General features: G+C 63.6%; 206 protein-coding genes, 1 tRNA gene, 3 pseudogenes and 1 riboswitch (1 of these 211 running past the window's edge). Of the genes and pseudogenes, 117 read left to right on the plus strand and 93 right to left on the minus strand.

Annotation, left to right across the window (positions count from 1 at the left end):
* The first annotated feature begins 139 nt into the window (after positions 1–139).
* Together FB597_RS07860 and FB597_RS20565 are read left to right on the plus strand one after the other, a co-directional pair.
* A complete protein-coding gene (locus tag FB597_RS07860) occupies positions 140–463 on the plus strand; it encodes a multidrug efflux SMR transporter (protein WP_144769051.1) in 324 nt (107 codons plus the stop codon).
* Between the two features lie 16 nt (positions 464–479).
* Positions 480–575: pseudogene (locus tag FB597_RS20565) on the plus strand (LysR family transcriptional regulator); the annotation flags it as partial.
* 204 nt (positions 576–779) lie between these two features.
* Here FB597_RS20565 and FB597_RS07865 read toward each other — a convergent pair.
* The 5 genes from FB597_RS07865 to FB597_RS07885 all read right to left on the minus strand — a co-directional run bounded on the left by FB597_RS07865 (position 780) and on the right by FB597_RS07885 (position 10930).
* Positions 780–2573, minus strand: a complete 1794-nt coding sequence (locus tag FB597_RS07865; RefSeq protein WP_144769053.1) for a M61 family metallopeptidase — start codon at positions 2571–2573, stop codon at positions 780–782.
* 193 nt (positions 2574–2766) lie between these two features.
* Positions 2767–4230, minus strand: coding sequence for a glutamate synthase subunit beta (locus tag FB597_RS07870; protein WP_144769055.1), 1464 nt, complete (start codon positions 4228–4230; stop codon positions 2767–2769).
* 102 nt (positions 4231–4332) lie between these two features.
* Positions 4333–9009, minus strand: a complete 4677-nt coding sequence (locus FB597_RS07875) for a glutamate synthase-related protein (protein ID WP_144769057.1) — start codon at positions 9007–9009, stop codon at positions 4333–4335.
* A 176-nt stretch (positions 9010–9185) separates the two neighbouring features.
* The gene (locus FB597_RS07880) at positions 9186–9926 is read right to left on the minus strand and encodes a transposase (protein WP_144769059.1); all 741 of its coding nucleotides are present in this window, start codon (positions 9924–9926) and stop codon (positions 9186–9188) included.
* Between the two features lie 134 nt (positions 9927–10060).
* Entirely contained in the window at positions 10061–10930 is an 870-nt protein-coding gene (locus FB597_RS07885; RefSeq protein WP_141914270.1) for a LysR family transcriptional regulator, read from the minus strand.
* 144 nt (positions 10931–11074) lie between these two features.
* On the opposite strand from FB597_RS07885, the gene FB597_RS07890 reads away from it, so the two are divergent.
* Positions 11075–12247, plus strand: coding sequence for a multidrug effflux MFS transporter (locus FB597_RS07890; protein ID WP_144769061.1), 1173 nt, complete (start codon positions 11075–11077; stop codon positions 12245–12247).
* Positions 12248–12380: 133 nt separating this feature from the next.
* Positions 12381–12950, plus strand: a complete 570-nt coding sequence (locus tag FB597_RS07895; RefSeq protein WP_141914273.1) for an NADPH-dependent FMN reductase — start codon at positions 12381–12383, stop codon at positions 12948–12950.
* 304 nt (positions 12951–13254) lie between these two features.
* Here the strand turns inward: FB597_RS07895 and FB597_RS07900 are convergent, their stop codons facing one another.
* A complete protein-coding gene (locus FB597_RS07900) occupies positions 13255–14220 on the minus strand; it encodes a TerC family protein (protein ID WP_141914276.1) in 966 nt (321 codons plus the stop codon).
* A 41-nt stretch (positions 14221–14261) separates the two neighbouring features.
* The gene (locus FB597_RS07905) at positions 14262–14579 is read right to left on the minus strand and encodes a zf-TFIIB domain-containing protein (protein ID WP_144769063.1); all 318 of its coding nucleotides are present in this window, start codon (positions 14577–14579) and stop codon (positions 14262–14264) included.
* A gap of 141 nt (positions 14580–14720) precedes the next feature.
* Between FB597_RS07905 and nhaR the strand changes: the two genes are divergently transcribed.
* Positions 14721–15635: a transcriptional activator NhaR gene (gene nhaR / locus FB597_RS07910; protein ID WP_144769065.1), complete on the plus strand. Its 915-nt coding sequence runs from the start codon at positions 14721–14723 to the stop codon at positions 15633–15635.
* Positions 15636–15944: 309 nt separating this feature from the next.
* Here nhaR and FB597_RS07915 read toward each other — a convergent pair whose 3' ends face one another.
* Positions 15945–16808 (minus strand): LysR substrate-binding domain-containing protein, encoded by an 864-nt coding sequence (locus FB597_RS07915; RefSeq protein WP_144769472.1) that lies wholly within the window; start codon positions 16806–16808, stop codon positions 15945–15947.
* 203 nt (positions 16809–17011) lie between these two features.
* On the opposite strand from FB597_RS07915, the gene FB597_RS07920 reads away from it, so the two are divergent.
* Positions 17012–18235, plus strand: coding sequence for a YbfB/YjiJ family MFS transporter (locus FB597_RS07920; RefSeq protein ID WP_255517110.1), 1224 nt, complete (start codon positions 17012–17014; stop codon positions 18233–18235).
* A gap of 92 nt (positions 18236–18327) precedes the next feature.
* Here the strand turns inward: FB597_RS07920 and FB597_RS07925 are convergent, their stop codons facing one another.
* Positions 18328–19830 (minus strand): AMP nucleosidase, encoded by a 1503-nt coding sequence (locus tag FB597_RS07925; RefSeq protein WP_141914284.1) that lies wholly within the window; start codon positions 19828–19830, stop codon positions 18328–18330.
* Between the two features lie 468 nt (positions 19831–20298).
* Here FB597_RS07925 and FB597_RS07930 point away from each other — a divergent pair, with 468 nt between their 5' ends.
* Positions 20299–21366: a type II asparaginase gene (locus FB597_RS07930; protein ID WP_141914286.1), complete on the plus strand. Its 1068-nt coding sequence runs from the start codon at positions 20299–20301 to the stop codon at positions 21364–21366.
* 103 nt (positions 21367–21469) lie between these two features.
* Here the strand turns inward: FB597_RS07930 and FB597_RS07935 are convergent, their stop codons facing one another.
* Positions 21470–22045, minus strand: coding sequence for a TMEM165/GDT1 family protein (locus FB597_RS07935; RefSeq protein ID WP_141914288.1), 576 nt, complete (start codon positions 22043–22045; stop codon positions 21470–21472).
* An 11-nt stretch (positions 22046–22056) separates the two neighbouring features.
* Positions 22057–22263: riboswitch (yybP-ykoY riboswitch) on the minus strand.
* 257 nt (positions 22264–22520) lie between these two features.
* Between FB597_RS07935 and FB597_RS07940 the strand changes: the two genes are divergently transcribed.
* The 3 genes from FB597_RS07940 (at position 22521) to FB597_RS07950 (ending at position 25501) form a co-directional block, all read left to right on the plus strand.
* Positions 22521–24140: a glucan biosynthesis protein gene (locus FB597_RS07940; RefSeq protein WP_141914290.1), complete on the plus strand. Its 1620-nt coding sequence runs from the start codon at positions 22521–22523 to the stop codon at positions 24138–24140.
* A 57-nt stretch (positions 24141–24197) separates the two neighbouring features.
* Positions 24198–24274, plus strand: a tRNA-Arg gene (locus tag FB597_RS07945).
* Positions 24275–24556: 282 nt separating this feature from the next.
* A complete protein-coding gene (locus tag FB597_RS07950) occupies positions 24557–25501 on the plus strand; it encodes a Na/Pi cotransporter family protein (RefSeq protein WP_141914292.1) in 945 nt (314 codons plus the stop codon).
* A 47-nt stretch (positions 25502–25548) separates the two neighbouring features.
* Here the strand turns inward: FB597_RS07950 and FB597_RS07955 are convergent, their stop codons facing one another.
* The 4 genes from FB597_RS07955 to FB597_RS07970 all read right to left on the minus strand — a co-directional run bounded on the left by FB597_RS07955 (position 25549) and on the right by FB597_RS07970 (position 29979).
* The gene (locus FB597_RS07955) at positions 25549–27003 is read right to left on the minus strand and encodes a GntP family permease (RefSeq protein WP_144769070.1); all 1455 of its coding nucleotides are present in this window, start codon (positions 27001–27003) and stop codon (positions 25549–25551) included.
* 107 nt (positions 27004–27110) lie between these two features.
* Positions 27111–28001 carry a universal stress protein gene (locus FB597_RS07960; protein WP_144769072.1) on the minus strand — a complete coding sequence of 297 codons (891 nt, stop codon included), beginning with the start codon at positions 27999–28001 and terminating at the stop codon, positions 27111–27113.
* Positions 28002–28252: 251 nt separating this feature from the next.
* Complete coding sequence (ssb, locus tag FB597_RS07965) at positions 28253–28756, minus strand: single-stranded DNA-binding protein (RefSeq protein ID WP_144769074.1); 504 nt, start codon at positions 28754–28756, stop codon at positions 28253–28255.
* Positions 28757–28782: 26 nt separating this feature from the next.
* Positions 28783–29979, minus strand: coding sequence for an MFS transporter (locus tag FB597_RS07970; RefSeq protein WP_144769076.1), 1197 nt, complete (start codon positions 29977–29979; stop codon positions 28783–28785).
* Between FB597_RS07970 and FB597_RS07975 the strand changes: the two genes are divergently transcribed.
* The 4 genes from FB597_RS07975 (at position 29936) to FB597_RS07990 (ending at position 36274) form a co-directional block, all read left to right on the plus strand.
* Entirely contained in the window at positions 29936–30439 is a 504-nt protein-coding gene (locus FB597_RS07975; RefSeq protein ID WP_144769078.1) for a hypothetical protein, read from the plus strand. The genes FB597_RS07970 and FB597_RS07975 overlap by 44 nt on opposite strands.
* A 51-nt stretch (positions 30440–30490) precedes the next feature.
* Positions 30491–32257: a glycosyltransferase family 39 protein gene (locus FB597_RS07980; RefSeq protein ID WP_255517112.1), complete on the plus strand. Its 1767-nt coding sequence runs from the start codon at positions 30491–30493 to the stop codon at positions 32255–32257.
* A gap of 220 nt (positions 32258–32477) precedes the next feature.
* Positions 32478–35333: an excinuclease ABC subunit UvrA gene (gene uvrA / locus FB597_RS07985; RefSeq protein ID WP_144769080.1), complete on the plus strand. Its 2856-nt coding sequence runs from the start codon at positions 32478–32480 to the stop codon at positions 35331–35333.
* Positions 35334–35506: 173 nt separating this feature from the next.
* A complete protein-coding gene (locus FB597_RS07990; RefSeq protein ID WP_144769082.1) occupies positions 35507–36274 on the plus strand; it encodes a phytanoyl-CoA dioxygenase family protein in 768 nt (255 codons plus the stop codon).
* Positions 36275–36571: 297 nt separating this feature from the next.
* On the opposite strand, the gene FB597_RS07995 is transcribed toward FB597_RS07990, so the two are convergent.
* The 3 genes from FB597_RS07995 to FB597_RS08005 form a co-directional block, all read right to left on the minus strand.
* Entirely contained in the window at positions 36572–38320 is a 1749-nt protein-coding gene (locus FB597_RS07995; protein WP_144769083.1) for a methyl-accepting chemotaxis protein, read from the minus strand.
* 174 nt (positions 38321–38494) lie between these two features.
* Positions 38495–39409, minus strand: a complete 915-nt coding sequence (locus FB597_RS08000) for an AEC family transporter (protein ID WP_144769085.1) — start codon at positions 39407–39409, stop codon at positions 38495–38497.
* Positions 39410–39433: 24 nt separating this feature from the next.
* Positions 39434–41425, minus strand: a complete 1992-nt coding sequence (locus FB597_RS08005) for a cation:proton antiporter (RefSeq protein WP_141914309.1) — start codon at positions 41423–41425, stop codon at positions 39434–39436.
* 388 nt (positions 41426–41813) lie between these two features.
* On the opposite strand from FB597_RS08005, the gene FB597_RS08010 reads away from it, so the two are divergent.
* The 9 genes from FB597_RS08010 (at position 41814) to FB597_RS08050 (ending at position 48656) form a co-directional block, all read left to right on the plus strand.
* The gene (locus tag FB597_RS08010) at positions 41814–42842 is read left to right on the plus strand and encodes an SIS domain-containing protein (protein ID WP_144769087.1); all 1029 of its coding nucleotides are present in this window, start codon (positions 41814–41816) and stop codon (positions 42840–42842) included.
* Positions 42839–43393 carry an HAD family hydrolase gene (locus tag FB597_RS08015; protein WP_144769089.1) on the plus strand — a complete coding sequence of 185 codons (555 nt, stop codon included), beginning with the start codon at positions 42839–42841 and terminating at the stop codon, positions 43391–43393. The genes FB597_RS08010 and FB597_RS08015 overlap by 4 nt, the downstream gene beginning before the upstream one ends.
* Positions 43390–43998 (plus strand): LPS export ABC transporter periplasmic protein LptC, encoded by a 609-nt coding sequence (lptC, locus tag FB597_RS08020; protein ID WP_141914313.1) that lies wholly within the window; start codon positions 43390–43392, stop codon positions 43996–43998. The genes FB597_RS08015 and lptC overlap by 4 nt, the downstream gene beginning before the upstream one ends.
* Before the next feature lie 26 nt (positions 43999–44024).
* The gene (gene lptA, locus FB597_RS08025) at positions 44025–44612 is read left to right on the plus strand and encodes a lipopolysaccharide transport periplasmic protein LptA (RefSeq protein ID WP_141914314.1); all 588 of its coding nucleotides are present in this window, start codon (positions 44025–44027) and stop codon (positions 44610–44612) included.
* 1 nt (position 44613) lies between these two features.
* Entirely contained in the window at positions 44614–45354 is a 741-nt protein-coding gene (lptB, locus tag FB597_RS08030; protein ID WP_141914315.1) for an LPS export ABC transporter ATP-binding protein, read from the plus strand.
* A gap of 99 nt (positions 45355–45453) precedes the next feature.
* Positions 45454–46944 carry an RNA polymerase factor sigma-54 gene (locus tag FB597_RS08035; RefSeq protein ID WP_141914316.1) on the plus strand — a complete coding sequence of 497 codons (1491 nt, stop codon included), beginning with the start codon at positions 45454–45456 and terminating at the stop codon, positions 46942–46944.
* Positions 46945–47089: 145 nt separating this feature from the next.
* Positions 47090–47455 carry a ribosome hibernation-promoting factor, HPF/YfiA family gene (gene hpf / locus FB597_RS08040; protein ID WP_144769091.1) on the plus strand — a complete coding sequence of 122 codons (366 nt, stop codon included), beginning with the start codon at positions 47090–47092 and terminating at the stop codon, positions 47453–47455.
* Positions 47456–47718: 263 nt separating this feature from the next.
* On the plus strand, positions 47719–48030 hold the full coding sequence (gene grxD / locus FB597_RS08045; protein WP_144769093.1) for a Grx4 family monothiol glutaredoxin: 312 nt from the start codon (positions 47719–47721) through the stop codon (positions 48028–48030).
* A 41-nt stretch (positions 48031–48071) separates the two neighbouring features.
* The gene (locus FB597_RS08050) at positions 48072–48656 is read left to right on the plus strand and encodes a UbiX family flavin prenyltransferase (RefSeq protein WP_186442755.1); all 585 of its coding nucleotides are present in this window, start codon (positions 48072–48074) and stop codon (positions 48654–48656) included.
* Between the two features lie 81 nt (positions 48657–48737).
* On the opposite strand, the gene FB597_RS08055 is transcribed toward FB597_RS08050, so the two are convergent.
* Complete coding sequence (locus tag FB597_RS08055; RefSeq protein WP_141914320.1) at positions 48738–49496, minus strand: SDR family oxidoreductase; 759 nt, start codon at positions 49494–49496, stop codon at positions 48738–48740.
* 173 nt (positions 49497–49669) lie between these two features.
* Positions 49670–52345, minus strand: a complete 2676-nt coding sequence (gene mdeB / locus FB597_RS08060; protein ID WP_144769096.1) for an alpha-ketoglutarate dehydrogenase — start codon at positions 52343–52345, stop codon at positions 49670–49672.
* A gap of 266 nt (positions 52346–52611) precedes the next feature.
* Between mdeB and FB597_RS08065 the strand changes: the two genes are divergently transcribed.
* Positions 52612–53091: an Lrp/AsnC family transcriptional regulator gene (locus FB597_RS08065; RefSeq protein WP_141914322.1), complete on the plus strand. Its 480-nt coding sequence runs from the start codon at positions 52612–52614 to the stop codon at positions 53089–53091.
* Between the two features lie 26 nt (positions 53092–53117).
* Positions 53118–54341, plus strand: a complete 1224-nt coding sequence (gene chrA / locus FB597_RS08070) for a chromate efflux transporter (RefSeq protein ID WP_144769098.1) — start codon at positions 53118–53120, stop codon at positions 54339–54341.
* Positions 54342–54411: 70 nt separating this feature from the next.
* Here chrA and FB597_RS08075 read toward each other — a convergent pair whose 3' ends face one another.
* Entirely contained in the window at positions 54412–55578 is a 1167-nt protein-coding gene (locus FB597_RS08075; protein ID WP_144769101.1) for a 4-hydroxybenzoate 3-monooxygenase, read from the minus strand.
* 144 nt (positions 55579–55722) lie between these two features.
* Here FB597_RS08075 and FB597_RS08080 point away from each other — a divergent pair, with 144 nt between their 5' ends.
* Positions 55723–56634, plus strand: coding sequence for a helix-turn-helix domain-containing protein (locus FB597_RS08080; protein WP_144769103.1), 912 nt, complete (start codon positions 55723–55725; stop codon positions 56632–56634).
* Between the two features lie 15 nt (positions 56635–56649).
* Here the strand turns inward: FB597_RS08080 and FB597_RS08085 are convergent, their stop codons facing one another.
* On the minus strand, positions 56650–57438 hold the full coding sequence (locus tag FB597_RS08085) for an IclR family transcriptional regulator C-terminal domain-containing protein (RefSeq protein ID WP_141914326.1): 789 nt from the start codon (positions 57436–57438) through the stop codon (positions 56650–56652).
* 194 nt (positions 57439–57632) lie between these two features.
* Here FB597_RS08085 and pcaH point away from each other — a divergent pair, with 194 nt between their 5' ends.
* The 4 genes from pcaH (at position 57633) to FB597_RS08105 (ending at position 61621) form a co-directional block, all read left to right on the plus strand.
* Complete coding sequence (gene pcaH, locus FB597_RS08090; protein WP_144769105.1) at positions 57633–58325, plus strand: protocatechuate 3,4-dioxygenase subunit beta; 693 nt, start codon at positions 57633–57635, stop codon at positions 58323–58325.
* Between the two features lie 31 nt (positions 58326–58356).
* Positions 58357–58875 carry a protocatechuate 3,4-dioxygenase gene (locus FB597_RS08095; RefSeq protein ID WP_144769107.1) on the plus strand — a complete coding sequence of 173 codons (519 nt, stop codon included), beginning with the start codon at positions 58357–58359 and terminating at the stop codon, positions 58873–58875.
* A gap of 92 nt (positions 58876–58967) precedes the next feature.
* Positions 58968–60362: a 3-carboxy-cis,cis-muconate cycloisomerase gene (gene pcaB, locus FB597_RS08100; protein ID WP_144769109.1), complete on the plus strand. Its 1395-nt coding sequence runs from the start codon at positions 58968–58970 to the stop codon at positions 60360–60362.
* The gene (locus FB597_RS08105) at positions 60359–61621 is read left to right on the plus strand and encodes an alpha/beta fold hydrolase (RefSeq protein WP_144769111.1); all 1263 of its coding nucleotides are present in this window, start codon (positions 60359–60361) and stop codon (positions 61619–61621) included. The genes pcaB and FB597_RS08105 overlap by 4 nt, the downstream gene beginning before the upstream one ends.
* Positions 61622–61794: 173 nt before the next feature.
* Here FB597_RS08105 and FB597_RS08110 read toward each other — a convergent pair whose 3' ends face one another.
* The 3 genes from FB597_RS08110 to FB597_RS08120 are packed head-to-tail and all read right to left on the minus strand — an operon-like array spanning position 61795 to position 65030.
* Entirely contained in the window at positions 61795–62979 is a 1185-nt protein-coding gene (locus tag FB597_RS08110; protein ID WP_144769113.1) for an ABC transporter substrate-binding protein, read from the minus strand.
* Between the two features lie 28 nt (positions 62980–63007).
* On the minus strand, positions 63008–63970 hold the full coding sequence (locus FB597_RS08115) for a PDR/VanB family oxidoreductase (RefSeq protein WP_144769115.1): 963 nt from the start codon (positions 63968–63970) through the stop codon (positions 63008–63010).
* Positions 63971–63980: 10 nt separating this feature from the next.
* Positions 63981–65030: an aromatic ring-hydroxylating dioxygenase subunit alpha gene (locus FB597_RS08120; protein WP_141914333.1), complete on the minus strand. Its 1050-nt coding sequence runs from the start codon at positions 65028–65030 to the stop codon at positions 63981–63983.
* Positions 65031–65384: 354 nt separating this feature from the next.
* Here FB597_RS08120 and FB597_RS08125 point away from each other — a divergent pair, with 354 nt between their 5' ends.
* On the plus strand, positions 65385–65906 hold the full coding sequence (locus FB597_RS08125; protein WP_144769117.1) for a MarR family winged helix-turn-helix transcriptional regulator: 522 nt from the start codon (positions 65385–65387) through the stop codon (positions 65904–65906).
* 7 nt (positions 65907–65913) lie between these two features.
* Here FB597_RS08125 and FB597_RS08130 read toward each other — a convergent pair whose 3' ends face one another.
* A complete protein-coding gene (locus FB597_RS08130; protein ID WP_141914335.1) occupies positions 65914–66813 on the minus strand; it encodes a LysR family transcriptional regulator in 900 nt (299 codons plus the stop codon).
* A gap of 244 nt (positions 66814–67057) precedes the next feature.
* Here FB597_RS08130 and FB597_RS08135 point away from each other — a divergent pair, with 244 nt between their 5' ends.
* The 3 genes from FB597_RS08135 (at position 67058) to FB597_RS08145 (ending at position 70363) form a co-directional block, all read left to right on the plus strand.
* Positions 67058–68278 carry an ABC transporter substrate-binding protein gene (locus tag FB597_RS08135; protein WP_144769120.1) on the plus strand — a complete coding sequence of 407 codons (1221 nt, stop codon included), beginning with the start codon at positions 67058–67060 and terminating at the stop codon, positions 68276–68278.
* Between the two features lie 34 nt (positions 68279–68312).
* Positions 68313–69329 carry an aromatic ring-hydroxylating dioxygenase subunit alpha gene (locus FB597_RS08140; protein WP_144769122.1) on the plus strand — a complete coding sequence of 339 codons (1017 nt, stop codon included), beginning with the start codon at positions 68313–68315 and terminating at the stop codon, positions 69327–69329.
* A gap of 95 nt (positions 69330–69424) precedes the next feature.
* Positions 69425–70363, plus strand: coding sequence for a PDR/VanB family oxidoreductase (locus tag FB597_RS08145; protein ID WP_144769124.1), 939 nt, complete (start codon positions 69425–69427; stop codon positions 70361–70363).
* A 67-nt stretch (positions 70364–70430) separates the two neighbouring features.
* Here FB597_RS08145 and FB597_RS08150 read toward each other — a convergent pair whose 3' ends face one another.
* The 7 genes from FB597_RS08150 to FB597_RS08180 all read right to left on the minus strand — a co-directional run bounded on the left by FB597_RS08150 (position 70431) and on the right by FB597_RS08180 (position 76563).
* The gene (locus FB597_RS08150) at positions 70431–71132 is read right to left on the minus strand and encodes an ABC transporter ATP-binding protein (protein WP_141914339.1); all 702 of its coding nucleotides are present in this window, start codon (positions 71130–71132) and stop codon (positions 70431–70433) included.
* Positions 71125–71898 (minus strand): ABC transporter ATP-binding protein, encoded by a 774-nt coding sequence (locus FB597_RS08155; RefSeq protein ID WP_141914340.1) that lies wholly within the window; start codon positions 71896–71898, stop codon positions 71125–71127. The genes FB597_RS08150 and FB597_RS08155 overlap by 8 nt, the downstream gene beginning before the upstream one ends.
* Entirely contained in the window at positions 71895–72944 is a 1050-nt protein-coding gene (locus FB597_RS08160; protein WP_141914341.1) for a branched-chain amino acid ABC transporter permease, read from the minus strand. The genes FB597_RS08155 and FB597_RS08160 overlap by 4 nt, the downstream gene beginning before the upstream one ends.
* Positions 72941–73807 (minus strand): branched-chain amino acid ABC transporter permease, encoded by an 867-nt coding sequence (locus tag FB597_RS08165; RefSeq protein ID WP_141914342.1) that lies wholly within the window; start codon positions 73805–73807, stop codon positions 72941–72943. The genes FB597_RS08160 and FB597_RS08165 overlap by 4 nt, the downstream gene beginning before the upstream one ends.
* Before the next feature lie 204 nt (positions 73808–74011).
* On the minus strand, positions 74012–75214 hold the full coding sequence (gene pcaF, locus FB597_RS08170; protein WP_144769126.1) for a 3-oxoadipyl-CoA thiolase: 1203 nt from the start codon (positions 75212–75214) through the stop codon (positions 74012–74014).
* 36 nt (positions 75215–75250) lie between these two features.
* Positions 75251–75892 carry a CoA transferase subunit B gene (locus tag FB597_RS08175; RefSeq protein ID WP_144769128.1) on the minus strand — a complete coding sequence of 214 codons (642 nt, stop codon included), beginning with the start codon at positions 75890–75892 and terminating at the stop codon, positions 75251–75253.
* Complete coding sequence (locus tag FB597_RS08180; RefSeq protein WP_141914345.1) at positions 75889–76563, minus strand: 3-oxoacid CoA-transferase subunit A; 675 nt, start codon at positions 76561–76563, stop codon at positions 75889–75891. The genes FB597_RS08175 and FB597_RS08180 overlap by 4 nt, the downstream gene beginning before the upstream one ends.
* A gap of 310 nt (positions 76564–76873) precedes the next feature.
* Between FB597_RS08180 and FB597_RS08185 the strand changes: the two genes are divergently transcribed.
* Positions 76874–77752 (plus strand): IclR family transcriptional regulator C-terminal domain-containing protein, encoded by an 879-nt coding sequence (locus FB597_RS08185; protein WP_141914346.1) that lies wholly within the window; start codon positions 76874–76876, stop codon positions 77750–77752.
* Positions 77753–77899: 147 nt separating this feature from the next.
* Here the strand turns inward: FB597_RS08185 and FB597_RS08190 are convergent, their stop codons facing one another.
* Positions 77900–78997, minus strand: coding sequence for a porin (locus FB597_RS08190; protein ID WP_144769130.1), 1098 nt, complete (start codon positions 78995–78997; stop codon positions 77900–77902).
* Positions 78998–79546: 549 nt separating this feature from the next.
* Between FB597_RS08190 and FB597_RS08195 the strand changes: the two genes are divergently transcribed.
* From FB597_RS08195 to FB597_RS08250, 12 genes are all read left to right on the plus strand, one after another.
* The gene (locus tag FB597_RS08195; RefSeq protein ID WP_141914348.1) at positions 79547–80722 is read left to right on the plus strand and encodes an ABC transporter substrate-binding protein; all 1176 of its coding nucleotides are present in this window, start codon (positions 79547–79549) and stop codon (positions 80720–80722) included.
* A gap of 307 nt (positions 80723–81029) precedes the next feature.
* Entirely contained in the window at positions 81030–81812 is a 783-nt protein-coding gene (locus FB597_RS08200; protein WP_144769133.1) for a crotonase/enoyl-CoA hydratase family protein, read from the plus strand.
* An 84-nt stretch (positions 81813–81896) separates the two neighbouring features.
* Entirely contained in the window at positions 81897–83759 is a 1863-nt protein-coding gene (locus tag FB597_RS08205; protein WP_141914350.1) for a feruloyl-CoA synthase, read from the plus strand.
* Positions 83760–83772: 13 nt separating this feature from the next.
* Positions 83773–85026 carry a thiolase family protein gene (locus tag FB597_RS08210; protein WP_141914351.1) on the plus strand — a complete coding sequence of 418 codons (1254 nt, stop codon included), beginning with the start codon at positions 83773–83775 and terminating at the stop codon, positions 85024–85026.
* Positions 85027–85045: 19 nt separating this feature from the next.
* The gene (locus FB597_RS08215; RefSeq protein WP_144769135.1) at positions 85046–85810 is read left to right on the plus strand and encodes an SDR family NAD(P)-dependent oxidoreductase; all 765 of its coding nucleotides are present in this window, start codon (positions 85046–85048) and stop codon (positions 85808–85810) included.
* A 13-nt stretch (positions 85811–85823) separates the two neighbouring features.
* A complete protein-coding gene (locus FB597_RS08220) occupies positions 85824–86243 on the plus strand; it encodes a thioesterase family protein (RefSeq protein ID WP_141914353.1) in 420 nt (139 codons plus the stop codon).
* Between the two features lie 176 nt (positions 86244–86419).
* A complete protein-coding gene (locus FB597_RS08225; RefSeq protein ID WP_144769137.1) occupies positions 86420–87565 on the plus strand; it encodes an ABC transporter substrate-binding protein in 1146 nt (381 codons plus the stop codon).
* Between the two features lie 88 nt (positions 87566–87653).
* Positions 87654–88694 carry a branched-chain amino acid ABC transporter permease gene (locus FB597_RS08230; RefSeq protein WP_141914355.1) on the plus strand — a complete coding sequence of 347 codons (1041 nt, stop codon included), beginning with the start codon at positions 87654–87656 and terminating at the stop codon, positions 88692–88694.
* Positions 88691–90490, plus strand: coding sequence for an ATP-binding cassette domain-containing protein (locus FB597_RS08235; protein WP_370454661.1), 1800 nt, complete (start codon positions 88691–88693; stop codon positions 90488–90490). The genes FB597_RS08230 and FB597_RS08235 overlap by 4 nt, the downstream gene beginning before the upstream one ends.
* A complete protein-coding gene (locus tag FB597_RS08240) occupies positions 90487–91239 on the plus strand; it encodes an ABC transporter ATP-binding protein (RefSeq protein WP_144769142.1) in 753 nt (250 codons plus the stop codon). The genes FB597_RS08235 and FB597_RS08240 overlap by 4 nt, the downstream gene beginning before the upstream one ends.
* 143 nt (positions 91240–91382) lie before the next feature.
* Positions 91383–93170, plus strand: coding sequence for an acyl-CoA dehydrogenase (locus FB597_RS08245; RefSeq protein ID WP_144769144.1), 1788 nt, complete (start codon positions 91383–91385; stop codon positions 93168–93170).
* Positions 93148–93651, plus strand: coding sequence for a MarR family winged helix-turn-helix transcriptional regulator (locus FB597_RS08250; RefSeq protein WP_141914359.1), 504 nt, complete (start codon positions 93148–93150; stop codon positions 93649–93651). Before FB597_RS08245 ends, FB597_RS08250 begins: the two co-directional genes overlap by 23 nt.
* Before the next feature lie 15 nt (positions 93652–93666).
* Here the strand turns inward: FB597_RS08250 and FB597_RS08255 are convergent, their stop codons facing one another.
* The 5 genes from FB597_RS08255 to FB597_RS08275 form a co-directional block, all read right to left on the minus strand.
* Positions 93667–93933 carry a hypothetical protein gene (locus FB597_RS08255; protein ID WP_144769146.1) on the minus strand — a complete coding sequence of 89 codons (267 nt, stop codon included), beginning with the start codon at positions 93931–93933 and terminating at the stop codon, positions 93667–93669.
* A 469-nt stretch (positions 93934–94402) separates the two neighbouring features.
* Positions 94403–95842: an NAD(P)(+) transhydrogenase (Re/Si-specific) subunit beta gene (locus FB597_RS08260; protein ID WP_141914361.1), complete on the minus strand. Its 1440-nt coding sequence runs from the start codon at positions 95840–95842 to the stop codon at positions 94403–94405.
* Positions 95839–96168 carry an NAD(P) transhydrogenase subunit alpha gene (locus tag FB597_RS08265; protein WP_141914362.1) on the minus strand — a complete coding sequence of 110 codons (330 nt, stop codon included), beginning with the start codon at positions 96166–96168 and terminating at the stop codon, positions 95839–95841. The genes FB597_RS08260 and FB597_RS08265 overlap by 4 nt, the downstream gene beginning before the upstream one ends.
* Positions 96169–96223: 55 nt before the next feature.
* The gene (panD, locus tag FB597_RS08270) at positions 96224–96586 is read right to left on the minus strand and encodes an aspartate 1-decarboxylase (RefSeq protein WP_050468199.1); all 363 of its coding nucleotides are present in this window, start codon (positions 96584–96586) and stop codon (positions 96224–96226) included.
* Between the two features lie 130 nt (positions 96587–96716).
* A complete protein-coding gene (locus FB597_RS08275) occupies positions 96717–97832 on the minus strand; it encodes a Re/Si-specific NAD(P)(+) transhydrogenase subunit alpha (protein ID WP_141914363.1) in 1116 nt (371 codons plus the stop codon).
* A 166-nt stretch (positions 97833–97998) separates the two neighbouring features.
* On the opposite strand from FB597_RS08275, the gene FB597_RS08280 reads away from it, so the two are divergent.
* From FB597_RS08280 to FB597_RS08300, 5 genes are all read left to right on the plus strand, one after another.
* A complete protein-coding gene (locus FB597_RS08280; protein ID WP_141914364.1) occupies positions 97999–98496 on the plus strand; it encodes an NUDIX hydrolase in 498 nt (165 codons plus the stop codon).
* 27 nt (positions 98497–98523) lie between these two features.
* Positions 98524–99630, plus strand: a complete 1107-nt coding sequence (mnmA, locus tag FB597_RS08285; RefSeq protein ID WP_144769148.1) for a tRNA 2-thiouridine(34) synthase MnmA — start codon at positions 98524–98526, stop codon at positions 99628–99630.
* Positions 99631–99835: 205 nt separating this feature from the next.
* On the plus strand, positions 99836–100024 hold the full coding sequence (gene hemP / locus FB597_RS08290) for a hemin uptake protein HemP (RefSeq protein ID WP_141914366.1): 189 nt from the start codon (positions 99836–99838) through the stop codon (positions 100022–100024).
* Between the two features lie 99 nt (positions 100025–100123).
* A complete protein-coding gene (locus FB597_RS08295) occupies positions 100124–100447 on the plus strand; it encodes a hypothetical protein (protein WP_141914367.1) in 324 nt (107 codons plus the stop codon).
* 30 nt (positions 100448–100477) lie between these two features.
* A complete protein-coding gene (locus tag FB597_RS08300) occupies positions 100478–100705 on the plus strand; it encodes a bacterioferritin-associated ferredoxin (RefSeq protein WP_144769150.1) in 228 nt (75 codons plus the stop codon).
* Here the strand turns inward: FB597_RS08300 and FB597_RS20475 are convergent.
* Positions 100657–100806 (minus strand): hypothetical protein, encoded by a 150-nt coding sequence (locus FB597_RS20475; protein WP_255517139.1) that lies wholly within the window; start codon positions 100804–100806, stop codon positions 100657–100659. The two genes, FB597_RS08300 and FB597_RS20475, sit on opposite strands and share 49 nt — an antisense overlap.
* Here FB597_RS20475 and FB597_RS08305 point away from each other — a divergent pair.
* The 4 genes from FB597_RS08305 (at position 100739) to bfr (ending at position 103404) form a co-directional block, all read left to right on the plus strand.
* The gene (locus tag FB597_RS08305) at positions 100739–101416 is read left to right on the plus strand and encodes an energy transducer TonB (RefSeq protein WP_255517117.1); all 678 of its coding nucleotides are present in this window, start codon (positions 100739–100741) and stop codon (positions 101414–101416) included. The two genes, FB597_RS20475 and FB597_RS08305, sit on opposite strands and share 68 nt — an antisense overlap.
* Before the next feature lie 29 nt (positions 101417–101445).
* Positions 101446–102177 carry a MotA/TolQ/ExbB proton channel family protein gene (locus tag FB597_RS08310; protein ID WP_144769154.1) on the plus strand — a complete coding sequence of 244 codons (732 nt, stop codon included), beginning with the start codon at positions 101446–101448 and terminating at the stop codon, positions 102175–102177.
* Complete coding sequence (locus FB597_RS08315; RefSeq protein WP_141914371.1) at positions 102177–102593, plus strand: biopolymer transporter ExbD; 417 nt, start codon at positions 102177–102179, stop codon at positions 102591–102593. Before FB597_RS08310 ends, FB597_RS08315 begins: the two co-directional genes overlap by 1 nt.
* A 331-nt stretch (positions 102594–102924) precedes the next feature.
* The gene (gene bfr, locus FB597_RS08320) at positions 102925–103404 is read left to right on the plus strand and encodes a bacterioferritin (RefSeq protein ID WP_050468191.1); all 480 of its coding nucleotides are present in this window, start codon (positions 102925–102927) and stop codon (positions 103402–103404) included.
* An 85-nt stretch (positions 103405–103489) separates the two neighbouring features.
* Here bfr and FB597_RS08325 read toward each other — a convergent pair whose 3' ends face one another.
* Positions 103490–104104, minus strand: coding sequence for a glutathione S-transferase family protein (locus tag FB597_RS08325; RefSeq protein WP_141914372.1), 615 nt, complete (start codon positions 104102–104104; stop codon positions 103490–103492).
* 218 nt (positions 104105–104322) lie between these two features.
* On the opposite strand from FB597_RS08325, the gene purB reads away from it, so the two are divergent.
* From purB to FB597_RS08355, 6 genes are all read left to right on the plus strand, one after another.
* Positions 104323–105690 (plus strand): adenylosuccinate lyase, encoded by a 1368-nt coding sequence (gene purB / locus FB597_RS08330; protein ID WP_144769156.1) that lies wholly within the window; start codon positions 104323–104325, stop codon positions 105688–105690.
* A gap of 323 nt (positions 105691–106013) precedes the next feature.
* A complete protein-coding gene (locus tag FB597_RS08335) occupies positions 106014–106538 on the plus strand; it encodes a cytochrome b (protein ID WP_144769158.1) in 525 nt (174 codons plus the stop codon).
* 82 nt (positions 106539–106620) lie between these two features.
* Positions 106621–107199 (plus strand): YceI family protein, encoded by a 579-nt coding sequence (locus tag FB597_RS08340; RefSeq protein WP_144769160.1) that lies wholly within the window; start codon positions 106621–106623, stop codon positions 107197–107199.
* 111 nt (positions 107200–107310) lie between these two features.
* Positions 107311–107886 carry a YceI family protein gene (locus FB597_RS08345; protein ID WP_144769162.1) on the plus strand — a complete coding sequence of 192 codons (576 nt, stop codon included), beginning with the start codon at positions 107311–107313 and terminating at the stop codon, positions 107884–107886.
* Between the two features lie 201 nt (positions 107887–108087).
* A complete protein-coding gene (pdxH, locus tag FB597_RS08350) occupies positions 108088–108723 on the plus strand; it encodes a pyridoxamine 5'-phosphate oxidase (RefSeq protein ID WP_144769164.1) in 636 nt (211 codons plus the stop codon).
* 82 nt (positions 108724–108805) lie between these two features.
* Positions 108806–110011, plus strand: a complete 1206-nt coding sequence (locus FB597_RS08355; protein WP_141914378.1) for a cyclopropane-fatty-acyl-phospholipid synthase family protein — start codon at positions 108806–108808, stop codon at positions 110009–110011.
* Between the two features lie 136 nt (positions 110012–110147).
* On the opposite strand, the gene msrA is transcribed toward FB597_RS08355, so the two are convergent.
* Entirely contained in the window at positions 110148–110681 is a 534-nt protein-coding gene (msrA, locus tag FB597_RS08360) for a peptide-methionine (S)-S-oxide reductase MsrA (protein WP_144769166.1), read from the minus strand.
* 212 nt (positions 110682–110893) lie between these two features.
* On the opposite strand from msrA, the gene FB597_RS08365 reads away from it, so the two are divergent.
* On the plus strand, positions 110894–111403 hold the full coding sequence (locus FB597_RS08365) for a flavin reductase family protein (protein WP_141914380.1): 510 nt from the start codon (positions 110894–110896) through the stop codon (positions 111401–111403).
* An 89-nt stretch (positions 111404–111492) separates the two neighbouring features.
* On the opposite strand, the gene FB597_RS08370 is transcribed toward FB597_RS08365, so the two are convergent.
* From FB597_RS08370 to FB597_RS08415, 10 genes are all read right to left on the minus strand, one after another.
* Positions 111493–112245, minus strand: coding sequence for an OmpW family protein (locus FB597_RS08370; protein WP_144769168.1), 753 nt, complete (start codon positions 112243–112245; stop codon positions 111493–111495).
* Positions 112246–112557: 312 nt separating this feature from the next.
* Positions 112558–113607: an L-threonylcarbamoyladenylate synthase gene (locus FB597_RS08375; RefSeq protein ID WP_144769170.1), complete on the minus strand. Its 1050-nt coding sequence runs from the start codon at positions 113605–113607 to the stop codon at positions 112558–112560.
* Positions 113608–113624: 17 nt separating this feature from the next.
* Positions 113625–114824, minus strand: coding sequence for a 5-(carboxyamino)imidazole ribonucleotide synthase (locus FB597_RS08380; RefSeq protein ID WP_141914383.1), 1200 nt, complete (start codon positions 114822–114824; stop codon positions 113625–113627).
* Positions 114821–115318 (minus strand): 5-(carboxyamino)imidazole ribonucleotide mutase, encoded by a 498-nt coding sequence (purE, locus tag FB597_RS08385; RefSeq protein WP_141914384.1) that lies wholly within the window; start codon positions 115316–115318, stop codon positions 114821–114823. The genes FB597_RS08380 and purE overlap by 4 nt, the downstream gene beginning before the upstream one ends.
* Positions 115319–115321: 3 nt before the next feature.
* On the minus strand, positions 115322–116218 hold the full coding sequence (locus FB597_RS08390) for a phosphoribosylaminoimidazolesuccinocarboxamide synthase (RefSeq protein ID WP_141914385.1): 897 nt from the start codon (positions 116216–116218) through the stop codon (positions 115322–115324).
* An 83-nt stretch (positions 116219–116301) separates the two neighbouring features.
* Positions 116302–117366: a class II fructose-bisphosphate aldolase gene (gene fba / locus FB597_RS08395; RefSeq protein ID WP_141914386.1), complete on the minus strand. Its 1065-nt coding sequence runs from the start codon at positions 117364–117366 to the stop codon at positions 116302–116304.
* A 26-nt stretch (positions 117367–117392) separates the two neighbouring features.
* Positions 117393–118826 carry a pyruvate kinase gene (gene pyk / locus FB597_RS08400; RefSeq protein WP_141914387.1) on the minus strand — a complete coding sequence of 478 codons (1434 nt, stop codon included), beginning with the start codon at positions 118824–118826 and terminating at the stop codon, positions 117393–117395.
* Positions 118827–118946: 120 nt separating this feature from the next.
* Positions 118947–120137: a phosphoglycerate kinase gene (locus FB597_RS08405; RefSeq protein ID WP_141914388.1), complete on the minus strand. Its 1191-nt coding sequence runs from the start codon at positions 120135–120137 to the stop codon at positions 118947–118949.
* Between the two features lie 159 nt (positions 120138–120296).
* Positions 120297–120620, minus strand: coding sequence for an AzlD domain-containing protein (locus tag FB597_RS08410; RefSeq protein WP_141914389.1), 324 nt, complete (start codon positions 120618–120620; stop codon positions 120297–120299).
* Complete coding sequence (locus FB597_RS08415; RefSeq protein ID WP_141914390.1) at positions 120617–121405, minus strand: AzlC family ABC transporter permease; 789 nt, start codon at positions 121403–121405, stop codon at positions 120617–120619. The genes FB597_RS08410 and FB597_RS08415 overlap by 4 nt, the downstream gene beginning before the upstream one ends.
* Positions 121406–121572: 167 nt before the next feature.
* On the opposite strand from FB597_RS08415, the gene FB597_RS08420 reads away from it, so the two are divergent.
* From FB597_RS08420 to FB597_RS08440, 5 genes are all read left to right on the plus strand, one after another.
* Positions 121573–122493, plus strand: coding sequence for a branched-chain amino acid transaminase (locus tag FB597_RS08420; protein ID WP_141914391.1), 921 nt, complete (start codon positions 121573–121575; stop codon positions 122491–122493).
* Positions 122494–122559: 66 nt separating this feature from the next.
* Positions 122560–122760 carry a zinc-finger domain-containing protein gene (locus tag FB597_RS08425; protein ID WP_141914392.1) on the plus strand — a complete coding sequence of 67 codons (201 nt, stop codon included), beginning with the start codon at positions 122560–122562 and terminating at the stop codon, positions 122758–122760.
* 75 nt (positions 122761–122835) lie between these two features.
* On the plus strand, positions 122836–123270 hold the full coding sequence (locus FB597_RS08430) for a nuclear transport factor 2 family protein (protein ID WP_141914393.1): 435 nt from the start codon (positions 122836–122838) through the stop codon (positions 123268–123270).
* Between the two features lie 56 nt (positions 123271–123326).
* Positions 123327–124319: a YheT family hydrolase gene (locus tag FB597_RS08435; protein ID WP_141914394.1), complete on the plus strand. Its 993-nt coding sequence runs from the start codon at positions 123327–123329 to the stop codon at positions 124317–124319.
* Entirely contained in the window at positions 124312–124917 is a 606-nt protein-coding gene (locus FB597_RS08440; RefSeq protein ID WP_144769172.1) for a DUF2946 family protein, read from the plus strand. Before FB597_RS08435 ends, FB597_RS08440 begins: the two co-directional genes overlap by 8 nt.
* Positions 124918–124937: 20 nt before the next feature.
* On the opposite strand, the gene FB597_RS08445 is transcribed toward FB597_RS08440, so the two are convergent.
* Entirely contained in the window at positions 124938–126494 is a 1557-nt protein-coding gene (locus FB597_RS08445) for a M48 family metallopeptidase (protein WP_141914396.1), read from the minus strand.
* A 135-nt stretch (positions 126495–126629) separates the two neighbouring features.
* Here FB597_RS08445 and moaC point away from each other — a divergent pair, with 135 nt between their 5' ends.
* Positions 126630–127139 (plus strand): cyclic pyranopterin monophosphate synthase MoaC, encoded by a 510-nt coding sequence (gene moaC / locus FB597_RS08450; protein WP_144769174.1) that lies wholly within the window; start codon positions 126630–126632, stop codon positions 127137–127139.
* 67 nt (positions 127140–127206) lie between these two features.
* On the opposite strand, the gene FB597_RS08455 is transcribed toward moaC, so the two are convergent.
* From FB597_RS08455 to recA, 6 genes are all read right to left on the minus strand, one after another.
* The gene (locus FB597_RS08455) at positions 127207–127713 is read right to left on the minus strand and encodes a pilin (protein ID WP_144769176.1); all 507 of its coding nucleotides are present in this window, start codon (positions 127711–127713) and stop codon (positions 127207–127209) included.
* A gap of 144 nt (positions 127714–127857) precedes the next feature.
* Positions 127858–128586, minus strand: a complete 729-nt coding sequence (locus FB597_RS08460) for a TerC family protein (protein ID WP_141914399.1) — start codon at positions 128584–128586, stop codon at positions 127858–127860.
* A gap of 201 nt (positions 128587–128787) precedes the next feature.
* Positions 128788–129669, minus strand: a complete 882-nt coding sequence (gene sucD, locus FB597_RS08465) for a succinate--CoA ligase subunit alpha (protein ID WP_141914400.1) — start codon at positions 129667–129669, stop codon at positions 128788–128790.
* Positions 129670–129769: 100 nt separating this feature from the next.
* A complete protein-coding gene (gene sucC, locus FB597_RS08470) occupies positions 129770–130930 on the minus strand; it encodes an ADP-forming succinate--CoA ligase subunit beta (protein ID WP_144769178.1) in 1161 nt (386 codons plus the stop codon).
* 486 nt (positions 130931–131416) lie between these two features.
* The gene (recX, locus tag FB597_RS08475; RefSeq protein ID WP_144769180.1) at positions 131417–131884 is read right to left on the minus strand and encodes a recombination regulator RecX; all 468 of its coding nucleotides are present in this window, start codon (positions 131882–131884) and stop codon (positions 131417–131419) included.
* Positions 131885–132158: 274 nt separating this feature from the next.
* On the minus strand, positions 132159–133208 hold the full coding sequence (recA, locus tag FB597_RS08480; RefSeq protein ID WP_141914403.1) for a recombinase RecA: 1050 nt from the start codon (positions 133206–133208) through the stop codon (positions 132159–132161).
* A gap of 507 nt (positions 133209–133715) precedes the next feature.
* Here recA and FB597_RS08485 point away from each other — a divergent pair.
* From FB597_RS08485 to FB597_RS08495, 3 genes and pseudogenes are all read left to right on the plus strand, one after another.
* Positions 133716–134309: pseudogene (locus FB597_RS08485) on the plus strand (tetratricopeptide repeat protein); the annotation flags it as partial.
* A 154-nt stretch (positions 134310–134463) separates the two neighbouring features.
* Complete coding sequence (locus FB597_RS08490) at positions 134464–136332, plus strand: sodium:solute symporter family protein (protein ID WP_255517118.1); 1869 nt, start codon at positions 134464–134466, stop codon at positions 136330–136332.
* A 213-nt stretch (positions 136333–136545) separates the two neighbouring features.
* Entirely contained in the window at positions 136546–138120 is a 1575-nt protein-coding gene (locus FB597_RS08495) for a methyl-accepting chemotaxis protein (protein ID WP_144769182.1), read from the plus strand.
* 105 nt (positions 138121–138225) lie between these two features.
* Here the strand turns inward: FB597_RS08495 and FB597_RS08500 are convergent, their stop codons facing one another.
* The 4 genes from FB597_RS08500 to FB597_RS08515 form a co-directional block, all read right to left on the minus strand.
* Positions 138226–139191 (minus strand): transglutaminase family protein, encoded by a 966-nt coding sequence (locus FB597_RS08500; protein ID WP_144769184.1) that lies wholly within the window; start codon positions 139189–139191, stop codon positions 138226–138228.
* Between the two features lies 1 nt (position 139192).
* The gene (locus tag FB597_RS08505; protein WP_144769186.1) at positions 139193–141697 is read right to left on the minus strand and encodes a circularly permuted type 2 ATP-grasp protein; all 2505 of its coding nucleotides are present in this window, start codon (positions 141695–141697) and stop codon (positions 139193–139195) included.
* A 114-nt stretch (positions 141698–141811) separates the two neighbouring features.
* Positions 141812–145186 carry a DUF2126 domain-containing protein gene (locus FB597_RS08510; protein ID WP_144769188.1) on the minus strand — a complete coding sequence of 1125 codons (3375 nt, stop codon included), beginning with the start codon at positions 145184–145186 and terminating at the stop codon, positions 141812–141814.
* Positions 145187–145362: 176 nt separating this feature from the next.
* Complete coding sequence (locus FB597_RS08515; protein WP_144769190.1) at positions 145363–146589, minus strand: polyhydroxyalkanoate depolymerase; 1227 nt, start codon at positions 146587–146589, stop codon at positions 145363–145365.
* A gap of 321 nt (positions 146590–146910) precedes the next feature.
* Between FB597_RS08515 and FB597_RS08520 the strand changes: the two genes are divergently transcribed.
* The 5 genes from FB597_RS08520 to FB597_RS08540 all read left to right on the plus strand — a co-directional run bounded on the left by FB597_RS08520 (position 146911) and on the right by FB597_RS08540 (position 151845).
* Positions 146911–147567, plus strand: a complete 657-nt coding sequence (locus FB597_RS08520) for a glutathione S-transferase family protein (protein WP_144769192.1) — start codon at positions 146911–146913, stop codon at positions 147565–147567.
* 102 nt (positions 147568–147669) lie between these two features.
* On the plus strand, positions 147670–148107 hold the full coding sequence (locus FB597_RS08525; RefSeq protein WP_141914422.1) for a cupin domain-containing protein: 438 nt from the start codon (positions 147670–147672) through the stop codon (positions 148105–148107).
* A 293-nt stretch (positions 148108–148400) separates the two neighbouring features.
* Positions 148401–149828 carry a circularly permuted type 2 ATP-grasp protein gene (locus FB597_RS08530; RefSeq protein ID WP_141914423.1) on the plus strand — a complete coding sequence of 476 codons (1428 nt, stop codon included), beginning with the start codon at positions 148401–148403 and terminating at the stop codon, positions 149826–149828.
* Position 149829: 1 nt separating this feature from the next.
* A complete protein-coding gene (locus tag FB597_RS08535) occupies positions 149830–150822 on the plus strand; it encodes an alpha-E domain-containing protein (protein ID WP_144769194.1) in 993 nt (330 codons plus the stop codon).
* Positions 150823–150966: 144 nt separating this feature from the next.
* Entirely contained in the window at positions 150967–151845 is an 879-nt protein-coding gene (locus FB597_RS08540) for a peptidase (RefSeq protein ID WP_141914425.1), read from the plus strand.
* A 107-nt stretch (positions 151846–151952) separates the two neighbouring features.
* Here the strand turns inward: FB597_RS08540 and purM are convergent, their stop codons facing one another.
* Complete coding sequence (gene purM / locus FB597_RS08545) at positions 151953–152996, minus strand: phosphoribosylformylglycinamidine cyclo-ligase (RefSeq protein WP_144769196.1); 1044 nt, start codon at positions 152994–152996, stop codon at positions 151953–151955.
* A gap of 102 nt (positions 152997–153098) precedes the next feature.
* Here purM and FB597_RS08550 point away from each other — a divergent pair, with 102 nt between their 5' ends.
* The 5 genes from FB597_RS08550 to folK all read left to right on the plus strand — a co-directional run bounded on the left by FB597_RS08550 (position 153099) and on the right by folK (position 157807).
* Positions 153099–154181 carry an AI-2E family transporter gene (locus tag FB597_RS08550; RefSeq protein WP_144769198.1) on the plus strand — a complete coding sequence of 361 codons (1083 nt, stop codon included), beginning with the start codon at positions 153099–153101 and terminating at the stop codon, positions 154179–154181.
* Positions 154182–154385: 204 nt separating this feature from the next.
* Positions 154386–155093 carry a DnaA regulatory inactivator Hda gene (gene hda / locus FB597_RS08555; protein WP_144769200.1) on the plus strand — a complete coding sequence of 236 codons (708 nt, stop codon included), beginning with the start codon at positions 154386–154388 and terminating at the stop codon, positions 155091–155093.
* Positions 155090–155770: an HAD family phosphatase gene (locus FB597_RS08560; RefSeq protein ID WP_141914429.1), complete on the plus strand. Its 681-nt coding sequence runs from the start codon at positions 155090–155092 to the stop codon at positions 155768–155770. Before hda ends, FB597_RS08560 begins: the two co-directional genes overlap by 4 nt.
* Positions 155767–157314, plus strand: coding sequence for a polynucleotide adenylyltransferase PcnB (gene pcnB / locus FB597_RS08565; protein ID WP_144769202.1), 1548 nt, complete (start codon positions 155767–155769; stop codon positions 157312–157314). Before FB597_RS08560 ends, pcnB begins: the two co-directional genes overlap by 4 nt.
* A gap of 7 nt (positions 157315–157321) precedes the next feature.
* Positions 157322–157807, plus strand: coding sequence for a 2-amino-4-hydroxy-6-hydroxymethyldihydropteridine diphosphokinase (folK, locus tag FB597_RS08570; protein ID WP_255517119.1), 486 nt, complete (start codon positions 157322–157324; stop codon positions 157805–157807).
* Positions 157808–157828: 21 nt separating this feature from the next.
* On the opposite strand, the gene FB597_RS08575 is transcribed toward folK, so the two are convergent.
* From FB597_RS08575 to FB597_RS08620, 10 genes are read right to left on the minus strand one after another with little or no spacing between them, the layout of a single operon-like run.
* Positions 157829–159106, minus strand: a complete 1278-nt coding sequence (locus tag FB597_RS08575) for an EAL domain-containing protein (RefSeq protein ID WP_141914432.1) — start codon at positions 159104–159106, stop codon at positions 157829–157831.
* Positions 159084–160244 (minus strand): chemotaxis response regulator protein-glutamate methylesterase, encoded by a 1161-nt coding sequence (locus FB597_RS08580; protein WP_141914433.1) that lies wholly within the window; start codon positions 160242–160244, stop codon positions 159084–159086. Before FB597_RS08580 ends, FB597_RS08575 begins: the two co-directional genes overlap by 23 nt.
* 58 nt (positions 160245–160302) lie before the next feature.
* Positions 160303–161130, minus strand: coding sequence for a protein-glutamate O-methyltransferase CheR (locus FB597_RS08585; RefSeq protein WP_141914434.1), 828 nt, complete (start codon positions 161128–161130; stop codon positions 160303–160305).
* A gap of 4 nt (positions 161131–161134) precedes the next feature.
* A complete protein-coding gene (locus FB597_RS08590) occupies positions 161135–161725 on the minus strand; it encodes a chemotaxis protein CheW (protein WP_141914435.1) in 591 nt (196 codons plus the stop codon).
* Positions 161726–161752: 27 nt separating this feature from the next.
* Entirely contained in the window at positions 161753–163330 is a 1578-nt protein-coding gene (locus FB597_RS08595; protein WP_144769206.1) for a methyl-accepting chemotaxis protein, read from the minus strand.
* A gap of 48 nt (positions 163331–163378) precedes the next feature.
* Positions 163379–165142 (minus strand): methyl-accepting chemotaxis protein, encoded by a 1764-nt coding sequence (locus FB597_RS08600; RefSeq protein ID WP_221292400.1) that lies wholly within the window; start codon positions 165140–165142, stop codon positions 163379–163381.
* A 49-nt stretch (positions 165143–165191) separates the two neighbouring features.
* A complete protein-coding gene (locus FB597_RS08605; protein ID WP_144769209.1) occupies positions 165192–167432 on the minus strand; it encodes a chemotaxis protein CheA in 2241 nt (746 codons plus the stop codon).
* Positions 167429–167758 carry an STAS domain-containing protein gene (locus FB597_RS08610; protein WP_144769211.1) on the minus strand — a complete coding sequence of 110 codons (330 nt, stop codon included), beginning with the start codon at positions 167756–167758 and terminating at the stop codon, positions 167429–167431. The genes FB597_RS08605 and FB597_RS08610 overlap by 4 nt, the downstream gene beginning before the upstream one ends.
* 31 nt (positions 167759–167789) lie before the next feature.
* Positions 167790–168158, minus strand: a complete 369-nt coding sequence (locus tag FB597_RS08615) for a response regulator (protein WP_144769213.1) — start codon at positions 168156–168158, stop codon at positions 167790–167792.
* A gap of 10 nt (positions 168159–168168) precedes the next feature.
* On the minus strand, positions 168169–169215 hold the full coding sequence (locus tag FB597_RS08620; protein WP_370454664.1) for a chemotaxis protein: 1047 nt from the start codon (positions 169213–169215) through the stop codon (positions 168169–168171).
* A gap of 518 nt (positions 169216–169733) precedes the next feature.
* On the opposite strand from FB597_RS08620, the gene FB597_RS08625 reads away from it, so the two are divergent.
* Together FB597_RS08625 and panB are read left to right on the plus strand one after the other, a co-directional pair.
* Positions 169734–170375 (plus strand): deoxynucleoside kinase, encoded by a 642-nt coding sequence (locus FB597_RS08625; RefSeq protein ID WP_144769217.1) that lies wholly within the window; start codon positions 169734–169736, stop codon positions 170373–170375.
* A 5-nt stretch (positions 170376–170380) separates the two neighbouring features.
* Positions 170381–171211 carry a 3-methyl-2-oxobutanoate hydroxymethyltransferase gene (panB, locus tag FB597_RS08630; RefSeq protein WP_141914443.1) on the plus strand — a complete coding sequence of 277 codons (831 nt, stop codon included), beginning with the start codon at positions 170381–170383 and terminating at the stop codon, positions 171209–171211.
* A 98-nt stretch (positions 171212–171309) separates the two neighbouring features.
* Here panB and can read toward each other — a convergent pair whose 3' ends face one another.
* The 8 genes from can to FB597_RS08665 form a co-directional block, all read right to left on the minus strand.
* Positions 171310–171987 carry a carbonate dehydratase gene (can, locus tag FB597_RS08635; protein ID WP_144769219.1) on the minus strand — a complete coding sequence of 226 codons (678 nt, stop codon included), beginning with the start codon at positions 171985–171987 and terminating at the stop codon, positions 171310–171312.
* 385 nt (positions 171988–172372) lie between these two features.
* Entirely contained in the window at positions 172373–173503 is a 1131-nt protein-coding gene (dnaJ, locus tag FB597_RS08640) for a molecular chaperone DnaJ (RefSeq protein WP_141914445.1), read from the minus strand.
* 285 nt (positions 173504–173788) lie between these two features.
* Positions 173789–175723: a molecular chaperone DnaK gene (dnaK, locus tag FB597_RS08645; RefSeq protein ID WP_141914446.1), complete on the minus strand. Its 1935-nt coding sequence runs from the start codon at positions 175721–175723 to the stop codon at positions 173789–173791.
* Positions 175724–175869: 146 nt separating this feature from the next.
* Complete coding sequence (grpE, locus tag FB597_RS08650; RefSeq protein ID WP_144769221.1) at positions 175870–176427, minus strand: nucleotide exchange factor GrpE; 558 nt, start codon at positions 176425–176427, stop codon at positions 175870–175872.
* Between the two features lie 99 nt (positions 176428–176526).
* Positions 176527–176916 carry a hypothetical protein gene (locus FB597_RS20220; RefSeq protein WP_186442757.1) on the minus strand — a complete coding sequence of 130 codons (390 nt, stop codon included), beginning with the start codon at positions 176914–176916 and terminating at the stop codon, positions 176527–176529.
* Positions 176917–177042: 126 nt separating this feature from the next.
* Entirely contained in the window at positions 177043–178095 is a 1053-nt protein-coding gene (gene hemH, locus FB597_RS08655; protein WP_144769224.1) for a ferrochelatase, read from the minus strand.
* Between the two features lie 14 nt (positions 178096–178109).
* Positions 178110–179756, minus strand: a complete 1647-nt coding sequence (gene recN, locus FB597_RS08660; RefSeq protein ID WP_144769474.1) for a DNA repair protein RecN — start codon at positions 179754–179756, stop codon at positions 178110–178112.
* A gap of 78 nt (positions 179757–179834) precedes the next feature.
* The gene (locus FB597_RS08665) at positions 179835–180752 is read right to left on the minus strand and encodes an NAD kinase (RefSeq protein ID WP_141914449.1); all 918 of its coding nucleotides are present in this window, start codon (positions 180750–180752) and stop codon (positions 179835–179837) included.
* A 36-nt stretch (positions 180753–180788) separates the two neighbouring features.
* On the opposite strand from FB597_RS08665, the gene FB597_RS08670 reads away from it, so the two are divergent.
* Positions 180789–181517 carry an HAD family hydrolase gene (locus tag FB597_RS08670; RefSeq protein ID WP_144769226.1) on the plus strand — a complete coding sequence of 243 codons (729 nt, stop codon included), beginning with the start codon at positions 180789–180791 and terminating at the stop codon, positions 181515–181517.
* Between the two features lie 74 nt (positions 181518–181591).
* Positions 181592–182617 carry a heat-inducible transcriptional repressor HrcA gene (gene hrcA, locus FB597_RS08675; protein WP_141914451.1) on the plus strand — a complete coding sequence of 342 codons (1026 nt, stop codon included), beginning with the start codon at positions 181592–181594 and terminating at the stop codon, positions 182615–182617.
* A gap of 144 nt (positions 182618–182761) precedes the next feature.
* On the opposite strand, the gene fur is transcribed toward hrcA, so the two are convergent.
* Entirely contained in the window at positions 182762–183187 is a 426-nt protein-coding gene (gene fur / locus FB597_RS08680) for a ferric iron uptake transcriptional regulator (RefSeq protein ID WP_050470498.1), read from the minus strand.
* A gap of 93 nt (positions 183188–183280) precedes the next feature.
* On the opposite strand from fur, the gene FB597_RS08685 reads away from it, so the two are divergent.
* The 5 genes from FB597_RS08685 to FB597_RS08705 all read left to right on the plus strand — a co-directional run bounded on the left by FB597_RS08685 (position 183281) and on the right by FB597_RS08705 (position 186212).
* Positions 183281–183814, plus strand: coding sequence for an outer membrane protein assembly factor BamE (locus FB597_RS08685; protein WP_255464001.1), 534 nt, complete (start codon positions 183281–183283; stop codon positions 183812–183814).
* A gap of 16 nt (positions 183815–183830) precedes the next feature.
* Complete coding sequence (dapB, locus tag FB597_RS08690; RefSeq protein ID WP_141914453.1) at positions 183831–184637, plus strand: 4-hydroxy-tetrahydrodipicolinate reductase; 807 nt, start codon at positions 183831–183833, stop codon at positions 184635–184637.
* A 112-nt stretch (positions 184638–184749) separates the two neighbouring features.
* Positions 184750–185445: a MotA/TolQ/ExbB proton channel family protein gene (locus FB597_RS08695; RefSeq protein WP_141914454.1), complete on the plus strand. Its 696-nt coding sequence runs from the start codon at positions 184750–184752 to the stop codon at positions 185443–185445.
* Positions 185446–185463: 18 nt separating this feature from the next.
* Positions 185464–185883: a biopolymer transporter ExbD gene (locus tag FB597_RS08700; protein WP_141914455.1), complete on the plus strand. Its 420-nt coding sequence runs from the start codon at positions 185464–185466 to the stop codon at positions 185881–185883.
* Between the two features lie 2 nt (positions 185884–185885).
* Positions 185886–186212 carry a barstar family protein gene (locus FB597_RS08705; protein WP_144769228.1) on the plus strand — a complete coding sequence of 109 codons (327 nt, stop codon included), beginning with the start codon at positions 185886–185888 and terminating at the stop codon, positions 186210–186212.
* A gap of 404 nt (positions 186213–186616) precedes the next feature.
* Here FB597_RS08705 and FB597_RS08710 read toward each other — a convergent pair whose 3' ends face one another.
* The 6 genes from FB597_RS08710 to FB597_RS08735 form a co-directional block, all read right to left on the minus strand.
* On the minus strand, positions 186617–187444 hold the full coding sequence (locus tag FB597_RS08710; protein WP_144769230.1) for a phosphodiesterase: 828 nt from the start codon (positions 187442–187444) through the stop codon (positions 186617–186619).
* Positions 187441–188511: an ABC transporter ATP-binding protein gene (locus FB597_RS08715; protein WP_144769232.1), complete on the minus strand. Its 1071-nt coding sequence runs from the start codon at positions 188509–188511 to the stop codon at positions 187441–187443. Before FB597_RS08715 ends, FB597_RS08710 begins: the two co-directional genes overlap by 4 nt.
* Complete coding sequence (locus tag FB597_RS08720) at positions 188508–189311, minus strand: ABC transporter permease (protein WP_144769234.1); 804 nt, start codon at positions 189309–189311, stop codon at positions 188508–188510. The genes FB597_RS08715 and FB597_RS08720 overlap by 4 nt, the downstream gene beginning before the upstream one ends.
* Positions 189312–189321: 10 nt before the next feature.
* Positions 189322–190161, minus strand: a complete 840-nt coding sequence (locus FB597_RS08725; RefSeq protein ID WP_144769236.1) for an ABC transporter permease — start codon at positions 190159–190161, stop codon at positions 189322–189324.
* Between the two features lie 20 nt (positions 190162–190181).
* Positions 190182–191189, minus strand: a complete 1008-nt coding sequence (locus FB597_RS08730; protein ID WP_144769238.1) for an ABC transporter substrate-binding protein — start codon at positions 191187–191189, stop codon at positions 190182–190184.
* A gap of 74 nt (positions 191190–191263) precedes the next feature.
* Complete coding sequence (locus FB597_RS08735) at positions 191264–192328, minus strand: LacI family DNA-binding transcriptional regulator (protein WP_144769240.1); 1065 nt, start codon at positions 192326–192328, stop codon at positions 191264–191266.
* 285 nt (positions 192329–192613) lie between these two features.
* On the opposite strand from FB597_RS08735, the gene FB597_RS08740 reads away from it, so the two are divergent.
* From FB597_RS08740 to FB597_RS08815, 16 genes are all read left to right on the plus strand, one after another.
* On the plus strand, positions 192614–193285 hold the full coding sequence (locus FB597_RS08740; RefSeq protein WP_141914463.1) for a DUF1120 domain-containing protein: 672 nt from the start codon (positions 192614–192616) through the stop codon (positions 193283–193285).
* 233 nt (positions 193286–193518) lie between these two features.
* Positions 193519–196167: a leucine--tRNA ligase gene (gene leuS, locus FB597_RS08745; protein ID WP_144769242.1), complete on the plus strand. Its 2649-nt coding sequence runs from the start codon at positions 193519–193521 to the stop codon at positions 196165–196167.
* A gap of 16 nt (positions 196168–196183) precedes the next feature.
* Positions 196184–196729: an LPS assembly lipoprotein LptE gene (lptE, locus tag FB597_RS08750; protein ID WP_141914465.1), complete on the plus strand. Its 546-nt coding sequence runs from the start codon at positions 196184–196186 to the stop codon at positions 196727–196729.
* 24 nt (positions 196730–196753) lie between these two features.
* The gene (gene holA, locus FB597_RS08755) at positions 196754–197773 is read left to right on the plus strand and encodes a DNA polymerase III subunit delta (protein ID WP_144769244.1); all 1020 of its coding nucleotides are present in this window, start codon (positions 196754–196756) and stop codon (positions 197771–197773) included.
* Between the two features lie 186 nt (positions 197774–197959).
* Positions 197960–199228, plus strand: coding sequence for a glutamate-5-semialdehyde dehydrogenase (locus FB597_RS08760; RefSeq protein ID WP_144769246.1), 1269 nt, complete (start codon positions 197960–197962; stop codon positions 199226–199228).
* 151 nt (positions 199229–199379) lie between these two features.
* Positions 199380–199805: a CopD family protein gene (locus tag FB597_RS08765; protein ID WP_144769475.1), complete on the plus strand. Its 426-nt coding sequence runs from the start codon at positions 199380–199382 to the stop codon at positions 199803–199805.
* A 74-nt stretch (positions 199806–199879) separates the two neighbouring features.
* Positions 199880–200485, plus strand: coding sequence for a 2-hydroxychromene-2-carboxylate isomerase (locus tag FB597_RS08770; protein WP_144769249.1), 606 nt, complete (start codon positions 199880–199882; stop codon positions 200483–200485).
* Between the two features lie 90 nt (positions 200486–200575).
* Positions 200576–201832 carry a class I SAM-dependent RNA methyltransferase gene (locus FB597_RS08775; RefSeq protein WP_144769251.1) on the plus strand — a complete coding sequence of 419 codons (1257 nt, stop codon included), beginning with the start codon at positions 200576–200578 and terminating at the stop codon, positions 201830–201832.
* A 197-nt stretch (positions 201833–202029) separates the two neighbouring features.
* Positions 202030–202443, plus strand: a complete 414-nt coding sequence (locus tag FB597_RS08780) for a DoxX family protein (RefSeq protein WP_141914471.1) — start codon at positions 202030–202032, stop codon at positions 202441–202443.
* Between the two features lie 152 nt (positions 202444–202595).
* Positions 202596–203429, plus strand: a complete 834-nt coding sequence (locus tag FB597_RS08785) for a dioxygenase (RefSeq protein ID WP_144769253.1) — start codon at positions 202596–202598, stop codon at positions 203427–203429.
* A 62-nt stretch (positions 203430–203491) separates the two neighbouring features.
* Positions 203492–204391 carry a LysR family transcriptional regulator gene (locus FB597_RS08790; RefSeq protein WP_144769255.1) on the plus strand — a complete coding sequence of 300 codons (900 nt, stop codon included), beginning with the start codon at positions 203492–203494 and terminating at the stop codon, positions 204389–204391.
* A gap of 438 nt (positions 204392–204829) precedes the next feature.
* Positions 204830–205360, plus strand: coding sequence for a 2,4'-dihydroxyacetophenone dioxygenase family protein (locus tag FB597_RS08795; RefSeq protein ID WP_255464002.1), 531 nt, complete (start codon positions 204830–204832; stop codon positions 205358–205360).
* 2 nt (positions 205361–205362) lie between these two features.
* Positions 205363–206103: an SDR family NAD(P)-dependent oxidoreductase gene (locus FB597_RS08800; protein ID WP_144769257.1), complete on the plus strand. Its 741-nt coding sequence runs from the start codon at positions 205363–205365 to the stop codon at positions 206101–206103.
* Positions 206104–206365: 262 nt separating this feature from the next.
* Positions 206366–207652 carry an MFS transporter gene (locus tag FB597_RS08805; protein WP_141914475.1) on the plus strand — a complete coding sequence of 429 codons (1287 nt, stop codon included), beginning with the start codon at positions 206366–206368 and terminating at the stop codon, positions 207650–207652.
* 161 nt (positions 207653–207813) lie between these two features.
* Positions 207814–208539 carry an SDR family NAD(P)-dependent oxidoreductase gene (locus tag FB597_RS08810; RefSeq protein WP_141914476.1) on the plus strand — a complete coding sequence of 242 codons (726 nt, stop codon included), beginning with the start codon at positions 207814–207816 and terminating at the stop codon, positions 208537–208539.
* Positions 208540–208707: 168 nt separating this feature from the next.
* Positions 208708–209505 carry an IclR family transcriptional regulator gene (locus FB597_RS08815; protein ID WP_144769260.1) on the plus strand — a complete coding sequence of 266 codons (798 nt, stop codon included), beginning with the start codon at positions 208708–208710 and terminating at the stop codon, positions 209503–209505.
* A 41-nt stretch (positions 209506–209546) separates the two neighbouring features.
* Here FB597_RS08815 and FB597_RS08820 read toward each other — a convergent pair whose 3' ends face one another.
* Entirely contained in the window at positions 209547–211169 is a 1623-nt protein-coding gene (locus tag FB597_RS08820) for an alkaline phosphatase (protein WP_144769262.1), read from the minus strand.
* Positions 211170–211497: 328 nt separating this feature from the next.
* Here FB597_RS08820 and FB597_RS08825 point away from each other — a divergent pair, with 328 nt between their 5' ends.
* Positions 211498–212700: an ammonium transporter gene (locus FB597_RS08825; protein WP_141914479.1), complete on the plus strand. Its 1203-nt coding sequence runs from the start codon at positions 211498–211500 to the stop codon at positions 212698–212700.
* A 415-nt stretch (positions 212701–213115) separates the two neighbouring features.
* Here the strand turns inward: FB597_RS08825 and FB597_RS08830 are convergent, their stop codons facing one another.
* Positions 213116–213865: an SDR family NAD(P)-dependent oxidoreductase gene (locus tag FB597_RS08830; RefSeq protein WP_144769264.1), complete on the minus strand. Its 750-nt coding sequence runs from the start codon at positions 213863–213865 to the stop codon at positions 213116–213118.
* A gap of 78 nt (positions 213866–213943) precedes the next feature.
* On the opposite strand from FB597_RS08830, the gene FB597_RS08835 reads away from it, so the two are divergent.
* Together FB597_RS08835 and FB597_RS08840 are read left to right on the plus strand one after the other, a co-directional pair.
* Positions 213944–214516 carry a TetR/AcrR family transcriptional regulator gene (locus FB597_RS08835; RefSeq protein ID WP_144769266.1) on the plus strand — a complete coding sequence of 191 codons (573 nt, stop codon included), beginning with the start codon at positions 213944–213946 and terminating at the stop codon, positions 214514–214516.
* Between the two features lie 444 nt (positions 214517–214960).
* The gene (locus tag FB597_RS08840) at positions 214961–216157 is read left to right on the plus strand and encodes a serine hydrolase (RefSeq protein ID WP_255517136.1); all 1197 of its coding nucleotides are present in this window, start codon (positions 214961–214963) and stop codon (positions 216155–216157) included.
* A gap of 89 nt (positions 216158–216246) precedes the next feature.
* Here the strand turns inward: FB597_RS08840 and FB597_RS08845 are convergent, their stop codons facing one another.
* Both FB597_RS08845 and FB597_RS08850 read right to left on the minus strand, forming a co-directional pair.
* Entirely contained in the window at positions 216247–217311 is a 1065-nt protein-coding gene (locus FB597_RS08845; RefSeq protein ID WP_144769268.1) for an aldose epimerase family protein, read from the minus strand.
* A 75-nt stretch (positions 217312–217386) separates the two neighbouring features.
* Complete coding sequence (locus tag FB597_RS08850) at positions 217387–218709, minus strand: DNA-binding transcriptional regulator (protein ID WP_186442758.1); 1323 nt, start codon at positions 218707–218709, stop codon at positions 217387–217389.
* 436 nt (positions 218710–219145) lie between these two features.
* On the opposite strand from FB597_RS08850, the gene xylF reads away from it, so the two are divergent.
* The 5 genes from xylF (at position 219146) to FB597_RS08875 (ending at position 224923) form a co-directional block, all read left to right on the plus strand.
* Positions 219146–220126, plus strand: a complete 981-nt coding sequence (gene xylF / locus FB597_RS08855; RefSeq protein WP_370454672.1) for a D-xylose ABC transporter substrate-binding protein — start codon at positions 219146–219148, stop codon at positions 220124–220126.
* A 238-nt stretch (positions 220127–220364) separates the two neighbouring features.
* The gene (gene xylG, locus FB597_RS08860; protein WP_144769274.1) at positions 220365–221921 is read left to right on the plus strand and encodes a D-xylose ABC transporter ATP-binding protein; all 1557 of its coding nucleotides are present in this window, start codon (positions 220365–220367) and stop codon (positions 221919–221921) included.
* Positions 221922–221943: 22 nt separating this feature from the next.
* Complete coding sequence (locus tag FB597_RS08865; RefSeq protein WP_141914486.1) at positions 221944–223083, plus strand: sugar ABC transporter permease; 1140 nt, start codon at positions 221944–221946, stop codon at positions 223081–223083.
* A gap of 82 nt (positions 223084–223165) precedes the next feature.
* The gene (locus FB597_RS08870; protein ID WP_304599189.1) at positions 223166–223975 is read left to right on the plus strand and encodes an SDR family NAD(P)-dependent oxidoreductase; all 810 of its coding nucleotides are present in this window, start codon (positions 223166–223168) and stop codon (positions 223973–223975) included.
* A 66-nt stretch (positions 223976–224041) separates the two neighbouring features.
* Positions 224042–224923, plus strand: coding sequence for an amidohydrolase (locus FB597_RS08875; RefSeq protein ID WP_141914487.1), 882 nt, complete (start codon positions 224042–224044; stop codon positions 224921–224923).
* Between the two features lie 77 nt (positions 224924–225000).
* Here the strand turns inward: FB597_RS08875 and FB597_RS08880 are convergent, their stop codons facing one another.
* Complete coding sequence (locus FB597_RS08880; RefSeq protein WP_144769275.1) at positions 225001–225948, minus strand: LysR family transcriptional regulator; 948 nt, start codon at positions 225946–225948, stop codon at positions 225001–225003.
* Positions 225949–226256: 308 nt separating this feature from the next.
* Between FB597_RS08880 and FB597_RS20480 the strand changes: the two are divergent.
* Together FB597_RS20480 and FB597_RS08890 are read left to right on the plus strand one after the other, a co-directional pair.
* Positions 226257–226445, plus strand: a pseudogene (locus tag FB597_RS20480) (putative quinol monooxygenase); the annotation flags it as partial.
* 14 nt (positions 226446–226459) lie between these two features.
* Positions 226460–227246, plus strand: partial view of an L-dopachrome tautomerase-related protein gene (locus tag FB597_RS08890; RefSeq protein ID WP_144769277.1) — the 5' portion only. Its footprint extends 425 nt past the window's final position; the window shows 787 of its 1212 coding nt (coding positions 1–787); its start codon is at positions 226460–226462; the stop codon falls past the right edge of the window.

Consider the following 227246-nt stretch of genomic DNA (forward strand, 5'->3'; position numbering starts at 1 on the left):
TTCGGATGTGAATCGCTTTTTCGGCATGGTCTGACTCTCCTTTTCAATAGCATATGAAATTTCAAGTCGGACCAGTTTTTTCAGGTCAGGTCATCCCGTGCGGCCAATGAACAGTCTGCCTCCATCGAGGACTGAGATCATGGCGTGGACTTATTTGTTTCTTGCCGCAGCCCTGGAAATCGTGATGGGACTTTCCCTCAAACTGAATGCGGGCTGGACGAAGTCAGGGGCGAGCATCATCGCCGTGATGGCTGGGCTGGGCAGCATCTACTTGCTGGCACTGGCTTTACGCTCATTACCGATTGGAATGGCTTACGCCATCTGGACGGGTATCGGAACGATTGGATTGGTTCTTGTGGGGACGCTGGTATTTCAGGATGAGATGAACTGGCTCCGCGCCTGCTTCCTTGGCCTGACGCTCATCGGAATCATCGGATTGCGCTTCTCAGAAGCTGCCGCGTAAGAACAACGCTATGCAAAGGAAAGTGCCATTGACGACATACCTCCAGCATCTTGAAGGCGAGCCATCCGACGTACTGACACGATTCATCGAGCGCGTTCAGGCCATCGAATCGCTGCATCGGTCAGGCGGGCCTGGGGATCATCCGGCGTTGGCCGAGCGGTCGCACCAGCCGCTTTTCTTCAACAGGAGGAAACGCAATGAGCACGACGCTGACCTTTGTTTGCCCGGCCGGCCTGAAAGCCGACCCAGGCCGTTACGCCGCGCTCCATGGCCGCCAATCCCGGATTCGGTTCACCCAGGAACCGGCCATAAGCGGTCATTCCAGCCAGGATTGACGCTGGCGCACCACTGCCGCCGGCTTGCCCAGCGCGGCCAGCTTTACCTGCGGCGCTGCGTCGGCTTTCAGGCGCACGACAAACTCCATCAGCTCATCGCGGCGGAAGGCATGCACGCGCACGGTATCGTTGATGCGATAGCGCGACAACAAACCGTCCGGGCCGGTGGCCGGCACGCGCAAACCATCCAGCGCCACCAGCTTGTCGCCGGCTGACAAGCCTGCCTGCGCGGCCGGACTGCCTTCGTACACGCTGGCCAGCTTGGCGTCGCCGCCGTCCTTGGCGATGCGCGCGCCCAGCCAGGGCTTGGCGTCCTTCGACGGCGCATCGTCGTAGCTGACGCCGAAGTCCGGCAACAGCTCGGCCAGCGGCACGTCTTCCGTGCCCCGGATGCAGCGTTCAAAGAAGCGCCCCAGGTCGGCGCCGCTGAATTCTTCCAACAGCGCCAGGATGTCATCCTCCGGCACGCCCTGCCCGCGCGCGCCGCCTTCATAAAAATCGCGCCCGTAACGGCTCCACAAACCGCGCATGACATCATCCAGGGTACGGCGGCCGCGCGTTTGCTTGCGTATCGTCAGGTCCATCCCCAGCGCCACCAGCGAGCCCTTGGTGTAATAGCTGACGATGGCATTGGGCGCATTCTCGTCCTGGCGGTAATACTTTACCCAGGCGTCGAAACTGGACTCGGCCACGCTCTGCTTCTTGCGGCCGCTGCCGCGCAGCACGCCGGTGACGGTCTTGGAGAGCATATTGAGGTAGGCACCGGTATCGATCACGCCGGTGCGCACCAGGAACAAGTCGTCGTAATAGCTGGTGAAGCCTTCGAACAGCCACAGCAGCGAGGTGTAGTTTTCTTGGCGCAGGTCGTACGGCGCGAACACCGCCGGCTTGATGCGCTTGACGTTCCAGGTATGGAAGTACTCATGGCTGCACAGGCCGAGATAGGTGCGGTAGCCGTCGGTCTGTTCCGGCTTGCCCTTGACCGGCAAATCGGCGCGCGCGCAGATCAGCGCGGTCGATGCACGGTGCTCCAGGCCGCCGTAGCCGTCGCCCACCGCCAGCGTCATGAAGACGTAGCGCGACATCGGCGCGCGCTTGCTCTTGGGCTCGAAGAACGCGATCTGCGCCTCGCAGATCTTCTTGAGATCGTCGCACAGGCGGACCATGTCGAGATTGGGCGCCTGGCCGGTGATCACCACATCGTGCGGCACGCCATGCGCCTTGAAACTGGCCAGCGCGAAGTCGCCAAGCTCGACCGGATGATCGATCAATTCATCATAGTTTTGCGCCACATAGGTGCCGAAGCCATAGCGCCTGGCTTTCAGTTCCGGCATCGCGGTGGCCACGCGCCAGCGCTTGAAGGCATCGCCTTCCGGGCGGCGGATGTCGACCACGTGCCGGCCCTGCTCGAAACCCCGCGCGGCCAGGAACACGCTGGTGCCGTTGAAGAAGCCGTGGGTCCGGTCCAGGTGCGCGGTGCGCACCGACAAGTCCCAGGCATAGACCTGGTAGCTCAGCGTCAATGCCGATGTGCAGGCGGCGGCTTGCCAGGTGTGCTTGTCGAGCTTCCTGACGGCCACCTTCCTGCCGCCGGACTCGGCGCGCAGCCGCACGATGTTTTTGGCGAACTCGCGCACCATGTAGCTGCCCGGGATCCATGCCGGCAGCGTAAAGACCTGGCCCTCGGCCGCAGGCCGATCGACCGTGACGGTGACGTCATAGACGTGGGATGCCGGATCGTTGGAGGTAATGGTGTAGCGGATAGGAGTAGCCATATGGGTCCTGTAAGCCTGCGCATCATTGCGCATGCGCCTGTGCGGTGAATGGGATTATTTTACTTGAGCGCCCGCCTCTGCGGGACTGCGTGGCGCCTCCGCGGCTTTGCCCGCACGGACGAAAAAAAACCGGACAGACTTGCGTCTGTCCGGGTCCAGGGTCAAATGAAGCAAACTTGTTATCGGGCCGGCATCAGCGCGGCAGCAGCGATGCGCCCATCAAGAACTCGTCGACTGCACGGGCGCATTGGCGGCCTTCACGGATCGCCCAAACAACCAGCGACTGGCCGCGGCGCATGTCGCCGGCGACAAACACCTTGTCGACCGACGTCTTGTAGCAGCCTTCGCCATCGGTAGTCGCCTTGGCATTGCCGCGCGCATCCTTCTCGACGCCGAAGGCGTCCAGTACCTGCTGCACCGGCGAGACGAAGCCCATCGCCAACAGCACCAGGTCGGCCTTCATTTCGAATTCCGAATCCGGCACTTCCTGCATCTTGCCGTCCTTCCATTCGACGCGGGCGGCGATCAGCTTCTCGACCTTGCCGTTCTTGCCTTCCAGGCGCTTGGTGGCCACCGCCCAGTCGCGGTTGCAGCCTTCTTCGTGCGAGGAAGAAGTGCGCAGCTTGGTCGGCCAGTACGGCCACACCATCGGCTTGTTCTCGGTTTCCGGCGGTTGCGGCATCAGTTCGAACTGGGCCACCGATTCGGCGCCGTGGCGGTTGGAGGTGCCCACGCAGTCCGAACCGGTATCGCCGCCGCCGATCACCACCACGTGCTTGCCGGTGGCCATGATCTGGTTTTTCAGCTTGTCGCCGGCATTGACCTTGTTTTGCAGCGGCAGGAAATCCATGGCGAAGTGCACGCCCTTGAGCTCGCGGCCGGGAACCGGCAGGTCGCGCGGCTGCTCGGCGCCGCCGGCGATGACGATGGCATCGAACTCCTTCTTCAGCTCGTCCGGCGACACGGTTTCCTTGGACCAGTTATTGACCGTCTCCGGGAAATCCTTGCCGACGAACACGCCGGTGCGGAAGGTCACGCCTTCGGCCTTCATCTGCTCGACGCGCAGGTCGATGTGCGACTTTTCCATCTTGAAGTCGGGAATGCCGTAACGCAGCAGGCCGCCGACGCGGTCGCTCTTCTCGAACACAGTCACGTCATGGCCGGCGCGCGCCAGCTGTTGCGCCGCTGCCATGCCGGCAGGACCGCTGCCGACCACGGCGACTTTCTTGCCGGTCTTGACGGCGGCCGGTTGCGGCACCACCCAGCCGTTTTCCCAGCCCTTGTCGATGATGAAATGCTCGATCGACTTGATGCCCACGGCGTCGTTGTTGATGCCCAGCGTGCAGGCGGCTTCGCACGGCGCCGGGCAGATGCGGCCGGTGAACTCGGGGAAGTTGTTGGTCGAGTGCAGCGTATCCAGCGCTTCCTTGTAGTTGCCGCGGTAGACCAGGTCGTTCCAGTCCGGAATGATGTTGTTGACCGGGCAGCCGTTATTGCAGAACGGAATGCCGCAGTCCATGCAGCGCGCGCCCTGGATCTTGGCGTCGCCTTCGGTCAGGTGCAGGACGAATTCCTTGTAATGCTTGGTGCGCGCCGACGGCGCTTCGCTCGCCTCTTTCAGGCGCTGGTACTCCATGAAACCGGTTGCTTTTCCCATTTTCCTCTCACATTTCTCGCTAAGGATGCGACGGGCGGCGATTCAATGCCGCAGCGCCCGCCGACGTGCTTGTGTACTTGATTGATCCGAAAAGACCGCCGCTCAGGCGGCGACCTTTTCCTTCTTGGCTTCGGCAGCAACGGCCAGTTCGGCCAGCGCACGCTTGTATTCGGTCGGGAAAACCTTCACAAACTTGGTGCGCGATGCCGCCCAGTTGTCCAGCAGGTAGCGCGCGCGCGTGCTGCCGGTGTACTTGAAGTGCCGTTCAATCAAGCCGCGCAGGATGGCCTCGTCGGTCTGGCGCACGCCGCCGCGTTCCAGGCTGTGCCACACGCTGCGGTCCAGCGACGCTTCCTGTTCGGTGTCGGACAAGACCTTCTCCAGCGTCACCATCGCGGTATTGCACTTGCCGGCGAAGTCGCCGTCCGGATCGTAGACGTAGGCGATGCCGCCCGACATGCCGGCTGCGAAGTTGCGGCCGGTGTTGCCCAGCACCACCACGGTGCCGCCGGTCATGTATTCGCAACCGTGGTCGCCCGTGCCTTCCACCACGGCGATGGCGCCGGAGTTGCGCACCGCGAAACGTTCGCCGGCCACGCCGTTGATGAAGGCTTCGCCATTGATCGCGCCGTACAGCACGGTATTGCCGGAGATCATGTTGTCCACGGCGCGGCCGCGGAACTCGGTGTTGGGACGCACGATGATGCGCCCGCCCGACAAGCCCTTGCCGACGTAGTCGTTGCCTTCGCCCACCAGGTCCAGCGTCACGCCGTGCGCCAGGAAGGCGCCGGCCGACTGGCCCGCAGTGCCTTGCAGCTGGATGTGGATGGTGTCATCCGGCAATCCTTCATGGCCGTAGCGCTTGGCCACTTCGCCCGACAGCATGGCGCCGACGGTGCGGTTCAGGTTCTTGATCGGGGAGATGAAGGAAACCTTCTCGCCCTTTTCCAAAGCGATCTTCGCTTGCGCGATCAGCTTGTGGTCCAGCGCCTTGTCCAGGCCGTGGTCCTGGTTGTCGGTGTGGTACACCGGCATCGAGGATTGCGGCTGGTGGAAGATGCGGGTGAAGTCCAGGCCGCGGGCCTTCCAGTGCGCGATCGCCTTGCTGCGGTCCAGCAGGTCGGCGCGGCCGATCAGCTCGTCGAACTTGCGGATGCCCAGCTGGGCCATGATCTGGCGCGCTTCTTCGGCGATGAAGAAGAAGAAGTTGACCACGTGCTCCGGCTTGCCGGAGAACTTGGCGCGCAACACCGGGTCTTGCGTGGCTACGCCCACCGGGCAGGTGTTGAGGTGGCACTTGCGCATCATGATGCAGCCCTCGACCACCAGCGGCGCTGTGGCGAAACCGAATTCGTCGGCGCCCAGCATGGCGCCGATGACGACGTCGCGGCCGGTCTTCATCTGGCCGTCGGCCTGCACGCGGATGCGGTTGCGCAGGCCGTTGAGCACCAGGGTCTGCTGGGTTTCCGCCAGGCCCAGTTCCCATGGCGAGCCGGCGTGCTTGATCGAGGACAGCGGCGATGCGCCGGTGCCGCCGTCATGGCCTGCGATCACGACGTGGTCGGACTTGGCCTTGGCCACGCCCGCGGCCACGGTGCCCACGCCCACTTCCGAAACCAGCTTGACCGAGATCGAAGCGCGCGGGTTGACGTTCTTGAGGTCGTGGATCAGTTGCGCCAGGTCTTCGATCGAGTAGATGTCGTGGTGCGGCGGCGGCGAGATCAGGCCCACGCCCGGCACCGACACGCGCAGCTTGGCGATGTAGTCGGACACCTTGTGGCCCGGCAGCTGGCCGCCTTCGCCGGGCTTGGCGCCCTGCGCCATCTTGATCTGGATCTGGTCGGCCGAGATCAGGTACTCGGCCGAGACGCCGAAGCGGCCCGATGCCACCTGCTTGATGCGCGAACGCAGCGAATCGCCTTCCTGCAGGGGAATGTCGACTTCGATCACGTCCTTGCCGATTTCCGACGCCAGGGTCGCGCCCTGCTTGATGGGGATGCCCTTCAGTTCGTTGCGGTAACGGTTGACGTCTTCGCCGCCTTCGCCGGTGTTGGACTTGCCGCCGATGCGGTTCATCGCGATGGCCAGCGTGGCGTGCGCTTCGGTCGAGATCGATCCGAGCGACATGGCGCCGGTGGCGAAGCGCTTGACGATTTCCTTGGCCGGCTCCACTTCATCGATCGAGATCGCCTTGGACGGGTCGATCTTGAACTCGAACAGGCCGCGCAGCGTCATGTGGCGCTTGGACTGGTCGTTGATGAGCTGGGCGTATTCCTTGTAGGTGTTGTAGCTGTTGGAGCGGGTCGAATGCTGCAGCTTGGCGATCGCGTCCGGCGTCCACATGTGCTCTTCGCCGCGGATGCGGAAGGCGTATTCGCCGCCGGCGTCCAGGGCATTGGCCAGCACCGGGTCGTTGCTGAAGGCGGCGGTATGCAGGCGCAGCGCTTCCTCGGCCACTTCGAACACGCCGATGCCTTCGACATTGGACGAGGTGCCCTTGAAGTACTTGTCCACCAGCGACTTCGACAGGCCGATGGCTTCGAAGATCTGCGCGCCGCAGTAGGACATGTAGGTCGAGATGCCCATCTTGGACATGACCTTCAGGAGGCCCTTGCCGACCGCCTTCTGGAAGTTGTAGATGGCCTTTTCCGGCGACAGGTCGCCCGGCAGGCCGCGCGCCATTTCGGACAGGGTATCCATCGCCAGGTACGGGTGGATGGCTTCGGCGCCATAGCCCGCCAGCAGCGCGAAGTGGTGCGTTTCGCGGGCCGAGCCGGTTTCCACCACCAGGCCGGTGGAGGTCCGCAGGCCCTTGCTGACCAGGTGCTGGTGGATCGCGGAGGTGGCCAGCAGCGCCGGGATCGGCAACTGGTCGGCGTCGACCTTGCGGTCCGAGATGATCAGGATGTTGTGGCCCGACTTGACGGCGTCGACCGCCTTGGCGCACAGCGATGCCAGGCGCGCTTCGATGCCTTCCTTGCCCCAGGCGACCGGATAGCAAATGTTCAGTTCATAGGACTTGAACTTGCCGCCGCTGTGCGCGCTGATGTTGCGCAGCTTGGCGATGTCGTCGTAGTCCAGCACCGGCTGCGACACTTCCAGCCGCATCGGCGGGTTGATGTTGTTGGTGTCGAGCAGGTTGGGCTTGGGGCCGATGAACGACACCAGCGACATGACCAGCGCTTCGCGGATCGGGTCGATCGGCGGGTTGGTCACCTGCGCGAACAGCTGGCGGAAGTAGTTGTACAGCGTCTTGTTCTTGTTGGACATGACCGCCAGCGGCGAGTCGTTGCCCATGGAGCCGATCGCCTCTTCGCCGCCGGTGGCCATCGGCGCCATCAGGAATTTGGTGTCTTCCTGGGTGTAGCCGAACACCTGCTGCAGGTCCAGCAGCGGCAGCTTGGAAGACGGCTCGCGCGGCTCGTTCTTGAGCTCGTCGAGCTTGATGCGCACCGAGTTGATCCATTGCTTGTAGGGCTTGGCGTTGGCGTAGGTGTCCTTGAGTTCCTTGTCGTCGATGATGCGGCCGGCGTCGAGGTCGATCAGGAACATCTTGCCCGGTTGCAGGCGCCATTTCTGGATGATCTTGGATTCAGGGATCGGCAGCACGCCCGATTCGGACGCCATCACCACCAGGTCGTCGTCAGTGACGATGTAGCGCGCCGGGCGCAGGCCGTTGCGGTCCAGCGTGCCGCCGATGTGGCGGCCGTCGGTGAAGGCCAGCGCGGCCGGGCCGTCCCACGGCTCCATCATGGCGGCGTGGTATTCGTAGAAGGCGCGGCGGTTGTCGTCCATCGCGGTGTGGTTTTCCCAGGCTTCGGGCACCATCATCATCATCGCCTGCGGCAGCGGATAGCCGGCCATGACCAGCAGCTCCAGCGCGTTGTCGAAGCTGGCGGTGTCGGACTGGCCTTCATAGATCAGCGGGAACAGCTTCTTCAGGTCCGCGCCCAGCACGGCCGACTGCATCACGCCTTCGCGCGCGCGCATCCAGTTGAAGTTGCCCTTGACGGTGTTGATTTCGCCGTTGTGGGCGATCAGGCGGTACGGGTGGGCCAGCGGCCACTCGGGGAAGGTGTTGGTGGAGAAGCGCTGGTGCACCAGCGCCAGCGCGGAGACGCAGCGCTCGTCCTGCAGGTCCTTGTAGTACACGCCGACCTGGTCGGCCAGCAGCAGGCCCTTGTAGACCACGGTGCGGGCCGACATCGAGGGCACGAAGAATTCCTTGCCGTGCAGCAGGTTCAGCGCCTGGATGGCGTGGCCGGACGACTTGCGGATCACGTACAGCTTGCGCTCCAGCGCGTCGGTCACCATCACGTCCGGGCCGCGGCCGATGAAGATCTGGCGGATCACCGGCTCTTTTTCGCGCACGGTGGGCGACATCGGCATGTCGCGGTCGACCGGCACGTCGCGCCAGCCCAGCACGATCTGGCCTTCGGCCAGCACGGCGCGTTCGATTTCCTGCTCGCAGGCGATACGCGAGGCGTTTTCCTTGGGCAGGAACACCATGCCCACGCCATATTCGCCCGGCGGCGGCAGGTCCACGCCCTGCTTGGCCATTTCTTCGCGGTAGTACTGGTCGGGAATCTGGATCAGGATACCGGCGCCGTCACCCATCAACGGGTCGGCGCCCACGGCGCCCCGGTGGTCCAGGTTCTTCAGAATCAGCAATCCCTGGTCAACGATGGAATGGGTTTTCTTGCCCTTGATATGGGCGATGAATCCGACGCCACAGGCGTCATGTTCATTTGCTGGGTCGTAAAGGCCTTGCGCGTGCATATCGGTACTCCACCACATTGACAGTAAGGAATTGAAGAATAGTGCAGTGCACCCAATACTTCAACAAGAATAAAAGGGGTCTGAGTAAAATTAAATTCCACAAAGATTTTAGGAATTTTTAATTGGGGACGCAGTAATTAAATAAGAACCAAGCCATTGATCTGTAAGGATTATTTTTAAAACCGCTGCTTTTCCTGTTCCTGATGCGCCGACTCCTCGCCGGCCTGCGGCTTGGCGCTTGCCGGCCGGCCGCGCTTGGCGGGACTGACGCGGCGATGCGTCTGGCGCTCCAGCGCCAGCTTGAACTCGTCGGATCCCAGCGCCCAGCCCTTGAGCGTGGCATCGGTGATGCGCACGATGTCGTCCTGCGCCAACCCCTCTTCCGTCAGTTGCCGATAGGCGATCTCACGGTCGAACGGAGTGTTGCCAATCGACCAATACACCGGATGGTCGGTGATCAGGCCATCCTGCTTTGCGCCAATGTGATGCATGTAACTGGACCACGGATACTCGCCGGGGCCGCTGGCCAACCCATTGCGCACCGGATTGAGCTCGATGTAGCGGCAGATGGCCAGCAGATACTGCTCGGCATCCACGACGGTGGCGCGATAACGCCCCTGCCACAGCGTTCCGCTGCGCCCGTGCTTCTGGTTGAAATAAGGGACGTAGTGACGCCCTATCCACTGCATCATTCGTGCCAACCCCTGCTCATCGACTGGCGTGGCCAGCAAATGCAAGTGGTCAGGCATCAGCACATAGGCGTGGACAGCGACCTTGAACTGGCGCGAGGCCTCCTTCAGCCAGCCCAGAAAGGCCAGATGGTCTTCGGTGTCGCGAAAGACCGCCAGGCCGTCATGGCCGCGCTGGATGATGTGATGGGGCTGATGGGGAACGACGAGACGCGGAAGGCGGGCCATGGGACTACTCACTCGGAGCCGGGTGGCGAAGTCGACATTCTAATGCACTCCGTCCCCAATTATTAGCAAGGATTTGTCACAAGCTTTGCAAAAGACAACCGGGTCGCACTGTATGGGGGAATATTGCCGGCCCTTTAATCGCCGAAAACCGATGTGATCGCCTCAACGACGACACGCACCCTGGCCGTGCGCGCCAAGTCCTGGTGCAACACCAGCCACGCCTCGTAGGGCTTGGCCCGCCGGCGCTCCGGCCATAGCCGTACCAGCGCGGGATCGCGCTGGGCCAGATACTCGGGTAACTCGCCTATGGCCAGGCCGGCGCGCACGAAGGTCGTGAGCATCAGACTCGAATCCAGTTCGGCAACCACGCGCCCCTGCGCCCTGGATTCACCTGCCAGCGTGTTGTCCTGCCGGCCGGTTACCCCATCCTGGTAGAGCGCAATGTCGTGGCTCGCAAAGCCATCTCCGGGCTGCGGTTCACCATGCTTAGCCAGATAAGTCCGGGTTGCGTACAGGCCCACATCCCAACAACCGAGTTGGCGAACAATCAAGTCAGGTTGCTCTGGCCGCAAGGTACGTACGGCAATGTCGGCCTCTCGCCGCGCCAGGTCGAGCAGCCGCGTCGTGGTGCTCAGGATCACCCGCACCTCAGGATGGCTGGCTCGCAGGCGTTCAATGGCCGGAACCACGAAGTCCACCGCTAACGCGTCCGTGGTGGTCACGCGCACCTCTCCGGCCACGCGCGCGTCGGCCCCCTCGCCGCGGCGCTCAAAGGAGACAGCCATGTGCTCCATTTCCTCGGCCATGCGCAACACTTCCAGGCCGGTGTCGGTCAGCACCAAGCCGCCAGTGGTGCGCAGGAACAGCCGGCTGCCCAGCGCCCGCTCCAATCCGGCCAGACGCCGGCCCACTGTAGTCTGGTCGATCGCCAGCTGCTGCGCCGCCCCGCGCAAGGTGCCGGCACGCTGAATTGCCAAGAATATCCGCACGTCGTCCCAGTTCATACCGCTCCATTTTCCAATGCTGCAAATATGCAGCTACAGGCTGCCATTTTATGCATTTTCACATGAAAGGTATCTCCGTAACATGGCACTCTTCCTTTTGACCCTTTGACGCGCAGCCAGCCCGCCTGGCTGCGGGGAGCTGCCATGCCTCGCTTACCGTTCATCCTGACTGTCGCCATGCTGAGCGCCTTCGGCCTGATTGCTTCGGACGTTTATCTGCCCGCCATGCCAAGCATGACCACCGAGTTCGGCGTCGCCGACTGGCAGATGCCGCAGACAATCTCGTTCTACCTCCTGGCGCTGGCAATGGCACAGTTGGCCTACGGGCCACTATCGGATCGCAATGGCCGCAAGCCCGTACTGCTTGCCGGCATCATCCTCTACATCATCGGCTCGGTGGGGTGTGCGACCTCAGCCACCTACAACGGATTACTGGCATGGCGCATGCTTGAAGCAGTGGGCGCGGCCGCCGGACTTGTCGTTGGACGCGCCCTGATCGCCGACACCTGCGACAAGCGCACCTCCGCCAAGGTCTATGCGGTGATCTATCCGCTGGTGTCGCTGTCGCCGGCCCTGGCGCCGGCCATCGGCGGGCACTTGGCAGCAGCCTTCGGCTGGCGCGCCGATTTCCTGTTCGTGGCCGCGTTCGGTGTCGTGGCGCTACTGATGGCGATAATGCTGCTGCCGGAAACGCTCCCCCGCCATGCCCGCACCCAAACGTCTCCCTTTAACGGCTTCAGCCATGTCCTGCGCGACCGAACTTTTCGCCGCTATACATTGGTGGTCTGTGCGATCTATTGCGCCTGGTTCGCCTACTTGACCCAATCGCCGTTTCTTTTCGCGCGCCAAGGCTTGAGCGAGGAACAAAGCGGCTGGCTGTACCTGCCGCTGACGGCCGGCATCATCGGCGCCAACCTGCTGACCAAGCGGTTGCTTGATCGCTGGCCCTACGACCGCATCCTCGCCGCCGGCGTCATGTGTTTCATGCTTGGCGGCGTGGCATTTTTGGCCGTGTTCGCATTGGGGCTGCATGGCGCGGCAGCCGTGGTGCTGCCGATGTGCCTGGTCAGTCTCGCCAATGGTTCGTCATTGTCGCTGGCGGTATCCGGAGCCATTGCGAGCGAGCACGGACATGCGGCCACTGCATCGGGACTGGTAGGGTTCTGCCAGATCGGCAGCGCCGCGCTGGCGGCGATGGGCATCAGTGCGGCCTTCGGCACCGGCCTTGGCGTGCTTGGCGGCGCGGTGCTGGTGCTCGGCCTGATCGCGCTGTCAACCTGTCTGCCACGGCCTGGACGCCGGATGGGCGAAGCCTGAATAGCCGGCCCCGGTTCGGCCATTCGGCATCTGCAGGCGGTGGCAAAGAAGACACGGCCTGCGACAGGATAAACCCTGCCGGAACGGCAAAAATGATGGTTTCACTCTGAGCTGCCCATGGTAGCCTGCCCCGATGAAAATTCTTGCCATCTCAGGTAGCGTTCGCCGCAGGTCGACAAATACGGCGCTACTGATGTCTCTTCAGGCCATTGCACCGTCAGATGTAGCGATAGATGTGTACGCCAGCATTGGCGAATTACCGATCTTTTCGCCTGACTTTGACGGCCTGGAACATCCTGACAGCGTCAAACAATTCATAGCGCACATTGCGAAGAGCGATGGGGTGCTCATATCCAGCCCAGAGTACATTCGCGGCATACCGGGCGGCCTGAAGAACGCCATTGACTGGCTTGTTTCAGGCGAACAGATTATCGGAAAACCGATCGCATTGGTCCACGCATCTCCCCGCGGGGATGACATGCTCGCGGCATTGCGAACTGTGCTGTCCACGATCAGCACCTGTTTCAACAATGATCTCTTGTTGCGGGTTCCAGTGATGAATGAAGAGCCCGAGCGAGTCGCCGAGATCCTCAGGTCCGAGGCCAATCGCACCAAGGCCGAAGCATTTCTCAGCGACTTTTCCGCCTATTGCAAACAATGTGCGGAAAACCTCGACGGCAGTTCGATCGACAATCGTCGTTAAATTGCGGTGGCCGGGTCATGCTCTGAGTCCTCTCCGCTTGGCCCGTATTCCAGCGCGACACCGCCGCACTCTGCTGCACTCTGTGGCGCTACGGCCCCAACGAACACCGCGTCGAATTGCAGCACGGCAGTGCAGTATGCGTCCAGGAACCGATACTCTCATCCCGCTTCAGAATTTCGACAATGAAGCGTCGGCCACCTGATCCGGCGCGGGGCGCTGGAGTCAGGGTCATCGTGAAATAAAAAAACCGGCCGGATCGCTCCGGCCGGTTCAATGGCTTGATTGGTTTGACGACAGTAAGGCTTCAGGCCTCTCTCTTGTCGCGCGACAGCAGCAGGCTCAGGATGATCGACACCAGCAGGATCGCCCCCACCACCGCCAGCGACCACACCACTGGAATGTGGAACCAGTAGGCCGCCAGCATCTTCACGCCGACAAACAGCAGCACCAGCGCCAGGCCATATTTGAGCAAATGGAAGCGCTCTGCCGAGTCGGCCAGCAAGAAGTACAGCGCGCGCAGGCCCATGATGGCAAACATGTTCGAGGTGAAGACGATGAACGGATCCTTGGTGATCGCAAAGATGGCCGGGATGCTGTCCACCGCGAAAATCAGGTCGGAAAGTTCGATCAGCAACAAGACCAGCATCAGCGGCGTGAAATATTTGACGCCGTTTTGCACGGTGAAAAACTTCTCGCCGTCGTATTCCTTGCTGATCTTCAGGTGGCCGCGCAGCCAGCGCAGCAGCGGATTGTCGCCAAGATCGGGTTCCTTGTCGGCGAACACCAGCATCTTCACGCCGGTAAACACCAGGAAAGCGCCGAACAGGTAAAGAATCCAGCTGAACTGCGCGATCAGCCAGGCGCCCAGCAGGATCATCACCGCCCGCATCACGATCGCACCGAGCACGCCGTACAGCAGCACGCGACGCTGCATCTCGGGCGGCACCGCGAAGTAGCTGAAGATCATCAGGAATACGAAGATGTTGTCGACCGACAGCGCCTTTTCGATCAGGTAACCGGAGAGGAATTCAGCCCCCTTCTGGTTGGCGAACTCGCGCCCCACGTTCGCATCCAGGTACCACCACATCAGGCCGGCGAACAACAGCGCCAGCGATACCCATGCCAGCGACCACCCCAGCGCCTCCCTGGGCGAGACACGGTGCGCGCGGCGTCCGCCCAGCGCAAACATGTCAAGCGCCAGCATGCCCAGCACAAATACGATGAAACCCAGCCACATCGGGCCGCTTGCGAAACTCTCTACGCCGCTCACTTTTTACCCCTTTTCATTGGATTGCGGATTCCAGGCGTGCATCAGTCGAAATCGAAGATCTCGCCAAGGACCCCCTTTTTCTTGCGCCGGTGGTCATAGCCTTGCGATCCGGCGCCATAGCCATCGCGATGCGGCTGGCCGCCATGCCCGAAACGCGGGTCATAGGCTTGCTGCGGCGGCGCCTGGCGCTGCGCCGCCGGGGCTGCGACCGGCATGGCGCTGGCTGCGGAACGCTCGATCAGCTTGTCGAGCTCGCCGCGATCCAGCCACACGCCGCGGCATTGCGGACAATAATCGATCTCGATGCCTTGCCGCTCCGAAATCAGCAGATTAGTCGTTGTACACACAGGACATTTCATTCGTCGCTCCTTGATGGCAACCACAATATGGCCGGCGTCCGATGTGGACGCCGCCGATGACACGCCACTTTAGGAGAAAACGATGCGAATGAAAATTCGAATATTCTGAGATAATCGATCGAGAAAACCGATGATACCAAGATGCCCTCGCTCAACTACAAACATCTTCATTATTTCTGGACCGTCGCCAAGACCGGCAGCGTAGCGCGCGCCGGCGAACGCTTGCACCTGACCGCGCAAACCATCAGCGGCCAGCTAACGCTGTTCGAAGAAAACATAGGATACAAGTTGTTCAACCGCGTCGGACGCAGGCTGGAATTGAATGACGAAGGAAGAATGGTGTTCGATTACGCCGAGCGCATCTTTACCGTGGGCGAAGAGCTGGAAGAAGCCTTGCGCTTCCGCCCCGGCGGCCGCGCGCTGCAACTGCGCGTGGGGGTGGCCGACGCGGTGCCCAAGGCGATCGCCTACCTGCTGCTGGAAACCGCGTTGTCGATGGAGGAACCGATCCGTATCGTCTGCCGCGAAGGCAAGCTGGATGCGCTGCTGGCCGAACTGGCCATTCATCGTCTCGACATCATCATCGCCGACAGCCCCATGCCCGCCAATGTCGATGTGCGCGGCTACCACCACCTGTTGGGTGAATGCGATACCAGCTTCTTCGCCACGCCCGAGCTGGCCAGGCGCTACAAGAAGGGCTTTCCGCACAGCCTGGACGGCGCGCCGTTCCTGATGCCAGGCGAGGATGCGGCGGTACGCCCGCGCCTCTTGCGCTGGTTCGAGAAGGAAAAGATCCGCCCCAGAATTGCCGGCGAATTCGATGACGGCGCCCTGCTGCTGGCCTTCGGTGACGCCGGCACCGGCATCTTTGCCGCGCCGACAGCCATCGCCGCGCAAGTCAGGAAGCAATATGGCCTCGTGCAAATAGGCAAGACCGATGCCGTCAGGGAACAGTTCTACGCCATCTCGGTAGAACGCAAACTCACGCATCCGGCGGTGCTCGCCATCCAGTCGGCAGCCCGTGACAACCTCATCGTCGGCAGTTCGCACGCATAACCCGCTTGCCGATGAAAACGATATCGCGCCGACGCCTTCTTCTTCGATGTTCCCGCACACATTTCCATATCGGCTGCAAAGCCAGTCCTGGCGCGGACACCCAAGGCAAGAAAAACGAAAAGTACAAAAGAAAAACCCCACGTACTTTGCAGTCCGTGGGGTAAATCCCATTCTCGGGGGGGAGAATGGAGGGGGAACTTCAATATATGAAAATCGATGTTGTGGCGCAGCGTTTTTTACAAATTGTTACGCCATCTTCATATGACGCAAGCAAGAAAAATTGCCGCCGCCATGGTTGGGTTCAATATATCAAACGCACGCCATAAGTAAAGAACGCAATACCAGAAAAGACGACGAATATTGTTCTCGTCTACTGATCAGATAAGTGGTGATACGCCCATCCTTGCCGAGCGAATAGGTCGAATAACCGCGCGGCTCATTCTGCATATCGATCACCGAGCGCGGCACCACCGCCACACCGGCGCCGGCGGCCACACATGCCAGAATGGCATGATAAGACGCCAACTCCAGCGTACGGCCAGGCCGCCGCCCCTTGCCGGCAGAGGAAAACCAGTTTTCCGCATGGCGGCGATAGGTGCACCCCTGTTCGAAGACGATCAGCGTATCGAGCATGACATCGTCCGGCGAGCGCACCCGGCGATGGCTCTTCGGCGCCACCAGCAGCAGCTCTTCCTTGAACAGGGGCGTGGCGTCGAAGGCGGGATCATCGATCGGCCCGGCCACCAGCGCGGCGTCGAGCTTGAAATCGCGCACCTGGGCCACCAGCGTTTCGGTGGGGGCGGTAGATAGCTCCAGCCTCACCTCCGGCCAGCGGCTATGGAATTCGGCCAGCGGCGCCGGCAACCTGCTGGCCGCGGCGCTCTCCATCGAACCGATCCGCAAGCGCCCGCGCGGACTTTGCGGCGCGACCGCCTGGCGCGCCTCCTGCACCAGGTCGAGAATGCGCTCGGCGTAATCCAGCATGGATTGCCCGGCCGCCGTCAACACCATGCGGCGGCGGTCGCGCACGAACAGCGGCACGCCAATCGATTCCTCCAATTGCTTGATGCGCGTGGTGACGTTGGATTGCACCCGGTTGAGCCTTTCGGCGGCGCGCGTGATGCCGCCTTCGGCCACCACGGCGCGGAAGATTTCCAGTTCGGCCAGTTCCATTTCAATCTCCATTGAAGATGAAGTCATTCTTATTATTCATTTTTTCGAATGCATGAAACAAGATAGCATAGACATCCTCGTCAATAAGAATATGCATCCGCCATGATTTGCCATTGCAGCCGCAGGCATCCGCGCCAGCGCTTCCCCATCTTATGCAGCACCCCTGCCTCATTCCCCAGCACCGCCGTGCAAGGAGCCGGCGCATGAGTGCCGCCGCGCACGCTCCGGCGCAGGCCAGCCGCGCCACGGCCTGGAAAGTCTGCCTGGCCGGCATGCTGACCCTGTCGGTGGCGATGGGCATCGGCCGTTTCGCCTTCACGCCGCTGCTGCCGATGATGCTGCATGAAGGCAGCCTCAACCTGCAGATGGGCGGCTGGCTGGCCACCGCCAATTACCTGGGCTACTTCATCGGCGCCATGCTCTGCGCCTTCCATCGCAGCAACAAGCCGGTGCCGCTGATACGCGGCGGCCTGGCCGCCACCATCCTGCTCACGCTGGGCATGGGCTTGCTGCACGAGGATGCGATGTGGCTGGGGTTGCGGCTGCTGTCAGGCGTGGCCAGCGCCTATGTGTTCGTCTATACCGCCGGCTGGTGCCTGCAGCAGCTGACGCAACTGAAGCATCCCGAGCTGGGCGGCGTGATCTTCTGCGGTCCCGGCATCGGCATCGCATTGAGCGGCCTGCTCACCGGCGCCATGGTGACGGCCGGTTGGCTGGCCGCTTCCGGCTGGATCTTATTCGCGCTCATCTCGCTGGCCTTGACGGCCCTGGTCTGGAAGACGTTCAACTTCGATGCCGGCCAGGCGCAAGCCGGCCCCGCCGCCGCGCAAACCCAGGACGCCCGGCAGGAATCTCCCGCGCAAAAGCGCGAAGTGCGCCAGCAGGTGATCGCCTATGGCATGGCCGGTTTCGGCTACATCATCACCGCCACCTTCCTGCCGGTGATCGCCCGCCAGGCCTTGCCGGGATCGAACTGGCCGGACTTCTTCTGGCCCATCTTCGGCTTCGGCGTGGCGCTGGGCGCCTTCGGCGCGACGCGCCTGCCGGTGCATGGCGACCAGCGCCTGCTGCTGGCCTGCAGTTACATCATGCAAGCCGCAGGCGTTGCGCTCTCCATCTTGCTGCCCAATGCCATCGGCTTCGCATTGAGCTGCCTGCTGCTGGGCCTGCCCTTCACTGCCATCACGCTGTTTGCGATGCGCGAGGCGCGACGCCTGCGCCAATCGCATGCCAGCAGCCTGATGGGGTTGATGACGGCCGCCTACGGCATCGGCCAGATCGCCGGCCCGCCGCTGGCGACCGCGCTGGTGCACAGCAGCGGCTCGTTTACGCCATCGCTGTGCGTGGCGGTGGCGGCCCTGCTGGTCGGCGCCGTCCTCTATTACAGGCTGACGCTGAGCCACAAACTGGAACACAAGGCGGCCTGACTCCGGCGCGCAACGACCCCGCAAAAAAACGCCCGCTGCAGTAGCTGCAGCGGGCGTTTTCGCCTCCGGAAGCCAGTCCCGGAAAAGGCGGGTCAGCGGAACGCCGGTTCGGAGAAGCTGCGCAGCTTGCGGCTGTGCAGTTGCTCGATCCCGTTGTTGCGCAACAGCTCCAGCGCACGGATGCCGATCTGCAAGTGCTGCGCCACCCGCTGCTCATAAAAGCTGTTGGCCATGCCGGGCAGCTTGATCTCGCCGTGCAACGGCTTGTCCGACACGCACAGCAACGTGCCGTAAGGCACCCGGAAACGGAAACCGTTGGCCGCCACCGTGGCGCTTTCCATGTCGAGCGCGATGGCCCGGCTCTGGGAAAACCGCAGCAGCGGCATGCGATGGTCGCGCAGCTCCCAGTTGCGGTCATCCACCGAAGCCACCGTGCCGGTGCGCATGATGCGTTTGAGCTCATATCCCTTGAGCTGCGTGATGCTGGCCACCGCGTCCTGCAGCGCCAGTTGCACTTCGGCCAGCGCCGGGATCGGCACCCACAGCGGCAGGTCGTCGTCCAGCACATGGTCGTCGCGCACATAGGCGTGCGCCAGCACGTAGTCGCCCATGCGCTGCGAAGCCGACAAGCCGGCGCAGTGCCCCAGCATCAGCCAGCCGTGCGGGCGCAGCACGGCGACGTGGTCGGTCACGGTCTTGGCATTGGATGGCCCGACGCCGATATTGATCAGCGTGATGCCGCTGCCGTCGGCGCGCTGCAGGTGGTAGGCCGGCATTTGCGGCTGGCGCGCCGGCGCCGCGCCCGATGCCGGCGGGGCCGTTCCTTCCTCCTGGTTGGCGCTCCAGGTGGTGACGTTGCCGGGCTCGACAAAGGCTACATATTGCTGGCGATAGGCGCGCTCTTGCGGATCGTCCGTAGGCTCCATCAGCTTGCGCCCGAGGCGCACGAACTCGTCCACGTAGAACGCATAGTTGGTGAACAGCACATAGCGCTGAAACTGGTCCGGCGAGGTGGCCGTGTAGTGGCGCAGCCGGTGCAGCGAATAATCGATGCGCGGCCCGGTAAACAGCGCCAGCGGATGCACGCCGTCGCGCCAGGCGCCATTGTCGACTTCATAGGTGCCATTGACGATGCGGTCATCCATGGCCGCCAGGTCGGGCAGGTCGAATACGTCCGGCAGCGAGCGCAGATGCTCCGGATCGAGGCTGCCTTCGACGTGGATGCCTTCCGGGAAGGCGAAGTGCACCGGAATCGGCAAATCGCTCACGCCGATCTCCAGCGGCACCTGGTGGTTTTGCAGCACCAGCTTGAACTGGCTCAGCAGGTAATTGTGGAACAGCGCCGGCCGGGTCAGCGTCGTTTCGTAACAACCGGGGCCGGCGACGAAGCCGAACGACTGGCGGGTATCGGTATGGGTCGCCTTCTCGGTGGTAATGCGCACGAAGGGATAGCAGGCGCGCACGCGCTGCTCCAGGACTTCCCCGGCCGAGAACTTGCGGAAGGCATCGCGCAGGATGGCGGTATTGCGTTCATAGATCTCAAGCACGCGCGCGTAGGCGGCATCGGGGTCGGTGAATTTTTCGGTGGCAAACATCGTCTTTCTCCATCATTGCCGCACGCAGCACAACCGGTGTGCGGCTTTTTACCGGCCATTGCCGGACGTTGAAAATCCTTGTGTGCACCTACGATATTACCCGAGTCGCCGCCTCACCATCATCGTCGGATCAGGCATCGCAATATCCCGCTTCCCTCCCTTTGCGCAGCACGGGTTCGATGCTATCGTCGGAAGCTTCCCGGACGCCGTACATCCTGTCCGCGCAATCCCGAAGGCCGCTGCAAAATCGCGGATGCCGCGCTCCGCAATGGTGCTTTCGCAAGCTCATCCGGGTGCATCCATTCCCAGCGCCGGTGCATCTTCCCACGGGTTAAAAAAACCTTTGATCGCAACACGAGCGGGTGCTATCTTGGCCGTTCTCCGAAGCCCATCAGGCTCGCCGGCAAACCGATCCATGCCGGCTTATCGGGGGCATAAAAACATCCAATCACACATACAGAGGCACACATGCTCGCTAGAAAATTCATCAGCCAAATCCTGGTTCTGCTCTGCCTGGCCGCAGCCGCAGCCGCGCAAGCGCAGAATCTCCCCAACGTCATGATCCTGGCCACCGGCGGCACCATCGCCGGCACCGGCGCCACCAGCACCACCACCGTCGGCTACACCGCCGCCAAGGTCGGCGTGGATGCGCTCATCGCCGCCGTGCCCGAATTGCAAAAGGTGGCCAACGTCAAAGGCGAGCAGGTTTTCCAGATCGCCAGCGAAAACATGAACAACGACTATTGGCTGAAACTGGCCAAGCGCGTCAACACCCTGCTGGCGCAGAACGACGTTGACGGCATCGTGATCACCCACGGCACCGACACCATCGAAGAAACCGCCTACTTCCTCGACCTGGTGGTCAAGAGCAAGAAGCCGGTGGTGATCGTCGGCGCCATGCGCCCGTCGACCGCGATCAGCGCCGACGGCCCGATCAACCTGTATAACGCCGTCCTGCTGGCAGGCAGCAAGGAAGCCATCGGCAAGGGCGTGCTGGTAACGCTGAACGACCAGATCAACGCCGCCCGCGAAGTAACCAAGACCAATACCTCGACGCTGGACACCTTCAAGACCCCGGAACTGGGCTTCCTGGGCTACATCCAGGGCAGCAAGCCGTTCTTCTATCGCCAGTCGACCCGCAAGAACACCGTTGACACCCCGTTCGACATCAGCAACCTGGACAAGCTGCCGCAAGTCGACATCGTCTACGGCTACGCCAACATGAACCCGATCGCGCTCAACGCCTTCGTGGCGTCCGGCGCGCAAGGCATCATCCACGCCGGCGTGGGCGACGGCAGCCTGAACAACACCGTCGTGCCGTCGCTGACCGAAGCCCGCAAGAAGGGCGTCGTCATTGTGCGCGCAAGCCGCGTCGGCCAGGGCATCGTGGCGCGCAACGGCGAAGCCGACGACGACAAGCTGGACTTCGTGGTCTCCGACACTCTCAATGCGCAAAAGGCGCGCATCCTGCTGATGCTGGCACTGACCAGGACCACCGACACCAAGGAAATCCAGAAGATGTTCTGGGAATACTGATCGCCCGGCACGGCGGCGCCCGCCAGCGCGCCGCCGGCAATCGGCATCAAAAAGCCCGCCGTATGCGAATGCGGCGGGCTTTGTCTTTGCGGCGAGCGCGGGATCAGAATCCCAGCGACTTGCCCGCGCCCAGCAAGGTGGCCACGCCAAGGATGGCGAATATCGCGGCGGCGATGGCATGCACCACGCGCACCGGCATCCTGCCGGCGATGCGGTCGCCCAGCAGCACGGCCGGCACGTTGGCGATCATCATGCCCAGCGTGGTGCCGGCCACCACCGGCACGAAGGCATGGTACTGCGCCGCCAGGGCCACGGTGGCGACCTGGGTCTTGTCGCCCATCTCGGCCAGGAAGAAGGTCAGCAACGTGGTGCCGAACACGCCGAAGCGACCGAACTTGGCCTCGCTCTCATCGAACTTGTCGGGGATCAGCGTCCACACCGCCATGGCGATGAAGGAAACGCCCAGCACCCAACGCAGGGTTTCGGGCGACAGCAGCGAAGTGATCCACGCGCCCAGCGCGCCGGCAAAAGCATGGTTGGCGATGGTCGCGACCAAAACGCCGAAGATGATGGGAAGGGGCTTGCGGAACTTGGCCGCCAGGATGAAGGCCAGCAGCTGGGTTTTGTCGCCGATTTCAGCGAGTGCGACGATGCCTGTGGAAACAAGGAATGCATCCAATTGGGTTTCTCTCTCCATGGCCGGACAAACACACATGACCACGCGCGCTCCCCGGCCATTGTCGGAGGCTACGTGGTCAAAGGTCTTGTCAAGCGAAGAACGCATCCCGCCAGGGGCATGCGTTCTCAGGAACCGCCAGCGCCATGATCTGTGGATCAAGCATGTTGACGCGGGCCCCTCCTCAGGATGGAAGGCGACTACTCCCCAATGACCGGCGCATTTTACTGATTTTGAAGCGCCGCGTCCATGCGCAGGCGGAATTTTTCGCGTTGCAATGATGGCATCGCCTTCCCTTTCCCCCCATCCCCCTTTCCCACGCGGCGCGTCAGACAATGCCTGAACTTGCCGGCTTGCCCCACCCGCGGCGGAACCATCGCCTTGGACGGCAACTCTTTAATGGCATGGCTGAGCCTGGCCGTGCACCGCGGCCTTGCGCCGCCATACTTCCGGACAACAAACAGTAAAATCCATGCCCATGCTGACCCGACGCCGCTTCCTGACCTCCGCCACCGCCGCCGCCGCACTGGCCGCGCTGGGCATCGCGCCGGAAACCATAGCCGCCGGACGCATCAAGACCGGACCGGCCGAGCGGTTCTCCTTCGACGCGCTGATCGCCCGCGCGCGCGACATGGCAAAGACGCCCTACAACCCGCATAACAAGGTCCCGCGCGACATACTCGACCGCATCGACTATGAAGCGCACGGCAAGATCAGATTCAATACCGATTACGCGCTGTTCGCCAATGGCCCCGGCCAGTTTCCGCTGACCTTTTTCCACCTCGGCAAATTCTTTCCGGCGCCGGTGCACATGTACGTCCTGGACGGTTCCGGCAGCGCCCCCACCCGGGCGCGCGAGATCCTGTACGACGACAACTACTTCGACATGCCGGCCGACAGCCCTGCCCACCAATTGCCGGCAGGCAGCGGCTTCGCCGGCTTCCGCTTCCAGGAAAGCCGCCTGGCCGACCAGCAGGAAAAGGACTGGCGCAAGAACGATTGGGTGGCCTTCCTCGGCGCCTCCTATTTCCGCGCCATCGGCGACCTCTATCAATACGGACTGTCGGCGCGCGGCATCGCCATCGACGTCGCCGAGGCCGACCGGAAAGAGGAATTCCCCGACTTCACCCATTTCTTCTTCGAGCCTTCCGCCCCGGGCAGCGACACCGTGGTGGCCTATGCGCTGCTGGAAGGCCCCAGCGTCACCGGGGCCTACAAATTCACCATGCGCCGCGCCCAAGGCGTGACCATGGAGATCGACAAATCCCTGTTCCTGCGGCGCGATGTCGCCCGCCTGGGGCTGGCGCCTGCCACCTCGATGTACTGGTTCTCGGAAACCGTCAAAGGCGCCGGCGTCGACTGGCGCCCCGAAGTGCATGACTCGGACGGGCTGGCCATCTGGAACGGCAATGGCGAACACATCTGGCGCCCGCTCAACAACCCGCCGCGCACCATGGCCTCGTCCTTCGCCGACAGCGGCCTGCGCGGTTTCGGCCTGTCCCAGCGCGACCGCGACTTCGACCATTACCAGGATGGCGTCATGTACCAGCGCCGGCCCAGCCTGTGGGTGGAGCCGCTGGACAACTGGGGCGACGGCGCGGTGCAACTGATCGAAATCAAGACCGACGACGAGATCCACGACAACATCGTCGCCATGTGGGTGCCCAAGGCGGCGGCAACCGCGGGCAGCAGTTATCGCCTGCGCTATCGCCTGTATTGGCAGAAGGACGAGCCCTTTCCTTCGCCGCTGGCGCGCTGCGTGGCCACCCGCTTGGGCAACGGCGGCCAGCCGGGCCAGCCGCGTCCGTCCAATGTGCGCAAGTTCATGGTGGAGTTCCAAGGCGCGCCGCTGGAAAAGCTGCCCTTCGGCGCCAGGCCGGAAGTGGTGCTCGGCGCCTCGCGCGGCAGTTTCTCCTATGTCTTTGCCGAACCGGTGCCCGATGGCGTCGCCGGCCACTGGCGCGCGCAGTTCGACCTGGCCGTGGACGGCGATGAACCGGTCGACATGCGCCTGTTCTTGCGCGACAAAGGCCAAGCGCTCACCGAAACCTGGCTGTTCCAGTACCACCCTTTCAAGACCAGCCCGGTGTACGGATGAGGCGCGCGATAAAAAAGTTGCCCATTCTTTTGAATTGCCTTTATAATCTCGCCTCTTGCGGCTGTAGCTCAGCTGGATAGAGTACTTGGCTACGAACCAAGGGGTCGTGGGTTCGATTCCTGCCAGCCGCACCAAATGCAAAAGGGTCCATCGTCAGATGGGCCCTTTTTCTTTGCCTGATCGGAGCCGCCATCGGGGTCACAATTGGAGCCACAAGCGGGGCCGCAATGATCAACCGGCCGGAACAACCGGAATGGCGACACCGGCCGAAATATGTAAATATCTTCCCCGGCTGGAATGCGCAATGCCGGAATTCGGCACCGCGGCCATACGCTAAAGTCAGCGCCCGCTTCCGTCCTGGCGCCTGCATGGCTCCTGATTAAAACAAGCCCTCAACTACCTCACGCCATCGAGCCATGTCGCAATTACAGATCATCGTCGCAGTCATCTCGGCCATCGTTCTCTTTTTATACGGGCTGGAAGGCTTCAGCCGGGAGCTGCGCACGGTCGGCGGCGAGAAACTGCAATCCTGGCTGGCGCGGGTCACGGCCAATCGCTTTGTGGGGTTCTTCATCGGCGCCAGCGCCACCGTGCTGATCCAGTCGAGCGCAGCAGTGATCTCGCTGACGGCCTCCCTGGTGGACGCCGCCGTACTCAGTTTTCGCAGCAGCCTGGGCATCCTGCTCGGCGCCAATCTCGGCACCACGACCACGGCCTGGCTGGTGTCGTTCAAGCTGACCGGCATCGGTCCCTACTTCATCGTCCTCGGCACCCTGCTCTCCATCCTGCCCACGCGGGCCAAGCTGTTCGGCAAGACCTGCTTCTATTTCGGCCTGATCTTCTTCACGCTGGACCTGATCTCGGTCGAACTGCGCCCGCTGCAGCAGCAGCCGTGGTGGAACGAGGTCGTCAGCTATGTGAGTTCGCCGATGACGGGCTTGCTGATCGGGACGGTGTTTACGGCAGCGATCCAGTCGAGCACCGTTGCCATCGGGCTGGCGGTGATCCTGGTCCAACAGGGAATGATGCAGCCGGATGCCGCCATCTTCTTCGTCATCGGCTCCAACCTGGGTTCCACCTCCACCGCCCTGATTGCGTGCCTGTCCATGAACCAGACGGCCAAGGCCACCGCCGTGGCCAACTTCAGCTTCAACATCATCAGCATCGTCCTCCTCTTCCCGTGGCTGCGGCCGTTTGCGCAATTGATGCTGCGGCTCAGCGAGCCGACCATGGCGGTGGCGCTGGCGCACCTGAGCTTCAATATCCTGCTCTCCACGGTATTCCTGCTGGTGCTGCCGTGGAGCCATCGCATCCTGGTGTCGGTGCTGAAATTGCCCGATCCGGCCGCCCGCCCGGGCTGACTATCGTTGGCGGATGATGCCGCGCCGCAGGCCGGCCGCATGCGCGTTCAGAACGCGCCCCATACGCTGCCGAGGAAGATCGTGACCACCAGCGCCAGGACGGGACCGACGATGCCCACCATCACCATGTCGGGATAGCCTTCCTTGTGCGTGACGCCGCACACCGCCAACAGGCTCACCACGGCGCCGTTGTGCGGCAAGCTGTCGAGCGTGCCGGCCGACATCACCGAGATGCGATGCAACAGCGCAGGATCCAGGCCGGTCGCATGCGCAAGGTTCAGGTAGGCCCCCGAGAGAGCGTCCAGCGCGATCGTCAGTCCGCCGGAAGCCGAACCGGTCAATGCCGCCAGTACATTGGTCGCCACCGCCAGCGACACCAGCGGCCCGCCATCGATTCCCAGCACCCAGTCGCGCACCATGGCGAACGCCGGCAAGGCCGCCACCACCGATCCGAAACCGACCAGGCTGGCCACGCTCAACACCGGCAGCGCGGCGGCATTGGCGCCGGCGGCCACACTGTTCCGCACCGAACCGATGCGCCGCCAATGCAATAGCAGCAGGCAGGAAATGGCGGCGCCCAGTGCGATCAGCACGGCCCATACGCCGCCTGCTTCGGCCAGCGTCGTACCGCCCCAGCGCGGCGCGGCCAGATAGCTCCCGTCCAGGCGCGGCAGCACCACGAGGCTGATCAGCAAATTTCCCGCCACGACCACGCACAGCGGCAATACTGCGGCGCCAATGCCCGGCGGCTGGCTGGCATGGCTACCGCGGTGCAGTTCCGCCGGGTCGAATTCGCGCGCGGCGGTGGCCCGCTCCCGCACCAGCGGGGTCTCGACGGCGCTGTCGTGGGAGTCGTTACGATCGGCGGCATACGCCAGCCCGCGCCGGCGTGCACGCCGCTCGGCCATGCCCAGCCACCACAGCCCGAACGCCAGCATCACGCCCGCGGCCAACAGGCTCAATCCGGGCGCGGCAAATGGCGTGGTCTTGAAAAACGGCATGGGGATCGCGTTCTGGATGGCCGGCGTGCCGGGCAAGGCGGTCATGGTGAACGTCGAGGTGCCGAGCAGGATCGCCGCCGGCATCAGGTGCGGCGGCACGTTGCCGGCCCGGAACAGCGCATGCGCCATCGGCGCCAGGACGAAGAAGGCCACGAACAGGCTGACCCCGCCATAGGTCACCAACGCGCCGGCCAGGACCACCGCCAGCACCGCACGTCCGGAGCCAAGCCTGGCCGTCATGAAATCGGCGATGGTCTTGAGCGAGCCGCTGTCGTCCATCAGCTTGCCAAACAGCGCGCCCAGCAAGAACAGCAGGAAGTAGTGGGAAATGAAGGAGGCCGCGCCGCCCATGAAGGTGATGGTCCAGTTCGCCATCAGCGGCTGGCCGGAGAGCAGCACCGCCAGCAGTGCCGCCAACTGGGCCAGGACCAGGATGCTCCAGCCGCGGTAGGCTGCCCACATGAGCAATGCCAGGGCGGCCACGATGGCCAATAGTGCCATTACCAATGCTCAGAAGGTCGTTGAGGTCGAACGACGAACGCCGGCCGATATCCGCGCCGCGCTCATCCAGGAAGGCTTGGGCGCGGCAGGGCAAGGGGCGGATACGGTCAGGTTCCGCGCGCGCGGGAATCCGGCACCAGCAACACATCGCAAGGCAGCCATTCAAGCAGCTTCATCGCCGTACTGCCGATGAGCAAGTCGAGCAGGCCGCTGCGTCCGTGCGAGCCCAGCACCACCAGCTCGACGTCATGCCTGCGGACGTAGTTCGTCAGCGCCGTCTCCACCGAACCGCGTTGCACCGAGGGCTTGATGCGGCTGCCTGCGGGCAGCTGTGTGGCGGCAATGAATTCCGGCAGCTCGGTCTGCGCCATGTCGACACTGTCGCCGCCATGCCGCGGAGCGGCCAGCCCCGACATCAACGGGGTCACCACGTGGCAGAGGTCCAGCTCGCGCTGAGGGAAAAGGCCGGCCGCCGACAGCAGCGCCTGGCGCGAGGATGCCGAGCAATCGGTCGCGACCGCAATCTTGCGGTAAGGCCCGGCGGGACGGCGGCGAACCAGCAGCAGCGGCTGCGCCGCGGTTCCGGCCAGGCGCTCCACCGTCGATCCCAGCACGCGTTCCAGCAGCCCCCGGCCGGAAGCGCCGCACACGATGACATCGGCACCGACGGTTTGCGCGGTTTCGCGGATCGCCGCCGCCTTGTCGGCATGGTTGACCACCCTGGCTTGGGCGTCGACGCCGGCGGCCTTCAGTTCGCGCATGAGCTGCTGCCTGACGGCTTCGGTCAACGCCTTCTCGTCGGCGCCCTCGGCCCACGCCAGGATGCGCTCGGGGGAGGACAACAGGTTGCCGACGATGAGCGCGGTCAGCTCTCCGCCCCACTCTCCCGTCAACTGCGCCGCGCGATCCATGGCGCGGTCGCATCCGGGGCCCAGGTCTGTTGCCAGCAGCAGCCTTGCCGCCGCTCCCGCCCTGGATGATTGCTTCAACTCATTCATGTTTAGGACTCCTGTGATACGTGGCCCATGTCCGCATCGGGCCAGGTTGAATCGGGATGAATCGCCGCAGGCTTCACTGTAGCAGAGATGCTCCGGGGCAAAGACTGGCGGCGATGCAAAGGAAGAAGGCCCGTTCTGCCGGCGAACCGGCATTGCTGCCCCGGCCGCCTGGAAAACGCGGGGCAAATAAAAAAAGCGGAGCTACATGGCAGCTCCGCCCGATCTGTTTTACGGCCTTGTTTTGATCCGCGTCAGAACGGAATATCGTCATCCATGTCCGAGAAATTCGATGCCGGACGCGAAGCCGGCTGCTGGCGCGGGGCACTCGCGCCGCCGCCACCGGCTCCCGCGCTCTGGCGCGGCGCCGGGCTGCCGCCGCCATAGCCGCCGCCATCGTCCATCGAGGCGCCACCGCCGCCTTGGCGGCTGCCCAGCATCTGCATGGTATCGGCGATGATTTCAGTGGTATAGCGCTCGACGCCTTCCTTGTCTTGCCACTTGCGGGTCTGCAGGCGTCCTTCGACGTAGATCTGCGACCCTTTCTTCAGGTACTGGCCGGCGATTTCCGCCAGCTTGCGGTAGAAAGTGATGCGGTGCCATTCGGTGAGCTCTTTCTTCTCGCCGGAGTTCTTGTCCTTCCAGCTTTCGGTCGTAGCGACGGCGATATTGGTGACGGCTTCGCCGTTCGGCATATAGCGAGTTTCCGGATCGCGCCCGAGGTTGCCGACGATGATGACTTTATTGACCGAGGCCATTATTTCTCCTGGATTGCTAATTACAGTTAGGCAGTTGCACTTGCCGCATGCGCACCGCGCCGCGGCAGGTTTTTCATGTTAGCCGCGATTATAAGCCAGGACAGGGTTGCCGCAGCCGACAACAGGAATACTGCCGATGTACTTACATTTTGTTTGAGCCAGCCGCCCAGGGCGCCGCCGCAAAACAGTCCCAGCGCCTGCAAGGTATTGTAGACGCCCAGCGCCGCGCCTTTGGCCGCCGGCGGCGCGATGCGCGATACCAGCGAAGGCTGGGAAGCCTCCAGAATGTTGAACGCGACAAAAAACAGGAACAACAGCGCCACCAGCACCCACCAGTGCGTCACCGGATGCGACAGCGCTGCCCAGAAACCCAGCTGGACCAGTAGCAACAGCGCGATGGAGGCGACGAAAACCAGTTTCATGCGGCCATGCTTCTCGGCCACGAAGACCGGCGGCAGCATCAGTACGAAGGAAGCCAGCACCACCGGCAGGTAGATTTTCCAATGCTCGTCGACCGGGATGCCCGAATACTGCACCAGCGCCCCCGGCAACACCACGAACATGGCCAGTTGGGTCATGTGCAGCGTGAACACGCCAAAGTTCAGGCGCATCAGTTCGCCATGGCGCAACACCTCCCTGAACGGCACGCGCCTGGCCTTGACCATGGGCGCATCCGGCACTATCCATAGCACCACAGCAATGGCCAGCAGCGACAGCACCCCGGTCAGCCCGAAGATGCCGCCCATGCCGATAAGCCGGTAAAGCACCGGCGAGGCCACCAGCGAGACTGCAAAGGTCAGCCCGATCGAGGCGCCGACCATGGCCATGGCCTTGGTACGGTGTTCTTCACGCGTGGAGTCGGCGATAAAGGCGGTAATGGCGGCCGAGATCGCGCCGGCACCCTGGATCGCGCGGCCGGCGATCACCCAGGCCACGCTATCGGCCGCCGCCGCGATGAAGGAACCCAGCGCGAACAGCAGCAAACCGATCACGATGATGCGCTTGCGTCCGTATTTGTCCGAGGCGATACCGAACGGGATTTGCCCGAACGACTGCGCCAGCCCATAGATCCCCATCGCCAGGCCGACCAGGGCGGCATTGTCGCCGCCGGGCAAGCCATGGGCATAGACGGCGAACACCGGCAGGATCAGGAACAGACCCAGCATGCGCAGGGCGAAAATGGACGCCAGCGATGTGCTGGCGCGCACTTCCGCGCGCGACATGCCGGATTTTTCGGGCTGTGCGGATGAGGTGGCGGACTGGATCATGGCGAAAATGGCGGCTGCGCGTCGTTTCGGCTGCGCGCTTGCTATGAGACGAAAACGTTATGGTAACAGCATCGGCGCATGCCCCAACCAATGGGAACCGATAGCATTTCTTTGGATCTGGGCTCGCCCATGTGCGGCATTCATCCAACACTTCATTTTCTCTTCACGGAAAATTCATCCTGGCGCGCCTGAATTCAGGATTCTTCATGAGCTTTATGCAAGAATGCGGGGTTGCTCATTTTCCCGCATTACTCATATAAAAGCCGCTGATATGCGATCAAGACTCGCATTTCCAAAAAGCAATGGCCATCGCCAGGAAAAAGAAGCAATCGTTCGGTTGTTCAGGGGGAAAGCCTGGGCGGATAACGACAGTGGCCATTGCCCATCTGCGCCTATCTCCACGCTTTGGTTTTGATTTCTGTTTTTTTCTTGCCCGCGACCAATCCGCTGGCTCGCTCATATCAGCATGTTTTTCTTCTCTCCGGCCCCTGACGCCAAGTCTGACCCATCGCATCCCACCCGTTTCGCAGCCGGCCATGAGCAAGGCGCATCGTCGCCCCGCGCCGCGTGGCTGTTGCTGGCCCTCATCGCCTGCGCCTGGCTGCTGCCGGGAATCTTCGGCCATGGCCCGTGGAAACAGGATGAGACCTATACCTTCGGCATCATCCACCACATGCTGGTTTCGGGCGATTACCTCGTCCCCACCAACGCCGGCGAACCGTTCATGGAAAAGCCGCCGCTGTATTACTGGACGGCGCTGCTGCTGGCCAAGGCCTTTTATCCGCTGCTGGACTACCACGATGGCGCACGCCTGGCCAGTGTGCTCTACAACATCGTCACCCTGGCATTCGTCGCCAGGATTGCGATGATGCTCTGGGACAAACGCACACTGTTCAGCCTGCCGGTGCTTGGCACGCTGGCGTTGTTCGCCGGTTCGCCGGGCATGATCAAGCATGCCCACGACATGTTCACCGACGTCGCCCTGGTATGCGGCGGCGCCATCGCCACCTACGGCCTGCTGGCCATCGCCCTGAACGAACAGAACAAGGCGCCGCGCCTCGCGGCCGCGGTATGGTTCGGCCTGGGCGTGGGCATCACCGAAATGACCAAGGGGCTGTTTGTGCCGCTGACCTTCGCCGCGACCGCCATGTGCATGGGAGTGCTGGTGCGAGAATGCCGCTCCCGCTCGTACTGGAAGATGGTCGGCATTGCCGTGCTGGTGTCGCTGCCTTTCTTCGTAGTATGGCCGGCGCTGCTGGCGCAACATTCGGTGCCGCTGTTCATGGAATGGTTCTGGGACAACAACGTCGGGCGCTTCTTCGGCTTTTCGGTCGCCAGGCTGGGTTCCGATAATGACCAGGCCGTCATCCTGCGGGCGCTGACCGGCTTCGCCCTGCCGGGTTCGGTACTCGCACTGCTGGCCCTGGCCGTTGGCGGGTGGCGTAATACCCTATCTCCGCGCGTGGCGCTGCCGCTGTCGTTCGCCGCCATCAGCATCGCCGTGCTGCAAAGTTCCGCCACCGCCCGCCAGCTCTACCTCCTGCCGGTGCTGCTTCCCCTGATCATGCTCGGCACCGCCGCAATACCGCGCCTGCCGGACTGGTTTCATTTCGCATGGGATTGGTTTTCCCGCATCTTTTTCGGCTTTGTCGCCAGCGTGGTCTGGACCACTTACGTGATCTCCACGTTGTCGACTGAATATCACCATTGGATTGCCTACTTCGGCAGATGGCTGCCGCTGGGCTTCATCACGCCGTTCCAGCCGCTGGCGGTGGCAGCGGCCATCGCCATGACGCTCGGCTGGCTATGGGGGCTCAACAAAATGAAGCAGGCAGGTAAATGGCGCGGCGCCTTCAGCTGGTTCGCCGGCATCACGCTGATGTGGGGCGTGGCCTATACCCTGCTGCTGCCATGGGGCGATTACGGCAAGAGCTACGAATATGTATACGGCGACCTGAACAAGAAGATTGGCCCTGCCTGGACCGCCAGCGACTGCATGGCCAGCGAAAACCTCGGCGAATCCGAAGCGCCCATGCTGTATTACTACACCGGCATCCTGCACCAGCCGATCGATGGCATCAACAAGACCGGATGCAATTGGGTGATTCTGCAAACCCCGGGCCTGGCGCCGCTGCCTGAAGGCGACTGGACGCTGTTCTGGGAAGGCCGCCGAGATGGCGACGATGACCAGTTGCTGAAAGTCTATCGCCGCAGCGAAACAGCCCCGGAATAAACACCGGAAATGAATGTCAATACAACAAAAGCCGGTTCCAAGCCGGCTTTTCCCATTGCGCTACTGTCATTTTTCCACTCGCTTCCCCCATCGGCTTCACCCCGCCAGCCAGCCCTGCCGGCGATTGACAGTCCTGTTATAGTTACATGTTGTCTCCCCCAATTCTCCCGCGCCTGGCCTTGGTCCGCGCGGCGGCAGGAAAACTTTGCTGAAGGCATCCATGGAAGAAATTCGCATTCGCGGCGCACGCACGCACAATCTGAAGAATATCAACCTAGACCTCCCCCGCAACAAGCTGATCGTGATCACCGGCCTGTCCGGCTCGGGAAAGTCGTCGCTGGCTTTCGATACCTTGTATGCGGAAGGCCAGCGCCGTTACGTCGAGTCGCTGTCGGCCTATGCGCGCCAGTTCCTTCAGCTCATGGAAAAACCCGATGTCGACATGATCGAAGGCCTGTCGCCGGCGATCTCGATCGAGCAGAAGGCGACCTCGCACAACCCGCGCTCCACCGTCGGGACGGTGACCGAAATCCACGACTACCTGCGCCTGCTGTATGCGCGCGTGGGCACGCCGTACTGCCCGGACCATCCCGAGCATCCGCTGGAGGCGCAATCGGTGTCGCAAATGGTGGACGCCGTGCTGGCGCTGCCGGAAGACACCAAGCTGATGATCATGGCGCCGGTGGTGGCCAACCGCAAGGGCGAGCACGCCGACCTGTTCGAGGAAATGCAGGCCCAGGGCTTCATCCGCTTCCGCATCCAGAGCGGCACCGGCGCGGCCAAGGTCTACGAGGTCGACGAACTGCCCAAGCTGAAAAAGACCGAGAAGCACACCATCGACGTCGTCATCGACCGCGTCAAGGTCAAGGCCGACATCAAGCAGCGCCTGGCCGAAAGTTTCGAGACCGCGCTGCGCCTGGCCGAGGGCCGCGCCATCGCGCTGGAAATGGATAGCGGCCGCGAGCACCTGTACTCCAACAAGTTCGCCTGCCCGATCTGCGGCTATTCGCTGCAGGAGCTGGAGCCGCGCCTGTTCTCGTTCAACAACCCGATGGGCGCCTGCCCCGAATGCGACGGCCTGGGCCATATCGAGTTCTTCGATCCCAAGCGCATCGTCGCCTTCCCCAACCTTTCGCTGGCCTCCGGCGCCATCAAGGGCTGGGATCGCCGCAACCAGTTCTATTTCCAGATGCTCACCAGCATCGCCGCCTACTACAACTTCGACCTCGACGTGCCCTTCGAGCAATTGGACGACAAGGCGCAGCAGGCGGTGCTGTTCGGCTCCGGCCGCCAGGCCATCCCGTTCGCCTACGTCAACGAGCGCGGCCGTACCGTGGTCAAGGAGCACACCTTCGAAGGCGTGGTCAACAACCTGCAGCGCCGCTACCGCGAAACCGATTCGATGGCGGTCAAGGAAGAGCTGGCCAAGTTCATCAACGAGAAGCAATGCCCGTCCTGCCACGGCGCCCGCCTGCGCGTGGAAGCGCGCTATGTGAAGGTCGGCGCAGGCAAGCAACAGCGCGCCATCTATGAAGTCGCCGCAACCCCGCTGCGCGACACGCTGCACTTCTTCGAAACCTTGAAGCTGACCGGCGCCAAGAAGGAAATCGCCGACCGCATCATCAAGGAAATCATCTCGCGCCTGAAATTCCTCAACAACGTCGGCCTCGATTACCTGTCGCTGGAACGCAGCGCCGACACGCTCTCCGGCGGCGAAGCGCAGCGCATCCGGCTGGCATCGCAGATCGGCTCCGGCCTGACCGGCGTGATGTACGTGCTGGATGAACCGTCCATCGGCCTGCACCAGCGCGACAACGACCGCCTGATCGCCACCCTGAAGCACCTGCGCGACATCGGCAACACGGTGCTGGTGGTGGAGCATGACGAAGACGCCATCCGCACCGCCGATTTCGTGGTCGACATGGGCATCGGCGCCGGCGTGCATGGCGGCGACGTGATCGCCCAGGGCACGCTGGAAGATATCCTGAAGAACAAGAAGTCGCTGACCGCCAAGTACCTCAACGGTTCGCTGGAAATCGCCGTACCCAGGAAACGCACGCCGGCCGATCCCGAGCGCCAGCTGATCATTACCGGCGCCACCGGCAACAACCTCAAGAACGTCGACCTGGAACTGCCGGTGGGCCTGCTGACCTGCGTGACCGGCGTATCCGGCTCGGGCAAGTCGACGCTGGTCAACGACACCCTCTACCTGTCGGCGGCGCGCCACCTGTACGGCTCGCAGACCGAGCCGGCCGCGCACGAGGCGATCGGCGGACTGGAGCATTTCGACAAGGTGATCGCGGTCGACCAGGCGCCGATCGGGCGCACGCCGCGCTCCAACCCGGCCACCTATACCGGCCTGTTCACGCCGATCCGCGACCTGTTTTCCACCGTGCCGATGGCCAAGGAACGCGGCTACAGCGCCGGCCGTTTCTCGTTCAACGTCAAGGGCGGCCGCTGCGAGGCCTGCCAGGGCGACGGCGTGATCAAGGTCGAGATGCACTTCCTGCCGGACGTGTACGTGCCGTGCGACGTCTGCCACGGCAAGCGCTACAACCGCGAAACGCTGGAAGTGCAGTACAAGGGCAAGAACATCACCGAGATCCTCGACCTGACGGTGGAAGATGCGCACGAGTTCTTCAAACCGGTGCCGCTGATCGCGCGCAAGCTGCAAACGTTGCTGGATGTCGGCCTGGGCTACATCAAGCTGGGCCAGAGCGCGACCACGCTTTCCGGCGGCGAGGCGCAGCGCGTCAAGCTGTCGCTGGAGCTGTCCAAGCGCGATACCGGCCGCACGCTGTATATCCTGGACGAGCCGACCACCGGCCTGCACTTCCACGATATCGACCTGCTGCTCAAGGTAATCCACCGCCTGCGCGACCAGGGCAATACGGTGACCATCATCGAGCACAACCTGGACGTGATCAAGACCGCCGACTGGATCATCGACCTCGGCCCCGAGGGCGGCGCCGGCGGCGGCAAGATCGTGGCCGCCGGCACCCCGGAAGACGTGGCCAGGAACCCGGCCAGCGTTACCGGCAAGTATCTCGCCCCTTTGCTCAAGAAGAAAAAGTGATGCCGGCTTGAGGGCGCGCAAACGATACAGATAAAAGCAGCAACTGTATCTTGCGCGCCGGCCCGATGCGTTGGAACCTGAGCGGGTTCTGATCGTCATGCATCCGGCCGCCGTCAGGCGCACAATATCGGCAGACTGTGTATATCTTGCCGCTGCAATCGAGAAAAATCGCCATGCAAAACCCGCTGTCCCCCGCCCAGGTCGAGTCTTTCCGCAAGGAAGGCTATCTGTTGTTGAAGGGGCTGGTCCCCGCCGCCCAGCGCGAACAGATGCTGGCCGTGACGCAGGACCACCTCAGGCGCGCCGTGGCGCCGCTCGAATACGAAGCCGAAGTCGGCTATGAAGGCGCCCCGACCTCGCTGGAGGCCGAAGGCGGCCGCACCGCCCGGCGCCTGCGCGCGGCCTGGCAGCGCGATCCGGTGTACCGCCAGTGGGCATCCGATCCGCATCTGGTCGCCATACTGCAACAGCTGTTCGGCGAGCCGGCCTGCGTCACGCTGGCGCACCACAACTGCGTGATGACCAAACATCCGGCCTTCGGCACCGCCACCGGCTGGCACCGCGATATCCGCTACTGGTCGTTCCCGCGCAATGATCTGATCTCGGTATGGCTGGCGCTGGGCGCGGAGACGCCGCACAACGGCGCACTCAAGTTCATCCCCGGCTCGCACCTGCTGCAACTGCGGCCGGAGCAGATGGATGCGCTCGACTTCCTGCGCCCCGAAGTCCCCGCCAACCAGGCCCTGTTCGCCCAGGGCATCGCCCTCAGCCTGGATCCGGGCGACGTGGTGCTGTTCCACAGCGGCCTGTTCCACGCCGCCGGCCGCAACGACAGCGAACAGGTCAAATGCTCGGTGGTGTTCGCCTATCATGGCCGCAGCAATCCGCCGGTGCCAGGCACGCGTTCGGCGGCGGCGGAAGATATCCCGCTGGATGCCTGATCCCTTCGGCCGCGGACGCCGGAAAGAAAAAAGCGCAGCCCAGGCTGAAATGCCGTTCAGTTAAGTACTGAACGGCATTTTTTTGTAATTACGGAGCCCAGACTCCGTTCGCCCTGAGTAGCTGCGCAGCAGCGTATCGAAGGGCAGGCAAGGCCGCTGACACTGGCACGCTGGCTTCGATACGGCCCTGGCGGGCCTACTCAGCCCGAACGGGCTAGGTGATGAGTTCTTCTGAATTAGCCTTAATGAACGGAATTACAGCCCAGGCTGCGCTTTTTCATTGGCGCCGAAACGGCGTCAGAACTGTTCCCAATCATCATCCGCCCCTGCTGCCGATTTGGGCGAAGCCGAAGCCGGCGCCGCCAATTTGGGGGACGGTCTCCTGGGTGCGGCGGCCGCCTTGGGGGCACTTGCCTTGAGCGCTACAAGCGGCTTGGCCGCAGGCGCGGCGGAAGCTGCTGATGCCACCACCGGTGCCACGGATACCGCCGGCGCGGCCTGCATGCCGTGCAGGCGGAACACGCTGACCGCAGTCGACAGGCGCGACGCCTGCTCTTGCAGCGACTGCGCGGCAGCGGCCGCCTCCTCGACCAGCGCGGCGTTCTGCTGCGTGGTCTCGTCCATCTGCGTGACGGCGCGGTTGATCTCCTCGATGCCCGAGCTCTGCTCCTGGCTGGCCGCGGTGATCTCGCCCATCACGTCGGTCACGCGCCGCACGCTGGCCACCACCTCGTCCATGGTGGCGCCGGCCTGCGCCACCAGCGTGCTGCCGTTGCCGACCTTGCTGACCGAATCGTCGATCAGCGCCTTGATCTCCTTGGCGGCCGACGCCGAGCGCTGGGCCAGCGAGCGCACTTCCGATGCCACCACCGCGAAGCCGCGGCCCTGCTCGCCGGCGCGCGCGGCCTCCACCGCCGCATTGAGCGCCAGGATATTGGTCTGGAAGGCGATGCCGTCGATCACGCTGATGATGTCGACGATCTTGCGCGAAGAGTCGTTGATCGAACTCATGGTGTCGACCACCTGGCGCACCACGTCGCCGCCGCGCGAGGCCACATCCGAAGCCGAGGCTGCCAGCTGGTTGGCCTGGCGGGCATTGTCGGCGTTCTGCTTGACGGTGGAGGTCAGTTCTTCCATCGCCGAGGCGGTCTCTTCCAGCGAGCCGGCCTGCTGCTCGGTGCGCGAGGACAAGTCGAGGTTGCCGCTGGCAATCTCGGCCGCGGCCGTGTTGATGGTGTCGGTGCCGGTGCGCACTTCGCCGACGATGCGCAGCAGGTTGCCGTTCATCTCCTTCAACGCCTGCATCAGTTGGCCGGTCTCGTCGCGGCTGCGCACTTCGATGTCTTGCGTCAGGTCGCCGGCGGCCACGCCCTGGGCCACCTTCACCGCCTGCTCCAGCGGGCGCGAGATGGCGCGCACCAGGATGAAACCCATGAACACGGCCACCGCCAGGCCGATCCCGATGGCGGCGAGCATCACGCCAACCAGCGTCTGGTAGCGGCGTTGCGCATTCTCGTACAGCTCACCGCCGACGCGGCGCTGCAGGTTCATCAGTTGGGTCATGCTGGCATGCGCCTCGTTGAAGAGCTGCAGCATCACGCCGTTGTACAGGTCGCTGGCGCCCTGGAAGTCGCGGTTGCGCAATGCCTCGGCGGCCGGCTTGACGCCTTCGGCGATGAACTTCTGGCGCTGCGGGACAAGCTTGTCGACCAGCATTTTTTCTTCGGGAGTCAGGTAGGTGCCGAGGTATTCCTGCAGGATCTTGTCGCTGTCCTTGACGGTCTTCTCCAGCTTGTCCATGCCTTTGTCGATGTCGCCGGAGTCGCCAACGATGGCGGTGGAAATGCCGTAACGTCCGGTGTCCAGGGCCGCCGCGATCTCTCCCAGCTGCGATAGCGCGACCAGCCGGTCTTCATAGAGGGAGCGCATCTGCGCATTGGTCGAATGGAGGCTGGCCAGCCCGAGGGCGCCCGAAGCGGCCAGCAGGACTGCGAGAAAACCGATTACGAAGATCAGGCGCGCCTTGATCGTCAATTTGCTGAACATATGCATCCCCTTGCATCATGGCTATTGGCGCCGCAGCAACACGATGATGTTGCGACCGCTCCCCGATTTATACCGCGGCGCAAAGCCGGCGATATCGCGGAATACCGCAGCTAAGGCCAAGCATTTCCCGTACCAGGCATTGCCTGGCGGCAGCTTTCATTTCCGGGAAGGAATTCAGTGCTCGGGCAAGCCCAGCCAAAGCCCGAAGGGAACGAACACGATCGCCGCCAGATTCCCCAGCAGCACAATGGAGGCGACCTTGTCCGGTTCCTGCCGATATTGCTCGGCGACCATGAAACACAGCACCGCCGGCGGCAAGGCGGCGAACAGGTACATCTCGCCGCGCTGCACCGTCGTCAGCGGCAGCAGTTGATCCAGCGCCAGCGCGCAGACCAGCCCCGCCACCGGACACACCACGGCGCCCACCAGGCCGATATGCCAGCTCTTGAAGCTGATGTCCATCATGCGCACGCCCAGCGAAAACAGCATGATGGGGATGCTGGCCTCGCCCAGCAGTTTCATGGCCGAAAACAGCGGCGCCGGCAGGCTGATGTGCAAGACCGCGAACAAGACGCCCAGGATCATCGCCAGCATGATCGGGCTCGACACCAGCCGCAGCAGCGAACCCGGACGCTGCTCGCGGCCGGACTGGATCATCTTCACGCACAGCGAGAAATAAACGAAGGTAGAGGCGGTAAACAACGCCACCGCCGCCGGCAAGGCATCCTGGCCGAACGCCAGCAGCAGCAGCGGCAGCCCCATGTTGCCGCCGTTGTTGTACATCATGGGCGGCAGGAAGGTGCGCTTGTCATAACCCAGCGCCCGCGCCACCGGCCATGCCAGCAACCCGGAACCAAGCGAGATCAGCACGCTGGCCAGGATCAGCCAGCCGTTGTGGTAAAGGTCGAACGACTTGGAGGAAAGCGCGCTGAAGATCATCAGCGGCGCCAATGCCTCCATCGAGACGCGATTGACCGACGCCATGTCCATGCGCACCACTTCGCCGCGCCAGCGGGCGTAGCCATAGCCCATGCCGATGATGACGAAGACCGGAAGGATGATGCTGCAGATGCGTTCGATGAGTGCCATGCGGGGATGGGGCTGATGGGGGAGTTATTTGCTGAGCAGGCGCTTTTCGGCCCGCAGGATGTTTTCCGAGCTGCCGCGCAGCACCACGATGTCGCCGCCCAGCAGGATCGTGTCCTGGGCCGCCTCGACGCGCTGCTTGCCGCGCCTGAGCATGGTGACTTCGGCGCCGCACTGGCCGGGCAGGTCGATCTCGGCCAGGGTCTTGCCGATGGCGCGCGCGCCGTCGATCAGCGTCACCGACTGCAGGCGCACATTGAGCCCTTCGCTGCCGTCATCGATATCGGCGGCGCCATGGAAATAACCGCGCAGCGAGGCATAGCGCTCATCGCGCGCATCCTGCACCCGGTGTACCACCCGGCGCAGCGGTATGCCCAGCATCACCAGCGCATGCGAAGCCAGCATCAGGCTGCCTTCGAGCGACTCCGGCACGACCTCGGTGGCGCCGGCGGCGAGCAGCTTGTCGAGGTCGGCATCGTCGTAGCTGCGCACGATCACCGGCAACTCCGGCGCCAGTTCGGCCGCATGGTGCAGCACCTTCAGGGCCGACGGCGTGCTGGCGTAGGTCACCACCAGCGCCGCGGCGCGGTGGATGCCGGCCGCCACCAGGCTCTCGCGCCGGGCGGCGTCGCCGTAGGAGACATTGGCGCCGCCGCTGCGGGCGTCCTGCACCAGTTCCGGGTCCATCTCCAGCGCGTGGTAGGTGATGCCCTCCTCCTCCAGCAGGCGCGCCAGGCTTTGCCCGCTGCGGCCGAAGCCGGCGATGATCACGTGCTTCTGCGCATTCATGGTGCGCGTGGCCAACTGCGTCAGCGCCAGCGATTGCAGCATCCATTCGTTGGCCGACAACTTCATCACGATGGCGTCGGACTTGGCCAGGATGAACGGCGCGGCCAGCATGGACAGCACCATCGAGGCCAGGATCACCTGGATCAGCAAGGGATCGATCAGCTTCAGGCCGCCGGCCTGGTTCAGCAGCACGAAGCCGAATTCGCCCGCCTGCGCCAGCGCCAGCCCGGTGCGCAAGGCAACGCCGGTGCTGGAACCGAACAGGCGCGCCAGCGCCGCGATCAGGCCGAATTTCAACAGCACCGGCCCGATCAGCAAGAGCAGCACCAGGAACCAGTGCTCGATCAGCGTATGCACATTGAGCAGCATGCCGATGGTGATGAAGAACAGGCCCAGCAGCACGTCGCGGAAGGACTTGATGTCTTCCTCCACCTGGTGCTTGAACTCGGTCTCGGAAATGAGCATGCCGGCGATGAACGCGCCCAGCGCCAGCGACAGCCCCGCTTTCTCGGTAATCCAGGCCGCCCCCAGCGTGATCAGCAAGAGGTTGAGCATGAACAGCTCCTGCGAACGGCGCTTGACCACTACCTTGAACCAGCTGCGCATGAGCTTGTGGCCAAAGAACAGCAGCAGGGCCAGCACCACCATCGCCTTGGCCACCGCCCAGCCCAGCGTCACCACCAGGTTGCCGGAATCCTTGGCCAGCGCCGGCACCACGATCAGGAGCGGCACCAGCGCCAGATCCTGGAACAGCAGCACGCCGAGGATGCGGCGGCCGTGTTCGGTTTCCAGCTCCAGCCTTTCGGTGAGCAGCTTGGAGACGATGGCGGTGGACGACATGGTGAGCGCGCCGCCCAGCGCGAACGCGGCCTGCCAGCTGATGGAAGTAAGCTGCGGCAGGAAATAGGCGACCGCCCAGCCGAACACCATGGTCACGGCGATGGTGGCGGCCACCTGCGCCACGCCCAGGCCGAACACGATGTGGCGCATCGCCGAGAGCTTGTTGAGCGAGAACTCCAGCCCGATGGAAAACATCAGGAACACCACCCCGAACTCGGCCAGCGCGTGGGTGGTTTCATTGTCTTCGGCAAAGCCCAGGCCATGCGGCCCGATCACGATGCCGACCACCAGGTACCCCAGCATCGGCGGCAGATGCATCATGCGGAAAGCCACCACCCCGAGCACAGCCGCGGCGAGCAGGAATAAGGTCAGTTCCAGTCCGGAAAACATGTGTGGATGATTTGCTTGTTAGATCTTTTATATGAGCTGAACTATGCGAACCGGCCAAGCGAGAAACATGCCCGGACGGAGCCTCCCGCGCCGCCATGCGCATCCGCGTAACGCAGCGCACAATACGAGTCCCACCAATTCGGTGCGGGCATGTGTGAAAACGATCCCCGGCAACAGCAATGGCAGGCATGTCATCATGGCAATTCCCGGCGCTGCCGACCGTTCTGCCGACGCAGCAAATCTGGCATATTGGCGCTTGCCAGCCCGGTTCTCCGGGTGTTGCGCACATGCTGCAACGCAACCGCAATGAAGGCCCGCTGGCCGTCATTGCATCTCCTCCTTACATCTGGCAAGTTTTTTGCTTTGCTAATTCGTTTATACTTCGGTTATGAGTGTAACCGATGATAAATCCACGCCCGCATCTTTTTCGACCGAGGACGCGCGGCGCGCCATCGCACTGGCGCGCCAGACCTTTCAGATCGAAGCCGATGCCATCCTGGCGCTGAAAAACCGCCTGTCCGACGACAGTTCCGAACCGCTCGCCCGCGCCGTGCATCTCTTGCTCGGCTGCCAGGGCCGCGCGGTCGTGTCCGGCATCGGCAAGTCCGGCCATATCGGCCGCAAGATCGCTGCCACGCTGGCCTCCACCGGCACCCCGGCGCTCTTCATGCATCCGGCCGAAGCCGCCCACGGCGACCTCGGCATGGTCACCCCCAACGACGTCTTCATCGCCATCTCGAATTCGGGTGAAACCGCCGAGCTGCTGGCCATCGTGCCCATCGTCAAGCGCATGGGGGCGGTGATCATCGCCATGACCGGCAACGATGCATCCAGCCTGGCCGAGCTGGCCGCCGTCCACCTCAACGTAGGCGTCGACCAGGAAGCCTGTACCCTGAACCTGGCGCCGACGGCCAGCACCACCGCCACGCTGGCCATGGGCGACGCCCTGGCGGTGTCGCTGCTGGATGCGCGCGGCTTCATGGAAGAGGATTTCGCGCGCTCCCATCCGGGCGGCGCCCTGGGCCGCCGCCTGCTGACCCATGTGCGCGACGTCATGCGCAGCGGCGACGCCATCCCCGCCGTGCGGCCGGATGTCTCGCTATCTGCGGCATTGATGGAAATCACGCGCAAGGGCATGGCCATGACCGCCGTAGTCGACGAACATTTCCGCCCGATCGGCGTGTTCACCGACGGCGACTTGCGCCGCCTGCTGGAACGCGGACAGGATTTCAGCCAGTTCGCCATCGCCGACGTCATGCACGCCAATCCGCGCACCGTCAACCAGGACCAGCTGGCGGTGGACGCCGTGCAATTGATGGAAGAATTCCGCATCAACCAACTGCTGGTGACCGATGCGCAAGGCGTGCTGACCGGCGCGCTGCACATCCATGACCTGACCCGCGCCAAGGTGATCTGATGACGTCAGCCTTCGCCAGCACCTTTGCGCCCGCCATCCTCGCCAAGGCCGCCGCCACGCGGCTGATGATCTTCGACGTCGACGGCGTGCTGACCGACGGCGGGCTGTTCTACGGCGAAGACGGCGAATCGGTGAAACGCTTCAATGCGCTGGACGGCCACGGCATCAAGATGATGCAGCAGTTCGGCGTGGCCGCCGCGATCATCACCGCGCGCCAGTCGCCTTTCGTGCTGCGCCGGGCCAACGACCTGGGCATCGCCCACGTCTTCCAGGGCGTCCATGACAAGCGGCTGGCATTCGGGGAGCTATTGAAGCACACCGGCCTGCAGGCCGCCGATTGCGGCTATCTGGGCGACGACATCATCGACCTGCCGGTGCTGACCAAGGTCGGCTTCAAGGCTTGCGTAGCCAACGGGCACCGTGAAGTCAAATCGCGCTGCGACTACGTGACGGCCGCCATCGGCGGCAACGGCGCCGTGCGCGAAGTGTGCGACCTGGTGCTGGCCGCACAAGGGAACTACGAGGCGGCGCTGGCGCCGTACCTGGCATGAGCAACCACAGCGGCGAACGCGCGGCGCAACGCATCCGCCTGGGCGTGCTGCTGGTGGTGCTGGTCGCGCTCGCGCTGGGCAGCTTCTGGGTGCTGCAGACGTTGCGCAACAGCGGCGACCAGCAGCCTTATGTCCGCCCGACCGGCAAACCCGACTACTACCTGGAAAACTTCAACTACGTGAAACTGGGTCCGACCGGACTGCCGCGCTACGACATATCGGGCGCCAAAATGGTCCACTTCCCGACGGACGACTCCTTCGAGATCACCAAGCCGGTGGTACACAGCCTGGACAAGGCAAAGCCGCCGATGGAGCTGTATTCCGACACCGCGCGCGTGACCGACGAGCAGACCAAAATCCACATGTACGGCAACGCCAACGCCACGCGCGGCGGCACCAACGGCGGCGCCCCGATGCACCTGGTCTCCGAATACCTGTTGCTGCTGCCGGACGATGAAATCGTCAAGACCGACAAACCGGTTGCAATGACGATGGGCACCACCAGATTGAACGGCGTGGGGATGATCGCCAACAATGCCACGCAGGAAGTGCAACTGCTGGGCAACGTGCGCGGCTACTACGAACCGACACAAAAGAAACGCTGAGCCAAGACTCAACCTGACAGGAACTTATGAAACGCTCACTCTTATTGCCCTGGTTGCTGCTGCTCGCCATCTGCGGCGCGGCGCACGCGGAAAAGGCCGACTCGACCAAGCCGACCAACATCGAAGCCGACCAGATGGTCTACGACGATGTGCGCCAGGTGAAGACCTTCACCGGCAATGTGGTGCTCACGCGCGGCACGCTGCTGATCAAGGCCGGCCGCGTGGTGCTGACCACCGACCAGTACGGCTATGAATATGCGGTGCTGTATGCGGCGCCGGGTTCGCTGGCCAGCTTCCGCCAGAAGCGCGACGGCGGCCCCGACCTGTGGATCGAAGGCCAGGCCGAGCGCATCGAGTATTCCGAGCAGACCGAGATTTCCAAGCTGTTCAACCGCGCCCACATCCAGCGCATGGACGGCAAGCGCATTACCGATGAGGTCAACGGCGAGTTCATCTCCTACGACAGCCGCGCCGAATTCTATTCGGTCAACAATACCGCTTCGGGCGAAAGCAAGCCGGGCGCGGGCCGGATCACCGCCGTGATCCAGCCCAAGAATCCGCCCGCCCAGCCGGCGCCGCCAACACAGCCGGCCCAACCTGGAAAGGACCAGTAACATGGTGAGCTCGCTGGTGGTCCGCGGACTGAAGAAAAGCTATGGCGCGCGCCAGGTGGTGCGCGATGTGTCGATGGAAGTGCAGAGCGGCGAAGTGGTCGGCCTGCTGGGCCCCAACGGCGCCGGCAAGACCACCTCGTTCTACATGATCGTCGGCCTGGTGCCGTCCGACGGCGGCGAAATCGACCTGGATGGCGCCGCCATCTCAGGCCTGCCGATCCACAAGCGCGCCACGCTGGGCCTGTCCTACCTGCCGCAGGAGGCCTCGGTATTTCGCAAGCTGACGGTGGAAGACAATATCCGCGCCGTGCTCGAACTGCGCCAGGAGAACGGCAAGCCGCTCTCGCGCGACGAGATCGAAGGCCGCCTCAACAACCTGCTGCATGAACTGCAGATCGAGAAGCTGCGCGACAGCCAGGCGCTCTCGCTGTCGGGCGGCGAACGGCGCCGCGTCGAAATCGCGCGCGCGCTGGCGACCGATCCGCGCTTCGTGCTGCTCGACGAGCCGTTCGCCGGCATCGACCCGATCGCCGTGATCGAGATCCAGCGCATCGTGCGCTTCCTCAAGGAGCGCGGCATCGGCGTGCTGATCACCGACCACAACGTGCGCGAGACGCTGGGCATCTGCGACCGCGCCTACATCATCAACCAGGGGACGGTGCTGGCCAGCGGCAGCCCGGACGACATCATCGCCAACGAATCGGTGCGGCGCGTCTACCTGGGCGAACATTTCCGCATGTGAGCGGCCCTGCGCCAAGCCACGCCGGCGCGACGCACAACATGCAACGCACGACAGCACAGCAGCACGTAACAAGCCGGCCACGCGGCGCCCGAAAGCCAGATGAAACAGTCCCTCCAGTTACGCACATCGCAGCACCTCGCATTGACGCCGCAATTGCAGCAGTCGATCAGGCTGCTGCAATTGTCTACTTTGGAACTGCATCAGGAACTGGAACAGATCCTGTCCGACAACCCGCTGCTCGAGCGGCTTGACGACGCGCTCGACAATTCGGTACGGCTGCTGGCCGACGGCGCCCTCTCCGCCTCGCCCTCCAGCGGTGTAGCCGACAACGCCAGCGAAAGCGGCGCCGAGGCGCCCGCGCCCGCAAGCGACGGCGAATCCAGCCTCGACTACCAGGACAACACGCCCGAAGGCAGCGTCAGCGGCGAATCCGAATGGAGCTTCGACGATGTCGCGCGCAACGGCAAATCATCCGACGATGAAGATGCGCGGCCGCAGCTGGAAGCGCACCAGACCACGCTGCGCGAACACCTGGTGGAACAGATCCGCGTCACCGCCCGCACGCTGCGCGACCGCGCGCTGCTGGAGCTGCTGGCCGATACGCTGGACGACAACGGCTACCTGGACGAGCCGCTGGAAGACATCCTGGCGCACCTGCCCGAAGAACTGGGAATCGATCTCGAAGAACTGTCGATCGCGCTCAAGCTGCTGCAAAGCCTTGACCCGGCCGGCGTCGGCGCGCGCAGCCCCAGCGAATGCCTGGCGTTGCAGATCCGCCGGCTGCCCGGCGTGCCTTTCGTCACGCGCAAGCTGGCGCTGAAGATCGTCGAGGATTACCTGCCGCTGTTCGCCCAGCGCGATTTCAACAAGATCAAGAAGGCGCTCGACTGCGACGACGAAGACCTGCGCGAAGCCCAGGTCGTCATCCGCCAATGCCGGCCGCACCCGGGCGCCGAATTCGCCCGCGACGCTTCCGACTATGTGGTGCCGGATGTGATTGTCAAACAAACAAAGAACGGCTGGCAGGTCACGCTCAATCATGACGTCATGCCCAAGCTGCGCGTGAACGCGATGTATGCGAGCGCGCTCAAGCAATCCAAAGGCGAGGTTTCGCTCACATCGCAGCTGCAAGAGGCGAAGTGGCTGATCAAGAATATGCGCCAGCGCTTCGATACAATTTTGCGAGTTGCCCAAGCTATTGTCGAACGTCAAAGAAACTTCTTTTCCCATGGGGCAGTTGCCATGCGCCCCCTTGTGCTGCGCGAAATTGCTGATACACTGGGTCTACACGAGAGCACTATCTCGCGTGTGACAACTCAGAAATACATGCTCACGCCGCATGGCATGTTCGAGTTGAAATACTTCTTCGGTAGCCATGTCGCGACCGAAACCGGAGGTGAAGCCTCCTCCACCGCGATACGGGCACTGATCAAACAACTGATAGGAGCCGAAAACCCGCAGACCCCATTATCCGATAGCAAGATTGCGGATATGCTGGCAGAACAAGGCATGGTGGTCGCGCGACGGACTGTCGCAAAATACCGCGAAGTGCTGAAGATTCCACCAGTCAATCTCCGCAAATCCCTCTGAGTTTTTCCTCAGTTTTTCTGTAGTACTTGCAGCCGTCGCTGTGTTCAGGCAAGCATCCATGCCCTCTGACACAAACGCTGTACTCTCTCCGGGTGTATTGGATGAGATGCACGAACCTCCAGTGACTTCACGATAGGAGTGTTGTATGAATCTGACCATTAGTGGACACCACCTCGAACTGACCCCCGCCATCCGGGAATACGTGCAAAGCAAGCTGGCACGGATCAAGCGTCATTTCGACAATGTGATCGACATCAGCGTCATCCTGAGCGTAGACAAACTGACAGAAAAAGAAAAAAGGCAAAAGGCGGAAATCAACGTCCATATCAAAGGGAAGGATTTGCATGCGGAAAGTATCGCCCACGATCTCTACGCGGCCATCGATGCATTGATCGACAAGCTCGATCGCCAGGTCATCAAGCACAAGGATCGGCTGCAAGACCATTATTCGATGGCCAAGAGGTTGCCGGAAGACACCGTTTCGGGCGCGGTGGCAAGCGCAAGTGCATAGCTGATAACGATCCGCCAACGACGGGGCCGCACCAGGCCCCCTCAAAGAGGAAAGGGCGCGAAAGCGCCCTTTTGCATTTCTCCCGACGCTCCGGTTTCCCGGCCGCCGGACCGCCATTGGGAATAGCCGCCAGGAAACATTGCAAACCATTCAAATAATTTACGTGGCCGCACACAACACCTTGCCCCGGCACGCCGTGTTTCAAACGCGGATGGCGGCTTTTTCATATAATGTCGGCAATCACCATTTTTTAAGGCATAGCCATGAGCGACGTTCAATCCTGGATCAAGGAAACCGTGACCCAAAACCCTGTCGTGCTGTTCATGAAAGGCACCGCGCAATTCCCGCAATGCGGCTTCTCCGGCAAGGCGATCCAATTGCTCAAGGCCAGCGGCGCCGAGAACATCGTCACCGTCAACGTGCTGGAAAGCCCCGACGTGCGCCAGGGCATCAAGGAATATTCGAACTGGCCGACCATTCCCCAACTGTACGTCAAGGGTGAATTCATCGGCGGCTCGGACATCATGAACGAAATGTATAGCTCGGGCGAACTGCAGACCCTGCTCAAGGGCTGATTGCTTCGCCGCGCCGCCTGGATTCCCTTGGTTCCCGCCGCATGCCGCGCCAGCGCCTGATCGTCGCCATCACCGGCGCGACGGGCGCGGTCTATGGCGTGCGCCTGCTGGAACACCTGCGCGGACACGCGCAGGTTGAAACGCACCTGCTGATCTCGGATGCCGGCGTACTCAATATCCACCAGGAGCTCGACCGCAGCCGCAAGGATGTCGAAGCGCTGGCCGACGTGGTCTACAACGTACGCGATGTCGGCGCGGCTATCGCCAGCGGCTCCTTTGCGTCGGCCGGCATGGTGGTGGCGCCGTGCTCGATGAAAACGCTGGCGTCGGTGGCCCATGGACTTTCCGACAACCTGATCACGCGCGCCACCGACGTGGTGCTGAAGGAACGCCGCCGCCTGGTGCTGATGGTGCGCGAAACGCCCTTCAACCTGGCCCACCTGCGCAACATGACGGCGGTGACCGAGATGGGCGGCGTGATCTTCCCGCCGCTGCCCGGCTTCTACCACCGGCCCTCCTCGATGGAACAGATGGTCGACCATACGCTGGGGCGCGTACTCGACCTGTTCGGCCTTGAACACCAGCTCACGCCGGAATGGCTAGGGATGAAACCGGCATCGGACTGAACCGGCAGCGCAACGCATGCCACAAACGAAACGCGCCGCAGGAAAACCTGCGGCGCGTTTTTCTTTGCAGCCGAACGGCGATCAGCCGCGGCCGATGTAAGGCATCTTGGTCGCCATCACCGTCATGAACTGCACGTTGGCGTCCAGCGGCAGGCTGTCCATGTAGAGGATGGCGCGGGCCACATGCTCGGCATCCATGGTCGGCTCAACCTTGGTCGACATGTCGGCCTGCAGCGTGCCCTTCTTCATCAGCGTGGTCATGTCGGTGGCGGCGTTGCCGATGTCGATCTGGCCGCAGGCGATGTCGTACTGGCGGCCGTCCAGCGAGGTGGCCTTGGTCAGGCCGGTGATGGCGTGCTTGGTCGCGGTGTAGGACGCCGAGAACGGGCGCGGCGCGTGCGCCGAGATCGAGCCGTTGTTGATGATGCGGCCGCCGCGCGGCGACTGCTCCTTCATGATGCGGAAGGCTTCCTGCGTACACAGGAACACGCCGGTCAGGTTGATGTCCACCGCCGACTTCCACTGCTCCACGCTCAGCTCTTCCAGCGACACCGGCGGCGCGAAGATGCCGGCGTTGTTGAACACCATGTCGAGACGGCCGAAACGTTCGCGGGTCTTGACGAACAGGTTCTTCACCGAAGCCGGGTCGGTGACGTCGGCGGCTACCACCAGTGCGTTGGCGCCATGCTCGCCGGCCAGCTTCACGGTCTCTTCCAGCGCATCCTGGCGGCGGCCGGCCAGGGCCACGCCATAGCCGTCGCGCAACAGCGCCAGGGTGATCTGCCGGCCAATGCCGGAGCCGGCGCCGGTTACCAGCGCAATTCGTTTCGGTGCTGCCATCGTGTCTACTCCTGTCTGATCTTGTGGGTGAATGTCGCTGCGCCAGCGCGGCCGTAAAAAAGCCGCCTGTTGCGCACAGGCGGCTTTCACTATAGCAAACGCGGCGCGCCGCTTCGATGAGAGATTTTCAATCCCCGCGCCGGCATTCATGCATGGCCGCTGCCGGCATGCGCTCACACCGAGGAAGACAGCGGCTTGCCGGTATCGATCCCCAGCGTCGATGCGGCAGCCTGCAATTTGGCGCGGTCGCCGCCGAATACTTCGGCCAGCGCGGTATAGGCAATCCAGCGCGCATCGATCTCGAAGAAATCGCGCAGGTTGACCCGCGTATCGCTGCGCCCGAAACCATCGGTGCCCAGCGTGACATACCTGCCCGGCACGAAGGCGCGGATGCTTTCAGGCAGCGTGCGGATGTAATCGCTCACCGCGATCACCGGCGCGTCGCTGCCTTGCAGTTGCTGCGTCACATACGCTTGCGCATCGCCGCCGGCCAGGCGCTGCTGACGCTGCGCGGCCACGCCGTCGCGCGCCAGCTCGGTGAAGCTGGTCACGCTCCACACCTCGGCGTCGATTTGCCAATGCTTTTCGAGCAGCGCGGCGGCAGCCACGGTTTCCTTCAGGATCGGGCCGGAACCCAGCAGGCGCGCCTGCGGCTTCGCCTTCCTGCCCAGGCAATACATGCCGCGCAGGATGCCTTGCTCGACCCCGGCCGGCATGCTCGGCTGCGCCTCGTTCTCGTTGGTCACGGTGACGTAGTAGAACACGTCGTCATTGCGTTCCAGCATGCGGCGCATGCCGTCGTCGACGATCACCGCCAGCTCATACGCATAGGCCGGATCGTAAGACACGCAGTTCGGGATCGACGCCGCCACCACATGGCTGCTGCCGTCCTGGTGCTGCAAGCCCTCGCCGCCCAGCGTGGTGCGCCCCGAGGTGGCGCCGATCAGGAAACCGCGCGCGCGCTGGTCGGCCGCGGCCCAGATCAGGTCGCCGATGCGCTGGAAGCCGAACATCGAGTAGTAGATGTAGAACGGCAGCATCGGCGTGCCGTGCACCGAGTAGGCGGTCGCCGCCGCCGTCCAGGATGAGATGGCGCCGGCCTCGGTAATGCCCTCCTCCAGGATCTGGCCGTCCTTGGCTTCGCGGTAGTAGAGGATGGAGCCGATGTCTTCCGGCTCGTACAACTGCCCCTGGGAAGAATAGATGCCGACCTGGCGGAACAGGTTGGCCATGCCGAAGGTGCGCGCCTCGTCGGCCACGATGGGCACGACGTACTGGCCGAATTCCTTGTCCTTGAGCAGGTTGCCGAGCTGGCGCACCAGCGCCATGGTCGACGACATTTCCTTGCCCTCGGCCTCCAGCGCGAACTTGCTGTGCGATGCCATCGGCGGCACTGAGCGCCTGGCATCGCCGGCCTGGCGGCGCGGCATGTAGCCTCCCAGCGCCGCGCGGCGCGCATGCAGGTGCTTCATCTCGGCGCTGTCGTCAGCCGGCTTGTAGAAGGCCAGCGAGCGGCATTGCTCATCCGACAGCGGCAGCTTGAAGCGGTCGCGGAATTGCAGCAGGCTTTCCTCATCCAGCTTCTTTTGCTGGTGGGTGGTCATCTTGCCTTCGCCGGCCGCCCCCATGCCGTAACCCTTCTTGGTCTGCGCCAGGATCACGGTCGGCTGGCCGCGATGGCTGGCGGCGGCCTGGTAGGCCGAGAAGATCTTCTTCATATCGTGGCCGCCGCGGCGCAGGCGGTTGATCTCCTCATCGGTCAGCGTGGCGCCGATCGCCTGGGTGCCGGGCGTCTGGCCGAAGAAGTGTTCGCGGTTGAAGGCGCCGTCGTTGGCGGCGAAGGTCTGCAGCTGGCCATCGACGGTGCGGTTGAGCGCATCGACCAGCTCGCCGTCCTTGTCGCGCGCGAACAGCGCATCCCAGTCCGAGCCCCACAGCAGCTTGATCACATTCCAGCCGGCGCCGGCGAACAAGGTCTCCAGCTCATCGACGATGTGGCCGTTGCCGCGTACCGGGCCGTCCAGGCGCTGCAGGTTGCAGTTGACCACGAAGATCAGGTTGTCCAGCTTCTCGCGCGAGGCCAGCGACAGCGCCGCCAGGGATTCCGGCTCATCCATCTCGCCGTCGCCGAACACGCCCCATACCTTGCGGTTCTGGTCCTGCAGCAGGCCGCGATGCTCCATGTAGCGCAGGAAGCGCGCCTGATAGATCGCGTTGATCGGGCCGATGCCCATCGAGCCGGTGGGGAACTGCCAGAAGTTGGGCATCAGCCAGGGATGCGGGTAGGACGACAGGCCCTGCTTGCCGGCGCGCTTGGCTTCTATTTCGCGGCGGTAGTAGCCGAGGTCCTCTTCGGACAGCGCGCCTTCCAGGAACGCGCGCGCATAGATGCCCGGCGCCGAATGCGGCTGGAAATACACGATGTCGCCGGCGAACCGGTCGTCGCGCGCGCGGAAGAAATGGTTGAAGCCGACTTCGAACAGGTCGGCCGCCGAGGCGAAGCTGGCGATGTGGCCGCCCAGTTCGCCATAGGAGCGGTTGGCGCGCACCACCATGGCCAGCGCGTTCCAGCGCATGATGCTGGCGATGCGCTCTTCGATGGCCTGCGCGTCGGAGCCGCCGGGGAACGGCGGTTCCTGTTCAGGACGGATGGTGTTCAGGTAAGGCGTATTGCGCGCATCGCGCCAGTTGATGCCGTGTTGCCGGGCGGCGGCCGACAGCCGGGAGAGCAGGAAGCGCGCCCGCTCCGGGCCGGCTTCGGCCAGCACGCTTTGCAGCGCCTCCAGCCACTCCTGGGTTTCCTGGGCGTCGATATCAATATCGCGGGCAATACCATTGGCTGACGACATCTCCACTTCCTGATCTCCTGTTGTTGCAATGCAGGCCGAATCGGGCCTTTGCTACGCAAATCTATGCAAAGAGCCAAAAAGCCGGTACAACACAGGCCGCGCCATTGGTCTCCTCACGCCGGACGCCTTTATTCGGCGTTTTTATTCATTGGTGGGCTTACGATACGCCTGATGCACCGGCATGAGTCACTTAAAATGGGAAGTTGTCATACAATATTCAGCACCACATGCTGAAAAATTGAAACTTACAGAATTAAATTTCGATAATGGAACTAGATACCACCGATTTGCGGATCCTGAACATCCTCCAGGAGAACAGCTCGATCAGCAATCTGGAACTCGCCAGCCGCATCAACCTTTCCCCCTCGCCGACCCTGGCGCGCGTCAAGCGCCTGGAAACCGAGGGCATCATCTCGCGCTACGTGGCGCTGGCCGACCCGCACCTGCTGGGCTTGAAGGTCAACGTGTTCGTCAAGGTGATCCTGGAGCGCCAGGGCGCCGAAGCGCTGGCCCAGTTTGAAAGCGCGGTGAGCGCTTTCGATGAAGTCATGGAAGTCTATCTGATGACCGGCGACGAGGATTACCTGCTGCGCATCGTCGTGCCCGACCTGCTGACGCTGGAGCACTTCATCGTCGACCACCTGACCAAGATCCCCGGCATCAAGAACATCCGCTCCAGCTTCGCGCTCAAGCAGATCAAGTACAAGACCGCGCTGCCCACGCCCAAGATCAAACCCAGGCGCTGAACGGCACAGCGCAAAAGCGACGCCACATGCATCCAGACCAGCCGGCATCGGCCCAGCGCCAAGAGAGCCTGTGGGGCCTGTTCCTCATCTTCCTTCGGCTGGGCCTGACCTCGTTTGGCGGCCCGGTTGCCCACCTCGGCTACTTCCACAACGAATTCGTTACCAAACGGCGCTTCCTCTCCGAGCGGAGTTACGCGGATCTGGTCGCCTTATGCCAATTCCTTCCCGGCCCTGCCAGCAGCCAGGTCGGCATTGCCATTGGACTGCTCCGGCATGGCTATCCCGGCGCAATAGCGTCTTGGGCGGGCTTTACCTTGCCCTCAGCCATTGCATTGATACTGTTTGCCCTTGGCATCGCCCATTTCGGGACACTCGTTCCGGCAGAAGCATTACATGGCTTGAAGGTCGTGGCCGTGGCGATAGTTGCGCAGGCCGTGTGGGCCATGGCGCGCAACCTGTGCACCGATGCCGCCCGCATCTCCATCATGGCGGTTGCGGCATGTATCGCCCTGCTCCTGCCCAACGCAGTGGGCCAGTTGAGCGTCATCGCAGCGGCCGGACTGGTCGGCATGCTGGCCTTCAAGCCGGACGCTGCGCACGCCCACGAGTCTTTGCCGCTGCGCGTCAGCCGCCGGACAGGCGCCTGCCTGTTGCTGCTGTTCGCCGGCCTGCTCATCGGCCTTCCGATCCTGGCCGCGTCATTCCCGCATGGCGCCATTGCCGACATCAGTTCGTTTTTCCGCGCCGGCTCACTGGTTTTCGGCGGCGGCCATGTCGTTCTGCCCTTGCTCCAATCCGAAGTGGTGCCACCGGGGCTGGTCGATAACGATACGTTCCTGGCCGGCTATGGCGCCGCCCAGGCCATGCCCGGCCCGTTGTTCACATTCGCCGCGTTCCTGGGCGCCTCCATGAATTCCAGCCCTTCCGGATGGGCTGGCGGCCTGATTTGCCTGCTGGCCATATTCGCCCCGTCGTTCCTGCTGGTGGGCGGCGCCATCCCGTTCTGGGACGGCCTGCGCGGCAACGCCCGGATGCAGGCCGCGCTTGCCGGCATAAACGCCGGCGTGGTCGGCCTGCTGCTGGCGGCCTTGTACCAGCCGGTATGGACCAGCGCGATTCATCAGCCGTCAGACTTTGCCATGGCGATACTGGCGCTGGTGGCCCTGGTGTTCTGGAAATGGCCGCCCTGGCTGGTCGTGCTTTCGCTTGGCGCGGCAGGCGGTGCGATCGGCGTCATGGGCCAAGGTTGAGGCCCTGCCGCGCGCATGGCCGCCGCTTGCGGCACATCCATCATCGGCGCGCAGGAAATCCCGCAAACACTTAAAACGCCCCCACATAGTTTTCCGCCAGCGCGGTCGACAACGCCCGCGAATTGACCACGTTTTCCAGCTCGGCGCGCTGCAACTGCTGCTGGAACGGCGAAGCATCCGCGAAGGTATGCAGCATGCTGGTCATCCACCACGAGAAATACTCGGCGCGCCAGACGCGTTTCAAGGCATGGTCCGTGTACGCCGCCAGCAGCTCCCCGCTCGATTTGCGATAGAACGCCTCGATCGCCCGGGACAGCAGCTTGACATCGCCCACCGCCAGGTTCATGCCCTTGGCGCCGGTAGGCGGCACGATGTGCGCCGCGTCGCCGGCCAGGAACAGGCGACCGTGCTGCATCGGCGTCGAAACGAAGCTGCGCATGCCGATGATGCCTTTCTGGAAGATCTTGCCCTCCTTCACGCGCCAGCCGTCGCTGTTCTCCAGCCGGGTATGCAGCTCGTTCCAGATGCGGTCGTCCGACCAGTTGTCGACGCTGTCCTTGGGGTCGCACTGGAAGTACAGGCGCTGTACCGTCGGCGAACGCGTGCTGACCAGGGCGAAGCCGCGCTCGTGCTGGACATAGATCAGCTCGTCGGAAGACGGCGCCGACTCCACCAGGATGCCGAACCAGCCGAACGGGTAGATGCGCTGGTAGTCCTGGCGTACCGACTCCGGGACGGCCGGACGCGAGACGCCGTGGAAACCGTCGCAGCCGGCCACGAAATCGGCCCGCAGCATGTGTTTTTCCCCGGCATGCAGGAAGCTCACCGACGGATTGTCGGTATCGATGTCCTGCGGGCTGACTTCGCTCACGCCGAACAGGATGCTGCCCTGCGCCGCCAGCCGCGCCGCCACCAGGTCCTTGATCACCTCATGCTGGGCGTAGACGGTGATGGCCTTGCCGGTCAGCTCGCTCAGGTCGATGCGATGGCGGCGGCCGCCGAAGGAGAGTTCGATGCCGTGGTGCAGCGCGCCCTCCCGCTTCATCCGCTCGCCCACGCCGGCTTCGGTGAGGATGTCCATCGTGCCCTGTTCCAGCACGCCGGCGCGGATGGTGGCTTCGATCTCTTCACGGCTGCGGCTTTCCAGCACGACCGATTCGATACCTTTGAGGTGCAGCAGGTGGGAAAGCAGAAGGCCGGCCGGGCCGGCGCCGATGATGGCTACTTGGGTGCGCATTGCGAGGTCTCCATGTTGGTCTGATCGTTCTTGGTATGGCTGCATGGTAGACGCGGCATCGGAAACAAAAAATGGATGATCCTGAAAAATACTTGTACTATTTTCACATCCATAAAAATGCAGAACCGCTTCGACGGAGACCCTATGCGCACGGCAAGAAGCACACCCAAGGCCCGCGAGGTGCCGCAATTTTCTCTCTACGGCGAGGCTTCCCGGCCGGATAATGCGGAGTCCGTACACATTGAACTGATAGAGACGCGCAGCCGCATACACGACTGGCATATTTCCCCGCATACGCATGCTGGACTATTTCAGGTACTTTTTTTAATGTCCGGCCACGTCAATGCCTTGATGGAAGACGCGCTCTGGGAGCACGACGGGCCGGTGGTGATCACCATCCACCCGTCGGTGGTGCACGGTTTCGATTTCTCGGAAGAAGCGGTCGGCTTCGTATTGACGGTGGATCCGCACATCGTGTTTTCGCTGGGCGGGGGCGATGCCCACAGCGACATCTTTTCCCCGCTGTTCCTGCGGCCGATGGCGATCGACCTGGCGCGCGAGCCGGAGTTGCGCGAGCGCATGGAAGCCATGCTGCGCCTGCTGATTGCCGAATCGGCCGCGCCGCGCACCGGACATGCGCTGATGCTGGAATGGCTGGCGCGCAGCGTGATGCTGCTGCTGGCAAGACTGGAAGCGGATCACCGTTCTGCCGAACTATCGGGGCGCGGCGAATTCGAATTGTTCAGCCGTTTCCGCACGCTGGTGGAGGCGCACTTCAAGGAACAATGGCAGGTCGGCGTGTATGCCGACAAACTGCGCGTGACGTCCAGCAGGCTGAATCGGCTATGCCTGAAACTGTCCGGCCAGTCGGCGTTCGACTTCGCCCAGCAGCGATTGATCCTGGAAGCCTGCCGCAAGCTGACCTATGTGCCGTCGGGCGTGGCGACCATCGCCTACGAACTGGGCTTTCAGGATCCGGCCTACTTCAGCCGCCTGTTCAAGCGCCACATGGGGATCACGCCCAAGCAATACCGGCGCACCAACATGCTCGAATAAGGCCGCACGCCCCGGCTACAGCAGCGCCCCCAATTCAACCTGGATCTTCAGCATGGCCGGCAGGCAGCGCTCGACCATGTCTTCCAGCTTCATGCGCGCGGCATGCACGCTGATGTTCATCGCCGCCACCACCTCGCCGCGGAAATTACGCAGCGGTACCGCCATGGTGCGCAACCCCAGCTCCAGCTCCTGGTCCACCAGCGCATAGCCCTGCTCGCGCGCGCGGGCGATTTCCAGCGCCAGCCGGTCGCGGTCGGTAATGGTGTAGGAAGTAATCGCTTCGGCTTGCGTGCGGGAGAGGATGTCCCGCATCTCTTCGGGCGGCAGGCTGGCCAGGAGCATGCGTCCGTTGGCCGTGCAATAGGCCGGCACCCGGGTGCCCGGCTGCAATGTGGTCGATACCAGTTGCCCGGCGCTGACCGCGGCCACGCAGACCAGGTGCTCATGATCGAGCACGCCGCAAGAGGCCGCCTCGCCCAGCGAATAGGCCAGCCGGTACAGCAGCGGCTGCACGATGCGCGGCAGGCGCGCCGAATGCAGGTAGGACTGGCCCAGCCGCAGCACCATCGGCGTGAGCGAAAAGGTCTTGTTGTCGTGCCGCATGTAACCCAAGTGGGTCAGCGTAATCAGGTAACGGCGCGCGGCGGCGCGCGTGAGGCCGGTCAGCTGCGCGACTTCGGCGATGGTCAGGCGCGAGCGCTCCTGGTCGAACACCTCGATCACCTGCAACCCCTTCTCCAGCCCTGCCACCAGGTCGCGCTTGAGCGGCTCGCCGGCCTCGGCATCTTCATCGATTGAATGCATGGCTCATAGAAAAACGCGGATTTGTGCGATTCTCGCACAATATGGGCGAATACCGAATATTGTGCACTGCTCCGGCCTTGTGAGCCCGGTTTCGCTTACCTAAGATCAGGTCACCCCGAAAGACGGCGCGCAGATCGCACAAGCGCTGCGGCGCCATCCGCCGAATAGCCAAACAGCCCCAAAGAGGAGACCTCATGCAATTCGATGCCATCGCCCCCGGCGTCTATCCGGACCTGATCTATCCCCCCTACAAATCCACCGTCAAGCGCGGCCCGACGCAAGCCCCGCTGCGCGTGCGCGACGAAGCAGCCACCGGCACCAACCTGTTCGCCTCGCCCAGGCTGATCCTGCCGCACGACATGGACCTGACCAAACAAGGCGCGGGCGAACCGCTGGGCGAAAAGATCGTCGTCACCGGCCGCGTGCTCGACGAAGACGGCAAGCCGGTGCGCGACTCGCTGCTGGAAGTCTGGCAATGCAACGCCGCCGGCCGCTACCGGCACAAGAAAGACCAGCACGACGCGCCGCTCGATCCGAACTTTGCCGGCTTCGGCAAGATGCTCACCGACAGCGACGGCCGCTACCGCTTCGTCACCATCAAACCCGGCCCGTACCCCTGGGGCAACCACCACAAGGCATGGCGCCCGGCGCACATCCACTTCTCGCTGTTCGGCAATGTCTACGCGCAGCGCCTGGTCACGCAGATGTACTTCCCCAGCGACCCGCTGTTCGACTACGACCCGATCTTCCAGAGCATCCCGGATGCCGCCGCCCGCCAGCGCCTGATTTCGCGTTTCTCGCTGGAAGAAACGGTGGACGACAAGATGCTCGGCTACGAATTCGACATCGTCCTGCGCGGCCGCAACGCCACGCCGATGGGTATCTAGGCCATAACACGCTCTTAACAAGGGATACAGCATGAGCAAGCTCGACATCACCACCTCGCAAACCATCGGCCCGTTCCCGCATGAAGCCTGGGCCTGGGCCGTGGAACTGACCGCCGGCACCGACAGCCCGGCGCCGCAGGTACGCGTGCACGGCGCCATCATCGACGGCGACGGCGCGCCCATCAACGACGCCTGGGCCGAAGCCTGGCTGCCCGGCAGCGCCGCGGCCGAATCCGCGCACGCCATTCCCGGCTACCGCCGCGTGCCGACCGACGATAGCGGCGCTTTCGCTTTCTCGATCACGCAGCCGCAAGCGCCGGCCGGCAAGCCGGCGGCCTACGTGACGGTATTCGCGCGCGGCCTGGTCAAGCACCAGTTCACCGCCGTGTTCCTGGAAGACGACCCGGCGCTGGCGCAATCGGCCCTGCTGGAACAGGTGCCGGCCGAACGCCGCGGCACGCTGATCGCGCGCAAGCAGGCCGACGGCAGCTACCTGTGGAACATCCACATGCAAGGCGAACGCGAAACGGTATTCTTCGACTACGTCTGATCGCCGCATGACGGCAGCGACGGGATCGGCAAGCGCATGCCTGCCCGATCCCGCTCGCGCTTCAAGCCCGCATTCAACCCTGTGGAGTTTCCATGAGCGTTTCGATATTCGACAGCTTCCTCACCACCTCGGAGATGATCAAGGTCTTCGACGACGAAGCCATCGTGCAAGCAATGTTCGGCTTCGAGCAAGCGCTGGCCGAGGCCGAAGCGGCCGAAGGCGTGATCCCCGAAACCGCCGCGCGCGCCATCGCCAGCGTCTGCAAGGCACAGCTGTATGACATTCCGGCCCTGATCGTGGCCGGGCGCCGCGCCGGCGCGCTGGCCATTCCGCTGGTCAAGGAACTGACCCGCACGGTCGCGCTGTACAGCCAGGATGCCGCGACCCACGTGCATTGGGGCAGCACCAGCCAAGATGTGCTCGACACCGCCATGGTGCTGGCCACGCGCGAGGCGATGCAGCTGGTCGACACCGAGCTGTCCACACTGATGCAGCAACTGCTGGAGCTGGCGCAACGCCATCTCGACACGCCGGTGCTGGCGCGCACCCTGATGCAACCGGCCCAGGTCACCAGCTTCGGCTTCAAGCTGGCCGGCTGGGCCGCGCCGCTGGTGCGCTCGCGCGCGCAGTTGCATGAGCGCGGCCAGCGCGCGCTGCAACTGCAGCTGGGCGGCGCGGTCGGCACGCTGTCGGTGCTGGGCGAACGCGGCCCGGCAGTGGCCCGCCGCATGGCCGATGCGCTCGGCCTGGCAGCCCCCGACGCCGCCTGGCATACGCAGCGCGACGAATGGGTGCGGCTCGGCACCGAAATGGCAGTGCTGGCCGGCAGCCTGGGCAAGATCGCCACCGACCTGTCGCTGATGGCGCAAGGCGAGATCGCCGAACTGGCCGAACCGTCGGGCAACGGCCGCGGCGGTTCCTCGGCCATGCCGCACAAGCGCAATCCGGTGTCCTCGTTGATTGCCCTGGCCGCCGCCGCGCGCGCGCCGCACCAGGCGGCGGCGTTGCTGGGAGCGATGGCGCAGCAGCACGAACGCGGCCTGGGCAACTGGCAAGCCGAACTGGCCGAATGGCCGGCATTGTTCCTCGGCGTGCACGGCGCCCTGCGCGCGCTCAACGAAGCGTTCGCCGGGCTGGTGGTGGATGCAGGCCGCATGCTGCGCAACATCGACGCGCTGCAAGGGCTGGTGTTCGCGGAATCGGCCTCGATCCACCTGGCCGGCGCCATCGGCCGCCCCGCCGCGCACGCGCTGCTGGAGAAGCTGACGCGCCAGACGGTCGAACAAGACAAGCATCTGGCCGAGGTGCTGGTCAACGCGGTGGAAGCCGATGGCGGCCTGCGCAAGCAAATCGACATCGCGGCGCTGCGCGCCCTGTTCGATCCTGTGCTGGCGACCCGGCCGGCGCGCCGTCTGGCCGAGCACCAGTTGCGGCAATTACAGACCCAATTCACATCCATCCCGACAACGACCAAGAGACAAGCATGAGCTACGATCCCCTCGATCACGATTTCGAACGCGGCATGCGCAATCGCCGCAGCGTGCTGGGCGACCAATGGGTCGACCGTTCGGTGGCCAACGCCACCAATTTCAACGCCGATTTCCAGAACCTGATCACCCGCTTCGCCTGGAACGAGATCTGGGGCCGCCCCGGCCTGGACCACAAGACCCGCCGCATCATCGTGCTGGCCATCACCATCGCGCTGGGCCGCTGGGAAGAGTTCGAACTGCACGTGCGCGCCGCCCTGACCAGCAAGGAAGGCACCGGCCTGACCCCCGACGAGATGAAGGAAGTGCTGATCCAGTCCGCCATCTATGCCGGCGTGCCGGCCGGCAATACCGCCTTCACCCACGCCCAGCAGATCCTGCGCGAAGTGGGCCAACAGATCGGCTACCAGATCGAGCCGCAACGTCCCGCCGACAGCAGCCATCCCGGCATCGGCAAGGAAGGCCGCACCGCGTCTTCCCCTGCGCTGCACTACAGCGTGCGCGAACCGCGCAACGGCCGCGCGCCGCGCCACACCGTCGTGCTCTCGCACGCCATCGGCGCCGACCTGATGATGTGGGACGGCCTGGCCAACCTGCTGGCGGCCGACTGCCGCGTAATCGCCTACGACCACCGCGGCCATGGCAGTTCGGAAAAAGCGGAGGGCTTGTATTCGATGGCCGATCTGGCCGACGATGCCGCGCGCCTGCTGCGCGAGCTCGATGCCGGCCCAGTGGTCTGGGTCGGCCTGTCGATGGGCGGCATGGCCGGCCAGGAGCTGGCCTTGCGCCACCCCAACCTGGTGCGCGCGCTGGTGCTGGCCAATACCACCTCCGCCTATCCCGACGCCGCGCGCGATGCCTGGCAGCAGCGCATCGCCACGGTGCGCGAACAGGGCATCGAAGCGATTGCCGATGCCGTCATGGGGCGTTACTTCCACGACGCCTTCCGCGCCGGCCATGCCGCCACGGTGGCGCGTTTCCGCGAACGCCTGACCAGCACCGACGCGCTGGGCTACATCGGCTGCTGCAATGCCGTGGGCAGCGTCGACACCACGGCGCGCCTGGGCCAGATCAAGGCGCCCACGCTGGTGATCGCCGGCGAACTGGACCAGGGCACGCCGATTGCGATGGCGCAAACGCTGGTCAATGGCATTGAGGGAGCGCAGCTGGAAATCATCAGCGGCGCTTCGCACATCAGCGCGGTGGAACAGCCGCAGGCGTTTGCCGAACTGGTCACGCGTTTCCTGGCGCAGATCTGAAACGCCCGGCTGCGAGCCCTAATGCCGTTCAGTTAAGCCGTTCGCGCATCTCTTCTCCCGTTCGGACTGCCTGAACGGGTTTCTATTGATTCATAAAAAATGCCGTTCAGTTCTTAACTGAACGGCATCAGGCTGCGAGGCCGGGATTTTTTTGAACGCCGCGCTTGCCGGCCTCAGACGCCCGGGTCCCTGACCTTCTCCACCTTGTCGAACTCGATGTTGTAGAACTCGCCGCCCTTCTGCTCGGCGCGGCGCATATACACCGTCTGCACGATGTCGCGCGTGGCCGCATCGATGCTGACCGGGCCGCGCACGCTGTCCCAGCTCAGGCCCTTCATCGCCGCCAGCAGCTTGTCGCCGTCGGTGTCGCCATTGGTCTTCTTGAGCGCCTCGTACAGCAGGTGCATGCCGTCATAGGCGCCCACCGAATGGAAGTTGGCGCGCATGCCCTTGTTCATCCTGGCGATGCCCTCCACGTATTCCTTATTGGCCGGCGACGGATGCGCGGCCGAATAGTGATGGCTGCTGACCACGTCCTTGGCGGCGACGCCGATGCTGGGCATCAGGTCGTCATCCAGCACGTCGCCGGTACAGATGAGGCGAATGCCGGCGGCTGCCAGGCCGCGTTCGGTGAATTGCTTGAGCACGGCCGCGCCTTCGCCCGATGGCACGAAGACGAACAGGGCTTCCGGCTTGGCATCCTTGACGCGCTGCAGGAAAGGCGCGTAATCGGGATTGCGCAACGGCACGCGCAGGCTTTCCAGCACCTTGCCGCCGGCCTCGCCGAAAGTCTTGGCGAATACCTTCTCGGCATCCAGCCCCGGGCCGTAGTCGCTGACGAAAGTAACCACGTTCTTGATGCAGTTCTTCGCCGCCCAGCCGGCCAGCGGCGCGGTGACCTGGGCCAGCGTGAAACCGGTGCGCACGATGTAGGGCGAACGCTGGGGGATGATGGAAGTCGCGGCCGCGGTGACGATCATCGGCACCTTGGCTTGCGTGGCGATGGGTGCGGTCGACAGCGCCAGCGGCGTCAGGCCGAAGCCCATCAGCACCTGCGCCTTGTCGCGCGCGACCAGCTCCTGCGCCAGGCGCTTGGTGACGTCGGGCGAGACGCCGCCGTCGTCCTTGAGCAGGATCTCGACCTTGCGCCCGGCCACGCTGTCGCCGTACTTCTGCTGGTACAGCTTCACGGCGGCCTCGATCTGGCGGCCGGTGGAAGCGAACGGGCCGGACATCGGCACGATCAGGCCGACCTTCACCGGGTCGGCCGCCAGCGCGGCCAGCGGCGCCGCACCGGCCGCCATGGCGGCGCCGGCCAGCACCAGATGGCGGCGGCGCGAATTGATGGTGTCGTTCATTGCATCTCCTCTCTCGGTTTTTATAAGTTCAGACATCCAGCACAAGCAATGCGCTCTTGGCGCGGGAACAACAAGGGGTGAACTGGTCGTTGGCGGCGCGCTCCTCGTCGGTGAGGTAGAGGTCGCGATGGTCGGGCTGGCCTTCCAGCACGCGCGTGAGGCACGTGCCGCATACGCCCTGTTCGCAGGACACCGGCAACTCGACGCCATGCTCGGCCAGCACTTGGATCACGGTGCGGCCGACGGGGATCGTGAATACCTGCCCGCTGCTGGCCAGCTTGACGTCGAACGCTGTATCGCCCGCGCCGTCGCCGGCCGCGGGCGCCGCGCCAAAATATTCGAGGTGTACGTTGGCGGCCGGCCAGCCAATGGCCTTGGCGGTGTCGACCACGTGCCCGATAAAGCCGGACGGCCCGCAGACATAGATATGCGTATCGGCATCGGGAACCGCGATCAGCGTCGCCAGATCGAGTTTCTGCGCCGGTTCTCCGTCATCGTGGTGATACACCACGCGGCCGGCGAAGGCCGATTGCGCGATGCGCTCGCGAAACGCGGTGCGCCCCGGCGAACGCGTGCAATAGTGCATCTCGAATTCGGCATTGGCGGCAGCCAGCCGCTCGGCCATGCACAGGATGGGCGTGACGCCGATGCCGCCGGCCAGCAGCAGCGTGCGCCGCGCCTGCGCCAGCGGAAAATGGTTGCGCGGTTCGCTGATGGAAATGACGTCGCCCAGCCGCACAGCCTCATGCACCGCCGCCGATCCGCCGCGCGAATTGGGATCGCGCAGCACGCCGATCTGGTAACGGTGGCTTTCGTGCGGGGGGTTGCACAAGGAATACTGGCGCACCAGCCCGCCGGGCAGGTGGACATCGATGTGGGAACCGGCCGTGAACGGCGGCAGCGGCTTGCCGTCGGCCGCCGCCAGCTCCAGGCTGACGATGCCTTCGGCCTCTTCCCGGCGCGCCGTGACCCTGACTTGCAGTTGGCTCATGCCCATTCCCTCAGGCAGCCGGAGCCGACGAGGCTTGCGCCTCCCGGGCCAGCCATTTGTCGAGAACGCGGCGCGACTGCACGCCGCCGGCATCGATGTTCAAGGCCAGCAGGCGACGCTCCGGATGCTTCAGCAGGTTGGCTTGCTGCATCTCCAGCATCTGGCGGTCTTCGCCGAAGATCTTGCCCTGGCCTTCGCGGATGGTGGCGGTCAGTTCCTTGTCTTGCGGACGGAAGTTGCGCGCCATGCCCCAGAAATACCAGTGCGAGGTTTCCGTCTCGGGCGTGATGAAATCGACCACGATGCTCGATGCCTTGTGCTGCGGATCGGCGTGATAGCCGCCCTTGCCGGCGTGCGCCACGCCGACCTCGATCATCACGTGGCTGGGCGGCGAGAAGCGGCAGATCTGCCAGCGGTCCACCGGCACGTCGTCGGCCAGGCCGTTGCCGCGCAAGGCCATGCGCCAGAACGGCGGCGCCATGATGTTTTCCATGAAGCGGCTGGTGACTACCTGCTCGCCCTCGGTCTTGGTGTTGACCGGCGCTTCGTCGATCTCCTTCTGGCCGATGCTGGACGCATGGACATAGGTCTCATGGGTCAGGTCCATCAGGTTGTCGATCATCAGGCGATAGTCGCAATTGATGTGGTAGAGGCCGCCGCCGTAGGCCCACTCCGGGCTCACGGCCCATTCGAAGTGGTGGATCTGCGCCGGATCGGCCAACTCCTTGTCGCCCGTCCAGACCCAGATGAAGCCGTAACGCTCCACCACCGGAAAACTGCGGATGCACGGAAAGCCGCGCACGCGCTGGCCGGGCATGCCGGCCGGCTTGCCGTCGCATCCCATCTCCAGGCCGTGGTATCCGCACACCAGCTGGCCGTCGCGCACGAAGCCCAGCGACAGGGGCGCGCCGCGGTGCGGGCAAAAGTCTTCCACCGCCGCCACTTTGCCTTCGGCGCCGCGGTAGAACACGATCTTCTCGCCGCAGATCTGGCGGCCCAGCGGCTTGCCTTCGATTTCATCGGGAGTACATGCGACGTACCAGGTATTTTTGGGGAACATGTCCTTCTCCTCCGTTAGGTGAATTCCTCAATCGGCGCGGCGGCGATGCCGTGTTCCGGCTCCCGTCCGATGCCTCTTGGCGCCTGGCGCTTGCCGATGCCGGCGCGCCATGCCTGTCTTTCTTGTTCCGCGGGCCATGATTGATCCGGCGCCTGTCGGGTCTCTGCTTTTTGATTTAATATTCAGTACACTGAATGTTTGAAAAAGTATCCGCCAATCCGCGCCGCAAGTAAACTCGGATGGCAAACTTTTTTGTTGCGCAGCGCACCAAAATTGCCGCAGGCACAAGACCGCGCGCTACACTGCGCCGCACCTGAGGCCGACGACTTAACCCGCTCACCAGCGACTTCCACCATGCCCAGAAACAACGCCAAGAAAAGCCCGCCGCAAGCCGAAAGCCAGCTGGTCGACCTGTACGAGCATCCCGGACACTTGCTGCGCCGGGCGCAGCAGATATCGGTCTCGATGTTCCATGACGAAATCGAAGGCGTGGTCACGCCGGTGCAATACGCCATCCTGCGCATGCTCTCCAACCATCCCGGCATCGACCAGGTGACGCTGTCGGGACTGGTGGCGATCGATACCTCGACCGGCGCCACCGTATGCGCGCGGCTGGAAGAAAAAGGCTTGCTGGTGCGCGAAGTGATCCCGCACAACCGGCGCCAGCGCGCGCTGCGCATCACCGTCGCCGGCGAACAATTGCTGGAACAGCTGATACCCGGGCTGCAGCGGCTGCGCAAGCGCATCCTCGAACCGCTCGACGAAGGCGAGAAGGAACAATTCATGTACCTGCTCGACAAGCTGGTGCACCTCAACAACCCGCAAAGCCGCGCGCCGCTGGCCAGGCTCAATGACGGCCAGCACGAAGAAGAATAAGCCGGGCTCAGGCCGAGAACATCTCGGCGATCACGGCGCGCAGCCAGGCATTGCCGCCGTCTTTGTGATACTTGCGGTGCCAATGCTGCCGGAGATCGAAGGAGGGAATCTCGAACGGCGGCTCCACCAGCTTGATGTTGGAGAATTGCGCGAAGGATTCGCCCACCGCGCGCGGCACGGTCGCGATCAGGTCGGATGAGGCGATCAGGAACGGTATCGACATGAAGTGCGGCGTCGACAGTACGATGCGGCGCTGTATCTTCTGGCGTATCAGGAACTGTTCGAACAACTCCTGGCTGCGCCCTTCGGCCTTGATCACCGCATGCCCCATCCGCAGGAACTGATCGATGGTGATCTTGCGCGAACGATGCGGATGGTCGGCGCTGAGCAGGCAGATGAAGTCGTGCGAGAACAAGCGTTGCTGGAAGAAATTGCGGTTCTTCAGGTCGGGGAAATACCCCACCGCCAGATCCACCTCGCCATTTTCCAGCGCCGCCGACAATTCCAGCGGCGACATCGACAGCGACAGGATGGACGCCAACGGCGCATCGCGCCGCAAACGGTCCAGCAATTTCGGCAGGAAGGTCATCTCGCCGATGTCCGACAGCGCGATGGCAAAGCGCCGCGTGGTGCTGGCCGGATTGAAGGTCTCGCTGGCCAGGACGTCGGTATGGAGCCGCTGCATGATGTCGCGCGTGGGGCTGATCAGCGTGAGCGCGCGCGGCGTCGGCTCCATGCCGTGCGCGGTGCGCACGAACAACGGATCGCCCAGCGCCAGCCGCAGCTTGTTGAGCGCCACGCTCACCGCCGGCTGGCTCATGTCAAGCTTGCGCGCCGCGCCGCTGACGCTGCGTTCCTCGAAGATCGCCAGTGCCACCGGCAACAGGTTCAGGTCGAACGATGCCATGCCTCCTCCTTTTTCCGTACGTCTTCGCGGTGCATCCCAGCGATGCCGTCAAGGCCGCAGATTGCCATACCCGGGACAATGGGTAAATTCGAAATTCGAATAAATATTATGCTGAAAATTCTATTTTCAAATAATTTCGCTTCGGTATGATCGATCGCCATCGGGAAGCGCCACCAGAAAAATAATCACCCGCATCGGCACGGCATCCGCAGCCGGCCGCCATGACAATCAGAGAGGAGACACCATGCGACATACCAAGCTTGCAGGGCCAGGCATCGCCTTGCGTTTCACCACCATCTGCGCCGCCGCGCTGAGCGCACTGGCAACGCTGGCCTGGCAGCCCGGCGCCCAGGCCGCCAATGCCCCCGACACCATCCGCATCGGCGTGATCACTTCGCTGACCGGCCCGGCCGCGCAAAGCGGCGAACAGATGAAGGCCGGCGTGGAAACCTGGCTGCGCCTGCATGGCGCCACCGTCGCCGGCAAGAAGCTGGAAGTGCTCTACAAGGACGACACCGGCCCGCAAGCCGACGTCGCCAAGCGGCTGGCCACCGAATTGCTGGGCCGCGAGAATGCCGACATCGTGGCCGGTTTCGTGTTCACGCCCAACGCCATGGCCGCCGCCGCGGTGGCCGACAAGGCGAAGAAGCCGATGGTGGTGATGAACGCCGCCTCTTCCGCCGTCACCACCAAGTCGCCGTACATCACGCGCACCTCGTACACCATCGCGCAGTCGGTCAAGCCGCTGGCCGAGTGGGCCTACAAGACCGGCTCGCGCCGGGTCTTCTCCATCGTTTCCGACTACGCGCCGGGCCTGGATGCCGACGCCTGGTTCGGCAAGACCTTCACCGCCCTGGGCGGCGCCGTGATTTCGTCGGTGCGGGTGCCGCTGAACACGGTCGACTACAGCGCCTACCTCCAGCGCATCAAGGATGAGAAACCCGACGCCATCCATGTGTTCCTGCCCAACGGCCAGCCCATGGTGTCCTTCATCAAGGCCTACAAGGAAAAGGGCCTGGACAAGGCCGGCATCCGCTTCCTTGGCGGCGAAGGCTGGGCCGACGAGGATGTGCTGGGCATGGGCGGCGATGCCATGCTGGGCATCTACACCGCGGGCTTCTATGCCTATTCGCGCCCCGGCGCCGACAACGCCAGGTTCCTCGACGCGTTCGCGCAAACGGTGGGCGGGCGCTTCAAGCCGAACTTCCTGTCGGTCTCGTCCTATGATGCCATGGGCCTGATCGCGGGCGCGCTGGCCAAGACCGGCGGCAAGGCCGATGGCGCCGCCTTCATGGAAGCGGTCAAGGGCTACAGCGCCGCCAGTCCGCGCGGCACCGTCGCCATCGACGCCGCCACGCGCGACATCGTGCAGACCATCTACATCCGCCGCATCGACAAGAAGGACGGCCAATACGTCGCCACCGAGATCGACCGCTACGACGCGGTCAAGGATCCGGCCAAGTAAGCCCGCCAGGAATCAACCAAGCAAGGAGTCCATCATGTTTCCGCTCAATCAATGGTATGTCGCCGGCTTCATCTGGGAATTGCAGGACAAGCCATTGGCCCGCACATTGCTCAACCATCCCGTGGTCATGTTCCGCGGCCCCGACGGCGGCGTGGCCGCGCTCGAAGACCGTTGCTGCCACCGCAGCGTGCCGCTGTCCTGCGGCATGCTCGAAGGCGGCGGCATCCGCTGCGGCTACCACGGCCTGCTGTACGCGCCCAGCGGCCAGTGCATCGAAATCCCGGGCCAACTGAAGATCCCGGGCAAGGCCTGCGTCAAGCCCTACCAGGTCGCGGTACGCAACCAGATCATCTGGATCTGGCTGGGCCAGGACGCCGCTGGCGAACCGCCCGAAATCGCGGCCCACGACAACCCGCACTATCGCTACAAGGGCGGTGCCTTCCACTACCAGGCGCCCTATCAGTTGATCCACGACAACCTGCTCGACCTGAGCCACGTCGGCTACGTGCATACCAGGACCATCGGCGGCAATGCCAAGACGCACATGGAAGCTCCCACCCAGGTCAGCAGCGACGGCCATCACGTGCGCGTGGTGCGCCGGATGCCGGCATCGCAGCCGCCGGCCACCTACAGCGCGGCCTGGCCGTTCAAGGGGCTGATCGACCGCTGGCAGGAAATCGACTTTCACGTCAGCCACCTCAACATCTTCACCGGCGCGGTCGATGCCGGGACGGAATCGCTCGACGATCCGCAACGCGGCGGTTTCCATATGCGCGGCTTCCACGGCATCACGCCGGAGACCGAAACCACCACGCATTACTTCTGGACCATGGCCTGCTCCACCCATCCGGATGCGCCGGACAACCTGGAAACGGTCTACCAGCAAACCGCCGCCACTTTCGAGGAAGACCGCGTGATCATCGAGTCGCAATACCGCAACATGCGCCAGTTCCCCGGCGCGGGCATGATCGATATCCACGTCGACGCCGGCGCCAACCGCGCGCGCCGCATCATCGACGCGCTCAACGCACAGGCGCAGCAAGCCGCCTGAGCTGCCGGCCGGGGCAGCATGCTGCGGCCGCCCTCCCGCTCTCTTCCCATTCACCGCGCCGGCCGCCTCCAGGCGACCTGCGGCCACGCACATCCATGAACGTCATCATCACCTCCATTACCGACGACGGCGCGGGCATCCGCATCTTCGAACTGGCCGGCGCCGGCGGCGCACCGCTGCCGCCTTACGCGCCCGGCGCCCATATCGACGTCACGCTGGGCAATGGCCTGGTGCGCCAATACTCCCTGTGCTGCCGGCAACCCTCGCCCGCCGCCTATCGCATCGTCGTCAAGCGCGAACCGGCTTCGCGCGGCGGCTCGGCCTGGCTGCATGAAACGGCGGCAACCGGCGACATCTTGCAAATCGGCGCGCCGCGCAATGCCTTCGGGCTCGCCACCGGCGCCGGCCCGCACCTGCTGCTGGCCGGCGGCATCGGCATCACGCCGCTGCTGTCCATGGCGCATGCGCTGGCGCGCCGGGGCGAGGATTTCCGCCTGGCTTGCTTCGCCCGCGATGCAGCGTCATTGGCTTTTCGCCACGAATTGCAGGATCCGATATTGAGAGCGCACGTCAGCCTGCATGCAGGACTGGATGCCCCGCAGACCGCCGCCGCCATCGCCGCCCTGCTGTCCGGTTTCGCCAACGCCCAGGTCTATACCTGCGGCCCGGCGCCCTTCATGGCCAGCGTCGCCCAACAGGCGACGGCCCGTTTCGGCGCCGCTCGCTTCCACCAGGAGTCGTTCAACGCGCCGCAGCCGTCGGCCGGCGACGCGCCATTCCTACTGCGGCTCAAAGACGGGCGCGAAATCGCGGTAGCTGCGAATCGCTCGGCCCTGTCCTGTTTGCAGGAAGCCGGCGTGGAGGTGCCCTGCTCCTGCGAGGTCGGCGTATGCGGCACCTGCCAGACCGCCTTGCTGGCGGGACAGGCCGATCACCGGGACAGCTTCTTGAGCGAAGAAGAAAAGGCGTCGGGAAAATGGTTCATGCCCTGCATGTCTCGGGCCAAGTCTGCGGTGCTGGAAATCGATCTGTAGCGCCAGCGATGACAAAGAAAAACGGAGGCCACTGCCTCCGTTTTTCCTTACTGCATGACAGTACGCCTCAAGCCACCGCCACCAACCGGTCGAGCTTCTCGCCGTCGGCCATCAGGCTCTCGCTGTCGGACTCGTGCACGATGCGCCCGCGATCCAGCACGATGGCGCGCTGGGTCAGGGACAGCGCCATGCGCGCATGCTGCTCCACCACGATCACCGACATGCCGTCCTCGCTGACCAGGCGGCGGATCACCTGCAGCAGTTCCTGCACGATGATCGGCGCCAGGCCTTCCATCGGCTCGTCCAGCAGCAGGATGCGCGGGCTCACCATCAGCGCGCGGGCGATCGCCAGCATTTGCTGTTCACCGCCGGAAAGCTGGTTGCCCATGTTGTTGCGGCGTTCCTGCAGGCGCGGGAAGATATCGTAGATCTTCTTCAGGTCCCACTGGCCGCCGCGTGCGACCACGCTCAGGTGTTCCTCCACGCTCAGCGAGGGGAACATGAAGCGCTCCTGCGGCACCCAGCCCAGGCCGGCATGGGCGCGCTTGTGCGTGGGCATGCGCACGATGTCGCCGCCGCGCCAGCGGATGCTGCCGCGATGCAGGCGGGTCAGGCCCATCAGCGTGACCAGCAGGCTGGTCTTGCCGACGCCGTTGCGCCCCAGCAGCGCCAGGCTTTCCCCTTCCCGCATGGAGAAGGACACGTCTTCCAGCACGATCGACTCGCCGTAACCGGCGGTCACCTTGTCGAGCGCCAGCAGCTCACTCATGTTCGGCCTCCCCCAGATAGACTTCCCTGACCCGCTTGTCGGCGGCGATTTCGGCCGGCGTGCCTTCCACCAGCACCTTGCCGCCCACCAGCACGGTGATGCGTTCGGCGAAGCGGAACACCAGCCCCATGTCGTGTTCGATGAAGACCACGGTCACATCGCGCGGCAATTGCGCGATCACCTCGAACAGCTCCTTGCTCTCGGCCGAGGGAATGCCCGCGGCCGGCTCGTCCAGCAGCAGCACCTTGGGCTTGGTGGCCAGCGCCAGCGCGATCTCGACCAGGCGCTGCTTGCCGTAGGCCAGGCTGCGGGTGATGCTGTTGGCTTCGTCCTCCAGCTTGAGAGACGCCAGCAGCGCCATCGCCTCGTCGATCACGTCGCTTTGCTGCGCCACGGTCTGGTGCCACTTGTATTGCATGCCGCGCCGTTCCTGGATCGCCAGCGCCACCGACTCCAGCACGGTGAGGCCGGCGAACAGGGTGTTGATCTGGAAGGTGCGCGTCATGCCGCGCTTGACGCGCTCGTGCTGCGGCAAGGCAGTGATGTCGTCGCCGCCGAACCAGACCTTGCCGCTGCTGGGCGCGAAGCCGCCGGTGAGCAGGTTGATGAAAGTGGTCTTGCCGGCGCCGTTGGGGCCGATCAGCGCATGGCGCGCGCCCGGCGCGAAACTCAGCGACACCTCGCTGTTGGCCACGAAGGCGCCCCAGCGCTTGGTCAGGCCTTCGGTGCGCAGCGTGGTATCCGCGCCTTGCATTGCGCCGCTCATGGCCGGCCTCCCTTGAAGAATTTGTCGCGCAACACCGCCATTGCGCCCAGCAGGCCGCCGCGGGCGAACAGCACGATGACGATCAGCAGCAGGCCGATCCAGAATTGCCAGTAGGCCGGGTTCAGGCCGGACAGGTAATCCTGCGCCAGCATGTAGACCACGGCGCCGACCAGACCGCCGTACAGGCGGCCGGTGCCGCCCAGCACCAGGATGATGAGCAGCTCCGCCGAGCGCGGGAAGCCCAGCACGTCGAGGCCGACAAATTGCGTGGTCTGCGCCAGCAGCGCGCCGGCGATGCCGGCGACCGCAGCGGCGACGGTAAAGATGACCACCAGCCGGCGGTTGACGTCGGCGCCGATGGCGGGCATGCGGCGGCCGCCTTCGCGGATGCCTTTGAGGCCCAGGCCGAACGGCGAATCGACCATGCGGCGCAACAGCACGAACAGGATGAACAGCACCGCAAAACTGTAGACGTAAGCCACCTTGCCGTTGAGGTCGAATTCGAACACGCCGAAGATCTTGTCCATCGCCATGCCCGACAGGCCATCCACGCCGCCGGTGATGAAGGCGGCCTTGTTGGCCGCCTCGAACAGCATCAGGCCGATGCCCAGCGTCACCATCAGGCGCGCCAGGTCGCCGCCGCGCACCACCAGGAAGCTGACCAGGAATCCGGCCACGCCGGCCGTCGCCGCGCCCAGCAGCAGGCCGGTGAGCGGCTCGCCCCAGCCATGCGCGGCCAGCAGGCCGGCGGTGTAGGCGCCCACGCCGAAGAAGGCGGCATGGCCGAGCGAGACAATGCCGGCATAGCCCAGGATCAGGTCCAGCGACAGCGCGAACAGGCCGATGATCATGATCTGGCTGATCAGGATCAGGTAGTCGGGGAACAGGAAGTAGGCGGCCACCGGCAACAGCCAGAAGATGATTTCCAGCGGGGTCCAGCGGCCATTGGGCAGGCGTAGCGAAGACTTCATGGTCGTATCCTGGTGAGTTGCCGCGGGGCTGGCCGCGCCTTCTGGACGCGGTCGGGTGGAAGTGACGGTATTCATCCGCGCCTCCTGATCAGGCCGGCCGGGAACAGGATCAGCAGCACTACCATCAGGCCGTAGATGACGAAGGCGCCGATCTGCGGCACGTAGTATTTGCCGGCCACGTCGAACACGCCCAGGATGATTGCCGCCAGCAGCGGCCCCTTGATGGTGCCGGCGCCGCCCACCGCCACCACCAGCAGGAAGTACACCATGTACTTGACCGGGAAGGACGGGTCCAGCCCCAGCACGTCGATGCCCAGGCCGCCGCCCAGCCCGGCCAGGCCGGAGCCCAGCGCGAAGGTCAGGCTGAATACCCGGCTGACGTTGATGCCCAGGCCGGCCGCGGCCACCTGGTTGTCGACCGAGGCGCGGATCTGCGCGCCGAAGCGGGTGCGTTCGATCAGCAAGCCCAGCGCCGCCGTCACTAGCACCACGATGCAGATCAGGAACACGCGGTAAGCGCCGACGTCCAGCCCGAGCAGGGAGATCTGTCCGCGCAGCCAGTCCGGCAATACCACCGGCTGCTGGGTCGGTCCCCATATCCAGGTGGCGCCGGCCACCGCCATGAAGGTCAGGCCGATGGAAAACAGCACCTGGTCCAGGTGGCTGGACTTGTACAGCCGGCGGTACAGCGAACGCTCCAGCACCAGGCCGACCGCGGCGGCGGCCAGGAATGCCAGCGGCAACGACGCCAGGAACGGCACGCCCATGCGGTTGAGCAACGTCACGCAGACATAGCCGCCCAGCATGGCGAAGGCGCCGTGCGCCAGGTTGATGAAGTTCATCATGCCCATCGTCACCGACAGGCCGACGCTGATCAAAAACAGCAAGCTGCCGTAGGCGATGCCGTCGAACAATACGCCGAAGAGGTTGCCGATCATGGCCGCCCCCTATCCCGGCGCGGCCGTCGTATGCCCGTTACGGGCGTGAAATGACAATGCTTGTGCATGATGCGGCTGCTCTCCTCTTCTGCTCTTGCTCCGCTCTTTTTTACCGGCGGCTTGTGATTGAATGCTTGTTGTATTCTTCGTATTCTTGTGCTTCCTGCCGCAGTCGCCGCCCACGCGCGGCGCCTGCGTCTTGCCTCAGACCCGCTCGATCACCATGGCGATGCCCTGCCCTACGCCGATGCACATGGTGCACAGCGCATAACGGCCGCCGGTGCGCTGCAGCTGGTAGGTTGCGGTCGTCACCAGGCGCGCGCCGCTCATGCCCAGCGGATGGCCCAGCGCGATGGCGCCGCCGTTGGGATTGACGCGCGCGTCGTCGTCGGCCACGCCCAGCTCGCGCAACACCGCCAGGCCTTGCGAGGCGAAAGCTTCGTTCAATTCGATCACGTCCATCTGGTCGATGCCGAGTCCCAGCTGCGCCAGCAGTTTCTTGCTGGCCGGCGCCGGGCCGATGCCCATGATGCGCGGCGCCACGCCGGCGGCGGCCATGCCGAGGATACGCGCCTTCGGTTTCAGGCCGTATTTTTCCACCGCCTCGGCGCTGGCCAGCAGCAAGGCGCAGGCGCCATCGTTCACGCCCGAGGCATTGCCGGCCGTGACCGTGCCGTCGGGACGCACTACGCCCTTGAGCCTGGCCAATGCCTCCATGCTGGTGGCGCGCGGATGCTCGTCCTGCGAGACGGTCACCGGATCGCCCTTCTTCTGCGCAATCACCACCGGCACGATCTCCTGCGCCAGGATACCGTTACTCTGGGCCGCGGCCGCCTTGGCCTGGCTGTTCACGGCGAACTTGTCCTGGTCTGCGCGGTTGACCTTGTAGTCGTCGGCCACGTTCTCCGCCGTCTCCGGCATGGCGTCGACGCCGTACTGTTCTTTCATCAGGCGGTTGACGAAGCGCCAGCCGATGGTGGTGTCGTAGATGGTCGCGCTGCGGGAGAAGGCGCTCTCGGCCTTGCCCATCACGAACGGCGCGCGGGTCATCGACTCCACGCCGCCGGCGATCATCAGTTGCGCCTCCCCCGCCTTGATGGCGCGCGCGGCGGTGCCGACCGCGTCCATGCCCGAACCGCACAGGCGGTTGATGGTGGAGCCGGAAACCTCCTTGGGCAAACCGGCCAGCAGCAGCGACATGCGCGCCACGTTGCGGTTGTCTTCGCCGGCCTGGTTGGCGCAGCCGTAGATCACGTCGTCCACCGCGCGCCAGTCGACCTGCGGGTTGCGCTCCATCAGGGCGCGCAGCGGCACGGCACCGAGGTCGTCGGCGCGCACATCCTTCAAGGCGCCGCCGAAACGGCCGATCGGGGTGCGGATGGCATCGCAGATAAATACGTCTTTCATGGTTTCCTCATGGTTCCGGTGCAATTCCGATGCAACTCAGGCCGCCGGCAGCAGCGGCGCACCGGTCAGTTGTTGCAATTCGGCGAAGGACAGGCCCTCGACGATCTCGCGCACCTGCAATCCCCGCGGCGTGACGTCGATCACGGCCAGGTCGGTATAGATGCGGTTGACGCAGCCGATGCCAGTCAGCGGATAGGCGCATTTTTCGACGATCTTGCTTTCGCCGCCCTTGGTCTGGTGCTCCATCATCACGAACACCTGCTTGGCGCCGATGGCCAGGTCCATCGCTCCGCCCACGGCGGGAATGGCGTCCGGCGCGCCGGTGTGCCAGTTGGCCAGGTCGCCGCCGGCCGACACCTGGAACGCGCCCAGCACGCAAATGTCGAGGTGGCCGCCGCGCATCATCGCAAACGAGTCGCCGTGATGGAAGTAGGCGCCGCCGGTGAGCAGCGTGACCGGCTGCTTGCCGGCATTGATCAGGTCTTCATCCTCCTGGCCCGGCGCCGGCGCCGGGCCCATGCCGAGCAGGCCGTTTTCGCTGTGCAGGAAGATTTCCTTGTCGGCCGGCAGGTAATTGGCGACCTTGGTCGGCAGGCCGATGCCGAGGTTCACATAGGCGCCCTCTGGAATGTCCTGCGCCACGCGCGCGGCGATCTGGTCACGGGAAAAACGGTTCATTGCTGCACCTCCTTGGTTTGCACGATCCGCTGCACGAAGATGCCCGGCGTGACGATGACTTCCGGATCGATCTGCCCCAGTTCCACCACTTCGCTGACCTGGGCGATGGTGCACTTGGCGGCCATGGCCATGACAGGACCGAAGTTGCGCGCGGTCTTGCGGTACACCAGGTTGCCCCAGCGGTCGCCGCGCAGCGCCTTGATCAGGGCGAAATCGGCGTGGATCGGCGACTCCAGCACGTAATGGCGGCCGTCGATGAGTCGCGTTTCCTTGCCTTCGGCCAGCATGGTGCCATAGCCGGTCGGGCTGAAGAAGCCGCCGATGCCGGCGCCGGCGGCGCGGATGCGCTCGGCCAGGTTGCCCTGGGGCGTGAGCTCCAGCTCGATCTCGCCGGCGCGGTAGAGCGCGTCGAATACATGGGAGTCGGCTTGGCGCGGGAAGGAACAGATGATCTTCTTCACCCGCCTGGACTTGAGCAACGCGGCCAGGCCGGTATCGCCATTGCCGGCATTGTTGTTGACGATGGTGAGGTCGCGCGCCCCCTGGGCGATCAGCGCGTCGATCAGTGCGGCCGGCATGCCGGCATTGCCGAATCCCCCGATCATGATGGTGGCGCCGTCGTGGATATCGGCCACCGCCTGCTCCAAAGACTCAAAAGTTTTATCGATCACGTTGCACTCTCTTTTGTTGTCGCCGCTCGGGCGGCTTATGCATGAATCCGATGCCCCAGCCGCCTGCATGGCGCGCTCGGGTATTGCCTCCGATGATTTTTCTTATCGTTCCAAGGCTTTTTTCTCGCCCAATAATGTTCGATAAACGAACTAATGTTTGTTTTTCGCACAAAAAGAGTTTAGCGATCCGGCCCGATCGCCGTCAAGAAAAACCATCCGGATGTGTTCGTTTGCCGCACATGCGTTTAGAATCAATACGCAGCCGATACCGAACCGCCAACATCCGACCGTTACCGCAGACCGATCGAATATGCCTACCACCCCAGCTCCGAAAGCGCGCAAGTCCACTCCCGGAAACGCCGGCAAGACCAAGGCCAAGCAACAGGAAGCCGAACAGGAACGCGAGCTGACCATCGCCGAGGAAATCGACGCCCTCACCGACCCCAGTTTCATGACTTCGCTGGCGCGCGGACTGGCGGTGATCCGCGCCTTCAGCGATTCGCGCCGCAGCCTGACCATCGCCCAGATCAGCCAGAAGACCGGCATCCCGCGCGCGGCCGTGCGGCGCTGCCTGCATACGCTCAAGCAGCTGGGGTACGCCGATTCCGAGGTCAACAACTTTTCGCTGCGCCCGAAGATCCTGACGCTGGGTTACTCCTACCTGTCCTCCACGCCGTTGACGATTTCCGCCCAGCCCTACCTGAACAACATCAGCCGCACGCTGGGCGAATCCTGCTCGCTGGCCGTGCTGGACGACAACGAAGTGCTGTACGTGGCGCGCTCGGCCGCTTCGCGCGTGATGTCGGTGGCGCTCAACACCGGCAGCCGCCTGCCGGCCTACTGCACCTCGCTGGGCCGCGTGATGCTGTCCCATCTTCCGGATGACCAGCTGAAAGCCTATTTCGAGAAAGTGAAGCTGCGCGCCCTGACCGACAAGACCGTGGTCTCGCAAAAGCGCCTGCGCGAGATCCTGGCCCGCGTGCGCGAAGCCGGCTACGCCGTCATCGATGAGGAACTGGAAGTGGGCCTGCGCTCCATCGCGGTGCCGGTACGCGGCGCTTCCGGCAACGTGCTGGCCGCGCTCAACGTCGGCGCGCAAGCCGCGCGCGTGTCGCAGCGCCAGATGGAAGAAGAGATCCTGCCGGTGCTGCTGCGCGGCGCGCAAGAGCTGTCGGTGCTGCTGCCCTGAACGCCATCGGCTTCTTTTCCGCCCGGACGGCGACGCGCCGCTGGATGCTTCCCGAAAAAACGGCCCGGACATCCTGCTGGATGGCCGGGCCGAAGGCGAAGACGGAAACCGCCTTCGCCATTTTCCTCAAGACTTTCCCACTGCCGCTCAGAAGGTGTGGCGAATACCCGTCATCACGCCGACCTGGTTCTTGCCGGCGCCGATCGTGCCGCCCGCATCGATGGCGACAGCCGATGTGCCGCCGTTGGTGATGCGGCCTACCGATGTGTAGAGCGCGGTACGCTTGGACAGGTTGTAGGTCAGGCGCGCCACCAGCAAGTTCACGTCGTTGGGGCTGCTCTTGACATCCAGGCGCGAGATCTGCGCATCCAGCACCAATGCCGTCGAGATCGGATAGCTCACGCCCAGGTAGTACAGGTCGGAGTCGGTATTGACATTGGCCGCCGCGCGGGTGCGACGGTCGATCACACCGGCGCCGATCTTGGTGTCGCCCAGCATGAAGTAGCCGTTGACGGTGATGCGCTGGTCCGAATTGCTGCTGCTGCTCAGCCCGCCCGATGCACCGGTATTGCCGTACAGGATGTCATAGGAAGTCGTGACGCCGAAACCCTTGCCGTCATAACCCAGCATACCGGTAACCTGGCGGCAGGCCTTGCTGTTGCCGGCCACTTCGCCGGGGCAGTTGGTCGCCGCCGGGCCGCCTGTGCCCGAGGTGTCGCGGCCGAAGCTGTAGGTCGCGCCCAGGGTGAAGCCGCTGAACGTGCCCAGATAGCCGATCGCATTGTCGCTGCGCGCATTGGGCAGATAAGCGTCGATGCTGCCGATGGCGAAGATGTTGGGCCCCATCACGTCGGTCTTCAGTCCGGACAGGTAAGTCATGTTGACCTGGCGGCCCAACATGATCTGGCCCCAGTCGCCCTTCAAGCCGACGTAGGACTGGCGGCCGAACAGGCGATTGCCCTGCCCCATCGCGCCGGTATCAGGCGCGAATCCCGACTCCAGCACGAACATCGCCTGCAAGCCGCCGCCGAGATCTTCCGTCCCCTTGAAGCCGATGCGCGAAGGGAACGAGCCCGTCAGCGAAGGCATCTTGAAGTTGGAATTTCCCGCGGCATTGGCGTTGGTGGTGTACATCACGCCGGTGTCAATGATGCCGTAGATGGTGACCGAACTCTGGGCCATTGCCGATCCCGCGCACATTGCGCCGGCCAGTGCGACTGCGCCGCATACCTTTTTTCTTTTCATTGCTGTCTCCTCCTGTTGTTGTATGAACGATTGTTGTTGGCCGGCCTGCTGCCGGCTGCCGCGCCATGATCCGGCGCGTGCCGGCGATTCGCTGCTCGCCGTCCGCTTTCCCTGCCTTGTTGCGAATACCTTGGTCTTTATTTGCGATGTTTCGATACCTAGCCCTGCGAACCGCACCTTGCGCTGGCATGGGCAGCCCTTGCCGCGGAATGCGTGCCGTCGGCTTGCTGCTGATACTGCATGCGATGCGTTACGCGCACCGCATCAAGTCATGTCATGTCAATGGCACCGATCGATGCCTGAGGAAGAACCGTCTCCGCCCTTCTGTTTTTGCTGTTTTATTTGATGTGCGATTATCGAACAATATGTTGTTAACCGAACACTCGTTGAGATACTATTGTCCTCGCCGGAGCTTGTCAACAAAACGCGAACCGGAAAAAAAGACGGCGCGTCGCCTTCAAGCAACAGCAAACGTCCGCGATGCGACAATGGCGGGCGCGACAGAAGCGTTTTCCCATCGACGAAATACGCGTAACCAGGAGACAAAAAATGACGTTCAAGAAAACCGCTTTGCTGGCGCTGCTGGCAGGGGCAAATTTCATCGCGGCCGCGCACGCACAGGCCGAAGACACCATCAAGGTCGGCCTGGTCGCCGCTTTCTCCGGTCCCTTCGCCGACTACGGCAAGCAGATGGAAGGCGGCATCAAGGCCTACATGGCGCAGCACGGCGATCAAGTCGCCGGCAAGAAGATACAGATCATCATCAAGGACACCACCGGGCCTGCGCCGGAAATCGCCAAGCGCCTGGCGCAGGAACTGGTGGTGCGCGACAAGGTCGACTTCCTGGCCGGCTTCGGCCTCACCCCGGAAGCGCTGGCCGTGGCGCCGATCGCCGAACAGGCCAAGAAACCGATGATCGTCATGAATGCCGCGACCTCGGTGATCACCACCAAGTCCAACTACATCGCGCGCTTCTCGATGACGCTGCCGCAGGTCTCCGGCCCCATGGCGACCTGGGCGCTGAAGAACGGCATCAGGCGCGTGGTCACGCTGGTGGCCGACTACGGCCCCGGCATCGATGCCGAGACCGCCTTCAAGACCAACCTGCTGGGCGGCGGCGGCCAGGTGCTCGAATCGATACGGGTGCCGCTGCGCAATCCCGAGTTCGCCCCCTACATCCAGCGCATCAAGGATGCCAAGCCCGAAGCGGTCTTCATCTTCGTGCCGGCCGGCGAGCAGAGCATCGCCTTCATGAAGGGTTATCGCGAGCGCGGCCTGGCCGAAGCCGGCATCAAGGTCATCGCCACCGGCGACCTCACCGATGACCATGTGATGCCGGCCATGGGCGACGCCACGCTGGGCGTGATCACCACCTTCCACTATTCGGCCGCGCACGATTCGCCGGAGAACAAGGCATTCCTGAAGAGCTTCGCCGCCGCCAATCCGGGCGCCGGACGCCCGAACTTCATGGCGGTGGCCGCATATGACGGCATGGCTGCGATCTACGATGTTTCCAAAAAGCTCAACGGCAAGATCGACGGCGACAAGGCCATGGCGATCCTCAAGAACATGAAGTTCACCAGCCCGCGCGGCCCCATCGCCATCGACCCGGCCACGCGCGACATCGTGCAGACGGTGTATGTGCGCAAGGTGGAGAAGATCGGCAACGAAGCCTACAACGTCGAGTTCGACAAGTTCGAGAACGTCAAGGACAGCGGCAAGTAAATTCCCGTCCGAGGCAACCATGAAACGCCGGTGTGCATTGCACACCGGCGTTTTTTCTTGCCTTCGCCGCATGGCGCGGCGGCTGCGCGGCGCCGCCCCGCAAAACAAGCCGCCCGGCCTTCGCAACGCACCATTCCGATGCATCGCCTGGCATCGACAGCTTGTTCGGTTACCGCCCTCTTTTATGAATATCGAACAAATTTGCATCGGCATGGCACTTGCGTTTACTCCCCACATATTTATACTAAATAACAGTTCTAATTTATAACTAAATTCAAAAACCGACAACGGCAAGATGAGCGAAAGCATGAGCATCCACAACAGCGAACTCCTGGAAATCCACCACCGCGGCGCCATCGCCGAAATCGCCATCAACCGCGAAACCAAGCGCAACGCGCTCAGCGATCCGCTGGTGCGCGCCATCCGCGATTGTTTCGAAACCCTGCCCGAAGGCGTCAAGGCGGCCATCATCTACGGCAAGGGAGAACACTTCTGCGCCGGCCTCGACCTCGCGGAATTGCGCGAGCGCGGCACGCCGGAATCGATGCACCATTCGCGCATGTGGCATGCCGCCTTCGAGCAGGTCCAGTTCGGCCGCGTGCCGGTGATCGCGGTGCTGCATGGCGCGGTGATCGGCGGCGGCCTGGAATTGGCGGCGGCGGCGCATATTCGCGTGGCCGAAGAGAGCGCATTCTATGGATTGCCGGAAGGCCAGCGCGGACTGTTCGTGGGCGGCGGCGGCTCGGTGCGCATCTCGCGCCTGATCGGCGTGGCGCGCATGTCCGACATGATGCTGACCGGGCGCGTGCTGTCGGCCGAGGAAGGCCACCAGGCCGGCATCTCGCAATACGCCACCGCCACCGGGAAAGGCCTGGACAAGGCGCGCGAACTGGCCGAACGCATCGCCGGCAACGCGCCGATGACCAACTACGGCGTCATGCATGTGCTGCCGCGCATCCATGACCAGTCGATCCAGGACGGCCTGATGACCGAGTCGCTGATGGCCGCGGTGGCCGGCAGCGATCCGGATACCAAGCGGCGCCTGGCGGCGTTCCTCGACCACAAGCAGAACAAGGTCAAGCCGGCATAATCACGCGTCAGTAATACAGCAGCACATAACAATAGATACGACCGCGCGGCAATGACCGTGCGTATCACATAAACAGAGACATGTATGAACACTCCACCTCGCTATCGCAGCGTCAGGTTCGGCATCGGCGGCGTCGACGTCTTTCCCGCCGCTGACGGCCAGACCATCGTCAAGACCCGCCAACCGCTGCAGGATTACCCCCGGCGGCTGACCGACAAACTGCTTCACTGGGCCGCGCTCGATCCCGAGCGCACCTTCATGGCGCGCCGAGAGGCCGCCGGCGGCTGGCGCCGCATCAGCTATGGGCAAGCGCTGCAAAGCGCCAGGCGCATCGGCCAGGCGCTGCTGCAGCGCGGCCTGTCGGCCGAGCGGCCGTTGCTGATCCTGTCGGAGAACGACCTGGAACACGCCATGCTGGCGCTGGGGTGCCATTACGCCGGCGTGCCTTACGCGCCGGTGTCGTCGGCTTATTCGCTGCTGTCGAAGGATTACGCCAAGCTGCGCCATGCGGTGCAACTGCTCACGCCCGGCCTGATCTTCGCCGCGCATGGCGAGAAGTTCGCCGCCGCCGTCGCCGCGGTGGCGCCCGATATCGAATTCGTGGTGACCGAAGCGCCGCCCGCCGGTCGCGCCTGCACCCTGTTTTCCGAACTGGAAGCCACCGCCGCCGGCGAGGAAGTCGAACGCGCCCACGCCGCCACCGGCCCGGACACCATCGCCAAATTCCTGTTCACCTCGGGCTCGACCAGGATGCCCAAGGCGGTGATCAACACCCAGCGCATGATCTGCAGCAACCTGCAGATGATCGCCCAGACCTTCCCCTTCCTGACCGAAGAGCCGCCGGTGCTGGTCGACTGGCTGCCGTGGAACCACACCTTCGGCAGCAACCACAACGTCGGCATCGTGCTCTACAACGGCGGCACCATGTACATCGACGAAGGCAAGCCGACGCCGCAAGGCCTGGCCGTGACGCTGAACAACTTGCGCGAGATCGCGCCCACGGTCTATTTCAACGTCCCGGTCGGCTGGGAAGGCCTGGCCCATGCGCTGGAAAAGGATGAAGCGCTGCGCAAGACCTTCTACAGCCGCCTGCGCATGCAGTTCTACGCCGGCGCCGCGCTGGCCCAGCCGGTGTGGGACAAGCTGCACGCCACCGCCGAGGCGGCCTGCGGCGAACGCATCGTGATGTCGTGCGGACTGGGCATGACCGAGACCGCGCCCTCGGCGCTGTTCGTGGTCGACGAGCAGGTGCGCGCGGGGCAGATCGGAATTCCTACGCCGGGCATGGAAATCAAGCTGGTGCCCGACGGCGACAAGCTGGAGATCCGCTATCGCGGCCCCAACGTGACGCCGGGTTACTGGCGGGCGCCGGAACAGACCGCCGAGTCCTTCGACGACGAGGGCTTCTTCCGCTCCGGCGACGCGGTGCGCTGGCTGGACCCGGAACATCACGACCGCGGCTTCATGTTCGACGGCCGCGTGGCGGAAGACTTCAAGCTCTATACCGGCACCTGGGTCAGCGTCGGGCCGCTGCGCGCGCTGATCGCGCATGAAGGCGCGCCCTACCTGCAGGACGCCGTCATCACCGGCCAGGATCGCCACGAGGTCGGCATGCTGATCGTGCCCAACATCGAGCGCTGCCGCCAGCTTGCGCGGCTGCCCGCCGATGCCTCGCGCGCCGAGGTGGTCGCTGCGGCGCCGGTGCGCGCGTTCTTCCAGGAAATGCTGGAACGCCTGCAGCAGCACGCCACCGGCAGTTCCAACCGCGTCGTGCGCGCGCTGCTGCTGGTCGATCCGCCGTCCTTCGACAAGGGCGAAATCACCGACAAGGGCTCGATCAACCAGCGCGCCGTGCTGACGCACCGGGCAGCCCTGGTCGACACCCTGTACCAGGGCAGCGACGCGGCCGTATTGACGGTGCGCGCGCCTGCCGCCGCCACTCATTAAGGACTGACAGGACATGGCACAACACGCTTTCTATTCCAGTTTCAACGATGTGTGGATGGCCGGCGGCGTACGCACGCCCATGGTCGATTACTGCACCGCCTTCAGCCAGCTCTCGCCCACCGACATGGGCATCAAGGTGGCGCGCGAAGTGCTGGCGCGCACCGGCATCCCGGCCGCCGACATCGGTTCGGTCATCGCCGGCAACATGGCGCCGGGCGATGCCTACCAGTACATACTGCCGCGCCACATCGGCCTGTATGCCGGCGTGCCGCTGACGGTGCCGGCGATCATGGTCCAGCGCATCTGCGGCACCGGGTTCGAACTGATCCGCCAGGCCGGCGACCAGATCGAGCGCGGCTATACCGAGACCGCGCTGGTGGTGGGCAGCGAATCGATGACGCGCAACCCGATCGCCTCCTTCTCGCACCGCACCGGCTTCAAGCTCGGCGCGCCGGTGGATTTCCAGGACTACATGTGGGAAGCGCTGGTCGATCCCGCCCCCGGCATCACCATGCCGCAGACCGCCGAGAACCTGGCCAAGAAATACGGCATCGCGCGCGCCGCGGTCGACGAATACGCTGCGCTGTCGTTCGAGCGCGCGCTGCGCGCCCGGGAGGACGGTTTCCACGCCGGCGAGATCGTCGCGGTCGGCAACGAGACCTTCCGCCTGGACGGCTATCACGACCGCCACATCAAACTGCAAGGCAAGGTCGAGCAGGTCGCGCAGGATACCCACCCGCGTCCGTCGCCGCTGGAAGTATTGGCCAGGCTGCGCACGCTGTACCCGGACGGCGTGCAGACCGGCGGCAACAGCTCGGCGCTGGTCGATGCCGCCGCCGCCACGGTGGTGGCCTCGGGCGATTACCTGCGTCGCAACGATTGCGCGCCGCTGGCGCGCGTGGCCGCCGCCGCCGTGGTCGGCGTGCCGCCGGAAATCATGGGCATCGGCCCGGCGCCGGCGATCCGCCTGCTGCTGGAACGCAGCGGCCTGACGCTGGACGATATCGGCTGCTTCGAAATCAACGAAGCGCAGGGGGCGCAGATCGTGGCCGTGGAACGCGAGCTGGGCCTGGACCGGAGCAAGCTCAACGTCAACGGCGGCGCCATCGCGCTGGGCCATCCGCTGGCCGCCACCGGCGTGCGCCTGTCGATCACCGCGGCGCGCGAGATGCGCCGCCGCGGCGCGCGCTACAGCGTGGCTTCGGCCTGCATCGGCGGCGGCCAGGGCATCGCGCTGCTGCTGGAAAACCCTTCCGCCTCCCATTGAACCGACAAGGAAAGCAAACATGCAATTGCAAGGACAAGCCGCGCTGGTGACCGGCGGCGCATCAGGACTGGGGGCCGAGACCGTACGCCAGCTGGCGCGCGCCGGCGCCCGCGTCTCGATTCTCGATGTCAATGCCGAAGCCGCCCAGGCGCTGGCGGCCGAACTGGGTTGCCATGCCGCGCGCTGCGACATCACCGACAGCGCTTCGGTCGAAGCGGCGCTGGATGCCGCGCAGGCAGCCAACGGCGCGCCGCGCATCCTGGTCAACTGCGCCGGCATCGGCGGCGCCAAGCGGATGGTCGGCAAGGATGGCAGCCCGATGCCGCTGGAGGACTTCAGCCGCATCGTCAACGTCAACCTGATCGGCACGTTCAACATGATCCGCCTGGCCGCCGCGCGCATGGCCGCCGCCAGTCCATTGGAAGACGGCGAACGCGGCGTGATAATTGCCACCGCCTCGGTGGCCGCCTATGACGGCCAGGTGGGCCAGGCCGGCTATGCCGCCTCCAAGGGCGGCATCACCTCGATGACGCTGCCGCTGGCGCGCGACCTGGCGCAATACGGCATCCGCGTGGCGACCATCGCGCCGGGGCTGTTCCTCACGCCGCTGCTCTACAAGCTGCCGGAAGAGGTGCAGCAGTCGCTGGCGGCGTCCATTCCCTTCCCTAAGCGCCTGGGCAAGGCGGGAGAGTTCGCGCAACTGGCGCTGCACATCGCCGGCAACCTGTCGCTCAACGGCGAGGTGATCCGCCTCGACGGCGCATTGCGCCTGGCGCCGCGTTAAAGGGAAGCACGCCATGAGCAAAACCGTCATCTATCCCATCAATGTCGAATTCGGCGACTGCGATCCGGCCGGCATCGTGTTCTTCCCCAATTTCTTCCGCTGGTACGACGCCGCCTCGCGCAACTTCTTCCACCAGTGCGGCGTGCCGCCCTGGCGCGAGACGGAAAAGACGCGCGGCATCATCGGCACGCCGGTGGTCGACATCAGTTCGCGCTTCGTGCGGCCGGCCACTTATGGCGACCGGGTGGAAGTGCACTCGGCCATCGTCGAGTGGAACGACAAGACCTTCGTCATGCGGCACGAACTCAAGCGCGATGGCGAACTGCTGGCCGAAGGGCGCGACACCCGGGTATTCGCCATCCGGCATCCGGACGATCCCGGCCGCATCAAGGCCATCGCCATCCCGGCCGACATCCGGGCAATGTGCAGCTGACAGGAGGCCGTTTCGACATGCCGGAATACCGTTCGGACTGAATAGCGGCCTCGCCGCGTATCGAAGGCGCACTGTCCGAGCGCCTTCGGGATGGCCCCCAGGGGCCTGCGCAGTCCGGACGGAAAGATGTAGAGGACAAATCTGAACAACACACCACAAAATACAAGGAGACGAAAATGAGGGTAAAACAGATATTCAAGGCCAGCCTGCTGGCGTCGATGCTGGCTTGCGCGGGCGCGGCCCATGCCGAACTGACCATCGGCGTGATCATGTCTCTGACCGGCCCCGGTTCGGGCCTGGGCATTCCCGCCAAGAACGGCTTCGCGCTGTGGCCCGACAGCATCGGCGGCGAGAAGGTCAAGCTGGTGGTGCTGGACGACGCCACCGACCCGACCCAGGCCAGCAAGAACGCGCGCCGCCTGGTGGCCGAGGACAAGGTCGACCTGATCATCGGCTCGGCGGCGGTGCCGCCGACGCTGGCCATCGCCGACGTGGCGCTGGAAACCCAGACGGTGCAACTGGCCATCTCCCCCATCGAAACCCCTGAAGGCAAGGATGCCTGGACCTTCCGCCTGCCGCAATCGACCGCGGTCATGGCCGGCGGCGTGGTGGACCAGATGAAAAAGCAAGGCGTGAAAACCATCGGCTTCCTCGGCTACTCCGACTCCTACGGCGAAAACTGGCTCAAGGAAGTGCAGCGCCTGGCGCCGGCCGCCGGCATCAAGGTCGGCACGGTGGAGCGCTTCTCGCGCGCCGACACCAGCGTCACCGCGCAAGCCTTGCGGGTGGTCAGCGCCAACCCCGACGCGGTGCTGGTGGTGGCGTCCGGCAGCGGCGCGGCAATGCCGCACAAGGCCCTGGTCGAACGCGGCTACAAGGGCAAGATCTACCAGACCCACAGCGCCGCCTCGCGCGACCTGATCCGCCTGGGCGGCAAGGATGTCGAGGGTTCCTTCGTGGTATCGGGCCCGGCGGTGGTGCCGGAAGCGCTGCCTGACAGCAACCCGTCGAAGAAGCTGGCCACCGATTTCGTCACGCGCTATGAAAAGCAGTACGGCGCCGGCACCCGCAACCTGTTCGCGGCCCACATCTACGATGCCCAGCTGGTGTTGCAGAAGGTGGTGCCGGAAGCGCTGAAGAAAGCCAAACCCGGCACGCCCGCCTTCCGCGCGGCGCTCAAGGATGCCCTGGAGAACTCCGGCAATATCCAGATCTCGCAAGGCACCCTGCACTACACCGCCAAGGATCACTTCGGCCTGGGCGACGATGCGCGCATCATGCTGACCATCCAGAACGGCAACTGGAAGGCCGCCAATCCCTGACGGCGCTCTTCCTCAAACGCAGCGGCGCGGCCCATATGCAAGTCCATGGCCGCGCCGCCCTTGTTCCTGATTCTTCCATTTTCCACACATGGACTCATCCATCGCCGCCATCCTGCTGCTGGACGGCCTGACCAACGGCATCGTCTACGGGCTGATCGCCATCGCCCTGGTGCTGGTGTTTACGGTCACTCGCATCCTCTTCATTCCGCAAGGCGAATTCGTCGCCTTCGGCGCGCTCACGCTGGCCATGCTGCAGCAGGGCCAGCGTCCCGGCCCGCTGTGGCTGCTGCTGATCCTGGCATGTTGCGCGGCCGCGATGCAAACCACGGCGCTGCTGCGCGCCGGCCAGGCCGCGCGCCTGCCGCGCGTCCTGGCCAATACGCTGGGCCTGCCGCTGGCCATCGCCGCGCTGGTCTGGTGGGCCGCGCCGCAGCAGTTTCCGCTGCCGGTGCAAGTGGCGCTGACGCTGCTGCTCATCACCGCGCTGGGACCGCTGTTGTATCAAGTGGTATTCGAATCGATGGCCGATGCCAGCGTGCTGCAACTGCTGATCGTCTCGGTCGGCATCCATCTGGCCATGACCGGGCTGGGGCTGGTGTTCTTCGGCGCCGAAGGGTTCCGCACGCCGGCATTCTGGGATGAGCGCTGGAACATCGGGGCGCTGACCCTGAGCGCGCAGACGCTGGTGGTGGTCGGCGCGGCCTGCGCCCTGCTGCTGGCGTTGTGGCTGTTCTCCGGCTACACCCTGTACGGCAAGGCCTTGCGCGCGACCGCGGTCAACCGCCTGGGCGCGCGCCTGATGGGAATTTCCACGACGCTGGCCGGCAAGCTCTCCTTTGCCGTGGCGGCGTTTATCGGTGCTCTGTCGGGCGTGTTGATTGGCCCGATGAGCACCATTTTTTATGACTCGGGCTTCCTGATCGGCCTCAAAGGCTTCGTCGCCGCCACCATCGGCGCACTGGCCAGCTTCCCGCTGGCCGCCGGAGGGGCGCTGCTGGTGGGCCTGCTGGAATCGTTCAGTTCGTTCTGGGCCAGCGATTACAAGGAGGTGATCGTCTTCATGGCCCTGCTGCCGATATTGCTGTGGCGCTCGCTGGTCACGCCGGCGCATGACGAGGACGAGGAATGAAAACCATGACGACGCGACGCATTCCCCATCTGGCGCTGCTGGCGCTGCTGGTACTCTTCCCGCTGCTGCCCACGCCGCAGTTCTGGATCATCCAGGCCAACTACATCGGCCTGTATGCGCTGGTGGCCATCGGCCTGGTGCTGCTGACCGGCATCGGCGGCATGACCTCGTTCGGCCAGGCCGCCTTCGTCGGGCTGGGCGCCTACACCACGTCTTACCTGAGCACCGCGCACGGCATCTCGCCCTGGCTGACGCTGCCGCTGGGCCTGCTGCTGACCGGCGCCTCGGCCTATGTGCTGGGACGCATCACGCTGCGCATGTCGGGCCACTACCTGCCGCTGGCGACCATCGCCTGGGGCATCAGCCTGTACTTCCTATTCGGCAAGGTCGAATGGCTGGGCAAGTACGACGGCATCGCCGGCATCCCGCCGCTGCATTTGCCGGGCATCGACCTGACGCAGGATCGCCATCTTTATTACCTGATCTGGGCCATCGTGCTGGGCGCCGCCTGGCTGTCGCTGAACCTGCTCGATTCGCGCGCCGGCCGCGCCATCCGCGCGCTCAAGGGCGGCCGCTCGATGGCCGAGGCGATGGGCGTGGATACCGGCCGCTACAAGATCCTGATCTTCGTGCTGGCGGCGTTGCTGGCTTCGGTGTCGGGCTGGCTGTTCGCGCACATGCAGCGCACCGTCAACCCGTCGCCGTTCAGCCTGGCGATGGGCATCGAATACCTGTTCATCGTGGTGGTCGGCGGCATCGCGCATATCTGGGGCGCGCTGCTGGGCGCCGGCGTGCTCAAGCTGCTGGCCGACCAGTTGCAGGTGCTGCTGCCGGCGCTGCTGGGCGGCGAAGGCAGCTATGAAAGCATCGTCTTCGGCCTGATCCTGATCCTGCTGCTCAAGTATGCGCGCGGCGGCCTGTGGCCCTGGCTGCGGGCGCTGTGGACGCGCGTCCTTCCGCCGGCGCCGCGGCCATTGCTGCAGCCGGGCGCGCAGGCCATGTCGAAGCGCCAGGCGCCGGCGCGCGGCGCGGCGCTGCTGCAGGTGGAGCGGATCGCCAAGCGCTTCGGCGGACTGGTGGCGGTCAATGAGGTGTCCTTCAATGTGAAAGCCGGCGAGATCGTCGGCCTAATCGGCCCCAACGGCGCCGGCAAGTCGACCACCTTCAACCTGGTCACCGGCCTGCTGCATGCCAGCGGCGGACGCGTCAGCTTCAACGGTCGCGACATCGCCGGCCTGCAGGCGCGCACCATCGCCAGCCTGGGCATCGCCCGCACCTTCCAGCACGTGCGCCTGCTGCCGGGCATGTCGGTGCTGGAGAATGTGGCGCTGGGCGCGCACCTGCGCAGCCGCCAGGGTTTCCTGCGCAATACCGTCAACGCCATGCTGCACCTGGAGCGCCGCGAAGAACAAGCGCTGCTGGAAGAGGCCGCGCGCGCGCTGCATCGTGTCGGCCTGCAACACCTGATGCATGAGCAGGCCGGCAACCTGGCACTGGGCCAGCAGCGCATCCTGGAAATCGCCCGCGCGCTGTGCTGCGATCCGCTGCTGCTGCTGCTGGACGAACCCGCCGCCGGCCTGCGCCACCTGGAAAAGCAGGCGCTGGCCAAGGTGCTGCAGGAGCTACGCGCCGACGGCATGAGCATCCTGCTGGTGGAACATGACATGGAATTCGTCATGCAATTGACCGACCATATCGTGGTGATGGAATTCGGCGCCAAGATCGCCGAAGGCACGCCGCAGGAAATCCAGCGGCATCCCGCCGTGATCGAAGCCTACCTGGGTGGAATCGAATGAGCGAAACCTTATTGGAAGTGACGCAGCTGCGCGCCAGCTACGGCAAGGTGCCGGCCTTGCACGACATCAATCTCAGGCTGGAGCGCGGCAGCATCGCCACCGTGATCGGCCCCAACGGCGCCGGCAAGTCCACCCTGCTCAACGCCATCATGGGCGTGCTGCCGGCCCGGGGGACGATCCGCTACCGCGGCCGCGCCATCGAGCGCTGCAGCCTGGAACAGCGCGTGCTGGAAGGCATCGCCCTGGTGCCTGAGCGGCGCGAACTGTTCTCCACCATGAGCGTGGAAGACAACCTGCTGCTGGGCGGATTCCGCCGCTTGCGGCTGCGCCAGGCGCAACCGATGGATCAGCTGGCCACGGTATTCGAGATGTTCCCGCGCCTGAAGGAACGGCGGCGCCAGCTGGCCGGCACGCTCTCGGGCGGCGAGCGCCAGATGCTGGCCATCGGCCGCGCGCTGATGGCCAAGCCGGAGCTGCTGATGCTGGACGAACCGAGCCTGGGGCTGGCCCCGCGCATCGTCAAGGAAATCCTGCAGATCGTGGCCGAACTGCGCAGCGCCGGCATCTCGGTGCTGCTGGTCGAACAGAACGCGCGCGCGGCGCTGCAGACCGCCGACTACGGTTACGTGCTGGAACTGGGCAAGGTCACCATGCAAGGCGAGTCGGCGCAACTGGCCGGCGACAGCCAGGTGATCCAGGCCTATCTCGGCTTCGGCAAGCAGGCCGCGCCGGATGCGGTGGCCTCCTGAGTTCGGCGCATCCGCCGCCGCGCAAGAGATAAACGATCCATTCAGGAGATGCTCATGACCACACCATTCCTGGCGCCGATCGCCCCCGGTTTTCCAGCGGCGGCGCCCGCCGCCTGCCCAACCTGGCCGTCCGGGGAACGACGATGAATTATGTGCCCCCGCTGCGCGACTTCGCTTTCGTGCTCGATGAGGTGCTGCAGGCTCCGCAGGCTTTGCGCGCCTTGCCTGCGCACGCCGGGTTCGATGGCGAGCTGATGATGCAGATACTGGAAGAAGCGGGCCGCTTCGCCGCCAATGTGGTCGCGCCGCTCAATGCCAGCGGCGACCGCGAGGGCTGCCGCTTCGAGCAAGGCGCGGTGACGACGCCGTCCGGTTTCGCCGGCGCCTATGCGCGCTTCTGCGAAGGCGGCTGGCCGGCGCTGGCTTGCGCGCCCGAGCATGGCGGGCAGGGCTTGCCGCAGGTGCTCGATTGCGCGCTCTATGAAATGCTGAGCGCGGCCAACCACGGCTGGACCATGTATCCGGGCCTGCTGCACGGCGCCTATGCCTGCCTGGCCGCGCATGGTTCGCCGGCACTGCGCGAGGCCTACCTGGACAAGATCGCCAGCGGCGAATGGCTGGCCACCATGTGCCTGACCGAAGCGCATGCCGGCAGCGACCTGGGCCTGCTGCGCACGCGCGCCGCGCCGGGCGACGACGGCGGCTACCGCCTCAGCGGCGACAAGATCTTCATCTCCGGCGGGGAACACGACCTTACCGGCAACATCGTCCACCTGGTGCTGGCGCGCCTGCCCGACGCCGCGCCGGGCAGCAAAGGCCTGTCGCTGTTCCTGGCGCCCAAGCTGCTGCCCGACGGCAGCCGCAACGGCATACAGTGCACCGGCATCGAACACAAGATGGGCATCCGCGGCAGCGCCACCTGCAGCCTGCGCTTCGAGCAGGCGCAAGCCTGGCTGGTGGGCGAGGCCGGACGCGGGCTGGCGGCGATGTTCGTGATGATGAATGCGGCGCGCCTGCACGTCGGCGTCCAAGGGCTGGGATTGGCGGAAGCGGCATGGCAGCGTTCGCTGGCCTATGCGCACGAGCGGCGCCAGTCGCGCGCGCCGGTACGCCCGGCCGGCGCCCAGGCGGCCGATCCGATCGCGCTGCATCCGGCGGTGCACAAGCTGCTGATGGAGCAACGCTGCCGCATCGAAGGCGGACGCATGCTGGCTTGCTGGACCGGATTGCTGCTGGACCTGGCCGAACACGATACGGATGCAGACGCAAGACGCCGCCACCGCGATCGGCTGGAATTCATCACGCCGGTGGTCAAGGCCTTCCTGACCGAGCAGGGATTCCAATGCGCCAGCCGCGCGCTGCAAGTGTTCGGCGGGCATGGCTATATCGTCGAGAGCGGCATCGAGCAATATCTGCGCGACGCCCGCATCACGATGATCTACGAAGGCAGCAACGAGATTCAGGGCATCGATTTCCTGCTGCGCAAAGTGCTGGCCGACGATGGCCGCCGGCCGGAGGATTTCGTGGCGCTGGTGCAAGCCGATGCGCGGCGCGCCGACGGGGGCGCATTCGAACAGCAGGCATCGCTGCTGCTGCAGGCCGCGCAAAAGCTGCGGCAAGCGGCAGCGGATATCGCCGTCGGCATGGCAAGCAATCCGTCGCTGCCTTACTTCCTGGCCGATGAAATGCTGCGCCTGACGGGACATCTGGCATTGGGCTGGATGTGGCTGCGCGCCGCGCTGCGGGCGCTTGCGGCGCTGGATTGCAACCCTGCGTACTACAACGGCAAGCGGGATGCCGCATGCTATTATTTTGCCTTTGTGTTTCCGGAAGTGCTGCAGTTGTTCGACGTCGTCGACGGCTGCCTGTCAACTGGCGTTCCGGCTATTCTCTCCGACCGACATCATCATGCTGCCCAAGAAGCCGGCTGACTTCGACCCCGACGACGAATCGCCGGAAAGCGCTCCGCTGGACCAACAGGTCCTGTTGGACCTGGTCGGCTACAACTGCCGGCGCGCCTACATCACCATCATGCCGCTCTTCGAAAAGCGCATGGCCAAGTTCGAGCTGCGTCCGGTCGACTTCACGGTGCTGAGTCTGCTCAAGGCCAATCCCAGCATCAACCAGAAGCGCCTTTCCAAAGCCATCAACGTCTCGCCCCCCAACCTGGCGACCTTGCTGGATCGCCTGGAACAGCGCGGCCTGGTGATGCGCCAGCGCAATCCGCAGGATCGCCGCTCGCAGGTGCTGGTATTGACCGCCGCCGGCATGCGCATGTGCGTGAAGGCGGAAAAAACGGCCAGCGAACTTGAACTGAAAGCCACCGAAGCGCTCAGCGAATCCGAACGCGCGCAACTGATCGCGCTGCTGCAGAAGATCTTCATGCCCGATGGGCGCACCCCGACGCCCTAGCCATCGCCGGATCGGTCAGCGCAGGAACACCAGTTCGCTATAGCTGGGATTGGCGTGTTCGCGCTGGTACTGCTTGAGTTCTTCGATGACCTGCTCGCGCGTAAGCCCGGATGCGGCTGCAGTGGCCCGTGCTTCCTGCCCGCCCGGCTGAACCTGCTTTACCAGCGTTTTCCCGGCGGCTTCGGCCGGCAGGGCGGCCTTGTCTTCTGCTGCGCCCGCTCCGGCGGCTACGCCCAGAAGCGCGATGGCCAGTCCCAGTTTTCCCAGTGTGATGGTATTCATGATTTATCCCCGTGAATGCAAGCGGATCCTGCTCATTGCGAATCCATTTACCTAACTTCATCCACATGCTGGAAGTTTAATCAGGCAATCGCACAAGAAAAACCGGGCGGCTGGCAATGCTTTATTGCACATTCTGAAAAAATGCGTGGCTGACGCTCGATAATTATTATCAAAACAATCATTTTTCATCCGTATCGACATCGAATACGGCAAACCCGGCCAGGGGGAACACTGGCGTTTTTTCGGAGAAAGCGGAGGAAAAAAAGGGGGAAAAGCGGCGGGGAAAATCGGGGAGGGAAAGCGGACGGCAATCCGCCCCAGGCGCCGCGCCGCACACGGCAGCAAGGCGGCGAAGTGGAGCGGTGGCGGGCGGAGCGCTGCCCTGCTCCACCCGCCTGCTTCAGTTGCCACCGGCTATTGCGGCGTGCCGTCCTGATGCGCGACGACGTCGCTCGTCGCGGGACAAAACTCAGTCCACTGCCTTGACCATATCCTCGATGACCTTCTTGGCGTCGCCGAAGACCATCATGGTCTTGTCCATGTAGAACAGTTCGTTGTCCAGGCCGGCGTAGCCGGCCGCCATCGAGCGCTTGTTCACGATCACCGTCTTGGCCTTGTAGGCTTCCAGGATCGGCATGCCGGCGATCGGCGACTTCGGATCCTTGGCGGCCGGGTTGACCACGTCGTTGGCGCCCAGCACCAGCACCACGTCGGCCTGCGCGAACTCGCTGTTGATGTCTTCCATCTCGAACACCTGGTCGTACGGCACTTCGGCCTCGGCCAGCAGCACGTTCATGTGGCCCGGCATGCGGCCCGCCACCGGGTGAATCGCATATTTCACGATCACGCCCTTGTGGGTCAGCTTCTCGGTCAGTTCCTTGAGCGCATGCTGCGCGCGCGCCACCGCCAGGCCGTAGCCGGGGACGATGATCACGGTCTCGGCATTGCCCATGAGGAAGGCGGCGTCGTCGGCCGAACCGGATTTCACCGAACGCTGCTGCTGTTCGCCGCCACCCGCCGCTGCCGCTTCGCCGCCGAAACCGCCCAGGATCACGTTGAAGAACGAACGGTTCATCGCCTTGCACATGATGTAGGACAGGATCGCGCCGGAAGAGCCCACCAGCGAACCGGCGATGATGAGCATCGGGTTGTTCAGCGAGAAGCCGATGCCGGCCGCGGCCCAGCCCGAGTAGCTGTTCAGCATCGAGACCACCACCGGCATGTCGGCACCGCCGATGGGGATGATGATCAGGACGCCCAGCACGAAGGCGATGGCGGCCATGATGATGAAGGGCAGCCAGTTCTGGGTGAGCACGAAGATGATGCCAAAGCCGATCATGGCCAGCGCCAGCAACAGGTTCAGGAAATGCTGGCCCGAGAAGTTGACCGGCGCGCCCTGGAACAGGCGGAACTTGTACTTGCCCGAGAGCTTGCCGAACGCGATCACCGAACCGGAGAAGGTGATGGCGCCCACGAACGTGCCGATGAACAGTTCGACGCGGTTGCCCACCGGGATCAGTGCGCCATGCGCCGAGATGCCCAGCGCCCACGGTTCGGCCACGGCGGCGACCGCGATACATACCGCGGCCAGGCCGATCAGCGAGTGCATCGCCGCGACCAGTTCCGGCATCTTGGTCATTTCGACGCTGCGCGCCAGATAGGCGCCGATGCCGCCGCCCACGATCACGCCGGCGGCCACCAGCACATAGCCGATGTCGCCGGTGGCGTTGGCGCCTTCGCCCTTGAGCCTGACGATCAGGGCCAGCGTGGTCAGCACGGCGATGGTCATGCCGGCGATGCCGAAGGCATTGCCGCGGCGCGCGGTAGCCGGGTGGGACAAGCCCTTCAGGGCCTGGATGAAGCAGATCGAAGCGACCAGGTACAGCAGGGTAACGAGATTGAGGCTCATGCTGATGCTCCCGCCTTGTCTGCCGCGGCCTTGGCCTTGGGTTCTTTCTTCTTGAACATTTCCAGCATGCGCTGGGTCACCATGAAACCGCCGAACACATTGACCGCGGCCAGTGCCACGGCCAGCGTGCCGGCGATGCGGCCCACCGGGCCTTCGGTCAGGCCGGCGGCCAGCATGGCGCCGATGATGATGATCGCCGAAATGGCGTTGGTGACCGCCATGAGCGGCGTGTGCAGCGCCGGCGTGACGGTCCAGACCACGTGGTAGCCGACGTAGATCGCCAGCACGAAGATGATCAGGTTGATGATGGTATGGCTGACTTCCATTTGTTGTTCCTCTCGTTATTGCGCGATGTTGGCATCGCGGGTCAGATCGCTGGGGTCAGATGGCCTTGAGGCTGGTGATGCGGTTCTTGTCGTCGACGAAGACGACCTTGGGCTTGTACTGCGCAACCTGATCATCGGTCATGGGTGCATAGGTGCAGATGATCAGCAGATCGCCCAGGTGGGCCAGGCGTGCCGCCGCGCCGTTGAGGGAGATCTCGCCGCTGCCACGCTTGCCGCGGATAGCGTAGGTGGAGAAGCGTTCGCCGTTGTTGACGTTGTACAGCTCGATTTTTTCGAACTCGCGGATGTCGGCTGCCTCCAGCAGGTCTTCGTCGATGCCGCAGGAGCCTTCGTAGTTGAGGTCACATTGGGTGACTGTTGCGCGGTGGATCTTGGCGCGCAGCATGATGCGTTGCATGTGTTTCTTTCCTTGTAATGCATGCGCCGGTCGTGCCGGCGCGTAATCGGGATAGCGAAATAGCGAGGTAGCGCAATGGAAACCGCGCACGCGTGCGGCAACCATCGCCGCAACGCGCACGCGGGGCCCTTTATTTGCGCAGGACTTCCCCGCCGCTGCACAACAGCGTGGCGGCGACGATGTCGTCTTCGCGGTTGATCGTGAGCTTGCCTTCGCCGTCGATGATCAACTTCAGGAAGTCGAGCACGTTGCGCGCATACAGGGCCGATGCATCGGCCGCCACCAGGGCCGCCAGGTTGCCTTCGCCGATGATGTGCACGCCGTGCTTGATGACCGTCTTGCCGGGTTCCGACAGCGGGCAGTTGCCGCCCTGGTCGACCGCCATGTCCAGGATCACCGAACCTGGCTTCATCGCCTTCACCGTTTCCTCGCTGATCAGCACCGGCGCCTTGCGGCCCGGGATCAGCGCGGTGGTGATGATGATGTCGGCCTGCCTGGCGCGCTCGTGGACCAGTTCGGCCTGGCGCTTCATCCAGTCGGGCGGCATCGGGCGCGCATAGCCGCCCACGCCCTTGGCGATTTCCTTTTCCTCGTCGGTCAGGAACGGCACGTCGAGGAACTTGGCGCCCAGCGACTCGATCTGTTCCTTGACCGCCGGACGCACGTCGGACGCCTCGATCACCGCGCCCAGCCGCTTGGCGGTGGCGATCGCCTGCAGACCGGCCACACCGGCTCCCATGATCAGCATGCGCGCCGCCTTGACGGTGCCTGCGGCCGTCATCAGCATGGGCATGAAACGCTGGTACGTGTTGGCTGCCATGATCACCGCTTTGTAACCGGCGATATTGGCTTGCGAGGACAGGACGTCCATCGATTGCGCACGGGTGGTGCGCGGTGCGGCTTCCAGCGCGAAGGCGGTCAGCCCCGCGCCGGCCATGGCCGCGATGTTGTCGGCATCGAAGGGATTCAACATGCCGACCACAACAGTTCCAGCTTTGATCTGCGCGCGCTCCTGTTGATTCGGGGCGCGCACTTTGAGAATGACTTCTGCGGTATAGACGGCGTCGGCACTGCCGATACTGGCGCCGACGGCGACATAGGCTTCATCGGGAATGCTGGACTTCACGCCCGCGCCCGACTGGACCATGACTTCGTGTTTGGCGGCCACCAGTTTCTTGACGGTTTCCGGAGTTGCCGCGACACGCGTTTCTCCATCCCGACTTTCGGCGGGAATACCTATCCTCATTCAAAGCTCCTGTTTTGTTGATTCTTACCCGAATCTTACACGACAAAATTTGAAACCCAATAACTTTACTAGGACATTACGGTAGGCAGGGAATCCGCCTGCGGCGGGGCTTTGCGCTGAAGAGTCTGGCGCGACGCGGTAAAATGTCGGATTCACGAGGTAATCAATGTCTGAAGTCTGGAAACCTTCGGTCACCGTCGCCGCCATCGTCGAACGGCAGGGCCGCTTCCTGATGGTCGAAGAGCAAAGCGGCGGCGCCATTCGCATCAACCAGCCGGCCGGGCACCTGGAGCCGGGCGAATCCTTGCTGGACGCGGTCGTGCGCGAAGCGCTGGAAGAGTCCGCGCGGGTCTTTGCGCCGACGGCGCTGGTGGGCGCCTATCTGTCGCGCAACGTATCGTCCTCGCGCGGCGGCATGAGCGTGACCTACCTGCGCTTCGCCTTCGCCGGCAGCGTGGGCGAGCCGCTGGATCGCGCGCTCGATGAAGGCATCCTGCGCACCGTCTGGCTGACGCGCGACGAACTGGCGGCCTGTGCCGAACGCCACCGCAGCCCGCTGGTGCTGCGCTGCGTGGACGACTACCTGCGCGGCCAGCGGGCGCCGCTGGAACTGCTGCACGCCGATCCGAGCGCGATCGGCAGCCTGGCAGACCATGGACATTGATTCCCGCCACTTGCGAGCAATATCATCATGAGTAAGAAAAGAGTAGTCATCGGCATGTCGGGCGGCGTGGATTCGTCGGTTTCGGCATGGCTGCTGAAGCAGCAGGGTTATGAAGTCATCGGCCTGTTCATGAAGAACTGGGAAGATGACGACGATTCGGAATACTGCTCGACGCGCGAAGACTGGATCGACGCGGTCAGCGTGGCCGACGTGGTCGGCGTGGACATCGAGGCGGTCAACTTCGCCTCCGAATACAAGGATCGCGTGTTCGCCGAATTCCTGCGCGAATACCAGGCCGGCCGCACGCCCAACCCGGACGTGCTGTGCAATGCCGAGATCAAGTTCAAGGCCTTCCTCGACCACGCGATGAAACTGGGCGCCGACCTGATCGCCACCGGCCACTACGCACGCGTGCGCCAGAACCAGGCCGGCAGCTTCGAACTGCTCAAGGCCGTCGACGCCAGCAAGGACCAGAGCTACTTCCTGCACCGGCTGAACCAGGAGCAGCTCTCGCGCACCGTGTTTCCGTTGGGTGAAATCCACAAGACCGAGGTGCGCAAGATCGCCGAGCAATTGCAGTTGCCCAATGCCAAAAAGAAAGACTCGACCGGCATCTGCTTCATCGGCGAGCGCCCTTTCCGCGAGTTCCTCAACCGCTACCTGTCGTACCAGCCCGGCCCGATCAAGACCGCCGACGGCGACACCGTGGGCGAGCACGTCGGCCTCTCCTTCTATACGCTGGGCCAGCGCAAGGGCATCGGCATCGGCGGCCTGAAGGCGCACCAGAATGCCGATGGCCACGGCGACGCCTGGTACGTGGCGCGCAAGGATGTGGCAAACAACACCTTATATATTGTGCAAGGCCATGACCATCCCTGGCTGCTGTCGCCCACGCTGTCGGCCGGCCAGGTCAGCTGGGTCGCCGGCAGCGCCCCGCAGCAGGAAGCACTGTCGGCCAAGACGCGCTACCGCCAGGCCGACGTGCCCTGCGGTTTCGCCGCTGGCGCCGGGCAATTCTCGCTCAGCTTCGACACGCCGCAATGGGCGGTCACCCCCGGCCAATCCGCCGTGCTGTATGACGGCGACATCTGCCTGGGCGGCGGCATTATCGAAAGCGGCAACGCCACGCCCTGATACATTACTTAAAGCCAACAAAAACACGCCCCGCAGCGGAAACGCCAGCGGGGCGTTTCTTTTCAACAAGAAAATTCATCGGCATTGCCACAAGGAAATCTCCAGTCGATAAAAATAATCAATCTCATTGATAAAAGGACTTGCATTCTGGCCGCAAATGACAAATAATCTAAATAAGAATTGTTCGCATTTAATAGGAGGTGTTATGAGCCAACTGCACGAACAGGGCGTGGACCGTCGTAACAAGCCAAGCACGACTGCCAACGGTACTCCGATCACCCGCATCAAGAGCACGGACCTGTTCCGTCAGATGCGCGAACTGGAAATCGACCATGGCGGTCGAATTTACAAATTGCGCCTGACGCAATTGAACAAGCTGATTCTGACGGCGTAACGCCGTTGCAATCGAAGCGCAAGGTGGACAAACAAGCCAGCCAACGTTGAGGCCATTCTGACGTTCAGCCAGCAAAGCTAGCCAAGTGAGGAGAGTTTGATGGTTACCGACAAAATGAATTCTGCTTTCATGGAACCCAACGGTGCGCCGGCCCAGCCCGAACTTCTGGTATCAGCCGTCTTGCATCTGATGTCCCACTACACCGCCAACAACCATCAGGAAACCCAAAGCTGCGTCAAACTGGCGTCAGTCATTGAGCGTCACCTGAAAGCCCTGGCGGATTTGCCCAACCTGGCGCCAGTGCTGCGGGCGACTTGCCAGCAGCTCTCGGAACAATGGGGCAATGTCGTGGAACGTACGATGCCTCAGCCGGAAAAGTTCAAATTCTTCACGCGTATCGTCGCAGGAGCGCGATCCGCATAAGGCCTGATACAGCAGGCGGCAAGGCGTACAATGATCGTATGTGTTTGTAATAATGTTTCAGAAGGCAAGATTCACCAAGCAGTCGATGCAGGGCTGACATCCATGGCCGAGTTGCGCGCGCAACTCGGCGTTGGCACGTGCTGCGGCAAATGTCACTCTTGCGCCAAGCACGTCCTGCGCGAATGTCTCAACAATGCCTCCCAGACACATCAAAATGCGCGTCCCATCATGTTCCATGCATCGATGGCGGCGGCATAAGCCAAATTCATGAACGCAATTTCGCCACCTGTTATGAATAGCAGCCCCCCCAGCGCATTGATGCGCCAGGCACGAAAAATCGGCCCGCTCGGGCTGATCATCCTTTTGCACATCGCCTTTTTCTGGGCCCTGCAAAGCGGCCTGGTCCACCAGGTCGCCAGCGCCATCCCCAAAGAAGTGATCGCCACCTTCATCGTCCCGGAAAAAGCGCCGGAACCGGCCCCGCCCAAGGCAGAGCCGACGCCGCCCAAGGTCGTCAAGACCGTCAAGAAAAACATCACCCCGCCACCACCGATACCGGTCACGCAAGCGCCGGCCCCGACCGCCATCACCGCGCCCCCGCAACCGCCGCAGCCGGCCGAACCTTCTCCCCCGGCAGCAGCAGCGCCCGCCCCGGCGCCGGCGGCGCCGCCCGGTCCCGTCTTGCCCAAGCAGATCACCTCCGGCATCGAATACATTGAACCGCCGCGGGTGAATTACCCGGCCGTCTCCAAACGCATGGGCGAAGAAGGCGTGGTGCAGTTCAAGGTGACCGTCAATACCGGCGGTCGCGCCGAAAAGGTGGAAATCATCAAGTCTTCCGGCTATCCCCGGCTGGACGAGGAAGCGCGCCGCGCCGTCATGCGCGCCGTGTATAAGCCCTATATCGAGGATGGCCGCGCCATCGTCGTTGCCACCACCGGCAGCATTGCCTTCAAACTCAATTCATAAACTCACAAACAGTAGCAAAGGAAGTCATCATGGAAGTTAGTCCGTACGGATTGGAAAGCCTTTGGGCTCAAGGAGATTTCGTGACCAAGGGCGTTGCCGTCCTGTTGGTGGCCATGTCGATCGCATCCTGGTACGTGATCGTCACCAAGGCGATCCAGTTGCTGCGCCTGTCCAAGGCATCGGACGCCGCCGGCCATCAGTTCTGGGACACCACCAGCCTGCCCGAAGGCGTGGCCACGCTGGGCGACGACAATCCGTTCGCCGATGTCGCCCGTGCCGGCGTCACCGCGATGAGCCACCACACCGCCCACAAGGGCCACCTGCACGACCAGCTGTCGGTCAGCGACTGGGTCACCCTGTCGCTGCGCCAGGCCATCGATGAAGCCTCCGGCAAGCTGCAGGCCGGCATGGCCGTGCTGGCGTCGGTCGGCTCGACCGCCCCGTTCGTCGGCCTGTTCGGCACTGTCTGGGGCATCTACCACGCGCTGGTGTCGATCGGCACCACCGGCCAGGCCAGCATCGACAAGGTCGCCGGCCCCGTCGGCGAAGCGCTGATCATGACCGCGCTGGGCCTGGCCGTGGCGATTCCCGCCACCTTCGGCTACAACGCCCTGGTGCGCGGCAACAAGACCATCATCGCCAAGTTGAACAAGTTCGGCTTCGACCTGCACGCCCTGTTCGTGACCGGTTCGCGCACCGCTTCGGAAGAATCGGAAAAAAACGGCGGTAAGGCCAAACTGTCCGCCGTCGGGAGAGCGTAATGGCCATGGGTTCCCTGTCCGATTCGGACGACGATTTCAACCCGGAGATCAACACCACGCCGCTGGTCGACGTGATGCTGGTGCTGCTGATCATCTTCATCATCACCATCCCGGTGATGAACCATGCGGTGAAGATCGACCTGCCCAAGGCCAGCAGCCAGCCGGATGAGGTCAAGCCGGAAAGTATCAACCTCTCCATCGACGCCAGCGGCGCGGTATTCTGGAATGAAGAAAAGATCGACAGCAACCAGTTGGGCCTGCGTATCGCCGCCGCCGCCCAGAAGCAACCGCAACCCGAACTGCACCTGCGCGCCGAACGCACCACGCAATATGAAAAGGTGGCCCAGGTGATGTCCGCCGCGCAATCCGGCGGCCTGACCAAGATCGGTTTCGTCACGGAGCCGGACAAGAAGTAAACACGGCAGCAAGCGCAGAAACAAGCGCGACAAGTCGGCGATGCCCTGCAGCCTGGCCATCGCCGACACCAGGCAAAGCCTCCCTCGTGATGCGATGGAGGCTTTGTTTTTTCCCGCTCCGGGCGCATCGCGCCAACCCGGCGACCGGCGCTCTTCGCCTGCTTGCGCAAAGCAACGAAGAATTATGACAAGAATGATTCGCGCTAATTAATGATGAAGAAACAAAAGGCCTGCGCTATGATGCGTCCGTTCTTGCCGCCGCGCGTCCTCGGCCCATTGGCCCGGCTCCTGTGTGCGGCTTCTTCATCTACCAACGAATTCAGAGGTTCCCATGAAAGGCGATCCAGCTGTCATCAAGTTGCTCAATGCGCAACTGACAAACGAGCTCACCGCAATCAACCAGTATTTCCTGCATGCCCGCATGTATAAGCACTGGGGCCTGGACAAGATCGGCGCCAAGGAATACGCCGAGTCGATCGGCGAAATGAAGCATGCCGACAAGCTGATCGACCGCATCCTGATGCTGGACGGCCTGCCCAACCTGCAGGCGCTGCACAAGCTGATGATCGGCGAGAACACCAAGGAAATGATCGAGTGCGACCTGAAGCTGGAAAAGGCTGCGCACAAGACCGTCAAGGAAGGCATCGCCACCTGCGAACAGCACGGCGACTATGTCTCCCGCGAACTGTTCCAGATGATCCTGGACGATACCGAAGAGCATATCGACTGGCTGGAAACCCAGCTGGACCTGATCGAGAAAGTCGGCATCCAGAATTACCTGCAAAGCCAGATGTCCCCGGCCAGCGAGTAAGCCTGACGGATGGCCTGCCATAAAAAAACGCGCTTCCAGAAGCGCGTTTTTTTACATCCATCGGCGCCTGCGCGCCGCTCCGGGTTCAGACCTGCGGCACCGTATCCCTGAACGACTGCCGTTCCGACAGCTTGTCGAACAGGCGGGCCAGCTCCGGATAGTCTTCGCGCCACGTCAGATCGGGGAAACGGAAAGCCAGCCAGCCCAAAGCGCAACCGACGGCGACGTCGGCCAGGCTGTAGTGGTTGCCGACGCAAAACGGCTTGTCCCCCAGGCCATCGGCCATCGCCTTGAGCGACGCCTCCACCTTGCTCCACTGGCGCTTGATCCATTCCGGGCTCTGCTGCTTGGTGGGGCGCTGGGTCTTTTCCAGGCGCACCAGCACTGCGGCATCCAGCAAGCCATCGGCCAGCGCTTCCCAGCACTTGATCTCGGCACGCTCGCGGCCGTTGGTCGGCAAGAGCTTGCCGACCGGGGTCAGGGTATCGAGGTATTCGACGATCACGCGCGAATCGAACATGGCGCCGCCGTCGTCCATCAGCAGGCAAGGCACCTTGCCCAGCGGATTGCTTTGCTGGATGGTGGTCGATGCGCTCCAGACATCTTCCAGGATGAGTTCGTAATCGATTTTTTTCTCAGCCATTACGACGCGTACCTTGCGCACGAACGGACTGGCGTAAGAGCCAATGAGTTTCAGCATAGTCTTTAGTGTAATTATCCGCAGCGATTATAGCATTCGGACTTGGGCTCAAATTCAGGCGCCCGCCCCGGCCGGCCGGAAAGCAACAAGCCCGCAAAACTGGGGCCGGATAGCCGGCGGATGGTAAAATCCTGCCTTCAGGTGATTCCGGGATTGATGTCAGTCATATATCAAATTTCCGCCAATCTTCAGTCAACGCATCTCATCCGTTTTCCATCATGTCTCTCTCCGCTCTTTCGGCCCTGTCCCCACTGGACGGGCGCTATGCTTCCAAAACCGACAAACTGCGTCCCATCCTGTCCGAGGCAGGCTTCATGCACCATCGCGTGAAGGTCGAGATTGCCTGGCTGCAAGCCTTGTCGGAAGCCGGCTTTGCCGAAATCAAGCCATTCCCGGCCGCGGCCAGCCGCTTGCTGGACAAGCTGGCGGCCGACTTCACCGAAGCCGATGCCGCCCGCATCAAGGAAATCGAAGCCGTCACCAACCACGACGTCAAGGCCGTGGAATACTGGCTCAAGGAAAAAGTGAAAGACGTGCCGGAACTGGTTGCGGCGTCCGAGTTCATCCATTTCGCCTGCACCTCGGAAGACATCAACAACACCTCGCACGGCATGATGCTCAAGGCCGCGCGCGACAGCGTGATGCTGCCGGCCCTGCACGACGTGATCGCCAAGCTGACCGGACTGGCGCATGAACACGCGGCCGTGCCGATGCTCTCGCGCACCCACGGCCAGCCGGCCAGCCCGACCACCCTGGGCAAGGAAATCGCCAATGTCGTGGCGCGCCTGCAACGCGCCGCCAAGCGCATCGCCGCCGTCGAGATCCTGGGCAAGATGAATGGCGCCGTGGGCAACTACAATGCCCACCTGTCCGCCTATCCGCAGACCGACTGGGCCGCCTTCTCGAAGAACGTGATCGAGCAGCGCCTGGGCCTGACCTTCAACCCCTACACTATCCAGATCGAGCCGCACGACTACATGGCCGAGCTGTTCGATGCCTTCGCCCGCACCAATACCATCCTGCTGGACCTGAACCGCGATATCTGGGGCTACATCTCGCTGGGTTACTTCAAGCAGCGCACCAAGGCCGGCGAAATCGGTTCGTCGACCATGCCGCACAAGGTCAACCCGATCGACTTCGAAAACTCCGAAGGCAACCTGGGCATGGCCAACGCCGTACTCAAGCACTTGTCCGAAAAACTGCCGGTCTCGCGCTGGCAGCGCGACCTGACCGATTCGACCGTGCTGCGCAACATCGGCGTCGGCTTCGGTTACTCGCTGCTGGCCTATGACAGTTGCCTGCGCGGCCTGAACAAGCTGGAGGTCAACCCGGCGCGCCTGGCCGAAGACCTGGACGCCACCTGGGAAGTACTGGCCGAGCCGGTGCAGACCGTCATGCGCCGCTACGGCATCGAAAACCCGTATGAACAGTTGAAGGAACTGACCCGCGGCAAGGGCATTTCCAAGGAAGCGCTGCGCGACTTCATCAATGGCCTGGCCATCCCGCAGGAAGCCCGCGACCACCTGCTGGCCATGACCCCGGCCAACTACATCGGCAACGCGGTGGCCTTGGCCAAGCAGATCTGAGCCCCGGATCGCCTGCCGCCGGGCAGGCAATCCCCCCCGCCCCATGGCGTGCTTCCTGCACGCCATTTTTGTTTCCCCGCCCACGCCCATCCGCTCGCCGACAGGATTGCTCGCAAAACCGGATGGGTGAAATTCCATTTCAAGCAGTAATGGCCCCTTGCCAACCTCTTTATACTCACATACCGGCAAAAGAATGGCATGATGCAATGCACTGAGGAATTTGCCGCAGCGTCTCCATCGCGCAATTCCTGGCCTGGCTCCCTGCTGTGACGAAACCATTTCAGGCCACACCGTTCCAACCGCAACAACAAAATTCACACGCTATGGACCGCTACACCAAACCCGCCGTGCTGCTGCACTGGCTGATCGCCCTGCTGATCATCTCCGCCTTCGGCCTGGGACTGACCATGGTCGACATCCCCGGTCTGACCCCGACCAAGCTCAAATACTTCTCCTGGCACAAATGGATAGGCGTCACCGTACTGGCCCTGGCCTGCCTGCGGCTGCTGTGGCGCCTCAGCAATAAAGCGCCCGCCTACCCGGCACATATGCCGCGCTGGCAGCAGAGCATGGCGCATTGGATGCATGCGGGCCTGTACGTACTCATGTTCGCCGTCCCGCTCTCCGGTTATTTCTACAGCCTGTCGGCCGGCGTGCCGGTGGTTTACCTGGGCATCGTGCCGCTGCCGGTGCTGATGGCGCCCAATCCGGAACTCAAGCCGCTGCTCAAGGACATGCACTATGCGCTGAACATGGTCCTGCTGGCGGCCTTCTGCCTGCATGTGCTGGCCGCGCTCAAGCACCAGTTCATCGACCGCGACAACCTCTTCCGGCGCATGCTGCCGTAAGCGGACCGCCGGCATCTGCCGATTTGCCCCAAGCCCACTGTTTGTTTCAGTTCGTTTCAGTTTGTCTTTACCGGAACCCCCTATGACACTGCGAAGCTTCCTCTCCCCCTCCCTAATCGCCATCGGAGCGATCGCGCTGGCCGCTTCGGCCCAGGCCGCGCCGCTCAAGGTCGATGCCGCCAAAAGTGCGGTCACCGCCACCTTCAAGCAACTGAACGTGCCGATTGACGCCAAGTTCAAGAAATTCACCGCCGCCATCGATTTCGATCCGGCCAAGCCTGCCGAAGGCCGTGCCAGCGTCGACATCGACATAGCCAGCTTCGACCTGGGCGCCGCCGAATACAACCAGGAAGTGCAGAAGAAGGAATGGTTCAACGCGGCCCAATTCCCCAAGGCCACGTTCGTGGCAAGCTCGATCAAGCCCAGCGCCGGCGCGCCGGCCGGCACCCGATTCGATGTCGCCGGCAAGCTGACCATCAAGGGCAAAAGCACCGATGTCAGCTTCCCGCTGGCGGTAAAGAAGGAAGGCAATGCCCAAGTCTTCGACGGCACGCTGCCGATCAAGCGCCTGACCTACAACATCGGCGAAGGCGAATGGAAAGATACCGGCATGGTGGCCGATGAAGTGAGCATCAAGTTCCATATCGTCGCCACGCCATAACCCGCCTCGCCGGCAGAACACATCAGAAGAACCGCGCCATCCACGCAACAGTCCACGCCCGCCAGACGCATCGCGTTTGAAGCGCCAACATTACCTACAAGGAACCGATACATGAAACTGAACCACGCCCTCCTCGCCCTGTTCGCCGCCGGCACCGTCGGCTCCGCCTTCGCCGCCGACACCTACACCATCGATCCGAACCACACCTATCCCAGCTTCGAAGCCGACCACATGGGCGTGTCGTTCTGGCGCGGCAAATTCACCAAGACCAGCGGCACCGTGAACCTCGACCGCGCCGCCAAGACCGGCACCATGGAGATCACCGTCGACACTTCCTCGATCGACTTCGGCCATGCCAAGATGAACGAGCACGCCAAGGGCGCCGAGATATTCGACGTGGCCAAGTACCCGACCGCCGTCTACAAGGGCACCGCCATCAAGTTCGACGGCGACAAGCCGGTATCGGTCGAAGGCACGCTGACCCTGCATGGCGTGACCAAGCCGCTGACGCTGGCCATCAACAAGTTCAACTGCATCCAGCACCCGATGCTCAAGCGCGAAGTCTGCGGCGGCGATGCCTCGGCCAGCTTCAACCGCGCCGACTTCGGCATCGACTACGGCGCGAAATACGGCTTCTCCATGGAAACCAAGCTGGCCATCCAGGTCGAGGCGATCAAGAGCAACTGATCAGCATCGGGCCTGTCCCCATAGAAAGCCGATGCCTTGCGCATCGGCTTTTTTACGTCCCCGGCACATGTGCAATCCTTGCAATGGATCATTGAGCCAATGGCCAGGATGTCGCACAATGGCTCGCATTCGCCGTTTTGCATCTCTGCAGAACTTTTTAAAACGCGCTAATCTAGCACTGTTCCAAAAGGATCAAGTAGCATGTCGATAGCAGACCTACGTAAAGACTACAGCCGCGCCAGTTTGTCCGAACTCGAAGTCGCCGCCGACCCAGTTGACCAATTTGCAATCTGGTTCGACGAAGCGACCAAAGCACAGATCCCCGAACCCAACGCGATGAGCGTTGCCACCGTCGGGCCCGATGGAAGACCGTCTTCGCGCATCGTATTGATCAAGCAATTTGATCAACATGGCTTTACCTGGTTTACCAACTACGACAGCCGCAAGGGAAAGGAAGCCCAGGCCAATCCGTACGTTGCCTTGCTGTTCCACTGGGTCGAACTTGAACGCCAGGTTCGTATCGAAGGGAAGCTGGAACGCGTCAGCCAGGAAGAAAGCGACGCGTACTTCTCCAGCCGCCCCCTGGCCAGCCAATTGGGAGCCATCGCTTCCCGGCAGAGCCAGGCAGTCGCAGATCGCGACACGCTGGAACGGCAATACGAAACGACGAAACGGCAATACGGCGACCATCCGGTTCGCCCCGCCCATTGGGGTGGCTACCGGGTCATCCCTGATCGCATTGAATTCTGGCAAGGCCGGCCCTCGCGCCTGCATGATCGTGTGCTCTACACCCGAACAGACAGCGGCGAATGGCAGCGGCAGCGCCTGCAGCCCTGATCGCTGCCTGACCGGGGCTGCAGAACCCGTTTCACAATGAAACGGGTTCTTAAGCATTCACGTCACTACGCGGAGGAAAATCGTGTTTTGGGAAAAGAAGCTTGACGCCTGGGTAGAGAATGTTCGCAACGCATCGGCCCTGCCGCTGCGGCTGGTGTTGTGGAACGGCCAGCAATACGACTTCAGCCAGGGAGCCCCCGAGGTCACGCTGAAAGTGCCCCAGGCATCGGCCATCACCTCGCTGCTCAACCCTTCCCTTGCCAACCTGGGCGAAGCCTATGTCGAGGGCAAGATCGAGGTCGAGGGCGCGGTCAAGAGCATCATCAACGTCGCCAACGCGCTGGCGTCCAACACGCTCAAGGCTGAAGGCAAGCTGGGGCGCATGGTGCGCAGCGTGACCCACACGAAGAAGAAGGATGCCGAGGCGATCCAGTACCACTACGACGTCTCCAACGACTTCTACCAGTTGTTCCTCGATGAGCGCATGGTGTATTCCTGCGCCTACTTCGAAAACGGCGACGAGGATCTCGCCACCGCCCAGGTCAAGAAAATCGACCATATCCTGAACAAGATCCAGCTCAAACCCGGCCAGACCCTGCTCGACATCGGCTGCGGCTGGGGCGCGCTGGTGATCCGGGCGGCGCAGAAATTCGGCGCAAAATGCGTGGGCATCACCCTGTCGCAGAACCAATACGCGCTGGCCAGGGAACGCGTCGAACGCGCCGGCCTCGCCGACCAGGTCGAAATCCGCCTGCAGGACTACCGCGACGTCACCGGCGTCTTCGACCGCATCACCAGCGTGGGCATGTTCGAACACGTCGGCATCAAGAACCTGCCGCTCTATTTCGGACAGATCAACAATCTGCTGGCTGACGGCGGCATGGCGATGAATCACGGCATCACCACCACCGACATCGACAATGGCGAATCGCCTTACGGCGCCGGTGAATTCATCGACAAGTACGTGTTCCCGGCGGGCGAACTGCCGCACCTCAGCGCGGTCTTGAAGGCCATGCAGGAAGGCGGCCTGGAAGCGTTCGATGTGGAAAACCTGCGCCGCCACTACGCCAGGACCTGCAGCATGTGGGCCGACAATTTCGAAGCCAACACCGACGCCATCCGCAAAGTCACCGACGAGAAGCGCTACCGCATCTGGCGCGTCTACCTGGCCGGCAGCGCCTACGGTTTCGAGCGCGACTGGATTTCGCTGTACCAGGTCGTTTGCACCAAGGCCAATACCAGCGCGCAAGGCTTGCCCTGGTCACGCAACTACATCTACGGCAAATGAGGGAGCCGTAGCCTCCCCTTTTTCGGCCCGGCGCCGATAGGCGCAGGCGGCTCAAGCGACTCAAGCAACTCAAGGCGCAAATAAAAGCGGGCGTAGGGCTCACGCCATACGCCCGCGTCCGCGAGAGCCGTTTTCCTTATTCAGGCTTGCTCTTGCCTGCGAATACCTCGCGCAATTTCGCCAACTTGGGCGCCACCACAAAAGCGCAATACCCCTGGAAGGGGTGCTGCTGGAAATAGTTCTGGTGGTAATCCTCGGCCTTGTAGTAGGGCTGCGCCGGACTCAGCTCGGTGACGATGGGCGCGTCCCATACCAGTGCCATCTCGGCAATGATGTGCTTGGCGGTATCGCGCTGGAGCTCGTTCTGGTAGTAGATGACCGAACGGTATTGGGTGCCGATGTCGTTGCCCTGGCGGTTCAATGTGGTCGGGTCGTGGATGGTAAAGAATATTTCCAGGATTTCCCGGTAGCTGATGGTTTGCGGATCGAAACTCAGTTTCACCACTTCCGCATGGCCGGTCTGGCCAGCGCAAACCTGTTCATAGCTGGGATTGACGACCGTCCCTCCCGTATAGCCGGACTCCACCGCATCGATGCCCTTGACCTGCTGGTAGACCGCCTCCAGGCACCAGAAACAACCGCCGCCCAGCACTGCGATTTCGCTAGCCATACAAACCTCCCTGTTCTTGATTGCCATTGCATCAGTTAAAACTCTAACGCAAAACGGTAGCAACCGTGCATTTTGTTGATGCACGCCAATATCGGAGCAGCCACGTATTCGCGCCAGCCTGCGGCAGGACCGGCCGCGATCCGTTATCATGCGCATGTCCGGCTTGCGCACTTACCAGGCGCCGCCCTTTCGAATCAACCCCCATACTTTCGATGCACACACGCTTCCCGCGCGCCGAGTCGCGCGAATTCGACGCCGCCCATTTCCGCCAGGCCCTATCCCAATTCGCCACCGGCGTCACCGTGATCACTACGCGCCTGGCCGATGGCAGCCTGCTCGGCCTGACCGCCAGCTCCTTCAATTCGGTCTCGCTCGATCCGCCGCTGGTGCTGTGGAGCCTGGGGACAAAGGCCAATAGCTTGCCGGTTTTCTCGGGCAATTCGCATTACGTCATCAACATCCTGGGCGCCGACCAGGCGCATGTGGCGCAGCAGTTTGCCAGCAAGAAGGAAGACCGCTTCGAAGGCATCTCCTATTCACTCTCGCGCACCGGCCAGCCCGTGCTCGACGGCGTGTCCGCCTGGTTCGAATGCCATAACCGCAGCCAGTATCCTGAGGGCGACCATGTGATCTTCGTCGGCGAGGTCGAACACTGCGAGGTCCATCCGCAGGCGGCCTTGGTATTCCACAATGGGGGCTTCATCAAAACCGGGAAAATCTGACCCGCCCGACATGCTGCCTCGGCCTCGATGGCGCAGGCACGGCATAAAAAAAGCGCCCGAGGGCGCTTTTTCATTCAGCTCCGGCTGAATCAGAACTTGTAGCCGACAGACAGGAAGCTCACGATCGGATCCAGAGTAATGCTGGTCTTGTAACGTTGCGTTCCCAGCGCAGCAGCCGGGCCGCCAGGCGATGCAGTGATATCGGCATCGGTCTTCAACGGGATGTACGACACTGACAAGCTCATCGACCATTTTTCGTTGAAATTATACGTAGCACCCGCATTCAGCACAGGCGCCCATGAGGAACCCAGCGACGCCGTTGCAGAACCACCGAGTGCGCGCGTATTGAGCGAAGCGCGATTCTGGAAGGAGTCGGACAGTTTCACATCCGAATACCATACATAAGTGACACCGGCCCCAACGAATGGACGGAATTTGCTGTTGCCGTCACCAAAATAGTATTTGGCTACGATGGCAGGGCTCCACTGCTTGGCGGTGCCAAGTTCGCCCAACCCAGCCAGATCACCCTGGCCTTTCAGTTTAAATTTTGGCGGAATACCCAAATCGGCAGTAACCGCGATGTTGTCGGTGAAGAAGTGGGTAAATGCGATACCCAGCGTATCCGCGTCGCTGACGCTGGAGTGGCTGTTGGAATAATAACCGGCTGGAATGCCGCCATTGGTCGTCTTGGTCAGGCCTTCGCTCGAATCCTGCGGCGTAAGGTGAAACCAACCCACGTTCAAAATATTGCTGCCGGCGGTCTGCGCCATGGCCGGAGCAGCGAATGCCGCCATCACGGACAATGCGGCGATTTTGGGCAAAAGGGAAAATTGTTTCTGCATTTCTGTCTCCAAGAATTGAGGGCTGTGCCCAGATTTTTTATTCCCGCCGGCTGGTGTCGGCAGGTGGTTTCTCAACGGTTAATTTGCCGTTTTTGATTTTTTTTGCATCACTCAGGGCGACTGATACTTCCCCCGATATTTACATCTTCCAAACAAAAAGAACGTGCGTGCTATTCTTTGAAGATACTATGCCAGCTTTGTGACAATTTGTATAGACGATGTCGGCCGTTGTCTTGTTTTGACAACCAGCAACTGACCCGCAGGTCAGTACCAGCAAGGACGGCAGAGCTTCAGGGGAAGGAAAGGCAGCGCTCAGGCGCCGGTCAGACGCGACAGGATGCCGATGGAATCGAAGGCGGCGCGGCGCAAACGGTCGTTGACGCCTTGCCACTGGCTCGTCACGGGGAGGGCCTCGACGACGATGATGTCGGCGCCGGCGTGGTCCATGTCGCGCAAGGCGGCATAGATGTCATGCGCATAGGCGTCTGCGTCTTGCGGCATGCGCCGCGCGGCAAACACCTGGGACGCTTGCGGCAGGCGATGGATCAATGCCGCCGTCTTGTTCTGCGCATGCAGCTTGGCAAGCACTTGCGGCAGTTCTTCCGGGTTGACCTGCACTACCGGCGTATGCGGCGCATAGTGCGCATCCAGCGTGCCAGACGCGCGCGGCGCGGCGGCATCCGGCGCGGCGGGCGCGGCGCCCAGCACTGCGGCAATCTGCTCGGCGCTGATCTGGCCCGGGCGCAACAGCACCGGTCCGTGGGTATCGATACGGCTGAGGTCGACGATAGTCGACTCGATGCCGACCTCGCTTTGGCCGCCATCGAGCACGTAATCGACCAGGCTGTCTTCATCGCCGCCAAACTCTTCGCGCACATGCTCGGCGGTGGTGGGGCTGACGTGTCCGAATTTGTTGGCCGACGGGCCGGCGATGCCGCCCTTGCCGCCGCGGAATTCGCGCAGCAAGGCCTGCGCCACCGGGTGCGACGGGCAACGCAAGCCGACCGAATCCTGGCCGCCGGCAACGGCGTCGGGAATGTGCGAGGCACGCTTCAAGATCAAGGTCAGCGGCCCCGGCCAGAAAGAGGCGATCAGACGGCGCGCCTCTACCGGCACCGACGCCGCCCAGTAGCCGATGTCGGCCTCGGGCGCCACGTGCACGATCACCGGATGGTTGGCCGGACGCCCCTTGGCGGCATAGATCGCCGCGATGGCGGCCGGATTCTCGGCATCGCCGCCGAGGCCGTAGACCGTCTCGGTCGGGAAAGCCACCAGCTTGCCCTGCTCCAGCTTGCGCGCAGCCAGCATCACTGCGGCCGCATCGATCTGCAGCGTAGTGGGATTGTGCTTGTCGTCGCCCATGCTCGGTTCCTGCCGGCTCAAGGCGCGATGCCGAGGATGGCGCAAGCGGCAGCAAGCTGCTTCTGCGCCTCTTCAATGGTGGCGCCGGTGAAGGTCACATGGCCCATCTTGCGGCCGCGGCGCGCCTCGGCCTTGCCATACAAATGCAGATGGGCGCCGGGCAATGCCAGCACTTGCTCCCATGCCGGTTCGCGCACGTTCTCGCCGTCGTACCAGACATCCCCCAGGATGTTCAGCATCACCGCCGGCGAATGCTGTCGTGTGTCGCCCAGCGGCAGGCGGGCCATGGCGCGCGCCTGCTGTTCGAACTGGCTTGTGACGCAGGCATCGATGGTGTAATGGCCGCTGTTATGCGGACGCGGCGCCATTTCATTGACCACCAGAGAACCGTCCTGCAGCACGAAGAACTCGATGCACAGCACGCCGACGTAATGCATGCCTTCGATGATCTGCAAGGCCGCCTGCTGGGCGCGCGCGGCAGCGTCTTGCCCGATGTTGGGTCCGGGCACGGTCGTGGTGAACAGGATGCCGTCGCGATGCACGTTCTCGGCGATCGGATAGACCACGGCCTGGCCGTCGTCCCCGCGCGCCACCAGCACCGAGACCTCATAGGCCAGCGGCAGCATCTTTTCCAGCACGCAGGTCACGCCCTTCATGTCGGCGAAGGCGGCGCGCACTTCATCCAGCGTGCGCACGCGCGCCTGGCCCTTGCCGTCGTAGCCCATGCGGGCGGTCTTCAGGATGCCCGGCAGCAGGTCTTCGCCGATGGCGGCGATGTCGGCCTCGGAAGCGATCACGCGATGCGGCGCCGGCAATACGCCGGAACGGCTGCCGCACTCGGTAAAGAAGGCTTTCTCGGCGGTGCGGTCCTGGGCGATCGAAACCCCGCTGGCGGCAGGCGCGACGAAAGTCTGGCCGGCCAGGGCCGCCAGGCTGTGCGCCGAGACGTTCTCGAATTCGGTAGTAACCGCGGCGCACAGGCTTCCCAACTCGGCCAGGGCGCGGGCGTCATCATAGGGTGCGGCCAGCAGGCGGTCGGCCACCTGGCCGGCCGGGCAATCGGCATCGGCTTCCAGTACGGCGACCTTGAAGCCCATGCTCTGTGCGGCATGGGCGAACATGCGGCCCAACTGGCCGCCGCCCATCACGCCCAGCCAGGTGGCAGGCGTGGTCGAGGGAACGGCGGGCCGGGCTTGTTTCGGGGACTGCGTGGTCATACGGGCAGTTTCATGTCGAGGGCGACTTGCGTCTGGGTCTTGCGGAAGGCCTCCAGCTTGGCGGCCAGCGCATCGTCGGTGGTCGCCAGGATGGCGATGGCCGACAGCGCCGCATTGGCGGCGCCGGCTTCGCCGATGGCATAGGTCGCCACCGGAATGCCCTTGGGCATCTGCACGATGGACAGCAGCGAATCCTCGCCGCGCAGGTACTTGGACGGCACCGGCACGCCCAGCACCGGCACGATGGTCTTGGCCGCCACCATGCCCGGCAGGTGGGCGGCGCCGCCGGCGCCGGCGATGATGGCGCGCAGGCCGCGCGCGCGCGCGGTCTCGGCGTAGTCGAACATCTGGTCCGGCATGCGGTGCGCGGAGATCACCTGCGCCTCGAACGGCACATCGAAATCCTTGAGGATGGCCACGGCGTTCTGCATCACATCCCAGTCCGAGGAGGAACCCATGATGACGCCGACCAGCGGCTTGACGACGTTGCTCATGGCTCAGTCCTTCAGCGTGTTGCCGGTCAGGCGTTCCAGCGCTTCGCGGTACTTGGCGCCGGTCTTCTCGATCACGTCGGCCGGCAGCGGCGGCGCCGGCGGGGTCTTCTGCCAGCCGTCCACGGTTTCCAGGTAATCGCGCACGAACTGCTTGTCGAACGACGGCGGCGAGATGCCGACCCGGTAGCTGTCGGCCGGCCAGAAGCGCGAGGAGTCGGCGGTCAGCACTTCGTCCATCAGGTGCAGTACGCCGTTGTCGTCCAGGCCGAACTCGAACTTGGTGTCGGCGATGATGATGCCGCGGGTGGCGGCATAATCGGCAGCGGTCACATACAACTTGATCGCGATGTCGCGGATCTTGCTGGCCAGTTCGGCGCCGATGCGCTGTTCGGTTTCTTCGAAGCTGATGTTCTCGTCGTGCTCGCCGAGGTCGGCCTTGGCGGCCGGGGTGAAGATCGGCTGCTCCAGCTTGGAGGCCTGCTGCAGGCCGGCCGGCAGCTTGATGCCGCAGATCGCGCCGGTGGCCTGGTAATCCTTCCAGCCCGAACCGATGATGTAGCCGCGCACCACGGCTTCCACCAGGATCGGCTTCAGGCGCTTGGCCACCACGGCGCGTCCGCGCACCTGCTCCACTTCGCCGGGCGCCACCACCGATTCCGGATCGACGCCGGTCAGGTGGTTGGGCACGATATGGCCCAGCTTCTCGAACCAGAAGTCGCTCATCTGGTTCAGCACTTTGCCCTTGCCCGGGATCGGCTCGTTCATGACGACATCGAAGGCCGACAGGCGATCGGTGGTCACGATCAGCAACTTGTCGTCGCCGACGGCGTAGTTTTCGCGGACCTTGCCGGTGCCCAGGAGAGGCAGGGAAGTGATCGAGGATTTGTACAGACTGCTCATGGTGGTATTTTCGTAAAGTCAAAAACCGGGACCGCTGTGAACGGATCCCGGTTGGTTAGTGCGCGTGCGTCGAATGACTGAAATTACTGAACGATTTGCGCCAATTCGCCCTTCTTGTACTTCTCTGCCATCTTCTCCAGCGGCAGCGCCTTGATCTTGCCGGCCTGGCCTTCGCAGCCGAACGACAGGTAGCGCGCCTTGCAGACCAGCTTGGCCGCTTCGCGCGCCGGCTTCAGGTAGTCGCGCGGATCGAACTTGGACGGGTTCTCGAACAGGTAGCGGCGGATCGCGCCGGTCATCGCCAGGCGGATGTCGGTGTCGATGTTGATCTTGCGCACGCCGTGCTTGATGCCTTCCTGGATCTCTTCGACCGGCACGCCGTAGGTTTCCTTCATGTCGCCGCCGAATTCGCGGATCTCGGCCAGCAGTTCCTGCGGCACCGAGGAGGAGCCGTGCATCACCAGGTGGGTGTTGGGAATGCGGGCGTGGATTTCCTTGATGCGGTCGATGGCCAGGATGTCGCCGGTCGGCTTGCGCGAGAACTTGTAGGCGCCGTGCGAGGTGCCGATGGCGATAGCCAGCGCATCGCACTGGGTCTGCTTGACGAAGTCGGCGGCCTGGTTGACGTCGGTCAGCAGTTGCTCGCGGGTCATCTTGCCGTCGGCGCCATGGCCGTCTTCCTTGTCGCCCATCATGGTTTCCAGCGAACCCAGCACGCCCAGTTCGGCTTCCACGGTCACGCCGATGGCGTGCGAAAACTCGACCACCTTGCGCGAGACTTCGATGTTGTATTCATAGCTGGCCACCGACTTGCCGTCTTCCATCAGCGAGCCGTCCATCATCACCGACGAGAAACCCGACTTGATCGCGGCCATGCACACCGCCGGCGACTGGCCGTGGTCCTGGTGCATGACGACCGGGATGTGCGGATAGGCTTCCACCGCCGCCGAGATCAGGTGGCGCAGGAAAGCTTCGCCGGCATACTTGCGGGCGCCCGCCGAGGCTTGCATGATGACCGGCGCGCCGACTTCATCGGCAGCCTGCATGATGGCGGTAACTTGCTCCAGGTTGTTGACGTTGAACGCTGGCAGGCCGTAACCGTTTTCGGCGGCGTGGTCCAGCAATTGGCGCATGGATACGAGAGGCATGATAAGAACTCCAGAACGATAAAAAATCAGTACTCGCCAACCCGCAGGATCTTCAGGGCGTTGGTGCCGCCGACCTGGCCGATCGGCTCGCCCCAGGTCACGACGATCAGGTCGCCCTTCTGCACGACGCCTTGCGCCAGCAGCAGGTCCTGCACACCCTTCAAGACCACTTCGGTGTCGGTCGACTGGGCCAGTTCGAAGGTGCGCACATTGCGGAACAGCGCCGCCTTCTGGCGGGTGGCCACATTGGGCGTGATGGCAAAAATGGGAATATCGATATTGTGCCGGCTCATCCACAGCGCGGTCGAGCCCGACTCGGTCAGCGCGGCGATGGCCTTGACGCGCAGATGGTGCGCGGTAAACAGCGCGCCGTAGGCGATCGACTGGTCGATGCGGGTGAAACGCAGATTGAGGAAATCGGCATCCAGGCGCACATCTTCGGAGCGCTCGGCTTCCAGGCAGATGGCCGACATGGCTTCCACGGTTTCCACCGGATACTTGCCGGAGGCGGTCTCGGCCGAGGTCATCACGGCATCGGTACCATCCAGCACCGCGTTGGCGACGTCGGACACTTCCGCGCGCGTGGGCACGGCGTTGACGATCATCGACTCCATCATCTGGGTCGCGGTGATGGTCAGCTTGTTGGACGCGCGCGCCATCTTGATCATGCGCTTTTGCAGGCCCGGCACGGCGGCATTGCCGACTTCGACGGCCAGGTCGCCGCGCGCCACCATGATGCCGTCGGAGGCGTCGAGGATCTCCTGCAGCAGCGGGATCGCTTCGGCGCGCTCGATCTTGGCGATCATCATCGGCTTGTGGCCGAACGGCTCGGCCGCAACGTTGGCCAACTGGCGCGCCATTTCCATGTCGGTGGCGTTCTTGGGGAAGGAGACGGCGACATAATCGGCCTGGAAGCTCATCGCGGTCTTGATGTCGTCCATGTCCTTGGCGGTCAGCGCCGGCGCGGACAGGCCGCCGCCCTGGCGGTTGATGCCCTTGTTGTTGGACAGTTCGCCGCCGATCTTGACCTCGGTGTGGATCTCGTTGCCGATCACGCGCTCGACGGTCAACACGATCAGGCCGTCATTCAACAACAGTACGTCCTCGCCCTTGAGGTCGCGCGGCAATGCCTTGTAGTCCAGCCCCACGCGCTCCTGGTTACCCAGCTGGCAATCGGCGTCGAGGATGAACTTGTCGCCGTTGGCCAGCATGATCTTGCCATTCTCGAACTTCCCGACGCGGATCTTGGGCCCTTGCAGGTCGGCCATGATGGCGACCTTCTTGTTGCATGCATCCGCCACTTCGCGCACCAGCGTGGCGCGGTCGATGTGATCCTGCGGCTTGCCGTGCGAGAAGTTCAGGCGCACGACATCGACGCCCGCACGGATCATGCGGGTCAGGGTTTCACGGTCGCTGGACGCTGGGCCGATGGTTGCGACGATTTTTGTTGCTCTGGACATGAGGACTTTCTGGTTTCGACTTAGTGAAGAAGCCCGCCAGATCCCGGTAGAGGCATCGGGACCTGGCGGATGGCTTCCTGCCCCGGGATGCGCGTCTCCGGCGCACCCGCTGGTTGATGACTATTGCGCGCGCTGCAGCAGGATGTCGACGGCCGGCAGCGGCTTGCCTTCCAGGAATTCCAGGAAAGCGCCGCCGCCGGTCGAGATGTAGCCGACCTTGTCGGCAATGTTGTACTTGGCGATCGCAGCCAGGGTGTCGCCGCCGCCGGCGATCGAGAAGCCCTTGGAGGCGGCGATCGCGCGCGCCAGCGCTTCGGTGCCCTTGCCGAACTGGTCGAACTCGAACACGCCTACCGGGCCGTTCCAGACGATGGTGCCGGCACTGCCGAGCTGCTCGGCCAACAGCGCCGCGGTTTTCGGGCCGATGTCGAAAATCATGTCGTCGTCGGCCACATCCTGCGCATCCTTGACGGTCGCCACGGCGGTCGGCGAAAACTCCTTGCCGCATACCACGTCGACCGGGATCGGCACCGAAGCGCCGCGCTTGGCCATCATGTCGATGATGGCGCGGGCGTCGCCCACCAGATCCGGTTCGGCCAGCGACTTGCCGATCTTCAGGCCGGCGGCCAGCATGAAGGTGTTGGCGATGCCGCCGCCGACGATCAGGTTGTCGACCTTTTCGGCCAGGGTCTTGAGGATGGTCAGCTTGGTCGACACCTTGGAACCGGCCACGATCGCCACCAGCGGGCGGGCCGGCTGGTTCAGCGCCTTGCCCAGCGCATCCAGCTCGGCCGCCAGCAACGGGCCGGCACAGGCTACCGGCGCGAACTTGGCCACGCCATGGGTGGTGGCTTCGGCGCGATGGGCGGTGCCAAAGGCGTCATTGACATAGATGTCGCACAGCTTGGCGATCTTTTGCGCCAGTTCGTCGCTGTTCTTCTTCTCGCCCTTGTTCAAACGGCAATTTTCCAGCAGCACCACCTGGCCCGGCGCCACATCGACGCCGTCAACCCAATTGGAAACCAGCTTGACCTCGACACCCAGCAGCTCGGACAAGCGCCTGGCGACCGGCGCCAGCGAATCTTCCGGCTTGAATTCGCCTTCCACCGGACGCCCCAGATGGGACGTGACCATCACCGCGGCGCCGGCCTTTTGTGCATCGCGAATGGCCGGGACCGAAGCGCGGATGCGCGTGTCTTCGGTGATATTGCCGGCATCATCCTGCGGCACGTTGAGATCGGCGCGGATGAAGACGCGTTTTCCTTGCAACTGGTTGGCAGAAATCAGGTCGCTCAGTCGGTTGAATTTCATAGGTCCAAATTCGAAGGTGGGGGCGAAAAATGCAGTATTTTACTCCAGCCTGCCTGCTTCCAGACGGTTTCTGGGGATCGTTCGGGCGGTAATTCGCCCTGCGCTGCCTGCAGGCAGGCTATGGTGCGGAAGAGCTCAGGTTTACAGACTGGCAACCACTCACAATATCAATCTCAATATTGTAAAGAGTGCCATTCCTGCCACAATAGTTCCCAGCAGATGCCGCGTTGCAATGAAGAAAATCGCGCCGCCGATGCCTGCCAGCAGCTTGGGATTGGCCAGGCTGACGTCGACGATGCCTTCGGCCGCCACCAGGTCGGGAATGACAATGGCCGCCATTGCCGCCGCCGGCGCGTAGCTCAAGGCATGCTTGAGCCGGGGCGGCAGCTTGACGGCGTGGCCGAACAGAAAGAAACCGCTGCGGGTGATCAGCGTGGACAATGTCATGAGGGCGATGGCCGCCCAGATATACCAGTCGCTCATGTGGCTGTTGCCCCGTCTTCATCATCCTTGTCGCGCATCGGCAGGAACTTGTCCACCGCCAGCGCCGCCGCCATGCCCAGGACCATCGCCGCCAGCAACCCCAGGCGATAGGGAAAATGCAGCGCCAGCACCGCCACGGCGCCCGACACCACCACGCCGGCCAGCGCGGGCAGGTTGTTGGTCATCGGGATCATGATGGCAATCAGCGCCAGCGTGCCGGCAAAGCCGATGTTCCAGCTTTCCGGAATCTGGCTGGCCAGCAGGATGCCGATGGTCGCGCCCAGTTGCCATGCCACCCAGCCGGGATAGCAGATGGCCGCGAAGAAGCCGATCTTGCCGGCCGGCTGGCCCACGGTGTGGTGAGGGAAGCGCTGCGGAAAAAATGCCATCGAGATATCGCCGTTGAAAAAGCCGTACCAGACCCGGCGGTACCAGGGCAAATGCTCGAAATGCGGGGCCACGGCGGCGGAGAAGATGACGAAGCGCAAATTGACGATCATCGCCGTGAAAAACACCACCAGCAGCGGCGTGCCCACCGCCAGCAGCGGCAGCACCGCGAACTGCGCCGAACCGGCATACACCAGCAGGCTCATGCCCAGCGACTGGAAAATACTCATGCCCGACTTGACCATGGCCATGCCCGACACGATCCCCCAGGCGAACACCGCCGGTATGGTCGAGGCACTGGCCCGCCAGCCTTCCTGAAACGCTTCTCTTTCGACGCGGCGCGCCTCCGGCAGCGCGGCGCTGTCCGATGGCGCGGCGGCGCCCGTCTCCTTCTGCATTGTTATTTCCGCTTTGCGCTTGATGAAATGGGTGGCCGTGTAGTTTGCCTCACAGCATTTTTACCCAAGCCAGTCATTCTACAGATGAAAGTTTTTGCTCGCTTGAATCCGCTAAAATGGAGCTCTTTCGTTCCGTTTTCCGATTATTCCCCGAGGAGACATCCATCATGTCCATGGCAGACCGCGACGGCAAAATCTGGAAGGATGGCGAGCTGGTCGACTGGCGCGACGCCACCATCCACGTGCTCACCCACACCCTGCATTACGGCATGGGCGTGTTCGAAGGCGTGCGCGCTTACAAGACAGCGCAAGGCACGGCGATTTTCCGCCTCAAGGAACACACGCAACGCCTGTTCAACTCGGCCAAGATCTTCCAGATGGAAGTGCCGTTCGACCAGGAAACCATCTATGAAGCGCAGCGCCAGGTAGTGCGCGAGAACCAGCTGGAGTCCTGCTATATCCGCCCGCTGGTGTGGATCGGTTCGGAAAAACTGGGGGTGTCCGCCAAGGGCAACAAGATCCATGTCGCCATCGCCGCCTGGCCCTGGGGCGCCTACCTGGGCGAAGACGGCATCGCCAAAGGCATCCGCGTGAAGACCTCGTCGTTCTCGCGCCACCACGTCAATGTGTCGCTGGTGCGCGCCAAGGCCTGCGGCTACTACATCAACTCCATCCTGGCCAACCAGGAAGCGCTGGCCGACGGCTACGACGAAGCGCTGCTGCTGGACACCGACGGCTACGTTTCGGAAGGCTCCGGCGAGAACGTCTTCATCGTCAAGAACGGCCGCGTGTACACGCCCGACCTGGCCTCCTGCCTGGACGGCATCACCCGCGACGCGGTGCTGACCATGGCGCGCGACCTCGGCATCGAGGTCATCGAAAAACGCATCACGCGCGACGAGATGTACTGCGCCGACGAAGCCTTCTTCACCGGCACCGCCGCCGAGATCACGCCGATCCGCGAACTGGACCGCCGCACCATCGGCAACGGCGCGCGCGGCCCCATCACCGAGAAACTGCAGTCGCTGTTCTTCGACGTGGTCGCGGGCAAGGCGCCGCAATATGCGCACTGGCTGACGCTGGTGTAAGCCATCAGGATTCATTCACCGCATCAACGTTTCAACGCTCAAACAGCATCACCTACGGAGAAAAACATGAGCCAAGCTCAAGCATCCCAGGCAGTCGTCCAACTCGAAGGCAAGGACCTGCCGGCCCACTGCCCCAACCCCAACATGACCAGCTGGTCCTCGCACCCGCGCGTGTTCCTGGAACTGGACGACCATGGCGCGGCCAAATGCCCGTACTGCGGCACCCAGTACCAGTTGAAGCCGGGCACCGTGGTCAAGGGCCACTGAAACAAAAACCAAGAGGGCCGCTGGCCCTCTTTTTCCGAGCCTGTTTAAACTGGCTCATCTGCTTCGGAGATTCCCATGCCCCGCGCCAGCATGATCCATGGCTCCCCCGATGAAATCGAAGCCGCCTACTACGACGCCCTCGCCCGCGCCGACCTGGAAGCGCTGATGGCCCTGTGGGCCGAAGACGAGGAGATCGTCTGCATCCATCCCGGCTCCCGGCGCCTGGTGGGCCATGCCGAAATCCGCGCGGCGTGGGAAGACATCCTGGGCAATGGCGGCCTGCATATCCGGCCGCGCCAGTTGCACGCCACGCAGAACATGATGACGGCGGTGCACAGCGTGGTCGAAGAGATCAACCACGGCAACGATACGCAATCCGAGGTGCATGTCATCGCCACCAATGTCTACATGAAAACCGCGCTGGGCTGGCGCATGGTGATGCACCATGCCTCGGTGGCGCCGGGCGCGGCGCCGGCCGAACCGATTACCAGCGGCGCCATGCTGCACTGACGCCCCTATTCCCACTACCCGCCCACTAGCCACCATTGGCACAACAAGGCCGCACCATGCTTTACATCCCGCCCCGCTGGCTTCCCGGCGGTCACCTGCAAACCATCTATCCGTCGACCTTCATCGCCAAGCCGCCGGTGACCTATCGGCGCGAACGCTGGCAAGCGCCCGATGGCGACTTCGTCGATGTCGATTTCGTCGACGGCAAACCCGGCCGCCCGCTGGTGGTGTTGTTCCATGGCCTGGAAGGCTCATCGGACAGCCACTACAGCCGCTCGCTGATGGCCGAAGTGCAACGGCGCGGCTGGCACGGCGCAGTGCCGCATTTTCGCGGCTGTTCAGGCGAAATCAACCTGGCGCCGCGCTTCTACCATTCGGGGGATTCCGCGGAACTGGACTGGATCTTGCGGCGGCTCAAGCAGCGCCAGTCGGACCTGGGCGCCACGCACCTGTATGCCGCCGGCGTCTCGCTCGGCGCCAATGCATTGTTGCGCTGGCTGGGCGAATCGCAGCATGAAGCAGAGATCGTCGACGCCGCTTGCGCGGTGTCGGCGCCGCTCGACCTGGCCGGCGGCGGCGCGGCGCTGGCGCGCGGCTTCAACCGCCTCTACACCTGGGTATTCCTGCGCACCATGCGGCCCAAGTGCCTGGTGAAACTGGATCAGTTCCCCGGCCTGTTCGACCGCGAAGCGCTGCTGGCCGCGCGCGACCTGCATGCCTTCGACAACGTGGTCACCGCGCCGCTGCACGGCTACCGCAACACCGACGATTACTGGGACCGCGCCAGCGCCAGGCACATCCTGCACGACATCACGGTGCCTACGCTGGTCTTGAATGCCCAAAACGACCCGTTCCTGCCGGCCCGCCATCTGCCGCGCACGGCTGCGCCCGAAGTGGTACTGGAGTACCCTGAGCAAGGCGGGCACGTGGGCTTCGCCGCCGGCGGACCGCCGGGGCGGCTGGACTGGCTGCCGCGCCGGCTGCTGCATTTCCTGGAAGGCAAGAGCGAGTCTGCCTTCACGGAGCCAAAGGAAGGCATTCATGGATGAGATCGTCCGCCAGGCCATGGCCAAATGGCCCAACGTGCCGCATTGCTTCGGCTGGCTGCGACTGGATGCGCGCGGCGGCTGGCGCATGCGCGACGAGCGCGCGCAGCATCTCGGCCTGCCCGGCGACCGCATCGCGCACCCGGCCTTGCTGGCCTTCATCGAACGCAATTACGCCGCCGACGAAACCGGCCGCTGGTATTTCCAGAACGGCCCGCAGCGCGTGTATGTCGATCTCGAACTGATGCCCTACATCGTGCGCACCCAACCGGGCGCCAATGGCCATCCCGAACTCGTCCTGCACACCGGCCAGCGCATGGACAAAATCGATGCCGCCTGGCTCGACCAGCACGGGCGCTTGTACCTCAAGGAGGGGGAGAAAGCCGGCGCGCTGGACGACCGCGACATGGCGCACATGCTCGGCGCCTTGCGGGTGGACGGCAGCGCCGACGAGGATGCGCTGCTACGCTGGATGGAAGGCGGCAACCCCGGCGCCGTGCTCAAGCTTGAACATGCCGGCCGCACGCTCACCGTGCAGCGCCTGGATGCGAACGAGCTGGCTCGGCACTTCGGCTTTGTCGCCATGCCCCGCCCGGAATGAAGTCCTGCTGAAGATTTGCGTTAACCGCGATCCTTCATGTCCTTGGATTCATCCTTCCATTTTTCCTTCCACTCGCGCTCGCGCGCATCGATCATGGCCTGGTCGTAGAAGGTAGCGTCGGGCGCGCGGCGCGCGATCCCCAACTGCTCGATGGCGGCCAGCAGGCTGCCATTCAAGGCATAGGCTTCGGCCAGCGCCAGATGCTGCAGCGCCTGCTTGCCCTGCGCCGCATAGACTTTCGCCAGTTGTTTCTGGATCTGCGGATCGGTACGGTAGAGCTGCGCCTGGTCGCGCAGATACGCCACCGCCTGGTCATGACGCTGGGCCGCAATCAGGGCATCGCCATACTGGCGCGCCGCCACGCGCGAGATCGGGAACTGCTTGCGCATCGCCTCGGCCAATTGCAGCGCCTGCTGGCCTTGCTTGCGGGCGATCTTGATGTCGATCTCCAGGCTGGCGAGCATGATGCCGGTCTGCAACGGCTGCGACGCCTCCTGCGCCTCCTTGAGCATGGCTTCGGCCTGCTCCAGCTTGTTCTGCCGGTAGTAGACGTACGCCAGGCCGTACTTGGCGGACATCGTCTGCAGCTTGGTGTTCTGCTTCATCTGGCTCTGGAAGCGCTCGGCCACATCGCGCAGCCCTTGTATCGATTCGTTTTGCAGAACCTGGGTACGCGCGCGCACCAGCTGGAATTCGGGATTGTCCACACGCTGCTTGTAGCGCTGGTCGCGGATGCGCGCCTCGATGTCGGCGATGCGTTCCGTCGTCAGCGGGTGGGTCAGCAGGTAAGGCGGCACGGCATCGGTGAAATTGCGGGAAGCCGTCTGCAAGCGGCCGAAGAAGGTGACCATGCCGGACGGGTCGAAACCGCCATCGCGCATGATTTGCAATCCGATGCGGTCGGCCTCGCGCTCGGCATCGCGGCTGAAATTGAGCTGGCGCTGGATGGCCAGGCCGGTGCCGCCCATCATGGTCGCCATGGCGGCATCGCCGCCGGCCCGGGACACGCCCGCCAGGGCGCCCAGCACGATGGCGGCCAGCTGGATCATTGAATTCTGCTTCTGCTGCCCCAGCATGCGCGCGATGTGGCGCTGCGCGACGTGGCCGATTTCGTGCGACAGCACGCCGGCCAGTTCGGATTCAGATTGCGCCGCCAGGATCAGGCCGCTGTTGACGCCGATGAAGCCGCCCGGCAACGCGAAGGCGTTGAGCGTCGGGTCGCGCACCATGAAGAACTGGAAATCGAAACCGGCTTCGCCGCGGACTTCGGGATGGATCGATACCAGGTTCAGGCCGAAATTGTTGAGGTATTCCGACACCGGGCCATCGTCGATGTAGTCGCGGTCGCTGCGGATGTCGTGCATGATCTGCTCGCCCAGCTTGCGCTCCATCAGCGGCGACAGTCCTTCGCGCTCGGTATCGCCCAAGGTCGGCAGGTTCTGCGCCACGCTCGCCACCGGGGCGATCGTCAGCGGCACGGTGGGCAACAGCAGCAGCGCCGCCGTCAGCGCGCGCGCCAGCATCCTGCGCGCCGGATGAAATGATGGGCTAACAGACGAAATCTCGGATTGTTGCATGGACAAAATCGGAAAAGGATTGCCGTCGTGCTGAAAACGAGAATGCCCGCAGCAGTCGCTGCGAACAGGCCCGGCACGCCTGCTATGATACCTGCTCTGTTTCTTCGTTCATCATTTTCCCCGGCAGATCGGCACATGAGCATACCCAGCGACCAGCAACCTCCCAGCGACGGCCTCACCCATTTCGACCAAGGCGGCCAGGCCCACATGGTCGACGTCGGCGGCAAGCGCGAATCGCACCGCGTGGCTGTGGCCAGCGGCGTGATCCGCATGAAACCGGAGACGCTGGCCATCATCGAATCCGGCACCGCCAAGAAGGGCGATATCCTGGGCATTGCGCGCATCGCCGCCATCATGGCCGCCAAGCGCACGTCGGACCTGATCCCGCTGTGCCATCCGCTGGCGCTGACGCGGGTGGCGGTGGAGTTTGAAACCGACGCCGCCAACGCCAGCGTGCGATGCACCGCGCGCGTGGAAACCCATGGCAAGACCGGGGTGGAAATGGAAGCGCTGACGGCGGTGCAGGTCGGGTTATTGACCGTCTACGACATGAGCAAGGCGGTCGACAAGACCATGGTGATGACCGATATCTGCGTGACGGAAAAACGCGGCGGGAAAAGCGATATCAGCATGGCGCGGCCATAGGCCTTGCGAAAAAGCGCCCCGCAGGGCGCTTTTTCATGGGTGCTCAGGCAGTCCGTCCGATGGCGAATCATTCACGGCAGTTGGCGGGCGCGTAGCGCGCTTCCAGCGTGCCGGCGGCAAATCCGCTATTGCGCGGCGCGCCTTCCGGCGGCGTTGCCTGCGCCACACCGGCTGCCGCGCACTGCCATTGGATGGAAGAGGCGGTCAGGGTCGGGGTCAACGTCAATGTACCGCCGTTGCCGACACGCTTGTTGAAAGTGATCGTAATGACGCCGCCCACGCCGCGCGTTTGCATGGGAGTGACGGTGATGTTTTCCACATTCTCGGTTTTTACGAAGCCCGGCAATCCCAGCTGCGCCACTGTGAAGACGCCATTGTTGGTATTGGCCTGCTCCGCCACCGCCAGCTTGTAAGGTGCGGCCAGGTTCAGCCCTTCGGCCACGCGCGAACGCGCGATGTAGTCCTGGAACTGAGTGGCGCCGATGGTGGCGAGGATGCCGATGATGGCGAGCGTCACCATCAGTTCGATCAGGGTGAAACCTTGTTGCTTCTTGTTGCCGACAGCGGTTTTCATTGCGTTCCTGTTTAAAAATGGAAGACGTTGCCAGTATCGGCAGCGCCCATGGTGCTGCAAAGAGAAATACTTCCAAACTAGCAGAATTTAATCTCCGCCACGCTGACCTGGATCAAGCGTGCGCGGCTGATCCGGCTGGCCGGCTCAGGGCTGGCCGCTCTTCTCCTGCGTCCTGCGCTTCAGGTTCAGTCCGACCAGCACCACGCCGATGGCGCCGATCAGGCCGGGCAGGCTCAGGTGCAATTGCGCGCCGGGAACGACGAATTCGCTGTCGGGGATGAAACTCTGCAGGTGCGGCTGGATGCCGACATCGCTGAAAATCATGCCGCCGGCGATATAGCCGAGCAATGCGGCGCCCAGCGTGATGATAACTGGGAATTTCTCCATCAATTTCAAGACCAGCGTGCTGCCCCAGACGATGATGGGAATGCTGACGACGATGCCGAATACCACCAGCGCCATCTGGTGCTCGCCGGCTTGCTCGGCCGCGCTGGCAATGGCGATCACGTTATCCAGGCTCATCACCAGGTCGGCCACGATCACGGTCTTGACCGCGCCCCACAGGCGGTCGCTGCCGCTGACTTCGGCATGGCCGTCATCCTCGTTGAGCAGCTTGACGCCGATCCACAGCAGCAACAGGCCGCCGATCAGTTTCAGGTATGGCAGCTCCAGCATGGTCACGGCGAAAGCGATCAAGGCGATGCGGATCGCAATGGCGCCCAGGGTGCCCCAGACGATGCCCTTCATGCGCAGCTTGGCCGGCAGGTTGCGGCAGGCCAGCGCGATCACGATGGCGTTGTCGCCGCCGAGCAGGATGTCGATCAGGATGATTTGCCCAACCGCGATCCAGTTCAGATTTGCCAGAAATTCCATTCGTTTCCTTTGTGATGAGAAATCGCGCCATTGTGCGCATCATGCGCCAGCGCGATTCTCCTGCTTTGCCGGGCGCACCGCAATGCCTGCATCGGCACAAACGCGTAGCGGCGGCAACCGATGATGCCGCCGCCTCCATAAATGAACATGGGGAGCCGAAGCTCCCCATGCTTGTCTTGCAGGTTCCGCGTTGGCGCTAAATTACAGCACCGACTTCAACAGGCGGCCCATTTCGGACGGGTTGCGGGTCACCTTGATGCCGCACTCTTCCATGATCGCCAGCTTGGCTTCGGCAGTGTCGGCGCCGCCGGAGATCAGCGCGCCTGCGTGGCCCATGCGCTTGCCCGGAGGCGCGGTCACGCCGGCGATGAAGCCGACCACCGGCTTCTTCATGTTGTCCTTGATCCAGCGCGCAGCGTTGGCTTCGTCAGGACCGCCGATTTCACCGATCATGATGACGGCGTCGGTGTCCGGATCGTCGTTGAATGCCTTCATCACGTCGATGTGCTTCAAGCCGTTGATCGGGTCGCCGCCGATGCCCACTGCCGACGATTGGCCCAGGCCCAGCGCGGTCAGCTGGCCGACGGCTTCATAGGTCAGGGTGCCCGAGCGCGACACCACGCCGATGCGGCCCTTCTTGTGGATGTGGCCCGGCATGATGCCGATCTTGATTTCGTCCGGGGTGATCAGGCCGGGGCAGTTCGGGCCCAGCAGCAGGGTCTTGGAGCCGGCCTTGGCCATGCGGTCCTTCAGGGCCAGCATGTCGCGCACGGGAATGCCTTCGGTGATGCAGATGGCCAGGTCCAGTTCGGCTTCGACCGCTTCCCAGATCGCGGCGGCGGCGCCGGCAGGCGGCACGTAGATCACCGAGACGGTAGCGCCGGTGGCCTTCTTGGCGTCGGTCACGTTGGCGTAGATGGGGATGCCTTCGAAGTCTTCACCGGCCTTCTTCGGGTTCACGCCGGCGACGAACGCGTTCTTGCCGTTTGCGTAGTCGCGGCACATGCGGGTGTGGAACTGGCCGGTCTTGCCAGTGATGCCTTGGGTAATGACCTTGGTGTCTTTGTTGATGAGGATCGACATTTCTCTTCCTTGACTGTGATGCCCGCGCCCGGCTTCGGTCGGTGCGCAATCTGTTTTCTGGCTCCGGACTTTGCCGGCGCGGGCTTTCGTGTTGGGTTACTTACTTGGCTGCAGCCACGACCTTTTGCGCGGCTTCTTCCATCGAGTCGGCCGAGATGATCGGCAAACCGGATTCAGCCAGCAGCTTCTTGCCGATCTCTTCGTTGGTGCCCTTCATGCGCACCACCAGAGGCACCTTCAGCGAAACCGCCTTGGATGCGGCGATCACGCCTTCGGCGATCACGTCACAGCGCATGATGCCGCCGAAGATGTTGACCAGGATGGCCTTCAGGCCCGGGTTCTTCAGCATGATCTTGAAGGCTTCGGTGACCTTCTCGGTGGTGGCGCCGCCGCCCACGTCCAGGAAGTTGGCCGGTTCGCCGCCGAACAGCTTGATGGTGTCCATGGTCGCCATGGCCAGGCCGGCGCCGTTGACCAGGCAGCCGATGTTGCCGTCCAGCGAGATGTAGGCCAGGTCGAACTTGGAAGCCTCGACTTCAGCCGGATCTTCTTCGTCCAGGTCGCGGTAGGCGACGATTTCCGGATGGCGGAACAGGGCGTTGGAGTCGAAGTTGAACTTGGCGTCCAGGGCGATGACCTTGCCGTCGCCGGTCAGGATCAGCGGGTTGATTTCGGCCAGGGAAGCGTCGGTTTCCCAGTAAGCCTTGTACAGGCCTTGCAGGTTCTTGCGCGCTTCGGGGATGGAAGCGGCCGGCACGCCGATCTTGGCGGCCACGTCATCGGCGTCGGCATCGGTCAGGCCGGTGACTGGATCGATGATCACGTTGTGGATTTTTTCCGGGTTGCTGTGGGCAACTTCCTCGATGTCCATGCCGCCTTCGCTGGAAGCCATCAGCACGACCTTCTGGCTGACGCGATCGGTCACCAGGGAAACGTACAGTTCCTTCTTGATGTCGGCGCCTTCTTCGATCAGCAGGCGGCGAACCTTCTGGCCTTCAGGACCGGTCTGGTGCGTGACCAGCTGCATGCCCATGATCTGGTTGGCGTATTCCTTGACCTGTTCGATGGACTTGGCCACCTTCACGCCGCCACCCTTGCCGCGACCGCCGGCGTGGATCTGTGCCTTCACGACCCAAACCGAGCCGCCCAGGCTCTTGGCTGCCGCTTCGACTTCGTCGACCGACATGCAAGGAACGCCGCGCGGAACGGTTACGCCAAACTGGCGCAGGATTTCTTTACCCTGATACTCATGGATTTTCATGGGAGCTTCCCTTTAGACACTAATTGAATAAAACTTGCCGGATTGAAATTCCGTCATCGGCGCAATGCCGGCTGACGAGAAAGCAGACCGCAACCCGCAGGCGGGCGTCGCATCCGTTGCCGGACGAGAACTGGCGCAGACATGAGCTGCGCGGGTTGCGAAAGGATTCGTAAAATTGGGCATGTGCATGCCGTCTGCATGAGTTGGTCTCTGATATTCGCATCTCGCCGGCATGCACCGGAGCGATCCGCATTATCCGTCTTCCCTGCTGTCGCCAGCCTTACATCGACCCGCCGCTTTCAAGAAAACAGCAATAATCGACATTTATCGGCTACCGCGCCGCAGCAAAAACTTCCGAATTCTAGCACAGGGCAGGGGTGCTGAGGGATGGTAGCGCTAACCTTGCCGATAAAGACCTGCGCCTGAGCCTTTCAATCGCTACCGGGGAGGCATCAGCCGAACGACGCCATGGCGCTCGCACCTTAATCAGGCATCCGGCCCGTCGTCATCCGACCAGGCGGTATTGAGCGCTTCACGGATGCTGCGGTGGGAAAAACCCCGCTGCTGCAAAAAACGCATACGCTTGGCGCGAGACTCGGCATCGACCGGCGGCTCGCTGAATTTGCGCCGCAGTACCTGGGCCGCACGGATCCCTTCGTCTTCAGCCAGGCCGGATTTCAGCTCGGACAGCGCCTCGCCTTCGATGCCGTGACTTTGCAGCTCGGACAAGATGCGATTGTTGCCATAACGCGCCGCGCGCCGGTGCACCAGGGATTCGGAAAAACGCTCTGCGGAAAGGAAACGGGATTGTTCGAGCCAGTTGAGCAAGGCTTCGACATCATCGCCCTCTTGCGCGTAAGGGGTCAGCTTACGCGCAAGTTCCAGGCGACTATGCTCACGTGAAGAGAGATATTTGAGCGCCCGTGCTTTCAGGCTGATCGGCGGTCTAGGCATGACGTTCGACTACACGGGCTATGAGGCGGATGAAACTGTGACTGCATACGTCAAAAACGCTGAACGCATGCGGACATGCAGGCAAAACGGATACTGCAAAACAGCAACGACAGAAACACCAACCATCGCCGGCATCGCAAATAACACCATACAACGCCGGCAACGGCGACAACTACCGGGACAGCAACGACGGGAGAGGCATCCCTTGCCGCTGCCCCGGCCATACTAGTACGCCGATAAGAGCATGGCGCCCACGACGGCAGGTTCTTGCGGATTACGATGCCTGGACTTCGGCCTCGCCGTTGGCCAGTTGCGGCACGCCGAGCGCGATGCGCACCTTGTTTTCAATTTCACGCGCCAGTTCCGGGTGTTCCTTCAGGAAGTTGCGCGCATTGTCCTTGCCCTGGCCGATACGTTCGCCGTTGTAGCTGTACCAGGCGCCGGATTTTTCCACCACCTTGTGCTCGGAACCGAGATCGAGGATTTCGCCTTCGCGCGAGGTGCCTTCGCCATACAGGATATCGAAGTGGGCTTCGCGGAACGGCGGGGCCACCTTGTTCTTGACGACCTTGACCTTGGTTTCGCTGCCGATGACTTCGTCGCCGGACTTGATCGAACCGGTGCGGCGGATATCCAGGCGCACGGATGCATAGAACTTGAGCGCATTGCCGCCGGTGGTGGTTTCCGGATTGCCGAACATGACGCCGATCTTCATGCGGATCTGGTTGATGAAGATGACGGTGGTATTGGTGCGGTTGATGCTGCCGGTCAGCTTGCGCAATGCCTGCGACATCAGGCGGGCCTGCAGGCCGGGCAGGGAGTCGCCCATGTCGCCTTCGATTTCGGCCTTGGGGGTCAGCGCCGCAACCGAGTCGACCACGATCAGGTCGACCGCGCCCGAGCGCACCAGTGCGTCGGTAATCTCAAGGGCCTGCTCGCCGGTGTCGGGTTGCGAGATCAGCAAGTCGTGCAGGTTGACGCCCAGCTTTTGCGCGTAGGTGACATCCAGCGCGTGTTCGGCATCGATGAAGGCGCAGGTGCCGCCCAGTTTTTGCATTTCGGCAATGGCTTGCAGCGTCAGCGTGGTTTTACCCGAGGATTCCGGGCCGTAAATCTCGACGACACGGCCGCGCGGCAGGCCGCCGACGCCCAATGCGATGTCCAGCCCCAGGGAGCCGGTCGAAAAGACCTGGACTTCCTCGGCGACGGCGCCGTCTTCCATGCGCATCACGGAGCCCTTGCCGAATTGCTTTTCGATCTGCGCCAATGCGGCGGCAAGCGCCTTGCCCTTTTCAGAGTTGTTTGCAGCTTTTTTGTCGTCCATAAATCTCTTTCGGCAAAAGGTCGTGAAGAAGGTGTCTACTGCAGGACGTATCTCTTCAGTGCGCCGGAAACTGCGCACCGGTCAATTCTGTGTCGCTGCACTCATGAAGCAGTACTGTATAAAAAAACAGTGATTCGCGCAAGCTTTTTTGTCACCCGGGGGACGAAGGCCGATCCCCGCGGTCGAGGGGCCGATTATAAAAGATCGGGAGGATTGGCCGCAGAAATGCGACACAAGTACTGCAAGCAAAAGCAAAAACCGTCAAACTCGCGTTTTTCCTGGAACACATTTCACAACAGGAGTGACATGTGTTCCAGAAATGGATGCCGTTTTCGCCCCTAACCTTGCGACGGGCGCATGCCGGCTTGATATACATTGCAGGCTTGCAATATAACGAGATAGAGACTGTTTTAGATTGTTGTCATGAGTTTAGTGCCCTTTAGCCATATCAGCGCCTTGCGCTGCCTGATCATCGACGACATGCCGACGATGCGCCAGAACATCCGGATGCACCTCGGCCAACTCGGCGTGACCAAAGTGGATCAAGCCGCCACGCCTGACGAGGCGATCCGTTTCGTCCAGGCCGGCACTTACGACCTCATCATCTGCGACTACAACCTGAACAAGGAAAGCAACGGCCAGCAATTGCTGGAGTTCTTCCGTACCCAGAACATGCTTTCGCCGACCTCCATGTTCATCATGGTGACCGCCGAAAGCGGCTACAACCTGGTAGCCAGCGCCGCCGAGTTCCAGCCCGACGCCTACATGCTCAAGCCGCTCACCGCCAGCCGCATCGCCGAACGCGTCGATCGCCTGCTGGAAAAGCAACACGCCATGCTGCCGGTGACCGAAAAGATGAAGCGCAAGGATTTCGCCGGCGCCATCGCCGAATGCGACAACGTGCTCAAGGCCGCGCCCAAGTGGATCGTCGAAATCATGAAGACCAAGGGCACGCTGCTGGTCGACCAGCGCCGCATCGACGAAGCGCGCGAGGTGTATGCGCAGGCCCTGGCCATGCGCGACGACCTGGTGTGGGCCAAGCTCGGCCTGGCGCGCTGCAATATCGTGGCCGGCCAGCTGGATGATGCGCGCAAGACGGTCGAGGAAGTGCTCGCCCAGAACAAGCAGTTCATCGCCGCCTATGACCTGCTGGCGCAGATCGACGAGGCGCAGGGCAACCAGGACGGCGCGCTGGCGGCGCTGACCATGTCCTCCGAAATCATTCCCTCGGCCCGCCGCAGCCGGCTGGTGGGGCGTGGTCTGCCGCACCTCGGACGTGCCCGAATACTACGTCGCCGGGCGCCGCGTGCCGCCCCTGTTCAACGGCATGGCCACCGCCGCCGACTGGATCTCGGCCGCCACCTTCATCAGCCTGGCCGGCGGACTCTACCTGCAAGGTTTCGACGGCCTGGCCTATATCCTCGGCTGGACCGGCGGCTACTGCCTGGTGGCACTGCTGATCGCCCCTTACCTGCGCAAGTTCGGCCAATACACCATCGCCGACTTCCTGGCCGCGCGCTATCCGGGAAAATTCGGCGGCACGCCGATCCGCATCCTGGCCGTGGCCGCCACCATCCTGATTTCCTTCACCTACGTGGTGGCGCAGATCTACGGCGTGGGCCTGATCACCTCGCGCTTCACCGGCATCGATTTCTCGATCGGCATCTTCCTCGGCCTGGCCAGCATCCTGGTGTGCTCCTTCCTCGGCGGCATGCGCGCCATCACCTGGACCCAGGTGGCCCAATACATCATCATCCTGTTCGCCTACCTGATCCCGGTGGTCTGGCTGTCGGCCAAGCACACCACGGTCCCGGTGCCGCCGGTGGCTTACGGCGCGGTGCTGCCCAAGCTCAAGGCGATCGAACACAAGCTCGAAGATGCCCCCAAGGAACAGGAGATCCGCAAGATCTTCCAGGCGCGCGCCGACGAGCTCGAATACAAACTGAAGAACCTGCCCCACTCCTGGGAAGAAGGGCGCCTGGAAGCGCAGCGCCACATCGACGAAGTCAAGCGCGACACGCACGCCTCGCTGGCTGAAATCAAGGCCGCCAGCCGCGCCCTGTCGTCCTATCCGAAAAGTGCAGGAGAAGCCGAGCGGCGCTGGAGCGACGCGCGCGCCGCCAACCTCATACGGGCGCAGCCGCCGGTCTCGCAGACCGAACCCTTCCCCGGCCGCGACAAAGAGAGTTCCGACATCAAGCGCAACAATTTCCTCGCGCTGGTGTTCTGCCTGATGCTGGGCACCGCCGCGCTGCCGCACATCCTGATGCGCTACTACACCACGCCCACCGTGTCGGCCGCGCGCAAGTCGGTATTCTGGACGCTGTTTTTCATCATGCTGATCTACCTATCGGTGCCGGCCCTGACCGTGCTGGTGAAATACGACATCTACACCTCGCTGGTCGGCAGCAGCTACAACCACCTGCCCGACTGGGTCTATTACTGGGCCAACATCGACAAGGTCAATCCGCTGGTCTCCATTACCGACCTCAACCGCGACGGCCTGGTGCAACTGGGCGAAATCTCGATGGATGGCGACATCATCGTGCTGGCCATGCCCGAAATCGCCGGGCTGCCCTACTTCGTTTCCGGACTGGTCGCCGCCGGCGGCCTGGCGGCGGCGCTCTCGACCGCCGACGGCCTGCTGCTGACGATCTCCAACGCGCTCTCGCACGACATCTACTACAAGGTGGTCGACCCCAGCGCCTCGACCCAGAAACGCGTGACCATCTCCAAGCTGCTGTTGCTGGTGGTGGCGCTGCTGGCGGCCTATGCCGCCTCGCTCAAACCGGGCGATATCCTGTCGATGGTCGGCGCCGCCTTCTCGCTGGCCGGTTCCACCCTGTTCCCGGCGCTGGTGCTGGGCGTGTTCTGGAAACGCGCCAACCAGGCCGGCGCGGTGGCCGGCATCGTGTGCGGCTTTTTGATGTGCGTGTACTACATGCTGCACACCAACCCGACCTTCGGCGGCAGCGCCGCCGGCCAGTGGTTCCACATCGCGCCGATCTCCGCCGGCGTGTTCGGCGTGCCGGTGGGCATCGCGGCCATGGTCATCGTCAGCCTGCTCACGCCGCCGCCGGACGAAGCTACCATCGCGCTGATCGACCACATCCGCACGCCATGATTTCCTGCGGCAACACATTGCGAGCCGGTCCGGCTCGATCGCAAAAAGCGAGGTAAAACCCGCTCTGATCGCCGTTCCGCGACAAGCCTTTCGGGCCTTACAATCTTCAACTCACGGGGAAATCCTTGACGTCCGGGGGGACGGCAAGGGCAAGACGACATCGGCCATCATCCCCGCCCCCTCTAATAATCAAGACCAAGAAAGGGCTCACCGATGAAACTGTCTCAAATGAAAGTCTCCAATCGCCTGAACGTGGGATTCGGCGTCGTGCTGGGGTTGCTGGCGCTGGTCATCGCCATTGGCGTGAACCTCATGGGCGAAATCAATACCCGTCTCAACTCCATCAGCAACGTCAACAATGTCGAAGCGCGACTGGCAGTGGCCTTGCGCACCTCGCTGTATGAGCAGTCGATGGCCACGCGCGACCTCCTGCTGGCGCCAGATGCTGCGGCGCGCAAAATCTTCACCGAACGCATCAGGAAGGAAATCGCCAATTACCAGGGCATCGAAAAGGAACTCGATACGATGTTCAGCACCCTGGCAGAGACGGCCGACATCGAAACAGCCGCCATGGCACAGGTCAAGGCACTTTCAGCGTCCGCCGCACCGTTGCTGCAAAAGCTGACCGAACTGGCGGACGTCGACGACATCGAGGGCGTGCGCCAGTTGCTGGCCAGTGGCCTGACTGCCAAGCAAACGGAACGCCGCGTGAAACTGGGTGAGCTGGTCGCACTGGAAGACCGCCTCAACAATGAAGCCAGCGCGGAGGCGACCTCGTTCTACCTGGTCGCCAAACACACCATACTGGTACTGGGCGTCATCGCGCTGGCCATCGGCATCGTCCTGGCGCTGGCCATCTCGCGCGGGCTGGTCGGCCAACTGGGAGGCGAGCCGGCGTATGCCGCCGACATCGCCAACCGCATCGCCGCCGGCGACCTCAGCAGCCAGATCACCGTCGACGGCAAGAAAACCAGCTTGCTGCATGCCATGAAATCGATGAACGGCAACCTGCAGGAGATCGTCAGCGAGGTGCGCACCGGCAGCGATGCCATCGCCGTCGCCACCACCCAGATCGCCACCGGGAACTTCGACCTCTCGTCGCGCACCGAGCAGCAGGCCGGCTCGCTGGAAGAAACTGCGGCGGCCATCGAAGAACTGACCTCCACCGTGCGGCAAAACGCCGATAACGCGGCGCAGGCCAGCCAGTTGGCCATCTCGGCTTCCGAGATCGCCGAGAATGCGGGCCAGTCGGTGCAACGCATGATCGCCACCATGAATGCGATCGATTCATCGTCCAAGCAGATCGTCAACATCATCAACGTGATCGACGGCATTTCCTTCCAGACCAATATCCTGGCGTTGAATGCCGCAGTGGAAGCTGCGCGCGCCGGCGAACAGGGACGCGGCTTCGCCGTGGTCGCCTCGGAGGTGCGCTCGCTGGCCCAGCGCAGCGCATCGGCGGCCAAGGAAATCAAGGCCCTGATCGAAGAATCGGTCAGCAACGTCGACAGCGGCTACCAGCTGGTGCAGCAGACCGGCAGCACCATGGATGGCGTGGTCGAGAGCATCCGCAAGGTATGCGACGTGGTCGCCGAGATTACCGAAGCCGGGCGCGAACAGGCCTCGGGCATCCAGCAAATCAACGACGCCATCGTGCAGATGGACCAGACCACGCAGCAAAATGCGGCGCTGGTGGAACAGGCCGCCGCCGCCGCGCAGACCCTGCAGGACCAGGCGCAGCGCCTGCAGCAGGCCGTCAGCATATTCATGCTCAAGCCGCAGGCTTAAATCCCGGGCCGCCGCCGCGCCTGGCAAGGCGGTATCCGTCATGGATTTCCATGCAGCAACCCGACAAGAACCGGGTTGCGCCATCCCGCCTGCCTACATAGACACCTAGACCGCGAACGCCAGTTCGCCCGCCTCTTCGCCCGGCATCACCGTGACTGCCACCTGCATGGTTTGCTGGCCGCCGCCGATCAGTACGCCGCGCAAAGGCGAGACATCGAGGAAATCGCGCCCCCATCCCAGCGTGATGTGGCTGGTGCCGGGAAACAGGCCGTTGGTGGGATCGGCGTCGATCCACACGCCGGCCTGGCCATCGCGTCCGGGGCAATACACCGAGACCCAGGCATGCGAGGCGTCGGCCCCCACCAGGCGCGGCTGGCCCGGCGGCGGCTGGGTCAGCAGGTAGCCGCTGACGTAGCGCGCGGCCAGTCCGACCGAGCGCAGGCAGGACAACATCAGGTGCGCAAAGTCCTGGCACACGCCGCGCCGGTTGGCGAACACATCGGTCACCGGCGTGGAAACGGTGGTGGCGGCCGGATCGAACGCGAATTCATCGAAGATGCGCAGCATCAGCGCGCGCACCCCGTCCAGCAACGACAACCCCGGCGTGAAGCATTGCTCGGCGTAATGGATGAACTCGCGCTTGATGCGCACATGGGAAGACTCGAACAGGAAATTGGACGCATCCAGCATCTCCGGCGGCAGAGGCCGCGCCCCCTGGTAGGACAGCAATGCGACCGCCTCCTCCCACGGCATGGAATGCGCCGGCAGCAGGCGCGGCCTCAACTCGACCCAGGACTCGGCGACCACGTCGAGGCTGCTATGGTCGGTGTCCAGCGAGAATGCCTTGATGACGTTGCCGAAATTGTCTTCATAGCTGCGCACCAGCGCCGGCGCCGGCTGGATATTGACCTGGTGCGACAGGCAACGCTGCCAGGCCAGCTCGCGCGGGGTGAGATGCAGCATCTGGTGCGACAGGCGCACCGGCAGCGAATACTGGTAAGTGGTCTGGTGGTGGATCTGGTAGATGACGCGTTCGTCGGCGGCCTGGCCGGCGGTGTCTTTTTCCGTCATTTCATACTCCCTGGCTGACCGGCGCCGTCAACGGCGTGAAGTAATGGCGCGACAAGTCGTCCGACAGCATATAGCCGCCGCTGACGGCGTCGCGCATCAATTGCGCCAGGCGCGCGTTGGCCTCTTCCATGGTAGGCGATCCGTGCGCGAAGTCGGACAGGCTCATCGCCTCCAGCTGGCCGGCCAGGTGCGCCGGAATGGTCATGCTCAGCAAGCCCAGTTGCTGCGCGATGTCGGCGAGGTATTGCTGCAGCATGCGGAACTGATAAGCCATGCCGTGCGGATTGCTGGCATCGAACACCAGCAAGTGCAACACCGGCAGCCACTCCGGCGTGCGCCGATAGCGCACGCGGTAGGTGACGATGCTGCTGGCCGACTCCAGCAGCCACGACAGCGCCGCGGTCTGGCGCGCCGTCGGCAGGCGCAGGAAGTTGTCGAACAGCGTGGCCATGTTGACCATGCGCTCGATATGGCGCCCCACCATCAGGAACTGCCAGCCGGCGTCGCGCGTCATGTCGTCCAGGGCATGGCCGGCCAAGCCGGAACAGGCGTCGATCACATTGCCCAGCACATGCTGGGCGCCGGTGGGCGTACTGATGCGCTCCTGCACCATAGCCGGCATCTTGGTCAGGGCATGCCAATTGTCCAGCGACAGGTGTTCGCGCACCTGGTAGGCCGCGTGCGCCAGCTGGCGCACCTGGGTCGCCACGCTGACCGGCGCCGATGAATCGATGACGGCGGCCTGCAGGCTTTGCTGCAGGCCGGTGATGGTCGGGCGAGGATCGGACTTGGGCATGAGCACGCCAAGCTGGCCGCAAATCCAGCTCACGCTGCCCAGGATGCCGCGGCTTTCGCTCTGGCCGTCCATCGTGTATTGCAAGGTGGTGCGCAGCAGGCGCGCCAGGTTCTTCACGCGCTCCGAATAGCGCCCCATCCAGAACAGGTTTTCGCCGGAGTGGGAAGACACATCGACGGTGCTGCGGATCAGCGTGCCGTTGACCGTATCGACGACATCATCGGGCAGTTGCTCGGCCGGACCGGGTTCGCTTTCACGCAGCACCCAGACATCCTTGGTGGTGCCGCCCTGCTGCATCGACACCACGTCGCGGCGCTGGCGCGACGCCACGCGGGTCAGGCCGCCCGGCATCACCTGGTAACCGCCGCGGCCGTCGGCCACGGCAAACACGCGCAGGCTGATGGTGCGCCCCATCAGGCCATAGTCGCCGCTGCGCGACATCACCGGCGCCTGCGACAGGCGCACCCATTCCTGAGCCGCATAGGCGTGCGGCTGCAGTTGCAGGCTTTCGATCAGGCGGCGCCGCGCCGCGCCGGTGACGGTATGGCCGAATACCGGCTGCATGCGCATGGAAGAAAAGGCCGGCACGATGACCAGGTCGTCGAGATGCTCCAGCGTGTAATCCAGCGCAGGCTTCTCGCCGCACCACCAGGACGCCACCGCCGGCAGCGCCAGCGGCTCGCCCAGCAGGCGCTCGCTGATGGCCGGCAGGAAACCGTGCAACGCGGTCGATTCCAGCACGCCGCTGCCCAGCGAATTGGCCACCAGTACATTGCCCAGGCGCGCGGCCTGCGTCAGGCCGGGAATTCCCAGCGCCGAATCGGCGCGCAATTCCAGCGGATCGCAATAATCGTCGTCCATGCGGCGCAGGATGGCATGCACGCGGCGCAGGCCGTTCAGGGTCTTCAGGAACACCTGGTCGCCGCGCACCGTCAGGTCGACGCCTTCAACCAGCGGGAAGCCCAGCGTATGCGCCAGGAACACATGCTCCGAATAGGTTTCGTTGTAGGGGCCGGGCGTGAGCAGCACGATCAGCGGCATCTCGCCATTGGCCGGCGCCAGTTGCGTGAGCATGGCGCGCAGCGTGTGGAAGTAGCCATGCGGCGATTGCACGTGCATGTCGCGCAGCGCCTCGGGCATGGCGCGCGCCATGATCTGGCGGTTCTGCAGGGCGTAGCCGGTGCCTGACGGCCCCTGGGTGCGGTCCGACACCACCCACCAGGTGCCATCGGCCGAGCGCGCCAGGTCGATCGCATAAGCATGCAAATGCACGCCGCCCGGCGGCCGGATGCCATGGCACGGCATCAGGTAGCCGTGCTGGCCGAACACCAGCGCCGGCGGCAGCAGGCCTTCGCTGAGCAGGGCCTGCTCGCCGTACAGGTCGGCCAGCACCGCGTTCATCAGGCGCGCGCGCTGGGCCACCGCCTTGGCCAGGAACTGCCACTCGTCGGCCGCCACGATGTGCGGCAGCAAGTCCAGCTCCCACGGGCGGTTGGCGCCCTTGGGATCGGCGTAGACGTTGTAGGTGACGCCATCGGAAGCGATGGCCTCGCGCACTTCGCTGGCGCGCCGGCGCAACATCTCCGGCGACAGGTTTTCCAGCTGGTCGATCAGCGTCCGCCAATGCGGCCGCAGGCGGCCGTCGGCTGACAGCATTTCGTCGTAACGATCGCTGTTGGCCGAATAGCTTTCCAGTAAACGCTGATGCATAAATGGGGCTGGGCGGGCGCGATGCGGGCGGGTCCGCCGCTGCCTGTTGGCGCCGGCGAACCGGCTTGCGTGGGCGGGAGGACCGGCGCGGCGCGAACGCCGCGCCCGGATGAGTTAGAAGTAACGTAAGTCTAACGTAAAAGGAAACTCGACAGACGGCCGCGCCGGCTGCACATCGAATTTCCCCGGCGTGTGGTTGAGGCGGAAGTAGCGCGCCAACCGGCGGCTTTCGGCCTCGAAGGCGTTGACCGGGAAAGTCTCGTAATTGCGCCCGCCCGGATGCACCACGTGGTACTGGCATCCGCCCAGGCTGCGGCCGTTCCAGGTATCGACCAGGTCGAAGGTCAGCGGCGAATCCACCGGGATGGTCGGGTGCAGCGCCGATGGCGGCTGCCAGGCGCGGTAGCGGATGCCAGCCACGAACTGGCCGACCGTGCCGGTAGGCTGCAGCGGCACGGATACGCCGTTGCAGGTGAGCACATAACGGTCGGAAGCCATGCCGGACACCTTCACCTGCAAGCGCTCCAGCGAGGAATCGACATAGCGCGCGGTGCCGCCGCCGCTGCTTTCCTCGCCCAGCACATGCCAGGGCTCCAGCGCCGTGCGCAATTCGATCTCCATGCCCTTGACCGCATAGTCGCCGATCTTGGGGCAGCGGAATTCCATGTGCGGCGCGAACCACTCGGCCTTCATGGCGTAGCCGGCCTCGTTCATGTCGTCGATCACGTCGCGGAAATCCTGCGCGATGAAATGCGGCAGCAGGAAGCGGTCGTGCAGTTCGGTGCCCCAGCGCACCAGCCTTGCCGGCTGGTACGGCTGCTGCCAGAAACGCGCCACCAGGCCGCGCAGCAACAACTGCTGGGTCAGGCTCATGCGCGCATGCGGCGGCATCTCGAAGGCGCGCAGCTCCAGCAGGCCCAGGCGGCCGGTGGCGCTGTCGGGCGAATACATCTTGTCGATGCAGAACTCGGCGCGGTGGGTGTTGCCGGTGACGTCGATCAGCAGGTTGCGCAGCAGCCGATCCACCAGCCACGGTGGGCATTCGCCCTTGGCGACCTGCTTGTCCATCTCGGCGAAAGCCAGCTCGATCTCCACCGTCGAATCGTTGCGCGCCTCGTCGATGCGCGGCGCTTGCGAGGTCGGGCCGATGAACATGCCCGAGAACAGGTAGGACAGCGACGGATGGTTGTGCCAGTACGAAATCAGGCTGCGCAGCAAATCCGGCCGGCGCAGGAAGGGCGAGTCGCCGGTGGTGATGCCGCCCAGCACCATGTGGTTGCCGCCGCCGGTGCCGGAGTGATGGCCGTCCAGCATGAACTTCTCGGTGGTCAGGCGCGACTCGCGCGCGGCCTCGTACAGGTGGGTGGTCTGTTCGACCAGTTCGCTCCAGTTGTTGGCCGGCTGGATGTTGACCTCGATCACGCCGGGGTCCGGCGTGACGCTGAACTTGCGCAAGCGCGGGTCGTTGGGCGGCTCGTAGCCTTCCAGCAGCACCGGCTGCTTGAGTTCCTCCGCCACCGCTTCGATAACGGCCACCAGTTCCAGGTAATGCTCCAGTTGCGCCAGCGGCGGCATGAACAGGTAGAGCACGCCATTGCGCACTTCAGCCGACAGCGCGGTGCGAGTGATCCCGTTGGCCGATTCGCCATGCGCCGGCGTTACGCTGGCGGCATTGCTGGCATTGTCCGCAGCCTCACCGATCTGCCCCCGCGCCGGCCTGGCCGCGGCGGCGCCGATGGGCTCCCCCACGCGCAACGGCGGCTGTTGCGGGCCGCCAGCCTGGCGCCGGATCTCGGCCGCGCCGGGCAGCCCCTTGAACGCCTGCGACGGATCGGCCGGATATACCGCCGGATATTCGCTGGCGCTCACCCAGGGCAGCGAATCGAGCGGCAGGCGATAACCCAGCGGCGAATCGCCCGGATACAGGTAGCAGCGCTCGCTGCGCAGGAACCAGCTGCCGCTCTGCCAGCCGCGGCCGTCGAAGCGGCGCGCCAGCGGCAGCACGTGGCCCGCCGCGCTTTGCAGGCCTTGCGTGAACACCCGCATCAGGCGTTCGCGCTCCTGCTTGTCGTCCACGCGCGAATCGAAGGGGTCGACGTTGCCGGGCAAGCGGCGCTCGCGCCACATGTAGTAGAACACGTCCTCGTAGGCGGGGAACACGTTCTTGCCATCCAGCTTCAGACGCTGCGCCACGCGGTGCAGGAAGTGGCTGGTGACGATCTTGTCGGCCACGTTCGGCTGGGTCTCGTCGCCGATGAGCGCGGGATTGAGCCAGATCGGTTCGCCGTCGCGCCGCCAGTAGCAGTTCAGCGCCCAGCGCGGCAACTGCTCGCCGGGGTACCACTTGCCCTGGCCGAAATGCGGCAGGCCTTGCGCCGCGTACTTGTCGCGCATGCGGTGGTAGAGCGCGGCCGCCAGCGGCTTCTTGGTCGGCCCCATGGCGGAGGTATTCCATTCCGGCTCGTCCGGATGGTCGAGCGAGACGAAGGTCGGCTCGCCGCCCATGGTCAGGCGCACATCGTTGGCGACCAGGTCGCGGTCGATGGCGTGGCCGAGCGCTTCGATCTCGGCCCACTGCTCCTCGCTGTAGGGCTTGGTCACGCGCGGCGCTTCCCAGATGCGCTTGACGCTCATCAGATGCTCAAACTCGACTTCGCAGGGGTCGACCAGGCCCGACACCGGCGCCGCCGAAGCCGGTTCGGGCGTGCACGACAGCGGGATGTGGCCTTCGCCGGCGAACAGCCCCGAGGTTGGGTCCAACCCGATCCAGCCGGCGCCCGGCAGGTAGACCTCGCACCAGGCATGCAGGTCGGTGAAGTCGGCCTCGGGGCCGGAGGGGCCGTCCAGCGATTTCTGGTCGGCCGTCAGCTGGATCAGGTAGCCGGAGACAAAGCGCGCCGCCAGCCCCAGATGCCGCATCAGTTGCACCAGCAGCCAGGACGAGTCGCGGCAGGAGCCCGACTTCAGTTCCAGCGTCTGCTCCGGGGTCTGTACGCCGGGTTCCATGCGGATGGTGTAATCGATGTGGTTGGCCAGCTTCTGGTTCAACGCGACCAGGAAATTGGCGCTGCCCATTTTCTCGCGTGAAATCCCATCGAGGAATTTCTTGAACAAAGGTGACAACGGCAGCTTCTGCCGGTACGGCATCAGTTCGTTCTGCAAGTCCTTGGCGTACTCGAAGGGGAATTGCTCGGCGTAGGGTTCGAGGAAGAAATCGAACGGGTTGATGACCGACATCTCGGCCACCAGGTCGACCTCGATCTTGAATTCGGTGGTTTTCTCCGGGAACACCAGGCGCGCCAGGTAATTGGCCTCGGGATCCTGCTGCCAGTTGATGAAGTGTGGCTCCGGCAGGATGCGCAGCGAATAGCTCAGGATGCGGGTACGGCTGTGCGGGGCGGGACGCAGGCGGACGACTTGCGGCCCGAGGTTGATTGGACGGTCATACCGGTACGAGGTGACATGGTTCAGCGCCACGTGAATTGACATGGAGATCCTTTACGGCGAGCAAATGATGAATACCTGACTGCGATCTGCATTTCCGTCATCCGCTCCATGCGCCTTTCCGGTTGCGCAAGGCGGGCGCAGCGACGGTGATGCATACCGGGTTATGCGTGAAACCTGTTCATTACCCCTCCCCTGGAACTGCGACTACGCCGCCGTACCTACCTGTGATGCATATTAATGAAATCCCGCAGGCGTGGATAGATTTCGTTTTCCCAGCGGCGGCCGTTGAAGACGCCGTAATGTCCCACGGCCGTCTGAACGTGGTGCAAGCGCATGTAAGGCCGGATGCTGCTGCACATTTCCTGTGCGGCCACCGTCTGGCCGACGGCGCAGATGTCGTCCTTCTCGCCCTCGATGGTCAACAGCGCGGTGCGGCGGATGGCGCGCGGATTGACGGCGCGCCCCTGGTATTGCAACGAGCCCAGCGGCAGCGCATGCTCCTGGAACACCAGTTGCACCGTCTCCAGGTAAAACTCGGCCGGCAAGTCCGACATGGCGAAGTATTCTTCATAGAAGGTCTTGATCTGCGAGGCCTTCTCGTCATCCCCGTCGGCTAGGTGGCGGTACAGGTTACGGAAAGCGTCGACGTGGCGGTTCAGGTTCATGTTCATGAACGCGGCCAGTTGCATGAAACCCGGATACACGCGCCGGCCGCCGCCCGCATGGCGGGCCGGCACGGTGCTGACCATGTTCTTTTCGAACCAGGCGATCGGCTTGCTCTTGGCCAGGGCATTGACGGCGGTGGGATTGACCCGCGTGTCGAGCGGGCCGGCCATCAGCGTCATAGTGCGCGGCTGCGCCGCATTGCCGTCGTCGGCCATCACGGCGGCCGCCGTCAGGGCCGCCACGGTAGGCTGGCAAACCGCCAGCAGATGGGCGCCCGGCCCCAGGATCTCGAGAAAGGAGATGATGTGGGAAACGTATTCATCCATGCCGAACTTACCATGCCCGAGCGGGATGTCGCGCGCATTGTGCCAATCGGTGATGTAGACATCGTGATGGAGCAACAGGGTGTTGACCGTGCCGCGCAGCAAGGTGGCGAAGTGGCCCGACATCGGCGCCACCACCAGCACCTTGGGCTGGGCATCCGGAATTTCCTTGCGAAAATGCAGCAGGCTGCAAAAAGGCGTTCCGGCGACGACCTCCTCGCGCACCGAAACTGTGCACCCATCATCGTCAACGGCGGCGATCCCGAAATCCGGGCGGACGTGGGTGAGCTGGGTACGCGCGAACACTTCGCAGGCCGACGCCAGCCTGCGCATGACAGGATGCGCCGGCAAGCCCGGCCATTGGTACCCGAACACGGGCGCCATCATCCTGGCGCAAGTCCGCAGGGGATCGGTGGCGTCTGCATATTGCTGGTAGAGCTGGTAGGTATTGATCATGAGGACGCCGCCCTTCTGTCTCTTATAGTGTTCGCTCGCAGTCTTCCTTGCGATGCAATATGCATGCCACTGATATCCACCGATGCCTTTCGCGGCGCGGCCCGCGGGCCGCCATCGCGGCATTTTTTGTCGACCGTGGGCCGCGACAAATCCGCAGGCTGGCACGCGCTTTGCAAGCACATGCTCCAGCTGCCGCCTTCCATCCCGGCCGGACAAACACGGGAACAAAAGCGGCAACGATGTCGTGCCTGCGCCAGCGTATCCGCGCCGGCAACGTCGTGCCCAAAGTCAACATTGCAAGAAAACAGATAAAGGACTGACATGCCTAAGACGACTTTGCGCATCACCAGCAAGAACTACTCTTCCTGGTCCTTACGCGGCTGGCTCCTGGTCAAGTTCGCCGGGTTGTCTTTCGAGGAAGACATCGTGCCGCCGGACGATCCGACCGCGCGCGCGGAGATCCTGCTGCTGTCTTCCTCCATCCTGGTGCCCAGCCTCAAGCATGGCAGCGTGCTGGTGTGGGACACCCTGGCCATTGCCGAATACCTCAACGAAATCCGTCCCGGGGCGCTGCTGCTGCCGGCCGACCAGGCCGCCCGCGCGCACTGCCGCGCGGTATGCGGCGAAATGCATTCGGGCTTCTCGGCGCTGCGCGCGGCATTGCCGATGAACCTCAAGGCGCACTTCCCCAACTTCAAGGTATGGTCGCGCGCCGAAGCCGACATCCACCGCATCACCACCATCTGGAAGGAATGCCTGGCCAAGTACGGCGGCCCCTTCCTGTTCGGCGAGCAGCGCACCATGGCCGACGCCATGTATGCGCCGGTAGTGACGCGCTTCGTCACCTACGACATCAAGCTCGATCCGGTGTGCGCGGCCTATGGCAAGCGCATCATGGCCATGCCGGAGATGCAGGAATGGATCACCGCCGCCAAGAAGGAGCCGGAAGACATTGATGAGCTGGATGTGGAGTTTTAGGACGCGTTCGCTGGAAAATCGAACGCGCCCGCGGGTGCGGCGGCCGCCGCAGCTATTTTTGTCGCAAGCCAAATGCGGGACGCCGCAGAAAGGATGGATGTGATGAACACGGTAGCTGAAAGCGTATTGGCAGGAAACACGTTCTCGCATGTATGCGAGGGCGATACGCCCTACGAATCGGGAGGGTTGCGCGACTTTTTCCTCTACCGCGACCTCGGCATCGCCGCCGCCACGGGCGGGCAAGTGGTCGCGCAACTGGTCAAGGCCAATATGGCGCCGGAAGAAGGCACGGGATGGCACCGGCACGAGGCGAATTTCCACATCGTCATCATGTTGAAGGGCTGGGCGCGTTTCATGTATGAAGACCAGGTGACGCTGGTGAAGGCCGGCGACTGCGTACACCAGCGCCCCGGCATCGTGCATTTCCTGTTCGATTATTCGCCCGACATGGAGTACCTGGAAATCGTCAGCCCGGCCGATTTCAAGACCATCGACATGCCGGCGCCATGCGCCGTGCCGCCGCCCACGCCGTGGAACTGAGCCGGGCGCGACGCGCACTTTCCGCCCGGCCTCCCGTTTCATCGGCGTACCGGTCTCGATGAAACGGGGCATGGTTTTGCGGGATTTTTCGAACGTGTGCAAGAAGGAAAAACGGATCGGGAGCAAAGATCGAAACCATGAAACTTTCCACTGTCCAAAAACATATGCCTCTGATAGGCTTATCCGGCACACGCTAGCAAGCGCGCGCCTTTGCAGAAGATCTCCACGTCTCGTTTGTCGTCACATTCAACTTAGAAAAGTTCCTGTCCACACCAGGAAAACGAATCAAATTTATGGCACATTTTTTCGATGAGATGTATTCGGGGAGCGTCGCAAGCGACAACCCGCAAGTGCGCCAGCACTACGCCGAATTCGCCCACTGGCTGGCGGCGCAGTCGGCTGAAACCATCGCCCGCAAACGTGCCGAGTCCGACCTGATCTTCCGCCGCGTCGGCATCACCTTCGCGGTCTACGGCAACGACGCCGGCACCGAGCGGCTGATCCCCTTCGACATCATCCCGCGCATCATCCACAAGGCCGAATGGGCCAAGCTGGAAGCCGGCCTCGTGCAGCGCGTCAAGACGCTCAACATGTTCATCCACGACATCTACCACGAGCAGAAGATCGTCAAGGCCGGCATCATCCCTCCCGAGCAGATCTTCCAGAATGCGCAGTACCGCCGCGAGATGCAGGACGTGAACGTGGTCAACGACATCTACGCGCACATCGCCGGCGTCGATATCGTGCGCGCCGGCGAGGGCGAGTTCTACGTGCTCGAAGACAACCTGCGCGTGCCTTCCGGCGTGTCGTACATGCTGGAGAACCGCAAGATGATGATGCGGCTGTTCCCCGACCTGTTCACGCGCCACAAGATCGCCCCGGTCGACCATTACCCCGACCTGCTGCTGGACAACCTGCGCTCGGTGGCGCCGGCCGGCGTGACCGATCCGGTGGTGGTGGTGATGACCCCGGGCATGTACAACTCGGCCTATTTCGAACATGCCTTCCTGGCCCAGCAGATGGGCGTGGAGCTGGTCGAGGGCCAGGACCTGTTCGTCAAGGACAACGTGGTCTACATGCGTACCACGCGCGGCCCCAGGCGGGTCGACGTGATCTACCGCCGCATCGACGACGACTTCCTCGACCCGCTGGCGTTCCGTCCCGATTCCGCGCTGGGCGTGCCGGGCCTGCTGCAGGCCTACCGCGCCGGCAAGGTGACGCTGACCAACGCCATCGGCACCGGCGTGGCCGACGACAAGTCGATCTATCCGTATGTGCCGGACATGGTGCGCTTCTATCTCTCGGAAGAACCCATCCTCAACAACGTGCCGACCTACCAGTGCCGCAAGAAGGAAGACCTCGACTACACGCTGGCCAACCTCGGGAAGCTGGTGGTCAAGGAAGTGCACGGCGCCGGCGGCTACGGCATGCTGGTCGGCCCGGCCTCGACCAAGCAGGAAATCGAGGACTTCCGCGCCCGCGTCATCGCCAAACCCGACGGCTACATCGCCCAGCCCACGCTGGCGCTGTCGGTCTGCCCGACCTATGTCGAGGCCGGCATCGCGCCGCGCCACCTCGACCTGCGCCCGTTCGTGCTGTCCGGCAAGAACGTGACGATGGTCAAGGGCGGCCTGACGCGCGTAGCGCTCAAGGAAGGCTCGCTGGTGGTGAACTCGTCGCAGGGCGGCGGCACCAAGGACACCTGGATTCTGGAGAAATAAGATGCTCAGCCGTACCGCCGATCACCTGTTCTGGATGGCCCGCTACACCGAGCGCGCCGAAAACACCGCGCGCATGCTCGACGTGCATGTGCAGACCGCGCTGCTGCCGCAATCGACCGATGACGCCGAGCAAGGCTGGCGCGCCGTCCTCGGCATTTCCGAACTGCTGTACGGCTACAACCAGAAGTACGACCAGCTCACGCAAAGGGATGTGATCGACTTCATGGTGCGCGATCCGAACAACCCTTCGTCGATCGCCTCCTGCCTGCGCCAGGCGCGCGAGAACGCGCGCGCGGTGCGCGGCGCGCTGACCACCGAAGCCTGGGAAATCCAGAACGCCACCTGGATCAAGATGCAGTCCTACCTGCAGACCAACGCGCTGGAGCAGAACCCGAGCGATTTCTTCGAATGGGTCAAGCACCGCTCGCACCTCTCGCGCGGCGTCACCATCGGCACCATGCTCAAGGACGAGGCGTTCCACTTCATCCGCCTGGGCACCTTCCTGGAGCGCGCCGACAACACGGCGCGCATCATCGACGTCAAGTTCCACGGCGCCAAGGAAAGCCAGGCGCAAAAGCACAACGGCCAATCGCAATCGCAGTCGCAATCCGGAGAGAAAGGCGACGGCCAGATCGACTTCTACTATTGGGCCGCGATCCTGCGCTCGGTGTCCGGTTTCGAGATCTACCGCAAGGTCTACCGCGACGTCATCACGCCCGAGCGGGTAGCCGAACTGCTGATCCTGCGCGCCGACATGCCGCGCTCGCTGCTGGCCTGCATGGGCCATGTGCTGTCCAACCTGAAAAACGTGCACAACGACGTCTCGTCCGACACCGAACGCTTCGCCGGCAAGCTGCACGCCGACCTCAAGTTCGCGCGCATCGAGGAAGTGCTCGATGCCGGGCTGCACGATTACCTGACGGTATTCCTGGAGCGCATCTTCGAGCTAGGCAACCGGATCAGCCGGGATTTTCTTGTTCCTTTGGCAGCATGAATATTCAAAAAACCAACGCCATTACCTAAGAAAATTCTGAATTGCGCCGTTACTGTAGGCACACGGCGACAAGAAGCCCTTGTCCGCGACTTGGGTGGACAAGGCTTCCTGTAAAATCCGGTTTTTACATTTTCAGATCACATCATGACCTATTGCGTTGCCATGCGCCTGAACAGCGGCCTGGTATTCCTCTCCGATTCGCGAACCAATGCGGGGGTCGACCATATCGGCACTTTCCGCAAAATGAGTGTTTACGAGAATCCGGGCGATCGCGTCATGGTCCTGATGACGGCGGGCAATCTTTCGATTTCGCAGTCGATCCGCCAGATGCTGGGCGAGCGCACCAACGCCGAGGGGCGCAGCATCTGGACCGCCACCTCCATGTACGAGGCGGCACAGATCCTGGGCGACGCCATCCGCGCGGTGCATGAGCGCGAAGCCGGCGAGCTGGGCAAGTTCGGCATCGACTTCAACGTTTCCATCATCTTCGGCGGCCAGATCAAGGGCGAACGTTGCCGCCTGTTCCAGATGTATTCGGCCGGCAACTTCATCGAGTCGCACGACGAGAACACCTATTTCCAGATCGGCGAAGCCAAATACGGCAAGCCCATCATCGACCGCGTGGTCACGCCTTCGACCACGCTGGACGAGGCCGCCAAGTGCGCCCTGATTTCCATGGACTCGACGCTGAAGTCGAATATCTCGGTCGGCCTGCCGCTGGACCTGCTGCTCTACAACAGCGACGAGCTGGCCGTGAGCCGTTTCGTGACGATCGACGAGCACAACCAGTATTTCCAGATGATCCGCCGCAGCTGGGGCGCCCAACTGAAGCGCGTGTTCGAAGCCATCGACGATCCGGTCTGGGATGCCGCACCGGAAGCCACGCTCAATGTGCTGTCTTCCTCCGCCGACCACAGCGAACCGGTGCGGGTGCCGCCGCCGCCCAATGTCGCGCGCAATGCCTCGACCGTGCCGCGCCAGATCCTGGCGCATCAGGACGGCAATAAGGAACAGGCCCATTAAATTCCAGAAAATTTCCTTCTGGAAATAAAAATGGCTGCGATATCGCTATCGCAGCCATTTTTTTATCTTTTTCCCTCCGCTGGAAAGCCAGGGAGGGGAAATTTCTTTCAGACAACAATCGTCTGCGCTTCGCCTTCGGCGCGGGCGCGAATATGGCCGATGCGGAACACGGTCTCGCCGGCCGCCTTCAGGTGCGCTTCGGCGGCGTCCGCGTTTTCCCTGGAGACGATCACGGTCATGCCGATGCCGCAGTTGAAGACGCGGTGCATCTCGGCATCGGCCACGCCGCCGTGCTGCTGCAGCCAGGAAAACAGCGGCGGCATGGTCCAGGACTTGGCGTCCAGTTCCGCGGTCAGGTTGTCCTGCAGCACGCGCGGGATGTTTTCCACCAGGCCGCCGCCGGTGATGTGGACCATGCCCTTGACTTCCAGCTTCTCCATCAGCGACAGCAGCGGCTTGACATAGATGCGGGTCGGCGCCATCAGCACGTCGGCCAGCTTGCGGCCGTGGAAATCGGCGTTCAGGTCGGGCTTGGCCACTTCCAGGATCTTGCGCACCAGCGAGTAGCCGTTGGAATGCGCGCCCGACGAGGCCAGGCCCAGCACCACGTCGCCCGGTGCGATCTTGGTGCCGTCGATGATCTTGGACTTTTCCACCGCGCCGACCGCGAAACCGGCCAGGTCGTACTCGCCATCGGGGTACATGCTGGGCATTTCGGCGGTTTCGCCGCCGATCAGGGCGCAACCGGCCTGTTCGCAGCCGGCGGCGATGCCCTTGATGACATCGGTGGCCGAAGCCACGTCCAGCTTGCCGCAGGCAAAGTAGTCGAGGAAGAACAGCGGCTCGGCGCCCTGCACCAGGATGTCGTTGACGCTCATGGCGACCAGGTCGATACCGACCGTATCGTGCCTGTTAAGATGGAACGCCAGCTTCAGCTTGGTGCCCACGCCGTCGGTGCCGGACACCAGCACCGGCTCCTTGTATTTCTTGCTGATCTCGAACAGGGCGCCGAAACCGCCAATGCCTCCCAGCACGCCTTCGCGGGTGGTGCGCTTGGCAAAAGGCTTGATTGCCTCCACCAGGGCGTCGCCGGCATCGATGTCGACGCCGGCGTCGCGGTAGGAAAGGGAGACATTGGATGATGAAGTCATGATGATATTGCCAGTGAAGACGGTAAAATAAGGAAATCCGGGGTTGATAAACCCCGCTAAACCGTGATTTTAACAAAACCGACACCCCCAAACCCCGATTCCATGCCTTTTTCTTTATCCGAAGAGCAAAAACAAAATCTGGTGTGGCTGATCGTCGGAATCCTGCTGCTGGCCCTGCTGGCCGCGCTCGGCCCCATGCTGTCGCCATTCATCGCCGCCGGCATCATCGGCTACGCGCTCAATCCGGGCGTGGACTGGATCGCCAGCCGCCGCATCGGCCCGCTGCGGGTGCCGCGCTTCGTGGCCGTGACCGTCATGATTTTGCTGCTGATATTGGCCGTGCTGGCGCTGGTGCTGATCGTCGTGCCGCTGCTGCTGCGCCAGATCCCGCAATTGCAGGCGCAAATACCGCCGTTGCTGGACAAGCTCAACGCCATCGTGTCGCCGCGCCTGCACCTATTGGGCATCGACGTGCGGCTGGATCTGGCCGGCATCAAGGCCTTGCTGACCCAGCAGATCAGCACCAGCAGCGATGAAATGTGGACCTCCGTGCTGGCCTCGGCGCGCGCGGGCGGCACGGCGCTGCTGGCCTGGGCCGCCAATCTGCTGTTTGTGCCGATGGTGCTGTTCTACCTGCTGCAGGACTGGCATCCCTTCATCAAGCGCGTGCAGAGCATGATCCCGCGCCGCTGGGCGCCGCGCATCAATCTCATGGCGACCGAAGTCAACGACCTGCTGGGCCAGTACCTGCGCGGCCAGTTGCTGGTGATGCTGACGCTGGCGGTCTATTATTCGGTGGCGCTCACGGTCGCCGGCTTCGACAGCGCCCTGCCGGTCGGCGTGCTGACCGGCCTGCTGGTGTTCATTCCCTACGTCGGCTTCGGCATGGGCCTGGTGCTGGCGATCCTGGCCGCCATCCTGCAATTCGACGGCGCCGTGGGCTTGCTGTGGGTGGCGCTGATCTACGGCATCGGGCAGGTGCTGGAAAGCTTTATCCTCACGCCCAAGCTGGTCGGCGAACGCATCGGCCTGCATCCGCTGGTCGTGATCTTCGCGCTGCTGGCGTTCGGCCAGTTGTTCGGCTTCGTGGGCGTGCTGCTGGCGCTGCCGGCATCGGCCATCGTCTCGGTGATCGCCATGCACGTGCGGCGCGCCTATCTGGCCAGCAATTTTTACAACCACTGACGTGCGCCATGTCCTATTCCAGCCCCAGCGTCCGAATGAGAAGCAATGCCGCGCAAGGCGCACGCTCATCCGAACTCCTTCGGGCGGCCCCGGAAACGGGCCGCCCGCCGCCTTATTTCTCCTTGCCGCAGCGCCGCTGCGGCATGTCGTCGTGCCTTGTATCCGGCCCGTTTCCGGGGCTGGAATAGGACATAACACATTCCGATGAAACAGATTCCGCTCGATTTAAGCGCGGACCAGCCGCAAAGCTTCGATACTTTCGTTACTGGCCGCAATGAAGAACTGCTGCAGCGCTTGCAGCAACTCGCCACGGCCGGCGCGGACAAGTCCGCCCACACCGCCAGCGCCAGCACCGACCGCTTCCTCTACCTCTGGGCCGAAGCCGGCGCCGGCAAGAGCCACCTGCTGCATGCCATCGCGCACCAGGCCGGCGATCAAGCGCGCCTGATCGCCGCCGATGCGCCGGAATCGACCTTCGAGTACAGCCCGCAGGTCGCGCACTACCTGATCGACGACGCCGACCAGCTCGGTCCGCCAGCCCAGATCGCCGCCTTCAACCTGTTCAACCAGATCCGCGAACAGGGCGGCTGGCTGGTATCGACCGGCGCGCTGCCGCCGACCCGGCTGGAACTGCGCGAAGACCTGCGCACCCGCCTGGGCTGGGGCCTGATCTACCAGGTGCACGGCCTGTCGGACGACGAAAAAATCGCCGCCCTCGCGCAGGCCGCGCAAGGCCGCGGGCTGGAACTGCCGCCCGGCATGCTGCCCTACCTGCTGACCCATTACCGGCGCGACATGCCTTCGCTGTCGCGCATGCTCGATGCGCTGGACCGCTACTCGCTGGCGACCAAGCGCGCCATTACGCTGCCACTGCTGCGCGATCTGTTACAACAGGAAACCGAACAACAATGAACCTTGCCTTATTCGACCTCGACCACACGCTGCTTCCGCTCGACTCCGACCACGAGTGGGGCGAGTTCCTGGCCCGCACCGGCGCCGTCGATGCCGCCAGCTTCAGGCAGGCCAACGACCAATGGTTCGCCCAATACCAGGCGGGCACGCTGGACCCGGTCAAGTACCTGGAGTTCGCCTTCGGCATCCTCGCCAGGTTCCCGCGCGCGCAACTGGACGAGATGCATCGCCAGTTCATGGCTGAAGTGATCCAGCCGGCGATCCTGCCGCAGGCGCTGGCGCTGGTGAAGAAACACCTGGACGCCGGCGACCTGGTCGCCATCGTCACTGCCACCAACCACTTCGTGACCGAGCCCATCGCCTCGCACTTCGGCGTGCAACACCTGATCGCCGCCCTGCCGGAGCTGGACGAACTCGGCAACATCACCGGCAAGCTGCGCGGCACGCCGACCTACGGTCCCGGCAAGATCGTCCACACCGAAGCCTGGCTGGACCGGCTCGGACACACGCTGGCCAAGTTCGAGCGCAGCTACTTCTACAGCGACTCGCAAAACGACATCCCGCTGCTCGAACGCGTGACCGATCCGGTGGCCACCAACCCCAACGCCAAGCTGCTGGCGCATGCCCAGGCGCGCGGCTGGCCGGTGATCAATCTCTTCGACGGCCACGCGCAATGATCAAGAAACTGATTCGCTCGATCCTGGGCAAGGGCAAGAAAGGCGCCGCTTCCGACGCCACCGAACCGGACGTGCTCGGCCCCAAACAGCACGGCATCGATCCTTCGCTGGTGTCGCCCAACGCGGTGCGCGTGACCCAGACGCTGCAGGAAGCCGGCTTCAAGGCCTTCATCGTCGGCGGCGCGGTGCGCGACCTGCTGCTGTCGGTCAAGCCCAAGGACTTCGACGTCGCCACCAACGCCACTCCGGAACAGGTCAAGCAATTGTTCCGCCGCGCCTTCATCATCGGCCGCCGCTTCCAGATCGTGCACGTGATGTTCGGCCAGGAACTGATCGAAGTCACCACCTTCCGCGGCGCCTCGGCCGACAACTCGCCCAAGGACGAACACGGCCGCGTGCTGCGCGACAACACCTTCGGCGAACAGCATGAGGACGCGGTGCGGCGCGACTTCACCATCAACGCCATGTACTACGATCCGGCCACGCAGACGGTGCTGGATTACCACGGCGGCATCGCCGACATCCGCGCCAGGAAGCTGCGCATCATCGGCGAGCCCGAAGCGCGCTACCGCGAAGACCCGGTGCGCATGCTGCGCGTGGTGCGCTTCGCCGCCAAGCTCAAGTTCACCATCGACCCGGCCAGCAGCGCACCCATCCGCGTGATGGCGCCGCTGATCGACAACGTGCCGGCCGCGCGCGTGTTCGACGAGATGCTCAAGCTGCTCATGAGCGGACACGCCCTGGCCTGCCTGCAGCAGCTGCGCAAGGAAGGCCTGCACCACGGGTTGTTGCCGCTGCTGGACGTGGTGCTGGAACAGCCGCTGGGAGAGAAGTTCGTGACGCTGGCGCTGGCCAATACCGACGCCCGCGTCAAAGAAGGCAAGCCGGTGTCGCCCGGGTTCCTGTTCGCCTCGCTGCTGTGGCACCAGGTGCTGGAGAAATGGCGCGCCTACCAGGCCGCCGGCGAATATCCGATCCCCGCGCTGCACCTGGCCGCCGACGACGTGCTCGATGCCCAGACCGAAAAGCTGGCCCTGCAGCGCAAGATCGCCTCCGACATGCGCGACATCTGGGCCATGCAGCCGCGCTTCGAACGCCGCGTCGGCAAGGCGCCCTACAAGCTGCTGGAGCACCTGCGCCTGCGCGCCGGCTACGACTTCCTGATGCTGCGTTGCGCATCGGGCGAGCTCGACGCCGAGCTGGGCGAATGGTGGAGCGCCTTCATCGGCGGCAGCGGCGCCGAGCGCGAAGAACTGATCGCCCGCAAGCCAGCCGATACCGCTTCCGGCCCCGCGCCCAAGAAACGCAAGCGCCGCGGCGGCCGCAGCCGCTCAAAGGATGCCGCGCAAGGAGAAGCGGACAACGATACCGCCGCGGAAGCGGCGCCGGCGCCCGTGCCGGCGCCTGAAAAGACGGCCCCCGCCGCACCGGAAAGCGCCGATGCCGGCAGCGCCCAGGCCCCCAGGCGCCGTCGTCGCAGCCGCAGTCGCAGCGGCGGCGCATCGGGCGGCGCCGACGCCGCGCCCGCCGGCGACAACGACTGACGCATCAATGCAAGCGCAGCAAGCCATCGCCTACATCGGCATCGGCGGCAATCTCGGCGATGCCCGCGGCACGGTCGAAGAGGCGATCAGGCGGCTGGCCGCCTTGCCGCAATCGCAGTTGCTGCGCACGTCGTCGCTCTATCGCACGGCGCCGGTCGACGCCAGCGGCGACGACTACATCAACGCCGTCGCGCAGCTTGCCACCTCGCTGGCCCCGCTCGAGCTGCTGCACGCGCTGCAGAAGATCGAGCTGGAACACGGCCGCGAGCGCCCCTACCGCAACGCGCCGCGCACGCTCGATCTGGATGTGTTGTTGTATGGCGACCGCATCATCGGCGGCGACGAATTGACCGTGCCGCATCCGCGCATGGCGCAACGCGCCTTCGTTCTGGCGCCGCTGCTGGAAATCGATCCCGCCATCGCGATCCCCGGCGTGGGCGCGGCCCAGGCCTGCCTTTCCGGCATCGCCAACCAACCCGTCAGCAAGCTCTGAGGCTGCGCAAAAGCGCGCCCGTCAGGCAGCGCCGTCCTGCGCGTTGCCGGGCGCTTCGCCCTCGCGCGGCAAGGGTCGCAATTCCGGCAGGCGGCGATGGTGCCCCTTGAGCCACAAGGGCAGCTCATTGGCCTGTATGGGCTTGGCGATCAGATAGCCTTGCCCGATATTGCAGCCGAAGTCCTGCAGCAGGCGCCAGTCCTCCATGTTCTCGATGCCTTCGGCCACCGTCACCAGCTCCAGGCGCCGCGCCATGTCCAATGCGGACTGCAAGATCACGCGCAGGTTCTTGCGTTCATGCGCGCCATGCACGAAGGAACGGTCGATCTTCAACTCGGTAAACGGGATGCGCGCCAACTGCTGCATCGAAGAAAAGCCGGTGCCGTAATCGTCGATCGACAGGCCAAAACCTTTGAGCCGCAAGCGCGCCAGCATGCCCAGCGAATTGCCCTTGTGCGCCACCACCGAACCTTCGGTAATTTCCAGCACCACGCGGTCGGCCGGCAGCGCATGGCGCTCCACCAGCCCCATGATCCGCTGCATGAAATCGGGCTGCTCCAGCGACAGCGGCGACAGGTTCACCGCCACCTTGATCGCCAGCCCGCGGCTGTGCCAGACCGCCGCCTGCGCGGTGGCCTGGTCCATCATGCTGATGGTGAGGTCATGGATCAGGCCGCAGTTTTCGGCCAGCGGGATGAAACGGTCCGGCGGGATCATGCCGCGCTCGGGATGGATCCAGCGCGCCAGCGCTTCGACGCCTTTCAGGATCCCGGTCTGCACGTCGACCTTGGGCTGGTAGTAGGGAACGATCTGGCCATTGGCGATGGCCGCCGCCAGGTCGGCCTCGCACATCGACGGGCCGGGGTCGGCATGCTGCCGCGCATTGCTGTGCAACGGCGTGAAGGTGTGCAGCGCGGCCGCCAGCTTCTCGTTGCTCAGCGGCTTTTGCAGCGCGCCGAGGACATGCATGCCAAGCGCCTGGATCATGGTCTCCACCGACTGCAGCAACGCAGCCTCGCGGCTGGAGGCGACGATGAGCGGCATGTTCACGCCCTTCTGCTGCAGTTGCTGGATCAGTTCGATGCCATCCATGCCCGGCATCTCAAGGTCGATCACGGCCACCCCCGGCGGCAGCTTCAACAAGGCCAGCAAGTCCAGCGCCTCGTTGCCGTTGCCGGCCTCGTAGATCATGTCTATTCCCAGTTCCTGCAGCAGGCCGACGGTATGCTGGCGCTGCAGCGCGCTGTCGTCGACCACCAGCGCCGACTCGATCAGGTCACTTAAGTTCTCGGAGGCCATATTGTTCAATCACGGCAGAGATGTTTTCGAGGGAGATGACATCGTGGACGCCACCCAGCTGTATTGCTTCTTTTGGCATGCCGAAGACGACGCTGCTGCGTTCGTCCTGGGCGTAGGTATTCGCGCCGCGATCGGCCATTTCCTTCATGCCGCGGGCGCCGTCGTCGCCCATGCCGGTCATGATGATGCCGACCCCGTTGCTGCCGGCAGCCTTCGCCATCGAGCGGAACAGCACATCCACCGAGGGCTTGTGCCGGCTCACGAGAGGGCCGTTGATGACTTCTACATAGTACTGCACGCCATCCCGCTTTACTACCAGATGCATGCCGCCCGGCGCGATCAGGACGCGGCCCGGCATCACCATATCCAGGTGCACGGCCTCCTTGACATCGACTTGCGAAATCTTGTGCAGACGCTCGGCAAAACTATGCGTGAACCGCTCCGGCATGTGCTGCACCACCACCACTCCCGGACAGTGTTGCGACAGCCCGCCCAGCACCAGCTCCAGCGCTTGCGGTCCGCCGGTCGAGGCGCCGATGGCGACGATCCTGGCCGTCTCCGGACACGCCGCATCGCCCCCTCTCGGGGCATCGAGCACCACGTCGGCGCTGTATTTCTGCAGATCGCCGTCCCAGTCCTTGCCATGCAACATTTCCCGAGGCGGCGTCTTGGGCCTGCGGATTTCCACGGCCGCCGCCGTTGCCGGCGCAGGCTGGGCAGGTTGCGCGGCGGGATGCCCCAGATGCGCCTGGGCCGCGGCGCGGATGGCGTTGGCCAGGTCGTCGAAAGCGTCGTGCAAAAAATTGCGCACGCCCAGCGCCGGCTTGGAAATGATGCTGACCGCGCCGGCGGCCAGCGCCTCCATGGTGATCTCGGCGCTGCTGTCGGTGCGCGCCGAACAGATGATCACCGGCGTCGGGCGCAGCGCCATGATCTGCTTCAGGAAGGTGATGCCGTCCATGCGCGGCATCTCGATATCGAGCACGATCACATCCGGCCAATCCTGCCGCATCTTGCGCATGGCAAAGATGGGGTCGGATGCCGTGGCCACGACCTGGATGTCGCTGGTGGCGCTGAGCAACTCCTGCATCAGCTGGCGCACCACCGACGAGTCATCCACCACCATGACCCTGATCATGGCCGTCTCCCTCGCCGCCCGCCGCCCGCCGCCGCGGCAATGGCGGTGCTGCGGGGGTTCATTGCGGCTTCCTGTAAATGGACGGCGAATGCATCTCCAGCCCCAGCAGCATCCCATGCAGCGATTCGGAGTGCCCGACCACCAGGTAACCGCCGGGCCGCAAGCGCCTGATCACGTCATTGAGCACCTTGGTCTTGGTGGGGAAGTCGAAATAGATGATCACGTTACGCAGGAAAATCAGGTCGAAGCTGCCGTCGTCGAAGGCGTCCAGGTCCATCAGGTTGCGCTGGGCGAACTCCACCTTGCGGCGCAGCTCTCCATCCACCAGGAAATGCCCCTCGTATTCGCCGGTCCCGCGCAGGCAATAACGTTTGAGATAAGCCTTCGGAATGTTCTGGCCGCGCGCCATCGGGTACAGCGCCCGGCGCGCGAAACCGAGCACGCGCATGCTGATGTCGGAAGCGAATACCGACCACGACCCGCCGGGACGATGGTGGTCCAGCAGCATGGCCAGCGTATAGGCTTCCTCGCCGGTCGAGCTGGCCGCGCTCCAGGCGCGCAGCATTTTCATGCCGGACCAGGCCGGGAGCAGTTCGGCGCTGAGGAAATCGAAATGGCTCTGTTCGCGGAAGAAATAGGTTTCGTTGGTGGTGATCAGGTCGATCGCCCGCTGGCGCTCTTCGCTCCCCTGCGCGCCGGAAATGAGCGCATGGTAATCGCTCAACTGCGCCAGCCCCAGTTCATGCATGCGTCCGCTCAAGCGGCTTTGCAGCAACGCCTTCTTCGTGATGGGCAGGTTCAGGCCGATATGCTGCTTGAACAGTTGCTGGAACAGCAGCATGTCGCAATCGCTGACCTCCGGAGCCATCGCCAAGGCGCTGTCCATGGCGTCAGCCTTCCCGGATTTCTGGCTGCCGCCCGGCCCGTTCGTCACGCTCTTCCCCTGCAAGTACGTCGTCTGAACTCATGCCCAGCAGGCTGGACAATTCATCCACGGAAAGCACCTTCTGCACGTCCAGCACCACCAGGAAACGCTCGTTGATGTTGATCATGCCTTCGATGAAGTCGGCCCGCACGCCGGCGCCGAAAGACGGCCGCATCTCGATGCGGTCTTCCTGCACGCTCAGCACCGCGCTGACCGCGTCGACCATCACGCCCAGCAGCAGCTGTTGCTCATCCTGCACCAGCTCCATGATGATGATGCAGGTGCGCTTGGCAATCTCGGTCGGGGCGCGGCCGAAACGCACCGACAGGTCGACCACCGGCACTACCGAGCCGCGCAGGTTGATCACCCCGCGCAGGAAGCTCGGCATCAGCGGCACTTCGGTCAGGCCGCCGAACTCGATGATTTCGCGAATGCTGCCGATGGGCATCGCGAAGCTTTCGGCGCCGACCAGGAACGTCAGGTACTGGCGGCTCTCCACCACCTCTTCCGGATGTCTTTTCTTGACCGGTGCGCCATTCAACGACACGCTAGGCATGCTCATCTCCTCTTGCCAGTCGGGTACTCATGTGGCCTCCAGCGCCGGCGCGCGGGAGGAATCGAGACGCGGCTTGCCGGACGCCTGGGCGCCATCGGCATGGCCGGCGCCGTGGCGCGCGCCCAGCGAAAAATAGCGCATCAGTTCGCGCAGGTTCTGCGCCTGGGCGCTCATCTCTTCCGATGTCGCCGACAGCTCTTCCGAGGCGGCCGCATTGAGCTGGGCAGCCTGGGAAATCTGCCCGATGGCCACGTTGATCTGCACCAGGCCCGAATTCTGTTCGCGCGCCGAGAACGAAATGTCGTCGACCAGATCGGCCGTGCGCTGGATCGCCGGCAACATGTTGTCGAGCAGGCCGCCGGCGCGTTCGGCCAGTTCCATGCTGCGCCTGGCGACCCCGACGATCTCCTGCGCCGCCGCTTGCGAGCGTTCGGCCAGCTTGCGCACCTCGCCCGCCACCACGCCGAACCCCCGGCCATGCTCGCCGGCGCGCGCGGCTTCGATGGAGGCGTTGAGCGCCAGCAGGTTGGTCTGGTAGGCAATGTCGTCAATGACGCCGATCTGTCCCGCAATGGCCCGCATGGCATCGATGGTGTCGCGCACCACTTGCGCGCTTTCCTTTGCCGTGCGCGCGGATTCCCCGGCGATCTCGTTGGTCTTGTTGGCGTTGTCGGTATTGTGGCCGACGGTGGCGGTGATTTCCTCCACCACGGATCCCGTCTCTTCGGCGTTGCTCGCCTGCCGCAAGGAGTTGTCGCTCAACTGCTGGGCCGCGGCGGCCAGCTGGCCGGAGGCGCTGGCCAACATGGAAATGGCCTGGCTGACGTCATGCAGCACGCCGTTGAGCCGGTCCACCATCTGTTGCGCGCTGTCGAGCATGCTGCCGCCCCCCAGGCGGGAAACATTGAAACGGGTGGTCAGGTCGCCAGCGGCGGCACGCCTGAGCGACTCCATCGCCTCGCGCGGGTCGCCGCCGATCTGGCGCGCAAACAGGTAGCGCGTATACAGGCCCAGGAGCAGCGCGATGAGCGCCGCCAGCACGGTACTCCCGATCGCGCTGGTCATGTTACTGCGCTCCAGTTCTTCGGCGCGCGCCTTATTCCCTTCCGCCTGCCGCACGTTTTCCTGGATCAGCAATCCCAACTCGTAACGCGCACGCTGCAGTTGCACATACGCATTGGCGGCTCCCGCGGCGGCCTGTTCCTCCTGCATCTGTTTGCTGACCTCCCTGGCCGTCCGCACATACTCTTGCAGCACCGGCTCGATTTTCCGTTGCAACTCGCCCTCCAGCGACGAAAGCACCGTGGTTCCCTTGTAATCGTCGAAATACTTGTTCATTTCGGCCACGGCCGACTCCAGCTCATTGGCGATGCGCGTCCCCTCGGCCGGGCTGTCGGCCTTCTGCGCCATGAGCATGCTGAGGTAAATGTCCTGCGTCCCTTTCCGGACTCCGTCTAGATTCACGATCGTCTTGAGGTTGGAGACATAGATCTCCTGCAGCAGGCTGTTCACCTTGTACAAGTTGTAGGCCCCCTGGATGCCGGCTGCCAGCGTAACCAAAGCCGCCGCGGTGAAAAACAGAGCAAGTTTGTTGGCAAGTTTCATGATGTAGCCCTTATCGGGTGCAACGACGGTGCGACGTTGCACGCAATGTCAAAAACGTTTGAATGATGATTCGTCGATCGGCGGCTGCTGGTCGGCGCCGTCCAGCATCGATACCCGGCGCGCGCGCAGGTCCCCGCCGATGGCCGGCTTCTGGTTGACCGCGATTTCCGCATGCGGCGCCGCCCGTTTCTGTTCGCCCACGTGGAAAAAGCGCATCAGGTCCTGCAGATGGATCGCCTGGGCGCTCATCTCTTCCGACGTCGCCGACAGCTGCTCGGATGCCGATGCCGTCATCTGCGTGGTCTGCGCCATCTGGTGCACGGCGTTGTTGATCTGCTCCAGCCCGGCCGATTGTTCCTGCGAGGCGGCGGCGATCTCCTGGACCAGGTCGGCGGTCTTGCGGATCGACGGCACCATCTGGTTGAGCAGGCCGCCGGCCTTCTCCGCCAGGCCCACGCTGTGCTCGGCCACGGCAATGATTTCCTGCGCCGCGGCCTGCGACCGTTCGGCCAGCTTGCGCACTTCGGCCGCCACCACGGCGAACCCCTTGCCGTGTTCTCCCGCGCGCGCCGCTTCGATGGCGGCATTGAGCGCCAGCAAGTTGGTCTGGTAGGCGATGTCGTCGATGATGCCGATCTTGCTGGCGATCTGCTTCATGGCCAGCACCGTCTCGCGCACCGCTTCGCCGCCTTCGGTCGCGGCGCTGGCCGACATGCTGGCAATGCCGTCGGTGGTGCGCGCATTGTGGGCGTTCTGGGCGATGGTGGAAGTGATCTGCTCGACCGAGGCGCTGGTTTCCTCGACATTGGACGCCTGTTGGGAAGCGCTGTGAGAGAGCGCCTGGGAAGATGAGGAAATCTGCTCCGACGCCGATGCCAGCGAGCTGGCGGTGCCGCCGACATCGCCGATCACGCCGGTCCATTTGTGGATCATCTGCTGCGTGCTGTACAGCACGCTGACCTTGTCCTTCTTGCCCAGAGGAACGGCCACCGTCAGATCGCCCTCCGCCACCTGGCGCAACACGGCCATGGCGTCGCGCGGCTCGCCGCCGATCTGCGAGCGGATCGTGTAGTAGGCAAACCACAGGCAACCGAACGACAACAGCACCGATGCCGTCAACAGCCAGAATATCTTCTGCCCAAGGTTGGCGTACTCCTGCTGCGCCTTGGATACATTGGCCCGGGTGCGCTCGTCGACCAGCCGCAGGAAATCGTTGATCGGCCCCATCACTTTGCCGAACAGGGTACGGTAGGCCTGGTCGAACACCAGTTCCTGCGCCATCGCCTGGTTGGGCGCGCCCACCACGGTGAACTTGCCGCCGCCGTCGTCGAACTCTCCCTTGACGGCATGGAAGGCGGTGACATCGATCCTGGACAACTGATCCGCCTGCTGGATGGCTTCCTGCATCTTGGCCAGCTCCTGCGCGCTGAAGCCGGATTGCTTCATCAACTCGGTCAACGGCATCGGCCTGGCGCCGGGATCGGCCTGCAGCTTGCGCGCACTGACCAGGTCCCAGTTGAAGCGGTCGTAATTGTCGGGCCGCGCGCGCTTGCCGTTGCGGATGTCCATGATCATGTAGTAGCGTTCCTCGTCGTTGGGATCGCCGGTGGTCACGTAGGCGCGCGCAAACTTGGTCATGTCCTCGGTGGTTCGCCGCAGCTCGTTGGCCAGCGCCGACGAGTAATAGCGCGCCTCATGCGCACGCTCGAGCTCCATGTTGGCTTCCCTGAGCGCGCCGATCAGGCCGATCACGGCCGCCATCAGGATGGACAGCACCGCCGCCAGCCAGATAAAAAGCTGTTTGATGCTCATTCGGTGGGTCATCTTGTTTCGCACGGTTCATCCCCTCTCTGCCGACGTCTCATTGCGTGGACGCCACGCCGCGTTCTGCCTGCGCCATCGGGTTGCATTGCTCCTGGTACTGCGTGTACTGCACCAGGTGCGGAATATCCAGGATCAGCGCCACCCGGCCGTCTCCCAGGATGGTCGACCCCGACAACCCCTTGACCTTGCCGAACAGCCGGCCCAGCGGCTTGATCACGGCCTGGCACTCGCCCAGCAAGCCATCGACCAGCAGCCCCGCGCGCTGGTGCCCATATTGCACGATCACCAGGCTCTTGCGCCCGCGCTCCCTGGCCGGCAATTCGAACAGTTCGCGCAGGTACACGAAGGGCAGCGGCTCGTCGCGCACCGAAATGATGTTGTGTTCGTGCTGCTGGGCGGGCATATCGATGCACTCCACCACCATGTCCAGCGGAATCACGAACACCGCGTTGCCCACCACCACCTGGAAACCTGAAATGATGGCCAGCGTCAGCGGCAAGCGCACGCGCACGATGGTGCCGCGCCCGCGCACGGTATCGATGGCGATCTCGCCGTGCAGGGCATCGACATTGCGCTTGACCACGTCCATCCCCACGCCCCGCCCGGAGAGCTCGGTGATCTGCCGGGCCGTCGAGAATCCCGGCTCGAACACGAAACGGTAGATCTCGGCATCGGTCAGGTCGGCATCGGCGGTGGTCAGGCCGCGGCTGATCGCCGTGGCGAGGATGCGGTCGCGATCCATGCCGCGCCCGTCGTCCATCACCTCGACCACCACGCTGCCGGATTCATGCGTGGCATTGAGGCGCAAGGTCGCCTTGGGCTCCTTGCCGGCGGCGATGCGCTCGTCGGCCGGCTCGATGCCGTGGTCGATGGCGTTGCGCACGATATGCATCAGCGGGTCGGCGATGCGTTCGATCATCGATTTGTCGAGCTCGGTTTCCGAGCCGGTCATGACCAGTTCGATTTCCTTGTTCATGTCGCGCGCGAAATCGCGCACCACGCGCGGGAAACGTTGGAACACTTCGTTGATCTGCACCATGCGCAGCGTCAGCGCGGCATCGCGGATCTGCTCCATCAGCGCGTCGATGGCCTGGGTAGCCTCTTCGAACTGGCTGTCCTTGCGCCGGCGCGCGACCAGGCGCGCACTGGCGCCGGCGATGACCAGCTCGCCCACCAGGTCGATCAGCTGGTCCAGCTTGGAGACTTCGATCTTGATGAATTTCTGTTCCTGGGCGCGGCGATCCTCCAGGCCGCGGGAACGCGCCCCGCCCAAAGAGGCATCGACCGGGCCCGCCGCCGGCAACGGCACCTCCTCCAAGGATGGCATGGCCACGGCATCATGGGCCGCATCAGCGGCCATCCCGCGCCAATCGTCTTGATTCAACGCGCCATGCTGGTGCCACATCCGGCCCAGCCGCCCCGCCTCCGCCTCGCCCAGGCGGGCCAGCAGCGCCGCGTAGTCGGACAACGGGCTGTACGGCGGCAAAATGTCGATGCGGCTGTCTTCGCGCACGAATTCGAATACGCCTTCCAGGGTCTCCTTGCTCGAGTCCGATGCCAGGCAGATTTCGAAGCCGATGTAGCAGCTCTCCGGATCCATGGCCGCGGCGTCGGGCATATGCTCCAGCACCGGCATGATGGCGACGATGCGCCCGAGGGTGCGCAAATAGTGCAGGAAGGAAATCGGGTCCAGGCCGTCGCGCATCACATCGTCGCTGAACTGCAGCGACAAGTGCCAGTACGGGTTCGAGGCGAGCGCATCATCGGTGGCAAGCGCCGGTCCAGAGGCCTGCGCGGTTTCCGCAACTGGTTGAGGCTGCGGCTGCGGCTGCGGCTGCGGCTGCGGCGCCGCGACCGCTTCCGACGCCTGGCTGGGCGCCGGCCCGGCATCGCGGGACAATGCATCCAGCTTGGCCTCCAGCGCCTGGCGCCTGGCAAGATCGGGCTCCTGGTCTTCCTCGCGGCGTTCGATGGCGTCGACCAGTTCGCCGATGTAGTCGCCGCATTCCAGCAGCAACGACATCAGCTGGTCGTTCAATGGCAGTTCGTCATTGCGCACCTTGTCGAGCACGTGTTCGACCAGGTGCGTGAACTGCACGATGCTATCGAAAGCGAACAGTCCGGCCGAGCCCTTGATCGTGTGGGCGGCGCGAAAAATGGCATTGACCGTGTCCTTGCCCGGCCCCTCCATTTCGATCTGCAACAGCGCGGCTTCCATCGCCACCAGCAGTTCGCGGGCCTCTTGCACCACGGCGTCGCGCGCCGAATCCTTTCTCATGATGCGCCCTCCGCCAGGCTCGCCGTTTCCGCGTCGAACAGGGAATGCAACTGCAGCAGGTCGAATGCCGCCAGCACCGCCGGGCTGTAGGCCGCCACCTCCAGTTGCAGGCCATTGCGCGCGGCTTCGCGCTTTAGCAACAGCAGCAACTGGATACCGGCGGTATCGATCTCGTCCACTCTCGACAGGTCCAGCGACAGCGTCCGGCTTGCCTGCGCCAGGGCATGCAGCAATTCCGGCTTGCGTTCAGCCGCCTGAAAGATCGTCAACCCGCCGTTCAGGCTCAACAGCAGGTTTCCGTTGTGTTCGGTATGTTTGAGCTCCATGGTCTCCCCCCCTTGGCTCCCGGCCGTTCGGTTACGGCAGCACCAGCTTGGCCACCGCATCGAGCAATACCGGCGGCTGAAAAGGCTTGTGCACCCAGGCGCGGATGCCCGCCGCCTTGCCTTCCTGCTTGCGCGCCTCGCCGCTCTCCGTGGTGAGCATGATGACGGGCGTGAACCTGTAGGCGGGAAGCTGCTTCATCTCGCGCACGAAACTCAGGCCGTCGAGATTGGGCATGTTGAGATCGGAAATCACCAGGTTGAACTTGCGGCCATCGAGCTTCTTGAGCGCCTCCTGGCCATCGGCCGCCTCGACCACGTTATAGCCGGCCGTCTTGAGCGCGATCGAGATGGTTTGCCGCAAGCTGAAAGAATCATCGACAATCAAAATACTTTTTTCCATGGCGGTTCCGTCAGAAGAAATCCACTTGCGGCTGCAGCGTGCCGGGCACTTGCTGGCCCGCATGCACCAGGCGTTGTTCGGGGGTGGTGTACGTCTTTTCAAGGTCGGCGAGCCACTGCTCGGGCGAAGGCAGGCGGCCGCTCCCGGTCGCATCCTTCAGGCGCGCGATATCGCGCTGGACATGGTCGAGGATCTGGCCGATGCGGTCCTGGAATTGCAGGTTGACCAGGATGTCGCAAACCTCCTGGTCGACCTCGCGGTTATCGCCCTCCAGTTGCTCGACGGTAGCCGAAAGCTTCATGGCCGACTGGCGGAAATCCGAGACCACCTGGTCGATCACGGCACGCGAATTCTCGACCAGGCCGCCGGCGCCGGCCGACAGCTCGCCGGCCACGCCGACCGCGCCCTGGATCTGCTGGCGCACGCTCCTGGTGCGGGCGGCGATCTGGCGGCTGTTTTCGGCTGAACGCTGCGCCAGCTCCTGCCAGCTCTGCTCGCTGCTGAGCAAGTCGGTCACGCCGGTACGGCCGGCCAGTTGCTCGTTTTCCTGCGCCAGGTGGCGGATCTCGTCGTTGGCCGCGGCCAGGATATCGAGCTTGCCGATGAGCGCCTGGCGCGAGGCCAGCACGCTTTCCAGCGCGGTGGCGATGCCGCCCAACTGTTGGGCGGCGTTCTGGATCACCTTGAGCACATCGGCATTCTTGCCGCCCTGGGACAAGTTCAGCGCATCGCCCAGGCGCTCATGGATGCCGACGAAACGCGCGGTCAGATTGTCGATGGCGCCCTGGGTCTGGGTGCGCGCCAGTTGCACGTTGGCTTGCCATACCGGCAGTACCCGCACAAGCAAATCCGGAAACTGTCCTGGGGTATCGCCGGCCTCGGCGGCAACAGCGGCGGGCGATGCCGGCGCAGGTTCTGCCGCCTCGCTCGATGCAGCCCGCTGCGGCATTTCCGGCGCCGGTAGGCAGGTCAGATAAAAAGCGCCGCCGATCAGCACGCCGACCAGGCCGCCGAGCCACCAATGCTGCGCCAGCATCATGAACAGGAGCAAGTTCACAATACACAGCACCGGCAAGATATTGCGAAGCAATTTCACGGATACGACCCCAAAAAATGTTGTTGTTCTGTTGTCCCGCCGCTGCACTTCCGGCGCCCCTCCAGTATTTATCGGCAACCCGACGCTGCCTTGTTGGCAACATCCCGACTCTTTGATTGATTTTTCTTTTTTTCAGATGATAAGCCTCATCTCCCGGGAACGGCACAACCTTTGCCGGCTGCGCTTCCGGTCTGCGACCTGTCATGAGTTGGCCATGCAACCATGACGGCGCACAAGAAGAGACGAGTTTATTGTGCCGCTTCAAGCATGTCTGCTTTTCAAGGAATAAAGGCCTAATTCCTGCTGAGTTATCAATCAAGCACGCAAATTTGGGTAAAAAATTATCGAATCGACAATTAATTTGGCGAATAACAGGCGCCGCTCCCGATTTCGCCGCTCCCTTCGGATGCCGATGGCAGGCCTGCCGAAATCATCTACAATGCCGCACCCGGTGCGCATCATCTGGATGAAGAATGCCCATGGAACTGGACAGCTACCGCTATATCGCAATCGAAGGCCCGATCGGGGTCGGCAAGACGTCGCTGGCGCGGCGGCTGGCAATGCTGTTCGATGCCTTGCCGGTGCTCGAACAACCCGCCGACAATCCTTTCCTGGCCGCCTTCTATCGCGATGCCGGACGGTATGCCTTCCAGACCCAGACCTGCTTCCTGTTGCAGCGCATCACGCAACTGCAGGCGCCGCTGGATCCGTCGCTGGGCGAGCGGCGCTTCGTCGCCGACTTCATGCTGGAAAAGAACATGCTGTTCTCGCAACTGACCTTGTCCGAGGCGGAACTGCAGCTTTACCGGCAACTGCATGCGCAACTGCGCCCGCAAGTGCGGCCGCCGGATCTGGTGATCTGCCTGCAGGCGCCGCCGCAGGTGCTGCTGGAGCGCATCGCCCGGCGCGGCATCGGCATGGAAGAGGCGATTTCTTCCGACTATCTGCAGCAGCTGTCCGACAGCTACGGCAATTTTTTCCATCACTACGAAGAGGCGCCGGTGTTGACCGTCAACACCGAACACCTGGATCCGGCCCACAACGATGCCGATCTCAAGGTACTGCTGCAGCACATCGAAGCGATGCGCGGCAAGCGCGCCTTTCTCAATCAGGGAGGTTGAAACTCATGGCAGGCTATCTGCAGGAAACCGGCGCGGCCGCGCGCAGCAAACCCGTCACCACCCACCTGCTGCAAGCCATGCGCGGCAAGGGCGACAAGATCAGCATGCTGACCTGCTACGACGCCAGCTTCGCCACGCTGATGGAGCGCGCCGGCGTGGAAACCGTGCTGGTCGGCGATTCGCTGGGCATGGTCTGCCAGGGCCACAATTCCACCCTCCCGGTGGCGCTGGCCGACATCGCCTACCACACCGCCAGCGTGGCGCGCGGCGCCGGCACCATGCTGGTGATCGCCGACCTGCCTTTCGGCACCTACCCCACGCCCGAAGAGGCCTTCAGGAATGCCGCGCAACTGATGCGGGCCGGCGCCCACATGGTCAAGCTGGAAGGCGGCGTCTGGCTGGCCGACACGGTCAGATTCCTGACCGAACGCGGCATCCCGGTATGCGCCCACATCGGCCTGACGCCGCAATCGGTGCACCAGTTGGGCGGTTTCAAGGTGCAAGGCAAGACCCACGATGGCGCCGCCCAATTGCATGCCGATGCGCTGGCGGTGCAGCAGGCGGGCGCCTCGCTGATCGTGATCGAGGCGGTGCCGGCGGCCTTGGGCAAGGAAGTCACCGAGCGCCTGGCCATTCCCACCATCGGCATCGGCGCCGGCCCCGATTGCTCGGGGCAGGTGCTGGTGATGCATGACATGCTGGGCGTGTTCCCCGGCCACAAGAGCCGCTTCGTGCGCAATTTCATGGAAGGCGCGCCCAGCATCGAGGCCGCGTTGAAAGCCTATGTCGCCGCGGTCAAGGATGGCGCGTTCCCGGCGCCGGAACACTGTTTCTGACTTTCTGACAGCGCGCCCATCCCGCGGCCGGATCTGGCGCGGATAAAAGAACAGCCCGGCAATGCCGGGCTGTTCTCATTGATGCGCCGATATCGTCATCAGGCCTGGACGTCGGCATACCGCGCCAGGCTTTCCGACAAATGCGCCTGGCATTCCTCGCCATTGCTGATGGCCTTGGTGAGGTTGCGCAGCAAGCCGTCGTGCACGCCGTACACCAGGCCGTAGAAGCTCAGCTCCTGGCCGCGCTCCCAGGCATCGCTGACGATGGTGGTGCGGCAGATGTTGGCCATCTGCTCCAGCACGTTGAGTTCGCACAGGCGGTCATGCTGCTCGGTGTGGGTCATGCCCTCATGGAAGCAGTGCGCGTGCTTCTCGTGCACGTCCTGCACGTGCTGCAGCCAGTTGTCGGCCAGGCCGACGCGGCGCTTGGTCAGCGCCGCCGCTACGCCCGCGCAGCCGTAGTGGCCGCAGATGATGACGTGCTTGACCTTGAGCACATCGATGGCGAACTGCAGCACCGACAGGCAATTCAGGTCGGTATGCACCACCACGTTGGCGATGTTGCGGTGGACGAACAGCTCGCCGGGCAACAGGCCCAGCAAATCGTTGGCCGGCACGCGGTTGTCGGAACAGCCGATCCACAAGTATTCGGGCGAGCGCTGCGCGCCCAGCTTCTTGAAGAATTCGGGGTCGCGCGCGGTGATTTCCGAGGCCCAGCGGCGGTTCCCCTTGAGCAGTTGTTCCTGGATCATGTCTTGTGGGTTTGGTGTTGTCATGGTCGGCAAGATCTGGTTGTTCACGCACACGCGTCCACTGCGCGCAAAAGCGCGCAAGAAGCCGCGGGCATGAGGTTGGATGGGCGAAAGACGTGCTGCTTGCGGCCTCCGCGGGCCAGGGCCTGACATGCCTTGGCGACGATCGCGGTACTGCTGCCGGTGTCGCGCTCGCAAGATGCGGTCCCTGCGCGACGCTGCTATCGGGAGCCATCCAGGCTCCTGTCTTTCGGCATTGCCACGGCGCGTCATCAGGCGGATTCGAAGACGAATCCTTTGATGCCGTGCGCGCCCGACGCTGCGGGCGGCGCACATCGCCGCGTGTGCATTGTATAGAAAAAATGCACAAAAAAACCGGCACGCCAACTGGCATGCCGGTCCATGTCGCTTACTCGAAGAATTCCTTGACCTTGTCCTTCCAGGTCTTGGTCTGCGGGCTGTGCTTGGCGCCGCCTTCGGTGGTCAGTTGCTCGAATTCGCGCAGCAGTTCCTTCTGGCGCTCGGTCAGCTTGACCGGGGTCTCGACCACCACGTGGCAGAACAGGTCGCCGGGGAAACCGGAGCGCACGCCCTTGATGCCCTTGCCGCGCAGGCGGAAAGTCTTGCCGCTTTGCGTGCCTTCGGGAATCGAGAACGAGGCCTTGCCGTTCAAGGTCGGGGCTTCGATCTCGCCGCCTAGCGCCGCCTTGGCGAACGAGATCGGCATTTCGCAATGCAGGTCGTCGCCGTCGCGCTGGAACACGTCGTGCGCCTTGATATGGATTTCCACATACAGGTCGCCCGGCGGCCCGCCGTTGACCCCCGGCTCGCCGTTGCCCGAGGAGCGAATGCGCATGCCGTCGTCGATGCCTTCGGGAATCTTCACTTCCAGCGTCTTGTTGCGCTTGATGCGACCGGCGCCGGCGCAAGTGGCGCACGGCTCGGGGATCACCTTGCCGCTGCCGTGGCACTTGGGGCAGGTCTGCTGGATGCTGAAGAAGCCCTGCTGCATGCGCACCTGGCCGTGGCCGCCGCAAGTCGAGCAGGTCACAGGCGAGGTGCCGGGCTTGGCGCCGCTGCCGTGGCAGGTATCGCACTCGTCCCAGGACGGCACGCGGATGGTGGTGTCGAAACCGTGCGCGGCCTGTTCCAGCGTGATTTCCAGGTTGTAGCGCAGGTCGGCGCCGCGGTAGACCTGCGGGCCGGCGCCGCGGCCGCGGCCACCGCCGCCCCCGCCGAAGATGTCGCCGAAGATGTCGCCGAAGGCATCGGCGAAGCCGCCCGCGCCGGCGCCGCCGCCCGCGCCCATGTTGGGATCGACGCCGGCATGGCCGTAGCGGTCGTAGGCGTCGCGCTTCTGCGGGTCGGACAGCATCTCGTAGGCTTCCTTGACCTCCTTGAACTTCTCTTCCGCGCCCTTGCTGTCGGGGTTGCGGTCAGGATGGTACTTCATCGCCAGCTTGCGATAAGCCTTCTTGATCTCGTCGTCGGTGGCGTTCTTCGCCAGTCCGAGAATTTCGTAAAAATCGCGTTTTGCCATGTTCTCTAACCCACTTTGTTATTGTGTCCGCCGCATGCGGCAATGCCCCATCCGATCGGAAGCCAACAATGTGAAAAAGCCGAGTGCAGCTTTTGGCTGCGGGACTCGGCGTGCCCTGTCTTGCGAAACTGCCGTGCAAGCCGGGAGATGCATCTCAAAAATCCGCCCGGGCCGCGCAATGCGCATGCCTGAACATGTGCATTGCGCCCCCGGGCGCGAAGTCCGATCTCTGGAGCCCTTCAATCTCCCGACACGGGTCGGGCAGGCTCCGGGACCGGGCTCGGATTACTTCACTTCCTTGAAGTCGGCGTCCACGACATTGTCGTCCTTGCCCTGGCCGGCTGCGCCTTCGGCACCGGCTGCGCCCGCGGCGCCGCCTGCCGCAGCAGCTTGCGCCTGCTGGTCGGCATACATCTTCTCGCCCAGCTTTTGCGCGGCGGTGCCCAACGCGGCGGTCTTGGCGTCGATGGCGGCCTTGTCGTCGCCCTTGAGGACGTCTTCCAGCTCCTTGATGGCGGCTTCGATGACTTCCTTCTCGCCGGCGGCCAGCTTGTCGCCGTATTCGCCCAGCGCCTTCTTGGTCGAATGCACCAGGGCATCGCCCTGGTTGCGGCTTTCCGCCAGTTCCTTCAGGCGCTTGTCTTCCTCGGCGTTGGCCTCGGCGTCGCGCACCATCTTTTCGATCTCTTCCTCATTCAAGCCCGAGTTGGCCTTGATGGTGATCTTGTTTTCCTTGCCGGTGGCCTTGTCCTTGGCGCCCACGTGCAGGATGCCGTTGGCGTCGATGTCGAAGGTCACTTCGATCTGCGGCGTGCCGCGCGGCGCCGGCGGGATGCCTTCCAGGTTGAATTCGCCCAGGCCCTTGTTGCCGGCGGCCATTTCGCGTTCGCCCTGGAACACCTTGATGGTCACGGCCGGCTGGTTGTCGTCGGCAGTGGAGAACACCTGGCTGAACTTGGTCGGGATGGTGGTGTTCTTCTTGATCATCTTGGTCATCACGCCGCCCATGGTTTCGATGCCCAGCGACAGCGGGGTCACGTCCAGCAGCAGCACGTCCTTGCGGTCGCCCGACAGCACCGAGCCCTGGATCGCGGCGCCCACGGCCACGGCTTCGTCCGGGTTGACGTCGCGGCGCGGATCCTTGCCGAAGAATTCCTTGACCTTCTCGATCACCTTGGGCATGCGGGTCATGCCGCCGACCAGGATCACGTCGTCGATGTCGGACACTTTCACGCCGGCATCCTTGATGGCGGTGCGGCACGGTTCGATGGTCTTGCTGATCAGTTCCTCAACCAGGGATTCCAGCTTGGCGCGGGTGATCTTCAGGTTCAGGTGGACCGGCGCGCCATTGGCCATGGCGATGTACGGCTCGTTGATCTCGGTCTGCTGCGACGACGACAGTTCGATCTTGGCGCGCTCGGCCGAGGCCTTGATGCGCTGCAGGGCGATGGCGTCCTTGGACAGGTCCAGGCCGTTGATCTTCTTGAACTCTTCGATGATGTAATCGATCATGCGCTGGTCGAAGTCTTCGCCGCCCAGGAAGGTGTCGCCGTTGGTCGACAGCACTTCGAACTGCTTTTCGCCGTCGACATCGGCGATCTCGATGATCGACACGTCGAAGGTGCCGCCGCCCAGGTCATAGACGGCGATCTTGCGGTCGCCCTTTTCCGCCTTGTCCAGGCCGAAAGCCAGCGCGGCCGCGGTCGGCTCGTTGATGATGCGCTTGACGTCCAGGCCGGCGATGCGGCCGGCGTCCTTGGTGGCCTGGCGCTGCGCGTCGTTGAAGTAGGCCGGCACCGTGATGACGGCTTCGGTGACTTCTTCGCCGAGGTAGTCTTCGGCGGTCTTCTTCATCTTGCGCAGGACTTCGGCCGAAATCTGCGGCGGCGCCAGCTTCTTGTCGCGCACGCCGATCCAGGCGTCGCCGTTGTCGGCCTTGACGATCTCGTAAGGCATCAGGTTGATGTCCTTTTGCACTTCCTTCTCGTCGAACTTGCGGCCGATCAGGCGCTTGGCGGCATAGATGGTGTTCTTCGGGTTGGTGACGGCCTGGCGCTTGGCGGGTGCGCCGACGAGGATCTCGCCGTCATCCTGGTAAGCGATGATGGACGGCGTGGTGCGCGCGCCTTCGGAGTTCTCGATGACCTTGGGCTGGTTGCCTTCCATGACGGAAACGCAAGAGTTGGTCGTGCCCAGGTCGATGCCAATGATTTTTCCCATGATTTTTCCTTCGATCTTTCAGCCCTGGATGCCGGGCTACAGTAGTTTTTAATGGTTTTAATATATGGAGGGAAGGCAGACTTTCAAGCGCCTGAACCAGGCCCAAAAGCAATATTTATGCCTTTTCCCCTGCGGCGCCTGCCCGCTTACTTTCCCTGCGCCACCGTCACCAGCGCCGGGCGCAGCAAACGGTCGGAAATCACATAGCCCTTCTGCAATACGGCCACGACCGTATTGGCGTCCTGCTCGGCGGGCACGGCCGAGATTGCCTGGTGCTTCATCGGGTCGAGCTTCTCGCCGGCTTGCGGGTTCACTTCCTGCAGCTTGTTCTTTTCAAAGGCCGAGGACAGTTGCTTCAAGGTCATGTCGACGCCTTCTTTCAACGACTCCAGCGAGGGGTTTTCGATCTTCAGGGCCATTTCCAGGCTGTCCTTGACGGCCAGCAACGATTCGGCGAAACCTTCGATCGCGAATTTGTGCGCCTTGGCGATGTCTTCCTGGGCGCGGCGACGGATGTTTTCGCCTTCGGCACGGGCGCGCAGGAACGCGTCCTGCATTTCGGTGGCGCGGGCTTCTGCTGCGGCCAGCTTGTCTTCCAGCGTCGGTTCGGCGGGTGCCGCCTGCGCGGCATCGGCTGCCGCTGCCTGGTCGGCCGGCGCCGGTTGCTGCTCGTGTTGCGCTTCTTGCTTTTCCATATCTTGCATTCCTGAATTACCTCCAACAAATCAAACTGTGATTGCCGTTTGCCGGCATTGCCTGCGACGACACAAGATGTCCGCCAGATGAGGCATTCCCTTCGGATTTCAAGGGTTTTTGCTTTTTCCTGTCATTTCAACAAGAAAATTGTTACCAGTGGTTACAGAAATTACCGGGCTCATCTTCAAGTTAATACGGCCTTGACCTAATATGAATTCAAGCCTGAGCTGCTTTCCCGTTTGCCCGCTCAGGCAAGCTGGACGCGGCGTCGCCCGGATTGGAACCTCCGGGCCCCGGATCCCATCCTCACATGAGGTGACATCATGAAATTGCCACTGATCGCGGCAGCCCTTCTCGTTGCCGCCTATAGCCTCCTGGCCACCGCCTGGATCAGCTACTCGCATCTGGTCGGCCTGTACGCATTGTAAAAAAGCACGCAGACCCCGCCAGCCTTCTCGCCAGCCCTTCTTCTCCGGGCCGAAGGGAATTTCGTTCAAGCCGGATTTTCCGCATCGCAACCAATCGTCGCACCATCGCATCCGACCTTGCCTGCCGGCAAGAAGGGATAACCCGCTATTCTAGCAGGCCGCAGACGGCTTTTCCGCAGGTTTCGGGCGCCCGCCTCAGCGCGGCGCGCCCATCGTCGGCCAGCCGGCCAGGTGCTGTTCGGCGATATCGGCCATGCCGGCTATCCAGGCTGGCGACTCGTTGAGGCAATCGATGAAATGGAATTCCTTGCCGCCGGCATGCAGGAATTCGGCCCGGCCTTCCATGGCGATCTCTTCCAGGGTTTCCAGGCAATCGCTGGTGAAACCGGGGCACATCACGTCCACGCGCCGCACGCCTTGCCGCGCCAGTTCCTGCAGCGTCGGCGCGGTATAGGGCTGCAACCATTCGGCCCTGCCGAAGCGCGACTGGAAGGTGACCAGATATTCGCCAGCCGCCAATCCCAGCGCCTGGCCCAGCAGGTGCGCGCTACGCTGGCATTCGTCATGGTAGGGATCGCCCAGCAGCAGCGTGCGCCGGGGAACGCCGTGAAAGCTCATGACCAGCTTGTCCGGGCGGCCATGCCGCGCCCAATGGTCGAGCACCGACTGGCGCAGCGCCTGGATGTAGCCGTCGTTGTCATGATAGTCGCGGACCATGCGCAGCTCGGGGATGTTGCGCACCTTGCGGTAATGGCCGAAGACCGCATCGAAAATCGAGGCGGTCGTGGTGCCGGAATATTGCGGATACGCCGGCAACACCAGGATGCGCTCGCAGCCCTCGGCCTTGAGCCGGTCCAGCACATCCGGCAGCGCCGGGCTGCCGTAGCGCATCGCATAGACCGCCTGCAATTGGCGATGGCCGCGCGCGGCGAGCTCCGCGCCCAGCGCCGCGGCCTGGCGTTCGGTATGGACTTTCAGCGGCGAACCTTGCCCGCTCCAGATGCTGGCGTATTTTTTGGCCGACTGGGACGAACGGAACGGCAGGATGATGCCGTTGAGGATGCACCACCAGATGGCGCGCGGAATTTCCACCACGCGCGGGTCGGACAGGAATTGTTTCAGGTAGCGGCGCACGGCGCGCGCATCGGGCGCGTCCGGCGTGCCGAGGTTGACCAGCACCAGCGCGGCGGACGGCAGGCGGTCGTGCGACTGGCGCTGAGGCAGGGACGGTTCTTTGCGAAATGCCATCGGTGACGTTCTTCTTATGATGCCAGCAGCTCGCGCGCGTGCTTGCGGGTGGTGGCGGTGATTTCCAGGCCGCCCAGCATGCGCGCGATTTCTTCCACGCGCGACTTGGCGTCCAGGCCATCGATCTGCGACAGGGTCTTGCCGCCCTCGTTGCGCTTGCTGACCTGGAAATGCTGGTTGGCCTGGCTGGCCACTTGCGGCAGGTGGGTCACGCACAATACCTGGCGCTCCTGGCCCAGGCGCTTCAACAGGCGCCCGACCACTTCGGCCACGCCGCCGCCGATGCCGCTGTCGACCTCGTCGAAGATCAGCGTGGGCGTGCCGGTGGCATGCGAGGCGATCACCGAGATCGCCAGCGAGATGCGGGCGAGCTCGCCGCCGGAGGCGACCTTGGTCAACGGCCGCGGCGCCACGCCGGCATGCCCGGCGACCAGGAACTCCACCTGCTCCAGGCCGTAGGCCGCCGCTTCGCAGGCATTGAGCGCGATCGAGAAACGCCCGCCCGCCATCGACAGATCCTGCATGGCGGCGGTGACCGCCTCGCCCAATGCCGCGGCGGCCTTGGCGCGCGCGCCGGAAAGCTGCTGTGCGAGGACGAGATAGGCCGCCTTCAGCTTGTCTTCCTGCGCGCGCAGCGCATCGAGGTCGCTGGCGTCGGCCAGTTGCCTGAGCTGCTCGGACAGGGCCGCGTATTCCTGCGGCAGGTCGTCCGGCTGCACATGGAATTTGCGCGCGGTGGAATGCACCGCTTCGAGCCGTTCTTCGACCGTCTTCAGGCGCGCGGGGTCGAGTTCGACGCGGCCCAGGTAATCGTTCAACGCGTACACCGCTTCCTGCAGCTGGATCTGGGCCGGCTCCAGGGCGTCGAGCACCGGCTTCAGGGCGGTGTCTACATCGACCAGCTTGTTGAGCTTTTGCGTGATCGACGACAGTTGCGACAGGATCGGCGACTCCGATTCCGAGATCGCTTCCAGCGCCTCCTGGGCACCGCCGATCAGGGAGGCGGCATGGGACAGGCGGCTGTGCTCGGCGCTGATCTCGGCCCACTCGCCGGACTTGACCGCCAGTTTCTCCAGCTCGGACACCTGCCACTGCAGCCGCTCGCGCTCCAGCAGCACGTTGCGCGCATTCTGTTCGAATTCCTCGCGCTGGCGCGCCAACGCGCGCCAGCTCTTGTAGGCCGCCGCCACCTGGCGCGCCTGGTCCAGCAAACCGGCCTGGCTGTCGAGCAGCTGGCGCTGGGCATCGGCCTTCATCAGCGACTGGTGCGCATGCTGGCCATGGATATCGACCAGCATCTCGCCCAGCTCGCGCAATTGCGCGGCAGTGGCGGCAATGCCGTTGACGTAGGCCTTGGAGCGCCCGGCGTTGTCGATCACCCGGCGCAGCAGCACGCCGCCGTCTTCATCGGCAAATTCATGCTCGGCCAGCCAGGCCTGCACCTCGGGCAGGGCGGCAAAATCCGCCGTGATATCGGCCTTGGCCGCGCCTTCGCGCACCACGCTGGCGTCACCGCGCCCGCCCAGCGCCAGCGCCAGGGCGTCGATCAGGATGGATTTGCCGGCGCCGGTTTCGCCGGTGAAGACGGAAAATCCGCGCGCGAATTCGAGCTCGATGGCATCGACAATCACAAAGTCGCGGATCGTGAGGGTACGCAGCATGGTGGTCAGTGGAAGATTGGGCAGGAAGGCAGTGTCGGCCGCCATCATGACGCGAGGATGACAGCCGCCGGCATCGGATTATTGTAATCGGCCTTCTATCGAAGGATATTCATTCCAGTGCAACTTCTGCCGCAAGGTGTCGAAATAGCTCCAGCCCTCGGGATGCAGGAAAGTGATCTTGTGCGCCGAGCGGCGGATCACGATGCGGTCGCCGTGCAGCACGCTGGTCAACGACTGCATGTCGAAATTGGCGCTGACCTCGCGCCCGGAGATCACCTGGATCACGATTTCGCAGGAGTCCGAGATGGTGATCGGGCGGTTCGACAGCGAATGCGGCGAGATCGGCACCAGGACGATGCCATGCAGGCTGGGATGCAGGATGGGACCGCCGGCCGACAGCGCATAGGCGGTGGAGCCGGTCGGCGTGGCCACGATCAGGCCGTCGGAACGCTGGTTGTACATGAAGTGGCCGTCGACCTCGACATGCAGCTCGACCATGCCGGAGGTGGCGCCGCGCGCCACCACGACGTCATTCAGCGCCAGCGCATGGAAAATCTCCCGGCCTTCGCGGTAGACCCGGGCCTCCAGCAGCGAACGCGACTCGGCTTCGACCTTGCCATCCAGCATATCGCCCAGAGCCGGTATCATTCGGTCCTGGGGAATATCCGTGATGAAACCCAGGCGCCCCTGGTTGATGCCGATCAGCGGCACGCTGTACGGCGCCAGTTGGCGCGCGATGCCCAGCATGGTGCCGTCGCCGCCGATCACGATGGCGACATCGGCCTGCTGGCCGATCTGCTCCGGCGTCAGGGCGCCATAGCCATCCAGTGCGACGTTTTGCGCGGTTTCCGCTTCGAACACCACGGTATGCCCGTGCGATTCGAGGAACACGGCGATGTCGGACAGTATCTGCGCGATGCCGACGGCCTGGTACTTGCCGATGATCGCGACGGTTTTGGGTACGGCTGCCTGGACGGGTAATTTGATGGGCCACATGCTGCGGATTAGACCATAATTTGAGATGACTTTGTAATGAATACGCCACCCTCTTCCGCCTCCCGCGCCGCCGTCAAGGCCGTGCTGTTCGACCTCGACGACACCTTGTGGGCGATCGAGCCGGTGCTGGTGCGCGCCGAAGGCCTGCTCTACGAATGGCTGCGCCGGCATGCGCCCAAGGTGACCGCCCGCCATAGCGTGGCTTCGCTGCGCGAACGCCGCATGGCCCTGATGCAGACCGATCCGCTGTACCGCATCGACTTGTGGAAGCTGCGCCATGCCGCGCTCACGGAAGTGCTGCGCGAGCACGGCGAAGACCCGGCGCTGGCGGACGAGGCCATGGCGCTGTTTTCCGAGGCGCGCAGCACGGTCGCGCTGTTCGACGACGTCGAGCCGGCCTTGCAGCGCTTGAAAGCCAGGCTGGCGCTGGGCACGGTCTCCAACGGCTTCGCCGACCTGGAGCGCATCGGGCTGGCGAGCCATTTCGGCGTTTCCATCGCGGCGCACCGCTTCGGCCGCGCCAAGCCGGACGCCGCCATCTTCCATGCCGCCTGCGACGCGCTGGGCGTGGCGCCGGCCGAGACCGTGTACGTCGGCGACGACCTGCAGCTGGACATACAAGGCGCCCAGCAGGCCGGCTTGCGGGCGGTGTGGATGAACCGCTTCGGCCGCGACCTGCCGGCCGGCATCGCGCCCGACGCCATCTGCCGCGACCTGCATGAACTGCATGCGTGGCTGGACGCCCAGGCCGCATCGCAGGCATGATCCGGCGCAGCTATTTGCGCCATTGCCGATATCGGAACGGACTTTTATGCCGATAAATCGTTAGAATACGGCGTATGCAACTCGATAACCGCGCCCGTACCCTGCTCAAGGCGCTGGTCGAACGGTACATCGCCGACGGCCAGCCGGTGGGCTCGCGCGCCCTCTCGAAATTGTCCGGCCTGGAACTGTCGCCGGCCACCATCCGCAACATCATGGCAGACCTCGAAGAGATGGGGTTCGTCGCCAGCCCGCACACCTCGGCCGGCCGCGTGCCGACGCCGCGCGGCTACCGCATGTTCGTCGATACCCTGCTGACGGTGGAAACGATCAATGAAAGCGCGCTGGAGGGACGCCTGCAGCATCGCCTGCAGAATTCCTCTCAGCAAAAGATCATCACCAACGCCGCCCAGGTGCTGTCCTCGCTGTCGCAGTTCGCCGGCGTCGTCATGACGCCCAAGCGCGAATCGGTATTCCAGCAGATCGAGTTCCTGCGCCTGTCGGAAAAACGCATCCTGCTGGTGATCGTCGACCAGGGCGGCGACGTGCAGAACCGCATGCTGCTCACCGAGGTCGACTACACGCCCAGCCAATTGGTCCAGGCGGCCAACTATATCAACCAGCATTACGCCGGCCAGTCCTTCGACCAGGTGCGGCTGCTGCTGCAAAGCGAACTGCGCCAGCTGCGCGACGACATGACCGCACTGATGCAGGCCGCCGTCGAAGCCGGCAGCGACGCCATGAGCGAGGATGCCGACAGCAACGTGGTGATCTCCGGCGAGCGCAACCTGCTGTCGGTGACCGACCTGTCTTCCAACATGAACTCGCTGCGCCAGCTGTTCGACATGTTCGAACAGAAAACCGGCCTGTTGCAGTTGCTGGATGTCTCCAGCAAGGCCACCGGCGTGCAGATCTTCATCGGCGGCGAATCGCAACTGGTGCCGATGGACGACATGAGCATCGTCACCGCGCCTTACGAGGTCAACGGCCGCATCGTCGGCACGCTGGGCGTGATCGGCCCCACCCGCATGGCCTACGAGCGCGTGATCCCGATCGTCGACATCACGGCCAAGCTGCTCTCCAGCGCGCTGAGCCAGCACTGAACACTGACGCTGACCGTATCCGCCCATTCGCCGGCATTCGGCCGCCAAAAACAAGAAAGCCACGTGGATCCACGTGGCTTTTGCATTTTATTGCCGCTGTAAAAACAGGAAAAAGCTTGCTGCCTTTTGCCCTGAATACCTCGATTACTTCTTGATCTTCTTGCAGTTCTTGCAATGGCCGTACAGCGCCAAGGCATGGTCGGCAATCTCGAAACCGTGCTCCTGGGCGATCTTCACCTGGCGCTTTTCGATTTCGGCATCGAAGAATTCTTCGACCTTGCCGCAGTCCAGGCAGACCAGGTGGTCGTGGTGCGAGCCCTCGTTGAGCTCGAACACGGCCTTGCCGGTCTCGAAGTGGTTGCGCTGCAGCAGGCCCGCCTGTTCGAACTGGGTCAGCACGCGATAGACGGTGGCCAGGCCGACATCCAGATTGTCGGACAGCAACTGTTTGTAGACGTCTTCAGCGCTCAGGTGGCGCACGGACGTGTTCTGGAAGATCTCCAGGATCTTCAGCCGGGGCAGGGTCGCCTTCAGGCCGCTTGCTTTGAGTTCGGATGGATTATTAGGCATGGTTAGTTAATTTCCCGGTTATCTGCTTTATCATATAGTGTTTTAGGCCTATGGCTCAACCCGGTTGACATCTTTATGCGAATGCTTTCCCGAATGAAGTCCCATTCCCTGATTGCCGTAATCGGCATGTTTGCAGCGCTGAGCGTGGCGCTGTCCGGCTGTTCCTCGACCAAGGCGCCGGAACAGTCGGCCGCAACCGACGCATCGGGCGTGAAGGTGACCGGCAAGAGCAACAGCCTGTTCGGCTTCCTCAAGCCCTATCGCATCGACATCCAGCAAGGCAACTTCGTTTCCAGGGAAATGGTCGCCCAGGTGCGCCCCGGCCTGACGCGCGACCAGGTGCGCTTCGTGCTGGGTACGCCGCTGTTGAACGACATGTTCCACTCCAACCGCTGGGACTATGACTTCCGCCTGGCCAAGGGCAATGGCGAAATCATGTCCAGCCGCGTCTCGGTGTTCTTCAAGGATGGCTTGGTGGAGCACGTCGACGGCGGCGAGGACCTGCCCACCGAAAGCGAATACCTGACGCTGATCACCAATTCCAAAGCGGGCGCCAAGGCGGCATTCACCAGCAGCAGCGACGTCAAACCGGCCGCGCCTGAAGCCCCGTCGTCCTCCAAAGAATAACCTCCGAAGCTGATTCATGACTGCACTGAAAATCGCGGTAGCCGGCGCCTCCGGGCGCATGGGCCGCATGCTGATCGAAGCCGTCCTCAACGCCGACGACCTGGCCCTGGCCGGCGCGCTGGACACCCCGGCCTCGCCCGCCGTGGGCACCGACCCCGGCGCCTTCCTGGGCAAGGCCACCGGCGTGACAATCGAATCCGACCTGGCCCGCGGCCTGGCCAACGCCGACGTGCTGATCGACTTCACCCGCCCTGAAGGCACGCTCAAACACCTCGAATACTGCGCCGCGCACGGCGTGAAAGTGGTGGTCGGCACCACCGGCTTCGAAGCGGCCGGCAAGGACGCCATCGCCGCCTTCGCGCAAAAGACCGCCATCATGGCCGCGCCCAACATGAGCGTGGGCGTGAATGTGACGCTCAAGCTGCTGGAAATGGCCGCCAAGAATTTCTCGCAGGGTTACGACATCGAGATCATCGAGGCGCACCACCGCTTCAAGGTCGACGCTCCCTCCGGCACCGCGCTGAAGATGGGCGAAGTGATCGCCGACGCGCTGGGCAAGAAACTCGACGACGTCGCCGTCTACGCCCGTGAAGGCGTGACCGGCGAGCGCGACCCGTCCTCGATCGGCTTTGCCACCGTGCGCGGCGGCGACATCATTGGCGACCACACCGTGCTGTTCGCCGGCATCGGCGAACGCATCGAGATTTCGCACAAGTCCTCCAGCCGCGTCTCGTACGCCATGGGCAGCCTGCGCGCCGCACGTTTCCTGGCCGGCAAGCAGACCGGCTTGTACGACATGCAAGATGTGCTGGGCTTTAAGTAAGCCCGCCAGGATGCTATGACAGAAATTCGCTGCCGCGCCTGCCTGGTCCGGCAGCGAATTTTTTTCTGGAACACCGATCCAAGAACCTGTTAACGATCAAGAGACTGCTCCTATGGAATCGAATGTCGGATTTGCCCATTACTGGGCGCAAGGCGATGCCGTTTCGCACACCGTGGCCTACCTGCTGCTGATCATGTCGGTGGCCAGCTGGTTCTACATTCTCTCCAAGGCCTGGGCAGCCTGGCGCATCCGCCGCGGCAGCAACGCGCTGGAGCAATTCTGGCAGGCGCCGACGCTGCCCGACGCCATCGCTGCGATGCAAGGCGCGGACAGCGAACTGATCTACACCCCGATGGCCGAACGCGCCGCCGACGCCGCCGACATCGGCACCCGCCAGCAGTCGGCGCCGTCGCTCAATGCCACCACGGGCCGCGACGAACTGATCACCCGCACCTTGCGGCGCGAGATCAACCGCGTCTCGGCGCGCCTGGAACGCGGCCTGACGCTGCTGGCTTCGGTCGGCTCGACCGCCCCCTTCGTCGGCCTGTTCGGCACCGTCTGGGGCATCTACCACGCACTGGCGGCAGTCTCGGCCAGCGGCACGGTGCAGATCGACAAGGTCGCAGGCCCGGTCGGCGAAGCGCTGATCATGACCGCGCTGGGCCTGGTGGTGGCGATCCCCGCAGTGCTGGCCTACAACGCCTTCACCCGCATCAACCGCGTGGTGCTGGCCGAACTGGACGGCTTCGCCCACGACCTGCACGCCTACCTCACCACCGGCGAACGCGTCGGCGGCGTACGCAAATAAACAGCGAAGGAGAACCCGATGAGTTTCGGCGGCTTCAACGACAACCAGCATTCAGGCCCGATGGCCGACATCAACGTCACGCCCATGGTCGACGTGATGCTGGTCCTGCTGGTGATCTTCATCATCTCGGCGCCCTTGTTTACGCACGCGCTCAAGCTCGACCTGCCCACCGCGCAATCGGCCCCGGCGCCGGAAAAACCGGAAACCGTCACCGTTGGCATCGACGCCGCCGGCAAACTGTACTGGAACGACCAGCCGGTCAGCGCGCAAGAACTCGACACCCGCCTCGCTACCGCCTCGGCCCGCCAGCCGCAACCCGAACTGCAACTGCGCGCCGACAAATCCACCCGCTACGAAACCATCGCCGAAGTCATGTCCGCCGCCCAAGGCGCCGGCCTGACCAAGCTCGGCTTCGTCACCGATCCCAAACCCAAATAAGCATGGCAACCGTACAACTCGCAGGCGACCGCATCACCGACTGGGACAGCTTCCACACCGAAAGCGCGCAAGCCTTCGGCTTCCCGGACTTCTACGGCCGCAACATGGACGCCTGGGTCGACTGCCTCTCTTACCTGCGCGATGACGACGGCATGTGCAAGTTCAGGCTCAAACCGAAGGAAGTGCTGCGCATTGAGATCAGCGGCAGCGCAGACTTGCACAAGCGCTTGCCGGCACTGGTAGAGGATGTGGAGTTTTGCTGTACGGCGATCAATGACCGTTGCGAGGATTATGGGGAAGAGCCGGTGCTGGAGTTGGTCTGGAAGTGATGTGAGGCACTGAACGACGCTGGATCCTGACCTTCGTCAGGATGACGGCGAAAACAAGATAGCGAGCCACAGCATCGAAGCCGCAGGCGAGGGAAAGCACCGCAATGCCGAAGGCGAGCCGGTTACGAAGTCCGCTTCTGACCAGCCGCTGAGGAGACGGAAAAAATGGATCAGCGGGGCAGTCGGAGCGAAGCGACTCTGCCACGCCCATTTTTTCCGTCTCCTCAGCGGGCACCCCGAAGGGGCTGGGCAGTAGCGGTCGCTTCTTTTGCTTACTTTTCTTGGCGAGACAAGAAAAGTGAGCGGCTGCCGGGCCGCCCCCGGCGCTCCGCTCCGACCGGAGAAAGAAAAGCATAGAGCCAGTACATCGACCAGCAGCAAGACCAGACTACCAAAAAACCAACTCAATCAATCAACCCTTCTCCATCATAAAACGGATAAGGCCCCTCAAACTCCCCCACAAAAGCAGTATGGCTAACCAGGCTGCACGCCATCTCATCCCACCAATGCAACTGAAACCCCGCCGGCTCCATCACAAAACATGAATCCGCCCGCGGATCCAGATCAAGCAAAACCTGGTGCGACACCCCGGGGCAAGTAGAAGCCACCGTCCCGCCAAAGCGCCGCTGGATAGCGCGATGCAAATGCCCGCACAACACCCGTTCAACCTGCGCATGCTTGCGCACCACTGCCTCCAGCGCCTGGATATCAGGCTGAGCCAGCCCGATATCGTCCATATGCCCGATGCCGGTACGAAACGGTGGATGGTGCATCACGATCACGGTCGGCTTGTCCGGCTGCGCCGCCAGCACATCGTCCAGCCAGAGTAGGCTGGCCGGCGCCAGCGCCCCGCTGCTGGAACGCGGAATCACCGTATCCAGCGCCACGATGCGGATGGGATGCTCGTCGATCACATACTCGATGCGCTCCCCGCCCTGCTGCAGGTAAGCATGATCGGGAAACGCCGCGCGCAAGGCCTGGCGTTCGTCATGGTTCCCCGGCAACAGGTAATACGGCATGCTCAACGGCGCCAGCAGCTTGCGCAGGAAATCGTATTCGGACGGCTTGCCGAAATCGACCAGATCGCCGGTGATCACCACCGCATCCGGCTTCTGCCGCAATCCGTTCACCTGCGCCACGCAACGGCGCAAACTCTCGGCGGTATCGACCACGCGATAAGACTTCTTGCCATCGGTCTTGATGTGCAGGTCGGAAATTTGTCCCAAAATCATGCTGCCTCCTTACCGGCCGGCACCTTCACCAGGGCCGCGGCCGGCACGCTCAGCGCGACCATCTGCCCCGGCTGCCACAGCCCGCGCTTGCTGGTTTCCACGATCACCGGCCGGCCGGCGCCGATATCGATCTCGACACGGCTGCGGTCGCCCATGAAGAAACTGTTGAGAATAGCCCCGCGCAAGGTATCGCCGGCGGCCTCCCCGGCCTCCAGCAACTGCACGTCTTCCGGGCGGAACATGGCCGTCGCCGGCTGGCCGTCTGCCACATTATCCGGCAACGGCAGGCTGCCCGCAGGCAGTCGCAGGCGGCCAGCGCCGGCCACGCCGTCGACCCGGTTCATGGCGCCGATGAACTCGGCCACGAAGGCATTGGCCGGGCGGTAATAGATATCCTGCGGGCTGCCGATCTGCGAGATCTTGCCGCGCTCCATCACGACGATGCGGTCGCCCAGCGCCATCGCCTCGCCCTGGTCGTGGGTGACGTAGACGGCGGTGATGCCGAGTTTGCGCAGCAACTGGTTGAGGTCGCTGCGCACCGCTTCACGCAACTTGGCATCCAGCGCGGTCAGTGGCTCGTCCAGCAGCAGCACCCTGGGTTCCACCGCCAGGGCGCGCGCCAGCGCCACGCGCTGCTTCTGGCCGCCGGAAAGCTGGTCGACGCGGCGCTGCGACAAGCCCTGCAGGTGCACCATCTCCAGCAGCTTTTCCACGCGCCCGGCGCGCTCCGGGGCGGCGACCTTGCGGATCTTCATGCCGTAGGCGATGTTCTCGCCCACCGTCATATTGGGAAACAGTGCGTAATTCTGGAACACCATGCCAACGCCGCGCTTCTCGATGGGCAAGGCGGTCACGTCCTCGTCGCCGAACATCACGCGCCCGCCCTGGTCGGGGAATTCCAGGCCGGCGATCATGCGCAGCGTGGTGGTCTTGCCGCAGCCCGAAGGCCCCAGCAGCACCAGCGTCTCGCCGGCGCGGATTTCAAGGTCGAGCGGCTGCAGCGCGCGCGTACCATTTTCAAAAGACTTGGCGCATTGCGCCAGCCGGATCGGAACAGCTTGCTTCATAGACTTGCTCTCTTGCGTGTCGCCTGGGTCACCCACTGCATGCCGATGAGCAGCGGGATGATCATGAAAAAGAAAATCAGGGTATAGGCCGAACCGACTTCCAGTCGCATCGAGGCGTAGGCATCGGCCAGGCCCACCGGCAGGGTCTGGGTCAGCGGCGTATGCAGCATCCAGGTGATGTTGAATTCGCCGATGGACAGCGTCACCACCATCAGTGCGCCGGCCAGGATGCCGGACATCACATTGGGAATGACGATACTGAAGAAGCGCCGCATCATGCCGGCGCCGAGGCTGGCCGCCGCCTCTTCCAGCAGGGCCAGTTGCGAGGACTGCATCACCGCCAGCACCGGACGCACCATGAACGGCAGGGTAAACAGCACATGCCCCGCCAGGATAAAGGCCAGGCTGCCGCGAAAGGCGCGGAACTGGCCGTAGGCCATGATCAGTGCCAGCGCGGTGGCCAGCCCCGGCACCGCCACCGGCATCATCAGCAATTCTTCGATGGCGCGCGCGATGCGGCTGTTGCCGCCCTTGTAGCGCGCCAGCATGTAGGCCAGCGGCACGCCGGCCAGCACCGTCACCGCCAGGCAGGCCAGCGCGATGAAGATGGAGCGCCAGATGGTGGGCTGGTACATCTCCCACACCTGCGCCACCCAGCGCAGCGTGAGGCCGCTAGAGAGGCCGACGAAGAAATTCTCGGTCACTCCGGCCAGCATCGACAGCAGCACCGGCACGATCAGGAAGGCGCACACCAGCAGCGTGAAGGCCAGTTGCAGGTAAAAACGCAGATTACGTTTCATCGTCATTGCCTCATGCCGCCGCGGCCACGCCGTTGCCGGTCAGCGAGCGCGCCAATGCCAGCGCCAGCCAGGTGATCGCCCCCAGCACGATGGACAGCGACGCGGCGGCGGCGAAATTGGCATAGCCGGTGAATTCGTTATAGATGGTCATCGGCAGCACATCGATGTTGGCCGCCAGCGTAAACGCGGTGCCGAAGGCGCCGACGCTGGTGGCGAAACAGATCGCGCCCGACGAGATCAGGGCCGGCGACAGCGCCGGCAGCACCACGTGCAGCAGCACTTGCCAGGGCTTGGCGCCCAGGGATCGGGCCGCTTCTTCCAGCGAGGGATCGAGCTTCTCGGCGCCGGCCACCACGGTCAGGATCACGCGCGGGATCGAGAAATACAGGTAACCGAGGAACAGCCCCGACAGCGAATACGCGAACACCAGCGACTGGCCGAACAGCCAGTCGGTGAAGGCGCCGATCAGGCCCTGGCGGCCGGCCAGCATGATCACCATGAAGCCGACCACCACGCCGGGAAACGCCAGCGGGAAAGTCAGCATGGCCAGCAGCAGGGATTGCCCGGGAAAACGGTTGCGCTGCAGGAACAGGCCGACCAACACCGAGATGGCCAACGTGGCGGCCGTGACCGCCACCGACAACGCCAGCGTCGACACCAGGCTGGCGAAGTAATGGCGGTTGGTCAGCACCGCGAGATAGGCCATCGCGCCATCCGGCCCGGAAGCGCCCACGCCGAGCAGACGCACCATGGGCAGCAGCCAGAAGGCGCAGAACAAGGCCATCCCCGGCGCCGCGAACCAGAGCCAGACGCCGTTGCCGTTGCGCCGTGTCCGGCCGGGCACTGCCATTGCCTGTCCTGCCGCTTGCATCAGCGCACTTCCGCCATGTAGCGCTCGCCGAACTTGCGCTGCGCTTCAGCCATCTTGCCGTAGTCCACCGACTTGGCGCGGGCGTATTGCTCCGCCGGCAGGAAGCGCGATTCGGCTTCCTTGGACATGGCCGAGGCGCGCACCGGACGCAGGTAGGCATTGGCCCAGATCGCCTGGCCCTGGTCGGACAGCAGGAAGTCCAGCACCTTCTTCGCTTCGGCCTGGTGCGGCGCGTTCTTCACCAGCGACACCACGTAAGGCACGCTCACCGTGCCTTCGGACGGGATCACGAAGGCCACGTTGGCGCGGTCCTTGTACTTGGCGCGGTAGGCGTCGAAGTCATAGCCCAGCAGGATCGGGATCTCGCCCGAGATCAGGCGCGCGTACGAAGTCTGCTTGGGAACGATGGGCTGGTTCTGCTGCAGCTTCTTGAAATAGGCGATGGCCGGCGAGAAGTCGTTCAGCGAACCGCCCAGCGCCTGGTTGATCGCCACCGCGCCGACATAGCCGACGAAGGCCGAGGCCGGATCGAGGTAGCCGATCAGGCCCTTGTATTCCGGCTTTTGCAGGTCGGCCCAGGACTTGGGCACCGGCTTGCCCTTGAGGGCGTCGACGTTGACCATGATGCCCATGGTGCCGGAGTGGATGGTGAACCAGTAGCCGTCCGGGTCCTTCAGGCCGTTGGGAATGTCATTCCAGTTGGCCGGCTTGTAGGGCGCCACCAGATCCTTGGCCTTGGCTTCGATGCCGAAGGAAACGCCAAGGTAGGTGAAGTCGGCCACCGGGCTGGCCTTCTCGGCCGTCAGTTGCGCCAGGGCCTGACCGCTGTTCTTGTTGTCCGGCGGCACGGTGATGCCGGTCTTGTCCTTGATGGCCTTGATCTGGGCAGCCCAGTCGGCCCATTCCGGCGGACAGTTGTAGCAGATCGAGGTCTGGGCGGAGGCTGCGACGGAAGCCGACAGCAGCAGGGCGCCGGCGACGGTTTGAACAACACGTTTCAGGAACATGTCAGGTCCTTTCCAATAGGTTGAACGACAAAACGACAAAGACAAAAACGCTACGAAAAACAAACGGCAACAGCTCAGGACTGGCTCGGCGGCGCGGCCGATCCGCCCGCCCTGACCGCATGCGGCAACACATGCCGCATGCCGCCGGCAGGCGCTGCATTGGCGGCCCCGGCGGCGCCAGGGCCGCGCTCGAGCAACGCCACCAGCGTGCGCAAGGCGACGTCGCCGATCTGCTCCGACGGCTGTACCACGCTGGCCAGCACCGGCTCCATCAGGGCGCCCACGGGAATGCCGTCGAAGCCCATCACCGAAATGTCCTGCGGCACGCGCAGGCCGAGCGCGCGCAGGTCGCGCATGGCGCTCATGGCCAGCAGGTCGTTGGAACAGAACAAGGCCGTGGGACGCCGGACCGGGTCGGCCATCATCTGCTGGTAGTCGGTCGCCGCGGTCAGCGTATGGCGCTCCACTTCGATGGCCGACATGGGCTCCAGCCCGGCCATGCGCATTGCATCCAGGTAGCCGTAATAGCGCTGGATCGCCCGGTCCGAGGCATTGAAGCGGCCCGACAGCATCCGGATGCGGCGGTGCCCCAGCCGAATCAGGTGCGTCACGGCGTCGCAGGCGGCAACCCGGTTGTCGACCGACACCGATATCCGCGCGCCCGGCAGCTCGCCCGGCGCCGGTTGCGCCAGTTGGTTGTAGGTCAGCACAAAGGGGATCTGTTCGCGCTCCAGCAAGTCGAGCGTGGCGTTGGCGCCGGCGTCGGCCACCGTCAGGATGACGCCGTCAACGCGATGGCTCAGCAGCAGCTCGACCGCGGCCGACTCGTCATGGGGCTGGTATTCGGTGGTGGTGAACATCACCGAGTAATCGAGTTCGCGCGCGGCCAGCTCGATGCCTTGCAGGCATTGGGCGAACACCGTGTTCGACAGCGTCGGCACCACCACGCCCACGGTGCGCGAATTGCCGGCGCGCAGGTTGCGTCCGTTGAAGTTGGGGCGAAAACCCAGCTGCTCGATGCTGCGCTGGATCTTCTCGGCAGTCTCGGCGCTCACCGAACCGGGCTTGTTCAACAGGCGCGAAACGGTGGCGATGGAAACGCCGGCCAGATTGGCTACTTGCTTGATGGAAGGTCGCACGGGAATCGCTCAATGGCATGAAAACGATTACATCGTGCCAGCCGATTATGACGGGCTCATGACCATGCCGCCCCGGGAGGAAGGTCGAAGAATATTGCTAATATAGCAACATTCACGGCAAGCGAAACGAAATATGTTGATATTAATGCAATCTGTTTTTTGAGATTTTTCTCATATAAACACGAGGAACGAATCGGCAAACTGACGTCACTGCATCAAGCAAACGAAGTCTGCAAACAGCGCGATGCATATGAATCCAACGCCATCCCCAACCGAGGAAACATCATGCACAACGTTATCGCCCGCTCCGCTTTCACCGCTATCGCCGCCTTGGCCTCGGCCGCCGTCTTTGCCGGCCCCAGCGCAGAACTGAAGGTCACCGGCGTGATCAAGCCGGTCGCCTGCACCCCGACCATCGGCACCGGCTCGGCCGTGATCGACTATGGCAACATCCCCGCCGGTTCCCTGACCCCGGGCGCCAACAAGGTTCTCGACACCAAGGAAGTGCCGTTCACGATCACTTGCGAAGCCCCGGTCAAGATGGCCGTGACGGCGGTCGACAACAAGGCCGCCAGCAAGGTGACCGGCCTGGCCGCGATGGTCTCGCGCAATGCCACCGAAAGCAGCATGTTCGGCCTGGGCGCTGCCGCCGGCAAGAACATCGGCGCCTTCCACTTCTCGATGAAGCAAGGTTCCTTCACCGGCGACGGCGTTGCCGTGAACACCATCGGTTCGGCGGTGTCGGCCACCCCGAGCTGGAGCACAGTCAGCGCCGGCGGCATGACCACGGGCCGCATGCTGTCCTGGGCGCCGGCCGGCAGCACCACCCCGGGTTCCTACCGGGTCGTCAGCGGCACCTTGTCCGTGGTCGCCATCCTGAACAAGCCTGAAAACCTGGACCTGACCCAGGACATCAACCTGGACGGTTCGGCCACGATCGAAGTGAAGTACCTGTAAGCCTGCGACACCAGCAGTTTTCCTGCGCCATCCTGCGATAGTCTTCCCTGGCCCCTCCTGGGGGCCACTTTGCCCGCTTCGCCTGCGAAGCGGGCTTTTTTGTTTCCGGAAAGGAAATACCTGCCGGTCTTTACATCCGCGTGCGGCCATCGCGCCAGACTGCCTCCCCCTGGAACGAGCCGGTATAATGCAGGGTTTCGAATTCCAACCGTTTCCATTCGTTTCATCCCGTCATGCAAGATAAATACAGCCCCGCCGAAGTCGAGCAGTCCGCGCAGCAGCATTGGAACGCCATCGACGCCTACAAGACCGTCGAACACGCCAAGGACGCCCAAGGCCGCGACAAGAAGAAGTTCTACGCCTGCTCGATGCTGCCCTACCCGTCCGGCAAGCTGCACATGGGGCACGTGCGCAACTACACCATCAATGACGTGATGTACCGCTACCTGCGCATGAACGGTTACAACGTGCTCATGCCCATGGGCTGGGACGCCTTCGGCATGCCGGCCGAAAACGCCGCGATGGCCAACGGCGTGCCGCCGGCGCAGTGGACCTATTCCAACATCGAGTACATGAAGAAGCAGATGGCCTCGATGGGCCTGGCCATCGACTGGTCGCGCGAGATGACCGCCTGCTCGCCCGAGTACTACAAGTGGAACCAGTGGATGTTCCTGAAGATGCTGGAGAAGGGCATCATCTACAAGAAGACCGGCACCGTGAACTGGGACCCGATCGACCAGACCGTGCTGGCCAACGAGCAGGTGATCGACGGCCGCGGCTGGCGCTCGGGCGCGCTGATCGAAAAGCGCGAGATCCCGATGTACTACGCCAAGATCACCGACTACGCCGACGAACTGCTGGAACACGTCGAAACCAAGCTGCCCGGCTGGCCGGAACGCGTGCGCCTGATGCAAGCCAACTGGATCGGCAAGTCGACCGGCGTGCGCTTCGCCTTCCCGCACGACATCAAGGATGACGACGGCGCGCCGATCAACGACGGCAAGCTGTACGTGTTCACTACCCGCGCCGACACCATCATGGGCGTGACCTTCTGCGCCGTGGCGCCGGAACACGCATTGGCCACCTTCGCCGCCAAGAACAAGCCGGAACTGCAGGCCTTCATCGCCGAATGCAAGAAGGGCAGCGTCATCGAAGCCGACATGGCGACGATGGAAAAGAAGGGCATGCCGACCGGCCTGTTCGTCACCCATCCGCTGACCGGCGAGAAAGTCGAAATGTGGGTCGGCAACTATGTGCTGATCACCTACGGCGATGGCGCCGTGATGGGCGTGCCGGCGCACGACGAGCGCGATTTCGCCTTCGCCAAAAAATACAGCCTGCCGATCAGGCAGGTGATCAGCGTGGAAGGCAAGACCTACTCCACCGACGCCTGGCAAGAATGGTACGGCGACAAGGAAAGCGGCAAAACGATCGCCTCCGGCAAGTACGACGGCCTGGGTTACCAGGCCGCGGTCGAGGCAGTCGCCGCCGACCTGGCCGCCAAGGGCCTGGGCGAGAAGAAAGTCACCTTCCGCCTGCGCGACTGGGGCATCTCGCGCCAGCGCTACTGGGGCACCCCGATCCCCATCATCCACTGCCCGCACTGCGGCGACGTGCCGGTGCCCGAAAAAGACCTGCCGGTGGTGCTGCCGGAAGACTGCGTGCCGGACGGCAGCGGCAACCCGCTCAACAAGCACGAGCAATTCCTGCACGTCGACTGCCCCAGCTGCGGCAAGCCGGCGCGCCGCGAAACCGACACCATGGACACCTTCGTGGATTCGTCCTGGTATTACATGCGCTATACCTCGCCGCACAGCGACAAGGCCATGGTCGACAGCCGCAACGACTACTGGATGCCGATGGACCAGTACATCGGCGGCATCGAGCACGCGGTGCTGCACCTGCTGTACGCGCGCTTCTGGACCAAGGTCATGCGCGACTTCGGCCTGGTCAAGTTCGACGAGCCGTTCACTAACCTGCTCACGCAGGGCATGGTGTTGAACGAAACCTACTACCGCGAAGACGCCGCCGGCAAGAAGACCTGGATCAACCCGGCCGACGTGGAACTGACCTTCGACGACAAGGGACGCCCGGTGTCGGCCATCCTCAAGGCCGACGGCCAGCCGGTGGAAATCGGCGGCACCGAGAAGATGTCCAAGTCCAAGAACAACGGCATCGACCCGCAGGCGCAGATCGACCAGTACGGCGCCGACACCGCGCGCCTGTTCACCATGTTCGCCTCGCCGCCGGAGCAGACGCTGGAATGGTCGGGCGCCGGCGTGGAAGGCGCCAACCGCTTCCTGCGCCGCGTATGGGCCTTCGGCTACAACAATGCCGCGCGCATCGCGGCTGCCGGCAAGCTGGACGCCGCGGCCCTGGATGACAAGCAGAAGGAACTGCGCCGCGAGGTGCACAAGGTGCTGCAACAAGCCGACAACGACTTCAAGCGCATCCAGTACAACACCGTGGTCTCGGCCTGCATGAAGATGCTCAACACGCTCGAAGGCGCCAGGCTGGAAGACAGCGCCGCCGCCAACGCGGTGCTCGCCGAAGGCTTCTCGATCTTCCTGCGCGTGCTCAACCCGGTGGCGCCGCACATCACCCACGCGCTGTGGCAGGAACTGGGTTACGCCAAGGCCTTCGGCGACATCCTCGACGCGGCATGGCCGCAGGTGGATGCCGGCGCGCTGGAGCAAAGCGAAATCAAGCTGGTGGTGCAGGTCAACGGCAAGCTGCGCGGCGAAGTGACGGTCGCCAAGGATGCCGACCGCGCCGCCATCGAAGCCGCCGCGCTGGGCAATGAAGACGTACAGAAGTTCGTCGCCGGCACCCCGAAGAAAGTCATCGTGGTGCCGGGCAAGCTGGTCAACATCGTGGTCTGATTTCGAACGGATATCCATGCACGCTCAAGCACAACAAACACGCATCGGGCAATGGCTGCTCATGCTGGCCGCCGCCCTGCTGCTGACGGCCTGCGGCTTCCACCTGCGCGGCGCGGCCGACCTGCCGTTCAAGACCATCTACCTGGGCTTCGCGCCCAACTCGGCGGTCGGCGTGGAGCTCAAGCGCAACATCCAGGCCAGCGGCACCACGGTGGTCGACAACCAGAAGGAGGCCGAAGCCATCCTGAAGGTGCTTTCCGATACCCGCGACAAACAGGTCCTGACCCTCAACACCGACGGCCGGGTGCGTGAATACGCGCTGTTCCAGCGCTTCACCTTCTCGGTGACCGACGCCAAGGGCGCCGTGACCATCCCGCCCACGGCCATCACCTTGCGCCGCGTGATTACCTACGATGCCAACCAGGAACTGGCCAAGCAGGCTGAAGAAGCGCTGCTGTACCGCGACATGCAGTCCGACCTGGTGCAGCAGATCCTGCGCCGCCTGTCGGCCTCGAAATCGGCGCTTTCGACCGAAAAGGCCGCGGCCGGCGGCGACTCCTGAGCCGCGCCTGACGGAACCCGCTCCATGCAACTACGGCACGACGCCCTCGACACCCATCTCGGCAAGACGCTGGCGCCGCTGTATGTGATCGCCAGCGACGAGCATCTGCTGGCGCTGGAGGCGGCCGACAAGATCCGCCGCAGCGCGCGCGCCAACGGGTATACCGAGCGCGACGTGCTGGTGGTCGAGCGCAGCTTCAAGTGGGGCGAACTGCTGGCGGCCAACCAGTCGCAATCGCTGTTCGGCGACAAGAAACTGATCGAACTGCGCATCCCCACCGGCAAACCCGGCAAGGACGGCGGCGCCGCGCTGCAGGAATATGCGGCCAACCTGAGCCCCGACAACCTGACCATCATCAGCCTGCCCAAGCTCGACTGGGCCACGCAAAAAGCGGCCTGGGTCGGCGCCTTGCAGCAGGCCGCGGTCTACATCGACATCCCGCTGGTCGAACGCGCCCAGTTGCCCGGCTGGATCGGCAACCGCCTGGCGGCCCAGCAGCAAAGCGCCGGCCGCCCCTGCCTGGATTTCATCGCCGACCGCGTGGAAGGCAACCTGCTGGCGGCGCACCAGGAAATCCAGAAGCTGGCCTTGCTGCATCCGCCCGGCCAGCTCTCGTTCGAACAGGTGCAGGATGCCGTGCTCAACGTGGCGCGCTACGACGTATTCAAGCTCAATGAAGCGATGCTGTCGGGCGACGTGGCGCGCCTGACGCGCATGATGGACGGCCTCAAGGGCGAAGGCGAAGCGCTGCCGCTGGTGCTGTGGGCGGTGACCGAAGAGATCCGCACCTTGCTCAAACTGAAGTCCGGCATGGCGCAAGGCAAGGCCGTCGGCGCCCTGCTCAAGGAATACCGCATCTGGGGCCCACGCGAGAAGCTGATGGAACCGGCCCTGCGCCGCATCAGCCTGCCGGCGCTGCAAACCGCGCTGCAGGAAGCCGCGCAGATCGACCGCATGGTCAAAGGGTTGCGCGCCAAGGCTTTCGCCGGCGACCCGTGGGATGCGTTGTCGCAGCTGGGGCTGAAACTGGCGCGCGGACGCTAGATCTCCCCATCGACAAGCTCAGGAGAACCTTCGATACGCGGCGGCGCCGCTACTCAGGCCGAACGGTTTAAAGTTCATCACGTATCCATTCGGACTGAGTAGCCGCTTTAGCGGCGTATCGAAGGCACAGCAACAAGATTTTGAACATGTTCTAATTAGCGCACAGGCACGGAAAGAAACACACTCATGGAAAACATTGAGCTCTACATGAACCAGATCGGCCAACGTGCGCGCGCAGCTTCGCGCGCCATGGCCCGTGCCGACACCGCCGCCAAGAACCGGGCGCTGGTCCTGATCGCCGCCGCCATCCGGCGCGACGCCGATGCGCTGCGCGCCGCCAATGCCAAGGATCTGGACGCGGCGCGCGCCAATGGCCTGGCCGAGGCCATGCTGGATCGCCTGACGCTGTCCGACAAGGCCATCGCCACCATGGCCGAAGGCCTGGAGCAGATCGCGCAATTGCCCGACCCGATCGGCGAGATCAGCAACATGAAATACCGCCCCACCGGCATCCAGGTCGGCCAGATGCGCGTGCCGCTGGGCGTGATCGGCATCATCTACGAAGCCCGCCCGAACGTGACGGTGGATGCCGCCGGCCTGTGCATCAAGAGCGGCAACGCCACCATCCTGCGCGGCGGCTCGGAAGCGATCCACTGCAACCAGGCGCTGGCCAGGCTGGTCAAGGAAGGCCTGGCCGGCGCCGGCCTGCCGGAAGACGCGGTGCAGGTGGTCGAAACCACCGACCGCGCCGCGGTGGGCGCGCTCATCACCATGCAGGAATACGTCGACGTCATCGTGCCGCGCGGCGGCAAGGGCCTGATCGAGCGCCTGATCAAGGAATCCAAGGTGCCGATGATCAAGCACCTGGACGGCATCTGCCACGTCTACATCGATGACCGCGCCGACGCCCAAAAGGCGCTGGACGTGGCCTTCAACGCCAAGTGCCACCGCTACGGCACCTGCAACACCATGGAAACCCTGCTGGTGGCGCGCGACATTGCCGCCGCCGTCCTGCCGCCGCTGGCCGAACTGTACCGCGCCAAGGAAGTGGAGCTGCGCTGCGATCCCGAGGCCGCTGCCATCCTGGCCGGCTATCCGCTGCTCAAGGATGCCGTGCCCGAGGACTGGGACACCGAATACCTGGCGCCGATCCTGTCCATCAAGGTGGTGGCCGGCCTGGATGAGGCGATCGAGCACATCAACCGCCATTCGTCGCAGCACACCGAGAGCATCATCACCGAGGACTACACGCGCGCCATGCGCTTCCTGCGCGAAGTGGATTCGGCCTCGGTCATGGTCAACGCCTCGACCCGCTTCGCCGATGGCTTCGAATACGGCCTGGGCGCCGAGATCGGCATTTCCAACGACAAGCTGCACGCGCGCGGCCCGGTCGGACTGGAAGGCCTGACCTCGCTCAAGTACGTGGTGCTGGGCCAGGGCCAGGTGCGCCAGTAAGCTGCCCCGGCGGCAACATCAGCATCATCGGCAACACCGCAGCAATCAGGTAATCAGGCGGACACAAGCCGCCGCCATCATGTCGCTGGAACAGCCCGTCATGCGCGGGCAGGCGGCGGCCGTCCATCCCATCGACCAGCCAAGGAACACCATGCTCTGGATCAAAGCGCTGCACATCGTCTTCATCGCCTCCTGGTTCGCCGGCCTGTTTTATTTGCCGCGCATCTTCGTCAACCTGGCGCAGGAGACCGAACTGGTGGCGCGCGAGCGCCTGCTGGGCATGGCGCGCCGCTTGTACCGCTTCACCGGCATCACGGCGCTGGCGGCGCTGGGCTCCGGCCTCTGGCTGCTGGCGCTGACCTGGCAATTCTGGCGCGGGCCGGGCAACGGCTGGCTGCACGCCAAGATCTTCCTGGTGCTGCTGGTGATCGGTTACCACCATGCCTGCGGTCCGCTGCTCAAGAAATTCGAACTGGGGAAAAACACGCGCAGCCATGTCTGGTTCCGCTGGTTCAACGAAGTGCCGGTACTGCTGCTGCTGGCCATCGTGATCCTGGTCGTAGTCAAGCCGTTTTAAGCGCGCCGCCGTTCCAAGCGCTTCCGTTTTCAAGCCGTAGATCATCCACTCTCATCAGCCAACCGGAGCCGGTCATGAGCAAAACCTGTGAATACTTCTTCGCGCCGCATTCGCCGTTCGCCTACCTGGGCCACGAGCGCTTCGTCGCCCTCGCCGAAAAATACGATGTGCAGATCCTGCCCAAGCCGTTCGACCTGTCGAAGATCTTCGGCGTCTCCGGCGGCCTGCCGCTGGCCAAGCGCGCCCCGCAGCGCCAGGCCTACCGCTTGAAGGAACTGGCGCGCTGGAGCGAATTCCTCGACAAGCCGATGATCCTGCAACCCACCTACTTCCCGGTCAACAGCGACACCGCCGCGCGCATGATCATCGCCGCCCAGCTGGCGCACGGCACCGCCGCCTCGCTCAAGCTGGCCGGCGCCGTCATGCGCGGCGTGTGGGAAGAGCAGAAGAACATCGCCGACAACGACACGCTGGCGGCCATCGCCAACGCGCTGGGCCACGATGGCGCGGCGCTGCTGAAGTCGTCGGAAACCGCCAGCGTGCAGGCCGAATTCGACCGTTTCACCGATGAAGCCAATGCCGCCAACGTGTTCGGCGCGCCCTGGTTCATCTATGAGGGCGAAGGCTACTGGGGCCAGGATCGCCTCGACTTCGTCGAGCGCGCATTCGCCAAGTCCTGAGGACTTCAGCGGTAAAATGACGCCGGGCCGCGCATTCGCGGCCCGGCGTCCTCATTTGGACATGACATACAACGGACAAAAGGTACCCCCATGCAATCCTTCCAGACCACCTATTCCTACTTCTGCCCCTGCCCGCGCGGGCTGGAAACCGCCCTGGCCGAAGAACTCGATGAAATCGCCCAGCATGCCGGCCCGGCCGCCGCGTTGAAGGTGCACAACCAGGTGCCGGGCGGCGTGCACTGCTCGGGCACGCTGCTGGCGACCTACCAGTTGAACCTGCATTCGCGCATCGCCAGCCGCGTGCTGCTGCGCATGGCGCACGGTTCCTACAAGAACGAAAACGACATCTACGACCTGACCCTGGCGCAGCCGTGGGAAGACTGGTTCAAGGTCTCGCACACCATCCGCGTGGACATGACCGCCGTGAAGTCGCCGCTGCGCAGCCTGGAGTTCACCACGCTCAAGATCAAGGACGCCATCTGCGACCGCTTCCTCGACCTGATGAAGCTGCGCCCTTCAGTCAACACCAAGACGCCCGACATGCGCATCGCCGGCTTCGTCGACGCGCACAATTACACGGTCTACCTCGACACCTCCGGCGAAGCGCTGTTCAAGCGCGGCTGGCGCGAGGAAACCGGCGACGCGCCGCTGCGCGAGAACCTGGCCGCGGGCCTGCTGCGCACTTCCGGCTGGAAGCCGGGCGTGCCGCTGTTCGACCCCATGTGCGGTTCCGGCACCATCCTGGCCGAAGCCGCGCAAATGGTGGCCGGCGTGCCGCCGGGCGCGCGCCGCCGCTTCGCCTTCGAGAAATTCAGCAACTTCAATGCCGAAGCCTGGCTGGCCATCAAGGGCGACTTCAAGCCCAATCCGCTGCCGACTACCCCGACGCTGTTCGGCAGCGACATCTCGGGCGACATGGTCGAACTGACGCGCCATAACCTGGCGCGCGCCGGCATCCAGTTCGAGATTCCCCTGAAACAGATCGAGGCGCAGGAAGTGAAGCCGCCGGTCGGCGCCGACGGCAAGCCGCTGGTCGGCATCATCCTCACCAATCCGCCCTACGGCGAGCGTATCGGCGTGCGCGGCGACCGCGCCTTGCCGACCGAGGAATTGTTCGCGCAGTTCTTCAGCGCCTTCAGCACGACGCTCAAGCAACGCTTCGCCGGCTGGAGCGTGTTCCTGTTCTCGGCCGACCTCGGTCTGCCCAAGCTGATGCGCCTGAAGGAGTCGCGCAAGACGCCGTTCTTCAACGGTGCGCTGGAATGCCGCCTGTTCCGTTTCGACATGGTGGCCGGCTACAACCGCCGCGAGGAAGCCAAGCCGCACGCCAAGAACAGCGAAGACTGAACGCAGCCCCGCCGGCAGGAAGCGATTGCCAGCCAAGCGATTGCCAGTCGATTGTCAACCTCGGCGAGACAATCCTTCCCGCCCAAACGGATTTATCTGCACCCGATCTTTCCCTAAAGTGTCGTCATGGGCAGCCGCTCCACAACGCAATGCGCATCATCCGGCTGCCTCATCCACACACTTATCCGGGGAATATCATGACTACCGTCACCGCCAATACCAAAGCCGACTACGCCGCCTTCCTGCTGCGCGTCACCATGGGCATCTTCTTCCTGGTCCATGCCGGATTGAAGATTTTCGTCTTCACGCCGGCCGGCACCGCGGGCTTCTTCGCCTCGCTGGGCGTGCCCGGTTTCCTGGCCTATCCGGTGATGCTGCTGGAAGTGGTCGGCGGCCTGGCGCTGGTGCTGGGCTACTACGGCCGCTGGCTGGCCATCCCGCTGGCGCTGGACCTGCTGGGCGCGATCGTGCTGGTGCATGGCCCGGCCGGCTTCTTCTTCACCAATCCGAAGGGCGGCTGGGAATACCTGGCGCTGTGGATCGTCGGCCTGGTTGCCGTCTTCCTGCTGGGTGACGGCGCTTTCGCCCTCAAGCGCGAACATCGCAACTAAGAAATCCCAAGTACCCAAATACCGTTCGGACTGGGCAGGCCCGTCAAGGGCCGCATCGAAGACACGCAGACGGCTCGCCTTCGATACGCGGCGCAGCCGCTACTCAGGACGAACGGGGAGTAGCATTACCAACCATTCCACCGGAGAGCGCCATGTCCGATTCCCTGCCCCTGCCTTCGCTGTTCGTCTCGCACGGCTCGCCCATGCTGGCCGTGGAACCCGGCCGTACCGGCCCGCTGCTCGCCAGCATCGGCGCGGCGCTGCCCCGGCCCAAGGCGATCGTGATCGTCTCGCCGCACTGGGAAACCGCGACCGCGCGCGTGGGCAACCAGCCCAAGCCGCCGGTGATCCACGACTTCGGCGGCTTCCCGCAAGCGCTCTACCAACTGGATTACCCGGCCCCCGGCCAGCCGGCGCTGGCCGAGCATGTGGCGCGCCTGCTGCGCGACGGCGGCGTGCCGGCCGACGCCGATGGCAGCTGGGGCCTGGACCATGGCGCCTGGGTGCCGATGCGCTACCTGTATCCGCAAGCCGATGTGCCGGTGGTCCAACTGTCGCTGCAGTCGCACATGCCGCCGGACTATCACTATCGGGTCGGCCAGTTGCTGGCGCCGCTGGCCAGGGAAGGCATCCTGCTGGTCGGTTCCGGCAGCTTCACGCATAACCTGCGCGAACTGCGCCGCAACGATCCGGCCGCGACCGACGATGCTGCGCACACGACGGAGTTCCTGCGCTGGTTCCTCGAGCGCATGCATGCCGGCGACCTGCAAGGCCTGTTCGGCTACCGTACCACCGCGCCGCACGCGGTGCGCAACCATCCCAGCGACGAACACTTGCTCACGCTGTTCTTCGCCATGGGCGCGGCCGATGACTGGACGCAGTTCGTGCACCTGGACAGCGGTTCGACGTATCATAGCCTGCGCATGGATGCCTTCGCCTTCGGCTCGGCCTCCAAGCTGTTGGCACAACTACCGGCAGCCGCCTGAGCCATCCGTCTCCGCAAGCCGCGGAACGGTGCTCCCGCGGCGCCGTTGCGGGGATACGGGATTTGAACAAACTGCGCGAAATCGAATGCTTCATCGCCGTGGCCGAGCTGGGCAGCTTCGTGAAGGCCGCCGATGCGCTTGGCATCTCCAAGGCGGCGGTCTCGCGCACCGTCCTTGAACTGGAGGCGCGGCTGGGCTCGCGCCTGATGCAGCGAACCACGCGCCGCCTGTCGCTCACCGAAGCCGGTACGCTGTACCTGGAACGCTGCAAGCAGATCGTGGCCGCCCTGGAAGAGGCCGACGACCTGCTGCTGGCCGGCGCCGCTAACCCCGGCGGACTGCTGCGCATCAACGCGCCGCACACCTTCGGCGTGCTGCACCTGGCGCCGCTGTGGCCGATGTTCCTGGAACGCTATCCCGGCGTGGCGCTGGACATCACGCTGTCGGACCGCATCGTCGACATCATCGACGAAGGCTTCGACATGGCCATCCGCATCGCCCGTCTGTCCGACTCCACGCTGGTGCACCGCAAGCTGGCCAGCACCGGCCTGCTGGTGTGCGCTTCGCCGGACTATCTCGACAAGCACGGCACGCCGACCCACCCGCACGAACTGGCGCAGCACCAGGCCATCAGCTACAGCTATAACACCGGCAAGGACGACTGGCAGTTCGACGGCCCCGAAGGCGCGGTCAGCGTCAAGGTGCGCTCCCGCATGCACGTCAACAACGGCGACAGCTGCGTGGCGGCGGCGCTGGGCGGGGCGGGCATCACGCGCCAACCCACCTTCATGATCGACCAGCATCTGCGCAGCGGCCGGCTGGTGCCGCTGCTCACCGAATACAGCGCGCCGGAACTGGGCATCTATGCCGTCTATCCCAGCCGCGCCCATCTGCCACCCAAAGTGCGGGCGATGCTGGACTTCCTGTCCGAAGCCTTCAAGCAAGTGCACTGGAACGACTGAGCCCCCCCCTTCCGCCCTTTCCGCCCGCCTTTCGCCTGGATTCTTCCCGTCGCTTGGGATGAATGCGGCAGTGCAAAATTTTCATCCTTCATCCGGCGCACTTCCCCGCTCGACTGGACTACACTGCGCCCGCTGAAATTGGTATGACCACTGTATTGGTCGGCGATTCTGTCGCGGATAAGCGACTTCACGGGCATGGCCCTTCATATATGGCTCGCGTTGCGGCACGCGCCCTCCCCCGTCATATGCGCCATCACCCTCCAAACCCTGGACAGGCAGCGATCTGCATGGATGTCCATGACTCGCTTTCACGGCTGTATTCGCGCCGACGCCTGGCTTGACATCTTCTCGCCGATCGCGCAAAGTGACCACATTGCAGACTATATGTCCATATAGTGAACATATGGTGCCAGAAAACACACCAATGAGGAGAACCCAATGAGCAGCGCACCCATGCCAGCCGACTCGAAGATGATGCCCTACCAATTTCCCAATCCCAAGGAAGCCCCGCTGGAGATCGTGGTCAACCCGGCCATTCCCGAAGACGAGCGCATCTGGGTGCCGCAGGCCGAGAACGTCTGGTTCCGCCCGCTGTGCCTGAACGTCTCGCAAGGCTACTGGACCAACCTGCTGCGCGTGCGCAAGTCCGGCGTGCTGTCGCGCCACCGCCATCCGGCGCCGGTGCACGGCATGGTGCTCAAGGGCAAATGGCGCTACCTGGAACACAACTGGATCGCCGAGCAAGGCAGCTATGTGTTCGAACCGCCGGGTGAAACGCATACCCTGTTCGTCCCCGAAGACGTGGAAGAAATGATCACCTACTTCCACATCACCGGCGTGATGTTCTACTGCGACCCCTGGGGCAAGTTCGAGGGCTATGAAGACGTCTATACCAAGCTCGAGATGTGCCGCAAGCATTACGAAGCGGTCGGCCTGGGCGGCGATTACGTCAACCAGTTCGTGAGATAAGCATGAGCACGACCTACAACAACGCCGATTACGATTTCAAGGATTGCGTGGCAGTGGTCACCGGCGGCAACGGCGGCATCGGCGCGGCCATCGGCCAGCGCCTGGCCCGCGCCGGCGCGCAAGTGGTGTGCTGGGACCTGAAGGCCGATCCGGCCTCGCCGTTCCGGCAGGAAGAAGTCGACATCACCGATCCGGCTTCCACCGATGCCGCCGCGCAACGCCTGCTGGCCGACGCCGGCCGCATCGATTTCCTGGTCAACAACGCCGGCTATGCCGGCTCCACCGTGCCGCTGGACGAATATGACGTGGCCGAATGGCACCGCATCGTCAACGTCAACCTGCTGGGCGTATTCCACACCTGCCGCAGCGTGGTGCCGGCCATGCGCGCCGCCGGCAGGGGGCGCATCGTCAACATCGCCTCGCTGGCGGGCAAGGAAGGCACGCCCAACGCCTCGGCCTACAGCGCTTCCAAGGCCGGCGTGCTGGCCCTGACCAAGTCGCTGGGCAAGGAACTGGCCAATGCCGGCGTGCTGGTCAACGCACTGGCGCCGGCCGCGGTGAAGACCCAGCTCCTGGCGCAGATGTCGCCCGCGCACGTGCAGAACATGATCGACAAGAGCCCGATGGCGCGCCTGGGCACGGTCGATGAAGTCGCCGAGATGGTGGCCTGGCTGTGCTCGGGATCGTGCACCTTCAATACCGGCGCCGTGTTCGACCTCTCCGGCGGCCGCGCGACGTACTAAGGGATTTTGAGACCCATGACCGGAATGGGCCACAGCAAAGAATGATCCGGACAAGAGGCGGTCGCGGGAAGATGCAGCCAAGCAGCATCCCGCGCCGGACCGGCCGGCAACGGCCGACCAAACACGCGCCGGCGGCATCCACAACGCCGGCGACGACAGTGCCGCCCAACCAACCAATGCTTTCCGCATCAAGCATCGCGCAAAGACGATGTTGGCAGGGAGCGACCAAATGGCTTACTCATTCACTTTGGAGACATACTTCATGGAAGTTCAGAAACAAAAGAGCCCCAAGCTCAAACGCATCCAGGTCGTCGCGCTGACGTTCCTGATGCTGGCCGGGATCGTCAACTACCTTGACCGCAGCACCCTGTCCATCGCCAACCATTCCGTGAGCCAGGAGCTGGGCCTGTCGGCCTCGCAGATGGGCCTGTTGCTGTCGGCCTTCTCGCTGGCCTATGCCTTCTCGCAACTGCCCATCGGCGCCATGCTCGACAAGTTCGGCGCGCGCGTGATGCTGGGCGCGGGCATGTTCATCTGGTCGGTGGCGCAGCTGGCCGGCGGTTTCGTCACCAACCTGCAGCAGTTCCTGGTGGCGCGCGTATTCCTGGGCCTGGGTGAAGCGCCGCAGTTCCCGGCCGGCGCCAAGGTGGTGTCGGAATGGTTCGCCACGCGCGAGCGCGGCGGCCCCACCGGCATCTTCGTCGCCTCCTCGACCATCGGCCCGGCCCTGGCGCCGCCGATCCTCACCGTGCTGATGCTGTCCTTCGGCTGGCGCATGATGTTCATCATCATGGGCGTGCTGGGCATCGCGGTGTCGGTCGGCTGGTACCTGTTCTACCGCAACCGCAACGAAGTCGAACTGGCCCCGTCCGAAGTGCTGTACCTGGCCGACGACAGCGACAACGACCCGAACGCCAACGCCAAGCTGACCTGGAACGAATGGAAGAGCCTGTTCAAGTACCGCACCACCTGGGGCATGCTGTTCGGCTTCATGGGCGTGATCTACATGGTGTGGCTGTACCTGACCTGGCTGCCGGCCTACCTGGAGCATGAGCGCCACCTGTCGATCGCGCGCACCGGCTGGGTGGTGGTGATTCCCTACATCTTCGGCACGCTGGGCATGCTGTCTTCGGGCTACATAGCCGACGGCCTGATGAAGCGCGGCATGCCGGCCATCCGCAGCCGCAAGTGGCCGATCTGCGCCGGCCTGATCGGCGCGGGCGCCTTCACCATCCCCGCCGCCTACACCCCCAGCACCACCATGGCGATCGTCTACATCTCGCTGGCCATGGCATTCGTGAACATGGCCTCGGGCGGCGCATGGGCGCTGGTCTCGGTAGCGATTCCGCGCCGCCTGGTGGCATCGCTGGGCAGCATGCAGAACTTCGGCGGCTACCTGGGCGGCTCGCTGGCCCCGGTGATCACCGGCGTGGTGGTGGACCAGACCCACTCCTTCGTCAACGCACTGCTGATCAGCGCCGCCGTGGCCTTTGCCGCCGCACTGGTCTACATGTTCGTGGTCAACAAGCCGATTGATGCGCACGCCTGATCGTCTATGCATCCCGACTCCGTTCGGACTGAGTAGCCCGCAGGGCGAACGGAGTCAACCGCAACATCGCAACGCAGGAGCCTGACCCGATGCCGCCGGCACATACCGCCGGCGGCATCCAGCCAGTCCCCCGCACCATAGAAAACAGCAAAGGAAACCACATGACTTTCTCCGCCGATCTTTTCAAAGGCAAGACCGCGCTGGTCACCGGCGGCACCCAAGGCATCGGCGGCGCCATCGCGCGCCAGCTGGCATCGATGGGCGCCCAGGTGATCGCCGCCGGCCTGCCGCCGTTCGCCACCGACGAATTCAAGGACAGCGGCGTGTCGCTCATCGAGATGAACGTGGCCTCCGAAGACAGCGTGCGCGGCGCGCTGTCCAGGATCGACCGGCTCGATATCGTGGTCAATTGCGCCGGCATCATCAAGCGCGGCGCCGAACTGGAAACCGAGGTCTTCGAACAGGTGATCGCGGTCAACCTCACCGGCACCATGCGCGTATGCGCCGCCGCGCGCGAACTGCTCAAGCAGTCCCAGGGCTGCATCGTCAACACCGCTTCCATGCTGAGCTTTTTCGGCGGCGGCCTGGTGCCGGGCTACAGCGCCAGCAAGGGCGGCGTGGCGCAACTGACCAAGTCGCTGGCGATCGCCTACGCGGCTGACGGCATCCGCGTCAACGCGGTGGCGCCGGGCTGGATCGCCACGCCCCTGACGCAAGCGCTGCAGGACGACCCGGCGCGCGCCGGCCCGATCCTGGCGCGCACGCCGCTGGGCCGCTGGGGCACGCCGCAAGACATCGGCAATGTCGTGGCTTTCCTGTGCACGCCGGCCGCCTCTTTCATGACCGGGACCATCGTGCCGGTCGACGGCGGCTACCTGGTTGCCTGAGCGGCCAACCCATCTCGATTGCATGCCATTTGCCCGCGTCAGCGTCTCCATGCCGGCGCGGGCTTTTTTATCTAGAACTCATTTCATCAATAGGCGTGAGATGCGTTCTCGACCGCTTCGCTATAATCTGGCGCCGTCCCACCACACACCAACCAGCGTCCATCGTCCATGCCCGCCCAAGATAAAGCCACGGAAGACCAGACCAAGATCGCCGGCACCGCCGCCTTCTCCAAGTTCATGGCCGTGCTGCAACTGATCGCCGACCAGGATGCGCCATTGACCATCGCGCAACTGGCCGCCCTTTCCGGCTATCCGCGCCCGACCGTCTACCGCATCCTGGGCGCGCTCATGGCCGAAGGCATGGTGCTGGAAAATCCGCGCACCAAGCAGTTCGAGGTCGGCCCGCGCCTGATCAACCTGGCCAGCCGCGCCTGGGACCGCAGCGACATCCGCGCCACCGCCATCGAGCACCTGCGCGCGCTGCGCGACGCCACCCGCGAAACCGTGCACCTGGCGCTGCCCTCCGACGCCGGCATGGTCTACATCGAGAAACTGGAAAGCCCGCAGGCGGTGCGCATGACCTCGCGCATCGGCACCCGCGTGACGCTCTACTCCAGTTCGGTCGGCAAGTCCTACCTGGCCGCGCTGGACGAAGGCCGCCGCGAACGGCTGATGCAAGGCATCCGCATGCAGCGCTTCACCGAATACACCATCACCGACCTCGCTACCCTGCGCGCCGAGATCGAAGAAACCCGCGCACGCGGCTATGCCGAAGACCGCGAAGAGAACGAGGCGCAGATCTTCTGCTATGGCGCCGCCATCATGGGCCCGGACGGGCTGCCGGCGGCCTGCATCAGCATCAGCATCCCGCTGTTCCGGCGCCTCGACGAGCCGCTGCAGGCCTATGTCAAACCCCTGCTGGAAACCTGCGCCGCCATCTCGCGCAAGCTGGCCGGCCCGGGCTGAAGCGCGCGCCGTCACTCCTCGGCGCGACGGGCTCCGGCGGATCAGGCCTCCGGCGGCAATTCGACCTTGTAGAGCTCGTTGCCGTCGGCGTTGTGCAGCGACACCGTCATCGCCTTCGTCTTCGCATCGATCTTGCCGATGCCGAAGAACTGCAGCAATTCCGCCGGCGAGCGGTTCTGCTTCATGTCTGCCGGAATGCTGACGTAGCGCACATCCGGCCCGAAGGTGCGGTCGATCTCGCCGGGGCCGAAAGTGCCGGCATTGATCGGCCCGCCAACGAATTCCCAGAAAGGCTTGAACTCGGTGAACTGCGCGCGCTCCGGCGAATAGTAAGTGGCCGACGCGTAGTGCACGTCCGCGGTGACCCACACCACGTTCTTGATGTCGTGCCGCTTGATGAAGCGCAGCAGCTCGGCCACCTCCAGCTCGCGCCCGGAAGGCTTGCCGTTGTCGGCATTGGCCCAGGCTTCATAGGTGCCTTGCGGCACGTCGGGATTGAGGTCGGGCACCACGATGGAAAGCGGCATGTCGCTGGCGATCACCTTCCAGGTCGAGCGCGAACGCAACAACGCCTGCTTGATCCAGCGCATCTGCTGCGGCCCGAGGAAATCGGCATCGCGCCCGCCCTTCTGGCGGTTGGGCGAATTGACGCCGCGGTAGCTGCGTTCATCCAGCATGAACACCTCCAGCAGCGGGCCGTAATGGAAGGAACGATAGATGCGGAAGGGATCTGCAGCGTCGATGCGGAACGGATTGTGCTCGAACATCGCCTGGCGCGCCCGCGCCGCCAGCACATCCAGGTTGCGCTCGCTGTAACGCTTCTCCGCCTCGCCCATCACCTGGCCCGGATACCAGTTGTTGCGCACCTCGTGGTCGTCCCACTGGACCAGGAACGGCACCTCGGCGCAGAAGCGGCGCTTGCTGGCGTCCAGCATGTTGTAGGCGAAGTTGCCGCGGTAGTCGTCCAGCGTCTGCGCCACCTTCGACTTGGCTTCGGTGACGACATTGCGCCACAGGCTGCCGTCGTCCAGCTTCACCTCGGCCTGGATCGGGCCGTCGGCATAGATCTGGTCGCCCGAGTGGATGAAGAAATCCGGACGGAAGCGGCGCATGCTCTCATACACGCGGTAACCGCCCCAGGCCTCGTTGATGCCCCAGCCCTGCCCGGCCTCGTCGCCGGAGAAGGCGAACGTGATGTCGTCGGCCCGGCCACCGTGCACGCCGCCCGGCACCATCAGGCTGCCGGTGACCGGCTCGCTCAGCGCCGATTCATGCGCCAGGTCCTGGAAGCGTACACGGTAGTGCAGGCGCTGGCCCGCCGGCAGGCCGCGCAAGTCCAGGCGCGCGGTGTAGTCGTTATGCACCGTCGCCAGCGGACCGGCGATGCGCGTGGCCCCGGTGAAATCCGCATTGGCGGAATACTCCACCAGCATGCGCGCGGGACGGTCGGTACGGCTCCAGACGATGGCCGAATCGCGCGTGACGTCGCCGCTCATCACGCCGCCCGGCATCTGCGGACGCAGGCGCTCGGCGGTGACGATGGCGGGCCCCTGGGCGCGCGCCGGCATGGCGGCGGTTCCCAGCACCGCGCCGGCGCCCAGGCGGGCGCTATCGCGCAGGAAGCGGCGACGTTGCTGGTCGGCTGGATCTTGATGGTCTGGCATGGCAACTCCTCGTGGCAGGTGGCTTGAAGCGTTGCAATCTAGCAATCGCGTATGACCGTCCGATGAAACCATGCCGCCATGCCCGATTTTTCATGGTTTTTCTTTTCCCGGTTCCCTGTTTTTCCGATTCGCACCAAAACATGGCTCCCCACATCGCCAGCAGGCCGGTTTCGCACAAACATCGTGCAAAAAGAGAACCATCCAAAAGAAACAGAATAAAAAATCCCTTCCAGATCAGCCACTTAAAGAAAAATCACCAAAATGGAATGAAATTTGCTTTAAAACGAGGCTTCAATTCGTTTATTGCACAATCTTTGGGAGTTTTCAGGTGGAAGATCACAAAAACGGCGCAGACGCGCTGTTCATCCTGCTCGGCGCCATCATGATCCTGGCCATGCATGCCGGCTTCGCTTTCCTCGAACTGGGCACCGTGCGCAAGAAAAACCAGGTCAATGCGCTGGTCAAGATCCTGGCCGACTTCGCGGTCTCGACCATCGTCTACTTCTTCATCGGCTACTACGTCGCCTATGGCGTCTCCTTTTTCGCCGGCGCCGAAACGCTGGCGCAACGGAGCGGCTTCGAACTGGTCAAGTTCTTCTTCCTGCTGACCTTCGCCGCCGCCATCCCGGCCATCATCTCGGGCGGCATCGCCGAGCGCTCCAAATTCAATCCGCAACTGATCGCCACCGCCGTGCTGGTCGGGCTGGTCTACCCGTTCTTCGAAGGCATCGCCTGGAACGGGCACCTGGGCCTGCAAGACTGGCTGGCCGCGACCTTCGGCGCCGGCTTCCATGATTTCGCCGGCTCCATCGTCGTGCATGCCGTAGGCGGCTGGATCGCGCTGCCGGCGGTGCTGCTGCTGGGCGCGCGGCGCGGACGCTACAGCAAGGAAGGCGCGGTCGCCGCGCACCCGCCATCGAACATCCCGTTCCTGGCGCTGGGCGCCTGGATCCTGACGGTGGGCTGGTTCGGCTTCAACGTGATGAGCGCGCAGACGCTGGACAAGATGAACGGCCTGGTCGCCATGAATTCGCTCATGGCCATGGCCGGCGGCACCCTGGTGGCGCTGCTGATGGGCAAGAACGACCCCGGCTTCGCCTACAACGGCCCGCTGGCGGGGCTGGTCGCCGTGTGCGCCGGCTCGGACCTGATGCATCCGATCGGCGCCCTGGCCACCGGCGGCATCGCCGGCGCCATTTTCGTGTGGATGTTTACCCGCACCCAGAACAAATGGAAGATCGACGACGTGCTGGGCGTATGGCCGCTGCACGGCCTGTGCGGCCTGTGGGGCGGACTGGCCGCCGGCATCTTCGGCCAGCAGGCGCTGGGCGGACGCGGCGGCGTGGCCTTCATGTCGCAACTGCTGGGCAGCATGCTGGGCATTGCCATCGCGGTCATCGGCGGCTGGATCGTCTACGGCCTGCTCAAGGCCGCCATCGGCATCCGCCTCGACCCCGAACAGGAATTCGAAGGCGCCGACCTGGCCATCCACAAGATCTCGTCGACGGCGGAGCGCGAGACCAGTTGGTGACGTTGATCAATAAAAAAAATACGGTCGCAACAAGATGACTGCCAATGCAAAGACCACCTCTTAAGGTGTAATGCCGCTCAGTTAAGCGCTGAACGGCATTTTTGCTTGTGGAGTCCAGATTCCGTTCGCCCTGAGTAGCTGCGCAGCAGCGTATCGAAGGGCAGGCAAGACTGCTAACGCTGGCACACTGGCTTCGATACGGCCCTGGCGGGCCTACTCAGCCCGAACGGGTTCTGATGATTGAGCGAGAGTTAGCCTTAACTGAGCGGCATTACACCCTCTTAAGGTGGCCTTTGCGATATTCGGGTGCAATTGTCGCGAATGCCGGCCATCGGCCAGAAGCAGACTGCCGCGCATTCCCGGTCAGCAACCATCCCAAGTAACGGCTGATATGAAATACTTGCCGTGCAGTGTCTCAGACTGCGACAGAGCCGCCATCCACGAACAACTCGATACCCGCGATGTAATTGCTCTCGGCCGATGCCAGGAACAGCACGGCACGCCCAACCTCATCCGGTTCCCCCAGGCGCCCCAAAGGTAGCATTTGCTTCAGCGCGTCTTCCATCCCAGGACGCGCCTCAAGGTAATCACGCATCAGGCGGGTCTCGGTTCCTCCAGGCGCTACCACATTCACTCGGATGCGCCGATCCTTCAGATCTGCAGTCCAGCTGCGCGCAAACGAGCGCACGGCCGCCTTGCTCGCGTTATAAAGCGACTGTCCCGGAAAGCCCTTGACGCCAGCCACAGAGCCATTCAGGACGATTGCACCTCCTGGCGACATCAAGGGCAGCGCTTTTTGCACGGTGAACAGCAATCCGCGCACATTCAGGTTAAAGATCCAATCGAAGTCTTCCTCTTCGATCAGGCCCAATGGCTTTGCCTCGGTTGAGGCGATCCCGGCGTTGGCGAATAGCACATCGAGTCTTCCGTGGTCGTCGTGGATGCGAGCGTAAAGGCGGTCCAGATCGCCCAGATTGGCAGCGTCGCCCGATACGCCGACGGCGCCATTTCCGATCTCCCGGACTGCCTGGTCAAGTTTGTCAGGCCTGCGGCCGGTCACATAAACCCGCGCACCCTCTGCAGCAAATAGCTTGGCCGTGGCCAGCCCGATGCCTTCGCTGCCACCGGTGACCGCCACAACCTTGTCTTCGAATCGCTTTGTCATATGTACCCCTTTCATAAGTGGAGAATTGCTCCACTTATTATGTGGAGATATCATTCACTTTTGCAAGCATATTTGAATATGGCGCACAAATTCCCCCTGACAGAAGAACCATCGCTAAGGGCCGATGCAGCCCGCAACCGCGAGCGCATCCTCGCGGCAGCCGAAGAAGTGTTTCTGGAACGCGGGGCCGACGCCTCGCTAGACGACATCGCCAAGCGAGCCAAAGTCGGGATCGGCACCCTGTATCGCCGCTTTCCCACAAGAGAGGCGCTGCTTGCAGCGACGAACGATGAGCGGCTCATGGCGCTGACCGAGGCCAGCCGAGGGCGCGACGACAAGCTGGATCCGGATGCTTCCGTACGCGCTTTTGTCAAGGATCTGGTGGCGCACGCAACCCACTATCGGGGGCTGGCTGCGGCGCTGGGTACCGTCCTCAATAGCGGCACGCCGGGTTGCCACGCTAGCGGCGAGGAGGTGCGACGCCTTCTCCAGCGCGCACAAAAGGCGGGAGCCATTCGCCCGGACGTCTCCGTTGAGGATCTCGTCTGCATAGTGACCGCGATTTCCCTCAGCATCGAACAAGGTAGTACGACGAATTCGCGTGTCGCGCATTTGACCGACCTGTTCCTGGATGGAGTCAGCGTGCGGTAAAGATCGCGGCGAGAAAGTTGGGGCGGCATCAGGTGTCCCGTCCTGAACTAGGTTGACACTTTTCTGACGAGAGGAAGTGACCTGATCTGAATTTTTCGGACCGCTGAAAATGACGGCAACGCCTCTGCCGGGGATACGTCTTCGGTATCGACATGCGACATGCAATAGGACACTTGCGGGATAAAAAGGCCGGTTGAACGGTTTTTATCCGATTCCCTTTATCCTTATCGTTCATCCGGATAAGATTGGCTGCGATCATGCCACCCGGCCTTCAAGGAAAGGAATTCCCCAATGGCGACCTGTCTTGGTTTTATGTCGCAGGCCCGATGCGCCGCGATCATCTCGCTGGCGTTGGCATGCTCACTGCACAGCGCGCATGCTCAAGCCCCGGCCATTCATACGTTTCCTGATGCCGCAGACAGCGACCCCGTCCAGTTGGAATGGATGGTTGGCGCGCCGCCGCCCGATAAAAAGATACTGCGCTTTGAAGACGGGAGCTATTTCCGGTTTCCTGCATTGCGATGGAGCGTGGCGCACTTCCGGCAACTGATGCCAACCGTGAATGTCTCGCGCGGCCTGGGCGCCCCGACGATGCTGCCGCGCGCAATACGCCCGGACATCGATCGGTTGCGCTTTACGCCAGTCGGTTCGGCCACATCGATGACATGGAAAGAATCGCTAGGCGCCACCTACACCGACGGGATCGTGGTCCTGCACCGTGGCCGCATTGTCTATGAGCGTTATTTTGGCGCGCTTGCCGAAGATGGACAGCACGCCGCCATGTCCGTGACCAAATCGCTGGTCGGCACCTTAGGGGCAACCCTGGTGGCGGAAGGAAAACTCGATGCCGGCAAACGGGTGGCCGACTACGTGCCTGAACTGGCCGCATCCGCATTCGGCAATGCAACCCTGCGCCAGATCCTGGACATGACCACCGGCCTCCAATACAGCGAGGACTACGCCGATCCGAAGGCACAGGTGTGGGCGCACGCGCAGGCCGGCAATCCGTTGCCCAAGCCAGCCGGCTACACCGGGCCTCGCAGTTACTACGAATTTCTCCAGACGGTTCGGCCCGAAGGAAGCCACGGGGAAAAATTTTCCTACAAGACCGTCAATACCGATGTCTTGGGTTGGGTCATCGCGCGCGTGACCGGGAAGAATGTCGCAGACCTGCTGTCCGAACGGATCTGGAGGCGCATCGGAGCGGAGCAGGATGCCTATATGACGGTCGACTCCATCGGAACGCCTTTCGCTGGCGGCGGCCTGAATACCGGACTACGCGATCTCGCGCGTTTTGGCGAAATGCTCCGCCATAACGGCCGCTTCAATGGGCAGCAGATACTGCCGGAAGCAGCGGTGGCCGACATTCGACGCGGCGGCGACAAGGCCGATTTTGCCAAGGCAGGTTATGCGCAGCTCCCCGGATGGAGTTACCGCGACATGTGGTGGGTATCGCACAATGCGCATGGCGCATACAGCGCGCGCGGCGTTCATGGCCAACGGATTTACATCGATCCGAAAGCCGAAATGGTGATCGTCCGCTATGCCTCACATCCAGTTGCGAGCAACGCCGCCAATGACCCGGTTACCATTCCCGCCTTCGAGGCGCTGGCCGAGTATTTACTGGCCCGAAAGCATTAACTCCCCAGTTGATGCTCCAGGAATGGCGGATATCAGCTTCCAGCGCGAGTGATCTGCACTAACATCAAAGCAAGCCTCCAGAACGCGAGTCATTCCCGCACGCTCAGGCGATACACCGTCGTTTGGCGGTACACCTGCCCGGGACGCAGGATCACGGCTTCGCGCTGCGGGCCGTTGATCTGGTTGGGATAAGCCTGCGCCTCCAGGCAAAAGCCGTCATGCGGGACATAGGGCTGCGCGCCCCGCCCCGGGATGTTTGCCAGGAAATTGCCGCTGTAGAACTGCAGGCCGATTTCCGTCGTCGATACGGTCAATTGCCGCCCGGATCCCGGATCGTAGACCGTCGCCACCTCGCGCAATGCCTGGCTGCGTCCTCCCGGATCGCCGGCTTCCGGCTCTTCCCGGCGCAGGCAGTAGCAATGGTCGAAGCCGCCGGCAATCCCCAGTTGCTCGTCGGGCCATGACAAGCGGGGGCCGATCGGCGCCGGCTGGCGAAAGTCGAAGGCGCTGCCGGCCACCTCCGCTTCCCGTTCAGGGATGAGCTTGCGGTCGACCTGCAGATAGGTATCGGCGTCGATGGACAGGATGTGGTCGCAGATGTTGTCGGCGCCGCCGTTCAGGTTGAAGTAGCCGTGCGAGGTCAGGTTGAGCGGCGTAGGCGCATCGGTCGTGGCGGTGTAGTCGATGCGCAACCGGCCCTCGTTATCCAGCCGGTACAGCACCGAGGCCAGGACATTGCCCGGGAAACCGGCCGCGCCGTGCGGCGATACCAGCGTCATCCGCAAGCCTTCCGGATCGGGCTGCACTTGCCACGGCATGAGATGGAACCCGCCCTCGCCGCCATGCAAGTGGTTGTCGCCGTTATTGCGGTGGACCTGGTAGGCGACGCCATCCATCGTGAAGCGGCCGTCGGCGATGCGGTTGCCCCAGCGGCCGATGATGCTGCCGAAGTAATCCGGATTGGCGATGTAGCCGTCGACGTCCTTGTAGCCGAGCAACACGTCGGCTTCGCGGCCGTAACGGTCCGGCGCCCACCAGGAAACCAGCGCCGCACCGCGGTCGCTGATGATGACGCGCATGCCATAGGCATTGCGCAAGGTGTACAGGTTGATACCGTGTTCAGCAGATGTGCTGGAAATTGTGAAATGCGTCATCGTCTAAAAATTTGGCAATGGATTGAATTGCGGATCCATCGGTATGTTCATTCGCCCGTTTGTCCTTGATGCCTGTCAGTTGCCGCTGCCGTCCGATGGCGGCGCCAGTATCGATGCGGCCGCCGAAAGCTTTTTCCCCGACCGCTGGGGCGCTTGCCTGGGCGTCTCGCCGCCGCCGGCCAAGCGTTCCTGGTATTCCCTGGGCGTGCAGCCCAGTTCGCGCTTGAAGACGGCGTGCATGTATTGCACCGACGTGAAGCCGCAAGTGACGGCGATGTCGGCGGCATTGCTGCCGTCCTGTTGCAACAGGCTCTTGGCGGCATCGAGCTTGAAGCGCAGGATTTCATCGTGCACGCTGCGCCCCAGCTCGCGCCGGAAATACCATTCCAGCGAGGAGCGCGAGATGCCGACGTAATCGGCCACCTGTTCGGTCTTGATCCCCTGGCAGGCGTATTGGCGGATGAAGTGCAGCGCCTGCATCACGTGTGGATGATTGCGCACTTCATGGCGGCTCGATGCCAGTACATTGATGCCGGCCGGCGGCACCAGGATGCGGGTGTTAGGGAACTGGGCGCCGTGCAGCATCTGGTGCAGCAAGTGCGCCGCCGTGCGGCCCATCTCGGTCGTCCCCTGGATCACGGAACTGAGCGGCACGCGTGTGAGCACCCGCGCCAGCGGGTCGTTGTCGATGCCGATCAGGGCCACTTGCTCGGGCACGGCAATGCCGGCGAACAGGCAGGCCTGCAACAGCTGGCGCGCGCGCGCATCGGTGACGGCGATGATGCCGATCGGCTTGGGCAGGCTGCGCACCCAGGCGATCAGTTGCTCCACGGCGCTGTCCCAGGACTGCGCGCTGGTGCCGACGCCGCGATAGATGTAGCCCTGGATGCCGTCGCGCTGCGTGAGCGAGTCGAAAATCCGCTCGCGCTCCTGCGCCCAGCGATTGCCGCCGGCCGCGGGCAGACTGAAGAAGGCGAAGTTCTGCAGGCCGGCCTCGATCAGGTGGTCGTAGGCCAGCTTGACCAGCTTGAAGTTGTCGGTGGCGACATAGGGCCGGCCTTCCGGATAGAAGCTCTCATCGGCATACGAGCCGCCGATGGCGACCACCGGCAGGCGCACCCGCGACAAGGCCTCGGCGGTGGCGGGGTCGTCGTATTCGGCGATGATGCCGTGCCCTTGCCAGCGCTCGATGCCTTGCAGGCGGGTACGGAAATCCTCCTCCAGGTACAGGTCCCATGAGGCGCGCGTACTGCTGAGGTATTCGCCGATGCCGGCAATGATCTCGCGGTCGAATATCTTGTTCGCATTGAACAGCAATGCAATACGATGCACTGTTGGCACTCTTGCCACTCTGCACTCTCCTCTTGGCGCCGGCCTCCCAGCGCTGTCTCCGGCCATCGGTGCGCGCGGTCTTTTCGCTCCCAGCTCTGCTGGCTGACATTTTTCTTACAGCAGAGGGATTGTAGCGGCCCATTGGTCGGACCACCGCTTTGTGCAACCGCAACAGAAAGAATCGCTATCCCGGTTGGTGAATTTCGTAATTGTAGACATGAATCGGCGGTTGCTAGTATCGGCCTCACATCAAAACCGATAGCAATTATTCAAAAGGCCTTGATGCATAGCAAGAGACTTCTCCTCCGTGAATTTACGGAGCGAGGCGGCAAACCGGCAACACGGTAACGGCAAGCGGATCGACCTCATGACAAGGGGCCGGTCGCCAGCTTGCACATGGGACTGGCACTAGCCATGCCCCTAAAGATGCCCCTTTAAAAATCATAATGACATTGGAGATCAGGCAATGAACGCAATTCTGAAAAAAAGTGTATTGGCCTTGATGGCGATAACGACCATCTCGCTGGTCAGCACCAGCGCCATGGCGGATGCCAAAAACCCCAAGATCGGCTTTTCCATCGACGACCTGCGCGTCGAACGCTGGGCGCGCGACCGCGATTTCTTTACCGCGGCCGCGGAAAAACTGGGCGCGAAAGTCTTTGTCCAGTCGGCGGACGCCAGCGAAGCGCGCCAGATCTCCCAGATCGAGAACCTGATTTCGCGCGGCGTCGATGTCATCGTCATCGTGCCGTTCAACGCGACCGTGCTGACCAACACCATCAAGGAAGCCAAGAAGGCCGGCATCAAGGTCCTGTCGTACGACCGCCTGATCCTGAATGCCGATGTCGATGCCTATATTTCCTTCGACAACGAAAAAGTCGGTGAAATGCAGGCCGAAGGCGTGGTCAAGGCCCAGCCCAAGGGCAACTTCTACCTGCTGGGCGGCTCGCCCACCGACAACAACGCCAAGATGCTGCGCGAAGGCCAGATGAAGGTGCTCAAGCCATACATCGACAAGGGCGACATCAAGATTGTCGGCCAGCAGTGGGTGAAGGACTGGAACCCGACCGAGGCCTTGTCCATCGTCGAAAACGCGCTGACCGCCAATAACAACAAGATCGATGCCATCGTCGCGTCCAACGACGGCACCGCCGGCGGCGCCATCCAGGCGCTGGCGGCGCAAAAGCTGGCCGGCAAGGTGCCGGTTTCCGGCCAGGATGCCGACCTGGCCGCGGTCAAGCGCGTCGTCGCCGGCACCCAGACCATGACGGTGTACAAGCCGCTCAAGCTGATCGCCTCCGAAGCGGCCAACCTGTCGGTGCAACTGGCGCGCAACGAGAAGCCTTCCTACAACTCGCAATATGACAACGGTTTCAAGAAGGTCGACACCGTCCTACTCAAGCCGACCCCATTGACCAAGGCCAACGTCAACATCCTGGTGGATGACGGCTTCTACACGCAAGCGCAAATCGGCGGCAAATAAACCCGACGATCCGGAACGGCACAGCGCCGCTCCGGATCGCGGCGTTCGCTTCATTTTTTTATTGGTTCCATGCGCCTGATGGCGATGGGCGATGGGCGATGGGCGACGGGACATGGCCGATGCCGGTGCGATGCCCGGCCGTCGCCGGCCTCATCGCATGCTTTACCGCCCCGAACTTCCATGGCACCGCCATGACGTTCCGGCCAGTTCCGGCCGTTTTTATCCCACGAGAGCAGGCATGTCTGAGTATTTGTTAGAAATGAAGGGCATCGTCAAGCAGTTCGGCGGCGTCCGCGCCCTGGATGGCATCGACCTCAAGATCAAGGCCGGCGAATGCGTCGGCCTGTGCGGCGAAAACGGCGCCGGCAAATCCACCTTGATGAAGATCCTGTCCGGCGTCTATCCGCACGGCACCTGGGAAGGCGAGATCCGGTGGGATGGCAAGCCGCTCGCGGCCCAGTCGGTGCGCGACACCGAAGCGGCCGGCATCGTCATCATCCACCAGGAACTGATGCTGGTGCCGGAACTGTCGGTGGCCGAAAACATTTTCATGGGCCACGAGATCACCCTGCCCGGCGGCCGCATGAATTATCCGGCCATGTATCGCCGCGCCGAAGAACTGATGCGCGAGCTGAACATGCCCGACATCAACGTGGCCTTGCCGGTGATGCAGTACGGCGGCGGCCACCAGCAACTGGTGGAAATCGCCAAGGCGCTCAACAAGAAGGCGCGCCTGCTGATCCTGGACGAGCCCTCGTCGTCGCTGACCTCGTCGGAAATCGCGGTCCTGCTCAAGATCATCAGGGATCTCAAGGCCAAAGGCGTGGCCTGCGTATACATCTCGCACAAGCTCGACGAGGTAGCCGAAGTCTGCGACACCATCTCGGTGATCCGCGACGGAAAGCACATCGCCACCACCCCGATGCAGTCGCTGGATGTGAACCAGATCATCACGCAGATGGTCGGGCGCGAAATCACGGCGATGTATCCGACCCGCGACCATGAGATCGGCGAAGTGGTGTTCGAGGCCCGCAACGTCACCTGCTTCGATGTCGACAACCCCAGGCGCAAGCGTGTCGACGACGTGTCTCTGGCGGTGCGCCGCGGCGAGATCGTCGGCATTGCCGGGCTGGTCGGCGCCGGCCGCACCGAATTGGTGTCGGCCCTGTTCGGCGCTTATCCCGGCCGCCACGAGGGCAAGGTCTTCATGGACGGCGTGCAGGTCGATACCAGCACGCCGCTCAAGTCGATCCGCCTCGGCCTGTGCATGGTGCCGGAAGACCGCAAGCAGCACGGCATCGTGCCCGATCTCGGGGTCGGCCAGAACATCACGCTGACGGTGCTGGACCGGTTTTCGCACCGCACCCGCATCGACGCCGGTTCCGAACTGAAGACCATCCAGGACGAAATCGTACGCATGCAGCTCAAGACGTCCAGCCCCTTCCTGCCGATCACCGGCCTGTCGGGCGGCAACCAGCAAAAAGCCGTGCTGGCGAAAATGCTGCTGGCGCAACCCAAGGTGCTCATCCTCGATGAGCCTACGCGCGGCGTCGATGTCGGCGCCAAGGCGGAAATCTACCGGCTCATCGCGGCGCTGGCCAAACAAGGGGTGGCCATCATCATGGTGTCGTCCGAACTGGCCGAAGTGCTGGGCGTGTCCGACCGCGTGCTGGTCATCGGCGAAGGCAAGCTGCGCGGCGACTTCGTCAATGAAAACCTGACGCAGGAGACGGTGCTGGCGGCCGCCATCAACCAATCGGCGCAACACCAGGCAACGCACAGCGCTGCCGCATAAATAAAACAACCTGGAATTGAGTATGAGAACAACGAACATCAAGCAGATTTTCGGCCGCTACAAGATCATCGCACTGCTCATCGCCATCGCCATCATCTGGGCTTTCTTCAGCTGGCAGACCGAGGGCGGTTTCGTCACGCCCCGCAACCTGTCCAACCTGCTGCGCCAGATGGCGGTCACCGGCATCCTGGCATGCGGCATGGTGCTGGTCATCATTGCCGGCGAGATCGATTTGTCGGTCGGCTCGCTGCTCGGCCTGCTCGGCGGCGTGGCCGCCATCCTGGATGTGACCTACCACCTGCCGCTGGCGCTCAGCCTGCCGCTGGTGCTGGCGCTGGGCCTGGCGTTCGGGCTGTTCAGCGGTTACCTGACCGCCTACAAGCGGATTCCCTCGTTCATCGTCGGCTTGGGCGGCATGCTGGCCTTTCGCGGCGTGCTGCTGGGTGTGACCGGCGGCCTGACCATCGCGCCGGTGTCGGACCACCTGGTGTACCTGGGGCAAGGCTACCTGCCGCCGCAACTGGGGATTGCGCTGATGCTGATCCTGTTCGCCCTGACGCTGGGGCTGACCTGGCGCCAGCGCGCCAACCGCGCGCGCCACGCGCTGCCGGTGCCGGCCTTGTGGCGCGATGCGGTGAAGGTGCTGCTCATCGGCGCCGTACTGCTGGCCTTCGTGCGCACGCTCAACAGCTATGACGGCATCCCGGTGCCGGTGCTGATGCTGCTGGCGCTGCTGGGCCTGTTCAGCTACATCACCACGCAAACCGTATTCGGCCGCCGCATCTATTCGGTGGGCAGCAACATGGAAGCCACGCGCCTGTCCGGCGTGAACGTGCAGGCGGTCAAGCTCTGGGTGTTCGGCATCATGGGCGTGATGTGCGCGCTGGCCGGCCTGGTCAACACCGCGCGCCTGGCCGCCGGTTCGCCCTCGGCCGGCAACATGGGCGAGCTCGATGCGATCGCGGCCTGCTTCATCGGCGGCACCTCCATGCGCGGCGGCTCGGGCACCATCTACGGCGCGCTGATCGGCGCGCTGGTGATGGCCAGCCTGGACAACGGCATGTCGATGCTCGATGTCGGCACCTACTGGCAGATGATCGTCAAGGGCAGCATCCTGGTGCTGGCCGTCTGGGTCGACGTCAGTACCCGTTCGGGACGCTGAGTATCCGATATTCATCTTGTTATCCATTTTTCGCCGGGCTTGGCCCGGCCGGTATTTCACTCTATTTCCGGAGTCCCTCAGCATGACCGCATCAACCCAACCCGCATCGACCTCCGCCGGCGCCATGGAGCACGCCATTTATCCCAGCCTGGCCGGCAAGCGCGTGGTCATCACCGGCGGCGGCACCGGCATCGGCGCCGCGCTGGTCACCGCCTTCGTCGAACAGGGCGCGAACGTTTTCTTCCTCGACATTGCCGACCAGGAATCCCGCGCGCTGGAAGCGGCGCTGAAAGATGCGGCCTTCCCGCCCACCTTCCTGCACTGCAACCTGGGCGATCTGGACGCGCTGGCGGCCACCTTTGCGCGCATCGGGGAAACCGTCGGCGCGGTGGATATCCTGGTCAACAACGCCGCCAACGACGACCGCCATGCGCTGGACGATGTCAGCCCCGCCTATTGGGACGAGCGCATGGCGGTCAACCTGCGCCACCAGTTCTTCTGCGCGCAAGCGGTCGCGCCCGGCATGCGCGAACAAGGGCGCGGGGCGATCATCAACTTCGGTTCCATTTCGTGGCACCTGGGCCTGCCCAACCTGACGCTCTACATGACCGCCAAGGCCGCCATCGAAGGCCTCACCCACGGACTGGCGCGCGACCTTGGCCCGCACAACATCCGCGTCAACTGCATCCTGCCCGGCGCAGTCCGCACGCCGCGCCAGACACGCCTGTGGCACAACCCGGAGGAGGAAGCCAACATCCTGTCCTCGCAATGCCTGCCCAAGCGCATCGAGCCGCACGACGTGGCGGCGATGGCGCTGTTCCTGGCCTCCGACAGCGCGGCCATGTGCAGCGGGCGCAACTACTACGTCGATGCCGGCTGGCTCGGCGCCTGAGGCGGATATCCCAATGACGATCTCCGAGCCCGGTTTTCCCACCAGCCATCGCGCGCAACCCGCCCCATGAACCCCAAAAAGCCGCTACGGATCGATGCGCACCAGCATTTCTGGCACTATCGCTCGGAGGACTATCCGTGGATCGGCGCCGAGATGGATCTGCTGGCGCAGGATCGGTTGCCGTACCAGTTCCAGCCGCTGCTTGAAGCGCACGGGCTGCATGCATCGATCACGGTGCAGGCGCGCCCCGGTCGCGATGAAACTGCATTCCTGCTGGGACTGGCGCGGCAGGATCGCCGCATCGCGGGCGTCATCGGCTGGGAAGATATTTCCTCGCCCGAACTGGCCGAACATGTCGGGCAATGGGGCCGCGACAAGCTGCTGGGATTTCGCCACCAGATCCAGGACGAGAGCGATCCGCCGGCATTCCTGGCGCAACCGCAGTTCAACGAGGGAATCCGCTGGCTGCAAGAGCGCAACTATGTCTACGACGTGCTGGTGCATGAAAGCCAGCTGTCATCCATCCGGGCCTTCTGCGCCCGCCATGACAAGCACTGGCTGGTGCTCAACCATCTGGGAAAACCGGCGCTCAAGGAATTCCGCAAGAACAAAGGGGCCTTCGAACGCTGGCGCGAGCAGGCGCGGGAACTGGCCGCCATGCCGCACGTCGCCTGCAAGCTGTCCGGCCTGCTCACCGAAGCCGACTGGATGCGCGGATTGTGCCTGCGCGACTTCGACCATATCCTGCTGTGCCTCAATACCGCACTGGAACTGTTCGGGCCGCAGCGGCTGATGTTCGGTTCCGACTGGCCGGTTTGCCTGCTCGCCGCGTCCTATTCCAGGGTGGTGTCGGTCACCCGGGAATGGGCCAGCACGCGCTTATCGGCAACCGAGCAGGACGCGCTTTGGGGAGAAACCTCAGCCAAGGTCTATGGCTTGTCGATGTGATGAAGCAAAGCGCCGCTCCGAAGAGTCGTCACGCCGCCTGATGCCGGGCCGGCCGCTTCCGTTTCCTTCCTTTTCCCTCAACCGGGCCGTCGGGTCCGGCCGGCCGCGACGCGGTCAAAGGCATCCGCCCGCAACCGGTCAGCCAGTTTCTCGATCAGGAAATCGATGAACAACCGCACCCGCGCGGGCATGTAACGCTGGCTGTTGTAGATGGCGTGGATATCCTCGATATCGCCGGGGTTGTATTCCTTCAGGATCTCGACCAGCCGGCCGGCCTGGATGTCCGGCCCGACGTGGAACATGCCCAGGCGGCCGATCCCCAGTCCGGCCAGGGTCAGCTCGCGCATGGTCTCGCCGTTGTTGGTCAGCATGCCGCCGGTGACCGGCAGCCGCACCGTGCTCCGGCCGACCTTGAACGGCCACTCATCCATCGCGCGCCGGAAATTGAAGTTGAAGCATTTGTGCCCGACAAGGTCGTCGGGCGTTTGCGGAATGCCGAAGCGTTTCAGATAAGCCGGCGATGCCACCACCGCCCGGCGCGATTGGCCCAGCTTGCGCGCATGGATGCTGGCGTCGGCCAGCGGGCCCATGCGGATGGCGATGTCGGCCTGGTCTTTCTGCAGGTCGACCAGGGCATCCGTGAGCGAGATGTCGAGGATGATCCCGGGATAGCGCTCATGGAATTCGGGGATGAGCGGCAGCACCTGGTGCGTCCCGAAAGGCAAGGTCACGCTTATCCGCAGATGCCCATGCGCAGCCACGCTCTTCTGGGTGATGTCGGATTCGGCGCGTTCGATGTCGTCGAGGATGCACACGCAGCTTTCATAAAACAGCTTGCCTTCCGGCGTGAGCGCCATGTGCCGGGTCGATCGCTGGAATAGCAGCACGCCCAGCCGCTCCTCCATCCTGGTCACCAGCTTGCCCACCGCCGACGGCGTCAACTTCAGGGCCCGGGCGGCCGCACTGAAGCTCGCCATATCCGCCACCTTCACAAACACCGCCATCTCGCTGTTGCGGGCATCCATGTACGCCACCTTATTTGAGAATCCAATTCACAGATGATATTCCATTGGGTGCAATTATCAATCTGATCGCCCAAGGCCATAATGCGCCCCATCGTCCCGCCAGCCGCCGCGAGCCATGGCGCGGCTAGCGGGACTAAAGGCACTGAAGACACTGAAAGCGGCGCCCTGCCGCCCATTTCCCGAACCAACGATAAAGGATTCGCATGAATGCTCCCCTCGTCATCATCGCGCTGGTGCGCGCACGCCCCGGCGCGCAAGCCGAACTGCTCGCTGCGCAAACCCGACTGGTCTAGGAAACCAGGAAAGCGCCCGGATGCATCCGCTACGAGCTGAACCTGTCGGAAGACGGCAGCGGCCGCGTGGCCTTCGTCGAGCAATGGGAATCTCCCGCGCTTTGGCAGCAGCACATGCAAAGCCCATACATGCAGGCGTTCCGCGATAGCGCCGGCCATCTGATCGGCGAATTCGACCTGCTGCAGATGCGCCAGGCCGCCTGACCCGAGGAGTCGTCATGCACCGTTACCTCATCCCCGCTCTGGCGCCTTTTCTGGCAACCGCATTGATGGCCGGCCCGGCCACGGCCCAGCCTTCCGCGCCGCTCGAACCATGGCGCAGCTACACCGGCGTCACCTGGCACAAGCCGGCCGCCGACGGCAGCGTGCAGCCCTATGCCGACTCGGCCAACGCGCCGATCGCCGGCATCCACTTCGATGCCCGCAACCGCGCCTTCGTCAGCACGCCGCGCCTGATCTCGCCCGGCGCGCCGGCGACGCTGAGCATCCTGGATACCGCCGCCGATGGCGGCCCGGCCCGGCTCACGGCCTTCCCATCGGAGGCCGGCAATGCCGTCGACGCCTCGCCCGAGCAGCATCTGCGCAATGTGCTGGGCTTTTATATCGATCGCCGCAACGGCTGGCTGTGGGCGCTCGACCAGGGCTTCGTCGCCGGCCAGAGCGAAGCCCCGCACGGCGCGCAGAAACTGATGGTGTACCAGCTCTCGAGCGGCAAGCTGCTCAAGCGCATCGGGCTGGATGCCGTCGCCGACCGCAAGGGCAGCTTCCTCAACGACATCGTCGTCGACGAACGGCGCAAGATCACCTATATCTCGGACAGCGGCCTGCGCAGCGCGCCGGCCAACCAGGTCGGCATCATCGTGGTGGATTACGCGTCTTCCGCCACGCGCCGCCTGCTCGACCGGCACCCCGCCCTTGCCGTGGAACCGGGCGCCCGCGTGATGTCGCATGGGGAAGAAGTCTGGCCCGGCAAGCCGCTGCTCCTGGGCATCAACGGCATCGCGC

The sequence above is a fragment of the Herbaspirillum sp. SJZ099 genome, assembly GCF_007828355.1.
In the GTDB taxonomy this organism is placed as follows: domain Bacteria; phylum Pseudomonadota; class Gammaproteobacteria; order Burkholderiales; family Burkholderiaceae_D; genus Herbaspirillum.

What these genes read in the sequence shown, in the direction of transcription:
- mdeB (WP_144769096.1), bottom strand. Translation starts at nt 52,345, where the DNA reads ATGTCGTCAGCCAATGGTATTGCCCGCGATATTGATATCGACGCCCAG.
- FB597_RS08710 (WP_144769230.1), bottom strand. Translation starts at nt 187,444, where the DNA reads ATGATTTTGGGACAAATTTCCGACCTGCACATCAAGACCGATGGCAAG.
- recN (WP_144769474.1), bottom strand. Translation starts at nt 179,756, where the DNA reads ATGCTGCGTACCCTCACGATCCGCGACTTTGTGATTGTCGATGCCATC.
- FB597_RS08580 (WP_141914433.1), bottom strand. Translation starts at nt 160,244, where the DNA reads ATGATCAGGGTCATGGTGGTGGATGACTCGTCGGTGGTGCGCCAGCTG.
- purB (WP_144769156.1), top strand. Translation starts at nt 104,323, where the DNA reads ATGTCTCTCTCCGCTCTTTCGGCCCTGTCCCCACTGGACGGGCGCTAT.
- FB597_RS07860 (WP_144769051.1), top strand. Translation starts at nt 140, where the DNA reads ATGGCGTGGACTTATTTGTTTCTTGCCGCAGCCCTGGAAATCGTGATG.
- FB597_RS08315 (WP_141914371.1), top strand. Translation starts at nt 102,177, where the DNA reads ATGGCCATGGGTTCCCTGTCCGATTCGGACGACGATTTCAACCCGGAG.
- dapB (WP_141914453.1), top strand. Translation starts at nt 183,831, where the DNA reads ATGACTGCACTGAAAATCGCGGTAGCCGGCGCCTCCGGGCGCATGGGC.
- FB597_RS08865 (WP_141914486.1), top strand. Translation starts at nt 221,944, where the DNA reads ATGAGAACAACGAACATCAAGCAGATTTTCGGCCGCTACAAGATCATC.
- FB597_RS08250 (WP_141914359.1), top strand. Translation starts at nt 93,148, where the DNA reads ATGCTGCCCAAGAAGCCGGCTGACTTCGACCCCGACGACGAATCGCCG.
- FB597_RS08190 (WP_144769130.1), bottom strand. Translation starts at nt 78,997, where the DNA reads ATGAAAAGAAAAAAGGTATGCGGCGCAGTCGCACTGGCCGGCGCAATG.
- uvrA (WP_144769080.1), top strand. Translation starts at nt 32,478, where the DNA reads ATGGAAGAAATTCGCATTCGCGGCGCACGCACGCACAATCTGAAGAAT.
- lptA (WP_141914314.1), top strand. Translation starts at nt 44,025, where the DNA reads ATGAAACGCTCACTCTTATTGCCCTGGTTGCTGCTGCTCGCCATCTGC.
- FB597_RS08005 (WP_141914309.1), bottom strand. Translation starts at nt 41,425, where the DNA reads ATGTTTTCCGGACTGGAACTGACCTTATTCCTGCTCGCCGCGGCTGTG.
- FB597_RS08325 (WP_141914372.1), bottom strand. Translation starts at nt 104,104, where the DNA reads ATGCTGAAACTCATTGGCTCTTACGCCAGTCCGTTCGTGCGCAAGGTA.
- FB597_RS08165 (WP_141914342.1), bottom strand. Translation starts at nt 73,807, where the DNA reads ATGATCGGCAACCTCTTCGGCGTATTGTTCGACGGCATCGCCTACGGC.
- FB597_RS08390 (WP_141914385.1), bottom strand. Translation starts at nt 116,218, where the DNA reads ATGAGCAGTCTGTACAAATCCTCGATCACTTCCCTGCCTCTCCTGGGC.
- FB597_RS08460 (WP_141914399.1), bottom strand. Translation starts at nt 128,586, where the DNA reads ATGGAATTTCTGGCAAATCTGAACTGGATCGCGGTTGGGCAAATCATC.
- FB597_RS08765 (WP_144769475.1), top strand. Translation starts at nt 199,380, where the DNA reads ATGCTCTGGATCAAAGCGCTGCACATCGTCTTCATCGCCTCCTGGTTC.
- FB597_RS08260 (WP_141914361.1), bottom strand. Translation starts at nt 95,842, where the DNA reads ATGAGCCTCAATCTCGTTACCCTGCTGTACCTGGTCGCTTCGATCTGC.
- folK (WP_255517119.1), top strand. Translation starts at nt 157,322, where the DNA reads ATGCAAGCGCAGCAAGCCATCGCCTACATCGGCATCGGCGGCAATCTC.
- FB597_RS08770 (WP_144769249.1), top strand. Translation starts at nt 199,880, where the DNA reads ATGAGCAAAACCTGTGAATACTTCTTCGCGCCGCATTCGCCGTTCGCC.
- FB597_RS08670 (WP_144769226.1), top strand. Translation starts at nt 180,789, where the DNA reads ATGAATACGCCACCCTCTTCCGCCTCCCGCGCCGCCGTCAAGGCCGTG.
- FB597_RS08800 (WP_144769257.1), top strand. Translation starts at nt 205,363, where the DNA reads ATGAGCACGACCTACAACAACGCCGATTACGATTTCAAGGATTGCGTG.
- FB597_RS08725 (WP_144769236.1), bottom strand. Translation starts at nt 190,161, where the DNA reads ATGGCAGTGCCCGGCCGGACACGGCGCAACGGCAACGGCGTCTGGCTC.
- FB597_RS08035 (WP_141914316.1), top strand. Translation starts at nt 45,454, where the DNA reads ATGAAACAGTCCCTCCAGTTACGCACATCGCAGCACCTCGCATTGACG.
- FB597_RS07940 (WP_141914290.1), top strand. Translation starts at nt 22,521, where the DNA reads ATGCTGACCCGACGCCGCTTCCTGACCTCCGCCACCGCCGCCGCCGCA.
- FB597_RS07905 (WP_144769063.1), bottom strand. Translation starts at nt 14,579, where the DNA reads ATGAAATGTCCTGTGTGTACAACGACTAATCTGCTGATTTCGGAGCGG.
- ssb (WP_144769074.1), bottom strand. Translation starts at nt 28,756, where the DNA reads ATGGCCTCGGTCAATAAAGTCATCATCGTCGGCAACCTCGGGCGCGAT.
- FB597_RS08870 (WP_304599189.1), top strand. Translation starts at nt 223,166, where the DNA reads ATGACCGCATCAACCCAACCCGCATCGACCTCCGCCGGCGCCATGGAG.
- FB597_RS08685 (WP_255464001.1), top strand. Translation starts at nt 183,281, where the DNA reads ATGAAGTCCCATTCCCTGATTGCCGTAATCGGCATGTTTGCAGCGCTG.
- FB597_RS08740 (WP_141914463.1), top strand. Translation starts at nt 192,614, where the DNA reads ATGCACAACGTTATCGCCCGCTCCGCTTTCACCGCTATCGCCGCCTTG.
- FB597_RS08205 (WP_141914350.1), top strand. Translation starts at nt 81,897, where the DNA reads ATGAACACTCCACCTCGCTATCGCAGCGTCAGGTTCGGCATCGGCGGC.
- FB597_RS08295 (WP_141914367.1), top strand. Translation starts at nt 100,124, where the DNA reads ATGGTTACCGACAAAATGAATTCTGCTTTCATGGAACCCAACGGTGCG.
- xylG (WP_144769274.1), top strand. Translation starts at nt 220,365, where the DNA reads ATGTCTGAGTATTTGTTAGAAATGAAGGGCATCGTCAAGCAGTTCGGC.
- FB597_RS08410 (WP_141914389.1), bottom strand. Translation starts at nt 120,620, where the DNA reads ATGAGCGACTGGTATATCTGGGCGGCCATCGCCCTCATGACATTGTCC.
- FB597_RS08820 (WP_144769262.1), bottom strand. Translation starts at nt 211,169, where the DNA reads ATGCCAGACCATCAAGATCCAGCCGACCAGCAACGTCGCCGCTTCCTG.
- FB597_RS07895 (WP_141914273.1), top strand. Translation starts at nt 12,381, where the DNA reads ATGAAAATTCTTGCCATCTCAGGTAGCGTTCGCCGCAGGTCGACAAAT.
- FB597_RS08115 (WP_144769115.1), bottom strand. Translation starts at nt 63,970, where the DNA reads ATGAGCCAACTGCAAGTCAGGGTCACGGCGCGCCGGGAAGAGGCCGAA.
- FB597_RS07950 (WP_141914292.1), top strand. Translation starts at nt 24,557, where the DNA reads ATGTCGCAATTACAGATCATCGTCGCAGTCATCTCGGCCATCGTTCTC.
- FB597_RS08380 (WP_141914383.1), bottom strand. Translation starts at nt 114,824, where the DNA reads ATGACCACGCAGTCCCCGAAACAAGCCCGGCCCGCCGTTCCCTCGACC.
- FB597_RS08155 (WP_141914340.1), bottom strand. Translation starts at nt 71,898, where the DNA reads ATGAGCGGCGCAATGCAAGGCGCGGATACCACGCTGCGCACCGAAGGC.
- pcaF (WP_144769126.1), bottom strand. Translation starts at nt 75,214, where the DNA reads ATGAAAGACGTATTTATCTGCGATGCCATCCGCACCCCGATCGGCCGT.
- FB597_RS08150 (WP_141914339.1), bottom strand. Translation starts at nt 71,132, where the DNA reads ATGAGTGAGCTGCTGGCGCTCGACAAGGTGACCGCCGGTTACGGCGAG.
- FB597_RS07915 (WP_144769472.1), bottom strand. Translation starts at nt 16,808, where the DNA reads ATGGAACTGGCCGAACTGGAAATCTTCCGCGCCGTGGTGGCCGAAGGC.
- FB597_RS08610 (WP_144769211.1), bottom strand. Translation starts at nt 167,758, where the DNA reads ATGGAGCTCAAACATACCGAACACAACGGAAACCTGCTGTTGAGCCTG.
- FB597_RS08375 (WP_144769170.1), bottom strand. Translation starts at nt 113,607, where the DNA reads ATGGGCGACGACAAGCACAATCCCACTACGCTGCAGATCGATGCGGCC.
- FB597_RS08135 (WP_144769120.1), top strand. Translation starts at nt 67,058, where the DNA reads ATGCGACATACCAAGCTTGCAGGGCCAGGCATCGCCTTGCGTTTCACC.
- nhaR (WP_144769065.1), top strand. Translation starts at nt 14,721, where the DNA reads ATGCCCTCGCTCAACTACAAACATCTTCATTATTTCTGGACCGTCGCC.
- FB597_RS08110 (WP_144769113.1), bottom strand. Translation starts at nt 62,979, where the DNA reads ATGAACGACACCATCAATTCGCGCCGCCGCCATCTGGTGCTGGCCGGC.
- recA (WP_141914403.1), bottom strand. Translation starts at nt 133,208, where the DNA reads ATGGACGACAAAAAAGCTGCAAACAACTCTGAAAAGGGCAAGGCGCTT.
- FB597_RS08405 (WP_141914388.1), bottom strand. Translation starts at nt 120,137, where the DNA reads ATGAAATTCAACCGACTGAGCGACCTGATTTCTGCCAACCAGTTGCAA.
- FB597_RS08345 (WP_144769162.1), top strand. Translation starts at nt 107,311, where the DNA reads ATGAAACTGAACCACGCCCTCCTCGCCCTGTTCGCCGCCGGCACCGTC.
- FB597_RS08435 (WP_141914394.1), top strand. Translation starts at nt 123,327, where the DNA reads ATGCTTTACATCCCGCCCCGCTGGCTTCCCGGCGGTCACCTGCAAACC.
- FB597_RS07890 (WP_144769061.1), top strand. Translation starts at nt 11,075, where the DNA reads ATGCCTCGCTTACCGTTCATCCTGACTGTCGCCATGCTGAGCGCCTTC.
- grpE (WP_144769221.1), bottom strand. Translation starts at nt 176,427, where the DNA reads ATGCAAGATATGGAAAAGCAAGAAGCGCAACACGAGCAGCAACCGGCG.
- FB597_RS08560 (WP_141914429.1), top strand. Translation starts at nt 155,090, where the DNA reads ATGAACCTTGCCTTATTCGACCTCGACCACACGCTGCTTCCGCTCGAC.
- moaC (WP_144769174.1), top strand. Translation starts at nt 126,630, where the DNA reads ATGAGCATACCCAGCGACCAGCAACCTCCCAGCGACGGCCTCACCCAT.
- FB597_RS08365 (WP_141914380.1), top strand. Translation starts at nt 110,894, where the DNA reads ATGCACACACGCTTCCCGCGCGCCGAGTCGCGCGAATTCGACGCCGCC.
- FB597_RS08370 (WP_144769168.1), bottom strand. Translation starts at nt 112,245, where the DNA reads ATGCAGAAACAATTTTCCCTTTTGCCCAAAATCGCCGCATTGTCCGTG.
- FB597_RS08850 (WP_186442758.1), bottom strand. Translation starts at nt 218,709, where the DNA reads ATGGCCGGAGACAGCGCTGGGAGGCCGGCGCCAAGAGGAGAGTGCAGA.
- FB597_RS07995 (WP_144769083.1), bottom strand. Translation starts at nt 38,320, where the DNA reads ATGTTCAGCAAATTGACGATCAAGGCGCGCCTGATCTTCGTAATCGGT.
- FB597_RS08815 (WP_144769260.1), top strand. Translation starts at nt 208,708, where the DNA reads ATGCCCGCCCAAGATAAAGCCACGGAAGACCAGACCAAGATCGCCGGC.
- recX (WP_144769180.1), bottom strand. Translation starts at nt 131,884, where the DNA reads ATGCCTAGACCGCCGATCAGCCTGAAAGCACGGGCGCTCAAATATCTC.
- FB597_RS08880 (WP_144769275.1), bottom strand. Translation starts at nt 225,948, where the DNA reads ATGGATGCCCGCAACAGCGAGATGGCGGTGTTTGTGAAGGTGGCGGAT.
- pcaB (WP_144769109.1), top strand. Translation starts at nt 58,968, where the DNA reads ATGAGCGTTTCGATATTCGACAGCTTCCTCACCACCTCGGAGATGATC.
- FB597_RS08775 (WP_144769251.1), top strand. Translation starts at nt 200,576, where the DNA reads ATGCAATCCTTCCAGACCACCTATTCCTACTTCTGCCCCTGCCCGCGC.
- FB597_RS07885 (WP_141914270.1), bottom strand. Translation starts at nt 10,930, where the DNA reads ATGAACTGGGACGACGTGCGGATATTCTTGGCAATTCAGCGTGCCGGC.
- FB597_RS08805 (WP_141914475.1), top strand. Translation starts at nt 206,366, where the DNA reads ATGGAAGTTCAGAAACAAAAGAGCCCCAAGCTCAAACGCATCCAGGTC.
- FB597_RS07960 (WP_144769072.1), bottom strand. Translation starts at nt 28,001, where the DNA reads ATGAATGAGTTGAAGCAATCATCCAGGGCGGGAGCGGCGGCAAGGCTG.
- FB597_RS08455 (WP_144769176.1), bottom strand. Translation starts at nt 127,713, where the DNA reads ATGAAAACCGCTGTCGGCAACAAGAAGCAACAAGGTTTCACCCTGATC.
- FB597_RS08505 (WP_144769186.1), bottom strand. Translation starts at nt 141,697, where the DNA reads ATGCATCAGCGTTTACTGGAAAGCTATTCGGCCAACAGCGATCGTTAC.
- FB597_RS08515 (WP_144769190.1), bottom strand. Translation starts at nt 146,589, where the DNA reads ATGATCAATACCTACCAGCTCTACCAGCAATATGCAGACGCCACCGAT.
- FB597_RS08700 (WP_141914455.1), top strand. Translation starts at nt 185,464, where the DNA reads ATGAGTTTCGGCGGCTTCAACGACAACCAGCATTCAGGCCCGATGGCC.
- FB597_RS08615 (WP_144769213.1), bottom strand. Translation starts at nt 168,158, where the DNA reads ATGGAAAAAAGTATTTTGATTGTCGATGATTCTTTCAGCTTGCGGCAA.
- FB597_RS08095 (WP_144769107.1), top strand. Translation starts at nt 58,357, where the DNA reads ATGAGCAAGCTCGACATCACCACCTCGCAAACCATCGGCCCGTTCCCG.
- FB597_RS07925 (WP_141914284.1), bottom strand. Translation starts at nt 19,830, where the DNA reads ATGTTTGCCACCGAAAAATTCACCGACCCCGATGCCGCCTACGCGCGC.
- FB597_RS08830 (WP_144769264.1), bottom strand. Translation starts at nt 213,865, where the DNA reads ATGACAAAGCGATTCGAAGACAAGGTTGTGGCGGTCACCGGTGGCAGC.
- FB597_RS08420 (WP_141914391.1), top strand. Translation starts at nt 121,573, where the DNA reads ATGTCCATGGCAGACCGCGACGGCAAAATCTGGAAGGATGGCGAGCTG.
- lptC (WP_141914313.1), top strand. Translation starts at nt 43,390, where the DNA reads ATGAGCAACCACAGCGGCGAACGCGCGGCGCAACGCATCCGCCTGGGC.
- FB597_RS07975 (WP_144769078.1), top strand. Translation starts at nt 29,936, where the DNA reads ATGGACGCCAGCGATGTGCTGGCGCGCACTTCCGCGCGCGACATGCCG.
- FB597_RS07955 (WP_144769070.1), bottom strand. Translation starts at nt 27,003, where the DNA reads ATGGCACTATTGGCCATCGTGGCCGCCCTGGCATTGCTCATGTGGGCA.
- FB597_RS08785 (WP_144769253.1), top strand. Translation starts at nt 202,596, where the DNA reads ATGTCCGATTCCCTGCCCCTGCCTTCGCTGTTCGTCTCGCACGGCTCG.
- FB597_RS08550 (WP_144769198.1), top strand. Translation starts at nt 153,099, where the DNA reads ATGCCTTTTTCTTTATCCGAAGAGCAAAAACAAAATCTGGTGTGGCTG.
- msrA (WP_144769166.1), bottom strand. Translation starts at nt 110,681, where the DNA reads ATGGCTAGCGAAATCGCAGTGCTGGGCGGCGGTTGTTTCTGGTGCCTG.
- FB597_RS08185 (WP_141914346.1), top strand. Translation starts at nt 76,874, where the DNA reads ATGCCTACCACCCCAGCTCCGAAAGCGCGCAAGTCCACTCCCGGAAAC.
- FB597_RS07880 (WP_144769059.1), bottom strand. Translation starts at nt 9,926, where the DNA reads ATGGCCCGCCTTCCGCGTCTCGTCGTTCCCCATCAGCCCCATCACATC.
- FB597_RS08495 (WP_144769182.1), top strand. Translation starts at nt 136,546, where the DNA reads ATGAAACTGTCTCAAATGAAAGTCTCCAATCGCCTGAACGTGGGATTC.
- FB597_RS08105 (WP_144769111.1), top strand. Translation starts at nt 60,359, where the DNA reads ATGAGCTACGATCCCCTCGATCACGATTTCGAACGCGGCATGCGCAAT.
- FB597_RS08695 (WP_141914454.1), top strand. Translation starts at nt 184,750, where the DNA reads ATGGAATCGAATGTCGGATTTGCCCATTACTGGGCGCAAGGCGATGCC.
- grxD (WP_144769093.1), top strand. Translation starts at nt 47,719, where the DNA reads ATGAGCGACGTTCAATCCTGGATCAAGGAAACCGTGACCCAAAACCCT.
- FB597_RS08430 (WP_141914393.1), top strand. Translation starts at nt 122,836, where the DNA reads ATGCCCCGCGCCAGCATGATCCATGGCTCCCCCGATGAAATCGAAGCC.
- panB (WP_141914443.1), top strand. Translation starts at nt 170,381, where the DNA reads ATGGCAGGCTATCTGCAGGAAACCGGCGCGGCCGCGCGCAGCAAACCC.
- purM (WP_144769196.1), bottom strand. Translation starts at nt 152,996, where the DNA reads ATGACTTCATCATCCAATGTCTCCCTTTCCTACCGCGACGCCGGCGTC.
- FB597_RS07990 (WP_144769082.1), top strand. Translation starts at nt 35,507, where the DNA reads ATGCAAAACCCGCTGTCCCCCGCCCAGGTCGAGTCTTTCCGCAAGGAA.
- FB597_RS08760 (WP_144769246.1), top strand. Translation starts at nt 197,960, where the DNA reads ATGGAAAACATTGAGCTCTACATGAACCAGATCGGCCAACGTGCGCGC.
- purE (WP_141914384.1), bottom strand. Translation starts at nt 115,318, where the DNA reads ATGAGCAACGTCGTCAAGCCGCTGGTCGGCGTCATCATGGGTTCCTCC.
- FB597_RS08085 (WP_141914326.1), bottom strand. Translation starts at nt 57,438, where the DNA reads ATGCATTCAATCGATGAAGATGCCGAGGCCGGCGAGCCGCTCAAGCGC.
- FB597_RS07980 (WP_255517112.1), top strand. Translation starts at nt 30,491, where the DNA reads ATGTTTTTCTTCTCTCCGGCCCCTGACGCCAAGTCTGACCCATCGCAT.
- FB597_RS08055 (WP_141914320.1), bottom strand. Translation starts at nt 49,496, where the DNA reads ATGGCAGCACCGAAACGAATTGCGCTGGTAACCGGCGCCGGCTCCGGC.
- FB597_RS08540 (WP_141914425.1), top strand. Translation starts at nt 150,967, where the DNA reads ATGACCTATTGCGTTGCCATGCGCCTGAACAGCGGCCTGGTATTCCTC.
- mnmA (WP_144769148.1), top strand. Translation starts at nt 98,524, where the DNA reads ATGAGTAAGAAAAGAGTAGTCATCGGCATGTCGGGCGGCGTGGATTCG.
- dnaK (WP_141914446.1), bottom strand. Translation starts at nt 175,723, where the DNA reads ATGGGAAAAATCATTGGCATCGACCTGGGCACGACCAACTCTTGCGTT.
- FB597_RS08780 (WP_141914471.1), top strand. Translation starts at nt 202,030, where the DNA reads ATGACTACCGTCACCGCCAATACCAAAGCCGACTACGCCGCCTTCCTG.
- FB597_RS08235 (WP_370454661.1), top strand. Translation starts at nt 88,691, where the DNA reads ATGAAAACCATGACGACGCGACGCATTCCCCATCTGGCGCTGCTGGCG.
- FB597_RS08265 (WP_141914362.1), bottom strand. Translation starts at nt 96,168, where the DNA reads ATGGAAGTCAGCCATACCATCATCAACCTGATCATCTTCGTGCTGGCG.
- FB597_RS20475 (WP_255517139.1), bottom strand. Translation starts at nt 100,806, where the DNA reads ATGATCAGCCCGAGCGGGCCGATTTTTCGTGCCTGGCGCATCAATGCG.
- FB597_RS07865 (WP_144769053.1), bottom strand. Translation starts at nt 2,573, where the DNA reads ATGGCTACTCCTATCCGCTACACCATTACCTCCAACGATCCGGCATCC.
- leuS (WP_144769242.1), top strand. Translation starts at nt 193,519, where the DNA reads ATGCAAGATAAATACAGCCCCGCCGAAGTCGAGCAGTCCGCGCAGCAG.
- FB597_RS08010 (WP_144769087.1), top strand. Translation starts at nt 41,814, where the DNA reads ATGAGTGTAACCGATGATAAATCCACGCCCGCATCTTTTTCGACCGAG.
- pcaH (WP_144769105.1), top strand. Translation starts at nt 57,633, where the DNA reads ATGCAATTCGATGCCATCGCCCCCGGCGTCTATCCGGACCTGATCTAT.
- FB597_RS08625 (WP_144769217.1), top strand. Translation starts at nt 169,734, where the DNA reads ATGGAACTGGACAGCTACCGCTATATCGCAATCGAAGGCCCGATCGGG.
- hemP (WP_141914366.1), top strand. Translation starts at nt 99,836, where the DNA reads ATGAGCCAACTGCACGAACAGGGCGTGGACCGTCGTAACAAGCCAAGC.
- FB597_RS08240 (WP_144769142.1), top strand. Translation starts at nt 90,487, where the DNA reads ATGAGCGAAACCTTATTGGAAGTGACGCAGCTGCGCGCCAGCTACGGC.
- fur (WP_050470498.1), bottom strand. Translation starts at nt 183,187, where the DNA reads ATGCCTAATAATCCATCCGAACTCAAAGCAAGCGGCCTGAAGGCGACC.
- FB597_RS08340 (WP_144769160.1), top strand. Translation starts at nt 106,621, where the DNA reads ATGACACTGCGAAGCTTCCTCTCCCCCTCCCTAATCGCCATCGGAGCG.
- FB597_RS08080 (WP_144769103.1), top strand. Translation starts at nt 55,723, where the DNA reads ATGCGCACGGCAAGAAGCACACCCAAGGCCCGCGAGGTGCCGCAATTT.
- FB597_RS08595 (WP_144769206.1), bottom strand. Translation starts at nt 163,330, where the DNA reads ATGAAACTTGCCAACAAACTTGCTCTGTTTTTCACCGCGGCGGCTTTG.
- FB597_RS08530 (WP_141914423.1), top strand. Translation starts at nt 148,401, where the DNA reads ATGGCACATTTTTTCGATGAGATGTATTCGGGGAGCGTCGCAAGCGAC.
- pyk (WP_141914387.1), bottom strand. Translation starts at nt 118,826, where the DNA reads ATGTCCAGAGCAACAAAAATCGTCGCAACCATCGGCCCAGCGTCCAGC.
- FB597_RS08125 (WP_144769117.1), top strand. Translation starts at nt 65,385, where the DNA reads ATGCCCAGAAACAACGCCAAGAAAAGCCCGCCGCAAGCCGAAAGCCAG.
- pcnB (WP_144769202.1), top strand. Translation starts at nt 155,767, where the DNA reads ATGATCAAGAAACTGATTCGCTCGATCCTGGGCAAGGGCAAGAAAGGC.
- holA (WP_144769244.1), top strand. Translation starts at nt 196,754, where the DNA reads ATGCAACTACGGCACGACGCCCTCGACACCCATCTCGGCAAGACGCTG.
- FB597_RS08145 (WP_144769124.1), top strand. Translation starts at nt 69,425, where the DNA reads ATGAACGTCATCATCACCTCCATTACCGACGACGGCGCGGGCATCCGC.
- FB597_RS08440 (WP_144769172.1), top strand. Translation starts at nt 124,312, where the DNA reads ATGGATGAGATCGTCCGCCAGGCCATGGCCAAATGGCCCAACGTGCCG.
- FB597_RS08225 (WP_144769137.1), top strand. Translation starts at nt 86,420, where the DNA reads ATGAGGGTAAAACAGATATTCAAGGCCAGCCTGCTGGCGTCGATGCTG.
- FB597_RS08310 (WP_144769154.1), top strand. Translation starts at nt 101,446, where the DNA reads ATGGAAGTTAGTCCGTACGGATTGGAAAGCCTTTGGGCTCAAGGAGAT.
- FB597_RS08210 (WP_141914351.1), top strand. Translation starts at nt 83,773, where the DNA reads ATGGCACAACACGCTTTCTATTCCAGTTTCAACGATGTGTGGATGGCC.
- FB597_RS08510 (WP_144769188.1), bottom strand. Translation starts at nt 145,186, where the DNA reads ATGTCAATTCACGTGGCGCTGAACCATGTCACCTCGTACCGGTATGAC.
- FB597_RS07970 (WP_144769076.1), bottom strand. Translation starts at nt 29,979, where the DNA reads ATGTCGCGCGCGGAAGTGCGCGCCAGCACATCGCTGGCGTCCATTTTC.
- FB597_RS08160 (WP_141914341.1), bottom strand. Translation starts at nt 72,944, where the DNA reads ATGAATACCGTCACTTCCACCCGACCGCGTCCAGAAGGCGCGGCCAGC.
- FB597_RS08415 (WP_141914390.1), bottom strand. Translation starts at nt 121,405, where the DNA reads ATGCAGAAGGAGACGGGCGCCGCCGCGCCATCGGACAGCGCCGCGCTG.
- FB597_RS08600 (WP_221292400.1), bottom strand. Translation starts at nt 165,142, where the DNA reads ATGAGCATCAAACAGCTTTTTATCTGGCTGGCGGCGGTGCTGTCCATC.
- FB597_RS08065 (WP_141914322.1), top strand. Translation starts at nt 52,612, where the DNA reads ATGGAACTAGATACCACCGATTTGCGGATCCTGAACATCCTCCAGGAG.
- FB597_RS08000 (WP_144769085.1), bottom strand. Translation starts at nt 39,409, where the DNA reads ATGGCACTCATCGAACGCATCTGCAGCATCATCCTTCCGGTCTTCGTC.
- FB597_RS08535 (WP_144769194.1), top strand. Translation starts at nt 149,830, where the DNA reads ATGCTCAGCCGTACCGCCGATCACCTGTTCTGGATGGCCCGCTACACC.
- FB597_RS07870 (WP_144769055.1), bottom strand. Translation starts at nt 4,230, where the DNA reads ATGGGAAAAGCAACCGGTTTCATGGAGTACCAGCGCCTGAAAGAGGCG.
- FB597_RS08280 (WP_141914364.1), top strand. Translation starts at nt 97,999, where the DNA reads ATGTCTGAAGTCTGGAAACCTTCGGTCACCGTCGCCGCCATCGTCGAA.
- FB597_RS08215 (WP_144769135.1), top strand. Translation starts at nt 85,046, where the DNA reads ATGCAATTGCAAGGACAAGCCGCGCTGGTGACCGGCGGCGCATCAGGA.
- hda (WP_144769200.1), top strand. Translation starts at nt 154,386, where the DNA reads ATGAAACAGATTCCGCTCGATTTAAGCGCGGACCAGCCGCAAAGCTTC.
- FB597_RS07920 (WP_255517110.1), top strand. Translation starts at nt 17,012, where the DNA reads ATGAGTGCCGCCGCGCACGCTCCGGCGCAGGCCAGCCGCGCCACGGCC.
- FB597_RS08335 (WP_144769158.1), top strand. Translation starts at nt 106,014, where the DNA reads ATGGACCGCTACACCAAACCCGCCGTGCTGCTGCACTGGCTGATCGCC.
- FB597_RS08300 (WP_144769150.1), top strand. Translation starts at nt 100,478, where the DNA reads ATGATCGTATGTGTTTGTAATAATGTTTCAGAAGGCAAGATTCACCAA.
- FB597_RS08275 (WP_141914363.1), bottom strand. Translation starts at nt 97,832, where the DNA reads ATGAGGATAGGTATTCCCGCCGAAAGTCGGGATGGAGAAACGCGTGTC.
- FB597_RS08590 (WP_141914435.1), bottom strand. Translation starts at nt 161,725, where the DNA reads ATGCCTAGCGTGTCGTTGAATGGCGCACCGGTCAAGAAAAGACATCCG.
- FB597_RS08720 (WP_144769234.1), bottom strand. Translation starts at nt 189,311, where the DNA reads ATGAAACGTAATCTGCGTTTTTACCTGCAACTGGCCTTCACGCTGCTG.
- FB597_RS08445 (WP_141914396.1), bottom strand. Translation starts at nt 126,494, where the DNA reads ATGCAACAATCCGAGATTTCGTCTGTTAGCCCATCATTTCATCCGGCG.
- FB597_RS08130 (WP_141914335.1), bottom strand. Translation starts at nt 66,813, where the DNA reads ATGGCATCGTTCGACCTGAACCTGTTGCCGGTGGCACTGGCGATCTTC.
- FB597_RS08605 (WP_144769209.1), bottom strand. Translation starts at nt 167,432, where the DNA reads ATGAGAAAGGATTCGGCGCGCGACGCCGTGGTGCAAGAGGCCCGCGAA.
- FB597_RS08585 (WP_141914434.1), bottom strand. Translation starts at nt 161,130, where the DNA reads ATGGACAGCGCCTTGGCGATGGCTCCGGAGGTCAGCGATTGCGACATG.
- lptB (WP_141914315.1), top strand. Translation starts at nt 44,614, where the DNA reads ATGGTGAGCTCGCTGGTGGTCCGCGGACTGAAGAAAAGCTATGGCGCG.
- FB597_RS08730 (WP_144769238.1), bottom strand. Translation starts at nt 191,189, where the DNA reads ATGTTCCTGAAACGTGTTGTTCAAACCGTCGCCGGCGCCCTGCTGCTG.
- hpf (WP_144769091.1), top strand. Translation starts at nt 47,090, where the DNA reads ATGAATCTGACCATTAGTGGACACCACCTCGAACTGACCCCCGCCATC.
- FB597_RS08245 (WP_144769144.1), top strand. Translation starts at nt 91,383, where the DNA reads ATGAATTATGTGCCCCCGCTGCGCGACTTCGCTTTCGTGCTCGATGAG.
- FB597_RS08795 (WP_255464002.1), top strand. Translation starts at nt 204,830, where the DNA reads ATGAGCAGCGCACCCATGCCAGCCGACTCGAAGATGATGCCCTACCAA.
- hrcA (WP_141914451.1), top strand. Translation starts at nt 181,592, where the DNA reads ATGCAACTCGATAACCGCGCCCGTACCCTGCTCAAGGCGCTGGTCGAA.
- FB597_RS08230 (WP_141914355.1), top strand. Translation starts at nt 87,654, where the DNA reads ATGGACTCATCCATCGCCGCCATCCTGCTGCTGGACGGCCTGACCAAC.
- FB597_RS08520 (WP_144769192.1), top strand. Translation starts at nt 146,911, where the DNA reads ATGCCTAAGACGACTTTGCGCATCACCAGCAAGAACTACTCTTCCTGG.
- FB597_RS07875 (WP_144769057.1), bottom strand. Translation starts at nt 9,009, where the DNA reads ATGCACGCGCAAGGCCTTTACGACCCAGCAAATGAACATGACGCCTGT.
- FB597_RS08835 (WP_144769266.1), top strand. Translation starts at nt 213,944, where the DNA reads ATGGCGCACAAATTCCCCCTGACAGAAGAACCATCGCTAAGGGCCGAT.
- FB597_RS08200 (WP_144769133.1), top strand. Translation starts at nt 81,030, where the DNA reads ATGAGCATCCACAACAGCGAACTCCTGGAAATCCACCACCGCGGCGCC.
- lptE (WP_141914465.1), top strand. Translation starts at nt 196,184, where the DNA reads ATGCACGCTCAAGCACAACAAACACGCATCGGGCAATGGCTGCTCATG.
- FB597_RS08075 (WP_144769101.1), bottom strand. Translation starts at nt 55,578, where the DNA reads ATGCGCACCCAAGTAGCCATCATCGGCGCCGGCCCGGCCGGCCTTCTG.
- FB597_RS08175 (WP_144769128.1), bottom strand. Translation starts at nt 75,892, where the DNA reads ATGAACCGTTTTTCCCGTGACCAGATCGCCGCGCGCGTGGCGCAGGAC.
- FB597_RS08840 (WP_255517136.1), top strand. Translation starts at nt 214,961, where the DNA reads ATGGTTGGCGCGCCGCCGCCCGATAAAAAGATACTGCGCTTTGAAGAC.
- FB597_RS08715 (WP_144769232.1), bottom strand. Translation starts at nt 188,511, where the DNA reads ATGAAGCAAGCTGTTCCGATCCGGCTGGCGCAATGCGCCAAGTCTTTT.
- FB597_RS08305 (WP_255517117.1), top strand. Translation starts at nt 100,739, where the DNA reads ATGAATAGCAGCCCCCCCAGCGCATTGATGCGCCAGGCACGAAAAATC.
- sucD (WP_141914400.1), bottom strand. Translation starts at nt 129,669, where the DNA reads ATGTCGATCCTCATCAACAAAGACACCAAGGTCATTACCCAAGGCATC.
- FB597_RS08665 (WP_141914449.1), bottom strand. Translation starts at nt 180,752, where the DNA reads ATGTGGCCCATCAAATTACCCGTCCAGGCAGCCGTACCCAAAACCGTC.
- fba (WP_141914386.1), bottom strand. Translation starts at nt 117,366, where the DNA reads ATGCCTCTCGTATCCATGCGCCAATTGCTGGACCACGCCGCCGAAAAC.
- panD (WP_050468199.1), bottom strand. Translation starts at nt 96,586, where the DNA reads ATGCAACGCATCATGCTGCGCGCCAAGATCCACCGCGCAACAGTCACC.
- FB597_RS08845 (WP_144769268.1), bottom strand. Translation starts at nt 217,311, where the DNA reads ATGACGCATTTCACAATTTCCAGCACATCTGCTGAACACGGTATCAAC.
- FB597_RS08525 (WP_141914422.1), top strand. Translation starts at nt 147,670, where the DNA reads ATGAACACGGTAGCTGAAAGCGTATTGGCAGGAAACACGTTCTCGCAT.
- FB597_RS08705 (WP_144769228.1), top strand. Translation starts at nt 185,886, where the DNA reads ATGGCAACCGTACAACTCGCAGGCGACCGCATCACCGACTGGGACAGC.
- FB597_RS08425 (WP_141914392.1), top strand. Translation starts at nt 122,560, where the DNA reads ATGAGCCAAGCTCAAGCATCCCAGGCAGTCGTCCAACTCGAAGGCAAG.
- FB597_RS08120 (WP_141914333.1), bottom strand. Translation starts at nt 65,030, where the DNA reads ATGTTCCCCAAAAATACCTGGTACGTCGCATGTACTCCCGATGAAATC.
- hemH (WP_144769224.1), bottom strand. Translation starts at nt 178,095, where the DNA reads ATGGCATTTCGCAAAGAACCGTCCCTGCCTCAGCGCCAGTCGCACGAC.
- can (WP_144769219.1), bottom strand. Translation starts at nt 171,987, where the DNA reads ATGACAACACCAAACCCACAAGACATGATCCAGGAACAACTGCTCAAG.
- FB597_RS08195 (WP_141914348.1), top strand. Translation starts at nt 79,547, where the DNA reads ATGACGTTCAAGAAAACCGCTTTGCTGGCGCTGCTGGCAGGGGCAAAT.
- FB597_RS08875 (WP_141914487.1), top strand. Translation starts at nt 224,042, where the DNA reads ATGAACCCCAAAAAGCCGCTACGGATCGATGCGCACCAGCATTTCTGG.
- FB597_RS08050 (WP_186442755.1), top strand. Translation starts at nt 48,072, where the DNA reads ATGCCGCGCCAGCGCCTGATCGTCGCCATCACCGGCGCGACGGGCGCG.
- FB597_RS08810 (WP_141914476.1), top strand. Translation starts at nt 207,814, where the DNA reads ATGACTTTCTCCGCCGATCTTTTCAAAGGCAAGACCGCGCTGGTCACC.
- FB597_RS08220 (WP_141914353.1), top strand. Translation starts at nt 85,824, where the DNA reads ATGAGCAAAACCGTCATCTATCCCATCAATGTCGAATTCGGCGACTGC.
- FB597_RS08255 (WP_144769146.1), bottom strand. Translation starts at nt 93,933, where the DNA reads ATGAATACCATCACACTGGGAAAACTGGGACTGGCCATCGCGCTTCTG.
- FB597_RS07930 (WP_141914286.1), top strand. Translation starts at nt 20,299, where the DNA reads ATGCTCGCTAGAAAATTCATCAGCCAAATCCTGGTTCTGCTCTGCCTG.
- bfr (WP_050468191.1), top strand. Translation starts at nt 102,925, where the DNA reads ATGAAAGGCGATCCAGCTGTCATCAAGTTGCTCAATGCGCAACTGACA.
- sucC (WP_144769178.1), bottom strand. Translation starts at nt 130,930, where the DNA reads ATGAAAATCCATGAGTATCAGGGTAAAGAAATCCTGCGCCAGTTTGGC.
- dnaJ (WP_141914445.1), bottom strand. Translation starts at nt 173,503, where the DNA reads ATGGCAAAACGCGATTTTTACGAAATTCTCGGACTGGCGAAGAACGCC.
- FB597_RS08140 (WP_144769122.1), top strand. Translation starts at nt 68,313, where the DNA reads ATGTTTCCGCTCAATCAATGGTATGTCGCCGGCTTCATCTGGGAATTG.
- pdxH (WP_144769164.1), top strand. Translation starts at nt 108,088, where the DNA reads ATGTCGATAGCAGACCTACGTAAAGACTACAGCCGCGCCAGTTTGTCC.
- FB597_RS08500 (WP_144769184.1), bottom strand. Translation starts at nt 139,191, where the DNA reads ATGACGGAAAAAGACACCGCCGGCCAGGCCGCCGACGAACGCGTCATC.
- FB597_RS08575 (WP_141914432.1), bottom strand. Translation starts at nt 159,106, where the DNA reads ATGGCCTCCGAGAACTTAAGTGACCTGATCGAGTCGGCGCTGGTGGTC.
- xylF (WP_370454672.1), top strand. Translation starts at nt 219,146, where the DNA reads ATGGCGATAACGACCATCTCGCTGGTCAGCACCAGCGCCATGGCGGAT.
- chrA (WP_144769098.1), top strand. Translation starts at nt 53,118, where the DNA reads ATGCATCCAGACCAGCCGGCATCGGCCCAGCGCCAAGAGAGCCTGTGG.